Consider the following 227,468-nt stretch of genomic DNA (forward strand, 5'->3'; position numbering starts at 1 on the left):
GCGAAACCGGAGGCCGTCCACCCGGCCGCGCCGCGCTCGCCGACCGTGAACGTTCCTGCGTCCGTGAGCTGCAAGAACGAGGGCACCACGAGGGCGATCTCGGCATCCCGGGCACCGTCGAGGCGGCACACGGCAGCCGTCGTCCGGGTGGTCCCGACATCGACTCCGAGTACGTACGCCAAGTCTCTTCCTCACCTGTTCGCAGCAGCGACCAGTACCTACACGGGTGAACAAGAGACGCTCAAGCGAGGCCCCTAATCCCCTAGGGGGTCAACGACCGTCACCCCATTGGGGAACGGGGATTCACTGGGAGTGATCCCCGATGCAGGTGACGGCCTCGCTCTCATAACTTTCAGCCACACACCCCGAACGACATCCGCGTCTCAACAGGAGTGCCCTCAGATGACCCAGCCCAGCACGCTCCACGACTTCGTGCTCAACCTGCTCAGCGACCCGTCGCTCAAGGACGCGTTCGCGGCCGACGCTCAGGGCACCCTGGAGCAGGCTGGCCTGGCCGACATCACGGCCGTCGACGTGCAGGAGGTCATCCCGCTGGTGATCGACCTGCTGCCCGCCACCCCCGCTGGCCTGCCCGCCATCGACGGTGTGGACCTGACCCTGCCCACCGACGCCCTCCTCGCGGACGGCCCGCTCGGCGCCATCAGCCAGCTGCAGGCGGTCGCGTCTCAGCTGACCTCGTCGGGCGTGAGCCTCACCGACCTGCAGACGTCCTCGGCCGGCATGCTCGCGGCCAACGGCGACGGCTTCAAGCTCGCCGCGGAGAACAGCACCCTCGGTGAGTACTCCCGCGTCGGCCTGGGCCTCGACGGCGACTTCTCGGCCGTCAGCGACGTGACCTCGGTCCTCGACCAGACCGCGTCCCCGCTGACCGGCACCGTCCTCGACGTGGCCGACACCGCCACCGCGACCGTCGACGCGCCGCTGGACGGCGTCACCTCGACCGTTCCCGGTGTCGACGGCATCCTCGGCCAGCTCGGCGGCGTGACGGGCCTCGGCCACGACGCCCTGGGCGTGCTGGGCGGCGGCGACGTCAGCCTGGGCGTGCTGAACACGAGCGGCCTGGACGACCTGGGCAACGGCGACGTCGGCCTGCACTCCCTGGACACCGTCGGCCAGGTCACGAACACCGCGACCGGCCTCGTCGGCACGGCGACCGGTGTCGCCGGCTCCGCGACGGGCGACCACGGTGTGGGCAACGTGCTCGGCACCGTCACCGACGTCACGCACAACGTCCCGGTCGTCGGCGACCTGGACCTGGGCCTGCTCGGCTGAGCCACCCTCCCCACGCGGACCGGCCCTGTCTCAAGCAGACGGGGCCGGTTCGTCGTCTCTCCTGACAAAACGATCAGCGCGGCCCCACGGTGAGGAACGTCACCGCCCTCCCGAACAGCCCCATCTGCCCGAACAAAACCGGTATTGCGTTCGAGGCTTTCACCCAAGGGGGTGAACACGGCACTATGAGTCAGGTGATGGCACCGCCCTGGCTCGACGTGCTCGACGAGACGATCGGGGCCTGCGTCACGCACCGGAGGCCCGATCTGGAGGCCCGGCTGCGCGAAAAGCGGGCACAGCAACTCGACCCGAAGTTGCGCGTTCTCGTCGTCGGCGAGTCCAAACAAGGCAAGAGCCAGCTCGTCAACGCGTTGCTCAACGCCCCCGTCTGCGCGGTGGGCGACGACATCACGACGACTGTGCCGACCTTCGTCCAGCACGCCGACACCCCGTCTGCGGCGCTGGTCCGCAACGCGTCCGCGGGCGGATCGATCTTCCACACACCGACCGAGCGCATCGCCGTGCCGATCGACCAGGTGACGAAACAGGCCGCCGCGCAGCACGTCGTGCGGGCCGAGATCGGCATTCCGCGCGCGCTGCTCGACAGCGGCCTGGTCCTGATCGACACCCCCGGCGTCGGCGACACCCGGTCCGCGCACACCGCCAGCACGTTCGCGACGCTGATGCAGGCCGACGCCGTGCTGCTGGTGTCCGACGCGACCGGCGAGCTGACGTCGGCGGAGATGACGCTGCTCAAGAAGGTCATGGAGGCCTGCCCGAACGTCACGGTGGTCGTCACCAAGATCGACCTCGTGCCGAGCTGGCGCAGCGTCGTGGAACGCAACCGGGCGCTGCTCGCCCGCGCCGGCGTCCGCGCGAAGCTCATCCCGGTGTCGAGCGCGCTCAGGCTGCGCGCCGCGAAGACCGGCGACCAGCGGCTCAACGCCGAGTCCGGGTTCCCGGAGCTGGTGACGTGCGTGCAGAGCGACATCGTGGCGAGCGCCGAGCTGCTGGCCCGCCGAGCCGTCGCCGTCGTCGCTTCGAGTGCGATCACTCAGCTGGTCACGCCGTTGCGCGAGGAGCTGACGGCGCACGACTCGTCCCACACGGTCGCCACGATCTCGACGCTGCAGGAGGCCCAGCGCCGCGTCGACGAGCTGCGGCGCCGGTCCGCGCGCTGGCAGAACGTGCTCAACGACGAGATGGCCGACCTGATCTCCGACGTCGAGTACGACCTCCGCGACCGGACCCGCAAGATCCTGCGCGAGGTCGACAAGACCTACGACGAGGCCGACCCCGCGATCGGCTGGGACAAGTTCGAGCAGTGGCTGGAGGACAACCTCAACGAGGCCGCCACCACGAACTTCGCCTGGCTGATGGAACGCGCGGAGTGGGTGGCCACGAAGGTCGCCAAGAACTTCCCGGTCTACCGCGAGGACCTGATCCCCGGCTCGGTGCTGCCGGACGACCTGCTCGAACCGGTGAGCAAGCTGGAGAAGCCGAAGATCGAGCCGTTCTCGGTGCCGCAGAAGCTCTTCACCGGTCTGCGCGGCTCCTACGGCGGCGTGCTGATGTTCGGCCTGGTCACCTCGCTGGCGGGCATGCCGCTGATCAACGTGATCTCGCTCGGCGCCGGCGCGCTGTTCGGCGGAAAGTCCATTTTGGACGAGAGCGACCAACGGCTGAAGCGCCGTCAGGCAGCGGCGAAGGCCGCCGCGCAACGGCACGTGGACGACTTCTTCATGAAGTTCTCCAAGGACGTCCGCGATTCCGGGCGGCACATCCAGCGTTCGCTGCGCAACCACTTCAGCACGCTCGCGGAAGAGCTGCAGGAGACGTTGCTGGAGTCGGCCCGCAGCGCCAAGCGCGCGGTGCAGGACGACCAGACCGAACGCGAGCGCCGGATGCGGGAAGGCCGCAAGGAGCTGGACAAACTCGTCACGCTCTACAAGCGGGTACAGGCACTCGGGGGTCCGGCGATGGAGCTCACCGCGTGACATTGGACCGCGTCGTCTGGTCGATGCTGCAAGAGGCGCTGAGTGTGTACCGCGACAGCCCCCGCGCCACGGCCTGGCTGCGCTCGCACGTCGAGCGCTACACCGAACCCGTGCGGATCGCGGTGGCCGGCCGGTCCCGGATCGGCAAGTCCACTGTGGTCAACGCTCTGGTCGGTGACGAGTTCACGCCGCAGAGCTCGTTCGTCTGGTACCGCGGCGGCACCGAACCGCGCGCGCAGGTGTTCGCCGGACCCGGCCGGCCGCACGACGTCCCGATCGGCAGGCGGGGCAGCCGCCACCACGTCGAGACCGGCCAGTTCGACCGGGCCGACCGAATCGTCGTCGACTGGCCCGCGCGGACGTTGCGCGACGTCGTGCTGATCGACACCCCGTCCGAGGCCACGCCGGAGCAGGTGCTCGGCGACGCGGACGCGTTGCTGTACCTGATGCGGCACGTGCAGGACGAGGACCTGAAGTTCCTGCAGTCCGCCAACGACCACCCGATCGCCCGCACCGCCGCCGTGCACACGGTCGCGGTGCTCGCCCGTGCCGACGAGATCGGGGCAGGGCGGATCGACGCGCTGTCGTCCGCCAAGCAGATCGCCCGCCGCTACCGCCGTGACGTGGCCGTGGAACCGTTGTGCCAGAACGTGGTCTCGGTCGCCGGGCTGCTGGCGGTGGCCGCGAAGACGTTGCGGGAGGACGAGTTCGCGGCGTTGCGCGTGCTGTCGTCGCTGGGCCGCGAGGAGCTGGAGGACCACCTGCTGTCGGCGGACCGGTTCGCCGGCGAGCAGTTCCCGCTGACGATGGAACCGGCCGTGCGGCAGGCGTTGCTGGAGCGGTTCGGGATCTTCGGCGTCCGCCTGATCACCGCGTTGATCAGGCAGGGCTTCGACTCGCAGGTGAAGCTGACCGGCCAGCTGGTGCAGCGCAGCGGGCTCGGCGAGCTGCGCGACTCGATCGCGGTCCACTTCGTCGAGCGCCGCGAGATCCTCAAGGCGCGCTCGGCGTTGCTGGCGCTCGACGTGCTGTTCCGGATGGAGCCGCGGCAGAACGCCCGCAAGCTGATGGTCGACCTCGAACGGGTCGTCGCCTCCGCGCACGACTTCCGCGAGCTGCGACTCGTGGCGGCGCTGCAGTCCGGACGGACGAAGCTGCCCGCCGAACTGCAGGCCGAGGCGCTGCGGATCATCGGCGCCGAGGGCGTCGCTCCGTTGGCACGACTGGGTTTCGAGTACGAGGCCGACGCGCGGGAGTTGCGCGAGGCCCTGCTCGACGCGCTGGTCCGGTGGCAGGCGCAGGCCGCGGACGTGCACGCGCCACATGAGCATCGGAAGGCCGCCCAGATCGTGGTCCGCACGTGCGAGGGGCTACTCCCCCAGTTCAGCTGAGGCACGATGGTCGCCATGGAACTCGTGCGGTGGGAGGACGGGCACTTCGGCTACATGCTGCGGTGGGCGTCCGATCCTCGGATGACGGTGTACGTCGGCAACGGCATGCCCTGGACTCCGGACTACGTGGCGGAACGGCACGAGCAGGCGCTGCGGCACTGGGAGGACCACGGCTTCGGCCTGCACGTGGTCGTCGAGGACGGCGTGGTCATCGGGCTGGCGCAGATGCTCGACGGCGACCTGGGCGAGATCGAGATCGGCTACTGGATCGACCCGGCGCACTGGGGACGCGGCGTCGCCACTCGGGTCGCCGCGGAGTTGCGGGACAAGGCGCTCGCCATCGCCGACCGGGTCGTCGCCGGGACCGACGCGCGCAACGCCGCGTCCGGCCGGGTGCTGGAGAAGGCCGGGCTGACGTACTTCACCAGCAGGTACCTGGGCGGAAGGCTTCAGCACTGCTACGCGTTGCAGCGAGGTATGAGCGACAAGGGCGTACTGCGGTACAGCGCGTTCACGACCGATCCGGCCGGCGGGAACCCGGCTGGGGTGGTGCTCGACGCGTCCGACATGACCGACGACGAGATGCTGGCGATCGCCGCGAAGGTGGGCTACTCCGAGACGGCGTTCGTGGTGCCACGGGCGGCCGAGCGTCAGTTCGACGTCCGGTACTTCAGCCCCAAGGCGGAGGTGCCGTTCTGCGGTCACGCCACGATCGCCACGTCCGTCGCGCTGGCCGAGCGGATCGGCGACGGGCCGCTGACGTTCCACACGCCGGCCGGTGAGATCACCATCGAGACCTCCGGTGGTACCGCGTCGCTGACCAGCGTGCCGACCGACAGTTCCGCCGCGGACCCGGCCCTGGTTTCGGCGGCTTTGGAAGCGTTGGGGTACAAGGAGATCGGCGACGGTCCGGTGCACGTCGGCTTCGGCGGGGCCCGCCATCTGCTGATCCCGGTGCGGGACCGCGAGCAGCTGCGCGAGCTGGACTACGACTTCGACGCGTTGCGCGACCTGATGCTGGCGCACGACCTGACGACGGTGCACCTGTTCTGGCGCGAGTCGGCGGAGTTGGTGCACGCCCGCGACCCGTTCCCGGTCGGGGGTGTGGTCGAGGACGCGGCGACGGGCGCCGCCGCGGCCGCGTTCGGTGGCTACCTGCGCGATCTCGAAGGGCCGCAGCGGTTCGTCATCAGCCAGGGCGAGGACATGGGCAGGCCGTCCCGCCTGGAGGTCGACGCGACGCGCGAGGACCGCCGGGTGGTCGTGACGGGTGCGGCGGTTCCTATCCGCTGATCCGCTCCAGCACCACGACGGGGATCTCGCGGTCCGTCTTGCGCTGGTAGTCGTCGTAGTCCGGCCAGACCTCGGTCATCAGCTTCCACAGCCGGTCCCGCTCGTCGGGTCCGGCCGTGCGGGCGCGCGCCTGGAACTTCTCCGCCGCCACCTGGACGTCGACCACGGGTTCCTCTTCGAGGTTGAGGTACCAGGCGGGGTGCGTGGGCTTGCCTCCCTGCGACGCCACGACCACGTGGTCGTCGCCGGAGGGCTGGTAGATGAGCGCGGTCCGCCGCATCTCGCCGCTCTTGCGTCCCTTGGTGGTCAGCAGCAACGTGTGAACACCCGGCCGCCACTCGTGGCCCTCGGCGCCGTTGGTCTCGACGTACTTCTGGATGTGCTCGTTGACCCAGCTCGTGGGAGAGTCCTTCACCGCCATGGGTTCGACGCTACTGCCGCGGAGCGCAGGGTGCGCGACAGCAGCGTCGAACCGAGGGGTGCGCACCCTCCCGCGCCGGACCCTCGGGCGCTGCCGCAAGCGCCGGGCCGGATGATCGATCGAAAGTCACTATGCCCCGATCGAAGGGTGGCGGTGCATTCAGAAGGGGGATACAAGGTCTTTATGCCCGAGTTGGAGCTTCGCCACCTTCGCGCGGTACGAACTATCGCCGAAGAAGGCAGCGTCACCAGGGCCGCGACGCGGCTCGGACTCACCCAGCCCGCCCTGTCCGCCCAGCTGCGCACCGTGGAACGCCTCGTCGGTGGCCAGCTCTTCGACCGAACGCGCAACGGTTGCGTCCCAACGGACCTGGGACGCAGAGTGCTGGGCACCGCCCGGTTGGTGCTCGACGAGATGGCGCAGCTGATGGCCAACACCCGGGAGACCGACCGGCGCGGGCCGCTGATCTTCGGCTGCATCCCGATCCTGTACTTCGCCTCGGTCGTCGAGGGGCTTCGAACGCTCAACGCCGACGTGCGCGCGGAGGTTCGGCCCTCGTCCGCGGAGATCGTGGACATGCTGGAGGCCGGGCAGGTGCACGTAGCGCTGTTCGAGTTCTTCGACGGGATGCACGCGCGGGACCTGGCCGGGATCGAGCTGCGGAAGCTCGTGACCGAACCGGCGTTCGTGGCGTTGCCGGAGACCGATCCGCTGGCTCTGCTGGACGAGGTCGACCTCGCTGATCTTGCTGATCGGGACTGGGTCACGCCGCCCAAACAGCACATCGGCAGTCGGACGCAGATGTTCCAGGCCTGCGCGGACGCCGGGTTCGTGCCCCGGCTCACCCATCACACCGGGGAGGCGAGCATGGCTCGCGGGCTGGTGGCCGGCGGGTGCGTGTCGTTTGCCGCCGCGCCGTCCCGGACCGGGGAGGGGATCGTGATCCGGCGGTTGCGGGGGATGCCGTTGATGACCGACATCTTCGTGGCCACCCGGAGGGATTCGCCGGTGGCCGGGCGGGCGCACGAGGTGTTCGCTTGTGCTGCCGAGGCTTACCGGTCCGTGCTGGATCGGAATCCGGAGTACCGGAAGTGGTGGGACGCGCATCCGGAGGCGCATCCCGAGTTCAACTAGGCCCGTGCGGGCGGGGCCGTGTGGGTCGTGACGGCCGGAAAGGCCGGGCTGGAAGCGCCCGGCCGTGCCCTTGCCCGCGTTGGTCGCGTTCCGGCGGCTCTACTGGACCTTGATCGGGGTGGAGGGGCGGCCGATCAGCTTCTCCAGGTCCGGGCGGACCTCGGCGAACACGCCCTCGCGGATCGCCTTGAAGAAGTCCACGAAGATCGCGGGCACGCCGGCCGCGATCAGGTCCTCGTCGCTCACGTCCTGGAAGCGGTCGCCGGCGAGTTCCGGGAACGACCAGGTGGTCGAGCCCGTGAGTTCGTAGACCTGGTTCTCGTGGCCGGGCGTGGTGAGAGCGGCGGCCGCGGCCTGGGCGTAGTCGTCGCGGGCCGCGCTGGCGATCTGGCCGTCCTTCGTGGAGACCGCGACGGTGTCGCCGGCGAGGGCGCCGAGGTAGTTCTCGTGGTACATGCCGTTGCGCAGGAACGTGAACGGGATGCCGGTCGCGCGGATGGCCTCCTCGGTGGCCTTGTGCACGACCGCGACGCCCACCGTGGACGTGTCCGCGTCGGTGAGGCTCGTGTAGAAGATGTGGCCCACGCCGTGTTCCACCGCCTTGGCGATGGCGTTCTTGTGCTGCTGGATGCGGGTGTCCGCGTCGGGGGCCTCGCCGGACACGATCAGCAGCTTGTCCGCGCCGGTGAAGTTGAGGGTCTCGGGCTGCTCGAAGTCGCCCTGGCGGACCTCTACGCCGTCGAGCGTGAACTTCTCCGGGTTCCGCACGGAGACGATGACCTGCTCGTCCGTGCGGCCGAGGACGTGGCGGACCACTGCGTTGCCGAGCTGGCCGGTTGCTCCGGTGATGAGGATCGTCATAGCCACAAAGCTAGGGATAGCGCTAACCTTTCGTAAGTACCCACTTTGAAGTTGGGTACTTACGCGGAGGTGAGCATGCAGGTCACGATGTGCCCTGAGCGGGCGGTCATGGAGCACGTCACAAGCCGATGGGGTGTGCTGGTGCTGCAGGCGCTCTCCAACGGGGAGGCGTGGCGGTTCAGCGAGTTGCGGCGTGAGCTGGAGCTCGCCAGCGAGAAGATGCTCACGCAGACGTTGCGGACGCTGGAGCGGGACGGGTTCGTGCATCGCGAGGTCTATCCGGTCATTCCGCCGCACGTCGAGTACACGCTGACGCCTCTCGGCAAGGGTGCCGCGAACCACCTCGTGGCGCTCGCCCACTGGATCGCGGCGAACCAGCCCGAGGTCGCCCAGGCACAGGAACGCTATGACGCCTCCTGAGTCTGACCGGAGTGTCGACACGGAGACATCGGGTCAGTCACCCGATTGCGCAGTGTTAGTTCTCACTAAGTCCCTATAAGTGCGGGTCGATCATCGGATGGGTCACGATCAGGGGGCGCCATCCGGGCCCTCGGACTGGCACAATGGACCAATGGCCCAACCGTTCACCGACGAAAGCCATCCGGCGGAGCCCTATCCGGGCACTCGTCCAGACCACTGTTTCGTCCACGTCGACGAAACGGGCTGGCCAGTGCGACCGGACCTCACGATGGAGTCGGGATGGCGAGTTGAGCCGGAGAACATCGACCTAGACCAATGGTTGGCCAACCATGGTGAGGCCCCGCTGGCGACCCGGATGCCGGTGCTCGGCTACGGCTCGAACGCCAACCCCAGCAAGCTCACCTGGCTTCGCGAAGAGCTCGGACTCGAAGGCCCCGCGGTCGTGCTTCGCGCACGATGCGAGGGCCTTTCTGCTGTCTGGGCCGCCGGATTGCGCATCCGCGACGGCCAGCGGCCCGCCACTCTCGCGGGGGCTCCCGGCGTCACCGAGGAGCACTCCATCTGGTTCGCCACGCCTGAGCAGCTGCGTGTGCTGGACCGCTGCGAGGGACGCGGGCTGCGCTATCGCCTCGCACGTGTCCACACGGGCCGTGTGGTGCTCTACAACGGTGGCGTCATCGACAGCGTTCTGGCCTACACGGCAGGCTCCAAGAAGCGGATGCCCGTGCTCTTCAACGGCCGTATGGTCCGTTGCGCGGACGTCTCGCAGCGAGGTGCCCGCGTGCTGGGCGAGAGGGCCGCGATGAGCGACGGACTGGACGTGACCGAGGTCCACGGCGAGCCGTCCGCCGACGACTGGCCCGAGCTGCTCTTCGTCTACGGCACGCTCCAGCCGGGTGCAAACGCTTGGCACCTGATGGAGCCGCACGTCGTGGAGTCCGAGGAGACCCACCTGCCCGGCACGTTGTTCGACACGGGCATGGGCTACCCCGCGCTGCGTCCCGGCGCCGGGCTGGGCGTGCCGGGCTTCGTGCTGCGGCTCAGGTCGCCCGAGGACGCGCTGCCGTTGCTCGACGAGTACGAGGGCGAGGACTACCGCCGCGTGCGCGTCGTGCTGCCCGACGGCCGGATCGCCTGGACGTACATCTGGACCGCGGCGGTGAAGGGCATGTCCGAACTGCCGGACGGCTGGGACGTCCACCAGATCCGGTGAATTTTCGGCACGGTGTGTTGGCTAGTTGATATTTGGGCACATCCTTCGGTGGTAGGAGGTGCACCCATGACTCGTCGTCTGATCGCTTGCGGACTGGTGCTCACCGCGTTTGCCGCCGTAACGGCTTGTGGGACGAGAACCCCGGACAACGCCTCGCAAACGCTGCCGACGTCCACGCCACCGTCGTCGTCGTCGGCACCCGCCTCGTCCACCGCCCCGGCCGGCAACTCCGGTGCGGCCGCTCCGGCCGTGAAGCGCTGCGACTCGACCGCGCTCAAGGGCGAGGTCGCCCCCACGGACGCCGGCGCGGGCAACAGGTACGGCAAGTTCGTCGTCACGAACTCCGGCGCGATGCCGTGCACGCTCAACGGCTACAGCGGTTTCCAGTTGGAGAACGCCTCCGGCGCCGTGCCGACCAAGCTGGAGCGCAAGGCGGATCCGGGTCCGGCGGCGATGACGCTCGCACCGGGCGGCAAGGCCTCGGCGAACCTGCACTGGGGCGTCGTGCCGTCGGGCAACGAGCCCGTGGAGGGCCCGTGCCAGCCGGAGCCGTCGAAGGCCGCGGCCATTCCGCCGGACGAGACGGCGGCGCTGACCGTGCCGTGGACCCTTGGCCCCGTTTGTTCCGGTGGCCGGATCGAGATCAGCGCCTTCTACGCTTCGTAGATGCACGTACCTGGATGGCTCGCCGTGCTTCCGCACGGCGAGCGCATCGCCCGTTCACTGCGCACAGCCGGCGTTCCGGTCGCGGTGAGCGAGGACATCGAGGCGGTGGTGGCAGCCGCCGATCGACCGGTCGTCCTCATTGGACACTTCACCGGCGCACCCGCCGCTGTTCGGTATGCGCAAACGCATTCGGAGCTCGCCGCCCTGATCCTGGTCTCGCCGGTGCTCGGCATGTGGGACGGCGCGTCCAACGGGCTGGCCGACCTCATGGACGAGGTCAGCTTCGGGCCGGCGCTGGGCGACCTGCCGACGTTGTGGCTGCACGGGTCGGAGGACGAGATCGTGCCGATCTCGGACACCCGCGCGGGCACCGACCGGATCCGCGGATCCGCGTTCGAGGAGCACGTCGTGGACGGCCTGCTGACCGACGGCGAGGCCGTCACTCGGGTGCTGGAGTTCACGCGGAGGGTCATCTGACACCATTTCGGGTGTCATGGATGAAGACGACCTCGTGCTGGTGATCACCGTGGTGGTCGAAGCAGCGAACGAGCAACAGGCGCGTGCCGCGTGCGACGCGCTCATCAGCCGTGCGGGTGCCCAGATCGTGGACGCCCGTGACTGCTCGGACGAAGAGCCGGGCTGCTGGGCTGTCGTCATCACAAGACCGAGCACGGAGAAGGCCACCCACAACGTCGCGGCGGCGCTGGCTCGGGCCGTGCGCACCTTCGTGCGCGGCCTGGGTGAGGGCTTCTCGGCGCCGCGGGTGGCGTGCGAGCCACCGACGGCGTGGACCGTGCTGGACGAACCGGAGCTGATCAACCAACTGGTGCCGGGCGCCGAGCGCGTCATGGTCGAGGTGTGGGCAGGAGATGACCCGTTCGGGGCAGGCACTCCGCGTGACAAGTCACCCAGCAGGCCGTCTTGATTCACCCGGCCGGTCGGTGCTTCAGCACGACAGGCTGTAGGCGGCATTGTGAGTGTCACAACACGCGTGGGCAAGGGGCCAGCAGCGCGCTCAACTGATCATTAAAGCAAGGCCCGTTCGAGTGGATTCAGGCATCCACCCGGTTAGCCGATCTTCGCTCTCAACTGTGAAAATCTGGGCACAATCTCTACTAAGGGTGGTCTTCAGACCACCTTGTTCCGGAGGGTTCGGGAGCCGACATGGCCAGCATCGAAGAGGTCCGTGCCGCAATTGCCCAGGCGATCGACAAGGCGGCTCAGAGCCAGTCCGCCCTCCAACAGGCGGCTGAGCTCGCCGAGGACGCGCAGCAACTGCTGACATCGGTCACGCAGGGCTCCGTGCAGGCGGACGTCGAGACGACGAACGCCCAGTTCGCTCAGGTCGTGTCCGGCGTGAGCGAACTGCAGAACTACCTCGGCGCCGGCATTTCCGGGGCCGAGGGCATCAACAGCAGGCTTTGATGGCGTCCATCGGCGAGGTTCGCGCCGCGCTGGAGCAGGCGAGCGAGATCCTGCGTGAGTCGTACCGCAACGTGCGATCAGCGCAGGAGGGCCTCGACGAGGCCGTCGCGATCCTCGCCGAGTCGAGCGAGAACCACCACGAGTCGCTGCTTCCACCGGAGTTCGTGCGTGCGAAGGAAAGATTCCCTGATCAGCTCGAGCTGATGGTGGGAACCCTAGAGCGCATCCAACGACTCACCGTGGAGCTGTGATGAGCAGGCGGGACGACCGGCGACAGAGGATCGAGGACGCCTTCGCGGAGTTCCAGCGCGCCGTTTCGGCCGCGCTGGGCTCGGTGGCGCGCGAACACCGGGCGCTCGCCTCCGAGCACGCCAAGGACATGTTCGAGTTCACCGTGCGGGGCATGGGCGTCGACAAGGCGTTGCAGGACGTCGCTTTGAAGGACGTCACCTCGTTCCTGACGGTCGACGAGAAGCGCGTGAAGAACCCGCGTCAGGCGCCGCTCTCGATGGCCCAGTTCGCCGAACGCCTCGACCAGATCAAGTACGACTGGCAGCAGTCGTTCCACGAGTGGACGACCTCGGGTCCCGAGCAGCTGACCGAGCTGGTGAACTCGGTCGCCGCAGGTCCCGCGTCGTGGCCGCACGAGTCGTGGCTCGGCCACCCCGGCACGCACGACGGCAGCGAGGGCGTGCCGGAGCTGTGGCGGATCGGCACCGGCGTGGTGACGTCGGCGCCGGAGACCAGGCCGTTCCCCGTCGCCGTACCGCTGCTGGACCAGGCACACCTGCACATCTCGTCCACTCAGGACACTCGGCAGCTCGCGGACACGCTGGTGGAGAGCCTGTTGCTGCGGGTGCTGTCGCACTTCCAGCCGGGGCTCGTGCACGTGCACGTGTGGGACGTCGGCCAGCTGACCGGGTCGTTGCCGGGGCTCTACCCGCTGACCCGTGCGAACCTGCTGACGGTGCACGATCCGGCCCGGCTGCACGAGCTGCTGGACGAGCTGTCCGAGCACATTCGCCAGGTGCACACCAAGGTTCTCGTCGACGGCCATCTGACCGTTCGTGCGGTCAGCGGTGAGGGCCGGCGCACCGAACCGTGGCGGATCGCCGTGTTGTTCGGCAACCGCAAGGCGTTGAAGGAAGACCAGCAACAACAGCTGCAACGCGTGGCGCGCAACGGTTTGGCGTGCGGCGTGCAGCTGTTCATCGTGGACATTCCGATCACGATCAACTCACCGGTGGAGACGGTGTCGTTGCGCAGCGACGGCACCGCGTTCTGCACGATGACCGGCAAGAACGTGACCGTCACGCTGGACGACGCGCTGCCGCGCACGTTGGTACCGCGTGCTTGTGCCGCCATCGCGGAGAAGCGCGAGGAACGGCGTTCGCGCATGGGCAAGTTCGAGGATCTGCTGCCCGACCGGCCGTGGACCGAGAACTCGTCGGCCGGAGTCATTGCGCCCGTTGGCTTCGACGACGGCGAACAGGTCTGCGTGCAGCTCGGCGACACCTCGCCGCACGCGTTGATCGGCGGGCCTTCCGGTTCCGGCAAGACGAACTTCCTCTACGCGATGCTCGGTTCGTTGTGTGCGCGCTACTCACCGAACGAGCTCGAGTTGTACCTGCTGGACTTCAAGGAAGGCGTGTCGTTCGCGCAGTTCGCGCCGGGCCGCAAGGACCCGTCGTGGCTGCCGCACGCGCGCCTGGTCGGCGTGAACGTCAACACCGACCGCGAGTTCGGCGTGGCACTGCTGCGGTACCTGTCCGACGAGATGCGCCGGCGCGCGGACGCGGCCAAGCAGCACGAGGTCACCAAGCTGCAGGACCTGCGCGCCGAGGACCCGTCCGGCCGCTGGCCGCGGATCGTCGCGGTGATCGACGAGTTCCAGTACCTGTTCGGCGAACGCGACCAGGTCACCGCCGCCGCCACGCAACTGCTGGAGGACGTGGCGCGCCGCGGCCGTTCGCAGGGCATCCACCTCGTGCTGTCGTCGCAGGACGTCTCGGGCATCGAGGGTTTCTGGGGCAAGTCGGCGATCTTCGAGCAGTTCACCGTCCGCATCGCGCTGCCCAAGGCCCGCCGCGTGCTGGCCGAGCCGCAGAACGACGCCGCCGTCGAGCTCCCGCGCTGGCACGCGGTGATCAACCACGAGTCGGGTGTCAAGCCCGGCAACGAGATCTGCCGCATCCCGGACTCGACGTCCAAGAACACCATGGACACCCTGCAGATCGAGCTGTGGCGGCGAGCACCGGGCCAGGCACCAAGCCTGTTCGACGGCAGCAAGATCCCGCTGATCGACGCGACGCAGGACTTCCTCGGCCTGCGACCCGGCGACGCATCGCCTACCGTGCTTCTAGGGCAGGTGATCGACGTCGCGGGCAGCGCGGCACGGGTGCGGTTCGCCCGCACGCCGGGCCGCAACATCGCGGTGATCGGTTCCGTGGTCCAGGACGCGGCCGCGGTGCTCGGCGGAGCGGCCGCGTCACTGGGCAGGCAGCACCGCCCGCACGAGGCGGTCTTCACGCTGGCCTGCCTGGTCGAGGAGGCGATGCCCTCCGCGTTGCATCTGGCAAAGCGCCTGAGCGCGGACGGGCATGATGCAGAGGTGATCGGCATCAACCGCGTCCGCGACCTGCTGGACGAAACGGCGGCCCGGCTGCAGTCGATCAACACGGGCGAGACGGACGCCCCGTTGAAGCCGCACTACCTGGTGCTGTACGGCGTGGACGCCGCGCAGACGTTGCTGGAGCAGAAGAACGCGACCACCAGGATGTCCGGTGTGGACAGTCTGCGGACGGTCCTCAAGCACGGCCCGGAGAACCGCACGCACGTGCTGGGCTGGTGGCGCGGCGTGCAGAGGCTGAAGGCGAGCCTCCCACCCGGCGTCTACGACGACATCGGCGCCTGGGTGGCGTTCGACGTCCAGGGCAAGGAACTGCTGTCGCTCGGGCCGGAGCAGGTGATGGCGTGGTCGCCGAGACCACGCCGCGGCCTGTTCTTCGACCGGTTCGAGCACTCGCGACCGCAAGTGATCATCCCGTTCGACACTGGAGAAGCGTCATGAACCCGATGATGACGATGTTCGACCCGGTCCCGTCGCAGCGTCAGAGCGAGGAGGTGATCGAGGTGCCGACGATCTCCGCGGTTGAGCGCTACAAGGAGATCATCGCCATCGCCACGGACGCGGCCGCTCGTCAGCGCAAGCTGGACGAGGTGCGGTGTGCCGAGCTCGCCGCGCGGCTCGCGTCGACCCAGCACGAGATCGCCGAGGTGCGCGATCGCGAGCGGGTCGTGCGGATGGGCGCCGCCCTGCACTGGGAGGCGGCCGTGGAGCAGCTCTGGAACGAGCGCTGGCTCCAGATGGTGACGCCCCCGCAGCCGGACGAGTCCGTCCCCCCACGCCCCCAGGGCGAGTACAACCGAGCGATGGACGTCGCGTACCAGGCGCTGGAGGACTCGCTCGCGAAGCGAACCTTGCTGCGCCGCAAGCAGAAGGACTGAGTGCGCCGGTTACGCACCACCGCCGACGTGCAGGACGCCAGCGACGACCCGATGGTCCGCTGGGCGGCCCAAGCGCTGTCGTGCGGTGGTGCGGCCTGGGAACACGGCGGCGCGGTGGCCGTGCACGCACCAGTCCTCACCAGACGCCGCCGGCTGGTCTTGACAGGCCCAGCAGAAGGCGTGGCATCCCTGCTGGCAGCGCACGGCCGAGGCGTCGACTTACGCCCACTGCTAGAACGAAAGCTGGCCGAAGAAGTAGAGGCCCTGATGCCCACCCCGTGGGTGGAGGACAAGCCCTTCGGCTGGATGGACCGCACAGGCAGCCTCGACCTCCCCACCGACGCCACCTGGCTCCACACCACCACCGACGTGGAACCCCTCCTGCGCGAGGCAAACCCGGACTCCTGGGCCTGGCCGGGAGAAAAAGGCGTCCACCGCTGGGCAGGCGTGCACGTCGACAACAACCTGGTGGCCACCGCCGCAGAGGCGTGGTCGTCCACCGACGTCGGCTTCATGATGGGCGTAGCCGTCCACCCGTCCCACACAGGCCAGGGCCTGGGCCACCGCGTCTGCCAGTTCGTGACGTCATCACTGCTCGCGCTCTACGGCACCTGCGCCCTCTTCGTCGAGAACCACAACACCGCGGCCATCGCCCTGTACCGCAAGCTCGGCTTCGCCTACCGAGACGTCACGACACTTCTCCCTGCGGCCTAGGTCACATTCCGGAACAGTCGTCACCGGCAGACGGTTGAAACGGATAACTGATCCGAAACGCAATGGATGGAGATGGTCCGACCATGACCAACACCGCACTCGAAGTCAGGCTCGCGTCCCGCCCGAAGGGCTGGCCGACCGAGGACGACTTCGAGATCGCCGAGGTCGAGATCCCGACCCCGGGCGAAGGCCAGATCCTGGTCCGCAACGTGGTCATGAGCGTCGACCCGTACATGCGCGGCCGCATGAACGACGTCAAGTCCTACGTCCCGCCGTTCCAGGTAGGCGCCCCCCTCGAAGGCGGCGCGGTGGGCGAGATCGTCGCGGTCGGCGAAGGCGTCGAAACCCTCAAGACGGGCGACAACGTCCTGCACGGCCTCGGCTGGCGCGACTACGCCCTCGTAGACGCCAAGCACGTGGTGAAGGTAGACGGCTCCGTCGCCCCGCTCTCCACCTACCTGGGCGTCCTGGGCATGCCCGGCCTGACCGCCTACGCAGGCCTCCTGGCGACCGCGGAGTTCAAGGAAGGCGACGCGGTCTTCGTCTCCGGCGCAGCAGGCGCGGTGGGCCAGATCGTGGGCCAGATCGCCCGCCTGAAGGGCGCCAGCCAGGTGATCGGCTCCGCAGGCTCGGCCGACAAGGTCAAGTACCTCACCGAAGAACTGGGCTTCGACGCCGCCTTCAACTACAAGGACGGCCCGGTGGCCGAACTGCTCGCCGCAGCAGCCCCCAACGGCATCGACGTCTACTTCGACAACGTGGGCGGCGAACACCTCGAAGCGGCAATCGAAACCCTGAACCTCAACGGCCGCATCACCATGTGCGGCGCCATCTCGCAGTACAACGCGTCCGAGAAGCCGACGGGCCCGAGCAACATGATCCAGATCCTCGCGAAGCGCCTGACCCTGCGCGGCATGCTGGTGGGCGACCACAAGGCCCTGCAGCAGCAGTTCGTCTCCGAGGTAGCAGCCTGGATCGCCTCAGGCGAACTGAAGTACTCCGAGACGGTCATCGAAGGCGGCACCGCCCAGGCCCCAGCAGCCTTCCTGGGCATGCTCCGAGGCGAGAACACGGGCAAGATGCTCGTCCAGTTCTAAGAAGCACGCCCAACCGCCCGCGAAGCCGAAGGCGAGCCGTCCTTACCGAACGGGCTGGGCGGTGGGTCCCGTCACGAGTCGCACCACAGCACTTGCTGCATGCAAGAAGGGTTGTCAAACGGACACGCTTTTCGTCCGTTTGACAACCCTTCTTGCATGTGGCCCGCTCATGGTGCGGCTCGTGACGGGACCCACCGCCAACGCACCCCTCCAAGCAACAGGCAGCCGCCCAACGCAACAGGCGTGCCATCAACCCGCAGGCGGCGCCACCCCCCGATCAGATTGCCGGGGGTCTGGGGGCAGAGCCCCCAGGGGAAGCACGCAACGCAAGGTCGCCGCCCGCAAGGTGACCACCTACGGACAGGGCGACTAAATCAACTTCCCAGGATTCAAAATCCCAGTCGGATCCAGCCGCTCCTTCACCGCCCGCAACACCGAAACCCCAACAACCCCGATCTCCTTCTCCAACCAGGGAAGGTGATCCCGCCCAACAGCATGATGATGCGTAATCGTCCCAAGCCGAGAAATCGCATCCGAAGCAGCGATCTTGGCCTTCCCCCACTGCCCAACAGGATCAGAAAGGTCCCGAGGCACCAACACGGTGAAGTACAACGAGGCCCCGGTCTCATAAGCGTGCGAGACGTGGCACATCACCACAGGATCCCCAAGCTCAGCGACCAAAGCGGCACGCACAGCATCCCGCAGCTCAGAAACCCGAGACCACCGAGTAGCAGTCTCCAACGTCTCGACACAAACGCCGGCGTCCAACAACGCATCCCGCTGCCGAGGCCCGTTGAACCGCCCGTGCAGCCAGGACTCGCCCATGGCCCGCCCAAGCCGAACAACCTTGTGCCCACGCAACGCGCTCATAGTCGCAGCACGGGACCGGCCCTCCCACCCCAGAATCACCAGGCAAGGCTGCCGAACCCCACGAACCCGCAGGTACTTCTTCACCAAATCGGCCTTGGACCCGGCCAACGCCAGCGCGACCTCAGTCTCGTCCACATCGGACAGCCGGGTGATGTCGGCCAACGCCCCGGCCTGAGCCAGAGACCGCACGAGCGAAACCCCGGCCTCCCACCCGTCGACGACCAGCCCTTCGTACCGAGGCGCGGAAGGCTTGGGCCGAACTCGCACGGACACCTCGGTGATGACCCCGAAGAGCCCTTCGCTACCCAGCACCAACTGCTTCAGGTCCGGACCGGCCGCGGACGCGGGAGCGGCACCAGCGACCCACTCCCCCACAGGCGTGGCCACCCGAACCGACTCGACCATGTCCTCAAACCGCCCGTACCCGGACGACGCCTGCCCAGCAGACCGAGTAGCAGCAAACCCGCCAATGGTGGCCCGTTCGAACGACTGCGGCACATGCCCGAGCGTGAACCCGTGCTCCCCCAGCAACCGCTCGGCCTCAGGCCCGGTGACCCCGGCCTGCAGCACCGCGACCCGCGACACGGGGTCGACCGACACCAGGGACCCGAGTCCGGCCAGGTCCAGCGCCACCACGGCGGACTTGCCCCCGCGCAGAGCCTCGACCCCGCCCACCACGGACGTCCCGCCGCCGAACGGCACCACGGCGACGTCGTACTCGACGCAGACCCGCAACACCTCAAGGACTTCCTCCGGCGAGGAAGGCTGGACGACGGCGTCGGGCACGGCCAGTTCCCCGTGCCCACGACGACGCAACAAGTCCAGGTACGACAACCCGCCGGCCCGCCCCAGCCGATCCGCGGGATCCACGCTGATCGCGCCAACGGCCTCCAACGCCGTGAAAGCGTCCTCGCTCAACTCGGACGGAGGCACCGAAACCGGCACCTCGGCAAACGGCTCCCCCAGCCCAACGCGCTGACTGAGCCAAGCCAGCGCGTGCGGCGGCAACGGCACGGTTTCGGAGGTCCATCGAGCCCTGGTCACTGCTACAGTGTTACACATGACGTCTCAACGTCACACCCACGACGCTCTGCTCGACGCCACCCGTGAGTGTGTTCTGGAGGTGGGGGTGCGCCGCACGACCCTCACCGACGTGGCGAAGCGGGCCAACGTCAGCCGCATGACGCTCTACCGGCGCTACCCGGACGTGGACCACCTCGTGCGGGCTCTGATGACGCGTGAGTTCGCCGCACTGCTCGAAGAGGCGGAACGGGCCGTCAACCACGGCAACGCCCGCCAGCAGCTCGTTCAGAGGGCGGTGGACGCCATCCGGCTGCTCGAGGCCAACCCGCTCATGCAACGCGTCCTCCAGCTCGACGCGGACCTGATGCTGCCGTACCTGACTGACCGGCTCGGCAGCACGCAGCGGCTGGTCGAGCAGTTCCTCGTCGCGCAGATCGAGGCGGGGCACGTCGACGGGTCGATCCGGTTCGGCGACGCCAAGACGCAGGCGCGCGTGGTGCTGATGAGCACGCAGTCGATGGTGCTCTCGACCAGGCCGGTGACGTCCGGGCTCGACTTCGGCTCGTTGCTCGACGAGCTCGCCAAGCAGCTGGACGGAGCTCTGAAGCCGTGAACACGTCTCTGAACGCGGACAGGCGCCAGAAGGATCTCGAAGCAGCCCAGCAGGAAGTCGCCGACGTGCTCGTCATCGGCGGCGGCGTCACGGGCACGGGTGTCGCGCTGGACGCGGCCTCCCGTGGTCTCAAGGTCACCCTGCTGGAGGCGCACGACCTGGCGTTCGGGACGTCCCGGTGGTCCAGCAAGCTCGTCCACGGCGGCCTGCGCTACCTCGCGAAGGGCGACGTGCGGCTCGCCCACGAGAGCGCTGTCGAGCGCGGCATCCTGATGACCAGGACGGCACCGCACCTCACCCGCACGCTGCCGATGTTGTTCCCCCTGCACGCCGACGCGGGCCACTTCGTCATGTCGGGCTTCCGCGCCGGCAACGCGCTGCGCATCGCCGCCCGCACACCGGCGGACGTGCTGCCGGCGCCTCGCCGAGTGCCCAAGCACGAAGCGCTGGCGCTGGTTCCCGGTCTCGACTCGGCGAAACTCACCGGCGGACTCCTGAGCTACGACGGCCAGCTCGTCGACGACGCCCGGCTCGTCGTCGCACTGGCCAGAACAGCCGCCGGGCACGGCGCGAGGGTCATCACCCGCGCGAAAGTCCTGACGCTGCAAGGCGATGGCGCAGAAGCACTGGACACGCTCACCGGCACCACGTTCACCATCAAGGCCAAGGCGGTGATCAACGCGACGGGTGTCTGGGCCGGCACGCTCGCCCCGGTGCACCTGCGCCCGTCCCGCGGCTCACATCTCGTGATCGACGCGAGGACCGCGGGCCTCACCGGAACGGCGCTGACGATCCCGGTCCCCGGCGAACGCAACCGCTACGCACTGCTGCTGCCCCAGGCGAACGGCCGCGCCTACCTGGGCCTCACCGACGTGCCGGTGGACGACATCCCGGACGTGCCGGCGGTTCCGGAGTCCGATGTGGACTTCCTGCTCGCGACCGCTTCCCACGTCCTGCAAAGAAATCTCACCAGGGACGACGTCATCGGCAGCTACGCGGGCCTGCGCCCGTTGCTCCAGGCCGATGGTCAGACCGCGGACCTGTCCCGGCACCACGCCGTGCTCAGGGCACCGAACGGCGTGATCACGATCGTCGGCGGCAAGCTCACCACCTACCGCAGGATGGCGGCGGACGCCGTGAACGCGACGAACCTGACGCAGATCCCCTGCCGCACCAAGGACATCCGCCTGGTCGACGACAGGCCGGCGCCGACCATCCCGATCGCGCCCGGCGTCACCGAGGCCGACGTCGTCCACGCGATCCAGCACGAGGGCGCGCTGGACGCCGACGACGTCCTCGACCGGCGCACCCGCATCGGCCTGGTGCCGAAGGACCGCGAGAAGGCCGGGCCGGAGATCGCGAAACTCCTGGCCGCGGTGTGAAAAAACGGGGCGTCCGCGAGGGACGCCCCGTTCAGCGCAAGAAACTCAGTGCAAGAGGTGCGAGGTCACTCGCCGATGACCGGCTTCGCGGCCTTCGGCGGATCGACCAGGGCCTCGCCCTCGATCCGGACCTTCCGCTTGTGCTCGTTGCTGCCGCCCTGCTGACCGGCGCCACCGGCCATCGGAGCGCCACCCATCATGCCGCCCATGCCTGCGCCACCAGCGCCACCGCGAGGGGCGCCACCAGCGGCGGCCGCGGGAGCGGCGGGAGCGTTGCCGCTGCCGGCCGCCATGACGCCGGCCGCGCCACCGAACTGCGTGGCCGAGGTCCCACCGGCGCCACCGCCACCGGCCGGGCCACCGCCGAAGCCGGCGGGCATGCCGCCACCTCCGCCGCCGCCCATGCCCTTGGGGGCACCGCCACCGCCACCACCACCAGCGCCGCCCGAGGCAGCGGTCGCGGCGTGGTCGGTCGTCGGCGGCCGGTACCAGTCGGCGTTCGACGTGGTCGGCGTGGCGCCGAACGACGGAGGCTTGGTCGTGGCGTTGCCACCGGCCGTCGTGGTCGTGCCGGGCTCCCAGTGACCGGGAACCCAGCGACCCGTACCGGTACCGGTACCCGCGCCACCGCCCGCACCGGAGCCGGTACCGGGTCCGGGCAGGTACTGACCCCCGCCACCACCCGCGCCACCGCCCTGGCCTCCAGGAGGCGTGTAGACGGGAGTCACGGCAGGACCGGCGCCCACGCCGGGTCCCTGGCCGTACGGGCCCTGGTAGCCACCCGTGTTGCCGCTGCCCGCGTACGCGGGCCGGGTGTTGCCCAGGCCGTCGGCGACGTTGGGCCCGCCACCCGCGTAGCCGGGGTTCGCGCCGCTGGTGAACGTGCCACCCGCACCGCCGGACGCACGGCTCTGGTCGTCGGCGCGGATGCCGTCGAAGCCACCGGCGGTGTTCCGGACGGGAGCGCCGCCACCGCCGCCCTTGCCCTGGTTCGCCATCGTGGAGATCGCGTCGATGATCGTCTCGGCGGCCTTGGCGATCTGCGAGACCGACTTGATCAGGTTCATCAGCTTCTGCACGGAGCCGACGAGCTTCTGCAGGAAGTCGGAGAGCTTCTTCGCGTAGTTGACCGCGGTCGTGACGATGTCCGCGATCGCGCCCGCGATGGCCGCGCCGAAGGTCAGGAACGAGGCCGCGAGCCACTGGATGATCTTCATGACCATGTCGGACACGGCCTGGCTGATCAGATCCATGATCATCTTGCGGACGGTGCCGACCAGTTCGCCGGCGCCCTTGACCGCGCCCGAGATGCCGTCGACCGACTTCGCGAGGGTCTCCAGGCCGGTCGCGTGCCGCTTGGCGGCGGCGCGGTAGCCGTCGGCCGCCCTGCCCTGCCACTCGCGGGTCTGCGAGACGCAGATCTTCTCGTACTCGGTCGCGATGTCCTTGACCTGCTTGCCCGCGCTCTTGAACGACTCGGACATCTTGGCGATGGACTCGGGGCTGCCGAGCAGGACGTCGAACGGTTCGCGCAGGAAGTCGACGTGCTGGATGGCCCAGCTGAAGCCGGCGGAGAGGAAGCCGCTGAGGGGGTTCGAGCCGTTGCCGACCATGCTCATGGCCGCGTTCGCGATGCCGAGGCCGCCGCTGACCCAGTCGCCGCTCTCGATGGACTTGTAGGCGTTCGAGACGTTGTTGAACAGCTGCGCGGTGTCACCGCTGCTGGACTGCGTCGCAGGGGCGTTCATCCCCGGCCTCCCTTGAAGCCGAACATGTTGTCGAGGTCGACCTGCTCGTACTGCTCGACGGTCTGCTTGAGGCCGCTCGCCATGTCCATCAGCGAGTTCGCGGCCTTGCCCAGCCCGTCCTGCGACAGACCGGCCTCCTGCAGGACCTTCGACGCCAGGAACCCGAGGAAGATGCCGAACGCCTCAGTCGTGAGGGCACCCGGATCGCACGTCTCGGTGGCCTTGCGCATCCGTTCCATGAGCCGGTCCACGCTGGCGGCGTGGGTTCTCAGCTCATCGAGGTCGATGTTGAAGTGCTGCTGCTGCATGCCTAACCCCCTCCTGCACTCAGGCCATGACGTCGGGCGGGTTGGTGAAGTACTCGTCGTCGGGCCGCACGTCCTTGCGCTCCAACTCCGACTTCGGTTCTTCCTCGTCGGTTCCGTCGCCCTTGTATCCGTTCGGCATCTGCGCCTTCACGAACTCGAGAGCGGGGCTGTCGCCGACGAAGTCCGTCATGATCTGCACGACACGCCCGGAGGCGTCACGCTGGGCCTTGGCGGAGGCCGTGAGCACGGCTGAGGCGATCTCGCTGGGGTCCATGCCGCGGGCTTCCGGCTTGATCTGGAGATCGGTCAGCACGCCCGTGGCGTTAACTGTCACCGTGATCAGGCCGTCTGGCGAGCTGGCGCTGCCACCCACACCACCGAGCTGGTCGCGGGCCTGCTCGGCGTGCTGTTTGGCCTGCTCGATCTTGGCCCCGTACTGCTTGAGCCACTGATCGGGGTCAATGGGCTGCATGGTCACCCCCGTTGAGTGAATTGGTCGTTCGTTCGATTCGCCGTAGACGCCCGTATCGTTTCACTCGTTCCCTGCTCACCGATACTTTCAGTCCGATTACCGCCATCCGGGCTAACGAAGGGGTTCACCGTGCCTGAGGGAGTGCTGGAGATCGACGCGGTCTCCAAGCGCTACGGGGAGGTCGTCGCCCTGCGGGACATGTCTTTCGACGTGCGCGCCGGCGAGCTCTTCGGATTCGTCGGAAGCAACGGCGCCGGGAAGACCACGACCATGCGCATCGCGCTGGGCGTGCTCTCGGCCGACTCCGGCGAGGTGCGGTGGAACGGCAGAACCGTCGACCTCGACACCCGGCGCCGGATCGGCTACATGCCGGAGGAGCGCGGTCTCTACCCGCGCATGAAGGTGCTCGACCAGCTCGTCTACCTGGCCGAGCTGCACGGCATGAGCACCAACGAGGCCCACACGAGCGCGGAGAACTGGATCGCGCGCCTCGGGCTGCGCGATCGCCGCGCGGACGAGGTGCAGCGGCTGAGCCTCGGCAACCAGCAGCGCGTCCAGCTGGCCGCCGCGCTGGTGCACGAGCCGGACGTGCTGGTGCTCGACGAGCCGTTCTCCGGTCTCGACCCGGTGGCGGTGGACGTGATGAGCCAGGTGCTGCGCGAGAAGGCGTCCGCCGGGGTGCCCGTGGTGTTCTCGAGCCACCAGCTCGACCTGGTGGAACGGCTGTGCGACCGGGTCGGCATCGTCAGCGCCGGTTCGATGGTCGCGGTCGGAACGGTGGACGAACTCCGGTCGGGTGGCACCCCGCGTCTGGTCGTGGAGTCGCCAACGACCGGGTGGACTGCCAGTCTGGACGGTGTGCGGGTGATCGAGAAGAACGGGACGCGCTGCGTGCTCGAACTCGCCGACGGCGTGGACGACCAGGCGGTGCTGCACGCGGCACTCGCGGCAGGTCCCGTGCACGAGTTCTCCCGGCAGCGCCCGTCGCTGACCGAGCTGTTCCGCAACGTGGTGACCACCGAGGGCAGGAGCGCATGACGTCGGCCCGAGCTGTTTCGTTGGTGGCCAAGCGCGAGTTCGTCACGAAGGTCCGCACCAGGTCGTTCCTGATCGGCACGGCGGTGATCATCGCCGTGCTCGCCGGGTACGTGGTGCTGCAGTCGGTCCTGTTCGACGACCAGCAGCGCAGTGTCGTCGGGTTGAGCGGCCAGGCGACGCAGCTCGCGGATCCGTTGCGGGAGAAGGCGAGGGCCTTCGGCATCGACCTGGAGACCCGTGACGTCACGACGGCGGGCAACGCCGAGCAGGAGGTCCGCGACGGCGGACTGGACGCCCTGGTGACCGGTGCGCCGCCGGAGCTGAAGATGATCGTCAAGGGCTCCGGCGACGAGATCCTGACGACGGCGTTGAACGACGTGCTGCGGCAGCAGGTGCTGATCGCGCAACTCGCCGAGTCGGGCACCACCCCGCAGGAGGTCGCGCAGAGCCTCGCGAACGTCAAGGTGGACGTCACCGCGCTGGAACCCGTTGACCCGCAACGAGGTCAGCGCCTCGCGATCGGGTTGATCGTGGCCGCGCTGCTGTACTACTCGCTGCTGGTCTACGGCACGATGGTCGCGCAGGGCGTGGTCGAGGAGAAGTCGAGCCGGGTCGTGGAGATCCTGCTCGCGACCGTGCGGCCGTGGCAGTTGTTGCTGGGCAAGGTGATCGGGCTCGGCGCGGTCGGCCTGCTCCAGTTGCTGGTGATCTCCACCGTCGGTCTCGGGTTGTCGTCCGCCTTCGACGTCGTGGACGTCGGCGCACTCGGCGGTGCGGCCCTGCTGACCGGTGTGCTCTGGTACCTGCTCGGTTTCTTCCTGTACGCCACCGTGTTCGCGGCGGCCGCGTCGCTGGTGTCGCGGCAGGAGGAACTGCAGTCGGTGCTGACGCCGATCAGCATGACGATCATCGTGGCGTTCGTGGCCGGCATCAACCTGATGATCGGCAGTCCGTCCGGTCCCACCGTGACGGTGCTGTCGATGCTGCCGCCGTTCGCCCCGATCCTGATGCCGGGACGGATGGCACTGGGTGTCGCCCCGGCCTGGCAGGTGGTGCTCTCGGTCGTGCTGGCCCTGCTCGCCATCGCGGCGATCACGTGGCTGGGCGGGAAGGTCTACGCGAACGCCGTGCTGCGGACCGGCGCTCGCGTCAAGCTCCGCGAGGCGCTCAAGCTTTGATGGCCTGGTAGCGGTCGAGCGCCACCTGGCGTTCGACCGCGTGATCGACGATCGGCGTCAGGTCCGGCGAGTCCGGCGCGTACTTGCGCACGTAGGCGCCGTCCGGGTCGAACTTCTTGGCCTGTGTCATGGGGTTGAAGACGCGGAAGAACGGCGAGGCGTCCGTACCGCTGCCCGCGACCCACTGCCAGTTGTGCTGGTTCGAGGCGATGTCGCCGTCGATCAGGTGCTGCATGAAGTGCCGCGCGCCCCACCACCACGGCAGGTGCAGGTCCTTGACCAGGAAGCTCGCGACGATCATGCGCACCCGGTTGTGCATGAACCCTTCCTGCAGCAGCTGCCGCATGCCGGCGTCGACGATCGGGAAGCCGGTGTGCCCTTCCTTCCAGGCCTCGAACAGCTCCTTGTCGTCGTCGTGTTCCATGCGGTCGAACCTGCGGTCGTAGTTCTCCCGCGCGGTCTCCGGCTTGTGCCACAGCACGTCGGCGTAGAACTCACGCCAGGCGAGCTCGCTGCGGAACGTTCCGTCACAGTCCTGCAGCAGCGTCCGCGGGTGCAGCACGCCCCACCTCAGGAACGCCGACATCCTGCTGGTCGCGTCCATGTCGGGGCGGTCGCGGGTGGTGTCGTAGTCCTCCAGGCGTTCGTCGCGGAACTCCTCCCAGAGCTTCAAGGCGTCCGGCAGTTTCTCCTCGACGGCCGGGATCTTCGTGCTGTGCTTCGGTTCGATCCAGTCCAGAGTGGACGCGTCGGTGTCCGCGGGCTTGCGCCAGCCGTGGTCCAGCCAGGCGTTGCGGAACGGCGTGAAGACCTTGAACGGCGTGCCGTCCTGCTTGCGCACCCGGCCCGGCGTCACGGCGTAGGGCGAGCCGGAACGGACGAGTTCGATGTCCCCCAACGCTTCCTCGACGGCTTCGTCCCTCTCACGTCCGTACGGCGCGCAGTCCGCGGTGATGTGGACGCTCTCCGAGCCGATTTCCTTCGCGACGCGCGGAACCGTCTTCACCGGATCGCCGTGCACGACCATCAACCGGCCGCCCAGCTCGTCGTTCAACGCGTGCAAACAGCGGTGCAGGAAATCGATTCGCGGCTGGCCGGACGGTTTCAGCAACCTGTCGTCGAGAACGAACAACGCGAGTGCGCGAGGTGATCTTTCCGCGGCGGCGAGAATGGCGGGATGATCGGATGTCCGCAAATCGCGGCGGAACCAGACGAGCGACGGGGAAGAACTCACCACTCGACGCTAAAGCGAGCGGGACGGGTCTGCACAACGAACGGCGAGCGCCTGTAACCCGATCGCGTAGGCAACCTCGCGCGAGTCGGTGAGCAGCGGCAACACCAACTCGAGGTCCGCGCGATGCCGCGCGAGCACGGCGGCCCGCTTCGAGTCGAGGCCTCCGCCGCGGAGCACGACCTGCGCACAGGCCGCGATGTCCGCGTCCAGCAGCACGAACCAGACATCGGCCACGTCCACCGAACGCAAGCGGGGCGGAAACGGCCGCTCCACGTGAGCCGCGTACAGCTGTTCCAGCGTCTCGGACACCACTCCCCCTGAAACAGCGCGAAGGCGCGCCACCCAGCGGGTGACGCGCCTTCGGCCTATGAGAAGAACTAGCCCGTGATCAGCGGTTTTCCATCGCGATGAAGTCGCGCTCCGTCGGGCCGGTGTAGATCTGCCGCGGACGGCCGATCTTCGTGGCCGGGTCGTTGATCATCTCGCGCCAGTGCGCGATCCAGCCGGGGAGCCGGCCGAGCGCGAACAGCACGGTGAAGAACTTGGTCGGGAAGCCCATCGCCCGGTAGATCAGACCCGTGTAGAAGTCCACGTTCGGGTAGAGCTTGCGGGAGATGAAGTAGTCGTCGCTCAGAGCGGCTTCTTCCAGCTGCTTCGCGATGTCGAGCAGCTGGTCGTCGGCGCCGAGCTTGCCGAGGATCTCGTCGGCCGTCTTCTTGATGATCGCGGCGCGCGGGTCGTAGTTCTTGTAGACCCGGTGGCCGAAGCCCATCAGGCGGACGCCGTCCTCCTTGTTCTTCACCTTGTTGACGAACGACTGCACGTCGCCGCCGTCGTTCTTGATCTTCTCCAGCATCTCCAGCACCGCGCTGTTCGCGCCGCCGTGCAGCGGGCCGAACAGGGCGTTGATGCCCGCGGAGATGGACGCGAAGAGGTTCGCCTCGGAGGAGCCGACCAGGCGCACGGTCGACGTGGAGCAGTTCTGCTCGTGGTCGGCGTGCAAGATGAAGAGCAGGTCGAGGGCGCGGACCAGGTCCGGGTCGAGGTCGTAGGCCTCCGCCGGGAACCCGAAGGTCATCCGCAGGAAGTTCTCCACCAGGCCAAGCGAGTTGTCCGGGTAGAGGAACGGCTGGCCGACCGACTTCTTGTACGCGTAGGCCGCGATGGTCGGCAGCTTGGCGAGAAGGCGGATCGTGGAGATCTCCACCTGGTTCGCGTCGAACGGCGACAGCGAGTCCTGGTAGAAGGTCGACAGCGCGGACACCGCGGAGGAGAGCACCGGCATCGGGTGCGCGTCGCGCGGGAAGCCGTCGAAGAAGCGCTTGAGGTCCTCGTGCAGCAGCGTGTGCCTGCTGATCTTGGAGGTGAAGTCCTCGAGCTGGGCGGCGGTCGGCAGCTCACCGTAGATCAGGAGGTAGCTGACCTCCGCGAAGTTCGAACGCGCGGCCAACTGCTCGATCGGGTACCCGCGGTAACGCAGAATTCCAGCGTCACCGTCGATGTAGGTGATCTCGGAGGAGCAGGAGGCCGTGTTGACGAAACCGGTGTCCAGGGTTACCAGACCGGTGGTCGACAGCAGCTTGCCGAGATCGATGCCGGACGCGCCTTCGGACGCCCGCACCACCTTCATCTCGAGCTCTGCGTCCCCGTGGCGCAGCGCGACGGTCTGTGGGTCGGTCGGCGCAGTCGTCGCGTCGGGCATTCAAGTCCCTCTCAACGCTCGGACGGGGTGGCGGCAGGCCACGCTGGGCCAGCCGTCGTCTCGGACCACCCCGTTGGGATCTGAGTCTTCAAGTCCACTCACGCTAGTCGGCGGAAGGCCCGCCTCGCAGCAGCGGTGTGAACCGATTCTGAGAGATGGGACCGGCATCACATTCGCAATGCCAGTTTCTAGCGCGGCTACCCCACGGTAGTCCGATCCTCCGTTTTATCCACCCAACGCGGCGGTGAGTTCGCTCGCAAAGGGCGGTTCGGCACCCGCACGGGAACATGTGATCGCGGCGGCCGCACCGGCATACGTCAATGCGGCGGTCCATTCATCCGTGGAGAGCCCGCGGATCTTCTCTGCGCTCAACGCATCGTGGTCGTGCAGCCACGCGAGCAGGGCGCCTTGCACCGTGTCGCCCGCCCCGATCGTGTCGACCACGTCCACCTTCACGGGTGGCACGTCGACCTGTCCGGTGGCGGTGATCACTGACAGACCTTCGCCACCTTTCGTCAGGACGACGGCGGCGGGTCCCTGTGAAATCCACGTCCTTGCGATCTCGATCACGTCGCCGTCCTCGGCGAGCCACCGCGCGTCCTCGACGGACGCCTTCAACAGCCCGACGTCCGGCAGCCACGACCGGAAACGCGCCCGGTATGCGCCCGGATCGTGGATCAGGCCTGCCCGGATGTTGGGGTCGAGCACTGTGAGCAAGCGCTTGCTCTCGCGTCGCAGCACCGTCTCGTAGACCGAGGCACCGGGCTCCAGCACCAACGACAACGTGCCGAACGACACGGCCTTCGTCCCGGCGGGCAGCGGACCGGGGTCCTCGACGAGCCGGTCGGCGGTGCCGTCGACGTAGAACGAGTAGCGCGCCGACCCGTCGTCGGCCAGCCCGACGACGGCGAGCGTGGTGTTCTCCTGTCCACGTTGGACCAGATCCGTGGCGACCTTCGAGGCGTGCAGCCGTTTGATCAGCTGCTCGCCGAAGTGGTCGGTCGAGACGCGCGACAGGAAGCCCGTCGGCACGTCGAGCCGGCCGAGCGCGACGGCCACGTTGTACGGTCCGCCGCCCAGCTTGGGCGCGAGCGGCGTGAGCTCGTCGTCCCCCACCGGCACCATGTCGACCAGGGCCTCACCAGCAACCACGATCACGCGCTCTACTCCTTCTGGGAAGCACCACTCCGCTGGAGCCCATCCAACAACAGTTCGCCCAGTGCGGTGAACGCCTCAGCGTCCGAAACGCCTGCCCGTTTCGTGAGGACACCGGTCTGGATGCTCTCGATGAGCAGACCGGCCATCTCGGCGAACAACGTGGCGTGCACCTCGCGGAACACGTGCCGCTCGACGCCGTCCTGGATGAACGCCTTGATGCGCTCGGCCGCGGCGCGCGCGTTGCGTTCGTACGTCGCGCGGGTGGGTGGGAAGTCCGACACGTCCGCGATGAACGCCGCCGAGGCCTTGTTCAGCTCCTCCGCCGCGCCCGCGAGGTAGCTGCCGATGCGTTTGCGCACGTCGCTGAGGCCCGCGATGCGCTTCTCGATGCGCTCGGCCGCGCCCTTGAAGTACCGGCCGACGACCCTGACCGCCAGCTGTTCCTTGCTGCCGGCGAGGGCGTACAGCGTCGATTTCGAGCAGTGCAGCCTGCCCGCGATGTCATCCAGGGTGAGATGTCCGAAGCCCTCGGTGAGGAACAACGCCTCCAACCGGGTGAGCAGCTCGGCCTGCCGCTGCGTGAGCGCCCGCGTCATTCTGAACTTCTTTCGTGGGTACCTGGGCCTTCAGGCCGGCGAGAAAACGAACGCCCTGCGGAGCAGGGCGAGGTGCGGCGATCGGCAGCCAAGGCTGAATCGCTGCGCTCGTATGACACCTTTGCCGCACGTTCACAACCAGTACCGTGTGAGCCGTGTCGTTTGGACCCGTCAAGCGGGCGTTCAAATACCGCTTCTACCCGACAGCATCGCAGGCTGCGGAGCTGTCGCGCACGTTCGGGTGTGTCCGCAAGGTGTACAACCTGGCGTTGCAGGCGCGCACGGAAGCGTGGACGCTGCGCCAGCAGCGGGTCAGCTACAACACCACATCGGCCATGTTGACCGAGTGGAAGAAGACCGGGGATCTGGCCTTCCTGGGCGAGGTGTCCTGCGTACCACTGCAGCAAACGCTGCGACACCTCCAGACCGCGTTCACCAGCTTCTGGGCCGGACGCACCCGGTACCCCAGGTTCAAGTCGCGCAAGAAGTCCCGCTCGTCGGCGGAGTACACCTGCTCGGCGTTCCGGTTCCGTGACGGCGTGGTGACGCTGGCGAAGATGACCGAGCCGCTCGACATCGTGTGGTCGCGGCCGCTGCCCGAGGGAGCGGCGCCTTCCAGGGTGACCGTGTCGCGGGACTCGGCCGGGCGATGGTTCGTGTCTTTGCTGTGCGAGGACCCCGGGGTGACGGCGCTTCCCACCGCCGGGTCGGCGGTGGGCATCGACGCCGGTCTCGACCACCTGCTGACCCTGTCGACCGGGGAGAGGATCTCCAACCCGCGACACGAACGCTGCGAACGGAAACGTCTGGTCAAGGCTCAGCGGGCCCTGTGCCGCAAGCAGAACGGCAGCAACAACCGGGCCAAAGCCCGCGTCAAGGTCGCCCGCATCCACGCCAAGATCTCCGACCGACGGCAGGACTCCCTGCACAAGATCACCACTCGGCTCGTGCGCGAGAACCAAACGCTCGTGGTCGAGGACCTGACCGTGTCCAACATGGTCAGGAACCGGAGGCTCGCCCGCGCCATCAGCGACGCGGGCTGGCGACAGTTCCGAACCATGCTCGAATACAAGGCAGCCTGGTACGGACGGGACCTGATCACTGTTGATCGCTGGTTCCCGTCGTCCAAGCTGTGCTCGGCCTGCGGCGCGCTCGCGGCGGCGATGCCGCTGCGGGTGCGCACGTGGACCTGTGTCTGCGGTGCGACCCATGACCGGGACGTGAACGCCGCACGCAACATTCTGGCCGCCGGGCTGGCGGTGTCGGTCTGTGGAGCCGACGTAAGACCTCAACGGAGTACTCCGGGCGGGCAGTCGGTGACGAAGCAGAAACCCCGCGGCGTGAGCCGTAGGACGTCCTCGTTCACGAGGCACAGGAAGCCAAGTGACGACCCTGCCACATTCACTGGCTGCTGTACTGCACAACGCACTAGAGTACAGCTACCAGTACACACCGGAGGTCGACGATGCCCGCCGAGCGGTTGCTCCCCACGCAAGAGGCCGAGGACCTGATCGCGCTGGTCAAGGAGATCGCGCGGGACGAACTGAAGCCCCACGCCGCGGACGCGGAGGAGAACGAGAAGTTCCCCCGCGACGCGTTCCGCCTGCTGGGCAGGTCAGGTCTGCTCGGCCTGCCGTACCCCGAGGAGTTCGGCGGCGGCGAGCAGCCCTACGAGGTCTACCTGCAGGCACTGGAAGAGGTCGCCTCCGCGTGGATGACGGTCGCCGTGGGCCTCTCCGTGCACGTGATGTCCTGCTACGGCCTGGCCACCTTCGGCACCCGCGAACAGCAGGACCGCTGGCTGCCCGAGATGCTCGAAGGCGAACTGCTCGGCGGCTACGCCCTCTCCGAGGTCCAGGCGGGCTCGGACCCGGCGGCCATGTCGACCAGGGCCGTCCGCAAGGGCTCCGAGTACGTCGTGAACGGCACCAAGGCGTGGATCACGCACGCCGGCGCCGCCGACTTCTACACCCTGATGGCCCGCACGTCCCCCGACGCGGGCCGCGGCATCTCCTGCTTCCTCGCCCCCGGTGAGGCCCAGGGCATCGTCGCCGCCACGCCGGAACGCAAGATGGGCCTGACCGGCTCCATCACCGCGCAGCTGGCGTTCGACGACGTGCGCTTCGGCACCGACCGCCTGATCGGCAACGAGGGCGACGGCCTCAAGATCGCACTGTCCGCTTTGGACTCCGGCCGTCTCGGCATCGCCGCCTGCGCGGTGGGCCTGGCCCAGGCCGCCCTCGACGAGGCGGTCGCCTACGCCAAGACCCGCACGCAGTTCGGCCGCCCGATCATCGAGTTCCAGGGCCTGGAGTTCCTCCTGGCGGACATGGCCGCGGCCGTCGAGTCGGCCCGCGCCACCTACATCTCGGCCGCGCGCCGCCGCGACCGCGGGCTGCCGTTCCGCCAGCAGGCGTCGATCGCCAAGCTCATCGCCACGGACGCGGCGATGAAGGTGACGACCGACGCCGTTCAGGTGCTCGGCGGCGCGGGCTACACCCGCGACTTCCCGGTCGAGCGCTACATGCGCGAGGCCAAGGTCCTGCAGATCTTCGAGGGCACCAACCAGATCCAGCGCCTCGTCATCGGCAGGGGCTTGCGCTAGACGCTCTCCCGGTAGAAGGGGTCGGCGACGACCCCTTCACCCTTGCGCTCGTCGAACGTGTAGACCTCGCGACCCTCGACGAAGACGTGCAGCGCCCGGCTCATCACGTCGAGCGGGTCCCCCGACCAGATCACCACGTCGCCGTCCAGTCCGGGCTTCAGCGCTCCGACCCGGTCGTCCAGCCCCATGATCCGCGCCGGGTTCGTCGTGATCGACCGCAGCGCGACGTCGCTGTCCAGTCCTTCCTTCACCGCCAGGGTGGCCTGGTGCACCAGGAAGTTGATCGGCACGACGGGGTGGTCGGTCGTGATCGCCAGTTCCACGCCTGCCCGCGCCAGGATGCCGGGGTTGCGCAGGCCCCGGTTCCGAAGCTCCACTTTGGACCGGGTGGTGAACAGCGGCCCGATGATCACCGGGATCTGCTTGTCCGCGATGACGTCCGCGATCAGGTGGCCCTCGGTGCCGTGGTTGAGGATCAGCCTGTACCCGAACTCCTCCGACAACCTGATCGCCGTGGCGATGTCGTCGGCCCGGTGCGCGTGCTGGCACCACGGCAGCTCGCCACTGAGGACCTTGCCCAGGATCTCCAGCGTGGTGTTGCGGTCGAACGCCTTGCCGTCGGCTTCGGCCTCGGCCTTCTTGGCCAGGTAGTCCTGCGCCTTGGTCAGCTCGTCCCGGATGACCGCCGCGACGCCCTGCCGCGTGGACGGCAGCTTGCCCTTGTCGCCGTAGACCCGCTTCGGGTTCTCGCCCAGCGCGCTCTTCACGCTGACCGGTTCCCTGACGAGCATCTCGTCGACGGTCCGCCCCCAGCACTTCACCGCGACCGTCTGGCCGCCGATGGGGTTGCCGGAGCCCGGCTTGATCACCGCGGTCGTGACACCGCCGCTGAGCGCGTCACCGAACCCGAGGTCGGCGGGGTTGATCGCGTCGAGCGCCCGCATCCGGGCACCGACGGGATCGGTCATCTCGTTGGTGTCCTGGCCGGCCCACCCCTCGGCCTCCTCGTGGACGCCGATGTGCCCGTGCGCCTCGACGAAGCCGGGCAGCACCCAGGCCCCGTCCGCGTCGACGACCTCGACGCCGTCCGGAATGTCGACGTCCGCACCGACCGCGACGATCTTCCCGTCCTGGATGAGGACAGTGCCGCCTTCGACGGGCTCGCCGTCGACGGGCACGACGTAGCCCCCGGTGATCGCGATGTTCATGGTTAGCAACGCTAACGGTTGCCGGGGCCGTCGGCCACCCCGAGAACCTGGCGGGTCAGCTCAACGGCCGAATCCCCCACCGCGCGCCCCAGGACTCCCCGGGAGAGACCCGGATCAGGTCCACTCCGGAGTTCAGGGCGTCCGGCGGGCAGGTCATCGGTTCGACGGCGACGGCCCGGCCCCGGCCGGGGTACGAATCGGGCGTGTAGACCTGAACCCACCGAAACGCCGGATCCGCCCACACCTCGACGCCACCGTCGGGCGAGGCGAGCGTGTGGTGCACCAGCCCGTCCGGGCCCGGCTCGCACCCTCCGAACGGCGTGTCGAGCCGAACCCCGTCCAGCGCCCGCCCCTCCCGGAAGTCGAACTCGGTCCCCTCCACCGGCCGCGCTGCCCCCGAAGGCACCATCCGCTCGGTGTCCAGCGGCAGCACGGTCGTCGCGGCCAGCGTCAAGGTGCACGAATCGGTCGAGGCGTTCCCGGCCCGCGGATAGGGATGCATGCCGACACCGAACGGCGTCGCCACGTCTCCCACGTTCGTGACCCCGTGCGTGACCGTCAGTCCTCGATCATCCAGCGCGTAGGACACCGTGACGTCCAAAGCAGCAGGCCACCCGGCCTGCGGCTCGATCAGCGCCCGCAACGACACCAACGACCCGGTGTGCTCCAGAACTGTCCACGGGCGACGACGAAGCAGCCCGTGAATCGCGTTCCCGCGAGCGGGCTCGGTGACCTCCAGCTGCTGCCGAACCCCGTCCAGGACCCAAGACGCACCGGCGGTCCGGTTGGGCCAGGGCACCAGCACGGCCCCGGCGCTCATCGGCGGCTTCTCGTCCTCACCGAATGTCTCCACATACGGAACCCCGTCCACCTCGAAAGACCGAAGGCCCGCGCCTACAGTCGTGATCACGGCGGTGGCACCCTCGTACGAGATCCCCAACATGAGGCTGAAGCCTACGGGGCCAGCGGAAGGATTTGCCCATGAAGGTTCATCACCTCAACTGCGCCACGATGAGGCCGCCCCTGGTCGCGGGCGGGATCGTGGCCCACTGCCTGCTGATCGAGACCGACCAGGGCCTGACCCTCGTCGACACGGGCTTCGGCACGCACGAGGTGAGCGACCCGAAGGCGACGATCGACCCGCTGAGCCGCAAGCTGCTCAAGCCGGCGCTCGACATCACCGAGACGGCGATCAGTCAGATCGAGCGGCGCGGCTACACGGCCGACGACGTGCGGCACGTCCTGCTGACCCACCTCGACCTGGACCACGCGGGCGGGCTGCGCGACTTCCCCAAGGCCACCGTGCACGTGCTGGACGCGGAACTGGAAGCCGCGACGAACCCCAAGGGCACCAAAGAACGGGCCCGGTACCCGAAGGCGCAGCGCGAGGGCGTCACGTTCGAGACGCACAAGGCCGAGGGCGAGGACTGGTTCGGTTTCGAGGCCGTCAGCGCGATCCCGGGCCTGCCGGAGGACGTCCTGATGGTGCCGCTGATCGGCCACACCCGCGGCCACACGGGCATCGCCGTGAAGGGCGACAACGGCTGGCTGCTGCACGCCGGCGACGCGTACTTCTACCGCGGCGAGGTCGAGACGCCGCCCAGCAACATCTTCGCGCTCAAGCTCACCGCCAAGCAGACCGAGACGATCCGCGAGCAGCGTCTGTCCAATGTGGAACGCCTGAGGGAACTCAAGGCGCAGGGCGAGGTCGAGGTGTTCTGCGCGCACGACCCGGTCGAACTGGCGCGCCTGGCGTGACGTTCATCCACCGCATCCGCCTCGACCAGGTCGACGACACGCACCGCTACCCGTTCACGCTCCCGGTCGTCGGGCACCTGATCAGGCACCCGCTGGAGCTCAAGCGCCCCATCACGTTCCTGACCGGGGACAACGGCTCGGGCAAGTCCACCCTGGTCGAGGCGATCGCGGTGGCAGCCGGCTTCAACGCCGAGGGCGGCACCCAGTCGTTCCGCTTCGCGACGAAGGCGACCGAGTCGTCACTGGGCGACTACCTGATCCTGAGCTGGGGCACCAGAAAGCCCCGCACGGGGTTCTTCCTGCGCGCCGAGTCGTTCTACAACGTCGCCACCGAGATCGACCGGATCGGCCAGGGGATTCACGCGTCGTACGGCGGAAAGTCGTTGCACGAGCGTTCACACGGCGAGAGCTTCATCGACCTGATGACGCACCGGTTCGGCAGCAAAGGCCTCTACGTGCTGGACGAGCCGGAGGCCGCGCTGTCCGTCAAGGGCTGCCTCACGGTCCTGAGGCGCATGCACGAACTCGTCGAAGAAGGTTCGCAGTTCATCATCGCCACGCACTCGCCGATCCTGCTCGCGGCACCGAACTCCACGATCCTGGAGATCACCGACACGATCGACGAAATCGACTACGACACAGCGGAACCGGTCCGGCTCACCCGCAACTTCCTGGGTGAACCGGACCGGTTCCTGAAGCACCTGCTGGAGTAGCTACTTGCCGAGTTTCTCCGGGTGGGTCTCCACCTTGCCGTGCAGCACGCGGTTGATGCCCCACAGCACCAGACCGGCCAGCAACAGCCAGCCCGCGATCTTGTAGTCGTCCGCCGGACGTCCGGACGTCCACGGGATCGCGAGGTACGCACACGTGATCGCGCCGAGCACCGGCGCCCACGTGGGCGCCCGGAAGTGCTTGTGCTCGGAAGGCTCCCGGCGCAGCACGAGGCACGCGACGTTGACGATGGTGAAGACGATCAGCAGCAGCAACGACGTCGTGCCGCCGAGCTTGCCGATGTCCGCGGTCGACACGAGGATCACCGCGACGCCGGTCGTGAAGACGATCGAGATCCACGGCGTGCGGCGGAACGGGTGCACGGCGCCGAAGAACTTCGGGATGATCTTCTCGTTCGCCATGCCGTACAGCAGACGCGACGCCATCAGCATGTTGATCAGGGCCGAGTTGATGACGGCCAGCAGACCGATCAACGCGAAGATCCACAGCGGGAAGCCGGGCGCGCCGACGGTGACGACCTTCAGCAACGCGCTGCTGCCTGCCTTCGCGAGCTCGTCGGACGGGATCAGCAGCGACGACGTGATCGCGACGAGCACGTAGATCAGGGCCGCGATGCCCATGCCCCACAGCATCGCGCGCGGGAAGATCTTGACCGGGTTGCGGCACTCCTCGGCCATGTTGACCGAGTCCTCGAAGCCGACCATCGCGAAGAACGCGAGTGCCGTGGCCGAGGTGACCGCGAGCACCACGTTGCTGCCGGACGGGACGTGGATGTCGGTGAGCCTGCCGGGGTCTCCGTCGCCGTTGATGACGGCCCACGCGCCGATCAGGATGATGATCACCAGACCGGACAGCTCGATGCAGGTCAGCACCACGTTGGCCTTGACCGACTCGGACACTCCGCGGAAGTTGATGATCGCCAGCGCCGCGATGAAGACGATCGCGATACCGGTGATCGCCAGCGACTCCGGACTGAGCGCGACGTCGAAGAACTCCACCAGCAGCTGCCGCAGGTACGTGCGGCCGAACGCCAGGGCCGCCGACGACGCCGACGTGATGCCGGAGCACATGACCGCGAACGCGACCATGAACGTCAGGAAGTGGATCCCGAACGCCTTGTTCGTGTACAGCGCGGCGCCGGCGGCTCTGGGGTACTTGCCGACGAGTTCGAGGTAGCTGAACGCGGTCAGGAACGCCACCACGAACGCGAGCAGGAAGGGCAGCCAGAGAGCGCCGCCGATCTTGCCTGCCACGTTGCCGGTGAGGGCGTAGATGCCGGTCCCGAGGATGTCGCCGACGACGAAGAACAGCAGCAGCTTCGGGCCGATTGCCCGATGTAGCTCTGGTTGCTCCGTTTGTGGAGTCGCTTCAGCCATGCCCGAAGATTCTGCCCGTTGTGCCTGGCCACCAGCATGAACGGACGCCTACCTCACCCAATTGGTGTAACAATTCCCGCATGGGAGTTCGACTGAAACTCGCGATCGTCGCCGCCGTGACGCTGACCGCCTGCTCGTCCCCGACACCTGCCGAGAACAACTCCCAGCACCGCGACGTGAAGAGCATCATCGCCGCGGTGACCAAGTCGATCAACGAGAAGGGGACCTACCGCTTCAGCATCACGCCACCCCCGACGGGAGGCGGCGTGCGGGCCCCGTCCAGCGGGTCGATCCGGCTGGGCGGCGAGGTCCCGAGCATGGACGCGACCACCACCCGTCCCGTGCAGACCGACGGCGAGGCGGTCGAACTGAGGCTGCTCTCGACGACGAAGGACACCGCGTTCGTGAAGCTGCCCGCCACCGTCTTCGGCCTGCCCGCCGACAAGCCCTGGGTGAAGCTGGACCGCAAAGCGGACGACGACTTCACCACGACGGTGCTCGGCTTCCACGACGTCGTCTACCAGCAGGCCGCCTTCACGACGTACCACCTGCCGGTGATGGAGGCGGGCGGCGAGCTCAAGCTGACCGCGGAGATCAACGGCCACACGCGCTACTCGATCGCCGTCGACTACCAGAAGGCCTACGACACCCTGAAGGACGAGGCCCTGCGCGCCGAGGTCAAGCTCGCCCTCGACCAGAAGGTCCCCGGCTCCACCGGTGAGATCGAACTGGACGAGAACGGCCTGCCGGTGCGCATCACGTTCGTCACCCAGTTCCAGGGCGCGCAGATCGTCGACGAGGCCCGCTTCTCGGACTGGGGCGGCGAGGTGAAGATCAGCGAGCCGAACCCGGCCGAGATCAGCTCGCGGAACTGACGCGGTAGCGCCAGATCGCCGGCAGCAGCGCCACCATCGCGACGGACGCCACGACCACCAGCAGTCCACCGACCGACACCGCCGCGGCCGTGCCGAACGCGGCGCCACCCGTGCCGTGCAACAGGTCCGCGATGCGCGGCCCACCCGCGACGACGACGATGAAGACGCCCTGCATCCGTCCGCGCATCTCGTCCGTCGCGGCCGACTGCAGGATCGCGCCGCGGAACGCCATCGACACCATGTCCGCCGCGCCCGCCAGCGCCAGGAATCCCGCCGCGACCCAGATCGACCCGGCAAGACCGAAGCCCATGATCGCCAGGCCCCAGCCGACCACAGCGAGCGTCAGCGCGACCCCGTGGCGACTGACGTTCGAGATCCACCCGGACGTGAGCCCGCAGATCACCGCACCGACCGGAATCGCCGCGAACAGCACGCCGAGCGCGAACCCACCACCGGCCGGGTCGCCGAACGTGTGCTGGGCCATCTCCGGGAACAGCGCCCGCGGCATGCCGAACACCATCGCGATGATGTCCAGCAGCATGCTCGCCATCAGCACCTTCTGCGCCCACAGGTACGTGAAGCCGGCCAGCACGTCCCGCAGCCCGGCGCGCCGCACCACCCCGTCCAGCGGCGGCATCGCGGGCAGCTTCCACACCGCGTAGACCGTCACGACGAGCGCGATGGCGTCCACCAGGTACAACGTCGAAAGCCCGACGATCGGCATGAACGCACCCGCGAGCAACGGCCCGAGGACCGCGCCGAACTGCATGACGGTCGACCCGAGCGCACCGGCCGACGGCAGCAGCTCCGCCGGCACGAGCCGGGCGATGGAGGCCTGTCGCGCCGGCGCGTTGGCCGCGAAGAACACCTGCTGCAGGCCGAGCAACGCGATCACCAGCCACACCGAGCCGATGTTCATCGCGGCCTGCGCCCACAGCAGCACCGACGAGACGGCGATGCCGATGTTCGTGACGAGCAACAGCTTGCGACGGTCGACCGTGTCCGCGATCGCGCCGCCCCACAGCCCGAAGACCAGCAGCGGAACAAGCGCGACACCAGCGGCGATACCCACCCACGCGGACGAGCCGGTGAGGTCGTAGACCTGCTTGGGCACAGCAACGGCGGTGAGCTGGGAGCCCACCGCCGTCACGATCGTGGAGAGCCACAACCGGCGATACGCGACGATCTTCAACGGACGAGTGTCGATCACGAACGTCGAGCGCGCGCTTCTCCCCACAGTGGCCACTTGGTTAGCCTATGGCAACTAACAAGCGCTTCATGTGATTGTGTCGCCAACACCACTCGTCAGAGGCGGACCGGGTACACCGGCTCCGGCACCTTCGGGCTGATCCGCCCTTCGACGAAGATCCCGTGCCAGATCATGAAGCACAGCACGGACCACAGCTGCCGGCTCCGGTCGAACTGCTCGGACTTGTGCTCGGCGAGCAGGTCCAGCACCGCGTTCTTGTCGAGCAGGTGCCCGGTCTGCGAGTCGTTGATGATCCCGCGGGCCCAGTCGTACATCTCGGCCCGCAACCAGTGCCGGATCGGCACCGGGAACCCGAGCTTGGGCCGGTTGAGCACGTGCGCCGGAATGATCTTCGCCAACGCCTTGCGCAGCGCGAACTTGGTCGTGCCTTCAGTCAGCTTCTGGTCGAGCGGCACCTCGGACGCGACCCGGAACACCTCAGGATCGAGGAACGGCACGCGCAGCTCGATCGAGTTCGCCATGGTCACCTTGTCGGCCTTGACCAGGATGTCGCCGCGCAACCACGTGTAGAGGTCGATGTGCTGCATGCGCGCAACGGGATCCCAGTCCTCCGACTCGCGGTACCAAGGCGCCGTGACGTCCTTGAAGCCAATCCCCTCGACATAGCCGGGGAACACCGCACGCACCTGCGCATCACTGAAGTTGCGCGCGTTGCCGTAGTACCTGTCCTCCAGCCGAAGCGCCCCACGCCGCAACAGATCCTTGCCGCGCACACCCTCCGGAATGGACTTCGACACAGCGCCCATCAACTTCCGAACGCCACCAGGCACCTTCTCGAACGGCGCCAACGACAGCGGCTCGTGATAGATCACGTACCCACCGAACAGCTCGTCCGCACCCTCACCGGACAGCACGGCCTTCACGTACTTACGCGCTTCCTTCGCGATGAAGTACAACGGCACCAACGCCGGGTCCGCCACCGGGTCGTCGAGGTACCAGAGGATGAGAGGCAGCTCCTCCATCATCTCGTCGGCCGACACGGTCCTCACCACGTGCCGCACCCCGATGGCCGCCGCAGTCTCAGCGGCAACATCGACCTCCGAGTACCCGTCACGATCAAACCCGCTGGTGAACGCGATGAGGTTCGGGTTGTGCAGCTTCGCCAACGTCGCAGTAGCCGTGGAGTCGATACCGCCGGACAGGAACGCACCGACCGTGACGTCCGGGTCAGAAATCATGTGCTTGGACACCGAGTCGCGCATCACGTCGGCAATGCGCTCGTACAGCGCCTCAGCCTCGTGCGCCCCGTTGACCGGCCGGGGGTTGAACACGGGCTTGAAGTACCGGTTGAACAGCACCTGCCCACCCGGCGACACCTTGAACGACGTCCCGGACTCAACCCGCCGAATCGCCTTGTGCAACGACTCGGGCTCCGGCACGTACTGCAACACCAGGTAGTGCTGCAACGCCGTCTGGTCCAGCTCCTGACTGATGCCGAGAACCCCGGTCAGCTGCAGCAAGCTCTTCTTCTCGGACGAGAACCCGACCCCGCCAGGCCCAGCGGCCCAGTACAACGGCTTGATCCCGAACGGATCGCGAGCGCCGAAAACCACCCGCTCCTGCGCGTCCCAGATCATGAACGCGAACATGCCGCGCAACATCTTGACCCAGTCAGCACCGAGGTAGTGATAACCAGCGACGATGGCCTCACCATCACCCTTGGTCTTGAACTGGGCCCCGAACTTCCGCATGAGCTCCGAACGAAGCTCCTTGTAGTTGTAGATCTCGCCGTTGAAGTTCAACGTGTACCGCGTCGGGTTCTCCGGCGGCCCCCACACCAGCGGCTGGTGCGAGTGCTCAAGATCGATGAAACCAAGCCGGTTGAACCCGTAGACGACCTCAGCATCAGCCCAGGTGTCCTGCTCGTCGGGCCCACGGTGCCGCTGGCAGCGCAGCGCTGCGGCCACAGAGGCACGCGCGGAGACCGCAGCTGCTTCGGTGGAACAGATGAGTCCGAGCACTCCGCACACGTGAAATCGCACCTCGTAGCTAGCTGTTGCTGAAATCCCAGTATGCCGAAGCCGGGATCGGACATTCTCCGCAGCCTGAGGACGCCTGACTCACCGGTCAGGTTCCGCCCCACAGCACCCCCACTCGCCCGCGAAGCCGAAGGCGAGCCGTCCTACCGAGCGGGCCCGGCGGTGGGTCCCGTCACGAGTCGCACCACAGCTCCTGCTGCACCTGAGGGGTGAGGTCAAGTCGACACGCTTTTCGTCGACTTGACCTCACCCCTCAGGTGTGGCCCGCTCCTGGTGCGACTCGTGACGGGACCCACCGCCAACGCAACCCTCAAAGCAACAGGCAGCCGCCCAAAGCAACAGGCGTGCCATCAACCCGCCCGTGGCGCGGACCCCCCGATCAGATTGCCGGGGGTCTGGGGGCAGAGCCCCCAGGGAAAGCACCCAAGGCGACCCGCCGCCCGCAAGGTGACCACGCTGACGCAGGCGTCCCCCCGATCCGGGAACCCCTACAACTCAACCTGCTCAGCACCCCCGACAAGATCAGCAGACAGCAAAAGGGGCGCCTCCCGCCCACAGGAGACACCCCATCCGCAAAAGCCCTGATCCGGCGAAGCCCTGATCCGGCAAACCCCTACGGAGCAACCCGCTCCAAGCTCCACCCGTCCCGACCATCCCGGAACCGCAACCGGTCATGCATCCGATCCCGCCGCCCCTGCCAGAACTCGACCTCTTCAGGCCGAATCCGCCACCCACCCCAATGCGGCGGCACAGGAATCTTCTCGGTGTCGGCGAACTGCCGCTCGATCTTGTGAAGAGCAGAATCCAAAGTGGACCGCCCGGTCACAACCCGGGACTGAGGCGAAGCCCAGGCCCCGATCTGCGACCCCCGCGGCCGCGAGTTCCAGTACTCAGCGGTCTCCACGGGCCCGACCTTCTCCACAACCCCACGCACGTGAGCCTGCCGCTGCATCGCGAACCACGGGAAGGTGGCCGACGCGTAGCGAGTAGCCATCAGATCGTGCGACTTGTTGGACGTGTAGTTCGTGAAGAACACGAGACCACGCGAATCCAACCCCTTCGCCAACACGGTCCGCGACGAAGGGCGGCCCTTCACGTCGGTCGTGGCGAGCACCATCGCGTTGGGCTCGGCAAGACCGGCGTTGGTCGCGTCGTCCAGCCACAGCTGGAGCTGTTCGTGCCAGGTGGCGGCAAGCTCCGACTCGCTGAGCGAGCCCTGCTCGTAGGACACGCGCATCGCCGGTAGTGCGATGTTCGTGGTCTCCGTCATCGGCGAACCTCCAAGCGGCGGGCAGAACTCGTGGTCCCTGGACCCGCGACCATACGCACGGCGAACGGATCCCGAAACCGCCTGCGCGGTGATGACCACCACCTGAACGGTGACTGTCCGTGCAAAGAACAGTTCTGGATCGAGCTCGTGATCGAATCAGACGGCATCGAGCACGCGTGTGACGGTGACCACGTCATCACCCAGTGCGGTGGCAAGAGTTCCGCCTGCTGCCAACGGAACGACGCTCCACCACTCCCCGCCGTCCGAACCGCGCACCGCCGAGTCCAGCACCACCTCGGTGCCGACGACCCGCTTGCCCGCCAGCCCGGCGGACGAGGCGTCGGCCGCGGGATCACCCACGACCAGTTGCTGGTGCAACAACGGCGTGCCACAACGGGTTGCGCGCATCGTCGAGGACAACGTGCCCGGCTTCTCGTCGGCCCGGCCGAGCACCAGGACCTCGCGGGTTCGCAACTGTGCGTGACCGTCCAATTCGGCCTCCACCACCGCGGTGTGACGCGCACGGCTCGTCACGACGGTCGGTTCCGGCAGGTAGGACACGGTTCCCTCGACCAAGAACCGCACGACCGACGAAGAGGCCGCGCCGGACGAACCGGGCAGCAACAGGGTCGCCGCAACACCTCGAAGCTCAAGCGAGGCTCCAGGACCGACTTCGACGGTCAGGGACAACGAATCGCCGCCCAACGGCGCGGTGACCGAAGAAACCAGGTGCACCAAGGCAACCGGCCCCACCCGCCGGTGCGGCACCAATGTCAACGGTGTCATCGACCGCAGCACTCGCACGACGCTGTTGCCGTGCGAGTCCAAGGTGACCACCAGCCGTGCCGCTGCCTTCACAGAACCGCCTTCACAGCTGGGCCAGCACCCACTTCGCGACCTCGGGCGCATCGGGCGTCTCGACCAGCGACTGCGCGATGACCGGCAACTCCCCGCGCATCCGGTGCGCGTCGGAGATCATCACGTCCATGTCGGCGCCCACGTACGGCGCCAGATCGATCTTGTTGATGACCAGCAGGTCCGCGGTGGTCACTCCAGGCCCGCCCTTGCGCGGCACCTTGTCCCCGCCGGCCACGTCCACCACGAAGATCTGCGCGTCGACCAGCCCGCGCGAGAACACCGCGGTCAGGTTGTCGCCACCGCTCTCGATGATCACCAGGTCCAACGACGAATACCGATGCTCCAACCGCTCCACCGCGTCGAGGTTCGCGGTGATGTCGTCGCGAATCGCCGTGTGCGGACAACACCCCGTCTGCACAGCCTCAATACGTGACGGGTCCAGCACCCCGGCCCGCCGCAGAAAATCCGCGTCCTCGGTCGTGTAGATGTCATTGGTGACGACCGCGAGTTCCAACTGAGAACCCAATGCGCGGCACAAAGCCGCGGTCAGCGCCGTCTTACCGCTGCCCACCGGCCCACCGATGCCGATGCGCCGCGCGGCTCCGTGGTGGTGATCATGCGGGTCGGGCCCGTGGTTAGCTCCCAAAGAGACGCACCCCTTCACGTCGATCATGTGCCTCGGCCAGCAGATCCAAGGCAGGCGAACCCAGCGCGGGCAGTTCCTTGCACGCCCGCGAAGCAACGTCTTCCACCGCAAGCGAAGCCACGATCGCGTTGACCCCGAACGGATCCAGCCCGAGCAGCCGGACAGCCGCGGAAGCCGGCCCGCTGACGGCAAGATAAGCGCAGGTCAGCGCAGCCTCAAAAGGCTCACCGACCACCACCCCGATCACCAGCGGCTGGTGCGGATCGCGCGGCAACGCCTCCAGCCGAGCAGAGGGCCAGGCCCGCCGAGCCGCCCGGAGCATCCCCCGCCCCTGTGCCCGCGAAGCAGCACGCTGGGCAGGCGAAGGCGTGCGGGCGTCCAGTTCCGCGTCCAGCATCGCAAGGTCCTCACCACGGGCCGCGGCAGCCGCGAACCCAGCGGCCAGCAGCCCGGCACCCAGCAACCGCCCGTGCAGAAATGACCGCAGCGAAGGCTCGTCGACGACCAGCCCGCGCGCGGCAGCCTCCTCCAGCCCGCCGGAGTGCACGTGGCCGCCACCGGGGAACCGGGAGTCGGCGAGGATCAGCGCGGTCAGCATCAGAACAGGAAATACCGTTGTGCCATCGGCAGTTCCGCGACCGGCGAGGGCTCGACCAGCTCACCGTCGACGTGCACGGCGAAGCTGTCCGGATCGACCTGGACGTCCGGCATCGCGTCGTTCAGCACCATGTCGGCCTTGGTCACCGAACGAGTCGACTCCACCGGCAACACCCGCCGCGAGTACCTCTCGCCGATCCCCGCCTCGATCGCCTCCGGCGCAACGAAGAACACCGAGGAAGCCGCGCCGGCCGTGGCTCCGAACATCGGCCGCGCCCACACCGGCTGCGGCGTCGGGATCGAGGCGTTCGCGTCACCCATCGCACCCCACGCGATGAACCCGCCCTTCACCACCACCGATGGCCGCACGCCGAAGAACTTGGGCTCCCACAGCACCAGGTCGGCCAGCTTGCCGACCTCGACCGACCCGACCTCGGACGCGATCCCGTGCGCCACGGCGGGGTTGATCGTGTACTTGGCGACGTACCTCTGAGCCCGCAGGTTCGAGTCCAGCGAACGACGCGACGACATCACGTGCGCGGTCTGCCAGGTCCGGATGATCACCTCGCCGACGCGGCCCATCGCCTGCGAGTCCGACGAGATCATCGAGATCGCGCCCAGGTCGTGCAGCACGTCCTCGGCCGCGATCGTGGTCGGCCTGATGCGCGACTCGGCGAACGCCAGGTCCTCCGGCACGGACGGGTTGAGGTGGTGGCAGACCATCAGCATGTCGAGGTGTTCTTCGAGCGTGTTGACGGTGTGCGGCCGCGTCGGATTGGTGGACGACGGCAGCACGTTCGGCAGGGACACCACGCGGATGATGTCCGGCGCGTGCCCGCCACCGGCACCCTCCGAGTGGTAGGCGTTGATCGACCGGCCCCCGATGGCGTCCACCGTGGACTCCAGGAACCCGGCCTCGTTCAACGTGTCCGTGTGGATCGCGACCTGCACACCCGACTCGTCCGCCACCCGGAGGCAAGCGTCGATCGCGGCGGGCGTCGTGCCCCAGTCCTCGTGCAGCTTGAACCCACCGGCTCCACCCACGAGCTGTTCGCGCAGGCCTTCGACCGAGACCGTGTTCCCCTTGCCCAGCAACAGAACGTTGATCGGCATGTGGTCCATCGACGTCAGCATCCGGTCGAGGTACCAGGCGCCGGGCGTGACGGTGGTGGCCTTCGTGCCCTCCGCGGGACCGGTGCCGCCGCCGATCAACGTGGTCAGCCCGGACGACAGCGCCTCGTCCACGATCTGCGGGCAGATGAAGTGGACGTGGCAGTCGATGCCGCCCGCGGTCAGGATCTTCCCGTTGCCGGACAGGATCTCCGTCGACGGCCCGATGACCAGCGACGGGTGGACACCGTCCATCGTGTCCGGGTTGCCGGCCTTGCCGATCGCGACGATCCGCCCGTCCCGCACGCCGACGTCGGCCTTGACGACACCCCAGTGGTCGAGGATCACCGCACCGGTGATGACCAGGTCGGGAGCGCCCTCGGCACGGGTCGCGACGCCCTGTCCCATCGACTCGCGGATCACCTTGCCGCCACCGAAGATCACCTCGTCGCCGGAGCCGGCGCCGCGCGATCGGTCCTCGGTGACCTCGATGAACAGGTCGGTGTCGGCGAGCCGGATCCGGTCGCCGACCGTCGGCCCGAGCAGCTCGGCGTAACGCTCGCGGTCGATCATCGCTGCAGCCCCCTGACGATCCTCAGTCCCGCCAGCGGAACCAGCGTGACCTCGCGCTCGACCCCTGGCTCGAAGCGCACGGCCGTGCCCGCCGGGATGTCCAGGCGGTAGCCGAACGCGGCCTCGCGGTCGAACGACAGCCCCGTGTTGACCGAGGCGAAGTGGAAGTGCGACCCGACCTGGACCGGCCGGTCGGCGACGTTCACGACGACCATCGTCACGCGCGGCCGTCCTGGGTTGAGCTCGACGGGCTCGGAGCCGACGATCACCTCGCCCGGCGCCGGACCTGCGGAAGGCGCGATCGGGTGGTGCACGGTGACGAGCTTGGTGCCGTCCGGGAAGGTCGCCTCCGCCTGCACCGAGTCGATCATCTCCGGCACACCGCGCATGACCTGCTCCGGCGCGAGCACGGTCCGCCCGCTCTCCATGAGCTCGCTGACCGTGCGGCCGTCCCGCGCACCCTCCAGCACGTGGTCGGTGATCAACGCGATGGCCTCGGGGTAGTTGAGCAGCACCCCGCGTTCGAGCCTCCGCCGCGCCACGTCAGCGGCGACGTGCACGAGGAGCTTGTCCCGTTCATGCGGCGTCAGATGCACCCGGCTGTTCTAACACGCGAAAGCGGGCTATCGCGGAGTGGAAACACGGCCGAAACACGACCGCGTGTCCACCGACCGGTTGACAGCCGGGGTCAGCGGTGCGGTCGTCCCGCCAGACACCCTGGAAAACGCAGGATTCACGACATGAACGCGATCCGAGTGAGGGGCCTGCGGAAGGCCTACAAGGGCCACCAGGCGGTGGCAGGGGTGGACCTCGACGTCGCACGGGGCGAGGTGTTCGCGGTCCTCGGCCCGAACGGCGCCGGCAAGACCACCAGCGTCGAGATCCTGGAGGGGCACCGCGACCGCGACGCCGGTGAGGTCAGCGTGCTGGGCGTCGACCCGGCCAAGGGCGGCCGGGAATGGCGTTCGAAGCTCGGTATCGTCCTGCAGAGCGCGACGGACGCCGCGACGTTGACGGTCCGCGAAGCCGTCCACCACTACGCCAAGTACTACGGCGACCCTCGTGACCCGGACGAGGTCATCGACCTCGTCGGGCTCACCGAGAAGGCCAAGTCCCGCGGCGGCACGTTGTCCGGTGGTCAGCGGCGCCGGCTCGACGTGGCGCTCGGCATCATCGGCCGCCCCGAGCTCGTGTTCCTGGACGAGCCGACCACCGGCTTCGACCCCGAGGCGCGCCGCCGGTTCTGGAGCCTGATCAAGCTGCTGGCCGCCGAGGGCACCACGATCCTGCTGACCACGCACTACCTCGACGAAGCCGAGGCGCTCGCCGACCGCGTCGCCGTGCTCGCCGGAGGCAAGATCGTCGCCGAGGGCACGCCGCAGACGCTCGGTGGCCGTGCGCACGCCGACGCGACCGTGCGCTGGATGTCCGACCGCGGCTACACGGAGATCAAGACCTCCGAGCCCACCAAGGCGATCGCCGAGCTGTCCCGCGACGGCGAGCTCGCCGAACTCACCGTCACCCGCCCGTCGCTGGAAGACGTCTACCTGGAGCTGATCAAATGACCACCGCGGTGGCTCTGCCCGGAACCCTGTCGCTCGGTCTCGCGAGGGGTGCGACCGAGCTGCGGGAGTTCTTCCGGCAGAAGGAAAACCTCATCTTCACGGTGTCGCTGCCCGCGATCCTGATGCTGCTGCTCGGCACCGTCTACGTCCGGGAGCCCGCCGCCGCGCAGATGTTCGCGGCCAGCATGATCGGCGCCGGCATCATCTCGACGTCGTTCGTCGGACTGGGCATGAGCGTCGTGGCCGACCGCGAGGACGGCACGCTCAAGCGCCTGCGCGGCACGCCGATGCCGTTCACGTCCTACTTCATCGGCAAGATCGTCCTGGTCTTCGTGTCGAGCCTGTTCGAGGCCGTGCTGCTGATGATCGTCGCCGTGCTGCGGTTCGACGTGGAGCTCCCCTCGACCGCCCAGAAGTGGCTGACTTTCGGGTGGGTCTTCACGCTCGGCGTCATCTCGTGCTCGTTGATCGGCGTGGCGCTGAGCACGATCGCGAAGTCCACTCGGAACGCCGCGGGCGTGCTGAACCTGCCGTACATCGTGCTGCAGTTCCTCAGCGGCGTGTTCATCATGCAGATGGCGCTGCCCGAGTCGCTGCGCACCGTGGGTTCGCTCTTCCCGCTCAAGTGGGTGTGTCAGGGTTTCCGCTCGGTGTTCGCACTGAACGACGACTACGCGGTCATGGAGGCGGCGGGATCATGGGAGCTCGGCAAGATCGCGCTGGTGCTCGGGGCGTGGACGATCGTGGGCCTGGTTCTCGTCAGCAGGACTTTCAAGTGGAGCAACACCAGTCGCTGATCACCTGGTACGTGCTCTTCGCGATCACCCAGGCCACCGCTCTCGTGCTGATCCTGATCGACAACAACACCCTCGCCGACCGCCTGACGGCGGCGGGGTTGTTGTGCTTGAACGGCGTGTGGTTCCTGCTCTACGGCAAGAAGCTGGTCAGCCGCGGCGACGACGACTGGCACGGCTTGATCTACGCGGCCGGATCGCTCGCCACGTTCGCCCCCGCGGTCTGGTTCAGCGGCAACGCGACCTTCGCCCTGTTCGGCCTGGTCCCGCAGATCTACATGGTCCTGCCGGTCGCGTGGGCGTTCTGGCCGATGGCGCTGTTCGTGTTCACGCCGCAGATCCTGACCTGGGCCGCGGGTGCGGTTCCGGCGCTGCCGTGGCCGGCCGCACTGCTGATCATCGCCTTCTCCCAGGCGTTCGGCTGGGCGATCAGCCGCATGTCCGAGCAGAGCAGGCAGCGCGCCGAGCTGCTCAACCGGATCGAGGCGCTCACCATCGAGGCCGAACGGGCTCGCTGGGCAGGCGAGATCCACGACACGCTGGCGCAGGGCTTCACGTCGATCATCACGCTGCTGCAGGGCGCGCAGCCGAACGTCGAACTGGCGTTGCGGACCGCGCGGGAGAACCTCCGCGAGGCACGGGCGCTCGTCGCGTCCAACTCACCGTCTCCTTTGGACGGTTCGTCGCTGGAGGACGCGCTGCGGCGGCTGGTGAACGGCGTGGAGCTGGAGTCCTCATTCCGGGTCATCGGCGATCCGGTGGGGCTGCAGACCTCGGCCGAGGTGGTGCTGCTGCGGACTGTCCAGGAGGCGCTGACCAACGTGGCACGGCACTCCGGGGCATCACGGGTCGACGTGGTGATGAGGTTCGACGAGGACGGCGTCTCGCTGGAGGTGCGCGACGACGGCCGCGGGTTCGGCGACGCACCGGAGGGCTTCGGCCTGCGGGGCATGCGCGCACGGCTGGAACAGGTGGGTGGGACGCTCTCGCTGTCGAGCGACGACGGGGCGTCCGTGCTGGTGGAGGTACCGCTGTGATCAGGATTCTGCTGGTGGACGACCATCCCGTGGTGCGTCAGGGCTTGAAGGGCATGCTCGTCGCGGACGATCTGGAGGTCGTCGGCGACGCGGGTTCGGGCCAGGAGGCGATCACTCAGGCCGCCCTGCTCAAGCCGGACGTCGTGCTGATGGACCTGCGAATGCCCGAAATGGACGGTGTGGCCGCTACCGCGAAGATCGTCGGAACCGGACCGCGCGTCCTGGTCCTCACGACGTACGAGACCGATTCGGACATTCTTCGCGCGGTCGAGGCCGGTGCGTCCGGGTACCTGCTCAAGGACTCGACGACCGAAGACCTCATCGCGGCGATCCGCGCGGCGGCGCGCGGCGAGACCGTGCTGGCTCCGTCGATGGTCGCGAAGGTCGTCGGGCAGGTGCGCACCCCGCCTCTATCGGCGCGCGAGGCCGAGGTGCTGAAGTTGGTGGCCAAGGGGATGTCCAACGCCGAGATCGGAAGGACGTTGTTCATCTCCGAGGCGACCGTGAAGACTCACCTGTTGCGGGTGTTCAACAAGCTCGGGGTGTCGGACCGCACCGCGGCGGTGACGACGGCGATGGATCGCGGCATGCTGCAGTGACCCAGGACACCCGGCTGTCACCTCCCGGCCACCGGCCTGCAACACTGTGAGCTCCGGCAACGGCGCCGGTCAGGTCCCTGAAGCTCGTCAATCGCCCCGGAGGCGTGACCACATGACCCAGACCGCCGATCCGACCTCGTTGGTGCTTCCCGCCGAGCTCAAGCCGTCTGACGGCCGCTTCGGCTGTGGACCGTCCAAGGTGCGTCCCGAGGCCGTCGCGGCTCTCGCTTCCGAGGGTGCGGCACTGCTCGGCACGTCCCACCGGCAGAAGCCCGTCAAGAACCTCGTCGGCCGCGTCCGCTCCGGACTGCGCGACCTGTTCCAGCTGCCGGACGGCTACGAGGTCGTGCTCGGCAACGGTGGCACCACGGCGTTCTGGGACGCGGCGTCGTTCGGCCTGGTCCGCGAGACCGCGCAGCACTTCACCAACGGTGAGTTCTCCTCCAAGTTCGCGAAGGTCACGCAGACCGCGCCGTTCCTGAAGGACTCGCTGGTCACCAAGGCCGAGCCGGGCACCACGCCCGAGCTCTTCTACGCCGAGGGCGCCGACCTGGTCGGCTGGGCGCAGAACGAGACCTCGACCGGTGTCGCGATGCCCGTCACCCGCATCGAGGGCTCCGGCGACGCGCTCATCGCGATCGACGCGACGTCCGCTGCCGGTGGCCTGCCGGTCAAGGCCGAGGACTTCGACGTCTACTACTTCGCGCCGCAGAAGTCGTTCGCCTCGGACGGCGGCCTGTGGCTCGCGCTGATGTCGCCCGCCGCGCTGGCCCGCGTCGACGAGCTCAAGGACCGCTGGGTGCCGGAGTTCCTGTCGCTGCCGACCGCGCTCGACAACTCCACCAAGGACCAGACGTACAACACGCCGTCGGTCGCCACGCTCTTCCTGCTGGCGCACCAGATCGACTGGATCAACGGCAACGGCGGCCTCGACTGGTCCGTCGCACGCACCAAGGACTCCTCGGACCGCCTGTACTCCTGGGCCGAGAAGACCGCGTACACCACGCCGTACGTCGAGAAGGCCGCTGACCGCTCACAGGTCGTCGGCACGATCAACTTCACCGACGACGTGGACGCGGCCGTGGTCGCGAAGGTGCTGCGCGCCAACGGCATCGTCGATGTCGAGCCGTACCGCAAGCTCGGCAAGAACCAGCTGCGCGTCGCGATGTTCCCGGCCATCGAGCCGAACGACGTCACGATCCTGACGCAGGCGATCGACTGGGTCGTCGGCCAGCTCTGAAGTTCTTGAGGTAGCGGCCTGGGGTGCACCGATGAGTTCTCGGTGCACCCCAGGGCTTTTCAGGCGAGTGCTTCCGTGGGCGACTGACGTGCCGCCCGCACCGCGGGATAGACGCCGGCGATGGCGCCGATGAGGATCGCCGAACCCACTCCCCCGAGCAGGGCCGGCCACGGCAGTGCCGCAGGCCATTGCTGACTGATCGAATATCCGGCCGTGACCGCGATTCCCACGATCACGCCGACCAGTCCGCCAAGACCGGACAACAACACCGACTCGGTGAGGAACTGCCACCGGATCTGCCGCCGGGTCGCCCCGAGCGCCCGCCGCAGACCGATCTCCCTGCGCCGTTCCAGCACCGAGATCACCATCGTGTTCGCCACGCCGACGCCACCCACCAACAACGCGACTCCGCCCAAGCCCAGGAACAGCGCGTTGTAGGAACTCTCGGCCAGCTGCTGCGCTTCGAGCGCCTCGGACGGCCGGGAAACCTTGACCTCGTTGGACTTCTGCGGGTTCAACGTCGGGCCGAGCAGGTTGCGGACGTTGTCGACCTGGTCAGGGGACGTGCGCACGTAGACCGTGTTCGCGTTGCCCTCGAACCCGAACGCCTCCTTGGCCGCGTCCCAGCCGATCAGCGCGGACCTGTCGATCTCCGGTGCGAGCGGCAGCGGCCCGAGGATGCCGACGACGGTGAACCACTGGCCGTCGATCCACAGCTGCACACCGGGCTTCTCGATGCCCAGACGCGAGGCCGCGGTGCCCCCGAGCACCACCGCCTTCTCCCCCGACGACAGCCACCGGCCCGCACGGACCTCGGCGCCCAGCACCTTGAGCAGGTCCTTCTCCGCCGCCTGCACCTGCAACCCGAGCGTGTCGCTCGTCGGCACGAGGTCGTTCTTGCGGACGCTCGCGGAGATCTTGCCGGTGGCACTGGCGGCCGACACCGCGCCGATCCGCTTGGCCATCGGCACCGCCGTCTCCGGCAGCTTCGCGTCCTGGCCGAAGTAGTCCTGGCCGGGCGCCGCGGTCAGGAGGTTGGTGCCCAGCTTGGACATCTTCTCCTTGAGAGCCGCCGCGCTGGAGGCGGGGATGCCGACGACCGCGACGACGGCGGCGATGCCGATCGCGATGCCCAGCGCGGAGAGGATCGCGCGGATCGGACGGGTCCGCATCCCGAAGAACCCGAGGCGGAGGAGGTCGATCACACGATCACCCCGTCGCGCACTTCGACGCGGCGCGGCGCCCACGCCGCGATGTCCCGGTCGTGCGTGATCATCACGATCGTCGTGCCGTCGGAGTTGAGGCTCTCCAGCAACTCCAGCACACCCGCGCCGTTCTTCGTGTCCAGGTTCCCGGTCGGCTCGTCGGCCAGCAGGATCCCCGGCGTGTTCACCACGGCCCTGGCGATCGCGACCCGCTGGCGTTCACCACCGGACAGCTCGTGCGGCTTGTGCAGCGCGCGGTGGATCAGGCCGACTCTGTCCAAAGCGGACATCGCCATGGCCCGTCTCTTCGAACGCGGCACACCGGCGTAGACCAGGCCGGAGGCCACGTTCTCGATCGCGGACAAGCCGTCGGTGAGGAAGAACTGCTGGAACACGAACCCGATCGTGCGCGCCCGCAGTGCCGACAAAGCGTTGTCCGACAAGGTGGAGATGTCGTTGCCGTCGATCTCGACCGTGCCCGAGGTGGGCTTGTCGAGCGTGCCCATCAGGTGCAGCAGCGTCGACTTGCCCGAGCCGGACGGTCCCACGATCGCGAGCATCTCCCCGCCCCCGACGGTCAGGGAGACGTCGCGCAACGCCTGCACACCGCCGGGATACGTCCGGCTCGCGTGGTCGACGGTGATCACTCCGTGGTCACCACCTTCATGCCCTCGCGCAGGCCCTCGCCCTGCACCTCGACCTGGCCCTTGGCGAAGATGCCGACGGTGACCGGGATGGTCTTGCCGTCCTCGGCGACCACGCCGTAGCCGCCCTCGTTCAACGCGAGCAACGCGCCGATCGGGACCGCGAGCACGTTCTGCTTCTTGGACACCGTGAACAGCGCGGTGACGCTGCCGGACTCGATGCCCTCCACGGCCTTCGGGTCGTCGACGGAGATCGTCAGCACGATCTTCGGCTTCGAGCCCTGGTTCGGATCGCCGGTGGTGCGGCTGATGCCGGTGATCGTGCCCGTGGTGGGCTTGCCGCCGCTGACCGACAGCTCGACCTTCTCGCCCTGCTTGGCGAGGCGCTGCTTGGACTGCTCCAGCTCGACGGTCACCGCGCGTTCGGTGCCGGTGACCTTCATCAGGTCGCCGCCGGCCGGTGCGCCGAGCGGGGCGGTCAGCGACGAGACGCGGATCGCTCCTGGTTGGACGATCACGTCACCGGCGCCGAGCTTTCCGGTCTGCTCCAGGCCGTTGGCCTTCTGCCACTTCTTCAGCGCGGTGGCCGTGTAGTACGTGAACTTCTCGTCGGGGGCGCCGAAGTCCTTGAACCCGAGTGCGGCGAGGTTCTCCTCCACCACCTTGACGTCGGGTCCGTTCGACATGCCCGCTTCGAGATCGCGGTAGAGCGGCATCTGGCTGTAGAACAGCGGCACGGGCTTGGCGTCCGAGTGGAACACCGGTTTGCCCTGCTCGATGACTTCGCCCGGTTTCGGCAGGCCGGTGACGGTGCCGCTTTTCCGGCTGGCCAGAGCTCGTTCCGCGCCGAAGCCCAGCTGGCCCGTCATCGACTGCTGGTCGGCGAGGTTGGTCTTCTTGACCTGCGCGGTCTTCGCCGGATCGTTCTGCAGCGGGGCGGCGTTGGCCTGGTTGGACGCGATTCTGGTGAGGACCACGACCCCGCCGGTGCCGAGCACCACCGCCACGACGAGTGCGGCGACGACGACCTTCCTGTTCACTCCGCGCTTCATCCGACGGGCCTCACGGAGACCATGCCCTCGCCCATGCCGCAGTCCTTCATGTCCTGCTTGACCTTGTCGTCGGACATGTCGGGCAGTTCCTGCACCTCGGTGGTGCCTCCGCCGTCGAAGTTCGGGTCGGGCCAGTCGTAACCCTTGTCCCGCATGCACTTCGCGTCCTGGCGCATCTTGTCCTGCTGCTCAGGCGACGGCGGCTTGACCTCGCCACCGTTGGGGAGGTGCTTCTTGCAGGCCTCGTTGGCGGCGTTCATCTTCTCCATGTCCGGAGCTCCGCCCTCGCCCCCTCCGTCGGCGGGCATGGCCTCGATCATCACGCCGCCGCTGCCGTCGTCCTTCGGGTCCGGCATGTTCACGCCGTTCTCCCGCATGCACTTGGCGAACGCGATCATGTCTCCCTTCTCGTCCTTCTTGCCGTCCGCCGCCTGGTCCTTCGACCCGCAGGCGGTGAGCGCCAGGAGCAGGCCCAGCAACACTGCGATGGTGGATTTCATGGGGACAGGTCTACGGAGAGCGTCATTCGGGGGCGTTAAGCGAAAGGCCTTATCCGGCGCTTATGCCCGTTGCGCGGAAAATAGGTGTCATGCGTGTGCTGGTGGTCGAGGACGAACAGTTGCTCGCGGACACGATCGCCGAGGGGTTGCGCAGGTTCTCGATGGCGGTCGACGTCTGTTACGACGGCGAAGCGGCGTTGGAACGGGTAGGGGTGCACGCGTACGACGTCGTGGTGCTCGACCGCGATCTGCCCCTCGTGCACGGTGACGAGGTGTGCAAGGCGGTGCACGCGACCGGCGGCGAGGCGCGGGTGCTGATGCTGACGGCGGCGGCCGAAGTGGACGATCGGGTGGCCGGGCTCGGGCTCGGCGCCGACGACTACCTGACCAAGCCGTTCGCGTTCGCCGAGCTGGTGGCCCGAGTGCAGGCGCTGGGCCGCCGGGCTCGGCCGGCCCTGCCGCCGGTGCTCGAACGGGCCGGCGTGACGCTGGACCTGCCGCGGCACCAGGCGTCGCGTGACGGGGCGTTCCTGCCTTTGTCTCCCAAGGAGTTCGCCGTGCTGGAGGTGCTGATGCGAGCGGAGGGCAACGTGGTGAGTCCCGAGGAGCTGCTGGAGAAGGCCTGGGACGAGCACGCGGACCCGTTCACGAACGCCGTGCGGGTGGCGGTGATGACGCTGCGCCGCAAGCTGGGCGCGCCGCAGGTCATCCAGACCGTGCCCGGCGCCGGCTACCGGTTCGGCTCATGACGCTCCGGACCAGGCTGACGGCCTGGTACGCCGGGGTGTTCCTGATCGCGGGCATCGCGCTGATCGGGCTCAACTACTGGCTGCTCGCCGAGTGGACGCCGGGCGACGGCGTGGCGATGGCCAGGACGGTGCCGGCGGAGCTGGTCGACCCGTACTCCGGCTACACGGCGGTCGCGGCGGGCGAGCTTCCGACCGACACCGCGGTGTTCACCGGCGCGCAGATCAAAGCCAGCACGATGAGCACGGTCCTGTGGCAGTCGATCATCGCGCTGCTGGTGGCCGCGGTGATCGCCGTCTGGCTCGGCTGGGTCGTGGCCGGACGGGTGCTGGCGCCGTTGCACTCGATCACCACGACCGCGCACCGGCTGGAGGCCGAGCGGCTGGACCAGCGCATCGAGCTGGACGGGCCGCCGGACGAGCTGAAGGAGCTCGCGGACACGTTCGACGGGATGCTCGACCGGCTCGCGTCGTCGTTCGACAGCCAGAAGCGGTTCGTCGCGAACGCCTCGCACGAGCTGCGCACGCCGCTGGCCGTGCAGCGGACGTTGATCGAGGTGGCGTTGGGCGACCCCGGCGCGTCGGACGAGATCCGCCGTCTCGGAGCGCATCTGCTCGACACCAACGAGCGAAGCGAGAAGCTCATCGACGGGCTGTTGCTGCTCGCTCGCAGTGACCGCGGGCTCGCCACGCGTGAGCTGGTGTGGCTGGACGAGGTCATCGACGACGAAGTGGAGTCGTGCGCCGCGCTGGCCTCGGAGAAAAAAGTCACGTTTGAGGTTCGGACTCGCAGGTATCTGGTGGACGGCGATCCGGTCCTACTTGCCCAGCTCGTCGGCAACCTGTTGCGCAACGCGGTGCTCTACAACAAGCCGGGCGGCTCCGTGTCCGTGCGGCTTGATCAAGAACTGATCGTCACCAACACCGGTCCCACCGTGCCTGCCCAGGCAGTACCCGGATTGTTCGAGCCGTTCCGCCGGCTCCGCGACCGCACCGGGACCGCCGGATCCGGCCTCGGCCTGTCGATCGTGCAGTCCGTCGCGAAGGCTCATCAGGGGTCGGCCAAGGCTCGCCCGAACGGGGGAGGCGGTCTCGTGGTCCAGGTGAATCTTCCGGAAACGGGCGTGCGACAGGCCTCGTGAACTGGCAAGATCACGTAGAGATATCGGCGAGTCTCCCACGCAGTGACGGCTCGTTGTCCTAACGTTGTCTGCTGGCGAGGTGCGAATTCAGGGAGGCCACGATGCGAGCGCTGCGAGTCATCGGGCTCGACGAGGACGGCAAGTCCGTCATTCTCGAGGACCCCGAAAACCGCGGCGAGCGCTTCACGCTCCCCGCAGACGAGCGCCTTCGGGCAGCCCTGCGCGGTGATCTCGCGCGCCTCGGCCAGATGCAGATCGAATCGGGCGAGGCCCTCATGCGGCCTCGCGAGATCCAGGCCCGCATCCGCGCCGGCGAGTCGATCGAGCAGGTCGCGGCCGCCGCCGGCATGCCCACGCACCGCATCGAGCGCTTCGCCTACCCCGTTCTGCTGGAGCGTTCGCGCACGGCCGACCTGGCTCAGCGCGCGCACCCGGTCCGTGAGGACGGCCCGGACGTGCAGACGCTCGGTGAGGTCGTCGCGCACTCGTTCGGTCTGCGTGGCCACGACCTGTCCGACACCAAGTGGGACGCGTGGCGCGGCGACGACAACCGCTGGATCGTGCAGCTGCAGTGGAAGACCGGTCGCTCGGAGAACCGCGCGCACTGGGCGTTCCACCCCGGTGCGCAGGGCGGCACGGTGACGGCTCTGGACGACGCCGCGGTCGACCTGATGGACCCGAACCCGAACCGCACGCTGCGCACGGTGCGTCCGGTGACGCAACTGGCACGGCAGGCCCTGGAAACGACCCCGGTCCTTCCGGCGGCCCCCGCGCCCGTTGCCGAGGAGCCGGCACCCGTGCCGGTTCCCGCTCAGGCGCCCGCCCCCGTGGCGGCACCTGTCGTGGCCGAGAAGCCGGCTCAGGAGAAGCTGCCTGAGCCGGAGCCCGCGCCTGCCCCGCCCGCACCACCGGTGAAGACGGAGCAGGAGCCCGCGGCGGAGAAGCCGGTGCGCAAGGACCCTCCTCCGAAGCGGGGGAAGAAGAACCACCCCATCGTTCCTTCGTGGGAAGACGTTTTACTGGGCGTGCGGTCGAACCGCTGAGTGAGACGCTGACACCGTGGGACGTCGTGTCGCGCTGGCTGCCGGAGTGGGTGCACTCCTCGGGCTGGCCTGGTGGGGAATGTTCGAGCTCCTCGCTTCGGGCGCGGTCTGCTCGAAGGACGACTGGGGCTGTCTCGGCGCCTTCGTGATCGCCACTCCGGTGTTCGCGGTGGCCGGGGCGGTCGCAGGTGGGATCGCACTGCGTTCGTTGAGCGTGTCGCGGGCATGGCTGGTGGCCGTGCCCGCGACCCTCATGGCGGTGGTCGCGATGATCCTGTTGCTGGGAATGACTTTTCTGGCCTTCGCGGTGTTCGCCGCGCTGTACGCGTTGATCGCCGTGCTCACGGCTCCGCGCGGTGAAGGTGCTGTGGAGGGTTCGTGAAGATCGGGCCTCGACCGGCCTTGATCAGGTAGCTCTTGGCGCATGTTGTCGCGCACTGTCCTCGGGGCCGTCATCGGAGCGGTGGCGGGCTTCGGGTTCCTGTCGACCATGACCCTGACGAACCGGTACTGCAACGGTGGGCCGGGCCGCACCCTGTGCGGTGAGCCCCTGGTGGTCCCGCTCCAGTTGCTGTTCTGGATGGCTGCGGCCGGGATGCTCGTCGTGGCCGGGTTCCGCCTCCTGCGGCAGCGACGCGGGTGGTGGGCGGCGGGGGCCGCCGCCGTGCTGTGGGTCGTGCTGGTCGCGGCCACCCTCTACGTGATCTACGAACACTCCGACCTCTACCAAGCGGAACGCGGTCCCGTCATCATGACGGCGGCGGTGGTCACGGCGTGCGTCGCCTACACGGCGGCCGTGCTGGCGGTGGGGCGGGCGCGGCGGTGCTGACGCGGGCGCTGATCGGTGCCTTCGCCGGCGCGGTCGCCGGAGCCGCGGGGTACCTGGGCTGGTCTTGGGCGATCCCGGAGGGGTGCCCGGAACTGGGCGGCCGGATCTGCGACAAGTGGTTCAACGTCGCGATGCTCTTCCTGCCCGTGTGCTGGGCCGTCGTGGCGGGGCTGGTCCTGGCGGGGGTGCTCGAGTTGTTCGCACTTCCTCGCGCTTGGTCCGCGTCCGGGCTCGGGTGCGCCTTCTGGCCGGTCGTGTGGGTGGCGGGCGCCGTGGTCGACATCGCGAACATGCAACTCGTCGTGTCCGCCGTGCCGGTCGTGGCTTTCGCGCTGGCGGCCGCACTGACCGGGCGGAGTCGTGCTGCCGGGCATGGCCGGCTCACCGGTGAAGGTGCTGTGGAGGGTTCGTGAAGACCCGCCCGCTCAGGCGACTTGATCAGGTACCTGTAGGCGCATGTTGCTGCGCGCTGTCATCGGGGCGGTGGCCGGGGCGATGGCCGGCGCCGGTCTTCTGCTGACCGTGTACGCGTTCGTCTGGTACTGCGACGAACCGGGCCGCACGGCGTGCGGTGCTGCGGGCGCGCTGCTGCTTCCGTCGTTCTTCCTGTCATGGATGTTCGTGGCGGCTGTGCTGATCACGTCCGGTTTCCGGTTGGGGTGCCAGGAACGCGGCTGGCGGACGGCCGCGATCGGTAGCGGGCTGTGGGTGGCGCTGGGCCTGTCGGCCCTCTACGTCGAGGCCTCCTACTTCCACCTGTCCAGGGAAGACGACCTCCGGTTCCTGGCGTACGCGGCGGTGCTCGTGCCCTGCGTCGCCTACACGATCGCCTCGCTGAGCAGCAGCGTCGTGCGCCTGTCCAGGACGGTCAGCGTGACTCCGCTCAGGCGTGGCACGGTGGGGGCGGTGTCCGGCGCGGTCGCCGGGTTCTGCCTCCAGGGCATGTTCTCCGAGCGCCGTTCCGCCTTCTACGGGACGAACTTCGAGTTCTCGACCTTGCCGATCTGGATGCTCGTCGGCAGCGGCCTGACCGCGGCCGGGCTCGCACTGGCCGGCGCCGGACGCGGAGGGGCCGCCGCGTGGGCGGGCTTCGTGCTGTGGGCCGTGCTCGGCGTCTGCGGCGGCGTCCTCGGCATGTTCTCGCTCGAGGTCGACGTGCTGCGGGTGGTCACGGTGCTGCTGGCCGCCTCCGCCTACGCCCTGGGAGCGGTGGTGACGACGTCTCGCGCTCGCGACGACGTTCGGCTGGCAGGTGCGGTCGCCGGCCGCTCAACCCCTGGTGAGGCGGCCGCCCGATCGTCATGATCTGCCCATGAGGGGGCTTTCGGCGATGCTGGTCGCCGCGATGGTGGGGGCGCTGTGCGGGGCGGGGACTTCTGCGGCTCACGGGTGCGGTCTCGGGCTGGCTCATCTCGCTGCTGGGGACGGTGTTCGCGCTGCCGGTGCTGTACGCCGGCACTGTTGTGCTCGGCCACGCGAAGATCGCCGTGTCAGTGGGCGGGTCGCTCGGACTGGTCACGGTCTCCGCGGCCGCCGGCTACGCCCTGGCCAGCTTCATGCCTGATGCTCACGGCGGTCGGCGTGACAGAGCGGAGCACCACGAGCAGGACGAGACGCCCGTTGCGTAGTTCTGCGCATGGCAGTGCGTCCTGCGGATCGTCATGCTCCAGCCATGAGGGTGGTCACGGCGGCGGTGGCGGGGGCGGTGTGCGCGGCGGCGTGGTGGATGTCGTTCGTGCCGATCGGTCGCGCGCTGTGCGACGGTCTCAGTCCTGACGCGTTGGGGTGCGCAGGACTTGTTTACCTCTGGGTGGCGCCGATATCGGCGGTCGTGTGGGCGGTCGTGGCGTGGGCCCTGCTCAGGCTCGCCCGGCCCAGGCCCGTCTGGCCGACCGCCGTCCTGGGACCGGTCGGCTCGTTCGTGCTGGCACTGGCCGGTGCGCTGACCATCGTGGGGATGCGCGCCCGGCCGCCGGAGATCGTCGGTGTCCTGGTGGTCACGATCTCGGCCGGAGTCGGGTACGCCCTGGCCGCCGCGGTGACCGCTGGTTACGGTGGACGGCGTGACGGAGCAGAGCACCGCGGGCAAGACGGGTAGGACAGGACGCCGGCTGTTGTTCCGGGTCGTCCTGTCGATGGCCGTCGGCGCCGGGCTGGTGCTCGGGTGGACGTGGGCGTACGAGTCGGGCTTCCTGAAGTCGTGGCTCGACAACACGTCGATGTCGGCGTTCCTGCTGCTCGTGCTGATCGGATTGCCGCTCGCGCTCGTGTCGTCGCTGGTGCTGGCCGGGCCGATCCTGCGGGTCTTCGGGGTGCGGCCGGTGTGGCCGATCATCCTGCTCGGGCCGATCGTGCTGGGCGTCGGGCTCTACTTCAAGGTGCACGAACCCGTCATCGGGTGGTTCGCCAACCGGCACCACGCCGAGGCGTTGCTCGCGGCCGTCGCCTACGGGCTGGTCGGCCTGTTCACCTTCAGGAAGTGACCGGTACCTGATCCAGCAGGTTCAGGTCCCAGCCCTCGCGTTCGCACCAGTCCTCGGCCTCTTCGCGGGAGACGAGCATCGCGTGTCTCGGGCGTGGACCGGCCAGGTGGTCCCAGCCGTCCGGGGCCAGGACGTAGTTCACTCCGTCGCGTGAGGCGATGAGCCGTCCGTGTGGAAACGCCATCGTCTGCTCGGTTCGCAGAAACCGCGTCATGGTGGTCATCGTGCCCTTGACCTCGACCTAAGTCGAGCCTGCACCCTCCGGTGGGGAGAAAAACCGGATGCTGAAGACGGGTCTGACTTCGTACTTTGGAGATGACCTGGAGGGGGCTCATCGCGTGAGCGATCAACGAAACTCGACGATCAGGACCTTGCGGAGGTTGTGGCCGTACGTGCGGCCGCACCGCGCACGGATGATTGTCGTGCTGTCGGCGACGATGCTCGCGATGCTGTGTGGTCTTGGCATCCCGCTGCTGACGCAGCGCATCGTCGATGGTCCGATTCAGAACAAGCAGACCGGTCCGCTGCCGTGGCTGATCCTGGGCGTGCTGGTGCTCGGGCTCGGCGAGGCGGCGCTGTTCTACATCCGGCGCAAGATCGTCGCCCGGCCCGCGGCCGAGGTCGAGGCGCGCATGCGTTTCGACCTGTACCAGCACCTTCAGCGGCTCCCGGTGGCGTTCCACGACCGGTGGCAGTCCGGTCAGCTGCTGTCGCGCGCGACGAACGACCTCACGACCGTGCGGCGGTTCGTCGCGTTCGCGATCGTCTTCCTGATCGTGAACAGCGCGGTCGTGCTGATCGGGCTGGGCATCATCGCGGCGCTGTCACCGTGGCTGCTGGTCGTGTCGCTGTGCGGCTCGCTGCCGTTGATCATCATCTCGTACTTCTTCGAGTCGAAGTTCAAGGTCGTCGCGCGGCGGGCGCAGGACCAGGCGGGCGACCTGACCACGACGGTCGAGGAGTCGGTGCTCGGCATCCGGGTGCTCAAGGCGTTCGGACGCGGGCCGGAGCTCTCGAAGCGGTTCCTGGCGCAGGCGCGGGAACTGCGGACGACCGAGCTGAACAAGATCTCGATCCTGGCCGCGCTGTGGTCGGTGCTGATCGTGCTGCCGGAGCTGTCGATCGCGGGCATGCTCGGCGTCGGCGCGGTCGGCATCGTGAACGGCTGGATGACGGTCGGCACGCTGGTCGCGGCGGTCGCGGTGAGCGCTTACCTGCGCTGGCCCATCGACTCCATCGGCTGGCTGCTGGCGGAGACGAACCAGGCCGCCTCGGCGCTGGAACGCTACTGGGAGGTCATCGACTCCCCCGTCACGATCACCAGCCCCGCCTCGCCCGCGCCGCTGCCCACGCCGTTGCGCGGGCACGTTCGTTTCGAGGGCGTGCGGTTCGCGTTCGACGACGGCCGTGAGGTGTTGTCGGGCATCGACCTCGACCTGCGTCCCGGCGAGACGCTGGCGCTGGTCGGCGCGACGGGGTCGGGCAAGACGACGCTGACCGCGCTGGTGCCGCGGCTCGCGGACGTCACCGGTGGCCGGATCACGATCGACGGCGCCGACGTGCGGGACCTCTCGCTGGAGGACCTGCGGACCGTCGTGGGCACCGCGTTCGAGGAACCGGTGCTGTTCTCCGCGTCGGTCACCGAGAACGTGGGGCTGGGCCTGCCGAACGTCACCGAGACCCAGGTGCGCGAGGCGTTGCGGGTGGCCAAGGCGGAGGAGTTCGTGGACGCGCTGCCGTGGGGTCTCGCGACCCGGATCGGCGAGCAGGGCCTGTCGCTGTCCGGTGGTCAGCGGCAACGGCTGGCGCTGGCGCGCGCGGTCGTCGGCAGGCCGGCGGTGCTGGTGCTGGACGACCCGCTGTCGGCCCTGGACGTCCACACCGAGGCCGAGGTGGAGGGCGCCCTGCGCAGGGTGTTGCGCGACACCACGGCTCTGGTCGTCGCGCACCGGTCGTCGACCGTGCAGCTCGCCGACCGCGTGGCGCTCCTGGTGAACGGCAAGATCGCCGCGATCGGCTCGCACCGGGAACTGCTGGACACCAACGAGGAATACCGTCGGCTTCTGTCCAGCATGGACGAGGACCTGGTCGAAGAGGAGGTGGCGTCGTGAGTGAAGTTGTCGCACCCGTTGCGGCTGAAGAAGAGTGGCGCGGCGTCGCCTCCGAGGAGATCGAGGAGATCTCGTACTCGACGGGCCTGCGCCTGCAGGCACGGTCCCGCAGGCTGCTGGGTTCGTTGCTGCGCCCGCACGTCGCCCGCACGTCGCTGGCGATCGCGGCGGTCGTCACCGGCAACCTGGCGGCCCTCGCGGGCCCGCTGCTGATCGCCGCCGCGATCGACAAGGGCATCCCGGACGCGGTCGGCGGCAGCCCGGCGATCCTGATCTGGTGCGTCGCCGGCTACGCGGTCTGCGCGCTGCTGATGACGTTCCTGCGCTGGGCGTTCCTGCGGATCTCCGGCCGCGTCGGCCAGGACCTGCTGCTGGACCTGCGCGGCCGGATCTTCCGGCACTCGCAGGGCCTGTCGGTCGGCTTTCACGAGTCGTACACGTCCGGCAAGGTCATCTCCCGGCTGACCAGCGACGTCGACGCGTTGCAGGACCTGCTGGAGGAGGGCCTGGACAGCCTGTTCAACGCCGCGCTGTCGGTGGTGGGCATCGCGGTGATCCTGATCTGGCTCGACGCCCCGCTGGCGTCGGTCGTGATCGCGGGCTTCGTGCCGCTGTTCTTCCTGTGGCGGTGGTTCCGCCGCCGTTCGATGGAGGCGTACCGGGGCACGCGCGGCGCGATCGCCAAGATCATCGTGCAGTTCGTGGAGTCCATGAACGGCATCCGCGCGGTGCAGGCGTTCCGCCGCCAGCCCCGCAACGAGAAGATCATGTCCGGCTTCAACGACCAGTTCCGCGACGCGAACACCGATGCCCTGGGCGTGATGGCCACGTTCATCGCGACGATCCGCACCATCGGCAACGTGTCGCTGGCCGTGGTCCTCGCCTGGGGCGCCTACCGGGTGGCGGACGGCGCCGTCGAACTGGGCGTGCTGGCGGCGTTCATGCTGTACCTGCGCCGCTTCTACGACCCGTTCGACGAGCTGGCGATGTTCGCGAACTCGTACTCCTCCGCCACCGCCGCGCTGGAGAAGATCTCCGGCGTCCTGGAGGAGAAGCCGTCTGTGCCGGAACCCAAGTCGCCGGTGGCCATCCAGCACGCACGGGGCGCCGTCCGGTTCGCCGACGTGGAGTTCCAGTACCCCGGCGCGTCCCGGCTGGTGCTGCCGCGCTTCACGCTGGACGTGCCGGCCGGCCAGACCGTGGCCCTGGTGGGCGCGACCGGCGCCGGCAAGACGACGGTGGCGAAGCTCGTGGGCCGTTTCTACGACCCGTCGTCGGGCTCGGTACGGCTCGACGACACCGACCTGCGGTCGATCGCGGACACGGATCTGCGCAAGGCCGTGGTGATGGTGACGCAGGAGAACTTCCTGTTCTCGGGCTCGGTGGCGGACAACATCGCGCTGGGCCGTCCGTCGGCGTCGCGGGCGGAGATCGAGGCCGCCGCGGCCGAGCTGGGAGCGCACGAGTTCATCGCGGCTCTGCCGGACGGCTACGACACGGACGTCCGCAAACGGGGCGGCCGGTTGTCCGCGGGACAGCGCCAAATGGTCGCTTTCGCGCGTGCTTTCCTGGCCGACCCGGCGGTGCTGGTCCTGGATGAGGCAACATCATCCCTGGACGTGCCCACCGAACGCGCCGTGCAGGCCGCGCTGGAGACAGTGCTGGCCGACCGGACGGCGTTCATCATCGCCCATCGCCTGTCGACGGTCCTGATCGCGGACCGCGTTCTGGTGCTGGATGGTGGCATTGTGGTGGAAGACGGCTCCCCCGCGGAGCTGATCGGTGAGCGGGGCCGGTTCGCGGCCCTGCACACGGCCTGGCGCGACTCGCTCGCGTAGGCCTGCAGGTCGCGTTCGCGCCAATGGGGATCTGGCGCGAACGCGACCTCACGACTCCAGCTCGGTCGTTCTCCCTAGTCATCGCGTCCGATAGGTTTCTGGCCGAAGGTCCAGACCGAGGAGGACGCAGTGGAGTTGCGAGTCCGGGACGGCCGCGCCGTGCTGGCCGGGGAAGACGACTCCGGTGAGCGCGAGGTCGACCCGCACAGCCTGCCCCTCGGCGCCGATCTCGCGGAGGCGCTGCACGAGTGGGCGAAGGTCGCCGACGCGGTGGTGCGCTCCGAGACGCCCGCCGACGGCGTGGCCAGTGCGCTGGTCGCGCGCAGGGGCAAGCAGCTCGCGGGCAGGATCGCGTCGGTCATGAACTCCCCCGTCAGCTACACCGACCCCGTCAGCGGCGAACTGGTCAGCGTCGACGCCCCTGAGGCGGCCGCGGTCGCCGTGCAGACGGTGGTCGAGGACGAGCCGGAGCCGACGCCGTGGGGCACCGGGCTCACGGTCAGCGTCATCACGGCCGCGATCGTCACGGTGACCGTCGTGTCGCTGTCGCTCGGGCTGGGCGAGACCAGCCGGTGGCTCGCGCTCGTCGCGAACGTGCTGGTGGTCGGCGGGCTGGCGCCGTCGGTCTGGCTCGGGCGCAGTGTGCCGGTGTGGCGCTGGGTCGCGTACGGCGTCGTGACCGGGGTGCTCGTCGCCTGGCTGGCCCTGATCCTGACGTTGCTCTAAAGCAGGGCGTAGAACGCCACCGCGCCCGCGGTGGCCACGTTCAGCGAGTCCACGCCCGACGACATCGGGATGCGCACGGCCAGATCCGCGGCGTCGATCGCCTCGTCGGTGAGGCCGGGCCCCTCCGAACCCAGCAGCACCGCCACCCGACGGCCGCGCAACCCCGCATCTGCAAGATGCAGGGCGGATGGGCGCGGCGTCAGAGCGGCAACGGTATAACCCTTTTGCCGCAACAGGTTCAGCGCCGCGGGCCACTCATCTGTGGTAGCGAACGGCACGCGCAGGACGTGACCCATCGACACCCGCACACTGCGTCGATACAGCGGATCGCTGCACCCCGGCCCCAGCACGACGCCGTCGACGCCCAGCGCGGCGGCGTTGCGGAAGATCGAACCCAGGTTCTCGTGATCGCCCACGCCTTCAAGCACGGCGAGGCGCTGGGACGTCTCGGCGAGCTCCTCGAACGACACCGCGGGAGCGCGGTCCGCCGCCGCCAGTACACCCCGGTTCAAGTGGAAACCAACGGCCGACGCCATAACCTCTGCTGACGTCACGTAGGCGGGAACGTCCAGGTCAGAAAGGTCCAGCGCCTCGATCCGCCGCCGCACCCCGAGCAGCCCGCGCACCGGGTACGGCGACGCCAGCAGACGTTCCACCACCACGACGCCCTCGGCGATGACGAGACCCCGCCCGCCCGGCCGATCCGGCCTGCGGTCGGCCGTCGACAGGTCCCGGAAGTCGTCCAGCCGAGGGTCCGCCGGGTCGTTGATCTCGATCACCTTCGCCACGCCGGAAGTTTCGCATCCGGTCCGGTGTGGAACAGGCGAGGTAGTCCGGAGGGCGGAACCGCACACGTCCGACCAGGGGATGATCGCTGGTTGTTACCTCCATGTGACAGAGAGCACCGTTTTGGGCGATGTAAAGGGGGATTGCGCTGTGCGACTTTTGGCGTTCCGCCTGGCCCGCGCCCACCGGCGCCGAGCGAAGGGGTAGCGGCATGGGAAGTGAAGTGTCCAGCCGCACTTTCACCAGAGACGATCGCCAGCGCTATCGCGAGAAGATGCAGCGAAGTCTCGACGCATTGGCCACGATGCTGGCCGAAGACACGTTCTCCTTTCCCCGTCGGCAGATGGGGCTCGAGATCGAGCTGAACCTCGTCGACGACGCGATGCGGCCGGCGATGGCGAACTCGGAGGTGCTCGAGAAGATCGACGATCCCTCGTACACGCTGGAGCTGGGGCAGCAGAACCTGGAGATCAACGTGCCCCCGCGCGAGCTGGCCGGGGGTGAGATGCTTGGCCTGGAAGAGGAACTGCGCACGTCGCTCGACAACGCGGACTCGAAGGCCAACGACGCGGGCGCCAACCTCGCCATGATCGGCGTGCTGCCCACGTTGCGGGAGAGGCACTTCGACCGCAAGTGGCTCTCCGAGGCGCCGAGGTACGCACTCCTCAACGACACCATCTTCAAGGCCCGCGGCGAGGAGATGGTGCTGCGCATGGAAGGCCCGGCGATGCCGGGCAAGAGCCCGGAGAAGCTGGACACCTACGCGGAGTCGATCCTGCCCGAGGCCGCGTGCACGTCCGTGCAGCTGCACCTGCAGGTCGAGCCGACGCACTTCGCCGCGCACTGGAACGCCGCGCAGTGCCTGGCGGGTGTGCAAGTCGCCATCGCCGCGAATTCGGCTTTCCTGCTGGGCAAAGCGCTCTGGCACGAGACCCGGATCCCGTTGTTCGAGCAGGCCACCGACACCCGTCCGGACGAGCTGAAGAACCAGGGCGTCCGTCCGCGCGTGTGGTTCGGTGAACGGTGGATCACGTCGATCTTCGACCTGTTCGAGGAGAACGTGCGCTACTTCCCCAGCCTGCTGCCCGAAACCGACGACGAGGACCCGTTGGAGGTCCTGGAAGCCGGTGGCGCGCCTCGTCTTTCCGAACTGCGCCTGCACAACGGCACGATCTGGCGCTGGAACCGCCCGGTCTACGACGTCGTCGACGGCGTGCCGCACCTGCGCGTCGAGAACCGGGTCCTGCCCGCGGGCCCCACGGTGCTCGACACGATGGCCAACGCCGCCTTCTTCTACGGCGCCCAGCGCGCGCTCACCTCACAGGAACGTCCACTGTGGACGCAGATGTCGTTCCAGGCGGCCGAGGAGAACCTCTACACCGGGGCCCGGCACGGCATGAACGCCCAGCTGTACTGGCCGGGCATCGGCTGGATCCCGCCGGACGAACTGGTGCTGCGCAGGCTTCTGCCGATGGCGCACGACGGCCTGCGCGACTGCGGCGTCTCCGACGAGGCCCGCGAGCGCTACCTCGGCGTGATCGAGCAGCGCTGCCTCGCACGGCGCACGGGATCGTCGTGGCAGCGGGAAACCGTTGCGCTGCTGGAAGAACGTGGCCTCTCCCGGGATGCGGCGCTGTCCGGCATGCTCAAGCGGTACATGGAGCTGATGCACGCGGGCGAGCCCGTGCACACGTGGCACGTGGGCTGACCGGTCAGGGCCGCAGCTTCTGCAGGAACGTCTCCCACACGGCTTTGGGCAGGCCGGCGTCAACGGCGCCGCCGGCCTCGTCCCCGCCGACGAACACCGCCACCGACAGCTCCGGGGTGGCTCCGGCGAACCACGCGTGCCGCATCCCGGTCGGCCACACTCCTTCGCGGCAGGCCGTCCAGAGGTCGTTGCCGCAGGCAGGGTCGTTTCTCAGCACTTCGTTGACCTGGTTCGCGATCTCCTTGCTGCGCACCGGATCCCGGTCGAACGCGGGCTGCGGCGTGTCCAGCGCCTGATACAGCGTCGCGCCGTGCACGTCTGTCACGTGCGTGACGAAGTGGGCGTCGCGGTGCACACCTTCCGCGGCGAACGTCGCGTACCCGGACGCGAGGTCGAGCGGCCGCAGTCCGCCGTCGGGTCCGTCGAGCAGCTTCGTCCGCGTGCCCTCGATGTCGGCGTACTCCGGCACACCGGCCCGTTGCGCGACCCTGACCGCCCGTTCCGCGTCGCCCTGGTCCAGCGCCTTGCCCTCCTGCGCCGCCGCGGCGGCGCTGAACGGGAAGAACACCGGACCGGGCTGCTTCACCACACCGCCCGCGCGATCGACGGCAGGGTCCTCCCCCGGCGCGTAGGCCCGCACGGCTCCTCTGGCGGGGTCGACGGCCACCAGTCCCGAACGGCCGGACGCCTTCTCCCGGATCGCGGCCGCGGCACCGGACTGCGCTTTCGCGTCGATCGTCGTCACCACGACGGCGCCGTCCCGGCGGAGCTTGTCCAGGGACAGCGACCCGCGCGTGGCGAGTTCCCTCGCAACCTGCCTGACCAGCGGTGTCTCGGGGTCGCCGGAACGCCAGAGCTCCGACGCGTCCGCGTGTTGCAGCACCACGTACCTGGACGGCGGCTCGCCGGACCGCTGCCACACCACGGCACCGACGATCACCAGGACCAGTGCCCCCAGCACAGCCAGAACTCGCCTCATCGCATCCCCCGGCGTGAAACTCCCCCAGGGAATCGAATCTAGCGGCGGCGTCCAGCCTCAGCGGCTCAGCGGCGGCGCCCCGCCTTCAGGGGCGCGACGTCCGCGCCGTCGTGGGAGATCCGGCACTCGTCCGGCGTCACGGCCTCGACCGCCAGCGTCAGCTCGCCCTTCACGCCCGTGTAGATCGACTCACCACGCGACGCCAGCGAGGCGTGCACGCGGTTCGAGTCGGTGAAGTCGCGCTCGTCCTTCACCCGCTTCTTGCCGGTCTCCTCGGGCCTGGTGGCGCTGCGGAGGTTGACCTCCAGCCACGCGGCCACCTCCGCAGGCGACGTCAGCACTTCCTCAGGGGTGCGTTCCAGCCGAACCTGCCGAGGAGAGGCGTGATCGAGAGAAGTGTGCTCCACATAGGCGTGCCAGTGGGTGTTGCGCATCGACCAGGTCTGTTCGACCGGCCAGTCCTCCTCGGTGGTCATGCTCCTATCTTCCACCCTTCACACGAGGAAACGTGAGAAGGTCGCGGACGTTGATCTCGTGATCCACCCGCACGGCCGATGCGAGCCGCCGATCGTGCGTGACCAGCAACAACGTGCCTTCGTAGTTTTCGAGTGCCTGTTCCAGCTGTTCGATGGCCGGCAGGTCGAGGTGGTTCGTCGGTTCGTCGAGCACCAAACATGTGGTGCCACGAGCTTGCAACAAGGCCAATCCCGCGCGGGTGCGTTCACCCGGTGAGAGGTCCCGCGCCGGCCGCAGCACGGCGTCCGCGCCGAGTCTGAACTTCGCCAGCAGCGTGCGCACCTCGACGTCCTGCAGTCCCGTCGCGCCGGCCACGATCCGCAACGCGCTCTCGTCGCTCGCGAACTCCGCCCGGAGCTGGTCGACCTCGCCCACGACGACACCGGGCCCGATCGAGCGATCGCCTTCGGACAGCGGGACGCGGCCGAGCAGCGCGCCCAGCAACGTCGACTTGCCGGAGCCGTTGGGACCGGTGATGCGCCACCGCTCACCCGCGCCGATCGTGAGGTCGATCGGCCCGAGCGTCACGTCGCCGCGGCTGACCACCGCGTGCCGCAAGGTGAACGCGACCGAGCTGCCGCGCCCGGCCGACGGCAGGGTGAGCCGCAGTTCCCAGGCCTCGCGCGGTTCCTCGACCTCCTCCATCCGATCGAGCTGACGCTCCACAACGGACGCTTTCGCGGTCAGGCTCTCCGCACCGCGCTTGAGCCCCGCCCTGACGTTGCGGTCCGGTTCGTCGTTGAGCGTCTTGGCGCTCGTCGCCCGGCGCACGCCCTTGCGCGACCACTCCTTCACCTGCCTGCTGCGCTGCACCAGCGAGTCGCGCTTGGCCGAGTACGCCTCGTACTCCTCCTGGGCGCGACGGCCCGCGTTCGCCTTCTCCTCGACGTAGGCGTCCCACCCGCCACCGAACACGGTGATCTTGTGGGTGAACTCGTCGAGCTCGGCGATCGCGGTCGTGGTGCGCGCCAGGAACTCGCGGTCGTGACTGACCAGCACGATCGCGCCCTGGTACGCCCGGACGTGGGACTCCAGCAGGTCGAGCCCGGCGGCGTCGAGGTCGTTCGTGGGCTCGTCGAGCAGCAGCACGTCGGCACGGGTGAGGAGCACCGCGGCGAGCCTGAGCCTCGCCTGCTGGCCACCCGACAGCTCGTCGGGTTCCCGGCCGTCGAGCAGGTTCGCGGGCAGGCCAAGACGGTCGCAGACGGCGTCCGCGCGTTCGTCGAAGTCACCGGCACCGATGGCGGTCCAGTGGTCGAACGCGTCGGAGTACCGCTCACCGCCGCCGTCCGCGAGGGCTTCGGCCTCCCGTTGCAGCCACTGCTCGGCCTGCGCGACGCCGGTGCGCCGCGCGAGGTGGTCCCGGAGCGACTCTCCAGCCACGTGGAGGGTCTCCTGCGTCAGGTGCGCGACGGACCCGGTGCTGGAGACAGATCCGGATTCCGGCGGCAGCTCACCGGAGAGCAGGCGGAGCAGCGTGGACTTGCCGACGCCGTTGGGCGCGATCAGGCCGACGCGGTCACCAGGCGAAACATCGAAATCAACCTCCGAGATCACGGTCCTCGGACCGAACGACAGCGAAATTTTCCTGGCTGTCAGCACGGACACGCTTACGACGGTACGACCGCGTGCAACTGGTTAACTCTCCTTATTGCTAGTAAGTTGCAACTACTAAAAGCTTGCAAATGGGGAGACGTCATGGCCCAGTACGTGCTGCCGGATCTCGACTACGACTACGGCGACCTCGAGCCGGCGATCATCGGTGAGATCAACGAGCTGCACCACGGCAAGCACCACGCCGCCTACGTGAAGGGTGCGAACGACACGCTGGAGCAGATCGAGGAAGCCCGCGACAAGGAGGCCTTCGGGGGCATCGTCGGTCTGGAGACCACACTGGCGTTCCACCTCGCGGGCCACGCGCTGCACCAGGTGTGGTGGAAGAACCTCTCTCCCAACGGCGGCGACAAGCCCGTGGGAGAACTCGCCGCCGCGATCGACGAGCACTTCGGCTCGTTCGACAAGTTCCGCGGCCAGCTCAACGCCGCCGCGTCGTCGATCCAGGGCTCCGGCTGGGGCATCCTCGCGTGGGAGCCGATCGGCCAGAAGCTGGTCACGCTGCAGCTCAAGGACCACCACTCGAACCTGTCGATCGCGACCACGCCGCTGCTCGCGTTCGACATCTGGGAGCACGCGTACTACCTGCAGTACCGCAACCTGAAGACCGACTACATCTCGGCGCTGTGGAACGTCGTCAACTGGGAGGACGTGTCCGCTCGGTTCGAGGCGGCACGCGCCGGCCAGAACGGCCTGCAGCTGTCCTGAGTCTTCGGCGGTGGGTGCTCCGACAAGCTTCCCGCCCGCTGAACACGACGAGGCCCCCTCTCTGCCCAGAGAGGGGGCCTCGTCCGTTCCCGAACTGACTGACGCTCCCACCACGAAGCGACGAGACTTAGGTTAGCCTAACTTCGCTTGGTTGGGAAGTCCGCGTCCCGGACGCATGCCGGGAAAACACCCGGAAGGGTGCGGACGTGACGAGCGAGTTAACGGACTAGGCGTCGTCGAGGCCCTGCTGCGCCCCGCGTGACCCGCGCCTCGCCGCCCGGCGTTGCCAGTAGAAGACTCCGTACCCGATGATCCCGAGCAGACCGCCGGACAACGTCGTCCAGATCAGGGTGCTGTTCGAGCGGTCGACGAGCAGCACGACCAGGAATCCGAGGAACCACAGCGCGGTACCGCCCAGCACCACCGGCACCGGGTCGGCCAGTCGATGGGGCAGTGCGGGCGGGTGTGGGGCGTGCTCGCGTTCGGACACATCGGTAAGGAGAGCAGATGCTGGACGGGTTCTTCAAGATTTCCGAGCGCGGGTCGACCGTGGCGCGTGAACTGCGCGGCGGTGTCGTGACCTTCTTCACGATGGCCTACATCGTCGTGCTGAACCCGCTGATCATCGGCAGCTTCGCGCCGACCGGGCCCGGTTCGCATCCCGACGTGCTCGGCAACATCCTGCCGGTCGGGCAGGTGGCCGCCGTGACGGCGTTGGTCGCCGGCGTGATGACCATCCTCTTCGGACTGATCGCGAACTATCCGTTCGCACTCGCCACGGGGCTGGGCATCAACTCGTTCGTCGCGGTGAGCGTGGCCGCCAAGGTCACGTGGCCCGAGGCGATGGGCCTCATCCTGGTCAACGGCCTCGTGGTGCTGCTGCTCGTCGTCACAGGTGTGCGGACCGCGGTGTTCAACGCCGTGCCGAACGAGCTCAAGGCCGCGATCGCGGTCGGCATTGGCCTGTTCATCACCTTCATCGGGCTCGTGGACGCGGGCTTCGTCCGCCGGCTGCCGGACGCGGCCAACACCACCGTCCCGGTCGGACTCGGCATCAACGGGTCGATCGCGAGCTGGCCGACGCTGGTGTTCGTGGTCGGCCTCGTGCTCACGGGTGTGCTGTTCGCGCGCCGGATCAAAGGCGCGATCCTCATCGGCATCGTCGCTACGGCGATCTTCGCGATCGTCCTGGAGGCGATCGTCAAGGCAGGGCCGTCCGCGGGCGTCAACGCCAAGGGCTGGAACCTCGGCTACCCCGCGCTGCCCGACCAGGTCTTCGGCCTGCCGGACCTGTCGCTGCTCGGCGAGGTGTCGTTCGGCGCGTGGACGCGGATTCCGGCGCTGGCCGCCGCGCTGATCGTCTTCACGCTGGTGCTGACCGACTTCTTCGACACCGTCGGCACCATGACCGGCCTGGGCAAGGAGGCCGACCTGATCAAGGAGGACGGCCAGCTGCCCAACGTCAGCAAGGCCCTGTTCGTCGACGGCCTGGGTGCCGTGGCCGGTGGCGCCGCCTCCAGCTCGTCGAACACCGTCTACATCGAGTCGGCGTCCGGCATCGCGGAGGGCGCGCGGACGGGTCTCGCAAACGTCGTGACCGGTGTTCTGTTCCTGCTCGCGATGTTCTTCACGCCGCTCTACGAGGTCGTGCCGATCGAGGCGGCCGCGCCCGCGCTGGTGATCGTCGGCGCGTTGATGATGATGCAGGTCCGCGAGATCGACTTCAGCGACTTCACCATCGCCCTGCCCGCGTTCCTCACGATCGTCGTCATGCCGTTCACCTACTCGATCGCGAACGGCATCGGCGCGGGCTTCGTCAGCTACGTGTTGCTCAAGGCCCTCACCGGCAAGGCGAGGAACATCCACCCGCTGATGTGGATCGTGGCGGCCGCTTTCGTCGTCTACTTCTCGCTGGGACCGATCCAGGCCCTGCTGAGCTGACCTTTCGGCAGGAAACTATTTCGTGAGGTATGCTAACTACGTGGCGATCGATCAGCACGGACTGGCGAGCAGGCTGAGGCTTGCCGTCGTTCGTCTCAACCGCCGCCTGCGAGCGCAGCGCACCAACTCGTCGGTGTCGCTCACCCAGGTGTCAGCGCTGTCCACACTGCACAAGTGCGGCCCGCTGACCCCTGGCGAGCTCGCGGCCAAGGAAGGCGTGCAGCCGCCGTCGATGACGCGCGTGATCGCCGCCCTGGAGGAGTTCGGGTTCGCGACGCGCAGCCCGCACCCCACCGACGGCCGTCAAGCCATCGTCGAGCTCACGGGCGAAGGCTTGTCGTACCTGGAAGACGAGATCACGGCCCGCGAAGCGTGGCTGGACAGGCGACTGGCCGAGCTGGACCCCGAGGAACGGGAACTGCTCACACGGGCCGCCGAAATCATCGACAGGATGGCGGGTCAGTAAGAACGTGTCGGGTTACGCGGGTGGTGGAGCAGACAGTTCGCCACCTCGTCGTACCGGAATGTTCGGATCCTTAGGCATATACAACTATCGCCTCTACGCCTCCGGTCAGATCATCTCGCTGGTCGGCGTCTGGATGCAGCGGGTGGCCCAGGACTGGCTGGTCCTGGAGCTCTCGAACGGCTCCCCCATCGCGCTCGGCTTCGCCGCCTCGCTCCAGTTCCTCCCCGTCCTGCTGCTGTCCATGTGGGGCGGCGTCCTCGCCGACCGCATGGACAAGCGCAAGCTCCTGCTGTGGCTCGAGTCCGCGCTGGGCATCTGCGCCCTGGCGCTGGGCATCCTCGACGTCACCGGCGTCGTCGAGCTCTGGCACGTCTACCTGCTCTGCCTGCTGCTGGGCGCCTTCTCCGCGGTGGAAACCCCGGTGCGCCAGTCGTTCGTGGTCGAGATGGTCGGCCGCGACCAGCTGACCAACGCCGTCGCGATCAACTCGATGATGTTCAACCTGGCCCGCATCATCGGCCCGGCCATCGCCGGCCTGACGATCGTGGCGATCGGCACCGGCTGGGTCTTCCTGGCCAACGCCATCAGCTTCGTGGGCGTGGTCGGCGGCATCTGGTTGATGCGCACGTCCCAACTGCTGCGCGCCGAGCCGCTGCCGCGTGAGAAGGGCCAGCTCCTCTCGGGCCTGCGCTACGTCAGAAGCCGCCCGGACCTGCTGACGGTCATGGTGCTCGTGTTCTTCATCGCCACGTTCGGCATGAACTTCTACATGACGCTCGCGATCATGGCCCGCAACGTCTTCGGCGGCGACGCCGACGCCTACGGGCTCCTGTCGACGTTGATCGCCGTCGGCACCCTCGCGGGCGCGACGCTGGCGGCCAAGCGAAAAACGCCGAAGCTGACCGTGTTCATCGGCTCCGGGGTCATCTTCGGCGCATTGGAGATCGTCTCCGGGTTCATGCCGACGATCCTGTTGACCGGACTGATGATGATCCCGGTGGGCGTGGCGATGATGACCTTCAACACGACCGCCAACGCCACCATCCAACTGGCCGTGGAACCGGAGATGCGCGGCCGCGTGATGGGCATCTACATGCTGGTCTTCCTGGGCGGAAATCCGGTGGGCGGACCGCTCATGGGGTGGCTGGGCGAGATCAACGGCCGGGCACCGATCATCATCGGCGGAGCGGTGTCGATGCTGGTGACGATCACCGCGTGGATCATCCTGGTGAAGCGCGGGGACATCGGGAAGCCGCGGCTGCGACGCCGGAAGCAGGCCCCGGCGGAAGCGCTGCCGGAGCCTGCGGAAGTGGCCGGCTAGGCGCTACGGCGCGAACTCGGTGGACGGTTCGGTGGCGTAGTTCTGCCAGATCGGCACCATGGTCTCGCGCGTCATGGGCTGCCCGGACTCGACCATCGCCTTGAGGTCGCGGAAGTACTGCACGTACAGGTCCGGCGTGAAGGTGGTCAGCATGACCGCCGGGTCGTCGCCGGGGTTGGCGAAGGTGTGCGGCGCGCCCGGCGGGACGGTGACCCACGTGCCGGCGCCGACGACATGGTCGTCCACCCCGATGGTGAACCGCACGGTGCCCGAGAGCACGTAGAAGCCTTCGTCGTGCTGTGCGTGCCGGTGCTGCGGCGGACCGGGCGTGTGCGGGGGAATGACGACCTCACCGATTCCCAGGCGGCGACTGGTGTTGCTGCCGTCCTCGAGGATCCGGATCTGAGACGGACCGCTGGCGATGAGCTCGCCCTCGCCGGGTCTGACGATCGATACCTCGGCCATGAGAAAGCCTCCCGATGTGATTGCAGCTTGTGCAATCACCGTAGCACCAGTGACTGCACATTGTGCAGTCGCTAGTCTCAGCGCATGCCGCGATGGAAACCGGACGCGCCCGAGCGGCTGCAGACCGCCGCGCTGGAACTCTTCGACGCACAGGGGTTCGAGCGCACGACGGTCGCCGAGATCGTCCAGCGGGCGGAGCTCACCCAGCGGACGTTCTTCAACCACTTCGCCGACAAGCGCGAGGTGCTGTTCGGGATGAGCGCACAGCTCCAGCGGGAGATCGTCCGCGAGATCGAGGCAGGCGACGACACCTCGCCGCCGCTCGACGTCGTCGTGCGCGCTCTGGAGGTCGTTGGCGACAGGATGTTCGAGAACCGCCGTGCCGTGGTGGCACGCCGCCACGCCGTGATCGCCGCGAACCCGGAGTTGCTGGAGCGCGAGCTCGGCAAGAACGCCGCGCTCACCGAGGCCATCGCCGACGCGCTGCACGCGCGGTGCGGAGATCCCGAGACGGCGTTCCTCGCCGCCGGTGCCGCCATGCTCGCGCAGCAGGCGGCGTTCCGGCAGTGGACGCGACCGGGCGAGACCCGGACCTTGAGCGAGCTCGTGCAGGACGCGGTGCGCGCCCTGCACACGACCCTCAGCCCAGCAGCGTGGCAGCGCTCGGATCGGTGATCAGGGCGACGAACGTGTGCCGGTCGGCCCACCGCTCGGAGACCCAGGCCAGCGCCCGTCCCAGCCCCTCAGGCGAATCTGCGGCGTGCGGAACGCCGTCCACCATCCACCACTCGACCCGCTGACCCTCGACGTGCAGTTCGTCGTGCACCACGACGACGCCGTCGGGCAGCGCGACCTCCAGCAGTTCGCACGCCATCCGGACCGCGCCGAGGTCGTGCCACTGGACGACCTCGCCGACGTGGTCGGGAGAACCGTCGAACTCCTCGGAGGCCAGCGCCAGGTCCAGCAGGTCGGCGAGTTCTTCCGAGCCGTCCGCGAGCAGCACCCGCGACGCCGGAGCCAGCCCCAGCAACCACGGGTGGTCCAGCACCACGACGTCCTCGGCGGCCGCCACGGCCCCGGAGAGCACGCGCAGCCGCTCCGGCGGGGCGAAGTCCCCCTCGGGCAGCGCCGCGTAGGCACGCAGCACCACGGCGTCCGCGATCACGCGGTCCGCGTCGCCGAGACGTTCCAGCACGAACTCGGCATCGTCGTCGTCCCAGATCTCCAGCGACGACCGGACGCCGGCGGCCCGCAGCACGTGCTCGGGCAGTTCGAGATCCGGCACCGTGTCGAACAGTCCGTCCAGCAACGTGGCCTCGGCCAGCCGGTACTCCCGCGGCGACTTGCCTGCCAGCAGCGCGTGCCGGGCGATCCACCAGCCCGTGTAGCCGTCGGGCTCGGTCACCGCGCGCCAGGTCACCGGGTCGGAGGCCAGCAACCGCAACGCCGCCGGCCAGTCGGCGACGAGATCCAGATCCCGGACGGCCACGACACGGCGAGGTTCGTCCGGCACGGACGCCCACCACGCGGACTCGTCGGCGAGGTCGTGATCCGGCCCGGACGGCTCGTCGTCGACGACCACCGAGAACCCGTCCACCACGCCGACGGCGACCAGTGCGGAACGCGGGTAGGAGTCGGCGATCTCCTTGGACAGCAACGGAAAGGCGTCAGACTCGACCACGCCGACCAACGGCGAGTCGGGCAGCAGGACCTCGTCCGCGCGATGCCATTCACCGGTGCCGTCCGGCAGGGCCAGCGACCCCAGCCAGGGCTCCTCGCCGGCACGCAGACCGGCGCGGTCGACGAGGCGCAGCACGGTCTCGACCAGGTCCAGCCCGTCGAGCCCGGCTTCGGTGTCCTCCAGCGACCGAGCCACGTTCTCGCGCAGTGAAGGATCCGCGAGCAGTTCGGCGGCACCGGCCTCGACCGCGCCCAGCCGCACCAGCAACGGGTGCACGGCGTCCGGGTGCACGACTCGCAGGCCGGGCAACGGCTCGTCGGCGATCAGGGTGGTCCGCGGCCCGGTCACCACGCGGCCGTCGGCCAGCGGCACGGGCAGCGAGGCCAGCGCCTCGCGGACGTCCGGATCCACCTCGGCGAGAGGCGCGAAAGCCGCGTAGACGTCACGCCACCAGCCGGGATCACCGGAGACGCCCGCCAGAGCCGCGACCACCTCGGCGGTGGTCACGCGCGGGACTTCCAGTGCCGCCAGGGCTTTGGCGTGCACCGGAGCGGACAGCTCGGCGTCCAGCAGACCGGGCAGAGCGTCCTCGACCAGGTCGACGAGCTCCTCGGAGCCCACGTCCAGGACACGGGCGCGCGAAGGCTCGATCCACTCGCCGGAAGCCAGAGGCAGCCAGGCGGAAGCACGCAACGAGCGCACCACGGCCGTCCGCAGCCGATCGTCCACTTCGGACAACGGGAAGCCCGGCAACGGCACGAGGGCGGTCCGCTCGATGGCGGGCACCCGCGCCACCAGTGCCGGATAGGCAGCGGCGGCGGCGTCCAGCACCGACCACGCGGCCGGGCCCGGCAGGATCCGGCGGCGCGAGGGCTCGACCGGCACGGTCGCGATCAGGCGGGCGGGCAGCGACAGGCGCTCGTCGGTCGGGGTCGGCGCGTGCAGCACGTCCTCGCCCAGCTCCGAGTCGAGCGGGTACGCCCACGAGACGGTCCACTGAGGACGGTGTTCGACGCCCTGGACGAGTTCCGCGGGCAGTTCGCCGACGGTGCGCTCCACCAGCCAGCGCGACTTGCCGACGGTGACCACGCCGTCGTCGGTGACGAAGCGTTCCCACGACTGGGAGCCGACCTCGATGCGACGCAGGCCCGGCAACGCCAGGAGCAGGTCCGGCACCTCCTCGGCCAGGTCGTCCAGCGACAGGTCGACCTTGAGCGGCAGGCGGACCTCGGTCGCGAACCCGTCCGGCACGTCCTCCACGACGGGCCACACCAGGCGCAGCACCGGCACGTCGCCGCCGCGTTCGGACGCCAGGTCCGGCACCTCGGCGCGGGTCCTCGCCAGGGAGAACTCGACGCCACCCGTCGTGGACACCACGCGTGGTGCGTCCGACACGGCCAGCACGGCCGCGAAGCCGACGCCGAACTGGCCGACGCCGGACTCCTTCGAGGAAGCCCTCAGCGAGGCCAGAGCGGCGACGCCGGCCTCCGTCAGAGGCGCACCGGTGTTGGCCGCGCGAAGCTCGCCGTCGACGAGAGTGATCCGCAACACACCTGGCTCGGAACCGGCCGCGTCGGACGCGTTCTGGGCGAGTTCGACGAGCAAACGGTCCCGGTAACCACCGATGCGGAGGTCTTCTTCGGCGTTCGCGTCTTCACGGAAGCGGGTGGGCGAACCACGCCATGCGGCGAGGACCGAGGTGCGCAGGACCTCGGTGCCGAACGGGTCGGTCACTCCGAGACGTCCAGAACGTCCAGCTGCGCGTCGTCGTAGACCAGGTCGGCGACCGGCACCATCGGGCTGATGTCGACCTCGACCTGCGAGTGCGCGCCGCAGCCGTAGTCGACGTGCACGACGTGGCCGTCCGCCGGAGCGATCTCGTTGGCGCAGACGCCGAACGCGGCACCGAACGCGCCGGCCACGCGGGTGTAGAAGCCGCAGGTCCCGCAGTGTGCGGGGGCGCTGCGGGCCATGTCGGAGCGCGGGCCGAAGTCCGAGGCGGCCCAGCGGTCGGCAGCGTCGATGCGGCCCTCGCGGGACAGGACGCGGGTGCGGCCGAAGCCGATCTCCAGCGCCACCTCCTCGATGGCCGGATCGTCGGACTGCACGTACGCCTCGACCAGGCGCGGGTCGTCCTCGCGGGGCGGCATCAGGTCGCCCACGCCCAGGTCACCGGCACGGACCCGTTCGCTCCACGGCACCCACTCCGGGGCGACCAGGGCGTCCTGGCCGGGCAGCAGCACGACCTCGCTGACCGAGACGGGCGTGCCCTCGCCTGCGTGGGCGACGGTCACCGCCCAGCTCCAGCCGCGATAGCCCGCGTGCTCGGCCTCGAACAGGTGGGTGACGGAGTACTCGTCCTCGTCCTGCACCCCGACGTGAGCGCCGACGCGTTCCACCCCGGCCTCTTCCTGCGCAGCTGCGCGGGCGAGATCAACGGCGTCGAGGAGCATCTCAGTCGCGGTCACAAGATGAATTGTGCCGCAGGTCTTCGCCGGGACGAAAACTCGTGCCACCCTCCGTTGGGTGCGCTCACCCATCTGGCTGGTCCTCGTCGCGGTGCTGGCCGCCTGCTCGACTCCGCAGGAAGCGAAACCGCAGGTAGAAGTCCTGCAGAAGATTCCGCACGACACGTCGGCGTTCACCCAGGGGTTGGAACTGGTCGACGGCGTCCTCTACGAGGGCACCGGGCTCGAGGGCAAGTCGACGATGCGCGCGCTCGATCCGTCGACCGGCAACGTCCAGAAGAAGGTCGACCTGCCGCCTGAGTACTTCGGCGAGGGCATCACCGTCGTCGGCGACACCATCTGGCAGATCACCTGGCAGAACGGCATCGCGATCGAACGCGACCGCAAGACGCTGAACGAGCTTCGCCGCGTGAGCTACGAGGGCGAGGGCTGGGGCATCTGCGACGACGGCAAGCAGCTGATCATGAGCGACGGCACCGCGAAGCTGACCTTCCGCGACCCCAAGACGTTCAAGGAGACCGGAAGCGTGCAGGTCACGCGGTCCGGCCAGCCCCTCGCCCAGCTCAACGAACTGGAGTGCGTCGGCGGCAAGGTCTGGTCGAACGTGTGGAAGACCGACGAGATCGTGCGCATCGATCCGGCCAACGGGCAGGTGACGAGCACCTACGACCTGTCCTCGCTCAAGCCGCAGGGCGACGTGGACGTCCTCAACGGAATCGCGCACGTCCCCGGAACCGACGAGTTCCTGGTCACAGGCAAGAACTGGCCGACCATCTTCCGAGTGAGGTTCAACGGGATGGGGCAGGATTGAGGGTGTGACGGACGACCGCGGGCGGAGTGACGGACCGGCTCCGAAGCGCTACCCGTGGCAGGACGACGAGTACCGGCCCCGGGAGCGTCGCGGGCCCGCGTCCGAGCACGGTTTCCAGGCCCCGCCACGCCGTCCCCAGAACACCCGTCCGCTGCCCAACTCCGACCAGCAGACGACCCCCACGCCCAAACCACCGCGCAAGCTCACGGTCACGCGCGTCGCGTGGTTCCGCGGCAAGCAGATCTCGCAGCAGGCCCTCGCGGCGTTCCGGCGCGCGGCCCGCGCCGACGGAGCCGGCAAGTCCGGCATGACGTCGGTCACCTACGCGGTGATGATGAACTACGCCGCCGACGCCGCTATGGCCGTCGCGCTGGCGAACACGCTGTTCTTCTCGGCCGCGTCCGCCGAGTCCAAGACCAAGGTCGCGCTCTACCTGCTGATCACGGTCGCGCCGTTCGCGTTGATCGCGCCGGTGATCGGCCCGCTGCTGGACAAGATCCAGCGCGGCCGGCGGCTCGCGCTGGCGGCGTCGTGCGTGCTGCGGATCGTGCTGTCGGTCGTGATGGCGCTGAACTTCGACAACTGGCTGCTGTACCCGGCTGCGCTGGGCAGCATGGTCCTGTCGAAGTCGTTCACCGTGCTCAAGTCCGCGATCACCCCGCGCGTGCTGCCGCCGGAGATCACGCTGTCCAAGACCAACGCCCGCATGACGATCTTCGGTCTCGCGGCGGGCGGCGTGTTCGGGGCGTTCGCCGCGGGCTTCGCGAACTTGTTCGGCTCGCCGGGCGCGTTGTGGTTCACCGCGGTGCTCTGTCTGGTGAACGCGTGGCTGTGCATGAAGATCCCGTCGTGGGTCGAGGTGACCGAGGGCGAAGTGCCCGCGACGCTCACCCCCAAGGCCGCCAGGCAACCCGTCTCCCGGCACGTCGTGGTCTCGTTGTGGGGCAACGGTTCCATCCGCGTCCTGACCGGCTTCCTGACGCTGTTCGCGGCGTTCGTGATCCGCGAGCAGACCGAGGGCGACGCGGTGCGGCAGTTGCTCCTGCTCGGCGTGATCGCCGGTGCGGCGGGTGTCGGCAGCTTCCTCGGCAACGCGATCGGCGCGCGCCAGCACTTCGCCAAGCCGGACGAGGTGGTCATCGCCTGTGTCGGCACCGCACTGGTGGCCACGATCGTCGCCGCCGCGCTGCCTGGCCTGGTCACCGCGGCCATCGTCGGTCTGCTGGGCGCCACGGCGTCGTCGCTGGCCAAGATCAGCCTCGACGCGGTGATCCAGGACGACATGCCGGAGGAGTCGCGCGCGTCCGCGTTCGGCCGCTCCGAGACGATCCTGCAGCTCGCGTGGGTCTTCGGCGGCGCGCTCGGCGTGCTGCTGCCCGCGACGTTCTGGGTCGGCTTCCTCGTGCTCGCCGTGCTGCTCGCGCTGGGCCTCACGCAGACCTGGATGTACCGCAACGGCACGTCGTTGCAGAGGCTGGTCCGCAGGCCGGCCCCGGTGACCCCGTAGGCTGCCTGACGTGCGTCGACTTGCTTCTGTAATGGCCGCCAGCGTTCTCGTGCTGTCCGGATGTTCGCTCCAGCGGCACGACCCCGAGGTCACGTTCTACGCGAACGGCAAGACCATCCGCATGGAGCCGACGATCTACTGCGACGTCGAGGGCTCCAACTGCGCCGAGAAGAACGAACCCGGCACGCTGAAGGTGCCTGCGGGCAAGGTCGTGCAGATCTCCGTGGACGGACAGCTCGCGGACGGCCTCTGGGAGGTCGTGTGCGTGTACGAGAACGCCGCTCGCGTGCAGGAGGGCTGCACCTCCCCGTTGCTGGGCAAGGGCGAGAACTACACGTACACGCTGGCCGTGCCGAACGACTCCGACCAGCTGGTGCGCATCGAGGTGCACGAGGCGGCCGGCGCGGTGCTGGAGACCGGCCAGCCGCTCATGCGCGGTTCGTGGGTCGTCGACATCACCCGCTGATCATCACCGCCTGCCGAACGCCTCCCACCACTCACTGGGGGCGATCCGCAGCGCGGAGTCCAGCAGAGCCTTGCCGGTGTCGGTGACCACCGACTCCTGCATGGTCTGGATGAAGCGCTCCATCTTCGTGACGCCCGCGGCCTGGTACTCCCTGGCCTGCAACAACAACTCCAGCTTGTCCGCGTCACGCGAACAGCGCGCCTCCGGCGTGTGGTCGAAGCCCTTGGCGGACTCGTGCTCGGCCACCAGCGCCTCGATGTGCGCGGCCAGCGGCGCGGGCAGGTGCTGGACCTGGTCCCGCGCGACCTGTTCCGGCGGCATCTTCACGTCGAGGTAGAGCTTGCCGACGTACGGGATGTCACCGATGCGCGCCTCGGGCACGTCGTGGAAGAGGCCCAAGGTCGCTGCCCTGTCAGGATTCGCGCCCTCCTGCACGGCGATCGCGTACGCCAGAACACCCACCCGGAACGAGTGGGCGGCCACCGACTCGGGGTTCTGCACCCCGGCGAAGAGCCACCCCGCTCTGGGCAGGCGTTTGAGCTGGCCGACCTCGTAGACGAACTCGACGATCCTGTCAGCGTCAGACATGACGCTGATCCTTTTACGGATCGAGGTCCCGCGCCACCACGCGGACGGCCTCGGCGACGAGCTTCATGGTCTTCTTGTCGGACGGGTAGCGGCCGCGGCGCAGGTCAGGCTGGACCTTGTTCTCGAGGAGCCTGATCACTTCCTCGATCAGGCCGTGCAACTCCTCGGCGGGACGGCGCCGCGCCTCCACGACGGACGGCGCCGGGTCGACCAGGCGCACGGACAGCGCCTGCGGGCCGCGGCGGCCCTCAGCCATGCCGAACTCGATGCGCTGGCCGGCCTTGAGGCCTTCGACACCGGCAGGCAGGGCGGCTTTGCGGACGTAGACGTCCTCGCCACCGTCCTGGGTGACGAATCCGAAGCCCTTCTCCGTGTCGTACCACTTGACCTTGCCGGTCGGCACCGCGCTCACCATTCCCTTGTCTGCATGACGAACGCGCCCCAGGCGTACCCAGGACGCGTCCCACCAGAGTAGCCAGAAGACCTTGAAGAAGGCACCTCCGTTAGCGCGACTAGCATCTTCGGCATGACCGTTCCGAAGTTGATGCCGCTGGCCATCGGCCTGTTCGCCGTGGGCGTACTGGCGATCATCGCGGTCTTCGTGCTCTTCGCCCTGGGTCACAGCGACCTGCCCGCGTGGCTGAACTTCGCCGGCACCTACCTGCCCGCGATCGGCCTCGGACTCGGGATCGTCGCGGTGATCAGGAAATCACGCCAGAAGAAGTCCTGAGCCACTCCGGGAACTCGCGCAGGTCCTCCAGCACGACCGCCGCGCCCGCCTCGGTCAGTTCCGCACGCGAGCACGGCCCCGTGACGACGCCGACGCCCAGCGCCCCGGCCGCCCTGGCACCGTTCATGTCGCCGATGTGATCACCGACGTAGACGGCGGCGCCGTGCAGCTTGAGCGACTCGGCCTTGCCCGTCGACCACAGCTCGCCGTAGAGGTGGTCGACCTCCCAGCCCATCGCTTCCAGGTGCAGCGCGGCGTTCTTGCGGTACTTGCCGGTGACGACCATGGTCTGACCACCGAGGTCGCGGACGCACTGCAACGCCGCGGCGGCTCCGGGCAACGCGACCGTGCCGGGAATCACGAGCTCCGGGTACAGGGCGCGGAAGAGCGAGACCATGTCCGGGATCTCCTCCTCGGGCACGCCCATGTCGCGGTAGGTCATGTCGAGGGGCGGGCCGAGGTTCGCCGCGAAGTGCTCGCCGTCGAGGGCGTGCCCGGTGCGGGCACCCACCTCGTTCAGCACGGCGGCCATGCCCGGCCGCGGGTCGATGAGGGTCATGTCCAGGTCGAAGCCCACGGTGAACGGCACAGAACCTCACTCTACGTCTTTACAAAAGCTGTAACTGTGTAAAGGTGAAGCGGTGAGCGACATCACCGAGCTCTTGCTGGACTCGGCCGCCGACCTCTTGGCGGCCCGTGGATTCCACGGGCTGCGCATGATCGAGGTCGCCAGTCGCGCCGGAGTGAGCAGACAGACCGTCTACAACGAGTTCGGCAACAAGGAAGGGCTCGTCCAAGCCGTCGCCGTGCACAAGACGGAGGAGTACCTGACCGGGATCGCGACCCGGCTCAAGGAGGACCCGGACCCGTGGGAGGCGATGCGGTCGGCGTTCCGCTTCACCTTCGAGCAGACCGAGAAGGACCGCCTGGTCTCGGCCGTGCTGACCGGGCAGAACGCCGAGGACCTGCTGCCGTTCATCACGATCCGCGGCCATCCGATCCTGTTCCACGCCACCGAGGTCGTCGAACAGCACCTCAGCAACCACTTCCCCGGACGGCACGTGCGGTTCACGGCGGAGACGACCGTGCGGCTCGCCCTGAGCCATCTGCTGATGCCGAGCGGGGATCTGGACAGCGCGATGGACGCCGTGGTCCGGGTCGCCAGAGTGACGATGGACGCATGATCGGGTCCGGTTGTCGCCGTCTCGCCGGCTGACCTGGCGCCGGTCCGTGACAGGCTCGTTCACGAACCGGCGCTCCGCCACGTTCACCGCTGGGCTGGTGGCCTTCGCGGTGAACGTGGCGTTGATCTACTTGGCGCCGGCGTAGCTGACGCCCATCTGGCGCAGCGCTTCTTCGAGCGTGCGCATGACCTCCAGGGTGTTCTCCCAGGTGATGCGCGGGTTCTCCGTCAGTCCCGCGGCGACGCTCTCCTCGACGGCGCGGATCTGGTGCTGGTAGCCCTCGTCCTCGATCGTGTGCTCGACGCCGTTGATCACCACCGCGGTCGGGTTGAACATCGGGTCGACGAGCTCGATGCGGCCCAGGGTGCCGACGATCTCCGCGCGGGCGCCGGTGTCGGCGACGAGCGAGCAGCTGAGCAATGCGTGGGCACCGTTGTCGTAGGCCAGGAAGATGCCCGCGTCAGCGTCCACTTCGGTCGGTGCGAGGCTGCCGTGCGCGTGGACGTGCGTTGGCACGCCCAGCAATTGATGCGTGAGCGCGACCGGGTAGACACCGAGGTCGAGAGTCGCGCCACCGCCGGCTTCCTTGGCCCACAGGCGATCGCCGTCGCTGAAGGCGTGCCGGAAGCCGAAGTCGGCGCGGATCATCCGCACCTCGCCGATCTCACCGGCTTCGATCGCCTCCTGGACCTTGCGGACCAGCGGGTTGAACCGCGTCCACATGGCCTCCATGAGGAAGAGGTTCTTCGATCGTGCTCGTTCGATCATCTCCTCGGCGTCCGCGACCGTGAGCGCGAAGGCCTTCTCGCACAGCACGTTCTTACCGGCGTCGAGCGCGGCCAGCACGACCTCGTGGTGCTGGCCGTGCGGCGTGGCGACGTAGACGACCTCGACGTCGGGATCGGCGAGCAGGTCGCGGTAGTCGCCGTACGCGCGCTCGATGCCGAAGTTCTCCGCGAACTTCTGGGCCTTGGTGATGTCACGCGAGGACACCGCGAGCACGGTGGCACCCGCCTTGAGCATGTCGGCGGTCACGGCATGCGCGATTCCACCTGTAGCGATCACACCCCACTTCATGAGGCGAGCCTAGTGCCGTGCCTGCCTGCCTCCGCCGCGTCTTCCGGCGCTCAGCGGGCACCGTCCGACCGTCGCAACACGAGGCAAGGCAGCCACGGCACTAGATTGGAGGCATGCGCCTCATCCTGAACGTGATCTGGCTGGTGCTCGCCGGTTTCTGGATGGCCGTCGGCTACGCGGTCGCCGGGCTCATCTGCTGCGTCCTGATCATCACGATCCCGTGGGGCATCGCGTCGTTCCGGATCGCGAACTACGCGCTCTGGCCGTTCGGCCGCGAGGTCGTGGACAAGCCGGGTGCCGGCACCGGATCGCTGCTGGGCAACGTCATCTGGATCATCGTCGCCGGCGTGTGGCTCGCGATCGGCCACGTGATCACCGGTATCGCGCTCTGCGTCACGATCATCGGCATCCCGCTCGGGCTCGCGAACTTCAAGCTGGTGAAGGTCTCGCTGGTGCCGCTGGGCAAGGAGATCATCGAGGTCCCGTGAGGGTTCCCCGCGCCTCGTCGGGGCGAGGCGCGGGGAACCACTCAGTGGCACGAGCTCTCAGGCTTCGCTGTCCAACAGCTCGTGCAGGCACAGGATGTTGCCCTCGGTGTCGGTGAACCACGCCGCGCGTTCGGTGCCCATGACCGCGATGTGGCCGGTGGTCTTGAAGTCGGGCAGGTCGTAGTCCTCGAAGCGCACGCCCTTGCCTTCGAGTTCCGCGATCTCGCCCTCCAGATCGGGCACCTCGAAGCTGATGGCCGTCTGCCGGCTCTGCGCACCCTTCTCGGCTGGCCTCAGTCCCAGCGCGTCACCCTGGCCGAGCGCGAAGATCCGCGTGCCGTCCTCGGTCGTGGTGATGGGCTTGAGGCCGAGCATGTCGGCGTAGAAGCGGCCGGCGCGCTCGGGGTCTTCGACGGGCAGCATCGTCGTGGTTCTGGTGGCAGTGAGCATGCGCGCCTCCTTCGGCGGAATCCACTGATGTTGCGCCGGTCACACCTTTCTCGCAAGAGGTACTTTGACCTGCGGAGATTGTTGATTCACGAGACGATTTCGCTCCGTGAACACTCTGCGCCTCGCCGTGCTCGCCGCTGCTCTCGGGCTGTCCGGATGCGCGATGGCCGGACCTCCGGTCAAGACCGTCGAGCCCTTCGTGACGCCGTCGACGACACCCGCGGACACGCCCGCGTGCCGCCTGTTCGATCCGGCCGACCTGCCCGAGCACCGGTTCCACAACGGGTACGCGAACGCTTCGAGCTGCTTCTGGCTCTCGGACGACTCAGGTCCGCTCTCGGTCAGCCTTCGCGACAGGTCCACGCCCGAGCAGTACCTCGCGAAGCCGGACGGCCTGAAGACCTCCCCGATCACCATCGGCGGGCACTCCGGGCTGCTCGCCGAGAACAGCAGGGGAACGGGCACGTGCGGTGTCGTGCTGACGCATCCCGGCGGCGTCGCGGCCGCGGAAGTCCTCACCGATGCCGGCGGCAGGTCGTGCGAGATCGCCCAGGCCGTGATGAAGGTGATCGAACCGAAGTTGTCCTAGGCGTGCTTCGCGCTGTCGTCGAGGTTCAGCAGCTCCACCGACCTGGCCCGCATCTCCACCTTGCGGATCTTGCCGGTGACCGTCATCGGGAACTCGTCCACCACGTGCACGTACCGCGGGATCTTGTAGTGGGCGAGCTTGCCGGCGCAGAACTCCCGCACGGCCTCGGCGGTCAGCCCGGAGGCCCCGTCGCGCAGGCGCACCCAGGCCATCAGCTCCTCGCCGTACCGGGCGTCGGGCACGCCGATCACCTGGGCGTCGAGCACGTCCGGGTGGGTGTAGAGGAACTCCTCGATCTCGCGCGGGTAGATGTTCTCGCCGCCGCGGATGACCATGTCCTTGATGCGGCCGGTGATGTTCACGTAGTCGTCGTCATCCATCACCGCGAGGTCGCCGGTGTGCATCCAGCCGGCCGGGTCGACGGCCTCCGCGGTCTTCTCCGGCTCGTTCCAGTAGCCGAGCATGACGGAGTAGCCGCGCGTGCACAGCTCCCCCGGCTCACCGCGAGGGACCGTGCGGCCCGTGTCCGGGTCGACGATCTTGACTTCGAGGTGCGGGCCGACCCGGCCGACCGTCCCAACGCGACGGTCGAGGGAGTCGTCCACGCGCGTCTGCGTCGACACCGGGGAGGTCTCGGTCATGCCGTAGCAGATCGAGACCTCGCGCATGCCCATCCGGTCGACGACCTGCTTCATCACCTCGACCGGGCACGGCGAGCCCGCCATGATGCCGGTGCGCAACGACGACAGGTCGTAGCCGTCGACCAGGTCCAGCATCGCGATGAACATCGTCGGCACGCCGTAGAGCGACGTGCACTTCTCTTCCTGAACGGCCGCAAGGGTTTTCGCCGGGTCGAAGGCCGGTGCCGGGATCACGACGCACGCGCCGTGGCTGGTGGCCGCGAGGTTGCCCATGACCATGCCGAAGCAGTGGTAGAACGGCGGCACCACGCAGATGCGGTCGTGCTCGGTGTAGTTGACCAGCTCGCCGACGAAGTAGCCGTTGTTGAGGATGTTGTGGTGCGAGAGCGTCGCACCCTTGGGGAAGCCCGTGGTGCCGGACGTGTACTGGATGTTGATCGGGTCGTCGCGGTCCAGCTCGACGTCCGGGATCTCGTCGCCCGTCCACTGCGGATCGTCGACGAACACGACGTTGCGCAACTCGGTGCAGCGCGGCCGCACCTCTTCGATCATTGCCGCGTAGTCGGACGTCTTGAACGACCGCGCGGACACCAGCGTGTGGATGCCCGCCTGGTTGAGCACGTACTCCAGCTCGTGCACGCGGTACGCCGGGTTGACGTTGACCAGGATCGCGCCGATCCGAGCCGTCGCGTACTGCACGAACACCCACTCGGCGCAGTTCGGCGCCCAGATCCCGACCCGGTCGCCCTTGCGCACCCCGAGCTCGTGCAGCCCGGCGGCGGCCCGGTCGACCTCTGCCGAGAGCTCCGCGTACGTCCATCGTCGATCTGTTGCTTTGTCGACAAGTGCCTCACGGTCGCCGAAGCGCGCGACGGTCGCCGCGAGGTTCGCGTGGATCGTGTCGCCCAGCAGCGGGGCGGCGGACGTGCCCGAGGAGTAGCTGGCGGTCATCCACCAGACGGTAGTCAGGCTTGCGCGTATGGCAAGGGCACGACCAGGCACGGACCGCCGCTGTAGAGGCCCGCGTCGATCGCCAGCACCTTGTCGTCGGCGTAGACGAGAGGCCCGTCGATCTGGTCCGGTGGCACCCCGAGCTGATCCGCGATGACGCTGTGGCCGTGCACGATCGTGCCGCCGCCGAGGGTCGCGAGCAGCTCGTCCGCGATTTCCGGCCCCTGCGGACCCCGGAACGCGTACCGGGTCGTCATCTTGCGCCAGCACTCCCACCAGTCGACGAGGTCGTCGCCCTTGAGCACGTGCCGGACGGCCTCGTTGACCTCTTCGATCGAGGACCCCCATTCGAGGTAGGCCACCGTGTCGGAGTGCATCAGCAGGTGGTCGTCGCGCAGCTTCAGCACCGGCCGGTTGGTGAGCCACTCGACGTGCTCGTCGGTCAGCCGGTCCTGGTCGCTGCGCAGCCCGCCGTTGAGCAGCCAGCTGCGCGCGAACGACCGCGGCCCCATGCTGTCGGGCACCTGCTCGTCGCCGAACCGGTGCATGCCGAGCAGCAGGACCTCGTGGTTGCCGATCAACGAGCTGACCGAGCCACCGGCCTCCGCCGCCTCCTCGCCGAGGCGCATGACCAGGTCGATCACGCCCACCCCGTCGGGCCCGCGGTCCACGAAGTCGCCGAGGAACCACAGCTCGGCCTCGCCACCCACCCAGTGACCGTCCTCGTCGCACAGCTCGGCGACGTGCAGGGCTCTGGTCAGTTCTGCGAGGTGCCCGTGCACGTCACCCACGACGTACATAGGGCGTCGATCCGTGTCCACCTCCGCGACGATAGGTGATGAACCCTCGCGCGTCAGTGGTCAGTCCAGTCGCCGAACGGGTCCTGAGAGTGACCGACGAGCTCCGCGATCGACTTCAGCACGCGCGTCGGCCGGTACGGGAACATCTCGGCGCTCTCGGCCGAGAAGACGCCGGACAGCACGAGGATGGTCGACAGGCCCGCTTCCAGGCCCGAACGCACGTCGGTGTCCATGCGGTCGCCGATCATCAGCGCGTTCTCGGAGTGCGAGCCCAGTGCGCGCAGGGCCGAGCGCATCATCAACGGGTTCGGCTTGCCGACGTAATAAGGCTCACGGCCGGTGGCGCGCTCGATCAACGCCGCCACGGCGCCGGTCGCGGGCAGCGAGCCCTCGCGCGACGGGCCGGTCGCGTCGGGGTTGGTCGCGATGAACTTCGCGCCCTCCTCGACCAGGCGGATGGCCTTGGTGATCGCGGTGAAGCTGTAGGTGCGGGTCTCGCCGAGCACCACGTAGTCCGGGTCGCGGTCGGTCAGCACGTAGCCGATCTCGTGCAGCGCGGTGGTGAGGCCGGCCTCGCCGATGACGAACGCCGAGCCGTTCGGGCGCTGCGAGTCGAGGAACCTGGCTGTGGCCAGCGCGGACGTCCAGATTGACTTCTCCGGGATGTCCAGGCCGGTGCGCAGCAGACGCGCGCGCAGGTCCCGCGGCGTGTAGATGGAGTTGTTCGTGAGCACGAGGAACGGGGTCTCGGCGGCGCGAAGCTCCGCGACCAGCTCGTCCGCTCCCGGGATCAGGTGCTCCTCGTGCACGAGGACGCCGTCCATGTCCATCAAGTAGTGCCACATGGGTCTAAGTATCGATCACGCGGGCGCGGAACGTCGCGATCTGGAGCTGGAGATAACGTTCGATCACCTGGAGTTCATCGTCGCCGAAGTGGCCGAGCACCTCGATGAGGCTCTGCCGGGCCTCCTCGAACAGCTGCCCGAACTTCTCCACGTCGCCGACCGTGACCTCGACCAGCACCTTGCGGCGATCGTGCGGATCCCGGACACGGCGGACGAAACCGGCGTGTTCGAGGCGGTCGATCACGCCGGTGACGGCGCCGGTGGAGAGCCCGGAGAGCTCGGCGAGGCGACCGGCCGTGATCGGCCCCTCGGCCCTCATCGCCAGGTCGATGCACTTCTCGTCGGTCGCGGACAGGCCCATCCTGGCGGCGACCTTCGTGTGGAACATGACGGTGAGCGCGCTCTGCTCCCGCATGTACCAGGTGAACCTCTCGAGCACTTCAGGTTCCATGTTGAACATCTTAGCCGCTAAGACAATTGGTTGTCAGAGTGCTCCAAACGGGCAGAGAGTGAGAAACCTCGTTTGTGGAGTCACCTACAGCAGGTTGTTCATTAAGCTAAATAGGGTGACAGCAGTGGAGTTGGGACTACCCATCGTGCGCGGCACCCCTGACGTGTCCGCACGTCCGGACTCGCCGCTCCTGGTCGACAGGTTCGGCCGGGTGGCGAAGGACCTCCGCGTCTCGCTGACCGACCGGTGCAACCTGCGCTGCACCTACTGCATGCCCGCCGAGGGCCTCGACTGGCTGCAGAAGGACGAGCTGCTCACCGACGACGAACTGATCCGGCTCATGCGGATCGCGGTCGTCGACCTGGGCGTGACGGACATCAGGTTCACCGGCGGCGAGCCGTTGCTGCGGCGCGGCCTGGAGCAGGTCATCGCCGCGACGGCCGCGCTGGAGCCCCGTCCGCGCATGTCGATGACGTCGAACGGCATCGGCCTCAAGCGCAGGGCCCAGTCGCTCAAGGACGCCGGCCTGAACCGCATCAACGTCTCGCTCGACACCCTCGACCCCGACCGGTTCGCGACACTGACCAGGCGCGACCGCATCACGGACGTGCTGGACGGCCTGGACGCCGCCCGCGAGGCCGGGCTGGAACCGGTGAAGGTCAACTCCGTGCTGATGCGCGGACTGAACGAGGACGAGGCCGTCCCGCTGCTGCGGTTCTGCGTCGAGAACGGCTACCAGTTGCGGTTCATCGAACAGATGCCGCTCGATGCGCAGCACGGCTGGACGCGCACGAACATGGTCACGGCCGATGAGATCCTCACGATGCTCTCGTCCGCGTACACGCTGACGCCGGAGGAGACCCCGCGCGGCGGTGCTCCCGCGGAACGCTGGCTGGTCGACGGCGGCCCCGCGGTCGTCGGCGTGATCGCGTCGGTGACCAGGCCGTTCTGCGCCGCCTGCGACCGCACCCGGCTCACCTCGGACGGCCAGATCCGCAACTGCCTGTTCAGCCAGGGCGAGACCGACCTGCGCGCGCTGCTGCGCGACGGCTCGCCCGACTCCGCGATCGCTGACGCCTGGCGAGCCACGATGTGGGCCAAGGCGGCCGGTCACGGCATCAACGACGCGGGCTTCTCGCAGCCCGACCGCCCCATGAGCGCCATCGGAGGATGACAGTGACGGCCGTGAAGATCCGCTATTTCGCGGGCGCCCGCGCCGCGGCCGGGGTCTCCGACGAGGACCTGTTGCTCGACACCTCCGAACCCACCGTGGCGCTCGTGGTCAGCACCATCGGCGAACGGCACGGCTCGAAGCTCGGCAAGGTCCTCGCCGCGTCGAGCTTCCTGCTGGACGGCGTCGCGGTCCGCGACACGTCGGTGCGCGTGCCGGCGGGCTCCCAGCTGGACGTGCTGCCGCCGTTCGCGGGCGGCTGACCAGCGGGGAACGTTCCGGGCAACGTCATCGGGCAGCTTTCACCTCGGCCAGTTCGCGGTCCCAGAGATGGCATTCGGTCTCTTCGGCGAGCGCCTGAGCCTCCTGCGCGGTCCGGTCCGCCGCGTCGTGCTCGCCCAGTGAACGCTGGATGGCCGCCGTGACGACGAGGACGCGCACGAGACGTATCCGCAGCTCTCCGCTCTCCGCCCGTTCCCTGGCCCGCAGAGCGAGCTCCAGGCCCTCCCTCAGCTCCCCGGCCGCGTGGTGGTCTGCGGCCAGGCCCGCCAGGTTGTCCACCTCGCCGCGCAGGTAGCCGTTCTTGACGCTGATCGACAAGCCGTCCCCGTGCGACTCGAACGCCTTGTCGAGATCGCCGAGTCCTCGATACGCCTCACCGATGTTGTCGAAGAGGTCGGCCTCCTCCCGCTGCTGGTTGCCGTCCTGCACGATCCGCAACGCCCGGAGGTAGGCGTCGAGCGCCTCCTGCCACTGGCCGCGCACGAGCGCGGTCATCGCTCCGGCCGTGTTCGCGGCCGACAGGTGGGCGAGCGCGGGCGGGAGGCCGGCCCGCACGGCAGCGGCTTCGGCGACGATCTGCGCGGAGCGGTCGAACTCGCCCATGGTCTCGAGGACCTCGGTCATCGCGTCCAGCGCGTAGACCCGCAGATGCGTGATGTCGAGCTCCACGGCCAGTTCGAGCGCGCGCTCGGCGTTGGCGAGCGAGGCCGACAACGGGCCCAGGTCGCGGTAGATGCCGCCGAGGTTGAACAGCACGACCGGGTTGCGCGGCTGCAGTTCGCGCGCCTGGGTGAGCACGTCGACGCCGTCGCGCAGCCGGCCGAGCTGCGAGTAGGCGATGCCGCTGTTGATCAGCAACGACACCAGCATCTTGTCGTCGGGGTGCCGCCGCAGCAGCTCGCGCGCCCGGCCGAACTCCACGACCGCGTCGGCGAGCTGACTGACCGAGAAATGGGCGAGGCCGATGCTGCCGTGCATCACCGCCTGCGCCAGGACGTCGCCGGCCTCCCGCGCGGCCGCGAGACCCGCCCTGGCCGCCACGAACCAGTCGACCCGGTAGGACTGGAAGTAGAAGTAGCCGCGCAACGCGTCCGCGAGCAGCCACGCCACCGGTGCGGGACTCGCCTGCGGCACGGCGGCGACGATGTTGCCGCGCTCGGCGTCGAACCACGCGAGCGCGTCCTCCTGGGTGCCGAAGTCGTGCCTCGGCAGGCCACCGGGCAGCTCCGGCAGCGGCATGCGGGCGAAGTCGGGGTTGGTCGTCCTGGCCGCGGCCTCTGCGTTGAGGAGGTAGTAGTCGAAGAGCCTCGTTCGCGCGCCCTGCTCGGCGGTGAAGCGCAACGCGTACATGCGGAGGAGGTCGTGCAGGCTGTACCGGTTGTCGTTGCGCTGCACGAGGTTCGCGTCCACGAGCTGCTGGAGCGGCTCGTCGGCCGGCTCGTCCCCGCCGAGCAGCGCGGTGGCCGCCTCGACGCCGAAGTCCTGGCCGGGAACGAGCCCCAGCAACCGGAACAACCGTTGCGCCAGAACGGGTTGCGCCTTGTACGAGAGGTCGAACGTGGCGTTGACGGCCGCGTCGCCCTCGATCTCCAGCACGTCGAGCCGGTCGTCGCCGCGCAGGTCGGCGAGGTAGTCGGAGAGGTGGCCCGCCGCCACGTTCGCGGCGGCGATGCGCAACGCCAGCGGCAGGTGCGCGCAGAGCCTGACCAGTTCCGCCCGGTCGTCCGGACTGCCGGAGATCCGCATCCTGGCAAGGAGTTCCTGGGCCTCGTCCTCCGCGAACACGGCCAGTTTGATCTGCGCGTGCTCGGACAGGTCATTCCGGCTGGTGACGATCACCCGGCAGTTCGGGCCGTGCGGCAGCAGCGGGCCGAGCAGCTCGCCGGTGGCGTTGTCGATCACGACGAGCACCGCGCGGTCCGCCGTCATCTTGCGGAACAGCGCGGACTGCGCGTCGAGCTCGACGGGAACGTCCTCGGCACCGAGCGCGCGCAGGAACCGGTGCAGCGCCTGGTTCGGGGTGAGCGCGGCCCCTTCCGCGAACGCGCGGAGGTTCACGTACAGCTGACCGTCCGGGAACCGCTCGCTCAGCCGGTGCGCGACGTGGACCGCGAGCGAGGTCTTGCCGACCCCCGGCGGCCCGGTGATCGCGAGCACCGGGGCCGTGCCGGCCAGTGCCTGGGCGATCTTCTCGTCACGGCCCACGAAGTCCGGCAGGTCGGCGGGCAGCTGGCGCGGCCCCGGCTTGCGCACGACCAGCCGGTAGCCGGAGGGCTCGGTGATCACCTGCTCGGTGGCGCGCAGCCGTCGCACGAGGTTGCGCAGGGCCTGCTTGGGATTCGCGGGCCGGCGGTCGCGCCAGACGGCGTCGATCAGCTCGTCGAACGGCACGGGCTGACCTGGTGCGGCAGCCAGGGCTGCGCGGAGCGCGTCGATCCTCATGTCTCAGATCTTGGCGTGCCCCCGCCTCTTCCGGTCGCGCCGCCGGCTCTTGGCCTGCCGATAGTACTGGTTCGACGGAGCGAGGAAGATCAGCACCGTGCCCGCCACGAAGAAGACAGTGCCGATCACGGAGTAGCTCGCGGCCTGGCCCACGTCCGGGTCACCCAGGTTCACGAAGCCGCCTGGAGCCCGCTGGAGGGCCAGGAAGGCCAGCAGGACCACCGACGTGATGCGGGCCCGGTCGAATCGGATCGCCAGGAGGCAGAACACCCAGGCGATCGAGTGCGGCCCGCTGCTCCCGCCCGCCAACCCCGTGAGGTTCTGCACGGTCATCGCGAACAGCAGTGCCGCCGGCGGCAGCGGCACCAGGGCGATGATCAACACTCGGGGTCGTTCCGGACGCTGAGCCGGCTCGGTCATGCGGTCGGCGTGGCGTCCCTTTCAGGAGACCGGTCCCCGCCTCCGATGGCCCAGTGCGCGTGAGCCACGCCTCACTTTCCGTAATAGTTTTCGCCCGATCTCAGAATGGAAACGGACCGATAACGACACCTCTGACCTGCTAGTTTGTAGGCCTTGCACAACACTCCATATTGTTACTGTGATGCGCGTCACAGCCGCAAACATTTGGTGAGGGCCCCGCCGGTTACGTACGGTCGCTCCTCGGCTGGCCCCGAACCGGCCACGAGCACTACCGGAGCACCAGCACCGAGCCCAGTCCGAGGGTGTTCCGGAACAACCCCGAGCGAGAGAAACCGCCGGACTGGGACGCAGGAACGTACCGGGCCCCGAACCCGAGTTCCTGGCAGCAGGTGCGGTGGACCGAGAGGCACATGGCTTTCAACCGAGGCAAGCAGGGCAAGCAGAGTTCCGCCGCTCGCACTATCGCCAAGGTCGCGGCTGTCGGCATCATCGCCGGCGCCCCTCTAGGCCTGGCCGTTGGCACCGCCAACGCCGCCCCTGGAATGGACTGGGACGCACTCGCGCAGTGCGAGGCCAGTGGCAACTGGGCCGCCAACACCGGCAACGGCTACTACGGGGGCCTGCAGTTCACGCAGGGCACCTGGAACGCCAACGGCGGCCAGGGCAACCCGGCCAACGCCTCCCGCGAGGAGCAGATCCGCGTGGCGGAGAACGTGCTCCGCACGCAGGGCTCGCAGGCGTGGCCCGCCTGCAGCGCCAAGCTCGGCGCCTACGTGGGCAAGAGCGCCCCGGCCCCGAAGCAGCAGGCGCAGCCGCAGCAGCGCAAGGCTCAGCCGCAGCAGCGCCAGTCCGCACCGGTGCAGCAGGCGCCGGTCGTGGCGCTCGCGGGTTCGAAGACGAACCCGGCCGGCAACTACGAGATCAAGGCGGGCGACACCCTGTCGAAGATCGCCGATGCCAACAAGGTCACCGGCGGCTACCAGGCCATCGTGGAGAAGAACAAGGACTTCCTCACGAACCCCGACCTGATCTTCCCGGGCCACAAGATCCTGATCTGAGTCTTCCCAGACTCGGACCGATTCACCTCGGATCTGACAGGCCGCACGAACGCCAGCCCTTCTGACGCGGGCTGACACAGGACCAGGGATCTCACCGTTACCCCCCGACGGTGAGGTCCCTGCCTGCGTCTCCGGACAACGCTGGAACGCACCAACGCACGCAGGGCGACCCCTCCGCTGGAACGCGACGGGCCAACACAAGCCGACCCGCGCGGTGCCACCAGGCGCGGCCCACGCAAGGCAACCTCGTACGAAGCCTGGTGTGGCGATGCGAAGCGAGCCGTGTGAACCTCTGCCGCCTGGGATGCGGTGCACCCCGCTCATGGCGATCGGGGCTTTACCTTGAGTGGGCGGGATGCTCCCCTCTCGGACACGGCCGGGCGCTTTTCAGCTCGGCCTTTTCCGGCCGTCCAAGCAAGGCGACTGAACGTCAGGAACGCGACCAACCCCGCTGCAACGCAACGACCTCAGGGGCAGTTGACCCACTCGTCCTCGCCGCCAGGAAACACCTGCCGCTTCCACACCGGCAACCGAGCCTTGACCTCGTCCACCAGGTCAGCACAGAGGGAAAACGCTTCCCCCCGATGCTCCGCGGCCACCGCACAGGCCAGCGCCACATCCCCGATCTTCAACGGCCCGACCCGGTGCGAAACAGCAATCCCGTGCACCCCGGAGTACTTCTCAGCCAGGGAAGCCACAACCTCGGCCACCACATCCGAAGCAGACGGATGCGAGTGGTACTCCAACTCCAGCACCGTCCGTCCACCGTCGTGATCCCGCACAACGCCGGAAAAGGTGACCACAGCCCCGGCCCGGTCAGACCCGACGAGCGCGGCATGCTCCTCAACCGACAACGGCTCCTCGGTCACAACGGCCCGCAGCACAACGCTCATTTGTGGTCACCTCCACGCAGCTGGTCGAGAGCATGCTCAACGACCGAAGCCAACACGTCCAGCCCGTCACGCACTCCCCCGGTGGACCCAGGCAGGTTGACGACCAACGTCCGCCCGGCCACCCCGGCCACCCCACGCGACAACACGGACCCGGGCACACGCGGCCACCCGGACATCCGAATCACGTCGGCCAGCCCGGGCACCTCGTAGTCCAGCACGGCACGGGTCGCCTCAGGAGTCCGGTCGGTCGGGTTGATCCCGGTCCCACCGGTGGTCAGAACAAGATCGGCCCCAGCAGAGACAGCATCGACCAGCGCCTCACGAACCGGCTCACCGTCCGGCACGACCACCGGCTCGGAAACCGAGAACCCGCGCGACGCAAGCCATTCGACGATCAACGGTCCGCTGCGATCGGCGTAGACCCCGGCGGCAGCACGGTTGGAGGCCGTGATCACCACGGCCTTCAGAGCAGCACTCACGGGCGCTCCCACAGACCGGACTTGCCGCCTTCCTTGCGCTCCACCCGAACCGCGTCCAACGACGCGGCAGGGTCGACCGACTTCACCATGTCGTGCAGCGTCAGGCCGGCCACGGACACCGCGGTCAGGGCCTCCATCTCGACGCCGGTGCGGTCGGTGGTGCGGACCGTGGCCGTGATCAGCACGGAGTCCGAGGCCAGGGCCAGGTCCACCACCACCGACGACAACGAGATCGGGTGGCACAGGGGCACGAGTTCCCAGGTGCGCTTCGCGGCCATGATGCCGGCGATCCTGGCCGTGGCCAGGGCGTCGCCCTTGGGCAGGCCGTCGGCGCCCAGCAACGCCACCACCTCGGCGGTCGTGTGCAGGATCCCGGTGGCCACGGCGGTCCGGGTGGTCTGCTCCTTGCCGGAGACGTCGACCATCCGGGCCGCGCCGTGGGAGTCCAGGTGGGTGAACTGCTTGGTCATACGGCGATCGTATGCCTGCCCTGGGCATACAGCTGGTGCGTAAAGGCCTTAGGAAGTCGCAGCCTTGCGCACCGATTCGGCCACGGCCGGAGCAACGGTGCTGTCGAAGACCGACGGGACGATGAACGACGCGTTCAGGCGGTCGCCGTCCACCACGTCCGCGATGGCCTGCGCGGCGGCCAGCAGCATCGCGTCGGTGATGGTGCGGGCGTGCGCGTCCAGCAGGCCGCGGAAGACGCCGGGGAACGCCAGCACGTTGTTGATCTGGTTCGGGAAGTCCGAGCGGCCGGTCGCGACGACGGCGGCGTGCTGCTGGGCCTCCATCGGGTCGATCTCCGGGTCCGGGTTGGCCAGCGCGAACACGATGGCGTCCTTGGCCATCGTCGCCACCTGGTCCGCGCCGAACAGGTTGGGGGCCGAGACGCCGATGAACACGTCGGAACCGACCAGCGCGTCGTGCAGGCGGCCGGACTCGTTGCCCTTGTTCGTGGTCGCGGCGATGGACTTCAGGTTCGAGTCCAGGCCGGGACGGTCGCGGTGCACGATGCCGTCGACGTCCACGGCGATGATGTCGCCGGGCGACTGGGCCTGCAGCAGGCGGATGATCGCGGAACCGGCCGCGCCGACACCGCAGACCGTGATGCGGCAGTTCTTGATGTCCTTCTTCACGACGCGCAGGGCGTTGCGCAGAGCGGCGACGACGACGATCGCCGTGCCGTGCTGGTCGTCGTGGAACACCGGGATGTCGAGCTTCTCGCGCAGGCGGGCCTCGATCTCGAAGCAGCGCGGCGCGGAGATGTCCTCGAGGTTGATGCCGCCGTACACGGGAGCGATGAGCTCGACCGCGCGGATGATCTCCTCGGTGTCCTGGGTGTCCAGGCAGACCGGCCAGGCGTCGACGCCGGCGAACTTCTTGAACAGCGCGGCCTTGCCCTCCATCACGGGCAGGGCGGCGGCGGGGCCGAGGTTGCCGAGGCCCAGCACCGCGGACCCGTCGGTCACCACGGCGACGGTGTTGCGCTTGATGGTCAGGCGGCGCGCGTCGTCCGGGTTCTTGGCGATGGCCTCGCACACGCGGGCGACACCCGGCGTGTACGCGCGGGACAGGTCGTCACGGTTGCGCAGCGGCACCTTGGACGCGATCTCGATCTTGCCGCCGAGGTGCACGAGGAACGTGCGGTCCGACACCTTGCGGACGACGATGCCGGGCAACGTCTCCAGCGTGTCGGTGATGTCCTTGGCGTGGTTCGCGGACAGGGCGTTGCACGTGAGGTCGATGACGACGCGGTCGTTGTGCGACTCGACGACGTCGAACGCCGTGATCACACCGCCGGCGCGGCCGACGGCCGAGGTGAGGTCACCCGCGGCGCTCGCTGACGGCGGCGCCTCCAGACGAACGGTGATCGAGTAACCAGGGCCGGGGACCGGCATCGTCGTCCTCCCACGAAGTACAGCTCAAGCGGGAAGTGAGCCTATCCCCGGGCCCATTGCGGTACGCACGCGACTCGGCAGTCTTAAGACCGCCCTGACAGTCCGATGAGGACCGATCAGGATTTGTTGATCTCGGTCACCGGGTGCGTGTACGGGAGGTTCTCCACCGGCAGCGGGAACGTCACCGTGCCGAACGGGGAGAGCGCACCCTGCACGTCGCTGGTCAGTTCGGTGACGGGGTGGCCGCCGTCGGGACCTTCCGGCCAGTGCGGGTCGACCCGTCCAGGGCGTCCTTTCGCCACGTTCTCCTCCTCGGTGGTGCCAGATGACGCGACAAGTGTGACAGAGGACGACGGGATCACCAGCGGCCCATATACCGTGGTGAGAATGTCCGGCACCACTCTCGCCGACTGGCTGCGCGCCCAGGACGACGCTGCTCTCGTCGCACTGCTGCGCGCCCGTCCTGACCTGGCAACGCCCCCACCTGCCGATATGTCCGTGCTCGCGACACGGGTCGGCACCAGGGCGTCGATCGCGCGCGCCTGCGAGGACCTCGACACGTTCACGCTGGCCGTGCTCGAAGCCCTGGTCGTGCAGGGTGCGGACGCCGAGCCCGTGGCGTTGCCCACACTCGGCGAGATCCTCGGGCCGGACGTGAAGCCCAGACCGCTCAAACAGGCGGTCGGCAGACTCAGGTCCCTCGCGCTCGCGTGGGGCGACGACGACGCGCTGTCGGTCCCGCCCGTCACGCGGGAGGCGTTCGGCTCCTACCCCGGCGGCCTGGGCCGCACGACCGGGCAGACCTACGACCTCCAGGGCATCACCGAGGGCGAGCAGCGCGTCCTGCAGAAGCTCGCCGCCGGACCGCCCATCGGCGACACGAAGGACGCCTCCCGGGTCGTTCCGCTCGACAAGGCCGAGACGCCGGTGCAACGGCTGCTCGCACGCGGTCTGCTGCTGCGCCGCGACCCCGGCACCGTCGAACTGCCGCGCGAGATCGCCCTCGAACTGCGGGGCGGTCGCCCCCTCGGCCCGATCCAGGTCACCGAGCCGAAGCCGAAGATCACGACGCTCCAGCAGAGCAGCGTCGACGCCACCGGCGGCGGGGAAGCGCTGGAACTCGTCCGGCACGTCGAGAACCTGATCGCGAGCTGGTCCGCGGAGCCGGCGCCGGTGCTGCGGACGGGCGGCCTGGGCGTCCGTGAGCTGCGCAAGGTCGCCAAGGATCTCGACGTCGACGAACGCCGCGCGGCCCTGCTGATCGAACTCGTCGTCGGTGCGGACATGGCCGCGAACACCGAGGCCTCCGAGCCGGAGTGGATGCCGACGACCAAGGCCGACGTCTGGCTCGCGGCGACCACCGAGGTCCGCTGGGCCACGATCGCGCACGCCTGGCTGGAGCTGCCGCGGCTGCCCGCGCTGGTCGGCCGCCGTGACGAGAAGGACAAGCTCTTCAACCCGCTCGCGGACGAGATCCGCCGCGCCCAGGCCCCGCGCGACCGCCGGTGGGTCCTGGAGGCGCTCGGCGCATTCCCCAAGGGCACCTCGATCTCGAACCCCACCGAACTGGCCGCACTGCTCGCCTGGCGGGCACCGCGCCGGGGCGGACGCCAGCGCGACGAGCTGGTGCGCTGGACCGTCGAGGAGGGCACCGCGGTCGGCGTGCTCGCCCTCGGCTCGATCACCAGCGCGGGCCGCGTGCTGCTCGAGGAGGGTCCCGGCCACGCCGCCAAGGCGCTCGGCGACGCCCTGCCCGCGCCGCTCGACCACGTGCTGGTGCAGGCCGACCTCACCGTCGTCGCCCCCGGCCGCCTCGAACCCGAACTCGCCGACGAGCTGGCACTGGTCGCGAACGTCGAGTCCGCCGGCAGCGCCACGGTCTACCGGATCAGCGAGGCCACCGTCCGCCGCGCGCTCGACTCCGGCCGCACCGCGGACGAGCTGCAGGAACTCTTCAAGACCCGCTCGCGCACACCCGTCCCGCAGTCGCTGAGCTACCTGATCGACGACGCCGCGCGCCGCCACGGCAGGCTGCGCGGCGGGGCGGCGGGCTCGTTCCTGCGCTGCGACGACTCGGTGCTGATCAGCGAGGTCCTCGCGCACCCGGAGGCCGGACGGCTGGAGCTGCGCCGGATCGCGCCGACCGTGCTCGTCAGCCCGTTGCCGCTGGCGGACGTGCTGGACGGGCTGCGCTCGGCAGGGTTCGCCCCGGCCGCGGAAGGCCCGGACGGCCAGGTCCTCGACCTGCGGCCGGGTGGCCGCAGGACCACTCCGAGGCAGCGCACCGCCCGCAAACCGGTGTCACCCGCCGTGCCCGCCGACGAGCGGTTGGGTGAACTCGTCCGGCTGGTCCGGGCCGGTGATCGCGCCGCCGCGACACCACGGGGTGAACGCGTCGCCGTTCCCGGCCACCTCGGCGCCGGCCCGTCGGCGACCCTGTCGCTGCTCCAGCAGGCCGCACGGGCACGTCGCAGGGTGCTCGTCGGGTTCGTCGACTCCCACGGCACGGCCGCACAGCGCGTGATCGAGCCGCACGTCGTCGGGGGTGGCGTGCTGGAGGGCTACGACCACAGCTACGGAGAGGTGCTGAGGTTCCCTCTTCATCGCGTCACGTCCGCCGCATTGGTGGACGAGGACTGACGGTCGGTCATCCCCCGGTAGGAGAACCGGATCACCCTTGCGTGGCTGGTGCGCGACCTAGCGTCGGTTGACGTGGACGTTCCCGAGAACGTCCGCATCGACCCGAGGAGGTCCTGCGCACATGGCCAGCTCCCGGTGGGCTTTGAGAGCCGCCGCCACCGTCACGACCCTGGCGTTCGCCCTGCCGTTCTCGACGGGCACCGCGAACGCCGACCCGATCCTCGTCCTGTTGCAGGACAACCACGTCAACGCGACGGTGGGGGTGAGCGGCAACGTCGACATGCTCGACGTCGCCGCCGGGGCCCACGTCGCGCTCGACACCGGTCCCGGCATCAGCGTGATGACCAACGGTGGCATTCAGGTCGCTCTTGGGCTCGCGGCCCAGGTCGACGCGGGCGTCAGCGCCGGCGTCGACGTCGGTGCCGCACTGGAAACGGACCTCGACGTCGATCTCGACGCGGCGGTGGACGCGGACGTGGACGCCGCGGCGGTAGCAGACGCTGAAGTCGCTGCCGACGTGAGCGCCACGGACGATCGCGCGCCCATCGCCGTTGTCGAGACCGCTGCCGCACCGGTCGAACCGACCGTCGAACCCGTACCCGCCGCACCCGCCGAAGTCACCGAGGCGGCTGTGAGCGCGGACGCGGTCGTGGACGCGGACATCGATGCCGACGTCGACGCGGACATCGGAATCGGCATCGGGTCACACGGGCCCTACGACCACCATCACCACCACCACGGTCTGCTGGGCGATCTGCTGCACATCGGAATCGGCGCCGGTGCGGGCGCGGACGCCGACGTGGACCTCGGCAGCGGCGATGTCTCCGTGGACGCCTTCATCGGCGTCGGCCTGACCATCGGCTGACAGCGACCCACGGCGAAAGGACGACCGCTTGGACCCACCTCGGACGAACTGATCCAGACCGCAACGACGAGGCGAGCGCCGCACCCGAAGGTGGCGCTCGCCTCGTTCATGTTTGCAGTTGTCCCCAGCGGGAGGAGATCAGCCCGCGCGGACGGACATCCACTGGCGCATGGCGTGCTCGACCAGCGTGATGAGCGTCTGCTTGGTCGACTGCCGGTTGCGCGCGTCGCACGTCACGATCGGCACCGACTCGTCGATCGTCAGCGCTTCACGCACGTCCTCCAGCCTGTGGTGCAGAAGGCCGTCGAAGCAGTTGACGCCGACGACGTACGGCAGCTGCCGGTCGTCGAAGAAGTCGATCGAGGCGAACGCGTCGGCCAGGCGGCGGGTGTCGACCAGCACGATGGCGCCGATGGCACCGCGTACGAGGTCGTCCCACATGAACCAGAACCGGTGCTGACCCGGTGTACCGAAGAGGTACAGGATCAGGTCGCTGTCGAGCGACACGCGGCCGAAGTCCATCGCGACGGTCGTGGTGACCTTGTTGGGCGTGGCGGAGAGGTCGTCCACCCCCGCGCTGGCCTCGGTCATCACCGCCTCGGTGGTCAACGGGACGATCTCGGACACCGAGCCGACGAACGTCGTTTTGCCCACACCGAAGCCACCCGCCACCACGATCTTGGCAGACGTCGTCGGCTTCCGTGCGCCCTCGGCGCCCTGGGGACTAGAGCTTGCGAAGCCCACTGAGCACCCTCTCCAGGAATTCCATGGAAGGCCGGTCCCCCACGACCAGACCGCCCTGGTGAATCAAAACCAAACCCATGCTTGCCATGTCGCCGATCAGCACCCGCACGACGCCAAGAGGCAAGCGTAGGAGTGCCGCGACCTCGGCCACCGACCGCGTGTCCACACACAACCCGCAGATCGACCTGTGCTCGGGAAGAACTGCGGCATCCCGTTCGAGGCCTTTTTCGCTGGTCGAAATCAGCGCCTCGATAGCAAGGTCGTAATCAGGTCGTGTGCGTCCACCGGTGCGTGTGTAAGGCCGCACCAGTGAACCCGAGTCCGCCGAAGCATTCTCCTCCGGGCGCAGTTGAGGCTGCGCACCGGTGCTGTACGCCGGTTGCCCGCCGGTGCTGTACACCGGATGCGAACCGGTTGTGTACGGCAGTTGCTCCGGTACGGCATCCGGCATCTCGTGCTGGCCGAAGAGGTCCGCCCCTGGGCCACCGAACAGTCCGGAGCCGTACCCGTCTATGTCGAATCGGTTCGGCACGTCGTCGTACGGGTACGACGACGAGTCGTCCACCTCACGCTGAGACATATCGCCTAGCCCTTGCCCTGTAACCCGCTCATCGTGGGGTGCGTCCTCGGCTTCCTCTTGTTCCTGGGGTATCGCGTCAGGCTCTTCGAACTGGAACCCACCAGAAGCCCACTCCTGGTAGTTGAAGTTCCTACCGAAGCCCCGGCCTCTAGCGCCAGATCTACCAGCCATTGGTTCTCACCCCTGAACTTCAGATGAGGTCTAGCGACGGACCACGCCCTGAAGCTGCGCGCGCAGCTCAGGGGTGAGTTGTTGACCGACTCTCTCCACCAACAGCGTCATCTCGTAGGCCACGAGGCCGATGTCGCAGTTGGGTGCCGCCAGGACGGCAAGGCAAGAACCGTCACTGATCGACATGAGGAACAGGTAACCCCGCTCCATCTCGACGACCGTCTGGTTCACCCCGCCTGCCTCGAAGCAGCGGGCAGCACCCTGGGTGAGGCTGACCAGTCCGGACGCGACCGCGGAGAGCTGCTCTGCACGGTCCCGGGGCAAGCCCTGGGACCCCGCGAGCAACAGCCCGTCCGCGGACACCACAACGGAATGTGCCACGCCGGGCACCCTCCGCACGAAGTCGGTGATAAGCCAACCAAAGCTGCCTGGCTGCGCTGCGGTCGTCACTCCTGCTCCTCGTTCTGCCGGCTCGATTGGTCACCAGCGTATGCCTCGATCAATGCGTGCCGGCCTCGCTTGACACCACTCTGCAGGCTCGACATCCGTCCGCGCACCGCGTCAGCGGTGCGGGGCGGCAGCGGCGGGCGCTGCGCTGTCGACGACAGGGACTGCGGCTTGGGTGCAGCAGATCCTGGCACGAGCTGAGCCTTGGGTGTCCGTTTCGGCAGTCCTGCCGTGGTCTTCGTCTCCGGCGTCTTGTTCAACAACGCCTGAGCCGCGTGCCATCCCTCATCGGCCGGCGATTGCCAGGCCGACTCGGAAGTAGCTGCCGCCGCTGGAGTCTCCTCCACAACGGGCTCGGGTTCCACAACTCGCTCCTGCTCGGCGGGTGCGGGTACTTCCTCGGCCACCGGCTGGACCTTCGAGCGCGGCGTGCGCACCGGAAGACCAGCGGCCGACGTGGTGGTGGGTGCCACCGCCGGTACAGGCTTGCGGGATCGGGTCGGCAGCTCCGGTTCGGGCCCGTCCGAGAGCGGCGGGACCGTCGGCGGCTCGTCGATGTACTCGACCGACCCCTTGTCGGTCCCGCCGAGCCTCGACTCGACGTGGCCGTTGGTGTCCGCCGGTGCGTCGCCCTCAGCGGCCGCACGGACCGGCTGGGCCGCCGAAGCGGACGTCTCGCTGCCCACGGCCTGGAACCACTGCGACAGGACCGCCTCGTAGATCGGCAGGCGTTCCGTCGGGGCGTCCAGGTCGTGCTCGATCTGCTTGCGCGAGGCTCCCGAGGTCCCGTTGCGGTGTGCCATCCCCAGATCGAGGAGGCCCTCGCCGGCCGAGTCGCGCGACACGCCGTTGGACGGCGAACGCTCGTCGTCGATCGGCGAGATCGGCACGAACTGCGTGGTCTCGTAGCCGGGCTCGAAGGAGATCTCGCCGGCTTCCTCGTTGCGGTCCTCGTAGGCCGTGAAGAGCGTCGGCTCGCCGAACGAACCCTCGGGCTCCACCGCGGCCAACTGGTCACGACGCCACCGCTCGGACGGCGTCACGTCCTCGATCGGCGGGTCGCTGTAGACGGGGACCGCCGTCGCGCCCGCACCGGTGTCGGTGAGGGGGCTCGAGACGAAGCTGACCGGGATGCTCGGGCTCGACTCGTCGATCCGCGGCGTGACACCGGTCGCACCGCCGAAGGCACCGGCGATGCCGCTGGCCCTGTTCGCGGTGGTGCCGATCTCCGTCGTGTGCTCGGCGGGGGTCGGAGCCGGCGCGAGCGCGGGCTGCGACATGCCGAACGCGGAGGCCAGCGAACCGGAGCCCGACGGCGGGGTCGAGATCGGTGCCTGGCCGGGGATCGCGATGAGCGTCTCCGGCACGATCACCAGTGCCGTCGTGCCGCCTTCGATGTCCTCGTTGCCGCGCAGGCGGACCTTGATGTCGTGGCGCTTGGCGAGCCGCGCGACCACGTACAGGCCCATTCGGCGGGAGACGGCGACGTCGACGTCCGGCGGGTCCGCCAGCCGGTCGTTGGCGTCGATGATCTCCTGGTCGCCCATGCCCACGCCGCGGTCCTGGATCTCGATCGCCAGCTCGCCCTTGCGGGTCTTGGCCGTGCGAACGGTGACCTTGGTGACCGGGTCGGAGAACGCCGTGGCGTTGTCCAGCAGCTCGGCGATGAGGTGCACGAGGTCGTTGACCGCGCGGCCCTGGACCGTGAGGTCCGGGGTCTGGCCGACCTGCACGCGGGCGTACTGCTCGACCTCGGAGACCGCGGCGCCGAGAACCTCGGCGGCCGGGACGGGCCGGGTCAGGCGCCGCGAGAGGTCCGTACCCGAGAGGACCAGCAGGTTCTCCGAGTTGCGGCGCATGCGGGTCGCGAGGTGGTCCAGCTCGAACAGCGAGGCCAGCTGGTCCGGGTCCTGCTCGTCCTGCTCCAGCCGGTCGATCAGGTTCAGCTGGCGTTCCACCAGGGCCTGCGACCTGCGGGACAGGTTGACGAACATCGCGTTGACGTTGTCACGCAGGAGGGCCTGCTGGGCGGCCAGTCGCACCGCTTCACCGTGCACCGCGTCGAACGCACGCGCCACTTGGCCGATCTCTTCCCGCGTGTGCACCGGCACCGGTTCGACGGCGCTCTTCGCGGCGTCCTCCGGGTTCGGGTCCGCGAGGATCCGCTCGACCGCGTCCGGAAGACCGTGGTCGGCGACGTCGAGGGCCGTGCGGCGCAGCGTGCGCAGCGGGTTGAGGATCGAACGGGCGACGAACAGAGCCATCAGCAACGCGAGCGCGAGGATCGCGAGCACGATGCCGGACTCGACGTACGCCCTGGTGCGGGTGTCGCCGGCCAGCTCGTCGGTCTTGTTCTGCAGCTGCTCGACCAGCAGGTTCTCGACGTCACGCGTCAGGTTGACCGTCAGCGTGGCGGCGATGTCCCACTTCTCGGGCGTGACCTGCGTGAAGTCCTTCGCGCCCGTCTGCTGGTTGATCGCCGATTCCTGCATGTCGTTCGCGTTGTCGACGATCAGGCCGGTGACGGTGTCGTCGTAGATCTTGGCCTGGTCGGGCGTCGCGGACTTGCGGAAGTCGTTGCGGGCCGCTTCGAGCTCGGCGTCCGCTGCCTGCAGGGACCGCAGCTGGGACGGCGTGAACGCCTTGCGCTGGAAGACGTCGAGGAGGATCGCCCGCTTGAGCGACTCCTGCTCCTTGATGCGCGCGATGGCGTTCGTGGTCAGGTGCAGTCGCACCAGTTCCGGGTCGTTGATCTCGGAAATCGTCTGCTCACCGAGGGCGAGGAGCGTCTCGATCGACTCCGAGTAGGTGCGCTGGACGGCCTCGGCGGGGTACTGCGTGTCCCGCACCGAGTTGCGGAGGCTGTTCAGGCGGTCGAGCTGCTTCGACGCGACCTCGAAGCGCTCGACGGCCGTCGAGTTCAGGTCGGAGCTGAGCTCGGCGATCCGGTTGCTGAACGCCTCGCTGGTGTCGTTCACGCGGCGCAGCTGGCGCTCCAGGACGACCCTGTCGACCTTCTTGTTCGACGCGACGTAGCTGACCGACAGGTCGCGTTCGCGCTGCAGCTGCTGCACCAGGTCCGCGACCGCGGTCTCGAGGCGGATCTGGTTCGCGAGGTTGTTGAACTCCGTCGCGGCCTGGAGGTCGCTGCGCACACGCAGACCACCCAGGGCGAGGGCACAGACGGTCGGGATGAGCAGCACGGCGAGCAGCTTCGTGCGCAGCCGCCAGTTGCGCAGGCGCCATCCCGCGGATCGGTTAGATCCTGAACCGGGTGCGGCACCGACTTCGTGCGTCACCGAGTCCGGTGTCACGTTCATCGGTCCGTTACCCAGCGCAGCCAGTCCGTCACCCGATTCGGGCCTTTCGGAGCGTGTGGTGTCACCCACGCCAAACTGGCTGGGACCTCTCTCACGTCGGGCCACTCTGGGCTTCCTCTTCCAGCAGCAGTGTCCCGGTCTCTCCCCAGGACCGAGCATGGACTCGTCAAACGGGCCGAATTGCAGCACAGAGGTTGTTCGCCCGGTGAGGCGCCCTACCCCGTCTGAAGACACGTAGGTCTACTACGACCAGTGCCACCCGAGCCGGAAGGGTAATGGTCACCCCCTACTCGGGGGAAGTCTCCAGAAGCACTCACCGTATCGAGATGGGGTGTCGTTTCATACGTTCAGGTGGTTAACATCCCCGGTTGTCGGCATGCCTCACCTCCGTCCGAACGCCCAGTTGGGGCTGCGGAGTACCAGGTTTGTAACGACACTCACTGATCAAATCGATGCTACTCAAGACCTACCGGCAAGAGGTGCCATGGCTACCCGAGCCAAAGCTCTGCGGCTTGCCGCAGTGCTCATCACGTGTGCTCTGACCGCGAGCTGCGGCCTGTTCGGAAGTTCGTCGAACGGCGGCAACGCGGACGTTGAGCGCAACGTCATCCGCATCGGCGTGCTGCCGGTCGTCGACGTCGCCCCGTTGCGGATCGCGCTGACCGAAAAGCTCTTCGAGAAGGCCGGTCTGCAGGTCAACCTGGTCCCTCAGCCCAGCGAGGCAGAGGCCATCAAGCAGCTGGACACCACGCTCGACCTCACATGGGCGACGCACGTCAGCCTCTTCCGCTCGGTCGCCGAGGGCACCGAACTGCAGTTGCAGGGTGAGGCCTACCAGGCTGGTCCGAACTCGATGGCGCTGGTCACGTCCGCGACGTCGGACTACGACGACCCCGGCAAGAAGGTGGCTCCGACCATCGCGGTGAACAGCGAGACCGACATCGGCGCGCTGACCACGCGTGCCGTGCTGGACACCGCCGCGGTCGAGAAGCAGAAGATCAAGTTCAAGCCGATGGCGTTCGCGGACATGGAGGCCGCGCTCGTGGCCGGACAGGTCGACGCGGCGTTCATGATCGAGCCCTTCATCACGAAGGCGCAACGCAAGATCGGCGCGAAGATCCTCACCGACACCGCCCGCGGCCCGACACTGGACTTCCCGATGTCCGGGTACGCGTCGTCGAAGAAGTTCGCCGAGGCGAACCCGAAGACGATGAAGGTGTTCCGGGACGTGCTGCGCGAGGCGCAGCAGCGCGCGCAGGCCAACAAGCTGGGCGTGCAGGACTCGCTGACCAGCTACGCCGACGTCGACCAGCCGACCGCGGCACTCGTGTCCGTGGGCACGTTCCCGCTGTCGCTGAACCCGATCCGGCTCCAGCGCGTCGCCGACATGATGGACACCGAGGACGTGCTGTCCGGGCGTCTGGACGTGCAGCAGCTTTTGCCGCCTGGCACGACGAATTAGTTGCTTTCGAGCATGAGAATTGGCGGGCCGATCATCGGCCCGCCAATTTCTCGTTCGATCACTGTCCGCCGAGCGCGGTCACGCAGTACGTGATGCCCGGTGAAGGCTCGGTGTACGAGATCGCCGTGGCCTCACCGCAGTCCGCGGTGGCCGCCTTGACGACCTTCTCGATCTTCAGGACCTTCTGGACGGCGAACTCGTTGTTGCCCTTCGAGCAATCAACGACCTTCATGCCCTCCATGTTCATCTTGACGAGCTCTTCCTCGTAGCACTTGCCCTCTTCGAGCTTCTCCACGAGGCAGAGCTTCAGCGACGAGCTGCGCCGGCCGGACTCGGTGTACTCGGCGTAGTCGTCGCTCGGGCACGCCTCGGTCGTCGACTTCATGGCCTTGGCGATGAAGTAGTTCGCCTCGGGCGAGCCGCAGTCGACCTTCTTGTACTTCGGGCTGAAGGTCGTGCCGGTGACGTTCGCGCAGTCGCCCGCCTTGGCCGACGGCTCGGTGATCGCGCTCAGGCCGCCGCCGATCAGGACCTTCACCAGGATGCCGACGCCGACGAGCACGACGATGGTGATGATCGAACCGATGACCTTGCCGGCGCCGCTCTTCTTGGGCGGCGGTCCGTAGGGCATCGGCTGCCCCATGGGCTGACCGGGCATCTGGCCGGGAGGCGGGCCGTACGGGTTCTGCTGCTGGGCGTACGGGTCGCCGGGCTGCCCCTGGTAGGGCTGCTGGGCGTACGGGTCACCGGGCTGACCGGGCTGACCCGGCTGGCCGGGGTAGCCCTGGCCGGGCGGCGGGCCGTAGGGGTTCGGCTGTCCTGGCTGCTGGCCGTACGGCTGCTGCGGCTGCCCACCGGGAGGCGGCCCGTAGGGCCCTGGCTGCTGGGGGTAGTTGGGGTCGGTCACTGGATTCCTCTCGGATGGGTCACGCGAAAGACAGCGAAACCGGAGCCGTGGGACACGACTCCGGTTTCACGAGTGCGACGCTGTTACGCGGGAGCACCGACGCAGTAGTTCAGCTTGACCTCGGGGTACGGCAGCGCCTGTTCCCCTTCGGCGCACTGCGGCGCGGCGGCTTCCTTGACGACCTTGGTCACCTTCATGGCGCCGGCGCCGGAGCACTCGACGGCCTTGAGGCCGATCCCACCGGCGTTCTCGCCGTAGCACTTGCCCTCAGCGAGAAGCGGCGCGAGGCACAGCTTCGTCTTCGGGCCGCGGCGCTGCGTCTGCGTGTACTCGTCGTAGCCGTCTCCGCACACATCGCTCGTGCCACCGGCCTTGGCGACCGTGTAGTTCGCCTCGGTGGCACCGCAGTCGACCTGCTTGTACTCGGGCTTGGTCGACGTGCCGGTGATGGCGGCGCAGTCCCCGACCTTGGCCTGGGCGACGTCGCTGCTGAAGTAGTTGAACGCGTAGAACGCGCCACCGACGACGATCAGGCCGACGATGTAGGTCAGGATCCGCTTGCCGATGCTCGACTTCTTCGGCGCGGGCTCCTGCGTGGGCTCCGGCGCGGGCGCGGGCGAAGCGGATTCAGTCGTGCTCATGCGGTTCTCTCATTTCCGAATTACCCCAGACGGCCCATGCCCCCCGACACAGCCGGAGCAGAGAGTGCCACGCGGCGCACGAAACCGCTGCGGCTTTACGGAAACGTTACGACTGCTTGGATCGGTTACTGGTCCGCGGCGCAGTAGGTCAGCTTCACCTCGGGGTAGCTGTACCTCTGCTCGCCGGCCGCGCACGACGGCCCCGGTCCGTCCCGGCCGATCTTCGTGACCTTGAACGAGTCCGCTCCGCACTCCACCGGCGTGAGCTCCATGTGGGAGGACGCTGCCGGATAACAGGCGCCTTCCTCCCACAGGGGAACGAGGCAGATCCTGACGGCCGGGTCCTGCGCCCGCCTGGTGATCATGTCCGCGTAGGCGTTCGCGCAGCTCTTCGACTTGGCGACGGACTCGGTGACCACGTAGTTCGCGCTCGACGACGTGCAGCTCACGGTGTCGAGGTCCGGTTCGTTCGAGTAGCCGGTGACGTTCGCGCACTCACCGGTCCCCGGCGCCGTGATCGGGGCTAGGAACTCCGTCATGCCGTAGATGGCGACCGCCGCGGCGACCAGGGTGAGGCCGTAGGTCAGCACTCGCGTCCCGAGGCTCTTCCTGGGCGCGGGCGGCTCGTCGATCATCACGCCGCGCAGCGTTCCACGTGGACGGTGGGACGTGGTGCGGTTTGCCGGAAGATCACTGCTTCTGGTCGCCGCGCTCCAGGCAGAAGGTGATGGCGGGCTCCGGGAAGACCGCCGCGCGCGAGTCCCCGCAGGCCGCGCGGTCGGCCTTGCCGCTGACCACCTTGGCGACCTTCACCGAGTCCTTGGTCGCGCAGTCGACCTTCGCGATGCCGGTGTCGGAGTTCTGGCCGTAGCAGGCGCCCTCGACGAAGTTCGGCATCAGGCACAGCGTGGCGTCGCCCGTGTACGTCGAGTAGTCCATGCCGCCGGACGGGCAGGTCTTCTCGTTCCAGTCGAGGATCTTGGCGATCTTGACGTTCGCCTGCTCCGAACCGCAGTCGAGCGCCTGGTACTTCGGGTTGTCGAGCGCGCCGGAGATCCGCGCGCAGTCACCGGGCTGAGCCGCCTTGGCCACGTCGCCGAGCTGGTTCATGACGAACCCGCCGAGCAGGACGAGCGCGATGACAACGGCGATACCCAGGCCGACCTTCTTCATGGCCTGGGTATCGGCGTCAGACGGGGTTCAACTCAACCGAGTTCACCCGATCAGGATCCTTCGTGGACACCCATGCAGTAGACCGAGGCCGGTTCGGTGAACCGCAGCTCGCTCGACCCCTCCGGGCAGACCGAGCCCTCCTCGGGCAGGCCGTCGACCTTCTTCACGATCTTCACGGGCGAGTCCGTGGTGCAGGCTTCCTTCTTGAAGGCGCCGTCGTCGCTCGACGTGTAGCAGTTGCCCTCGGCGAGGTTCGGCATCAGGCACATCGACTTGCCGTCGGACTGCATCTGCTCGTAGATGCCCTCGGCCGGGCACTGGTCCTCGGCGTTCTTCAGCATCGAGGCGACCCGGTGGGTGGCGTCCGCGTCGCCACAGCTCTTCGACGAGATGTTCCAGTCGCCGTCGGGCTTGTCCACGTCCTTGGGCGAAGCGCTCACGCAGTCACCGACGCCGGTGCTGTTGAGCGAGGTCAGCGCCCACACACCGCCGCCGACCAGCACGATCGCCAGCACGCCGACGATGACGAACTTCAGCCAGTTGTTGTTCTTGGGCGACTCGTCGGTCTCGGACTCCTCCGGAACCGGGGTCACCACGGCCGGCGGCTCGACGGGATCAGTCGACTCGGTGCTCATGCGCGAGAACGTACGACACCGGGTGTTGGCTGCGTGTGTCGCCTCACACTTGTTGTCGCCAGTTGACGCTGGTCGAACGCATTTGGCGTCGTCAGGGAGACTTGTCGGCGTGACCGATGGCCCTTTGATCGTCCAGTCGGACAAAACGCTGCTGCTCGAGGTCGACCACCCGCTCGCGAACGACGCGCGCACGTCCATCGCGCCGTTCGCCGAGCTGGAGCGGGCTCCCGAGCACGTGCACACGTACCGAGTGACGCCGCTGGCGTTGTGGAACGCACGGGCGGCAGGGCACGACGCCGAGCAGGTGGTGGACGCGCTGGTGCGGTTCAGCCGCTATCCGGTGCCGCAGCCGCTGCTGGTGGACGTGGTCGACACGATGAGCCGCTTCGGGCGGCTGGTGCTCGCCAACAACCCCGCGCACGGGCTGGTGCTGCACTCCAACGACCGCGCGGTGCTCGAAGAGGTGCTCCGCAACAAGAAGATCGCGCCGATGTTCGGGGCCCGCATCGACGACGACACCGTCATCGTGCACCCGAGCGAGCGCGGCCGGCTCAAGCAGCTGCTGCTCAAGGTCGGCTGGCCGGCCGAGGACCACGCCGGGTACGTCGACGGCGAGGCGCACGCGATCGAGTTGGAGGAGACCGACTGGAAGCTGCGCGACTACCAGCGGCTGGCCGCGCAGGCGTTCTGGGCGGGCGGCTCGGGCGTCGTCGTGCTGCCGTGCGGCGCGGGCAAGACGCTGGTCGGCGCGGCGGCGATGGCCGAGGCCCAGGCGACCACGCTGATCCTGGTCACGAACACCGTGGCGGGACGGCAGTGGAAGCGGGAGCTGATCGCGCGCACCTCGCTGACCGAGGAGGAGATCGGCGAGTACTCCGGTGAGCGCAAGGAGATCCGGCCGGTCACGATCGCGACCTACCAGGTGATCACCCGCAAGTCGAAGGGCGAGTACAAGCACCTGGAGCTGTTCGACTCGCGCGACTGGGGCCTGATCGTCTACGACGAGGTCCACCTGCTGCCCGCGCCGGTCTTCCGGATGACCGCCGACCTGCAGTCGCGCCGCCGTCTCGGGCTGACCGCGACCCTGGTCCGCGAGGACGGCCAGGAGGGCGACGTCTTCTCGTTGATCGGGCCGAAGCGGTACGACGTGCCGTGGCGCGACATCGAGGCGCAGGGCTGGATCGCGCCCGCTGAGTGCACCGAGGTCCGGGTGACGCTGACGGACAACGAGCGGCTGCAGTACGCGACGGCCGAGCCGGAGGAGCGCTACAAGCTCTGTTCGACGGCCAGGACGAAGATCCCGGTGGTCAAACGGGTGCTGGAGCGGCATCCCGGCGAGCCGACCCTGGTGATCGGTGCTTATCTGGACCAGCTGGACGAGCTGGGCGAGGAGCTGGGGGCGCCGGTGATCAAGGGATCGACGAAGAACAAGGAACGCGAGCAGCTGTTCGACCAGTTCCGTCGCGGCGAGCTCCAGACGCTGGTGGTGTCGAAGGTCGCGAACTTCTCGATCGACCTGCCGGAGGCGTCCGTCGCCATCCAGGTGTCCGGCACGTTCGGGTCGCGGCAGGAGGAGGCCCAGCGCCTCGGCCGGATCCTGCGGCCCAAGGGCGACGGGCGGCAGGCGCACTTCTACTCGGTCGTCTCGCGCGACACGCTAGACACCGACTACGCGGCGCACCGGCAGCGGTTCCTGGCGGAACAGGGGTACGCGTACAAGATCGTCGACGCGGACGACCTGGTCGGATGACGTTCTGGTGGATGTGGGACCCGGCAGGGACCGTGCCCGTGCGGCGGTTCCGGTCGGAGGAGTCGCTCGCGAAGTCGGCGCCGGACACGCAGGCCGTCCGGTCCGCCGACTTCACCTGCCCGGCGCAGCGGCGCCGTGCCACGGCCGTGCGTTCCGACTTCCTCCGGGTGACCGGCGATCCGATGCAGGTCGCGTTGGTCGAGCAACGGCTGTGGACGCTGCTCGTGGCGTTGCGCCGGGCTCAGCCTCTTCGTGACGCGCTGGCGACCGCCGTGCCCAGGGCGGGGCGGGCGGCGCTGGTCGCGGAGCCGTCGCGCGAACTGGCCGAGTTCGATCGGCGCTTCGACCAGTTCGCGGACGCGTTGCGGGTGCTGGTCACCGACCCGACGCCGGAGCAGCTGCGCCACACCGCCGCTTTGGACTAAGCCAGCAGGGCCGGGATGCCGGCGACGCTGCCCAGCAGGTGCGTGTGCCGGACGGTGCCGAGTTCCTCCACCGTCTGGCTGCCGCTGAGCACGCCGACGACGAAGCCCGCGCCGGCGTTCACGCCCGCCTGCAGGTCTCTGGTGGTGTCTCCGGCCGCCAGCACGCGGCGGACGTCCCGGACGCCGGTCAGCTCCATCGCCTTGAAGATCATGTACGGCGCGGGGCGGCCCGCGGACACGTCGTCCACGCACACCACCGCGTCCAGCACGCCCTCGCGCCAGCCCAGGACGTCGAGCAGGCCGTCCACGACCGGCCGGTCGAAGCCGGTGGTCAGCGCTACCTTGACACCGTTGGATCGCAGGTGCGCCAACGCTTCCGGGACGCCCGGGATCGGCGTCGGCGGCGTTTCGGCGTAGTACTTCGCGAGCCGCTCGTGGAAGTCGGCGAACTCGGCGTCCACTTCGGAGCGTCCGAGCATCGACGAGATCGCCTCGTACTTGTCGGCGCCCATCCACCTGCCGACGTCGTCCGCGCTGCCACCGGCCGCGATCACGGTGTCCGCCAGGGCTTTGTAGACGAGTCCGTGCTCCTCCACGGTGGTGCCGGCCATGTCCAGCACCACGAGGTCGACGGGGTTCACGAGGCCCTCCAGTCCCGCAGCAGCGCCGGGTGCGCCTGCTGGGAGTTCTCGATCGAAAAGCTGACCATGTCGGGGCGGTAGCGGTCGTCGGAGTACTCGACCGGCCGTCCGTCCATTCCGGACGCTCGCCGCCGTTCCCGCAGAAGTGGTGCTCCCACCGCGACTTCCAGCAGTTCGCTGTCGGTCTCGTCGGCCGCGACAGCGTCGATCTGGTGCCGTGCGACGGTCATGTCGACGCCGTGCGCCCCCAGGTGCGCGTAGAGCGACCCGCTGTCGCAGTCGAAGTCGAACAGCAGGCGCCCCACCGGTTCCACGAACGTCGTGCGCTCCAGCATCGTCGGGCGGCCGTCGATCAGCCGCTGCCTGAGCAGCTGCACGACCGGGGTGCCCTCGTCGAGCTGCAGGGCGTCGGCGATGTCGGCGTCGGCAGGGCGGCGCGCGATCTCCAGGGTCCGTTGTCCCGGAACGTGTCCGAGGCCGGCGGCCCAGCTGGAGAACGACAGGAACGTCTCGAACGGTTGCGACAGCGTGTGCCTGCGCACCACCGCGGGCTTGCCGCGGCCACCGCCGATCATGCCTTCGGCCCTGAGCGACGTGAGCGCCTGCCGGACCGGCGCGCGCGAGGCGTTCCACTGCGCGCACAGCTGCGATTCGGACGGCACCGGGTCGCCGACGGCGAGTTCACCCGAGCCGATGCGGCGGCGCAGGTCGGCCGCGATGCGCTCGTGCAGTGGCATCTCCATGCGTCGAACGATACATGTCATAACAAGTCTGAACTCCAAGTGAACACATCAGCACAGCCATTGATTCTGCTTGTGGAGCCACCCATCGTTCTTGTCATGACAAGTGTGGACCTGGTGGTCGTCGGCGCGGGGATCGTCGGGCTCGCGCACGCCTGGCACGCGGTGCGGCGGGGTCTTTCCGTCGCCGTGGTCGAGCGGGACGAGCACGCGGCCGGGGCTTCCGTGCGCAACTTCGGGCACGGCTGCTTCACCGCTCAGGACGGGGTGGCGTTCGAGTACGCGATGGCCGCGCGCGAGGAGTGGCTGACGCTTGCCCGGGAAGCCGGGTTCTGGCTGCGCGAGTCCGGCACGCTCGTCGTGGCCCGCGCGGAGGACGAACTCGAGGCGTTGCGCGAGTTCGCCGAGATCCGTGACGTTGAGTTGTTGAACAATCCGACGACGGGATCGTTCAACGATCCAAGCGTTGGATTGTTGAACAATCCTTCGACCCTCGGCGCCGCTCTGCTCCCCCTCGACATCCGCGTCAACCCGCGCGAAGCCGTCCACGCGATCGCCGCGCTGCTGGCCGAGCGCGGTGTCGCGTTCCACTGGTCGACCAACGTGCTCACCGTCGAGCCGGGCCTGGTCCGCACCTCTCGCGGCGAGCTCCACTGCCGCGCGGCGGTCGTCGCGGTCGGCCACGACGTCGACAGGTTCTTCCCCGATCTCGCCGAGGAGCGCGAGATCCAGCGCTGCCAGCTGCGCATGCTGCGCGTCGCGCACGGCGGCGTGATCGACCCGGCCGTGCTGACCGGGTTCTCGATGCTGCGCTATGAGGCGTTCGCGCGGTGCCCGAGCACCGAGAAGGTCCGCGAGCGCCTCACGAACGACCACCCCGAGCTGGTCGAGGCGGGGCTGAACCTGATGTTCACCCAGCTCCCCGACGGCTCGCTCACGATCGGCGACACCCACCACTACAGCCGCACGGTCGACCCGTACCGGCCGGAGGACCTGGACGACCTGGTCCTCACCGAGACGGCCCGGCTGCTCGGCGTTCCCAGCCTGCGCGTGCTCGAACGCTGGCGCGGCGTCTACGCGTCGGCCCCAGAACCCTTCCTGACCGCGACGCCCGTTCCCCTCACCAGGGCCGTCTCGGTCACCTCCGGCATCGGCATGACCACCGCGCTCGGCCTCGCCCCGGCCGTGCTCGACGACCTCCTCCAGGAGATGTGAGATGAGAGCCTTCAGCGTCGTCCTCGCCGCGGCACTGCTGCTGACAACAGCCTGCGGCACCACGAACTCCGCTTCCAGCGGCGGTGACTGCCCGAACGGCAAGGTGCGCTTCGGCGTCGAGCCGTACGAGGACCCGGAGAAGCTCAAACCCGCCTACGAGGTGCTCGCGAAGGCGCTGGCCTCCAAGCTCGGTTGCGAGGTCGAGCTGCAGGTCGTCGACGACTACGCGGCCGAGGTGCTGGCGATGCGCAACGACAAGCTGGAGATCGCCCAGTTCGGCCCGCTCGGCTACGTCTTCGCGGCGCAGAAGGCCGGGGCGGAGCCGATGGTGTCGTTCGCGGACGGCTCCGGGAAGCTCACCAGCTACACCGCCGGGATCTGGGTCGCGAAGGACTCGCCCGCGCAGAAGATCGAGGACCTGGCCGGGAAGTCGCTCGCGCTGAGCAGCGTCGGGTCGGCGTCCGGTGACGCGCTTCCCCGCTACGGCCTCAAGAAGCACGACGTCGGCGACGTGAAGCTCGACTACGCGGGTGGTCACCCCGAGGCGATGCTGTCGCTGATCAACGGCAAGGTCGACGCCGCCGAGATCAACAGCCAGACGCTCGCCACGGCGCGGTCCGCCGGCACGTTCGACGAGTCGAAGTTCCGGCAGGTCTGGAAGTCCGAGCCGATCCCGAACGACCCGATCACCGTGCGCGGCGACCTCGACCCGGCGTTCAAGGACAAGGTGCGCAAGGCGTTGCTGGAGCTGGAGACCGCGGACGTCGAGAAGGTCGGCGCGTTCCTCGACGTCACCCCGCCCGGCCCGCTCGTCCAGGTCGGCAACGACACGTACAAGGTGCTCTTCGACCTCGCGGCCACGCTGGGGCTCAAGGAAGAGGACGTCTGATGCTCGCCATCCGCGGCCTGCGCAAGTCGTTCGGCGGACGGGTCGTGCTGGACGGGTTCGACCTCTCCGTCGAACCCGGTGAGTTCGTGGCGCTGCTCGGGCCGAACGGCTCGGGCAAGTCCACGGCGCTGCGGTGCGTGGTCGGGCTGGAGACCCCGGACGGCGGGTCGATCGACGTCGGCGGGAACGCCGCGATGGTGTTCCAGAAGATCCACCTGGTCGGTCGTCGCACCGCGCTGGACAACGTCTGCTCCGGCGCTCTCGGCCGGCTTCCGTTGCGCCGCTCGTTGTACTTCTCAACCGAGGTCCGGGAGGAAGCCGTGCGGTGCCTGGACAGGGTCGGGCTCGCGGACCGCGCGCTGGACCGGTGCGCGCGGCTTTCCGGTGGCCAGCAACAACGTGTGGCGATCGCGCGGGCGTTGTGCCAGCGCGCCAACGTGATCCTCGCCGACGAACCGGTGTCGGCGCTCGACCCGCAGGCCGCCGTGCAGGTGATGGAACTGCTGGCGGACCTCGCTGCCGAAGGTCTGGCGGTGGTCGCCGTGCTGCACCAGCCCGAGCTCGCCCGGACGTACGCGCACCGGATCGTGGACATGCAATCGGTGGTGGCGGCATGACGATCGCAGTCCCGAAACGCCGCCGGCCTTCCGCCACGGCGTGGGTCGTCGTGGCGGTCGCCGTTGTCGTGCACGTACTTGCCTGGCAGGCCACGGAGTTCTCCCCCGCCGCGCTGATCGCGGGCTGGGACGGCATGGCGGACTTCCTCACCGAGTCGTTGCCGCCGGACTTCTCGGTGCTCGGGAAGTCCCTGGAAGCAGCGGTGATCACGCTCTACATCGGACTGCTCGGCACCACGTTCTCGATCCCGTTCGCGCTGGCACTGGCACTTCTGGCTTCCCGCGCGACGACTTCGGCGGTGTGGGCACAGCAGGCGGCCCGCGCGGTGCTGTCGTTCCTGCGCTCGGTGCCGGACGTGGTGTTCGCGCTGATCTTCGTGACGGCGGTCGGGCTCGGGCCGTTCGCGGGCGTGTTGGCGCTGGTGTTCCACAACACCGGCGTGATGGGCAAGCTCTGGGCGGAGGCGATGGACGAGAGCGACCGCGGGCCGCGCGACGCGTTGAAGGTGACCGGCGCGTCCGGTCCCCAGATCGCGCTGCACGCGGTGCTCCCGACCGTGATGCCTTCCCTGGCGGGACTTCTGCTCTACCGGCTGGACGTGAACGTGCGGTCGTCGCTCGTGCTCGGCCTGGTCGGCGCGGGCGGGATCGGCTTCCTGATCAACCAGTCGATCAAGCTGTTCCGGTTCGACGAGATGGTCACGCACATCCTCGTGGTGCTGCTTCTGGTCGTTGTGGTCGACCAGGCTTCTGGTCTCGTGCGCAAGCGGCTAGGTGCTTGACCTGCTGGCCGTAGCGGGCGCCCTGGTGCACCGTCACCGTGCCGTCCGCTGCGACCTCGCAGGGGTTGTTGGCCGTGCACTGCTCACCGCTGTCGTTGCCGGTGCTGTGCACGCCGACGACCGTGACGCCGTCCTTGAGCACGATCGGTGAGCCCGAACCGCCGTGCGACGGCGTGCACTCCGGGTTGTAGCGGTAGGCGTTGTCCTGCGTGTAGCCCTCTTCGCGCAGGTGCGGGACGACGGCTTCGATCGTGCAGCTGAAGCGCTTGCCGTTGCCCGACGAGATGACGTCGACGCGTTCTCCCGGCCTGGCGGACCTGTCCGAGAGCTGGAAGATCTTCACGCCCTTGGCCTTGAGCTGCGCGTACGTCTGGTCGAGCTCGAAGAGCGCCGTGTCGGTGCCGGTCATGGTCGCCGAGACGAGACGTCTCGTCTCGGCTTTGGCCTGCTGGTAGCCCTGGCGGTCGCCGATGGTCACCGGGAGCTTGAGCGCGACGTCCTTCAGGGTCTCGCCGGGCGCGGGGCGGTCCGGCAGGCAGTGGCCGTTGGTGAGCAGAAGCGCCTGGTCACCGGGCTTGCTGTGATCGGTCCTGACCACGGACGCCGAGCAGACTCCTCCCAGCGACGCGGCGCCTTCGAGGTTCGGCACCGGGGTGTCCGGCGGAGTGACCTCGCCGGTGACGACGTCGTTGATCCAGCCGGTGAAGTAGTGGATGTCGGTGTACATGACCGGGCGGTCGTCGCCGCCGGAGCCGCTCACGACGCCGGCGATGACCCAGCGGTCGCCGTCGCGGATCAGCGCCGGGCCGCCGGAGTCCATGTTCGTGGCCGCGACGCTGCCGTCCAGTGCCCCGATGCACAGCTCGCGTTCAGCGTGAATGCCGTCGCAGGCCGCGGTCGGCTGGATCACGGTGTCCGCCTCGCGCAGCTTCCGCGGGTAGCACTCGGGCGCGCGCCGGTCGCACGTCATGCCCCAGCCGAGGATCCGCGCCGTCGTGCCTTCCGCGGGTCGTGCGCCCGGCAACGCGACGGGCTTCGTCTTCGCGGGCTTCTTCAGCTTCAGCAGGCCGATGTCGCCGTCGTGGACGGGGAACTCCGACTGGGTGATGAACCGCTCGACGGCGATCACCTCGCCGCCGCTGCCCGCGTCCGTCGTGCCGAGCCGGACCGTCCAGTCCCGCGGCCTGCCGACCGTGGCGCCACTGGGGTTGTTCTTGGTGCAGTGGCCCGCCGTGACGGCCCACTGCGGCGCGACGAGCGTGACGCCGCACGTGTGGCCGTCCGCGCGCGGTGAGTCGGGCCGTTGCAGAGAGCCCGAGAACGGATGGGGCCGCGGGGCTTCGACACCGCCTCTGATCGCCAGCGCCGGGGTGACGGTGGTGATCATCGCGAGAGCGGCGAAGGTCATCGCCGGTAGCACTTTTCGCATGTCACAGAGGCTGTCGAAGCTGTGTCCGCACACGGTGATGGCTGCGCAACAACTGCGCACGGGCGGTCGTTACGCAACGATGACGTCGCAAGAACGTCCCCATGAGACCCATCGGGAAAGCTGGAGGACATGCCGCGCGTACTGCTGATCGAGGACGACGAGGCGGTCCGCGAAGGACTGTCGCTCGCCCTGACCTACCAGGGACACACCGTGGACGCGGTGCGCACGGGTGAGGAAGGCCTCGACCTGCTGGGCAGCGTCACGCCCGACGTGGTCGTGCTGGACCTGATGCTGCCGGGAGTCGACGGGTTCGAGGTGTGCCGCCGCATCCGTGCCACCGGCGACCTCCCGATCATCATGCTGACCGCGCGCAACGACGACATCGACGTCGTCGCGGGCCTGGAGGCCGGTGCCGACGACTACGTGGCCAAACCGGCCCAGGCCCGCGTGCTGGAGGCCCGCATCCGCGCCGTGCTGCGCCGGTCGACGGCCTCGGTCGCCGAGGTCGTGGCCGAGCGCTACGGAGACCTGACGATCGACCGCGAGGGCCTCGTGGTCACCCGGTTCGGCAAGCCGGTCTCGCTGGCGCCCACCGAACTGCGATTGCTGCTGGAACTCTCCTCGTCGCCGGGCCGCGTGATGTCGCGGCAGCAACTGCTGGGTTCCGTGTGGGACCAGGGCTACCTCGGCGACTCGCGGCTGGTCGACGCGTGCGTGCAGCGGCTGCGCTCGAAGATCGAGGACGACCCGGCCGCGCCCGTGTACGTCCAGACCGTGCGCGGATTCGGCTACCGCTTCGGGCCGCTGTGACGCTCCGCCTGCGACTGCTGCTCGCGTTCGCCCTGCTGACCATCGTGACCGCCGCGGCCGTCGCCGGCGCCGGTTACGTGCGGGCGCGCGACGCGATCGTGCAGCGCGCCCAGGACAACGCCGTCATCGAGACCACGAACCGCGTCGAGCAGCTCTACCCGCTGCCGTCACGGCCAGCGGACGCCGCCATCCTGGAACGCGTCGCCGCGCGCGTCTCCGGACGCGAAGGCCAGGCATTGGCTTACGGCGACGGGATTTCCGCGGGCGGCATGAACCCGTCGGTGATCACCGCCGAACTGCGTTCGCTCGTGTCGTCCGGACGCGTCGGCTGGCAACGCGTGGCGTATCAGGACGGCGTGTGGCTCGTCGTCGGCATGCAGCTGCGGGTGTCGTCCGGCGCCCCGTCGGGCATCGAGGTGTACGTGCTGCGGCCGTTCACGTCGGAGATCGCGTTCGTCGACGAACTGGCGCGCAACGCGTGGCTGATCGGCGGCGCCGTGCTGATTCTGGCTCTGGGCCTGGGTTTCCTGGCGGCCCGCGGTGTGCTGCGCCCCGTCCGCGAACTGCAGCTGGCGGCCTGGCAACTCGGACAGGGAGACCTGTCCGCTCGGGTGCCGGTGCGCGGGCGCGACGAACTGGCGTCCGTCGCGTCGACGTTCAACAGCACGGCCTCCTCGCTGGAGCACCACGTCGGCGAGCTGCGACGGATGGAGGCGGACGCACGGCGGTTCGTGGCGGACGTGTCGCACGAACTGCGCACCCCGCTGGCCGCGATGACGGCCGTGACCGACGTGCTGGACGCCGAGACCGCCGCCTTGCCCGGTGTCGCGGGCCAGGCGGCGAGGCTGGTGAACCGGGAGACGCTGAACCTGACCCGGCTGGTGAACGACCTGATCGAGGTGACCCGTTTCGACTCGGGCACGGCTGCTCTGGCGCTGGACGACGTCGACGTGGCCGAGGTGGTGCGAACGTGCCTGCGGATGCGCGGCTTCGAGATCTCCGCGACCTTGCCGGACGGGGTGCGGGCGCGGCTGGACCCGCGGCGACTGGACGTGATCGTGGCGAACCTGGTCGGCAACGCGCTGCGGCACGGCGCCGCCCCGGTGTCTCTGGTGCTGTCGGTGTCGGGATCCTCGCTGGTGATCGAGGTCGCCGACTCCGGGGACGGCCTGCCCGCGGAGGTACTGCCGCACGTGTTCGCGCGGTTCTACAAGGCCGACTCGTCTCGCGGGCGGTCGGAGGGATCCGGGCTGGGGCTGGCGATCGCGTGGGAGAACGCGCGGCTGCACGGGGGCACGCTGGTGGCGGCGAACCGGCCGGGTGGCGGGGCGTTGTTCACGCTGCGCCTGCCGCTTGGTGGTGAGTCGTGAGGCCGAAAACTGTCGGTGCCGGCTGGGAGAATGGAAACAGGGGGACCCCCGGGAGGGGACCCCTGCGCGAGCTTGGACTGGCGGCGGGACGGCCTCTGCGCGAACTTGGGCTCGCGGTGCTCGTGCTCGCCGTGCTCACCGCGTGCGGCATCCGCCCGACCGACCCGATCCCCGGCCTCGAAGCCCCCAGCGGCCCCGCCGGGAACACCTCGCCAATGCTCTTCTGGGTCGGCCAGGGCGGCAGGGTGATTCCCGTCGGCCGGCCGGAGGGCAGCCTGAGCGGGTTCGACGTCGTGGCTCTGCTCGCGCAGGGTCCGACCAGCGACGAGCAGTCCCGCGGTCTCGCCACCGAGGTGCCCTTCGACGCAGCGCCCGCCACCGTCGACCGCGTCGCGAACGGCCTCGACGTCACCATTTCCGGCGACGTCTCGCAGCTCAGCGGCCCCGCTGTCCAGCAGATCGTGTGCACGTTGCTGACCGTTCAGCCCGTTGGCACGGTGAACCTGCGCGGGGGCGGGCATTCGCTGGAGTTCCAGAAGTGCGCTTGAATCGGCGCGTGCACGTCTACTCCATCCCGATGCGCGTCCGGTTCCGCGGCATCACCCGGCGCACCGGCCTGCTGTTCGAAGGAACGGCCGGGTGGGGCGAGTTCTGCCCGTTCGAGGAGTACGACGACGACGAGGCCATGGCGTGGCTGGCGTGCGCCCTGGAGGCCGCGAACGAGGGCTGGCCGGCGCCGGTCCGGGACCGCATCCCGGTCAACTGCACCGTGCCCGTGGTCAGCCCCGAGCGAGCGCACGAGATCGTGGCGCGGTCGGGCTGTTCGACGGCCAAGGTGAAGGTCGCCGAGTCGACGCTGGCGGACGACTGCGCGCGGCTCGAAGCCGTGCGGGACGCGCTGGGACCAAAAGGTTTCGTGCGCATCGACGCGAACATGCTGTGGGACGTCGACACGGCCGTCACCGCGATCAAGGCCATGGACAAGGCCGCCGGCGGGCTCCAGTACGTGGAACAGCCGTGCCACACGCTGGACGAGCTCGCGTCGGTGCGGCGCAGGGTCGCGGTGCCGATCGCCGCGGACGAGTCGATCCGCAAGGCCGACGACCCGCTGAAGGTGGCTGTGTCGGGTGCCGCGGACATCGCGGTGATCAAGGTGGCGCCGCTGGGTGGCGTGCGGAAGGCGCTGGAGGTGGCCGAGGCGTGCGGGCTGCCGTGCGTGGTGTCGTCGGCGTTGGAGACGTCGGTCGGGATGGCGGCCGGGGTTGCGCTGGCGGCGGCGCTGCCTGAGCTCGACTACGCGTGCGGGCTGGCGACGTTGTCGCTGCTGGACGGCGATGTCACGAGCGACTCGCTCACGCCGGTGGACGGCTATCTGCCGGTGCTCACCACACCACCTCTGCCTGACCGGATCGCGGAGTTCGAGACCGGAGACCTGGCCTGGGTCGAGCGGTTCCAGCGAGTGCTCAGTCGATGAGCAGATCCATCTGGATCTTCAGGGGAAACGGCTCGACCGCCTCGTGGACACCGGTCTCCGCAGGTGCCTCCTGATACACCCGCTCCTCGGTGAGGCGCAGCGGAGTCAGCGAGACCGGCTCTGCGAGGTCGACGATCCAGTAGAACGGGATGCCGGCCTCCGCGTAGTCGAGACGCTTGGCTCGGCGATCCGTGTAGTGCGAATTGGACGACAGCACCTCGACAGCGAGGACGACCTCCGCCGCCCTGACAAGGCCACCTGTTCGCCGTCCGCGCTGGAACACGACCAGATCCGGGCGGCGCACGAAACCGGGCTTGTCCGACGGGGCCAGCTCCAGGTCCACCTCGACGGCGTAGGTGACCTGGAGATCCTCCGGAAGCTGACCGGCGAGCTGCATGATCAGGTTGCCGCAGGCGTAGTTGTGCTCGGCGAGCGCCTTGGGCGACCGGATCAGCCGCCCTTCGACGAGTTCGGTGTAGCCGGCTTCGGCTTCTCCGAGCGCGGCGTATTGAGCGACGGTCAGCAATTCGGTCACTCGATCACCGTGGCACATGGAGCCGATCTAAGGCTTGGCCCTCGCCAGCCCCTGCTCCGCCGCGCCCATGCTGAACACGATCCCCTCGGTCCGGTTGATCGCCTCGGTCCGCCGGGCGGAAGCAGGCACGCGCGTCAGGTCCACCAGCCGGATCGGCGGCCCCAGCTCCACCAGCGTGGGCGTGTAGGAGGCCTCGACCACCGTCCACCCGGCGGGCCGCTGCTCGAACTTGAACCGCGCGATCGCCCCCTCCTCGGTCACCCCGCGAGGTTCCGAGTGCCGGGCGACCTCGTTGCCGAGCCCGTAGGCGACCCACTTGTCGCCGATCTTCTCGAACGGCTGCACGACGTGCACGTGCGTCCCGATGATCAGGTCCAGAGCAGGGTCGGCCAGCAGCTGACGGGCCAGCGCCTTCTGATCAGCGGTCGCCTCGTGCTGGTACTCGTTGCCCCACTGCACGGACAGCACGACGACCTCGGCGCCCGCCTCGCGCGCCTTGCGGGCGTCGGCCAGGATCTTGGCCGCGTTGATCTGGTTCGCGCGCCACGGCTGGGGCAGCGGGATGCCGTTGAAGCCGTACGTGAACGACAGCTGGGCCACCTTCACCCCGCCCGCGTCCAGGATCAGCGGCGCGGCCGATTCCTCCTGCGTGCGGAACGAGCCGGTGTGCTTCAGGCCGACCGCGTCCATCGCGTCCAAAGTCGACGTGATCGCCGAGACGCCGCGGTCCAGCGTGTGGTTCGAGGCGGTCGAGCACGAGTCGTACCCCACGTCGACCAGGCCTTTCGCCACCTCGGGCGGCGCCAGGAAGGCCGGGTAGCCGAAGAACGGGCCCTCCTTCGGGCCGAGCGGCACCTCAAGATGGCAAAGCGAAAGATCAGCCTTCAGCGTGTCCTTGATGCCTGAGAACAGCGGCAGGAAGTCGCGTCCGGCCGCGCCACCGTCGGCGACCGCCTGGTCGGTCAGCGCCGGGTGGATCAGGACGTCGCCACCGGCGGTCAGGACGAACGAGCGCGGTGGAGGCGGGCCCTGGGACGTCGAGGAAGGCGCAGCGGGTGCCGAGGTGATGACGACCGGTGAGCCGGTGCACGCGGACAGCAGAAATCCGGTGACCAGCACGAATGCCGGCCACCGGAGTCCACGCTTCAGCGCTGCCGCCTGCGTCGCAGGACCACGAACAGCACGACCGCCAGCACGGCGGCCGCGAGGGGCAGCACGCGCTTCAACACCGGAACGCCTGCCGTGTCGATCAGGTCGATCGGCTCGTCGGGGACCACTCGGAGATGCTGCTGTTGCGCCACCTCGTCAGGATCCACGGATCCCAGCGTGCTCGCCAGGCATTCCGCGAACTGGTCGACGAGCTTGCCGCTGACCTCGGCGATCAGGCCGCGGCCGAGTTGCGCCGGACGGCCGGTGATCGCCAGGTCGGTCTCCACCTCGACCGAATCGCCGACCACGAAGGTCACGACAGCGGACGCCGTGCCGTTGCCACGGGTGTCTTTGCCTGCGGCTTTCATGACGGCGCGGCGCAGCACCGGGTCGATCTCCACGAACTCGCCGGTCCCCCGGTACAGCAGCTGCACCGGGCCGAGCTTGACCTTCACCTCCCCGCCGAACGTCTTGCCGTCCACCGAGGTCAGCGTGGCGCCGGGCAGGCAGGGCGCCACCCGTTCGGGATCGATCAGCGCCGCCCACACCTCCTCGGCGGGCCCCGGCGACGCGAACGAATGCGTCAACTTCATCCCGCGACCGCCGCCGTCAGCGCACGACCGGTCAGCACGCGGGCCAGGTTGTCCTTGTAGCTGTCGCCGGTGGACGCCCGCAGAGCCGCCTCGGAGATCACCTCGGCGGAAGCGGGCTGACCGACCAGGGCCTCCTCGACGTCGACGGCGCGCAGCGGCCCGGACCCGAGGTTCGTGAGGCCGACCCGGGCAGCGGAGATGGATCCGTCACGCACCTGCACGGCCGCCGCGACCGCGACGATCGACCACGCCTGCGCGACCCGGTTGAGCTTCTCGTAGTGCGCGCCCCAGCCGGTGTACTTGGGCACTCGGACGTCGAGCAGGATCTCGTCGGGAGCCAGCGCTGTCGTGAAGTAGTCGACGAAGAACTCCGCCGCGGGCACCTCACGCCGTCCGGAAGGCCCGGCGATGATCATCACCGCGTCCAGTGCCAGCGCGGGCGCCAGCAGGTCGCCTGCCGGATCCGCGTGGCACAGCGACCCGCCGAACGTGCCGCGGTGCCGGATCTGCGGATCGGCCACCGTGTCCGTGACCAGCTTCAGGAGCAACGCGTGGTCGTGCACCAGATGATCGCGCTGCACCTCGTAATGCGTGGTCATGGCACCGATGAGCAACGAGTCGCCGTCGTCGCGCACGCCCGTCAGCTCGGTCAGGCCGCCGATGTCGATCAACGCCGTGGGCGCCGCCAGTCGCATGCGCAGAACCGGCACGAGAGACTGCCCGCCCGCGATGACCTTGGCGTCCTCACCCTCCTCGGCGAGCATCCGCACGGCTTCGTCCACGGAGGACGGGAACAGGTACTTGAACTCCGCCGGGATCACGACTGTCCTCCCTGCGCGTCGATCGAACCGAGCCCGCCCGCGGCGACCTCACCTGCACCAGGATCCGGCCGGCCCTGCAAAGCGGTCCACACGCGTTCCGGCGACATCGGCATCTCGATGTCCCGCACGCCCAGGTGCCGCACGGCGTCCAGCACGCTGTTGACCACGGCCGGTGTCGAGGCGATCGTGCCCGCCTCGCCGACTCCCTTGGCGCCCAACGGGTTGGACGTCGCCGGCGTCTCGGTGCGATCCGTCAGGAAAGCCGGCAGATCCGCCGCGCACGGCACGAGGTAGTCGGCGAACGTCGCCGTCGTCAGCGTGCCCATCTCGTCGTGCGTGGCTTCTTCGTACAACGCCTGAGCGATGCCCTGCGCCAGCCCGCCGTGCACCTGACCGTCGACGATCAACGGGTTCATGACCGTGCCGACGTCGTCCACGGCGACGTACCGGCTGATCCGCACCATGCCCGTCTCGGTGTCGACTTCCGTTGCGCACAAATGGGTTCCGTGCGGGAACGAGAAGTTGTCCGGGTCGAACGTGGCGTCGGCGTCCATGCCGGGTTCCATGCCCTCGGGCAGGTCGTGCGCGACGTGCGCGGCCAGCACGACATCGCCCAGAGTCCGCACGGTCGACGTGCCGCGAACGGAGAACGAGCCAGCCGCGAACTCCACGTCCGACTCGTCGCACTCCATCATGTGCGCGGCCAAAGTCCGTGCCTTGGCCAGCACCTTCTCCGCCGCGTGCACCAGAGCGGTGCCACCGACGGCCAGCGAACGCGAGCCGTAGCTGTCCATGCCCTTGTGCGACGTGGCCGTGTCGCCGTGCAGCACCTCGACGTCCTCGAACGGCACGCCGAGCCGGTCGGCGACGATCTGCGACCAGACCGTCTCGTGGCCCTGTCCGTGCGGCGACGTTCCGGTGATCACCTCGACCTTGCCGGTGGGCAGCATGCGGATCGACGCGGTCTCCCATCCGCCCGCGGCATAACGCAAAGCGCCCAGCACGCGGGACGGCGCGAGGCCGCACATCTCGGTGTAGGTGGAAATCCCGATGCCGAGCTGCACCACGTCACCCGAGGAACGACGCCGTGCCTGCTCTTCGCGCAACTCGTCGTACCCGAACAGTTCCATCGCACGAGCCGTCGCGGCCTCGTAGTTGCCGGAGTCGTAGGTGAGCCCGGCGACCGTGTTGAACGGGAACTCCTCGTGCTTGATCCAGTTCATCTCGCGGATCTTCATCGGCTCCATGCCGAGCTCGACCGCCAGTTCGTCCATCATCCGCTCGATCGCGAACGTGGCCTCGGGCCGTCCGGCGCCGCGGTAGGCGTCGGTGGGCACCTTGTTCGTGAACACGTTGGTGCACACGAACCGGTAGGCGGCGAACTTGTAGATCGAGTTGAACATGAACGCGCCCAGGATCGGCACACCCGGCGTGACCAGGCGCAGGTAGGCGCCCATGTCGGCGAGCAGCTCGACCTTCAGGCCGGTCACGGTGCCGTCGCGGCGGGCGGACAGCGTGAGCTTCTGGATCTGGTCGCGGCCGTGGTGCGCGGACAGCATCGACTCGGTCCGCGACTCCGTCCACTTCACCGGACGGCCCATCCGGCGCGCGACCAGCAGGCACAGCACCTCTTCCGGCGTGACCTGGAGCTTGCCGCCGAACCCGCCGCCGACGTCCGGCGCGATCACGCGGAGCTTGTGCTCGGCGATGCCCGTGACGGCCGACAGCATCCAGCGCAGGATGTGCGGGATCTGCGTCGCGGACCAGACCGTGTACATGCCCGCGGTCGTGTCCACGACGACCGAACGGGGTTCCATGAACGCCGGGATCAGCCGCTGCTGCTTGAACGTCCGCTCGATCACGACCTCGGCCGACGCGATCTCGTCCTCGACGTCGGTCCCGGCCCCCGCCTCGGCGGAGTCGAAGATCCACGTGGCGCACTTGTTCGTGCCGAGGTCTTCGTGCACGAGATCGTTGTCCCGCAACGCTTCTTCCATGTCGAGCACGACCGGCAGCTCGTCGTAGTCGACGTCGATGGCCTCCAGTGCGTCCGCGGCCCGGTACGCGCTGTCGGCGATCACGAGTGCGACGGCCTCACCGGCGAAGTTGACCTGTCCGACGGCCAGTGCGGGCGCGGGCGGGGCCTTCATGTCCTCGGTGATCGGCCACGCGCACGGCAGAGATCCCTGCTCCGCGGCGAGGTCCTCACCGGTGAGGACCACGGCCACACCGGGCATCGACGTCGCGCGGCTGACGTCGATGTTGGTGATGCGGGCGTGGGCGATGGGGCTGCGCAGCACCGCCATGTGCAGCATGCCGGTCAGCTGGAGGTTGTCGGTCCACGTGGTCTGACCGGTGATCAGCCGGGCGTCCTCCTTGCGGAGCCGCGCCTTCCCGATCTCCGGTTCCGCGGTGGCGGTCATTCGCCACCTACCGCGTGCGGCGTCCGCTGTTCGATCTCCGGGCCCGCGCCGGGTTTCATCCGCTGCGCCGCGTCCTGAACCGCGCGCACGATGTTCTGGTAGCCCGTGCAGCGGCAGAGGTTGCCCTCCAGGCCTTTGCGCACGGTCTCGTCGTCGGGATCGGACTCGTCGGCGAGCAGGTCGATCGCCTGCATGATCATCCCGGGCGTGCAGAAACCGCACTGCAACGCGTGGTTGGAGTGGAACGCCTCCTGCACCGGATGCAGCTTGCCGTCGCGGGCGAGGCCTTCGACGGTGGTGACCTCGTGCCCGTTCGCCTGCACGGCGAGCATCTGGCACGACTTCACGCTGTGGCCGTCGAGGTGGACAGTGCAGGCGCCGCAGTTGCCGGTGTCGCAACCGACGACGGTGCCGGTCTTGCCCAAACGCTCCCTCAGGTAGTGCACGAGCAGGAGGCGTGGTTCGACCTCGTCGGCGTAGGTCACTCCGTCGACGTTGACCGAGATGTGCATTGAAACCCTCCCAGGGTGGTGGGCCTTCAGTGACGAGGGTCACTTCAGCTTGCCCCCTGTTTGCGCGTTCAACAACCCGATCAACGATGAATCGGGTCTTCGATCTCCGTCAGCCGGCGCCCGGTTCCCTTCCACCGCAAGGAGATGATCTCGGCCGCAATCGCAACTGCGGTCTCTTCGGGGGTCCGAGCGCCGAGATCGAGCCCGATAGGCGACGACAACGCCGTAAGTTCGGATTCGGTCAAGCCCGCTTCCCGCAACCGCTCCAGCCGATCTTCGTGCGTGCGCCGCGACCCCATCGCTCCGATGTAGCCGACCTTCAGTCGCAACGCGACTTCCAGCAGCGGCACGTCGAACTTCGGATCATGAGTGAGAACGGCGATGACCGTGCGTTCGTCGAGCTTGGACGCTTCGCCTTCGAGGTACCTGTGCGGCCAGGCGACGACGACCTCGTCCGCCTCCGGAAAACGGCTGCGCGTCGCGAAGACCGGTCGCGCGTCGCAGACGGTGACCCGGTAGCCGAGGAACGCGCCGAGCCGGGCCATCGCGGCGGCGAAGTCGATCGCACCGAACACGAGCATGCGCGGCGGCGGTTCGAACGAGTTCACGAAGACGCTCATGCCCTCGCCGCGCCGCTGGCCGTCCGGGCCGTACTGGAGCACGCCGGTGCGGCCGGAAGCCAGCATGCCGCGCGCGTCGTCCGTGACGGCGTCGTCGATCCGTGCGCTTCCAAGGCTGCCGTCACGCCGGTCCGGCCAGATGACCATGCGCCGGCCGATGCCGTCCGGGTGTTCGATGACCGTCGCGACGGCCACCGGTTCCTCGGCGCGCACCGTCTCCACCACCTCACTGAGCTGCGGGAACGTCTCGGAGCTGATCTTCTCGACGTAGATGTCGATGATCCCGCCGCAGGTCAGCCCGACGGCGAACGCGTCGTCGTCGCTCACCCCGTAGCGCTGCAGGACCGGGCCGCCGGTCTCCTGCGCGAGGTCGTAGACGGCACCCTCGACGCAGCCGCCGGACACGCTGCCGACCGCCTCGCCGTCCTGCGTCACGAGCATCGCCGCCCCCGCCGGCCGGGGCGCCGAACTGAAGGTCGCGACCACCGTGCCGACGCCGACCGTCTCGCCGTTCGCCACCCGTTCAGCGAGGTCGTAGAGGACATCACGCACGGCGCACCTCCTTCAGCAGTTCTTCCAAAGCGTGCACGCTGTGGCCCGCGACCATCGTGTCGACGTGCGGGAGCGCCGCCACCACACCGCTCTGCAACGGCCGGTACCCCGCCTTGCCCGCGTGCGGGTTGGCCCAGATGACCTTGTGGCTCACCCGTCTCAGCCTCGCCATCTCGGTCGCCAGCAGGCTCGGGTCGCCGCGTTCCCAGCCGTCGCTGAACAGCACGACCACCGCGCCTCGTTGCCGCCACTGCTGGTTGAACCGCCGCAACGAGTCGCCGAGCCGGGTGCCGCCCTCGTAGTCCGGGATCGCCCGTCCAGCGGCTCGCAAAGCCCGTTCCGGATCGCGTTCGCGCAGCTGACGGGTGACGCGGGTCAGCCGGGTGCCGATCGTGCGGACCTCGACGGGCATGGCGTGGGCGATGACGTGCGCGAACCGCAGCAGCGCGTCCGAGTAGGCGGCCATCGAGCCGGACACGTCGATCAGCAGCACCAGCCGGCGCGCTTTCACGCCGCGGCGGCGGTGGCGCGGCAGGGCGATCTCGCCACCGGTCTCGATCATCGCGCGCACCGTGCGGGCCAGGTCCATCCGGCCGCGACGGGCCTTGCGGAGCCGGCGCGACCGTCTGCGCGGCGGGAGCGGAGTCAGCCTGGCGATCAGCGGCGCCGCGTCGAACTCGGAGATGTCCTTGTGCTTCAACACTTCCACATCGGACGCGGCCACGCCGACGGTGACCGAGTCGAGTTCGATCGTCGTGCGCGGACGGGGCGGCGTGCCACCGAAGTACGCCCGGTAGGCGGCGTCGTAGCGCGGCAGGTCGTCCGGATCGGCGCACAGCGTGAGGCGCCCGGCCCAGTACAGGTCGACGTGCTCGGTGGCCCGCAGGAACGCCTGGACGCGGTCCGGCCCGCACGGGAGTCCGGCGCCCCGCAGGACGCGCGTGAACCCGACGCAGGCTTCCGTCACCCCACGATTGTGCTCCCGATCACGCGCTCCGCGTCCTCCCGGTACTTCAGGACGGCCCCGAGCGTCGTCGCGTCCGGTTCGGTGCGGCCCAGCGCCTGCAGCGCCCGCGCCCAGTCCAGCGACTCCGCGACGCCCGGCGGCTTCAGCAGGTCGAGGCCGCGCATCTGCTGAACGGCTTCCGCGACCTTCCGCGCGAGCCGTTCGTCGAGGCCGGGCAGGGTGCGCCGGAGGATCGCGATCTCCCGGTCGAGCGAGGGGTGTTCCAGCCAGTGGTAGAGGCAGCGGCGCTTCAACGCGTCGTGCACCTCGCGGGTCCGGTTCGAGGTCAGCACGGTCAGCGGCGGCGTCGTGGCCCTGATCTCGCCGAACTCGGGGATGCTGACCGCGTTCTCGGACAGCACCTCCAGCAGGAACGCCTCGAACTCGTCGTCCGCCCGGTCGATCTCGTCCACGAGCAGCACGCACGGCGCCGTCTCCAGCGCCTGCAGCAAGGGCCGGGCCAGCAGGAACCGTCGCGTGTAGAGGGAGGCCTCGTCCACCTCGCCGCGCGTCTCCAGGACGCGCAGGTGCATGAGCTGACGCGGGTAGTCCCAGTCGTACAGGGCCTGCGTGGCGTCGATGCCCTCGTGGCACTGCAGCCGGATCAGCGGGACGTCCATCGACTTCGCCAGCGCCAGCGCGAGCGAGGTCTTGCCGGTGCCGGGTTCGCCTTCGAGGAACAGCGGCCGTCCCATCGCGACCGCGAGGAACGCCGCGGTGGCCACCCCGCCGTCCGGCAGGTACCCGGCGCGGTCGAGCCCTGACGCGAGCTCCTCAGGGGACTCCATGAGCCTCAGAGTACGACTACGGTGGGGAAATGGGTTCGATCAAGCAGATCCAGGTCACGTTCGACTGCGCGGAACCACAGCGCGTCGCCCAGTTCTGGAGCGAGGTGCTGGGCTACGAGGCGCAGCCGGAGACCGACGGTTCGTGGTCCGCCTGCAACGACCCCTCCGGCGTGGGCCCGCGACTGTTCTTCCAGCGCGTTCCCGAGAGCAAGACCGTGAAGAACAGGGTCCACCTCGACGTTCGGGCCGGCACCGGAATGGTGGGCCGCGACCGCCTCGCCGCGCTCCAGGCCGAGCGCGTACGGCTGGAGGCGATCGGCGCGGTGTGCGTGCGGGTCATGGTGGCCGACGAGGAGAACGAGTCGTGCATCGTGATGCAGGACGTCGAGGGCAACGAGTTCTGCCTCGACTGAACCCTGGGGTCCCGGCCCGGGATCAGGGTCGGGTTCGGGGTGGTCACCGATGTGCCAGGCCGTGGTTTCGACGAATCTTGAGCCATGACGAACAACGTGCTCAACGAAGCCACCGACCAGGTCAAGAAGCTCCGCAGGAGTCGCAGCGACAAGATGCTCGCCGGCGTCTGCGGCGGTCTCGCCAAGATGATCGGTGTGGACGCCGCGATCCTGCGGATCATCCTCGTGGCGGCGACGCTGCTCGGGTTCGGCACCGGAGCGATCCTCTACGTCGCCGCCTGGATCCTCATGCCCGAGGAAGACGCGGCCGTGTAATCGTGATCAGCGTGGAAACCCGGGAACGCCAGGTAGCCGTTGCCAGGGGTGGGGACCGGTGAGGGGCCGGTACTCCACCCCCAGAGCATCGAGCCTCGGCAGATGGTGTTCCCGCAGCCGTTGCACGAACTCGGGATCCTTCTCCGCCGGGGACCACACGACCTCGGCGAACGCGGCCAGCCTCGGGAACGCCGCGTAGTCCACCCGCCGGGCCGAGTCGAGGTGCTCGGTCCAGATGTTCGCCTGCGCGCCGAGCAGCCGTCCGGGCTCCGCGCCCGTGAGGCCTTCAGGCACCGGATCCCACGCGTACACGTCCTCCAGCGTGGTCACCGTCCCCACCGGGATCGGCTCGTCCGGTGACTCCGACTGCCGGTAGTCCAGATAAACGTGCTGCTCAGGGCACATCACCACGTCGTGGCCCTCGCCCAGTGCCGTGATGCCGCCCTCGACCCCGCGCCACGACGCGACGACCGTGCCCGCCGGCAGCGGCCCCGACTCGAGGATCTCGTCCCACCCGTACGGCCGCCGTCCGTTGCGCACGATGTGCTTCGCGATCGCCCTGACCAGTTCGCCGTCGTGGCCGGGAGCCTCGTCGCCGCCGAGTCCGATGATCTCCGCCGGGAAGACGTCCATCAGCTCGTCGAACACGTTCCGATAGAAGTCCACTGTGGACTCCTCGGTGTTGAGCACGCGTTCGTTGACACCCCAGTCGGTCCAGACGCCGCCGCCGTGCACGCCCAGTTCCGGATAGGCCGCGATCGCCGCCTGCGAGTGACCGGGGATGTCGATCTCCGGGATCACCGTGATGAAGCGCTGTCGGGCGTACTCCACGATCTCCCGCAGGTCCTCCTGCGTGTAGAAACCACCGTGCGGCCTGCCTTTCATGCCCGCCGAGCGCCGGTCGCCGAACCGCGAGTCCTCCCGCCACGCCCCGACCTCGGTGAGCTTCGGATAGCGCTTGACCTCGAAGCGCCAGCCCTGGTCGTCGGTCAGGTGAAGGTGCAGGACGTTGAGCTTGTGCACGGACAGCAGCTCGACGTACCGCAGCACCTCCCGCTTGGGCAGGAAGTGCCGCGACACGTCCAGCATCACGCCACGCCACGCGAACCGCGGGTGGTCCACGATCTCGCACGCGGGGATGAACGCCGGTTTCTCACCCGCCGCCCGGAACGCCTGGGCGCCCAGCAACTGCCGCAGGGTCTGCAGCGCGTTCATCTCGCCGGCCGCGTCGTTCGCCTCGATCAGCACGCCGGCGTCGGACGAGAGCAACCGGTAGCCGCCGGGCGGGCCGTCGACGAGGACCGTCTGCCAGCCCTGGTACTCGCAGAGCCTCCCGCCGTCCACATAGGACACCGGGCGCGGGAGGAGGTTCATCCCTTCACCGCCCCCGCGAGTCCGGACACCAGCCGGCGCTGCACGAGCACGAAGAAGATGAGCACGGGGATGGTCATCAGGGTGGAGCCCGCCATGATCGCGCCCCAATCGTTCTGGTCGGGTTTGACGAACACCTGAAGAGCCAGAGGCAGGGTCTGGTTCTCCACGGCCGAGATGATGAACGTCTTGGCGAACAGGAAGTCGTTCCAGGCGTGGATGAACGACAGCACCGACGTCGCCACCAGGCCGGGCGCGACGAGCGGGAACAGCACCTGCCACAGGAACCGGAACCGCGAGGCGCCGTCCAGGGTGGCGGCCTCCTCCAGTTCCACCGGCACCGCGGCGACGAATCCCCGCAGCATCCAGATCGCGAACGGCAGGCTGAAGGCCAGGTGCACCAGCACGAGCGAGCCCAGGTGGTTCAGGCCGAACACCGGGACCGAGTCACCGACGGACCGCATCAGGAAGAACAGCGGCACGGTCAACGCCTCGACCGGCACCATCTGCACGACCAGCAGCATGATCAGCAACGTCGCGCGGCTGCGGAACCGGAAACGGGTCAGCGCCGTCGCCGCCAGGAACGAGATCACGATGCTCAGGAGCACCACGATCACCGCGACGATGATGCTGTTCAGGAAGTAGCGCCCGAAGTTCGCGACGGTCAGCGCCCGCGTGAAGCTGTCGAGCGTCGGCCGGGTCGTCCACGGCACCGGGTCGGCCGAGATGATCTCGTCCTCCGGTTTGAAGGCGCTGAGCACCATCCAGAACAGCGGGAACGCCACGACCGCGGCGATGATGAGGACGAAGCCCTCGGTCAGCCAGCGCCTCACAGGACCTCCCCCGACCGCCGCAGCGCGCGGAGGTAGAACATCGTGATTCCCAGCAGCAGCACGGTCATCACGACACCGATGGTCGCGCCCAGGCCGTACTCGGACGCCGCGAACGCCTGCTGGTAGGCGTAGACGTTGAGCACGAGGTTGCGCCCGGCGATGCCGCCGCCGTTCGTCATCACGTAGATCTGCGTGAAGACCTTGAAGTCCCAGATGATCGACTGGATCGTCACCACGAGGATGATCGGCTTCAGCAACGGGAGCGTGACGCTCCACGCCGTGCGGAACGCCGACGCGCCGTCCAGTGCCGCGGCCTCCAGCACCTCGCCCGGAATCGCCTTGATGCCCGCGAAGAGCGTCACCATGACGAACGGGAACGAGCACCAGATCACCTGCGCGGCAACGAGTCCGAACGCCGTCCACTTGTCGAACGTCCAGGAGAAGCCCTGGATGCCCAGGACCTCGTTCACGAACCCGAAGTTCGCGTCGAACAGGAAGAGCCAGATCGTCGAGCCGGCGACGGCGGGCGTGGACCACGCGCCGAGCGCCGCCAGGAACAACGTCATCCGGACCCAGGTGCGAACCCTCGTGGCGAGGATCGCGAGAAACGCGCCCACTAGCAACGTGCCGACCACGCAGACCGCCGCGAAGGCGACGGTCTGCCCGAAGACACCCCAGAACTGCTGGTCCCCCAGCAGCTTCTGGTAGTTCCCGAGGCCCAGGAACTCGAGCGGCGCGCCGCCGCTGACCTGCTCCTGGCCGTAGTCGTAGAGCGAGATGAGCACCAGCTGATAGATCGGGTAGGCCAGCAGGCCCCCGAGGATCAGCAGCGCTGGAGCCAGGTAGGCGAACGCGGTCCGCCCCTGGCCTTTGGCCGTCACGCTCACGACGTGAAGGCCGCGTTCATCGTCTTGGCGGCGTCCGCAGTGGCCGTGTCGACGTTCTTCGCGCCGGTGACGATCTCCTGGAGCATCGTCGGCACCACGGTCTGGGCCTCGATCTTCGCCCACGCCGGCGTGACGGGGACGAACTTCGTGCCGGACTGCAGGGTCTTCGTGAACGGCTCCAGGAACTTGTCGGAGTCCGCGACCTGCTTCTGCACGTCGCTGAACGTCGGCAGGTTGCCCATCGCCGTGTACATCTTCTGCTGGTACTTCTTCGACGCGAGCAGCTGCGTGAACTCGTTCGCGAGCGTCTTGCGCTGCGTGCCCTTCATGACGCCGAGCAGGTTGCCCCCGGCGAACGCGGGCGCGACCGAGCCCTTCGTCTTGCCGGGCAGCGGCACGACCCCGTACTTGCCCGCGGCCGAGGAGGCGTCGACGGACTTGCGGTTGAAGTCGCCACCGATGGTCATCGCGGCCTTGCCCGCGCGGAACGCCTCGACGCTCGCGTCACCACCGTTGCCCGCGCAGGTGGCGGGCGGGCAGATGTCGTCCTTGATCAGCTCGGTGTACTTCGCGACACCGGCCTTGGCCTCGGCGCTGTCGATCGTGGCGGTGAACTTGCCGCCGTCGGACTTGGCGATGTCCCCGCCCTGCGCCCAGATGAACGGCAGCGCGGCGAACAGGTACTTGCCGCCGGCCGAGATGCCGATCAGCTCAGGCTTCTTCTGCCGGATCTCACGAGCCGTGGTCGCGATCTCGTCCAACGTCGTCGGCGGCTTGAGGCCGAGCTCGGTGAACACGTCCGTGCGGTAGTACAACGCGCGCACGCCGACGAACCACGGCACGCCGTACGTCTTGCCGTCGACCTTGGCCGTGTCGAGGATCGACGGGACCAGGTCCTTCGACTCGTCCCACTTGCCCAGGTCGAGCTCCGAGAAGCCGCCGGCCGAGACGTAGCCCGCGAGGTCGGTGTTGCCGAACTCGGCGACGTCCGGAGCGCTCTTCGGGTCGCTGAACGCGGCCTTGAAGCGCTCCGCCCGGCTCGACACCTGGATGTACTGGACGTCGACGGTCACGCCGCTGTGCTTGCCCTGGAACTCGGAGATCGCCTCCTTCACCACGGCTTCCTTCGGACCTCGGTTGACCTCGTCGAACAACCAGACCCGCAACTGCCCGGTCTGCTCGTCGGTGCCAGAGTTCGTAGGTCCTGACTGCACCGGTGCGCAGGCGACCACCGCGCCCACGCCCAGCACGGCCACAAGTGCCTTCAGCCTCATCGCGCCCTCCGCATTGCATATAGTGCAACAGCCATTCCACAGGAAGCAACGTGACTGTAGAACGGACCAGGGCAAGGGTCTAGACCAGACGATTCACCCATTCCCGAACTGATGCGAAGTCGACCGGTGAGTCCCAGCCGGACGGACGGACCGCGCTGCCGACGTGAAATCCCTTCACGCCCGCTGCCAGCAGTTCCGGGACGTGACGAGCCTGCAGACCGCCGCCGACGAGCAGTGCGGGAGGCGCCTGGTCGGCCAGTTTCTTCAGGTTCTCGATTCCGTCCTCGACGCCCTTCGCGCTGCCGGCGGCGAGCACCGTGTCGCAGCCGAGGGTCCGCACGATCTCCCAGGACCGGAAGACGTCGTTCGAGTTGTCCAGCGCGCGGTGGAAGGTCCAGGCGCAGCCCTCCAGTTCGGCGAGGAGGTTGAGCGTGACGCCTTCGTCGATCTCGCCCTCCGCGTCGAGGAAGCCGAGGACGAACTCGGTGGCACCGGCCTCCCTGAGCTCCCACGCCTGCCTGCGCAGCTGCCTGAGGTTGCCCGGCGCGAACCCCTGGGCGTCCCTGAGCATCACGCGGATGGGGATGTCCACGGCGCTTCGGACCTCTTTGAAGGTGGCGACCGACGGCGTGAGCCCGTCCGAGGCCATGTCGGCGACCAGTTCGAGCCGGTCAGCGCCTCCCGCCTGAGCGGCGACGGCGTCCTTCACGTCCAGTGCGATCACTTCGAGAATCGGCATGGTCTAGACCATAACGGTCTTTGACGTGTGCTTTCGGGAATCGCGGAGCCTCGTCACCGCTTCGTGCGTCGGAGGCTGTATCTGCTCGCCTGAACCCCGCTCTTTTGGGATGAGCGCTTTGTTCAGGCGTGGAGCACGCGTCAGCCGGTTCGAGGGGTGCCGGCCGGCGCGGGCTCCCACCACTGGCGGCCCGTGACTCGGAGGGGGAATCACGGGCCGCTGGCATACCCGGAGGAAGATGAGGGTCGACCCGGCGGTGATACTGCTCCAATCGAGTGAATTTTGTATCTACCGCCCAGTTAGCCCTTCATGAGTTGGCGGACGGCGCTGACAAGGGCGGCCGATCGGAGGTGCTGCATGGACGAGCTGCACACGGCGGATGACCGTCCGCCGTGGGACGGGCTTGAAGGCACCGAACGGCACGCGATGTGCGTGGAGGCCGCACGTGAGGGCAACCGCAACGCGCTGGACGTCCTGGTGACCGAGCTGACCCCGCTGCTGTGGCACGTCGCTCGCGGCCAAGGCCTGGACAGGGCCGCCGCGGAAGACGTGGTGCAGACCGTGTGGCTGGCGTTCTTGAAGAACATCGAGAACATCAACGAGCCCAAAGCCCTGGTCGGCTACCTGGTGGTCACAACGAGGCGTGAAGCACGCCGAACTTGGACACCCAACAAGCGTGAGACGCACCTGTCCGACGAATACGCCGAACAGCTCGAGTCCGACACCGGCCTGCCGGAGGACGTGACGCTGCTGGACGACCGCGACCGCCGCCTGTGGCTCGCGTTCGGCCGACTGACCACGAGGTGCCAGGAACTGCTCCGACTCACCGTGCTCGCGGGCCGCGCGGAGTACCGGGCAGTCGCCGAGGCACTGGCCATGCCCCACGGCAGCATCGGTCCGACCAGGGGACGGTGTCTGACACTGCTGCGCAACTACCTGGAGACGGAAGGAGGATCGCGGTGAACGAGATCGACCCGCGCGACGACCGCAGGGGCCCTGAGGACACCGCAGTCCTCTCCGAGCTGAACAGGCTCGTCGACGAACTGGACCCGCCACCCGCCGACCTGGTGGACCGAGTGAAGTTCGCGATCGCCCTGGAATCCCTGGACGTGGAGGTCGCGCGCTGGGAGCGGGCCGGATCGTTCGCCGGGGTCCGGGGCGGGCAGACCGGCACGATCACGTTCACGGTCGACAACCTGACGTTGATGGTGAACTTCACCTCGACCGGGTCACGGCACCGGATCGACGGGTGGCTGGTGCCCGCGGGGGAGCACGAGGTCGAGGTGCGGGTCGCCGATCATCAGTCGTCCTGCACGCGGGCTGATGACGGCGGACGGTTCGTGCTGCCCGACGTGCCGGCCGGGACCACGCAGATCCTGGTGCACCTGGTGAATTCTCGTGGAGAGCCCGGGCGGACCGTCGTCACGCCCACGATCATGCTTTGAGCTTCGACTGGGGTTTCTGGGGTTCGCGTCTCTTCGGCTGAGTGACCGGCAACGGCCGGCCGCAGGGATGCCTGCGGCCGGCCGTTGTCCCCCTGGCAGCGACCTAGGACTGAATGCCACCGCTCCCGATGACGACGGCGTTCAACGCACACCACACGGTCGAAACACCACCGTCCGGAACGCGGTCGCCGAAGTGGCGGTACACGAACCCGCTGTCCGTGCGCTTGCACTCGACGAAGCCGGTGAAGTAGCCGAGGCCGTTGCACCTCACTTTGGCACCACGGTGGCCTTCGCCGCCGGTGACGAGCTGTGCACTGCAGTTGGCCTGCACCGACACCTCGCCGGACGGTGCCGCGGACGCCGGCGCCGCGAGCCCTGCGAATCCCCCGATCGCAATGGCCGACGCCGCCAGAACAGTTGCGTATTTCGCCTTCATGAAACCCCCCTCTTCGTGGATCAGTCCTTGCGGGACTGGTCTCATCCTTTCGGCAGGGCGGTTCTCCGGACAGATCACCGACCGGTCACGTGTGACCTGTCGGCGATTTCCTTTCCTCCGGCCCGAAATGCCGAAAGGCCCGGCTCGCCGAAGCGAACCGGGCCGATCAGAGGATTCAAGCGGTAGGACTCAGAAGTCCATGCCGCCGGCGTCCGGCGCGGCGGGCGCGGCGTTCTTCTCCGGCTTGTCCGCGACGACGGCTTCCGTCGTCAGGAACAGGGCGGCGATGGACGCGGCGTTCTGCAGCGCGGAACGGGTGACCTTGGCCGGGTCGATGATGCCGGCCTTGATCAGGTCCTTGTACTCGCCGGTCGCGGCGTCCAAGCCCTCGCCAGAGGGGAGGGACTTGACGCGCTCGACCACGACGCCGCCTTCGAGGCCGGCGTTGACGGCGATCTGCTTCAGCGGAGCCTCGACGGCGACCCTGACGATGTTGGCGCCAGTGGCCTCGTCGCCCGTGAGCTTCAGGCCCGCGAAGGCGACCTCGGCAGCCTGAAGCAGCGCGACGCCACCACCGGCGACGATGCCCTCTTCAACGGCGGCCTTGGCGTTGCGGACCGCGTCTTCGATGCGGTGCTTGCGCTCCTTGAGCTCGACCTCGGTGGCCGCGCCCGCCTTGATGACGGCGACGCCGCCGGCGAGCTTGGCGAGGCGCTCCTGGAGCTTCTCGCGGTCGTAGTCGGAGTCCGACTTCTCGATCTCGGCGCGGATCTGGTTGACGCGGCCCTGGATCTGCTCGGCGTCACCGGCACCCTCGACGATGGTCGTCTCGTCCTTCGTGACGACGACCTTGCGGGCCTTGCCCAGCAGCGAGATGTCGGCGTTCTCCAGCTTCAGGCCGACGTCCTCCGTGATGACCTGGCCACCGGTGAGGGTGGCGATGTCCTGGAGGATGGCCTTGCGGCGGTCACCGAAGCCGGGCGCCTTGACGGCGACGGACTTGAAGGTGCCACGGATCTTGTTGACGACCAGGGTCGCCAGGGCCTCGCCCTCGACGTCCTCCGAGATGATCAGCAGCGGCTTGCCGCCCTGCATGACCTTCTCGAGGAGCGGGAGCAGGTCCTTGACCGTGGAGATCTTGGAGCCGAACAGCAGGATGTACGGGTCCTCGAGGGTCGCTTCCTGACGCTCGGGGTCGGTCACGAAGTAACCGGAGATGTAGCCCTTGTCGAAGCGCATGCCCTCGGTGAGCTCCAGCTCGAGCCCGAGGGTGTTGCTCTCCTCGACGGTGATGACGCCTTCCTTGCCGACCTTGTCCATCGCCTCGGCGATGAGCTCGCCGATCGTGGGGTCAGCGGCGGAGATGGACGCGGTAGCAGCGATCTGCTCCTTCGTCTCGATCTCCTTGGCGTTCTTCAGGAGCTGCTCGGCAATGGCCTCGACGGCCTGCTCGATGCCGCGCTTGAGGCCGAGCGGGTTCGCACCCGCGGCCACGTTGCGCAGGCCCTCGCGGACCAGAGCCTGTGCCAGCACCGTCGCGGTGGTGGTGCCGTCACCAGCGACGTCATCGGTCTTCTTCGCGACCTCCTTGACGAGCTCGGCCCCGATCTTCTCCCACGGGTCCTCGAGCTCGATCTCCTTCGCGATGGAGACACCATCGTTGGTGATGGTCGGCGCGCCCCACTTCTTCTCGAGCACGACGTTGCGGCCCTTGGGGCCGAGCGTCACCTTGACGGCGTCAGCGAGGATGTTCATCCCGCGCTCGAGACCGCGACGGGCTTCCTCGTCGAACGCAATCATCTTGGCCATTGCGGTGTGTTCCTCCGCCTATGTGGTTTCTGGGCCACTGCGAGCGCATGCCCGCAGCGGAACACGATGCGCGTGGCCAGGCTCGGTGCCCGCGACGGACGACCCCGGAGGGCCTCACCGTCCCAGCCTCACTGCTTTTTGGCACTCGATGGAGCCGAGTGCTAGTTCGTGTTTAGCACTCGGGCACGGCGAGTGCAAGCGAACCCAGGCGACTCTCAGCGGGAAGTGCGCACCGGCACAGAGGTCGGCAGCGGCTTGTTCGAGGTCGTCTCGTCGCCGATGTTCAGCGACGGCGCGGAGCTCGTCTTGGGCTGACGTGCGGGCTCGTCGCCCGGCGACAGGATCACCACCACGATGATGATCACCACGATCGCCACCGCGGCCGCGATGACCGGCGCGAACCACGCGGGGCGTTCTTTCTTGCCGGCCGTGAACGCGCTCACACCCACCTGGTTCGGCGGGCGCAGCCGGACCGGGTCCGACAGGGGCTGCTGGTAGCCGCCGGGCTGGTACTGGCCCTGCTGGACCGGCATCGGCCCGGACATAGGCGCTTGAGCGGGGAACGAGCCGGACTGCGGCCCGAGTTGAGCGGGAGCCGAGCCCTGCGCGACTCCGGCGAGAGCGACGCGGGCGGCGTTGATGAGCTCGGCGCAGTTCGCGTACCGCTGCGACGGGTCCTTCGAGGTGCCCTTGCGGATCACGTCGTCGATGGCCGGCGGCAACGCCACGACCTGCGACAACGCGGGAACGACGCTGCCGAGGTGGCCGTGGATGACCTCCTGCACGCCGCCCTGGAACGGCGGGCGGCCCGACAGGCAGGCGAAGATCATGCAGGCGAGCGCGTACTGGTCGGTGCGGCCGTCGACGGGCTCCCCGCGCAGGTGTTCCGGCGCCGCGTAGGTCGGCGAGCCGAGGAAATCACCCGTTCGGGTGCGGTGGCCGGTGGCGCCGCGGCGGGTGAGGCCGAAGTCGGCGACGTAGACGTGCTCGCGCACGCCTTCCTTCTGGGTCACCAGCACGTTGGCGGGCTTCACGTCGAGGTGCACGAGGCCCTTGCCGTGCAGCATGTCGAGCGCCTCGGCCACCTGGGCGAGCAACGACAACGTGCGCGCGGGGGTGAGCGGCCCCTCCTTGATGTGCCCGGACAGGTCCTGGCCGTCCACGAGCCGCATGGCGATGTAGAGCAGGCCGTCGACCTCGTCGAAGTCGTACAGCGGCACGATGTTCGCGTGATCGATCGCGGAGGTGTTGCGCGCCTCGTCGACGAACCGCTCGCGGAACTCCGCGTCGGGCGCGAGGTGCTCACCGATGACCTTGAGCGCGACCTTCCGGCCGAGCCTCACGTCCGTGGCCCGGTACGTCACGCTCATGCCACCGCGACCCAGCACACCGTCGATCCGGTAATGGGCGATTCGCCGTCCGCTCAGGTCCTCCGACACGCAAGGCAGCCTAACGTCCGGCCGGATCGGCTTGCCTCGGGTTGGCCGAAGCCGTGATCAGAGTGACGTCTGGCCGGGTCGGCTAGCTGGCTCGGCGCACGTCCGACGCCTGGCTGCGCCCGTCTCGCCCCGCCTGCACCTCGAACTCGACCCGGTCGCCTTCCGAGAGAGTCCGGAAGCCTTCCATCTGGATCGCCGAGTAGTGCACGAACACGTCGGGCCCGCCATCGGTCGCGATGAAGCCGTATCCCTTTTCGGAGTTGAACCACTTGACGGTACCGAGAGCCAAGACGTCCTCCTTCAGATCACGCATCTCACGCAAAGCGCAGAGAGCAACGCTAAAAGAAGAAATCTCACGCGGATACCTCCTTACGGAGTCATGAACGAGAGCTGACTCCGTTGGCGCGCAACCAGGTGGTGAGCCTGCGGGGCCCGCGCGTCTGCGTCAGCACGGCACCGGGACCGGCGAAGTCGAACACCAGGCCCTCACCGGTCTGAATGGATTGCACGCCATCGGGCACGGACGGCCGGAGACGGCATTGCACCGTGTCCGCGAACGCCACGACGTGATCGCTGCTGATGGTCACCGCTTCCCCGGCTTCCAGCGTCACGAGGTCGAGCGCGCCGTAACAGGCGAGCACCACGGCGCCCTTGCCGTGCGCGTAGTTCATGAAGCCCTCGACGCCTCCGAAGATCGCCTGCATCGGCGGCGCCTCGGGGTTCATCGCCACCGTGCTGCTCGACGCGATCCAGCTGTGCCGGGCGAGGCACCAGCCGTACGCCCCGTCGAGCTCGATCTGGTGCAGGTCGCCGGGCAGCACCGGGGCCGCGTCGATCCAGCCGCCCTCCGCGCCCGCCGTGCACAGCGCCACCGCCTTCGCGCCCGCGCCCTTCACCTCGACCGTGAGCCCGTAGCTCGTGGCCGCGATGGTCAGCGGGTCGGCCAGCACCGCCTCGCCGGGCGCGAGGACGAGTCTCGCCACGCCGAACGTCGGTGTGTGCCTGGTCCGGACCTGCACGAACAACACCTCCGGGAAGGAAACGAGGCAAAGCGGCCGTCACGAGCACCGCGACGTTGGCAGTATGCAGTCGTGTCCCCCACCACTGTCGCCGAACACCGCCAGCGCGTCGCGGAGCTCGTCGGGTCGATGCCCGTGCTGCAGCTCCCGCTCGACGAGTGCCTCGGACTCGTGCTCGCCGCCGACGTCATCGCGCCGCTCGACCTGCCGCCGTTCGACAACTCCGCGATGGACGGGTACGCGGTGCGGGCGGCTGACCTCAGACGAGACGAGACGGTCCGTCTCGTCGTGGAGGACGACATCCCCGCGGGCCGGACCCAGCTCAACCCGCTGACGCCCGGCACCGTGCAGCGGATCATGACCGGTGCCCCGCTTCCGCCCGGCGCGGACGCGGTGGTCCAGGTCGAGTGGACCGACGGCGGCACGGAGACCGTGACGATCAACCGGGCCGTGGCACCCGGCCAGAACATCCGCACCGGCGGCGACGACGTGCGCAAGGGCGACGCGGTGCTGGCCGCGGGCACGGTGCTGCGCCCGTCCACGCTCGGTCTCGCCTCCGCCCTCGGCTTCCCCGAGCTGCCGGTGCGCCGCCGTCCGCGGGTGCTGGTCCTGTCGACGGGCTCCGAGCTGGTCGAACCGGGCAAGCCGCTGCAGCCGGGGCAGATCTACGAGTCGAACGGCATGATGCTCGCCTCGTCCGTGCGGGACGCGGGCTGCGTCGCCGTGCAGCTGCGGTTCGTGCCGGACGACGTCGAGGAGTTCCACCGCGCGCTGGCGCCGTACCTCGGTTCGGTGGACGTGATCATGACGTCCGGCGGGGTCAGCGCGGGCGCGTACGAGGTGGTCAAGGACGCTTTCGCGAGCCACGACGTGCAGTTCACCAAGGTCGCGATGCAGCCGGGCGGGCCGCAGGGCTCCGGTCGCTACAAGGGCGTGCCGGTGCTGTCGCTGCCGGGCAATCCGGTGAGCGCGCAGGTGTCGTTCGAGGTGTTCGTGCGGCCGGCGCTGCTCGCGTCCATGGGCCACACGCAGCCGGAACGCCACACGGCGCGAGCGACCATCACGACTCCTCTCACCTCTCCGGCGGGGAAGACGCAGTTCCGGCGCGGCCTGCACGACCCGTCGTCCGGCGAGGTCGTGACGCCCGTCGGCGGGCCGGGGTCGCACCTGCTGTCGGCGCTCGCGCTGTCGAACTGCCTGATCGAGGTGCCCGAGGACGTCACGGAGCTGGCGGCGGGGGCCGAGGTCACCGTCCGACACCTCCAATGAGAGCGGCACTGGCCCTGGTGATGCTCGCCGGGTTCTTCGTGCTCGCGCTGGGCCTCACCGTGTTGCTGGGCGTTCTCGCCTACGTCCTGTTCGACCGGGGTGACGTCGAGGGCGGGGCGTTCCTCACCGCGTTGACGCTCGTCGTCGGCGGGCCGTCGCTGTACGCGATGGTCAGGGCGTTCTGGGCCCGGCCGCGGCCGACCGGCGTCCCGCTGACCCGCGCGACGCACCCGGAGCTGTGGCGGCACGTCGACGAGCTGGCCGTGCTGGCGGGCACCCGCAGCCCTGACGACATCCGGCTCGTCAACGAGGCGAACGCGGGCGTGTGGGAACGCCACGGCACGCGCTACCTGGAGCTGGGCCTGCCGTTCGTGGCCGGCATGACGATCGGTGAGCTGCGGTCGGTGGTCGCCCACGAGCTCGGTCACTACGGCGGTGGCCACACGCAGGTGTCGGCGGTGACGTTCCGCGCGAAGCTCGCCCTGGGCATGGTGATCGGGCAGGGCAGCTACCTGTCCGCCGTCCTCTACGCGTGGGCGAGGCTGTACGCGCTGGTCGCCGCCTCGGAGAGCCGCAAGCACGAGCGGTTCGCCGACGAGGTGTCCGTGGCGGCGGCCGGGGCGGAGGCGACGGCGCGGTCGTTGCTGCGCGGCGGCCCGCTCGGCGAGGCCTGGAACGAGTACCTGCGCTGGTACGTCTCGCTGGCCGTGCTGGCCGGGCGCACACCGCCGTTGCTGGAGGGCTTCCGCTCCTATCTGAACCACCCGCGGCGCGTGCACCAGCTGCGCGAGATCGAACCGCTGATGGCCGCGCAGGAACCGTCGTCGATCTTCGACAGCCATCCGCCGATCCGCGAGCGGGTCGCCACGATCAGGCAGCTCTCCCCGTTCTCCGGCGGCGTGACGGAGGCGGTCGACGAACGGCGTGCGTGGTCGCTGCTCGACGGCACCCCGCCCGAGGCCGTCGCGGCGCTGGTCGGGGTGCAGGGGCCGCCGATCACCTGGCAGGAGCTCGCGCCGCTGGCCGGGCCGGTGCTCGTGCGCCGCTACGCAGACGCGCTGCGGCACGCAGGCCGGGTGAGCAAGGTCGGCGAGACGCTGGCGGACGTGCTGGCGGCGTTGTCCCGTGCCGAGCTGCACAAGCTGACGGGAGCCCCGGTGGACGCGTCGCTGACCCCGGAGCAGGTGCACGACGCCGCCGTCGAGGCCGTGACGGAACTACTCGGTTGCATGGTGTCTGACCTGCTTGTGACGACTAACCGCGCGACGCTGGAACTCAACTGGGGCGGACTGTTCGTCCTGCGCACGAGCGACGGAGCTGCGGTCTACCCGGAAGACCTGGTCGCCCCCGCCGTCCGTGACGCTAACAAGGTGGCAGAGGTGCGTTTCAGGCTGCAGAACCTCGGCGTCGACGGACTGTGACGGAACGCTCACCCAGCGACGTTGTTCACGCCATGTGACGGGGATTACACTGCCCGCAGGTGCCGGTCGGCCCGCGCATTCGTCGGGGGATGCACGGGCCGACCGGCCACTTGTCTTTCCGGCAGTCCCGACGGGCGGTTTGGCGTGTTGCCGTAGCGTGTTGGCGCCCGACAACTCACGGAAGCTACGGACCCCCAGACACGATGAGCAGCGAGAAGCCCGTCTCCCACTTCCTCGAACTCGCGCGCGGCATGGTGCCGCCGATGCACCCGGCAGGCCGCCCGTTCGTGGCCGCCGCGGCGATCGCGACCCTCCTCGTCCGGCTGCGCTTCAAGCGCCTGGGCGTAGTCCTCGCCCTGGTCACGGCGTGGGTGGCGTGGTTCTTCCGCGAGCCGAAGCGCGTGACGCCGACCCGTCCGAACCTCGCAGTGGCCCCGGCCGACGGCACCGTCTCGCACGTGGTCGACGCCGTCCCGCCCGCCGAGCTCGGCCTCGGCACCACGCCGATGACGCGCGTCAGCGTGTTCCTCTCGGTGTTCGACGTGCACGTGCAGCGCGTGCCCGCGGACGGCGAGATCGTCCAGGTCTCGTACCACCCCGGCAAGTTCCTCTCGGCCGACCTCGACAAGGCCTCCGAGGAGAACGAGCGCAACACCGTGTGGCTGCGCACCGTCGACGGCCACGACCTCGTCGTCGTGCAGATCGCCGGCCTGGTCGCCCGCCGCATCGTGTGCGAGGTCGCCGAGGGCGAGAAGGTCACCGCCGGCCAGACCTACGGCCTGATCCGCTTCGGCTCGCGAGTGGACCTCTACGTGCCGCGCGGCAGCCGCGTCCTGGTCGAAGCCGGCCAGCGCACCATCGGCGGCGAGACCGTCCTCGCCGAGCTCCCGGAAGCCTGATGGCTCCCAGCGGGCCCAGCGTCCGCCTGCTGCCGAACGCGATCACGGTCCTGGCCATGTGCTCGGGCCTGTCCGCGGTGCACTTCGCGAACGTCGGCATGTGGGGCGCGGCCATCGCCTCGATCGCGGCGGCCGCCGTCTTCGACGGCCTGGACGGCCGCATCGCCCGCATGCTGGACGCGACGTCGAAGATGGGCGCGGAGCTGGACTCGCTGGCCGACGCCATCTCGTTCGGCGTGGCGCCGGCCCTCGCGATCTACCTGTGGAAGTTCGAGGGCAACCGCGCGGGCTGGGTCATCGCGCTGATCTTCGCGGTCTGCATGGTGGTCCGCCTCGCCCGCTTCAACACGTTGCTGGAGAAGGAACAACCGCCGTTCGCGAAGGAGTTCTTCGTGGGCGTCCCGGCTCCGGCCGGTGGGTTGTTGTTGCTCCTGCCCCTCATCATCGAGGAGCAGGTCCGCACCGCCGGCTGGTGGAACAACTCCTACGTCGTGGCCGCGTGGACCGTCTTCGTCGCGGTGCTGCTGGTGTCGCGGATTCCGACGCTGTCGGTGAAGACGGTGAAGGTGCCGCCGCGTGCCGTTGCTCCTTTGCTGGTGGCGGTGGGCCTATTGGCGGCCGCAATCATCACCTATCCGTTGGTGGCATTGATCATCGCGATGGTGGTGTACCTCGGGCACCTGCCCTATTCGGTGCGGCGGTACATGTGGCTGTCGAAGCATCCGGAGGCTTGGACCGTCACCGGGGCTGACCGGCGTGCCATCAAGCGGGCGCACGGGGTTGCGGCTCGTCGGCTTGGGCTGCGTCAGCCTTTGCGCGGGCGTGTGGCTGGTGCGGCGGCTCGGGCCGTTCGCCGGCCTCGGCGTGAAGGATCGCCGATGGAGGGTTCCACACCCTCCACGAACGGGCGTCGTCGTTCGTGGAGACAGCTGGGCTTGAGGCGTCAGCAGAAGCCCTGATTGATTTCCCGAACAGACCGAGGGCCGGACACGACGATCGTGTCCGGCCCTCAGCATTCCACACTGGAAACTGGCAATCCAATCACGCATCTCCGGTGGATCCACTACCCATTCGTATTACAGCCTCGGCTGCGTTCCTGCCACGAGTTCGTTTGTTCCAAACGCCCTAAAAACGAAGACGACCAGCGTTAGCTAGCGCACAACTTCAAGTGGCCCCGCTCCTTCAAACACATGCCGCAACCGCGCTACCGAGCCCGACCTCCTCATTCAACGAGCTCGGCGACAAGACCTGCTTCCAGAACGCCAAATATGGCCAAATCCAAAAAAGTGGCCCGGACACCGCCTTCGCATCCGAGCCACTTCGTCTGGAATAGTTCTTGCAACTCCTAACGGCTACACCAACTGGCAACCGACAGCACAGCCGAACTATTCTCTCGACACACTCCGACCAAGATTAACCGCTTGCGCCCTTCGATTTTGGAATGTACTCCTCCGCGGATTCTTCATCCTCCCAAAAAACCCACAAGCGCCCACACGTCGGACAGTGCAGAGCCAACTTCGACAACCCGAAGAGGTTCACAGCATCAGACTCTACGTCGAATTCACGGCGCGAGATCAAAAACATACTGCCGTCAGGATCATCATCCCGAAGGATGGTGTCACAGCGACAAATCATCTTGGCCATGGCTACCCACCCATGAATTCAACACCGCTGATCTCCTGCTTCTTCCAGCTGCGAATCATCCCATTCACTCTGCCGAGCGCATTACCGAAGTCGCCAGCCGAGAGTCCCGTCCCAGCCAGGTTGACGATCACTCCGCCTCCGTGCACTTGGGAATGCTTCTTGGCCACACCCGTGAGGATGTGCTTTACAGAATCACTCGTCGGCGTATACACGTCCCAGTTCACTCCGTCAACCACGAGGTCGCTTGTCAGCTTGCCCTTCCTCGTCCCAACAGGATCGCGAAGAACCACATTACGACCGCCAGCAGCCATGTGCTCCGCAGCCGCTACCTCGGACTCCGACGCCCGTGTCGCCGGCACACGGAGAGACCCCAGTTCGGGCCCCGCGATGAGTTCACCAGCGTCTCCACAGTTGTGGGAAAGAACCGCAGTGCTACCCGCAAGTACGTGATAGGTATGAGCACCGCTGACTGTCAGGTTGTGGACGCGCTGCTTGGCAGTCCACTGCCGCACCTGGACGACCTGAACCCAGGTACCCGCCGAGGTCTGGAGCCAGGTACCGGCGACGAGCTTTTCAGCCGTCACCCATTCCTTGATCTCCGGCAGCCAGAACGGGTGCCCATCTGTAGCGACGATCTTCTCGTCCTGACCGGCGATCGTCAGCTCGACGAGATTCTTGAAACCGTCGCCGACGATGGTCCGCACCACGTCTTGAGCCTGGCTCAGACCAGCCTCCGCATCAGTTGCGAGAACCTGATCGCCGACCTCGATCTCTTCGATGGCTTTCGAAGAGCCGTCCGCCATCAAGACGCGAGTGCGCGGTTTGAAGCTGTTGCCGGTCTTGCACGACACCACATCCAAGGCCGCGACCGCGTCCTCGACCGCTTCTTCGGCCTTCTCCTCGACCCGACGCAACCGCTTCCCGAAGTCAGCGATCTTGTCCATGATCCTGTTGGCCTTGACGATCGCACTCACGATCCGTGCGCCAGCCTGCAAAATCTTGAACGCTTTCGCCGCCGGCACCAAACTCACGCAGGCGAGGATGTCGAAGTTCGTGAAGCAGTCCTTGACGTCGTTGATGCCCGTGAGGTCCATCAACAGGTCAGGAAGCTCCGCAACAACGACGTCCCACCACGTCTGCGTGTTGTTGGCCTCGCGCAAGTACTCCTCGTACTTGTCCTTGCCACCGGCAGCGGCATAGCGGGCCTGCTGCGCCGCGTTGTGCGCCGCCTGAGCCTTCGCCCGCTTCTTGTACGCTTGCGGGAAGGCCTGGGCGAGGCCCGCCTCCTCCTCTGCCGGCGGATTGCCGATGATGGTGCCGCCACCGCGCATGTCGATGCCCCAGCTGTGGCCGCTTCCGTCGTGGCCACCCTCCAGGTACATGCCCGACGGGTCGGAGAAGGTCACCGGGTTGTTGTTGCTGTACGAGTAACCGTTGACCTGCTGCGGGTTCGCGACGTTCATGATCGGGTCGTCGGCCAGGAAGCGGCCCGTCGCCGGGTCGTACTCACGGGCACCGAGGTGCGTCAGGCCCGACGAGTCCCTTGTGCCACCGACAAATCCCTTGTCGTCCGGCCAGGCGCCGCCGTTGGGGCCGCGGGCCTTGCCGAACGGGTCGAAGTACTGGCGCTGGTAGGACAGGCCGTTGGCCTTCACCGAGATGGTGGGCGTGCCCTGGTGGTTGCCCACCTGGAACGACACCTCGCCGCTCGACGTGCGCATCGCCACGATGTTGCCGCCGTGGGCGTAGTAGCGCTTGCCGGACACCGTGGTCGTGGTGGTGTCCAGGACCAGTTCCATGCCCTCGGGCAGGTACAGCGTCGTGCGGCCGGGCTCGCGCTTGATCAGGCGGCTGCCGCTGGCGCTGTAGAGGTACGTCGACTCCTTGCCGGAGGCCTCCACGACCTTGGAGGTGTGACCTTCGACGTCGTAGGTGATCGACTGCGTGTTGCCGGCGATCTTGCGGGTGCTGGTGTTGCCGGTCTTGTCGTAGCCGAACTCGTCGCGGGCGGTGCCGGACGGGCCGGTCTCGTCGATCGAACGCACCACGTGCGGCTGGTTGGCCGGGTCGTAGTTGTACTTGCGCTCCACGACGTTCGAACCGCTGATCGTGCGTTCCTTGGTGCGGTTGCCGATCGCGTCGTACTCGTACTCGTGGTTGTACGGCGCCCCACCACCGACGGCCGTCGACGTGCAGTCACCGGACAGCGGCGTGAACGCCTTGGTCAGCCTGCGCAGGTTGTCGTAGCGGAAGCACTGCGTGTCCCGCGCGGTGGTGTCACTCGGCTCGTCGGAGATCCGGGTGATGTTGCCGCCGAGGTCGTAGGAGTACTTCTGGTTGGAGATGCGCCAGTCGGTGTCCTTCGAACGGTCCACAATGGCCTGTTCGAGGCGGCGGTTGCCCTCCTCGTAGTAGTTCGTCATCCACAGCTGGTTGACGCTGTCGGCCTCGCCCAGGCTCAGGCGCAGGGTCTCGCCGAACTTCGAGTAGACCTGGTCGTTGACGTACGTGCTCAGACCGCCGGTCTTCACCGGTGCGCCCTGGTCGTTGTAGAACGTCGACACCCGTTCCTGCGGCAGGCCGCCGGCGGCGGGTGACAGCACCGACTGCGGAGCACCCGCGACCGGCGTGTAGTCACGCGTGAACTTGTACGTCCTGCCCAGGGCGCCTTCGGTCGCCGGGATGACGACCTCGGTGTCGCGGACGCGGCTGAACTGGTCGTACCGCGTGACGCGCTCGATGTAGGCCTGGCCACCGGAGTAGCGGGTGGACGAGTCGAGCAGGCCCTTCTTCCTGGCGTCGTAGGCCCACTCGGCGAGCGTGGTGGTGCCGGACAGCATCTTGGTCTTGCGACCGAGCTGGTCGTACTCGACCGAGACCGAACGGCCTTCGCTGTCGGTCGTCTTCACGGCCTGGTCGAGCGCGTTGTACTCGACGGTGGACGAGCCGCGGTCCGGGTCGGTCTGCTTCTTCTGCCGGCCCAGCAGGTCGTACTCGTACGACCACTTGTTGCCCGCCGGATCGGTGACCTCGACCAGCTGGCCCTTGAAGTTGTACTTCGTCTTCGTGACGTCCGCGCCGACACCGTTGTGCTGGATGCGCTCGAGCTCACGGCCGTGCGCGTCGCTGACCACCGTGGTCGGGATCTGGCCAGGCGGCGGTGTCACATGTACGCGGTCGCCCGCGTACACCGTGGTCGTGTCCCACTGCTTGGTGCCGAACTTGTGGTACGCCACGCTGACCGGGCGGCCCAGCTTGTCGAACTTGGTGATCTCCTGGTTGGGCACCTGGACGTCGGCGACGACGAACAGCTTGCCGTCCGGCGCCTGCTGGTTGAAGTAGGCGGCCGACGTCTTGGTGACCAGGCCACGCGAGTCGAAGAACGTGTCGGAGATGATCCGCCCGAGCTCGCCCGCCTTCTGCTCACCGTCCGGGACCTGGGTCTGACGCATGCGCATCAGGCCGTCGTAGATCTTGTACGAGACGTTGTACTGCTGGTCGCTCTCACGCAACGACTTCGAGACCTCGACGACGGTCGCGGTCGCCTCGTCGTAGATGTACTCGTTCTGCGTGCTCGCGCTCAGATCGCGTTCACGGTGAGGCAACCACGTGGCCGTCAACCGGCCCAGCGAGTCGTACTTCGCGTCGACCCGCTCACCGTTCGGTCCGACCGTCGCGACGGGCACTCCCAGCGCCGGGTCGTACTCGACGACCGAGGCGTGGCCCTTGGCGTTGGTGGTGGTCACCTTGCGCGTCGGGAAGCCGAACGCCGGCTCCATGGTCGTGGTCGTCTCGCCGAGCGCCGGGTCGGTGGTCTTCTTGACCCTGCCGTAGACGTCGTACTCGGTGGTGGTGACCGCCTGGTACTGGCGTGGCGTGGTCCGCTCGCCGTTCCAGCGGGACGCGGTCGTGACGAGGCCCTTGGTCGGGGCCGCGCCGGACAGCTGGCCGTCGAACGCGGAGATCGTGTCGCTGACGGTGTTGTCGTCCGTCATCGGCACGTCGCACTTGGCGGCATAGGTGAGGATGCGGCTCGCGTAGGTCCACATCCACGCGGCTTCGTTGGGCGCGTACGTGGTGAGCGTGCACTTCTCGTCACCGGTGACGTTCACGTCACCCTCGTCCTCGACCTTGGTGGCCTGGCCGTGGGCATCGTCGAACGTCGTGCTCGCCCGCTTGGTCCGCCACTGGTCGGTGCCGACCGAGGTCTTGGTCGTCACCGACTTCGTGTTGAGCAGGGACGCCTTGTCCTCGCCGTTCTCGGCGGTGGGAGGCGAGATCCACGGTTCGCTCGTGGTCTTCGTGTGGACCTTGTCCCCGTTGTAGGACAACGACTTCCACTCGACGCCCTTGACCCGCTCGACGTCCTCGATCCGGTCGCCGTCGTACTCGACCCACGCGTCGCGCTTGCCACCACCGGGCATGGTGTCGCCGTCCATGCCGCGCAGGAAGATCTTCTCGCTGACCAGCCGGTCCGGCTCGTTGGTGTCACCGACGATCGTGCGGACCTTGTTGTAACCACGCCACTGCGACCACGTCCGGTACTTCGGGTCGCCGAAGTCGTTCTCGTCGTAGTGCCACAGCGAGGCGTTGCCGATGCTCTCGTACTCGTAGTAGGTCTTCGTCTGCTCGCTGAGCTGACGGACCCGGTCGTCCACGATCACCGCGCGCACGACGTACTTGTGGAACCAGTGCAGCTGCGGCTCCAGCGCGCCTTCCGGCGTCCAGTACGACGGGAAGCAGCGCATGGTGTTCTCGTGCGCGTTCGCCAGGGTCGGCATGCGCTGACCCGGAACGCAGTCCGCGCCCGTGTACTCGACCTCGGTGATGCCGCCGGCCTCGTGCTGCACGCGCTTGATCCGGCCGCGCAGCAGCGGCGGGTACACGTCGCTGATGCCGTCGACCCGGTTCGCCATCGTGATGCGCTCGAACTTCGTCGAGGGCAACGACTTCGGCTGTCCTTCGACGGCGAGCCCGGTGTGCTTGATGCCGTCGAGCCACATCGCCGGGTCGAGACCGTCCTGGGACGGCGGGAACGACTGCTCGAGCTCCCACTGGTCGACCGGACGCCACTCGGCGGCCACGCCCTCCTTGCGCACCTGCGTGGTGATCTTCGACAACCGCAGCCGCGTGAAGAACGTCGGTGAGTACTGGTTCTCACACCGCGCGCCGGGCGCGCAGATCTGGTCGAACGGCACGTCCGGCCACTGCTTCGCGTTCTCCTTGGTCAGCTTGGCCGGGGCGCAGTCGAAGCCGGAGGACGGGATGCACCGCTCCGAGTAGTGGAACTGCACCTGACCCGGTGCCGGGGCGTTCTCGTCGGAGTTGTGCAGCCCGTAGTCGATGCGCTGCAGGTGACCGGCCCGGTCGTACTCCTGGCCGTCGCCGGCGTCGAGGTTGCGGCCGTAGCGGTTCTTCTCGACCTGGTAGTAGAACCGGGTGACGTTGCCCTTCGGGTCGACCATGTAGTCGACGTTCCAGCGCCACGCCTGACGGCACGACAGGTCCTTGAACTGCTTGCCGGCCTGCCAGCACTGGTCGCCGGCGTGGTTGCCGAACACCGGCACCGTCCACGTCGACTCCGCCTCGCGCGAGCCCAGGAAGTACTGGGTTCCGTTCGGGGTCGTGACCTTCCAGTACTCGCCGTTGTTGTCACCACCGGCGACAGGCGTGCGGTAGAGGCGTTCGATCTTCGAGCCGTCGTCGTTCTTGGCCCGCCACGTCTCCGTGTTGCCGATCCGGACGAGCTCCGAGGAGATGCCGGCGAGCTGGACGGTCGCGTTGTCGGTCACCCAGCACAGGTCAGCCGTCTTCTGCTGGCCGATCGCCGCGTTCAGGTCCTCGCCGCAGCTCTTGTAGCGGCGCTCGATGAACCCGCCGCCGCTGAGGTCCCAGCCGTCACCGGAGGGCGACGCCTGGTTGTTCGTCGCGCTGGTGCGGCCGTCCACACCACCGGACGAGTAGCCCAGACCCACGCTCGGCGCGGCGCCGCCGACCGAGCCCGGCAGCTTGATCGGGTAGTTGAAGGTGAAGTCACCACTCGAACCACCCGCCGACCAGCTGCCCGCCGGCGACAGCGACGTCGCCTGGAAGGAGCCACCGGCACCGCCGGCAGCCGGCTCGGCCGCCAGCACCATCGCACCCGCGGAAGGAGCGAGGTCGGTGGCCGTCAGCTTCTTGTTCTTGATGTCGTTGCGGGACGCGACGGGGGTGCGCTTCTTGCACTCCGCCTTGTCCGGGGTGGACAGTGCGCACTCCGGCAGCTGCACCAGCCGCAGGCGCGAGCCGTAGTCACCGCCGTAGGCGTGCTCGAAGCCCGAGTAGTCGACCTGCACCGACGTCTTGCCGGGGGACTTCCCGGCCTTGTCGGACACCTTGAGCACGACACCGGCCACGCCGGCCTTGGCCGAGGTGTCCTGGTTGAACGTCTCGACCTGGACGGGGGCCGCATCGGGCTTGCTGACCTCGACCGGGGACGCGCCGGCCTTGCGGAAGCCGCCTTCCGCGGCCACCTCGGACTTGGTCGCCGCGGGCCAGGTCACCTTCGGGGTGGGCTGGTTGTTCGCCGTGATCTGGGTGACGGGGCGCAGCTTCGCGGGCTCGCCGGGGACGTTCTTCTCGGTCTGGGTGTCGGGTTTCTTGGCGTCTCTGCCCGTGGGCTGGGCGATCGCCGGCATCGGGGAGACGACACCGGCGATCATGACCCAGCCCAGCGCTACGGCAAGGACGCGCGACCACCGTTTGTGGTTACGCATGAACTTCCTTCGATAGAAGTGAACTGCTTGATCAGCCGCGCACTGCCTGCGCCCGGATCTCTTCGTCCGACAGCGCACCCGCGTAGACGCGGGTGTCGTCGATGCCGCCCTTCCAGAAACCACCGGCCGCAGTGGCCGGCGACAACCTGCCGAACTCCACAGTGGACTCGGTCGAGGCCGTGCCACCGGTGAACGGAGCACGCGTGATGTAGATGCCGTTGAGGTAGAAGCGCATCTCCGACGTGGTCGTGTCGTGCACCGCCGTCAGGTAGACCCACTCCTGCAGTTCGGAGCGGTACGCGGTCGCGACCGTGGTGCCGCCCATCACGAACTCCCACTTCTTCGACGTACCGCCATAACGGACGTCGAGCTGCGAGGTTCCGCCGTTGACCAGGCTCACGATCGTGCGTGGCTTGTCCTCGTGCGCGTCCAGATCGAGCCGGGCCCACGTCGAGACCGTGAACGAGCGGTCCGTGCGAATCCCAGGGGTGGGAGCCGACGCGTACGCCGAGAGGTCTTGTGGGTTGCCGTCGGTATCAGGGCCGTTGAACAGCAACGACGTGTCGGAACCGTCCGACTCCCAAGCAGTCTTCCCGCTCAGGGTGGCGTTGCGGCCGGTGATCTCGTCCTTCGTCGACGTGCCGGTGCCCTCGGAGATCTTGTAGTGGGCACGGATCCCCGCCTGCTTGGCCAGGACCTTGACCTCGGAGTCGTTCAACGTGCGGCCGTACACCTTGAGCTCGTCGACCGAGCCGGCGAACCCACCGATCTCCTGCCCGTTCCACCGATGGCGACCGACCAGCAGCTGCGACGCCTGCCAGCTCTCCAGCCCGACGAACTCACCCTGCTTCTTGCCGTCGACGTACAGCATGAGCGTCTTCGTCGTCGCCTCATAGGTACCGGCGAGATGAGTCCACACACCCGCTTGCGCCTCGGCTGCCGAGTGCACCACCTTGACGTCGTTCTTGTTCACCTTCGGCGTCATCGCGAAGGCCCAGCGGTTGTTGCCCGAGTCGTAGTACAGGCTGGAACTGAGCGTGGACGCGTCCACAGTGGACAAAACGACGCGACCGAGGCCACCCGCGGTCATCTTCGCCCACGCCGAAAGCGTGAAGTTCTGCGACGTGTCGACCGCCGCACCGCCGCTGAGGAAGTCCTGCGTCCCGTTGAGCGTCACGGCCTTGTCCACGTGGCCGACGGTGGTGAGGTTCGGGCTGCCGTTCGACGTCAACGCGTTGGCGCCGGTGGAGTCGGTCAGCGCACCGTCCAACGCCCAGTGCGCCGCGGGAGGCCCGCCGACCAGCACGATGAAGTTGTAGGTCCGCAGGTCGGACAGGTTGCCCGCACGGTCCACCGTCTTCACGTACAGCGTCTGCGTTCCCGCGGTGGTCGGCGTCCAGCGGATCGTCGCCTTGCCGTTCGCATCAGCAGCCTGCTCCTTGCCCAGGCCGTCACCACCGTCCGAGGTGAACGAGTAGATGAACTTCGCCACGTCACCACTCGACGACTTCACCGAGTCCAGCTCGAACGTGCCCGTCACACCGACACCACCACCCGGCGCCGCCTCCGGGTACTCCACCGACTTCACCAGCGGTACAACGGGCTTCACCGTGTCGACCACGAAGTGGCACGGCTGCGGCAGCTTCGCCGCGGGGGTCTCCAGCTCGCCGTCACCGGTGTTCACGGACCACTGGTAGTTGCCGTCCTCGGCGATCGTGCCCGGCTGCACCTGGGCCTCCGAGTACGACCCCGACGGGGTGCCCTCGTTCTGGTAGCCCTGGATCTCGACCGGGTTGCCGTTCACGACCTTGTACAGCCGGAAGTACGACCACAGCAGGCCGTTGTCCGGGTCCTGCAGCTTGGCCCGCATGCGGGGCGTCCTCGTCGGGACGTAGGTGAGGTTGGCCGGCCCGCCCTCGTTGCACGGGTTGAGACCGCGTTCGATGCTGCGGTCCGCGATCGGGAGCGGGTACGAGTTGTAGGTGAGCCGCAGCACCGGGTTGAGGTCGAAACGGCGCCAGGCCTTGTCGTTCGCGTGGCCGTTGTTCGTCGCGAGGCCTACGGTCATGCTCTCGTAGCCGTTGTCGGCCTGGTGCCTCGCCAGTCCGAGCACGTCGAACTCGGTCTGCCCGTCGGACGGGCAGAAGCTGGCGTTGTTCGTCCTGTTGATCGACGACTGCCAGTTGTACCACTGCGGCCCGGCGCTGTAGCTGGTGCTGGGGCCGATCGGACCGGTGTGCCACAGGCCCGTCGCCTCCGCCGCGGCGCAGTTCGAGGAGTGGATCACCTTCATCGCGAGCTTCGCCGAGTGGATGTACTTGCCGACCATCGGCTTCATGTCCATCTCGAGGTACGTGAGCGAGTACCCCGTGCTGCTGTGCCACCCCGCCTTGAGGTCGTTCAGCTGACCATCGGTGCGGTCGTAGTTGCGGGCGCTGGGAAAGAGCTCCTGCGCGACGGCGTGGTGGTTCTTGAGACCGGCCCAGTTGTAGCTCGGGTCGATCGACACCGGGAACTTCGTCTCCGGCGACGACAGGAACGCCTGGTCGGGGAGGACGGAGAGGGTGGTGTCGGTGAGCTCGACGCCCATCTTCGCCGGACGGCCGGTCGCGTCCCACATCTGCGACGCGTCACCGGTGAAGCGCAGGTTCCCCTTGTCGTCCTTCACCTCCAGCAACCCGTCGTGCTGGCTGAGCTTGCCGCCGCTGACGTGGGAGCCGTAGGTGATCTTGCGCAGCTTGTCGGACTTCGCCGCATCCGCGTTCTTCACCACGAGCAGCTGGCTGAAGCCGCCCGCCGTGGCCTCGACGGTCAGGTCGATGCCCGGCCAGACCTCCGAGTAGGTCGTCTTGGCGCCGTCCACCTTCGGTTCCGGCAACGACTCCAGCCAGGTCAGACCGACCTCGACGCCGTCCTTGGCCACGGACGCGAGCGGCTTGCCCTTGCCCTTGCCGGACACCTTCAGGTCGACCGCCGCGGCCTCGGGGCGGATCAGGCCGTCCGAGTGCTTGCGCACCTTCGTGTTCACGGGAACCCACTTGTTCCCCTGCTTCACCCGCTCCGGCTTCAGGGACTGGGTGAAGGCCAGCTTGCCGTCCGGTTCGACGACGGTCTCGGAGACCTCGGTCGTCAGACCCGACACCTTCACTGGCTTCTTGTACTTCTTCGCGGCCGCCGTCGCGGACCGCTGGTCCGGCAGCTCCACCGGAGCGGCCATGGCCTGTGCCTCAGGCACGAGGAGGCCCGCCGAAACAGCCAGCACTAGAGCGAAAGCGCGCGTGCCGAACGCGCGCCCCTGTCTGTGGCGCATCAAATCTTTCCCCCAGGGTTGGCACCGGGCCCGAGCCCGGCTTCTCACATCACCGCGGTCAGCGGTGAAGACCTCTTCCGGACGGCGTGAGCGCCGGCGACGGCGCTCACGCCAGTCCGTCAGCCGCGAACCGCCTGCGCGACGATCACGGCGTCGTCCAGCGCACCGGCGTAGACGCGGGTGTCGTCGATGCCGCCCTTCCAGAAACCACCGGCGGCCGTGGCCGGGGAGAGCCTGCCGAACTCCACGGTGGACTCGGTCGAGGCCGACCCGCCGGTGAACGGCTTCCTCGTGATGTAGATGCCGTTGAGGTAGAAGCGCATCTCCGACGCCGTCGTGTCGTGCACGGCCGTGAGATAGACCCACTCCGATGCCCCTGGCTCCGCGCGGTACGCGGTCTCGACCGTGGTGCCACCCATCACGAACTCCCACTTCTTCGACGCGCCGCCGTAGCGGACGTCGAGCTGCGAGGTTCCGTTGTTGACCAGGCTCACGATCGTGCGTGGCTTGTCCTCGTGGGCCTCCAGGTCCAGCCGCGCCCAGGTCGAGATGGTGAACGACCGGTCGGTGCGGATACCCGGAGCGGGAGCCGACGCGTACGCCGAGAGGTCTTGCGGGTTGCCGTCCTCGTCCGGACCGTTGAACAGCAACGACGTGTCGGTGCCGTCCGACTCCCACACCGTCTTGCCGCTGAGCGTGGCGTTGCGTCCGGTGATCTCGTCCTTCGTCGACGTACCCGTGCCCTCGGAGATCTTGTAGTGAGCGCGCACACCCGCTTGTTTGGCCAGGACCTTGACCTCGGAGTCGTTCAACGTGCGGCGGTAGACCTTGAGCTCGTCCACCGAGCCGACGAGGCCTGCGGTGCCCTGACCGCCCCACTGCTGGCGGCCGACCAGCATCTGCGACGCCTGCCAGCTCTCCAGCCCGGCGAACTCACCCTGCTTCTTACCGTCGACGTACAGCTCGAACTTCTTCGCCAACGCGTTGTAGATACCTGCGAGGTGCGTCCAGACACCGGCTTGCGCATCGGCAGTCGAGTACACGTACTTGCGGTCGAACCGGTCCCCGTTCGGCGTCATGCTGAACGTCCAACGCTTGTTGACGTTCTCGTAGTACAAGCTGGCACTGAACGTCGAAGCGTCCGAAGTGGACAGCACCGCCTGGCTCACGTTGGCGCTGTCGAGCTTCGCCCACGCCGAGAACGTGAAGTTGTTCGACGTGTCGACCACCGCGTCGCCGCTGAGGAAGTCCTGCGTCGTGGGCAGAGCGACGGCCTTGCCCACCTGACCCGCCGCAGCGAGGTTCGGACTGCCGTTCGACGTCAACGCGTTCGCCCCGTTGGCGTCGGTCAACGCGCCGTCCAACGCCCAGTGCGCCGTGGGAGGCCCGCCGGCCAGCACGATGAAGTTGTAGGTCCGCAGGTCGGACAGGTTGCCCGCCCGGTCCACCGTCTTCACGTACAACGTCTCGCTCGTGCCGTTGGACGGCGTCCAGCGAATCGTCGCCTTGCCGTCCGCGTCGACGACCTTCTCCTTGCCCAGGCCGTCGCCACCGTCCGAGGTGAAGGAGTAGATGAACTTCGCCACGTCACCACTTGCGGACTTCACCGAGTCCAGTTCGAACGTGCCCGTGACGCCTGCTCCACCACCAGGCGCGTTCTCCGGGTACTCCACCGACTTCACCTGCGGCACAACGGGCTTCACGGTGTCGACGTCGAACTCACAGCTGTCCTCCCAGCCGGAGTCCAGCTCGCCGTCACTCGTGTACACCAGCCAGTGGTAGGTGCCGTCCTCCGTGATCACCCCAGGGGAGGCCTGCACTTCCACGTACGAACCCGACGGGGTGTCGGTGGTGTGGAAGTGCTCGACTCCGACGCTGGCGCCCCGCGCTCCCTTGTGCAGCACGGTGTGGGCGAGGAGCACGCCGCCATCCGGGTCCGACAGCTGAGCACGCAGACGAGGCGTCCTCGTCGGCACGTACGCCTTGTTCGGCCCGACCCCGCACTTGTACGCGCCGCGCTCCATGTTCAGGTCACGCGCCCTGTTCGGGGGCGAGTTGTACTCGACCCTCAGCACAGGGTTGAGGTCGAACCGGCGCCACGCCTTGTCGTTCCTGGCGTCGTTGTTGGTGAAGAGACCGAGGGTCACCTGCTGGTGGGCGTTGTCGGCGTGGTTCTGGATCAGACCGGTGACGTCGAACTCGACCTGCCCGTCGGACGGGCAGAAGCTGCCGTTGTTCGTCTTGTTGGTAGTCCCCCACTTGCCGATCCACCCCGGCGCGTTCGACCACGAGGTCTGGGGGTTGATCCCGCCCATGTGCCACAGGGCTGTCGGTTCGGCGGCCGCGCAGTTCGACGAGTGGATCACCTTCGCCGCGAACTTCGCCGAGTGGATCTTCTTACCCGCCAGCGGACCCGTGCCCATCTCGATGTAGGAGATCGAGAAGCCCGTGCTGCTGTGCCAGCCCGCCTTGAGGTCACCCAGCTCACCGTCGGTGCGGTCGTAGTTGCGGGCGTTCGGGAAGTTCTCCTGGATGACGGCGTGGTGGTTCTTGGCCCCCGCCCAGTTGTAACGCGGGTCGATCGACACGGGGAACTTCGTCTCCGGCGAGGCGAGGAACGCCTGGTCGGGGAGGACGGAGAGGGTGGTGTCCGTGAGCTCGACACCCATCTTCGCCGGACGGCCCGTCGCGTCCCACATCTGCGACGCGTCACCGGTGAACCGGACCTGCCCCTGGGTGTCCTTCACCGTCAGCACGCCGTCGGCATGGCTCAGCGCACCGCCGTTGACGTACGAACCGTAGGTGACCTTGCGCAGCTTGTCCGACTTCGCCGCGTCCGCGTTCTTCACCACCAACAGCTGACTGAAACCGGTCTCAGTCGCCTCGACCGTCAGGTCGACACCCGGCCACACCTCGCGATAAGTCGTCTTCGCGCCGTCGACCACAGGCTCCGGCAACACGTCCAACCAGGACAGGCCGACCTCGACACCGTCCTTCGCCACCGACGCGAGCGGCTTGCCCTTGCCCTTGCCGGAGAACTGGAGGTCCACGGCGGACGCCTCCGGACGGATCAGGCCATCCGCGTCCTTGCGCAGCTTCGTGCTGACAGGAACCCACTTGTTCCCGCGCTTCACCCGCTCCGGCTTGAGCGACTGGACCAGCGTCATCTTGCCGTTCGGGTTGACGACGGTCTCCGAAACCTCGGTCGTCAAGCCCGACACCTTCACCGGCTTCTTGAACTTCTTCGCCGCCGCCGTGGCGGACACCTCGTCCGGCAACTCCACCGGAGCAGGCGCCGCGAGCGCGTCAGGAGTGATCAAACCAGCCGATACAGCCAGTGCGAGAGTGAGCGCGCGCACGCCGAACACGCGCGCCTGCTTGTGGCGCCTCAAGTCTTCCCCCAGGTCTTTTCGAAGCTCGGGGCCAGGGCGAGAGCCCTGGCCCCGAGGCCTTTGCTCAGCTGCGGATGGCCTGCGAAAGGATCGCTTCATCCGTCAACACGCCCGCGTAGACGCGGGTGTCGTCGATGCCGCCCTTCCAGAAACCACCGGCCACCGTGGCCGGCGACAACCTGCCGAACTCCACAGTGGACTCCGTCGAGGCCGACCCACCCGTGAACGGAGCACGCGTGATGTAGATGCCGTTGAGGTAGAAGCGCATCTCCGACGTCGTCGTGTCGTGCACCGCCGTCAGGTAGACCCACTCGTACATCTCGGCGCGATAAGCCGTGGCCACTGTGGTCCCGCCCATCACGAACTCCCACTTCTTCGACGTACCGCCATAACGGACGTCGAGCTGCGAGGTTCCGCCGTTGACCAGGCTCACGATCGTGCGTGGCTTGTCCTCGTGCGCGTCCAGGTCCAGCCGCGCCCACGTCGAGACCGTGAACGAGCGGTCGGTGCGGATGCCGGGGGCCGGAGCCGACGCGTACGCGGACAGGTCCTGTGGACTGCCGTCCGCGTCAGGGCCGTTGAACAGCAACGACGTGTCGGTGCCGTCCGACTCCCAAGCAGTCTTCCCGCTCAGCGTGGCGCTCCGACCGGTGAACTCGTCCTTCGTCGACGTACCCGTGCCCTCGGAGATCTTGTACTGAGCGCGAAGACCCGCCTGCTTGGCCAGGTCTCTGATCTGGCTGTCGTTCAACGCGCGCTGGTAGACCTTCAGTTCGTCCACCGAACCGGTGAGTCCCGCGATGCCCTGACCGTTCCACAGGTGACGGCCGACCAGCATCTGCGACGCCTGCCAGCTCTCCAGCCCGACGAACTCACCCTGCTTCTTGCCGTCGACGTACAGCTCGAACGTCTTCGTCGTAGCGCTGTAGGTGCCGGCGAGGTGTGTCCAGACACCCGCTGAAGCCTCGTTCTGCCCATGGACGACCTTGAGGTCGAACCGGTTCGCGCCCTGCGTCATGCCGAACGTCCAACGCTTGTTGACGTTCTCGTAATACAGGCTCGCACTGAGCGTCGCAGAGTCCGAAGTGGACAGAATGGCCTGGCTCACGTTGGCGTTGTCGAGCTTCGCCCACACCGACAGCGTGAAGTTCTTCGACGTGTCGACGGCCGCGCCACCGCTGAGGAAGTCCTGGGTCGTGGGCAGGGCGACGGCCTTGCCCGCGTGGCCTGCCGCGGCGATGTTCGGGGTGCCGTTCGGCACCAACGCGTTGGTGCCGCTGGAGTCCGTGAGGGCACCGTTCAACGCCCAGTGCGCCGCGGGAGGCCCGCCGGGCAGCACGATGAAGTTGTAGGTCCGCAGGTCGGACAGGTTGCCCGCCCGGTCCACCGTCTTCACGTACAACGTCTCGGTCGTACCGCTCGGTGGCGTCCAGCGGATCGTTGCCTTGCCGTTCGCATCAGCAGCCTGCTCCTTGCCCAGGCCGTCACCACCGTCCGAGGTGAACGAGTAGATGAACTTCGCCACGTCACCACTCGACGACTTCACCGAGTCCAGCTCGAACGTGCCCGTCACACCGACACCACCACCCGGCGCCGCCTCCGGGTACTCCACCGACTTCACCAGCGGTACAACGGGCTTCACCGTGTCGACGACGAGGACGCAGTTGCCTTCCCAGCCGGACGTCAACTCGCCGTCGCTGGTGTTCACCGACCAGTTGTAGACGCCGTCCTCGGTGATCGTCCCCGGCTGCACCTGCGCCTCGACGTACGAACCCGACGGCGTGTCGCCGTAGTGGTAGTCGGCGATCGAGAAGCTGTTGCCCAACGGTCCCTTGTGCAACGCGAAGTGCGAGAAGAGCACGCCGCCGTCCGGGTCGGACACCCGGCCGCGCAGGCGTGGCGTCCGCGTCGGGATGTACGCCGTCCTGTCACCGCTGCCGCACGCGTACAGGCCGCGCTCCGCGCTCAGATCTGCGGCCTTGTCCGGGTAGGAGTTGTAGATGACCCTGAGCACCGGGTTGAGGTCGAACCGGCGCCACGCCTTGTCGTTCGTGTTCAGCGAGTCGCTGATGAGGCCCAGGGTCATCGCCGGGTGCCTGCCGTCGGAGTGGTACTGGACCAGGCCGGTGATCTCGAACTCCGCCTGCCCGTCGGAAGGGCAGAAGCTGCCGTTGTTCTTGGTGTTGATCGTTCCCCACTTGCTGAACCACGCGGGTCCGCCGGTTGCCCAGGTGGTGTTCGGGCCGAAGCCGCCCATGTGCCACAGGGCCGTGGGCTCGGCCGCGGCGCAGTTCGCGGAGTGGATCACCTTCGTCGCGAACTTCGCGGAGTGGATCTTCTTGCCGATCAGCGGGCCCGTGTTCATCTCGAGGTAGGAGATCGAGGCGCCGGTGCTGCTGTGCCAGCCCGACTTGAGGTCGCCCAGCTCACCGTCGGTGCGGTCGTAGTTGCGGGCGTCCGGGAAGTACTCCTGAAGGACCAGGTGGTGGTTCTTGAACCCGGCCCAGTTGTAGCTCGGGTCGATCGACACCGGGAACTTCGTCTCCGGCGACGACAGGAACGCCTGGTCAGGCACCACCGAGAGGGTCGTGTCGGTGAGCTCGACACCCATCTTCGCCGGCCGGCCCGTCGCGTCCCACATCTGCGACGCGTCACCGGTGAACCGGACCTGCCCCTGGGTGTCCTTCACCGTCAGCACGCCGTCGGCATGGCTGAGCTTGCCGCCCTTGACGTGCGAGCCGTAGGTGACCTTGCGCAGCTTGTCGGACTTCGCCGCATCCGCGTTCTTCACCACGAGCAGCTGACTGAAACCGGTCGCGGTCGCCTCGACGGTCAGGTCGATGCCCGGCCACACCTCGGAGTACGTCGTCTTGGCGCCGTCCACCCTGGGCTCGGGCAACGACTCCAGCCAGGTCAGACCGACCTCGACCCCGTCCTTGGCCACGGACGCGAGCGGCTTGCCCTTGCCCTTGCCCGAGAACTGGAGGTCAACGGTAGCCGCCTCCGGACGGATCAGCCCGTCCGAGTCCTTGCGCAGCCTGGTGCTGACGGGAACCCACTTGTTCCCGCGCTTCGCCCGCTCCGGCTTCAGGGACTGGACCAGCTCCATCTGGCCGTCCGGGGTCGCCACGGTCTCCGAAGCCTCGGTCGTCAGGCCCGACACCTTGACAGGTTTGTCGTACTTCTTGGCCGCCGCCAGCGCGGACACCTCGTCCGGCAGCTCCGCCGGAGCGGGCGCCGCGAGCGCGTCAGGAGTGATCAGACCAGCCGAAACAGCCAGAACAAGAGTGAACGCGCGCATGCCGAATACGCGCGCCTGTCTATGGCGCATTGTGTTTGAGCCCCCCAGGACCTCGTGCATCGCGGGCACCGCGACGGCCGAACCCCAGGCTCGGCGACTACACCGTGCCTTTACACGGGCCTTAACCGGAAGACTCCAGTTGGCCTAATCACACTTGGTCCGCGCGTTTGCTCCCGAAGGGTGATTCGTCCACTTCGAGAGCGCGCTGCGGACGGTCGCCGAGGAACTAGAGTCGGTGTCGTGATCACGCTGACGGCTCGCCTGTCCCCGTCCGCTCTGGACACCCGGCGCGGCGTAGTCCGCCTCCACCCCGAGGTGCTCGACGCTTTGGGCCTGCGTGCCTGGGACGCCGTGAGGCTGACCGGCGCCCGCGTGAGCGCCGCCCTCGCCGCGGCCGGTGAACAGCCTCCGGGTGTGGTCCTGGTCGACGACGTCACCCTCACCAACCTCGGTGTGGTCGAGGGCTCCGAGATCGTCGTGGCGCCCGTCCAGGTGACCGCCGCGCGTTCGATCACCGTCGCGGGCTCCCGGCTCGCCACCACGGCTCTGACGCCTGACCACGTGCGCATGGCGTTGACGGGCAAGGTCCTCACCGTCGGCGACAACGTCTCGCTGCTCCCCCAGGACCTCGCTCCGCCGCCTGGCGCCAACGTCTCCGAGACGCGCCGCAAGCTGTCCAACGCCATCGGCATGACGTGGACCAACGAGCTCATCACGATCACCTCGACCGACCCCGCGGGGCCGGTGGCCGTGCAGCCGTCGAGCGTCGTGGGGTGGCGTTCGGCCTCGGCCCCGGCCGCCGAGGTGACGCCCGTGGTGGTGCAGGAGAAGCACGAGGCGTTGCCTCTCGCGGACCTGGTGGGCCAGCGCGAACAGGCCCGCCGCCTGACCGAGTGGCTGGAGCTGATGTTCCGCCAGCCCGACCTGCTCACCATGCTGGGCGCCTCCGCCCGTCTCGCCGCGATGGTCAGCGGCCCGGAAGGCGTGGGCAAGGCGACGCTGGTCCGCGCCGTGGCGAGGTCGGTCGAGGCCTCGGTGGTGGAACTGGCCGCGCCGAGCATCGCCGTCCTGGAGCCGGGCGCGATGGCCAAGCAACTGGGCGACGCGATCGCGGGCGTCCCCGAACAGCCCACGGTCCTGCTCCTGACCGACATCGACGCTCTGCTGCCCACCGCGCCCCCGCCGGTGGCGACCGTCGTCCTGGACATCCTGCGCACGGCCATCTCCCGCCCGAACCTCGCGCTGGTGGTCACCTCGGCCAGGGCCGAGTCGGTGGACGCCCGCCTGCGCGCCCCCGACCTGGTGGACCGCGAGCTGACCCTGCCCCTGCCCGACACGGCAGGCAGGACCGAACTCCTCCGCGTGCTGCTGCGCGACGTGCCGGTGCAGTCCGATGTGGACTTCGGCGAAGTGGCCGCCCGCACACCGGGTTTCGTGGCCGCGGACCTCTGCGCCCTGCGCCGGGAGGCAGCGGTCCGAGCCGCGCTCCGCCAACGCGAGGCTGCGGAACCCCGTGTGGGACAAGAGGATCTGATCGGTGCGCTGAACACGGTCCGCCCGATCTCCATGTCCGCCTCCGACACGGTGCAGACCGGCGGCCTGACGCTGGACGACGTGGGCGACATGAAGGAGGTCAAGCAGGCCCTCACCGAGGCGGCCCTCTGGCCCCTGCGCTACCCGGACTCGTTCGCCCGCCTGGGCGTGGACCCGCCCCGCGGTCTGCTTCTCTACGGCCCGCCGGGATGCGGCAAGACCTTCCTGGTCCGCGCACTCGCGGGCACGGGCCAGCTGAACGTCCTGACCGTCAAGGGCGCCGAGCTGATGGACAAGTTCGTGGGCGAGTCGGAACGAGCGGTCCGCGAACTCTTCCGCCGGGCAGCGGACGCCGCCCCGTCCCTCGTCTTCCTGGACGAGGTGGACGCCCTGGCCCCGCGCCGGGGCCAGTCCTCGGATTCAGGCGTGGCCGACCGGGTGGTGGCCGCCCTCCTGACCGAACTGGACGGGGTGGAGCCGCTGCGCGATGTGGTGGTGATCGCCGCGACCAACCGGCCCGAGCTGATCGACCCGGCGTTGCTGCGGCCGGGCAGACTGGAGCGGATCATCTACGTTCCGCCGCCCGACGCCGAGGCGCGCACGGAGATCCTCAAGGCTTCGTCGCGGAACACGCCGCTTTCCGGCGACGTGGACCTGGCCAAGCTGGCCGAGGATCTGGACATGTACTCGGCGGCCGACTGCGCGGCCCTGATCCGCGAGGCGGCTTTGACGGCGATGCGGGAGTCCCTGGACGCGGCCGAGGTGACGCAGACGCACCTGGCGAAGGCGCGGGACGTGGTGAGGCCGTCGCTGGACCCGGCGCAGCTGGCGACCCTGGCCGCCTACGCGGCGAACCGCTGAGCGAGGTGGGGTGGCGCGGCCACCCCACCACAGCCACTACTTGTTCTTCGCCGAGCCCTGGAAGTCGTTGGTGACGATCAGGATGATCCCGGCCGCCGCCGACTGGATGCCGTCGAAACGAGGTTCGACCCGCGCCCTCAGCGCCGCGGCGAGCTCCTTGGCGGAGGCCTCCTCCTCGGTGCCGGGGCGGAAGTACACAGTGGTCGTCGGGATCGTGCCGGACGAGTAGTTGCCGGTCTCCGCGACCGTCCAGCCGTTGGCACGGACCTCGTCGGAGGCCTTGGTCGCCAAGCCGGTGATCGTCGAGTTGTTGTAGACCCGGACCGGGGCCTTGGCAGCCCCCGGCTGCGTCACCGGCGGAGGCGGCACCACGGCGGACGACGGCACCGTCGGTGTGGCGGTCGTGGTCGCGGGCGGAGCGGAGGAAGGCGTGGAGGCAGGCGGCTCGGACGCGGCTGTGCTGGTCTGCGCGGGCGGCGCGGTGGAGGACGTTCCCTCGGCGACCGGCGGTGTGTCGTCGGAGCCTCCGCCGAAGAGCGAGACGACGCCGATCACCAACGCGACGGCGGCGACACCGAGCAGGGCGAAGCCGGCGGCCTTGGCCGGACGGGACGGGCTTGCGGACTCGGGGGAGGTCATCAGTCCTCGGTGCTCCTGGCGCGTGCGCGAACCCTCTGGCGGCCTGTTCGCACGCCGCGCAACCGCTTGACCAGCATCGGATCGGCAGCCAGTGCGGCTTCGGATTCAACGAGCGCGTTGAGCAACTGGTAGTAGCGGGTAGCTGACATGTCGAACAGTTCCCTGATGGCCTGTTCCTTGGATCCCGAGTACTTCCACCACTGACGCTCGAACGCGAGCATCGTGCGTTCGCGGCTGGTCAGCCCGTCAGCGGAGGTGAGCGTCTCGGCGTGATCCATCTGGCTCCCCACGGTCGCCACACCATCTCAGGTGCGGGCAATTCAATCACGTGATCGTTCCAACCTACCGCGCGACACCGACAGTTTTGGACCGCATAAAGTTCAGCCATGGCCGTCCATCGCATCCGCATCGCCGGCGACCCCGTGCTCCACAACCCGACGCGCGAGGTCACCGAGTTCGACACCGAGCTGAAGACGCTCGTCGACGACATGTTCGAGACGATGGCAGCCGCTCGTGGTGTCGGGCTCGCGGCCAACCAGATCGGCTTCGACCTGCGGCTCTTCGTCTACGACTGCCCGGATGACGAGGGTGTCCAGCACCGCGGCGTGGTCGTGAACCCGACTCTGGAGACCTCCGAGATCCCGGAGACCATGCCGGACCCGGACGACGACTTCGAGGGCTGCCTGAGCGTGCCCGGCGAGGCGTACCCGACCGGACGCGCCCAATGGGCGAAGGTGACCGGCCAGGGTCTCGACGGACAGCCGTTCGAGGTCGAGGGCACCGGCTTCTTCGCCCGCTGCCTGCAGCACGAGACCGACCACCTCAACGGCTACCTCTACACCGACCGCCTCATCGGCCGGTACAAGAAGGAAGCCAAGCGGATGCTGCGCGACAACGAGTGGAACCAGCCGGGTCTCTCGTGGGACCCGGCAGACCCCGCGAACTTCGACGAGGACGACGAGGACTAGGACTAGGGCCGGAGCACCGACTCCACCTGCGCCAGCTCGTCCGCCGTCAGAGCACCGAACTCCAGCGCACCCGCGTTCTCCTCGACCTGAGCCACCGTCCGCACGCCCGGGATCGGGACCAGGCGGGGAGAACGCGCCCAGAACCAGGCCAGCGCACCCTGCACCAGCGTCCGCCCGCCTGAAGTCAGCACGTCCCGAACGGCCTCGCGTGCCTGGAAGTACTCCGGCGAAGGCTTCCCGTCCACGAAGAACCGCAGCCAGGACGGGTTCGTGACGCGCACGTCGTCCGCGGGCAGCTCGGCGAACGTCTCCCGCGCCAGCAGCCCCATCGCGAGCGGGCGCCGGCACAGCACCGCGAAGTCGCCCGCGTACATCCCGGGGTTGTCGAACAGCAGGTTGATGTCGGCCTGAGCAGCGATCCCGTGCTCCCCTTCGCAGAAGAACCGCGCCCGCTCGACGTCGTCCGTGCTCCACCCGTAAGCCCGGATCTTGCCCGCCGCCACGAGCGCCTCGCACTCGTCCCGCAGCAGCGCGGCCTCGTCCAGCCCCAGGTCGCCGACGTGCAGCTGGTACAGGTCGATCCGATCGGTCCCGAGCCGCCGCAACGACCCCTCGACGGCACGACGCAGGTACTCGACAGATCCCTCGTTGCCGGTCATCCGGCGAGAGCCGGCGTCGAACCCGCAGCCCCACTTCGTGGCGATGAGCACCTGGTCACGCACGTCCGCAAGCGCTTGCCCCACCACGGTCTCCGCGTGCCCGCAGCCGTAGACGTCCGCGGTGTCGAACAGGGTCACGCCCAGCTCCACCGCCCGCCGCAGCGCCTTGACCGACTCGCCGTCGTCCGCCGGTCCCCAGCCGACCGGCGATCCGTCCGGACCCGAGAACGGTCCGCCCATGGCCCACGTGCCGAAACCCAACTTCCCCAGTTCCAAGTTCATCGCTCCACCGAACATCCTGGAGCGCGCTCCAGGTCAAGAAACAAGTTGCCGCCATCAGCGACCATCGACGCATGCCCATCGAAAACATCGTCGCCTTCGTCGCGGCCTCGTTCCTCATCGCACTGTCGCCCGGACCTGGCACGGCCATGGTCCTGCGACAGTCGGTGCACGGGCGAAAAGCCGCGCTGGCGACGGTGTTCGGCATGGAGGTCGGCGTGGCCTGCTGGGCGATCGCCGCGGCTCTGGGCCTGAGCGTCCTGCTCACGGCGTCCGAGATCGCCTATCACGCGCTCCGGATCGTCGGCGCGGTCTTCCTGATCTACCTGGGCGTCAAGGCCCTGATCAGCAAGAGCCTGCCCGCGGCCGAACCGCCACCGGCCAGTCACGCGTTCCGCAGCGGCCTGGTCGTGAACCTGGCCAACCCGAAGCTCGGCGTGTTCGCGATCTCGTTCCTACCGCAGTTCGTGCCTGCCGGGGAGGCCGGCAAGGGGGTTCTGCTCTTCCTCGCCATCGCCTGGGTCCTGATCGACACCGTCTGGTACCTGATCATCGTGTCGATCCTGCACACGATCCGCGGCTGGTTGAGCCGGCCGCGCGTCCGTCCCGCGCTCGAGAAGCTGTCGGGCGGCGTGCTGCTGGCGCTCGGAATCCGGCTGGTACTCGACCCGCGTTGAGATCGGGCTGCCCCGGCGCCAGAACAGCTCGGGCAGCCCGGCCAGCTCGTCGAAGGTGTGGCAGGCGGCCATCGACGCGTAGCCGCCGGCCAGCACGTGCGCGCGGATCCGGTCCAGGCGGCCGAACTCGATCACCTCACCGGCGATCAGGAACGGCAGCACCAGCTGCCAGGCCTGCACGACGGCCGGCCGGCGCCGGTGAGGTGCGCGCAGAGCCGCGCGGGCGACTCTCAGAAGATGCTCGTTCGCGCTCATCGTGTACGGATGGGCCGAGTGGTCCCAGCTCCACCGGCGCTCTTCGGTCACCGCGCACCGCACGCACTCGACCGGACCGGTACCCAGTTCGGCACCGCACCTCGAACAGGCGAGCAGCGTCATCGCCCAGTCCACGCACGTCCACGGGTACTGGCCGACGTCCGCGGAGGTCACCAGTTCGGCCAGCTCCCGGTCCGCCAGCTGGGACGACGTGCGCAGCGCCTCCCAGTCCGCGAGCCAGAACTGGTCGAGCAGTTCCGCGCAGAAGCCGCAGTCGGGGTAGCCGCGACCTGCGAGTTCGCCGCAGGAAGGGCATGCCGAGACCACGGCGGGACGCTGGCCGCGTCGCGCACCGGGCGGGAACGGCTGGTGATCAGCCACGAGGAAGAGATTAGGGGCAAACGACGCCCTTGGCAGCTACGGCGCGCTCTGACTATGGTCGGTTCTCGACAACTCAACACAACGCGGGAGCTCGCGCCTGAGCGGGCTGAGAGGGTGACTGGCAGTAGTGCCGGTGTCACCGACCGCCTGAACCTGACCGGGTAATGCCGGCGTAGGGAGGAATGTCGTGACGGCACTTGACGACCGTTCGGTCAAGCCCAGTGTGACCACCGGCCCGATCTCGGGCTCGCGCAAGGTGTATCGGGAAGTCTCCTCTGACATCCGGGTGCCCTACCGCAGGGTCGAGCTGACCAACGGCGAACATGTCGATCTCTACGACACTTCCGGTCCGTATACCGACGACAACGCGACCATCGACGTCCACAGTGGACTCCCTGACCTGAGGTCGGGGTGGATCGCCGCACGGGAACCGATCAACGGAGCTGTCAGCCAGCTCGCGTACGCGAAGGCCGGGATCATCACCCCGGAGATGCGCTACATCGCGGTGCGCGAGAACCTCGACGCGGAGTTCGTCCGCAGCGAGGTGGCCATCGGACGTGCGGTGATTCCGTTGAACCGCAAGCACCCCGAGGCCGAGCCGATGATCATCGGCAAGAAGTTCCTCGTCAAGATCAACGCCAACATCGGCAACTCCGCGGTGTCGTCGTCGATCGAGGACGAGGTCGACAAGATGGTGTGGGCGTCCCGCTGGGGTGCCGACACGATCATGGACCTGTCCACCGGCAAGCGGATTCACGAGACGCGCGAGTGGATCCTGCGCAACTCGCCCGTCCCGATCGGCACCGTGCCGATCTACCAGGCGCTGGAGAAGGTCAACGGCGATCCGGCGGCGCTGTCGTGGGAGGTCTACCGCGACACCGTGATCGAGCAGGCCGAGCAGGGCGTCGACTACATGACGGTCCACGCGGGCGTGCTGCTGCGGTACGTGCCGCTGACGGCCAAGCGCGTCACCGGCATCGTCTCGCGCGGTGGAGCGATCATGGCCGCGTGGTGCCTCGCGCACCACAAGGAGAGCTTCCTCTACACGCACTTCGAGGAGCTCTGCGACATCCTGCGCACCTACGACGTGACGTTCTCGCTGGGTGACGGGCTGCGGCCGGGTTCCATCGCGGACGCCAACGACGAAGCGCAGTTCGCCGAGCTCAGGACCCTGGGCGAACTCACGCACATCGCGCGGGCCAAGGACGTCCAGGTCATGATCGAGGGCCCCGGCCACGTGCCGATGCACAAGATCGCCGAGAACGTCCGGCTGGAGGAGGAGTGGTGCGGCGAGGCGCCGTTCTACACCCTCGGGCCGCTGGCCACGGACATCGCGCCGGCGTACGACCACATCACGTCCGCGATCGGCGCGGCGCAGATCGGCTGGCTGGGCACCGCGATGCTCTGCTACGTCACGCCGAAGGAGCACCTCGGCCTGCCGAACCGCGACGACGTGAAGACCGGCGTGATCACGTACAAGATCGCGGCGCACTCGGCGGACCTCGCCAAGGGCCACCCCGGCGTCCAGGACTGGGACGACGCGCTGTCCAAGGCGCGCTTCGAGTTCCGCTGGGAGGACCAGTTCAACCTGTCGCTCGACCCGGACACCGCGCGCTCGTTCCACGACGAGACGCTCCCCGCGGAACCGGCGAAGACGGCGCACTTCTGCTCGATGTGCGGGCCGAAGTTCTGCTCCATGAAGATCACGCAGGACGTTCGGCGCTACGCCGAGGAACGCGGACTGTCCACAGTGGATGCGATCGAGGCGGGCATGGCGGAGAAGTCCGGCGAGTTCGCCGAAACGGGCAACAAGGTCTACCTCCCGGTCGTGGAGACTTCGTGACCTCGACACCACCCAGGGTCCTCACCATCGCCGGAAGCGATTCCGGCGGTGGTGCGGGTATCCAGGCCGACCTCCGCACGCTCTTCGCGTGCGGAGTGCACGGCTGCGTCGCACTGACGGCCGTGACGGTCCAGAACTCGCTGGGCGTCACGGGAGTCTCGGAGATCCCGGCGGACGTCGTCGCGGCGCAGATCATCTCGGTCGCCGAGGACATCGGCGTGCAGGCCGCGAAGACCGGAATGCTCGCGTCGGCGCGGATCATCGAGGCCATCACCCCGGCCCTGGACCGCGTCGGCATCGGCTCGGGCAAGACGCCGTTCGTCGTCGACCCGGTCTCGGCGTCCATGCACGGCGACCAGCTGCTGGCCGACAACGCCCTGGACGCGTTGCGCGGCCTGCTGTTCCCGCGCGCGACGCTGGTGACGCCGAACCTGGACGAGGTGCGGCTGATCACCGGCGTCGCGGTGAAGGACCGCGCGGACCAGCGCGTGGCAGCGGAGGCGTTGCACGCCTTGGGGCCGGAGTGGGTGCTCGTGAAGGGCGGCCACATGTGGGACGACCCGGAGTGCCTCGACCTGCTCTACAACGGCAGCGAGTTCATCGAACTGCCCGGACCTCGCTACGACACCGAGCACACGCACGGCAGCGGCGACACCTTGGCGTCGTCGATCAGCTCGGCGCTGTCGAAGGGTGCCTCGGTGCCGGAAGCCGTGCGGTTCGGCAAGGAGTTCATCGTGAAGTCGGTGGCCGCGGCCTATCCGCTGGGTGGCGGCGTCGGTCCGGTTTCACCGTTCTGGAAGCTCGCCGAGTAGCAGCGCTACTCGGCGAGCTCCAGGCACAGGCAGAACGGATGCCCGGCGGGGTCCAGCAGCACCCGGACGTTCGGTTGCGGCTGGGCCTCCGCCACGGTCGCCCCCAGCGCCACCGCCTCGGCGACCGCCGATTCCAGGTCACCGACCTGGAAGTCGAAGTGCATCATCGGGCGCTGCTGCCCGTCGACCGGCGGCCAGACCGGTGCCCGATAGCCGTCCGCGCGCTGGAACACGAAGAACGGCCCGTTCGGGGACGCGGCGACGATCGCGGTGTCCGCCTCCTCGTGGCCGAGGTGCCACCCCAGGAGCTCCGCGTAGAACCTCGCGAGGGCCCTGGGGTCGGGCGCCTCGATCGAGCTGCCCCACCACATGCCCGCGGTCCTGGACTTCACGCGCTACTTCGACTCCTCGCCGACCAGCGTCTCCAACGCGTCCAGAGCGCCCACCAGTGCCGAGATGTGCTCTGGTGTCAGCTGTTCGATCCGCCGCTGCAGCTCGCGCACCCGCGCGGACCGCACGCCGGACACCATCGTCTCGCCCTCGGGCGTGGGGGTGGCGAGCCAGGCGCGGCCGTCCTGCGGGTCGGGTTCGCGCTTCACGTAACCGGCTTCCACCAGCGCGGCGACGATGCGGGACAACGTCGGCGGCGCCACGCCCTCCTTGTTCGCCAGGTCGCCGAGGCGCATGGGGCCGCAGCGGGCGAGGGTGGCCAGCGCGGAGACCGCGCCGGGGCCGAGTCCGGGGGAACCGGTGCGTCGCAGCAACCGGGCCAGCCGGCCGATCGCCAGGTACAGGCGCGCGGTCGCGTCCTCGACCTCGGCGTCAATGGGGGCCGTCACGGCTTGTCGTCCTCCTCGGCGGGATTTCAGGTAGTTCTCAATCATCCCCCAACACGTGTGCACCCACGGTAGCGACCTCAGCGTCCCGGCGAAGACGCTTGGGCCCAAAAGCGTTGTGGAATTCGTCCGGCCAGGCGCGCCAGCCGTCCGCCCTCGACCGCACAACGCATGGCGGCGCCCATCCGTTCCGGGTCCTGCGCCCGTGTGACGGCTGTCGCCAGCAGCACCGCTGAGCAGCCGAGTTCCATCGCGAGGGCCGCGTCCGACGCCGTGCCGATGCCCGCGTCGAGCACGACTGGAACAGATGCGCGGGAAGTGATCAGCTCGATGTTGTGCGGGTTGCGGATGCCGAGGCCCGTGCCGATGGGAGAGCCCAACGGCATGACCGTCGCGCAGCCGATGTCCTGGAGCTTCAGCGCGAGCACCGGGTCGTCGCTGGTGTACGGCAGGACCACGAAGCCGTCCCTGACCAGTCGTTCGGCCGCGTCGAGCAGCTCGACCGGGTCCGGCAGCAGGGTCTCCTCGTCGTGGACGACCTCCAACTTGACCCAGTTGGTCTCCAACGCCTCGCGGGCCAGCTGCGCGGTCAGCACAGCCTCGGCGGAGGTGCGGCAGCCCGCGGTGTTCGGCAGGACCTCGATTCCCAGTCGCCGCAACAACTCCAGCACGCCGGTCTGACCGGCGGCGTCGACGCGGCGCATCGCCACGGTGGTCAACTCGGTGCCGGACGCGACCAGGGCCCGTTCCAGCACGGAGAGGTTGGCGGCACCGCCGGTGCCGGTGATGAGCCTGGACCGGAACTCCCGGCCAGCGATGATCAGCGGATCGTCCACGTCAGCCTCCCTGGACCGCGGTCAGCACCTCGACCACGCCGCCGTCCGGCACGATCGTCCTGTCCCACAACGCCCTCGGCACCACGGCGCCGTCGAGCGCCACCGCCACGCCCTTCTCAGGCGCTCCCACCAGCGTCACGACCGCGGCCACCGACGTGCCCTCCGCCAAGTCACGGGAAGCCCCGTTCACCTGTGCCTTCACGAACTTCCTCCCTGGAGCAGATCGACGACGAGCCGAGCGGTGTGCGGGGCCAGCAACAGGCCGTTGCGGTGGTGGCCGGTCGCAGCGATGACGCCCGGCTCCAGCCACCGCACGATCGGGACGTTGTCCGGGCTGCCCGCGCGGAACCCGACGGCGGTCTCGGTCAGCGCGTACTCGGCAATGCCCGGCAGCACGGTTTCCGCGTCCCGCAACAGGTCCCGCACACCCGCGACGGACACGTCGGTGTCGAACCCCGCCTCGTACTGGGTCGCGCCGACGACCAGGCCGTCGTCTCGCGGCACCAGGTACACCGGACGACCCGACACCAGCGCACGGATGGTGTGGCGAGGCGGCGGCAACGCGCCAGATCTGTGCGTCAGCCGCAGAATCTCGCCCTTGACCGGTCGGATCACGCCCTTCAACGCGGGATGCAACGCACCGCTCCACGCTCCGGCGGCGATCACCGTGACTCGGCCGTCCACTGAGGACACGACACCGGCGTCCTGACAAGCCTTCCACAGCGCGGAAAGCAGCACGCGGTTGTCGACGGCGAGATCACCCGACGCGTACACACCGCCCCGGACCGCCGGGCCGAGAGAAGGTTCGAGAGCGCGGATCTCCCGCGAGGTCAGCAACTCCCCCGCGTGGCGCAGATCGGCGAGGTCACCGGGTTGCGTGCCGACCGCCAGCGTCCCCGCCGTGAACAGCGGAACACCGATCGAGGCGGCGAACGAGGGCCACAGCGCGAGCGCCTCGACACCCTGCTCCACCACGGCTTCCTCGCCGGGCCAGGCCTCCGTCAACGGCGCGAGCATCCCGCCCGCGACCCGCGACCCCGCGTGCGGCGAGCCGGCGTCGAACACGGAGACCGAGAACCCGGCCCGTGCCGCGGCCAGAGCCACGGACAGCCCGATGACACCGCCACCCCGGACGGCCACTTCCACACTGCTCAAGGCATTCACGCTCCCTGCGCCGGCATGACCCGGATCAGGTTCGACGGTCGGAGCGAACCACGCTCCCTCTCAGCCCGGTGTTCTCCAGGCTCCCGTGCGGACCGGCTTCAACATAACGGTTAACGTGCGTACGTGCCAGGACTCGACGGAAACCTGATCAGGCAACGACTCGCCGACGCGACGCTCTACCTCTGCACGCCGGACCGGCCTGATCTGGCCGAGTTCGCGGACGAGGCTCTCGCGGGCGGTGTCGACATCATCCAGTTGCGGGACAAGTCACTGGAGGCGAAGCAGGAGATCGAGGCGATCGAGATCCTCGCCGAGGCCACCGAACGCCACGGCAGGCTCCTCGCGGTCAACGACCGCGCGGACATCGCCCACGCCGTCCAGGCCGACGTCCTGCACCTCGGCCAGGACGACCTGCCCGTCCCGCTCGCCCGCCGGATCGTCGGCGACGAGGTGGTGATCGGCCGTTCCACCCACGACGTCGACCAGATGACCGCGGCAGCGGAAGAACCCGGCGTGGACTACTTCTGCACCGGCCCGTGCTGGCCGACCCCGACCAAGCCGGGCCGTCCGGCGCCGGGCCTCGACCTCGTCCGGGCCACGAAGTCCGAGCGCCCCTGGTTCGCCATCGGCGGCATCGACCTCACCAACCTCCGCGAAGTGCTCCTGGCAGGAGCCACCCGAGTGGTCGTCGTCCGGGCCATCACCGACGCCGAGGACCCCCGCAAGGCCGCCGAGTCGTTCAAAACTGAACTTACTAGTTGAAATTTGAACAAACGGGCGTACTCTCGATGACGTGAGCGCACCTGTGCTGTACCTGAGCCACGGGGCTCCCCCGCTGGCTGATGACGAGACGTGGACCAGAGAGCTCAAGGACTGGTCCGCCACCCTCCCGCGCCCGGAGGCCGTGCTCATGGTCTCCGCGCACTGGGAGGAGGCGCCGACCACCATCGGCGCGACGACGACCGTGCCGCTGGTCTACGACTTCTGGGGCTTCCCGCAGCGGTACTACGACGTCAAGTACGAGGCGCCGGGCGCACCGGAACTCGCCGCCGACGTCCGCAAGCTCCTCGGCGGCCACGTCGAGCAGGACGAGGCGCGCGGGCTCGACCACGGCGCCTACGTGCCGTTGAAGGAGATGTTCCCGGACGCCGACGTGCCGGTGCTGCAGATGTCGATGCCCACGCTCGACCCGCGTGAGCTGCACGAGATCGGCCGCAAGCTGGCGCCGCTGCGGGACCAGAACGTCCTGATCGTCGGCAGCGGGTTCATGACGCACAACCTGAGCTGCGTGAACTTCCCCGCCGGACCGGACTACGAGCCGCCGTCGTGGTCGAAGGAGTTCGACGACTGGGCGCACCAGCAGCTCGCGAACGGCGACGTGGACGCGTTGCTCGACTTCCAGCAGAAGGCGCCGGCCGCCGGGATCGCACATCCGAGGACTGAGCACTTCGCGCCGCTGTTCGTGGCGCTCGGCGCTGCGAGCGACGAGAAGGCCCGCACCAGCGTCGACGGCTTCTGGTACGGACTCTCGAAGCGGTCCGTGCAGTTCAGCTAGCCGCTCCTTCGAGGAACAGCGTGGCCAGCCGCCGCGCGATCGCGGGCGTCCCGGAACGGACGCCCCCGCTCGCCATCAGGAGCAGCACCACGTCGTCGACCGAGAAGTCGGCCCTCAGCCGCCCGGTCGCCTTCGCCCGCCCGATGAGCTCGGCGAGCGAGCGGAACGACGTCTCGCGCACCGAGGCGAAGTCGATCGCCCTGGGATAGGCGCTCGTGAACGCGGCCGAGAACCCGCGGTCGAGCACGTGCAGCAGGCACACCTGCTCCACGGTTCGGCAGAAGCCCTGCCAGGGATCCGGGTTCGCCAGGCCCTCGTCGACCGCGGCCGTGCAGGCCGCCATCCGCTCCGAGAACGCCTCCACCAGGAGCGCCTCCTTGGTCGGGAACCGGCGGTAGAGGGTCGCCGGACCGACCCCGGCCCTGCGGGCGATCTCGCGCATCGGCACGTCCAGGCCTTCCGAGGCGAAGGCCTCCCGCGCCACGACCAGGATCCGGTCGCGGTTGTCCTGGGCGTCCGAACGCAGGTTCTGAGTCAGTTCCACCGTCACCGTCTCAGTTTCGGCTAAGTGGACGCCCTGTTCCACTAATTTCGCCGACATGCGAGCACTTCAGTTCACCCAGTACGGACCCGCTGACCTCCTGCACGTGGCCGAGGTCTCCGAACCGCACGCGGGTCCCGGCCAGATCCGCATCGCCGTGCGCGCCTCCGGGGTCACTCCTGGGGACACGTACCTCCGCTCCGGGATGTTCGGCGAGCGGTTGCCGTTGCCGCACGTGCCCGGCGTGGACGCGGCCGGTGTCGTCGACGAGGTGGGCGAGGGGGTGACCGGTGTGGAGCAGGGCGACGAGGTGTTCGGGCTGGTCGACCTGGCCCTGCTCGGCGGAGCCAACGCCGAGTTCGCGGTGCTGGCCGCGTGGGCGCCGAAGCCGGCGGCCCTGAGCTGGGAGCAGGCGGGCGGCGCGGCGGCCAACGTGGAGACCGCCACCAGGGCGCTGGACCTGCTCGGGGTGCGCGACGGCACGACGTTGCTGATCGCGGGCGCGGCGGGCGGCGTCGGCACGGTGGCGATCCAGCTGGCGGTCGCGCGGGGCGTGAAGGTGGTCGGCACCGCGGGGCCGGCGACCCAGGACTTCGTCGCCTCACTGGGCGCGACGCCCGTCGTCTACGGCGACGGCCTGGCGGACCGGGTGGGCGCGGTCGACGCCGTCCTGCACTGCGCGGGCACGGTGCCCGACCTCATCTCGATCGCGGGCTCACCGGATCGCGTGGTGACGATCGCCGACCTGTCCGGCGACCACGGGATCCGGCTGACCCACACGGCGGGCGGTCCCGATGCCGATCCCCAGGCACTGCACGGCCTCGCCATCGCGGCGGCACTCGCCGAGCAGGGCGCGTTCACCGTTCCGCTGGCCGAGGTCTTCCCGCTCGACCGGGGCGCCGACGCCCACAGGCTGAGCGAGACCGGCCACGCCCACGGCAAGATCGTGCTCGTCTGAGAAACGCGAAAGCGCTGCGACACCGAGGTGCCGCAGCGCTTTCAGACGTCGTTCAGGACTAGCCGCGCGTGAGGGTCAGGCCGTAGCGCGACAGGATCGGGTTCAACGGCTGGAAGTACGTGGTGCCACCCGACGAGCAGTTGCCGGAGCCGCCGGACGTCACGCCCTGGGCCTGGCCGAAGCCGGAGCCCGCCACCCACGAACCACCCGAGTCGCCACCCTCGGCACAGGCGTTGGTGCGGGTGAGGCCCCGGACCTGGCCCTGCGGGTAGTTCACGGTCTGGTTGAACGCCTGGACGGTGCCACAGCGCCATCCGGTCGTGGAACCGGAGCGGCAGATCTGGGAGCCGACGGCCGCCTGCGTGTTGCCGCGGACGATCACGTTGGAGCCGCTGCGGTTCACCCACGGACGCGGGGTCCAGTTCGCGTTGGTGCGCACCCAGGCGTAGTCGTTGCCGGGGAACACCGAGCCCGCGAACGTGCCCTGTGCGACGCGGTTGGAGCCGGACACGGCAGTGCCCGTGGTGCCGCAGTGGCCGGCGGTGACGTAGCCACCGCTGACGGAGAAGCCGAGCGAGCAGCGGCCGCCACCCATGTAGATGGCCTCACCACCGCGCAGGTCGTACAGCGGGGTCGGGCTCTCGGTCACCTCGGCGACCTGAACCGCACCGCTGACGGACTTCGCGGTCGCGATCCACTTGTCCGCGGCCGCGTCGCGCAGGTTCTTGTTGACCTCGACGACGACGCTGTTCGACTTCTCGTCGACGCGCCAGGTCGTGATCGCCGCGGGGGCGCTCATGAGGTCGAGAACCGACTTGGTCCCGTTGAGCTGGGTGAGCGAGTTCTTGACGACCTGGGTGTCCGCGCCGGTCACGGAGAGTCCCGACTTGGTCACCCCGACCGTCAGTCTGCCGCTCGCCTGGTCGATCCAGGCTCCGCCGAACGCGTCTCCCAGAGACGACTTCGACTGCTCCGCGATTTCGCTCGACCTCTGGTCAGAAGCCAATCGGACGCGTGCCTGGTCAGCGTTCAGGCCCAAATCACGCTGGACCGCTTGGAGCAACTCTGCCGAGTAGCTCTCCGTATCGGAACCGGTTGGGGCGACCGGTGCGGCAGGGGCGCCAAACGCCGGTACGCTGAGAGCAGTCACGACTCCGGTGGCGAGAACAACGGCACCGGTTACACGGGCCGCACTCGTGCGGTTCATCAGACGTCTCCCTCACTTTCGGGTGCAGGGGAACCCGAGAGATCGGTTGCAGGGACCTCTCTCGGGGGCTCTAGGGGGACGGGTGGTGGGGCGGCGGCAGGGGTCGCCCCACCCCTCCCATCCCAAGTTGCCTCTCAAATCCGGTGCAGGCGTTGTGCCCTCCACCGAAGGCGCCGGGCTCAAGCGGACGTGCCACGAGCCTCATTGCGCCTCCTCCCGGTCTCTTTTGGACCGAATTCCTTCGCCCGTTCGAGTGAAGTTGCGGGCCTCTTGGCTATGACGCCCTGCCTCGAACGTGAACGAAGTGTGTCACAGCTCACGACAGATCAACTGCGGCGCGTAGCCTTTGACAGTTAACTGTCGCTCAAAGTAGTGACGTGATCACCGAATGGGGTCGGTGGTCGAGGAGGGCGCCGAGCTGTCGGTCGGCTGTCGGGATTCTGTCGACGTCGTCGTGGGCGCGGTCGTCGTGGTGCTCTCGGACGACGACGGGCCGGACGTGCTCGGAGGCGCCGTGACGGTCATCGTCTCGGTCTTCGTCGTCTCGGTGTGGGTCTCGGTGTGGGTGCTTGTGGACGGTTTGCCCGGATCGGCGGTGACGGGCTTGCCAGTGACCAGCTGGACGCTCGTCGCGGTGAGCACGGTCACAGCGAAAACGAGCAGGCCGCCGACCGCGATCACTTGCCAGCGCTTCTCGCGTTCCATCGACCGCTGGTAGAACACAGCGCCCAAAGTGGTCACGAGGCTCGCCAGAATCGCACCGACGATGGTGCCGACGAGGTTGAGGCGAAGGCTCAGCACGGCCGCGGTGGCGGCGGCGAGCACACTCGCGATGAGCTTGACGGGGGTGATCTTCTCCTTCTCAGACATGACACACGTAGGACGTTGGGCACAGTTCACCGGTTGTGCCCCGGTGACGTGCATCATCGACGCATGCGCCTGGTGACTCTCGAAGACGTCCACGCGGCCGCCGCCGCGATCGCCCCGCATGTCGTCCACACCCCGTTGCTGCCCTTCGACTCCGGCCTGTGGATCAAGCCCGAGTCGCTGCAGCCGATCGGTGCCTTCAAGCAACGCGGCGCGGTGAACGCGTTGTCCCGCATACCTTCCGAGGACCGGGCGCGCGGTGTCGTGGCGTATTCGAGCGGTAACCACGCGCAGGCGGTCGCCTACGCCGCCAAGATCCTGGGCATGCCGGCCGCGATCGTCGTGCCGAACAACACCCCGCAGATCAAGATCGACGCGACGCTCGCACACGGCGCGGAGGTGTTCGTCGTCGGCATCACCGAACGCGAGTCGCGCGCCTACGAGCTCGTCGAGGAGCGGAAGGCGACGCTGATCCCGCCGTTCGACCACCCGGACGTCATCGCCGGCCAGGGCACCATCGGCCTGGAGATCTGCGCGGATCTTCCCGACGTGGCAACGGTCCTGGTGCCGGTGAGCGGCGGCGGACTGATCTCCGGCGTCGCGGCGGCGGTGAAGTCGTTGCGCCCCAACGTCCGCGTGATCGGTGTCGAGCCCGAACTGGCCGGCGACACCGCCGCGTCGTTCGCCGCCGGCGAGTTGGTCCGCTGGGACGCGCACGACCGCGCCCGCACCTCCGCGGACGGTCTGCGCGCCGAGGCCTCCGAGCTGACCTGGGCGCACATCCGCGAGTACGTCGACGACGTCGTGACGGTTTCCGAGGACGAGATCCGGGACGCGGTGAAGCAGATCGCCCGCCGCACGCGGGTCGTGTCCGAGACGAGCGGTGCCGTGGCCGTCGCCGCGTACCTGAACCGCGATCTGCCGGCGGGTCCGGCCGTCGCGATCGTCTCCGGCGGCAACATCGAGCCCACCCTGCTCGCGTCGATCCTCGGATGATCGCGCTCCCAGACATCCGTTCGGCCGCGGCGGTGATCGCCCCGCACGTGGTGCGCACGCCGTTGCTGCCGTTCGGTCCTGGCTGGCTCAAGCCGGAGAACCTGCAGCCGGTCGGCGCGTTCAAACTCCGCGGCGCGCTGAACGCGTTGGCCCGCCTGGAGAACCGTGCCCACGGCGTGGTCGCCTACTCCAGTGGCAACCACGCCCAGGCCGTGGCGTTCGCGGCCCGCCTGCACGGTGTTCCCGCCGCGATCGTGATGCCGGACAACACCCCGGCGGTCAAGATCGAGGCCACGAAGGCGTTGGGGGCGGAGGTCTTCATCGTCGGCATCACCGAACGCGTCGAGCGCGCGGAGGCCCTGGTCGCCGAACGCGGCGCGGCGCTGATCCCGCCGTTCGACCACCTCGACGTCATCGCAGGTCAGGGCACGATCGGCCTGGAGATCCTCGACGACCTGCCCGGCGTCGAGGCCGTCGTGGTGCCCATGTCCGGTGGCGGACTGATCTCCGGCGTGGCCACGGCGATCAAGTCGCTGCGCCCGGACGTCCGCGTGATCGGCGCGGAACCCGAACTGGCCGCCGACATCGCGGAGTCGCTCGAAGCGGGCGAACTGGTGCGCTGGGACCCGCTGAAACGGGCTCAGACGTCCGCTGACGCGTTGAGGGACGAGCCCTCGGAGCTCACCTGGGCCCACATCAGCAGGTACGTGGACGACGTGATCACGGTGTCGGAAGAAGAGATCCTGAAAGCGGTGACCGGCCTGGCCCGCCACGCACGACTGATCGCCGAGCCGAGCGGTGCCGTCGCGGTGGCGGCCCAGGCCAAGCTCGGAGGCGGTGTCGCCATCGTGTCCGGCGGCAACATCGACCTCGCGCTACTGGCGCGCCTTCTCGCCGCCTGACCGGATGTGCGTCGGCGGACCTTCCACGCCGCAGTGCAGGCACTCGCCGGGATGAGGGGCTTCGTGCTGCTCAGGAGCCGCGTCCAGCACCCGGTTGTCCACGCCGATCGCCAGCAGGCCGCCGATGATCGCCGCGGCCGCGCACAGCACGAGGGCCATCTGGAACCCGTCGGTCATGACGACGGGGTTCAGGTAGTCCTCGCCGTTCAGGCCGACCGCGGCGGGCAGCACGGCCATCGCGAGCAGGCTGCCGGTGCGGGCCACGGCGTTGTTCACGCCGGACGCGACACCCGCGTGGTGATCAGGAGCGGAGGCGAGCACGGTCGCCGTCACCGGGGCGACCACGATCGCGAGGCCGACGCCGAACAGCACCACCCCGGGCAGCACGCCGGTGACGTACGAGGCGCCGGGAACGGCGTTGCGCAGCAGCAACATGCCGAGGCCGACCAGGATCGGGCCGGCGATCAGCTGCAACCGGGGCCCGTAGCGCTGGGCGAGCCGGCCGGACGTCGAGGACGCCAGCAGCATGATGATCGTGAGCGGCACGCTGGCCAGGCCGGACGCCGTCGGCGAATATCCGAGCGAGATCTGGAGCTGGAGCACGAGCAGCACCATCACGCCGCCGAGCGCCGCGTAGACCAGGAACGTCACCACGTTGGAGACCAGGAACGTCCGGTCGCGGAACAGCTCCGGCGGCACCAGCGGGTCCGCGGACCGCTTCTGGACGAGCCCGAACGCGATCATCGCGGCCAGTCCCGCGGCCGCCAGCACGTACGACTGCTCGACGAGCCCGCCTGTCAGCAACGCGAGCCCGACCGCGCCGACCAGTGCGGACAGGTAGTTCGGGTGCCCGGCCGACTCGTCGCGCGACTCCGGCACGAACCGCAGCGCGAGGAACACGCAGAGCGCGGCCACCGGCAGGTTCACCAGGAACGCGAGCCGCCACGACCAGGCCTGCACCAGCAATCCGCCGACGAGCGGCCCGACGGCGGTCGCCACACCCGCCAGCCCGGACCACGCGCCGATCGCGCGGGAGCGGTCCTCCCGGTTGAACGACGACTGCAGGATCGCGAGCGCCCCCGGCGTGAGCAACGCCGCGCCCACGCCCTGCAGCACCCGCGCCGCGACCAGCACCGGAACGCTCCACGCGGCGCCGCACAGCAGCGACGCGACGCCGAACCAGATCACGCCGATCACGTAGACCCGGCGCCGCCCGAACCTGTCGCCGAGCGACCCGGCGATCAGGATCAGCGAGGCCAGCGCGAGCAGGTACCCGTTCAGAATCCACTGCAGGTCGGTGACCGACGCGCTGAACTCCGCGCCGATCCGGGGCAGCGCCACGTTGACGATCGTCCCGTCGAGCATGGCCATGCCCGAGCCGAGGATCGTCGTCGTCAACACCCACCGGGCTCGTGGCGTGCCCCAGGCGATCAAGACGGCCTGTTCAGCGTGGCGACGAACTTGTAGCGGTCGCCGCGGTAGACCGACCGGACCCACTCGATCGGATTGCCCTCGGTGTCGAACGAGTGCCGCGACAGCAGCAGCATCGGCAGGCCGATGTCGGCGCCGAGCAGCTCCGCCTCCTCCGGCGAGGCGAGCGCGGTCTCGATCGTCTCCTCCGCGTGTCCCATCTCGACGCCGAACCGCTCGGACAGCACCTGGTACAGCGAGGCGCCGGGCGCCAGGTACCGGCGCAGCCCGCGGAAGCGGCCCAGCGCGAGGTGTGTCGTCTCGATCGCCATCGGCTCGTTGTCGGCGAGCCGCAGGCGGTGCAGACGCAGGACCTTCGCCCCCGGACGCACGCCCAGGTACCGGGCGAGCTCCGCCTCTGCGGGCATCTCCGAAGCCTCGATCAGCTTCGACGACGGCACGCGCCCCTGGGCCCGCATGTCCTCTGTGTACGAAGACAGCTGCAACCTCTGGGCGACTTTGGGTTCCGCCGCAAAGGTGCCCTTGCCCTGCACACGGAGCAGGCGGCCTTCCACCGTCAGCTCGGCGAGCGCCTGGCGAACGGTCGTCCTGGAAACGTCGAACTCCGCGGCCAGCGACCGTTCCGTGGGGATCGGCGAACCGGGCGGCAACGCCCTCAACAGGTCGAGCAGGTGCCGCTTGAGACCCCAGTACTTGGGTTCGCGTTGCGCCCGCGTCCTGGCGTCCACGCCTGATGCAGGCGTCGTCTCCAGCATGGCCTCCTCCTCGCACTCCATGTCAAGCATCACAAGGATGCCTTGTCCGTGTCGATTCGTGCGTCCGAACCCCCGACATCCGCCCCGAAATTCGTCCGATGACTTCGCAACGTCTTGGCAACGCGCTTGACAGACGCGGTGACGCAGCACACGCTGTTCCGCATTGGTCTACACCACTTGGACGTTCCGGCCGAGTGCCGGGCTTGGTGAAAGGGCGCGAATTGTGAAGGGCTGGAGAGGACTCGCTGTCGGTGCCGCCGCACTGGCAGTGGCCGTGTCAGGCTGTGGCACGAGCACGAACAGCGGTAGCACCACGGAGACCAAAGAGATCACCGTGTGGCTCATGGACGGCTCCGCGCCGACGACCCTGACCGACGCCTTGAACAAGGAGTTCGAGCAGGCGAACGGGATCAAGGTCAAGTACGAGGTCCAGAAGTGGACCGGCATTCAGGAGAAGCTGACCACGGCGCTGGCCAGCAGCACCCCGCCGGACGTCATCGAGCTCGGCAACACCCAGACGGCGAGCTTCGCCGACCAGGGCACGCTGGCCGACCTCACCGCGGACGCCGGGCAGTTCAACAGCGGCGAGTGGCTGGGTGGCCTCAAGGACTCGCTGACGCTGAACGGCAAGCAGTACGGCGTGCCGTTCTACGCCGCGAACCGCACCGTGATCTACCGCACCGACCTGCTGCAGGCCGCCGGCGTGGCGAAGCCGCCGACGTCGCGTGCCGAGTGGATCGACGCGATCAACAAGCTCAAGGCCGCCAACGCGTCCAACCCGGACTTCCAGGCGCTGTACCTGCCTGGCCAGTCCTGGTACTTCCTGCTCTCCCTGATCTGGGACGAGGGCGGCGACATCGCCAAGCAGGACAACGGCAAGTGGACGGGCACCCTCGACACGCCGCAGGCGAAGGCCGGTTTCGAGGCCTACAAGGCCCTCTACGACGCGTCGGCCACCAAGAAGGTCCCGGCTGACATCGACGAGGCGAAGCCCCAGCAGATGGAGGTCTTCGGCACGGGCAACGTGGGCATGATGGTCGGCCTCCCCTGGGAGCTCGGCGGCGCCGTGAAGGCGAAGCCGGACCTCGCGGACAAGACCTCGGCGTTCCCGATCCCGTCCAAGAAGGCCGGTTCGGCCGCGCCGGTGTTCCTCGGTGGCTCGAACCTCGCCATCCCGGCCTCCAGCAAGAACGCCGCGGCCGCCAAGAAGTACCTGGCGCTGCTGTCCTCCAAGAACTACCAGGACCAGCTCGCCACGGGTGGCGCTGTCCCCGGTACCTCGAAGGACACCTCGAAGCTCGCCAGCAACGCGATCGGCAAGGCCATGGCGGACTCGTCCCCCAACGGCAAGGTCACCCCGGTGACGCCGAAGTGGGCGGCCGTCGAGGCGGGCCAGAACCCGCTGAAGGACGCGCTGACCGCGTACCTCACCGGTGCCAAGTCGCTGGACCAGGCAACGAAGGACGCGAGCGACGCCATCACCAAGGCCATGGCCTAGCCAAGCTGAGATGACGGCCGTCAAAACGACCGAAACGGCAGCGCCGGCAGGGGACATCCCTCCGGCGCTGCCGCCTGCCGCGACGGGTGGGGCGCCCAGGCGCCGCCGCCGGGGCAGTGCCTTCGACCGGGCGCTGCCCTACCTGCTGCTCGCTCCCGCTCTCATCGCGATCCTCTGGCTGATCGGCTGGCCGGTCGTCTCCGTCTTCGTGACGAGCTTCCGCCAGCTGAACCTCGGCGAGCTGGTCCGCGGTGAGATCGTGTGGACGGGCATCGACAACTACGTGACGGTTCTCCAGGACGAACGGTTCTGGACCGTCTCCCTGCGGACCGTGGTGTTCACCGTCGCCGTCGTCGGCGCCTCGGTGGGCATGGGCCTCGGGATCGCGCTGCTGATGCGCGTGCTGACGCCGTGGGTGCGGGTCGCCCTGCAGATCGCCATGCTCTGCGCCTGGGCGATGCCGATCCTCGCGTCCACCACGGTGTACCAGTGGATGTTCGACCAGAACTACGGCATCTTGAACAAAACGCTGGTGCAGCTGGGTTTCGACTCGTTCGCCGGCTACTCCTGGTTCTCCTCGGGAACCTCCACGCTGTCCGTCGTCGGTCTGCTGATCATCTGGCAGGCGATCCCCTTCCTCGCCTTCTCGCTCTACGCGGGGCTCGTCGGCATTCCTCGTGACCTCTACGAGGCGGCGGGCATCGACGGCGCCACGGGCTGGCAGACGTTCCGCGCGGTGACGTGGCCGGAGATCCGGTCGCTGCTGATGATGGTGACGTTCCTGTCGACGTTGTGGGACTTCAAGGTCTTCGCCCAGATCTGGGTGTTCCGCGAGGGCGGTCCCAGCGGTGAGAGCACGACGCTGCCGGTGCTGCAGTACCTGGAAGGCATCGCGAAGAGCCACTTCGGCGTCGCGGCCGCGATCTCCGTGCTGATGATGGTCATCCTCGGCCTGATCACGTTCCAGTACCTGCGCAAGCTGCTGCAGACGGAGGAGGGCAAGATCTGATGCTCAAGAAGTCTGCTGCGAACGTCACCGGTGTCGCGCTCGCGTTGTTCTTCATCTTCCCGACGTACTGGATGGTCACGTCGGCGATGAAGCCCAAGGGCACGACGATCACGTCGGACTACGACCTGATCCCGTTCTCGGTGACGTTCTCGAACTTCGTCACGGCCTGGACCAAGCCGGGCTTCCTGTCCTCGCTCGGCAACAGCCTCCTGGTGACGCTGACCGCGGTCGTCGCCGCGATCGTCATCGGCATCACCGCCGCGGTCGCCATGTCGCGCTTCGCGTTCCGCGGCCGCAAGAGCTTCGTGCTGCTGATGCTGGTCGCGCAGATGGCGCCGTTCGAGGCGTTGCTGATCCCGATGTTCCTGATGATGCGGGACCTCGGGCTCTACGAACACCTCTCGTCGCTGATCCTCGTGTACTTCGCGGTGACGCTGCCGTTCTGCGCGTGGACGTTGCGCGGGTTCGTCAACGGCATCCCGGCGGAGCTCGAAGAAGCCGCGATGGTCGACGGCTGCGGCCGCTGGGGCGCGTTCCAGAAGGTGACATTGCCTTTGCTGGGACCGGGTCTCGTCGCGACGTCGGTGTTCGCGTTCATCACCGCGTGGAACGAGTTCCTGTTCGCCAAGGTGCTGATCCGCAGCCAGGACAGCGAAACGCTGCCCGTGTGGCTGTCCGGTTTCCAGACCGCGTTCGGCACCGACTGGGGTGGCGCGATGGCCGCGTCCGTCCTGTTCACCGTGCCCGCGCTGGTGTTCTTCCTGATCGTGCAACGCAAGATGGTCGCCGGCGTCACCGCCGGTGCTGTGAAGGGATGACGCGTGGATCAGTTGGCCGCTGCCGTTCTGCTTCCCGGTTTCCACGGAACGACCGCCCCCGACTGGTTGCTGCGGCGGGTCGCTGACGGTCTCGGCGGCGTTGTGCTCTTCGGGCGCAACGTCGTCGACGACGCCCAGGTGACCGAGCTCTGCGGCGAACTGCGTTCGGTGCGCCCGGACGTGGTGATCGGCATCGACGAGGAGGGCGGCGACGTCACGCGTCTCGACGCGGGCCGCGGTTCCGAGGTGCCGGGCAACCACGCCCTGGGCGCGGCGGACGACCTCGACCTCACGCGTTCGGTGGCCGCGTCCATCGGCGCGCGGCTGGCGAAGTGCGGGATCTCGCTGAACCTCGCGCCTTCCGCGGACCTGGTGCTGACGCTGGACGACCCGATCATCGGCGTCCGCGCGTTCGGCTCGGACCCGGTGCTCGCCGCGCGGCACGTCGCCGCGTGGGTCGAGGGTCTTCAGACCATGGGCGTTGCCGCCTGCGCCAAGCACTTCCCCGGCCACGGAGCGTCCACTGAGGACTCTCACGAGCAGCTTCCCGTGCTTCCCCGCACCGAGGAACAACTGCGCGCCGTCGAGCTCGTCCCGTTCCAGGCGGCCGTGCACGCGGGTGTCCGCTCGATCATGACCGGCCACCTGGTGATCCCCGAGTGGGGCCCGGCGCCGGTGACGCTGAACAAGCACGCCATCGACCTGCTGCGCACCGAACTCGGGTTCACCGGCGCGGTGATCACCGACGGCCTGGACATGAAGGCGGTCGGCGGCGACCTCGCCGTGGGCGCCGTCCGGGCGCTGGCCGCCGGCGTGGACTCGTTGTGCCTGGGCGGCATGGCCCTGGACGACGACGACCTCCAGTGGCTGATCGACTCGATCGTCGCGGCGGTCAAGAACGGTGAGCTGTCCGAAGAACGCCTCACCCGTGCCGCCGCCCGATCGCTGGCCCTGGGCATGCCCCCGTCGACCATCGACGCCCACGACGCCGAGATCGGTCTCGTCGCCGCGCGGCGCGCCGTCGAGGTGCGTGGCCGGGTCGAGGTCGGTCCGGACCCGGTCGTCGTGGACCTGGTCGTGGACTCGTCGATCGCGGTGGGCGACGTGCCGTGGGGCCTCGGCCCCTACCTGCGCGAGGTGCTGCCGGGCGCGGAAGTGATCGCCGCCCGCGACATCTCCGCGGACGAAGTTGCGAAAACCGCAGGTGACCGCACGATTGTGGTCGTGACCCGCGACGCACACCGGCACACCGGCGCTCGACAACTGGTAACAAACTTAACTAATCTGGGCAGGGACGTGGTGCACGTGGAAACCGGCGTGCCCGGTCCAGACCTGGGCAGCGTCGCCCGCATCGACACCCACGGCGGTTCTCGGGTGAGCCTCCGAGCCGCGGCCGAGCTGATCCTGAAAGGCACGACATGACCACGCCAGGCCGGCACATGGCAGCCGAGATCGCCGAGCAACCGTCGATCTTCTCGTCCCTCTACTCGGCGCGCTCGTCGTTCGCCGAGGTCGCCGCCGTCATCCGCGAACGCGCACCGCGCTTCGTGCTCTTCGCGGCCCGCGGTTCCAGCGACCACGCCGCGATCTACGCGAAGTACCTGACCGAGATCCTGCTCCAGCTCCCCGCAGGCCTGGTCTCCGCCTCGACGACGACGTTGTACGGCGCCGAGCCGGACCTTCGCGACGTGCTGCTGGTGACGGTCTCCCAGTCCGGCGGCTCCCCCGACCTGCTGGAGGTCACCGCCTCCTACCGCAGGCGCGGCGCCCTGACCGTGGCCGTGACGAACACCGCGTCCTCGCCCCTGAACGCGGCCGCCGAGCTCTCGGTGGACGTCTCCGCGGGCGTGGAGCACGCGGTGGCCGCCACCAAGACGTACTCGGCCACGCTGCTCGCTCTGTACCTGCTGATCGACGCCATCCGGGGCGGCAACGGCGAGGCCGCGGCCAACCTCGGCGAGCTGGCCCAGGTGACGCTGGACCAGTCGGCCCCGACCGTCGAGGAGGCCGTCCGCCGCTACCGGTTCGTGGAGCGCGTTCTCACGACCGGCCGCGGCTACTCCTACGCGACGGCGCTGGAGGCTTCGCTGAAGCTGGCGGAGACGTCGTACCTGGCGGCTCGCGCGTACAGCGGCGCGGACCTCCTGCACGGCCCGGTCGCGGCCGTCGACGGCGAGACCGCGGTCCTGGCCATCACCTCGCTGGGCAAGGGCGGCGACTCGCTGCGCGACGCCCTCGACGTGGTGCACCAGCGCGGCGCGGACGTCGTGGCGGTCGGCTCCGCCTCGGAGAAGGTGGGGGCGACCCTGTCCATCTCCATCCCGGAAACGCCGGAGGAAGTGGCTCCGGTGCTGGAGATCCTGCCCGTGCAGCGCCTGGCCTACGGCCTCGCACTCGCCCGCGGCGGCGACCCGGACAGCCCGCGCGGCCTGAACAAGGTCACGCGCACTCTTTAGGCACCAACGAAAAGGGCCCCCGCTCACGGTGAGCGGGGGCCCTTTTCGTTGGTGCTACTGCCCTGCGGTGGCGTACCCGGCCACGACCGGCGCGACGGGCACCGCGGCGTCGAACACGACCCGTCCGTCGACCCAGACCTTCTTCGGCCGGAGGTCGTCGTCCCACCACACCAGGTCCGCGACGGCCCCCGGTGCGAGGCGGCCGAGACCGGACTCGCCGATCACCTCGGCCGGCACGATCGTCGCCGAGGCGAGAGCGTCGGCGACCGGCACTCCCACGGAGACGATGTTGCGGACGGCGCGGTCCAGCGTGAGCGCCGAGCCCGCGATCGTGCCTTCCGGCGAACGCGGCACGCCGTCCTCGGTGAGCAGCACGTCCGCGCCACCGAGGTGGTAGCGGCCGGGCGGCATCCCCGCGGCGGCGACGGCATCCGTGACCAGCGCGACTCGTGCCCCGGCGGCGTTGAACACGAGCCGGCACACGTCCGGGCCCACGTGGGCGAGGTCCGCGATGAGCCCGAGGGTGAAGCGTTCGTCGACCAGGGCCACGCCGGGCACACCGGGTTCGCGGTGTCCGAGCGGGCGCTGGGCGTTGAACAGGTGCGTCACCATGCGGGCACCCGCGTCGGCGGCGGCCCTGGTCTGCTCACCGGTGGCGTCGGAATGACCCACCGCGACCAGAACCCCGGCCTCGACGAGCCGGCGAACGGCCTCGAGACCTCCAGGCTGCTCCGGCGCCATGGTCACCATGCGCAACGCACGGCGAATCAGTTCGTCGTCCAGCAGCGCCGAGATCTGGGCGGGCCCAGGCTCGACCATGAACGACGGGTCGTGCACCCCGGCCCGTTTCGGCGACAGAAACGGCCCTTCCAGGTGCACGCCGAGCGGCCTGGCCCCGACCCCGTCCGGCAGCGCTGCCGAAGCGGCCAGAACGGCACGAGCCTGCCTCAGGACCACGTCGACCGGTGCGGTGATCAACGTGGGCAAGAACCGGGTCACACCGGTGGACGGCAGAGCTTCGGCCACGGAACGCATTCCGGCGGCGTCCACCTCGGCGAAGTCGACGCCGACGGCGCCGTTCACCTGCACGTCGACCAGGCCCGGTGTCAGCAGGCCGTCGGACAGGACCTCCGCGCCGGGTGGTGCTTCACCGGTGGTCACCTCGACGATGCGGCCGTCCCTGATCCGCACCGAGGCAGGACCGACGATCGTGCGACCGAGCAATGCGCGCGGTGCTGCGACAACGGCGTCCAAGATCCCTCCTTGAATGGTCCAGACCATTATGGCGACAACAGGGGTTCCCGTCACGTGTCGTTAAGAGATAACCATCTTACATAGGACCTGGTTAATGATCGCCGGAAATGCCGGGTTGCGTCGAAGATGACCATCTGTGGCGCATACTGGTCCCCAGACATCCGAGGTCTACGACGAGTTGAGGGTGCCGTGGCAGTCACTGACGATGCGATCCTGCGCGTCAAGGAGATGATCGTTTCGGGCGAGCTGAAGCCCGGCGATCGGCTCCCGCGTGAGGCTGACCTGGCAGAACGTCTCGGTCTGTCGCGCAACTCGCTGCGCGAGGCCGTGAAGGCGCTGTCACTCGTCCGGGTGTTGGACGTCCGTCAGGGCGACGGCACGTACGTCTCGTCACTCCGCGCGGACGACCTGCTCGGCGCGCTCTCGTTCGTGCTCGATCTGCACCGCGGCGAGGATTCGGTCCTGGAAGTTCTTCAGGTTCGGCGCATTCTCGAGCCCGCGGCCGCCGCGATGGCCGCCCAGCGCATCGACCCGGACGAGGTCGTCAAGCTCCGCGCCCTCTGCGACGCGGCCGAAGGCGCCAAGTCCGTGGAGGAACTGGTCGAGCACGACCTCGACTTCCACCGCGCCATCGCGCACTGCTCCGGCAACGCCTACCTGGCCCAGCTCCTCGACACGCTGGCCGGCCCGACGGTCCGCGTCCGCATCTGGCGCGGCATCACCCAGTCGAACGCCGTCGACCGCACGGTCGCCGAGCACCGCGCCATCGTCGACGCGCTGGCCGCCCACCAGCCGGAACTCGCGCGCAGCTGGTCCACGGTGCACGTGGCCGGCGTCGAGCAGTGGTTGTCAGACCTGGCGTAGCTGTTCCAGCACCGCACGCACCGCGGGCTGCCCATCGGCCCGATTCCGCACCACGGCGGACACGGTCCGGAACACCTCCTGCGTCAACGGCCGCAACGCCACCCCGGGCCGTCGCGCGACGGACGGCACCAGCGCCACCCCCAGGCCGGCCTCGACCAGCCCGCACATCACCCCGAAGTCGTCGCAGTAGGCCTGCGCCCGCGGCACGAACCCGGCTGCGCCACAGGCCCGTTGGGTCAGCTCGTGGCAGGACGCGTCGGTGCGCGGCATGATCCACGGCCGGTCGGCCAGCACGGCGAGGTCCACGGAATCCTGCTGCACCAACGGATCGCTCAACGGCAGCGCCACGTTCACGGGCTCCACGAACAGCTCGTGCGACTCGGTGGACGTGGGCAGGGACCGCGGCATGATGTTGTAGGAGTGGATCACCGCGATGTCGATGTCCCCGCGCCGCAACGCGGGCAGTGACGCTTCGGGCTCCATCTCGTGCACGAAAAGCTCCACATCCGACCCGTGCGCCGACCGAAGTACCTGGATCACGCGCGGCAGCAGGGCGGCGACGGACACGAACGCCCCGACGCGCACCACGCCGGACACGGACGTGCGCAACGAGGCCAGGTCCGCCTCGGCCGCCGCGAGCTGATCCAGCACGAGCTGCGTGTGGGCCGCCAGCACGTGCCCGGCGCGGGTCAGTGCCAGCCGCCGCCCGTCCCGTTCGACCAGCGCCACCCCGGCCTCGCGTTCCAGCGCGGCGAGTTGCTGGGACACGGCGGGAGAGGTCACGTGGAGGGCCTCCGCGGCGGCCGTGACGGTGCCGTGGACCGACAGAGCGTGGAGCAACCGGAGCCTTCGCACATCCAACACAAAGCTCAGCTTAACGTTCCGAGCAGAACTTCTAACTGGAACTTTGCGAAGACTAGAGCCACGCTGGAGTCATGTTCGGACGAGTGCTCGTAGCGATGGTCACCCCGTTCACCCCCGACGGTGACCTGGACCTCAAGGGTGCGCAGGAGCTGGCGGCGCACCTCGTCGACAAGGGCGGGGCGGACGGGCTGGTCGTCAACGGCACGACCGGCGAGGCCCCCACCACCACCGACGCCGAGAAGGCGCGGATCATCAGGGCCGTGAAGGAGGCCGTCGGCGACCGGACCCAGATCCTCGCGGGCGTCGGCACCAACTCCACGCGCCACACCATCGAACTCTCCCGCAGCGCCGAGGAGAACGGCGCGGACGGCCTGCTCGTCGTGACGCCGTACTACAGCAAGCCCACGCAGGAAGGCGTCGAGAACCACTTCCGCGCCGTCGCCGACGCGTCCGGCGTCCCGGCGCTGCTCTACGACATCCCCGGCCGCACGGGCACCGCGATCGAGACCGAGACGCTGCTGCGGCTCTCCGAGCACCCGCGGATCGTCGGCGTGAAGGACTGCAAGGTCGACCTGCTCGCCACGGCCCGCGTCATCGCCGAGACCGGCCTCGACTTCTACTCCGGCAACGACGAGCTGATCCTGCCGCTGTACTCGATCGGCGGCGTCGGCACGGTCAGCACCGTCGGTCACGTCGTCGGCAACGAGATCAAGGCGATGCTCGACGCCTACGACGAGGGCGACAACAAGGAAGCCCTGCGCCGCCACCAGGCGCTGCTGCCGGTGATCACCGCGATCATGACCCGCGAACCCGGTGCCGTCGCCGTCAAGGCCGCGCTCAACCTGCTCGGACTCCCGGCCGGCCCGGTCCGCGAACCGCTCGCCGAGGCGACTCCGAAGCTGATCAACGAGCTGAAGGCTCTGTTCTAGCGGGGTGGCCCGGAATGTTGCCGGGGGAATTCGCGGTCAGACGGGTGCATCGTGGTGTCGCCCCCACGCCCTCATACCGGAGTCGTATGGGGGCGTGGGGGCGGTGCCGCGAGGCACCCCGCTGAGCGTGAATTACCTCGCCAACATTCCGGGTCGCGCCGCTAAAGCCCGTAGACCCGGCGAGCAGTTCCCGAGAAGATCTCGGCCTGCTCGCCGGTAGACAGCTCCGACACCAACTCACGAGCAGCACCCAGCCACTCGTCGTAGGTCGCTGCCAGCAGGCACACGGGCCAGTCCGAGCCGAACATCAGCCGTGAAGGCCCGAACGCGTCCAGCACGACCTCGAAGTACGGGCGCAGCTGAGCAACGTCCCACGACTTCCAGTCGGCCTCGGTGACCAGCCCGGACAGCTTGCACGTCACGTTCTCGTGCGCCGCCAAAGAACGCACCAGCTCGGCCCACTCCCCCGGATCCGAACCGATCGCGGGCTTCGAGCAGTGGTCCACCACGAACGGGACCTGGGGCAACGCCGCCACGGTCCGGCGCGCGGCAGGCAGCTGGTGCGGCAACGTCAGCAGCTCGTAGAGCAGCCCGGCAGAGCCGACCTGAGCAAGCCCGTGCCACACGTCCTTGCGGCACAACCACTCCGGGTCCGGCTCGCTCTGCACCTGGTGCCGGATCCCGCGCAGCCACGAACCATCAGGCCGGTCCACCAGTTCCGCCAGCGCGTCACCGACGGCCGCCGACGTCAGATCGGTCCAGCCCACCACCGCGCCGACGATGTCCGAGGACGCCGCGATCGCCAGGAACTCCGGCGTCTCCTCAGGCACGCACACCGTCTGCACCAGCACGGACGTCGACACGTCAGGGGCAGCGGCAACGAAGTCGGGCTCCAGGAACGACCGCCGGATCACGCCCATCGGCGGATCGGTGATCCAGTCCTGGTCCCGGACCGAGAGATCCCACAGGTGGTGGTGAGCGTCGACGATCACGGCGTCGGCACCTCCGCGTCCAGCAGCCCCGACGACTTCAGCTCCTCCCACAACCCGGCGGGAATCGACGCCGAGAAGTACTGGGCGTTCGAGGCCATCTGCTCGGCGTTGCGAGACCCGATCACGACCGACACCACGGCGGGATGGCCCAGCGCGAACTGGATCGCCACCTCGGGCAACGTCACGCCGTGCCGTCCGCAAGCGGAAGCGATCGCCCGAGCCCGCGCGACCAGTGCAGGGGGCGCCTCTTCGTAGTTGTACTTCGCGTCGGCGGCCACCACGGGCTTGGACAGCAGCCCGGAGTTGAAGACACCGCACGCCACCACCGAGACACCGCGCTCGACGCAGGCAGGCAGGAACGACGGCAACGCGGGCTGTTCCAGCAGCGTGTACCGCCCGGCCAGCATCACCACGTCGATGTCGGTCTCGCGGACGAACCGCTCCGGCATCTCCCACTGGTTCATGCCGACACCGATGGCACCGACGACGCCCTGCGACCGCAGCTCTTCCAACGCCGGGTAGGCCTCGCCGAAAGCGACCTCCCAGTGGTCGTCGGGATCGTGGATGTAGACGATCTCCACCCGGTCCGTCCCGAGACGCTCCAAAGAGGATTCAAGAGACCGCTTCACCCCGTCGGCCGAGTAGTCCCGGATCCGGCGGAAGTTCCGCGGCACCGCGAAACCCTCGTCGTCGAGCCCGACCCCGTCCGCGGGCTCCAGCAGCCGCCCGACCTTCGTGGAGATCACGTACTCGTCGCGCGGCCGCCCCGCCAAACCCAGGCCGAGCCGCCGTTCCGACAACCCGAGCCCGTAGTGCGGCGCGGTGTCGAAGTACCGGACCCCGGTCTGCCAGGCCGCCTCCACCGCGCCCAAAGCCTCCTCGTCCGGAATCTCCCGGTAGAGGTTGCCGATCGGCGCGGCACCAAAGCCCAGACGAGAAACAGCAACCTTCACGGCAGCTCCCACACGAGTCGCACATCGGGTTCGGTGCCGGAGTAGTCGTCCTCGACCTCCAGCAGTTCGGCCATCTGAGCCTGCCACGGAACGTTGGCCGGGTGCTCAGCGAGAAACGCCCTCATCGCGCGGTAGTCATCCACCTCGACGAGGTGGAACAGCTCGCGCCCAGAACGCCAGATCCGCCACGAGTGCACCCCGGCCTCGCGCAACGCCCCATCCAGCTCCAGGGGAATGGACGCATGGATGCGGTCGTAGTCGGCCTCGCGCCCCTCGCGAAGCCGGGTGTGCAACGCAACGGTCTCCAACGCTCACTCCTGCTTCTGGCCGGTGGCGAACCGCGTCACGATCAACGCGAGGATGATCACCGCACCGTACGAGGCCTTGATGTAGAAGCCGGAAACGCCCTGCAGTCGCAGGATCTGTTCCACGAGACCCAGCATCAGCACGCCGGACAGCGCACCGAACAGCGTGCCCTTGCCGCCGTTCAACGAGATGCCACCGATCACCGCGGCCGCGAAGACCTGGAAGATCATGCCCTCGCCCTGCGTGGCGGCAACGGAACCCAGCCGACCGGTCATCAGGATGCCCGCGATCACGGCCAGCACCGAACCGATGATCAGCACGGTCCACACCACCCGGTCGACCCGGATGCCGGCGGCCCGCGCGGCCTCGGAGTTGCCGCCGATCGCGTACAGCGAACGGCCGGCACGCAGGTACTTCAGCACGAAGATGCCCGCCGCGTAACAGGCGATGCAGATCCACACCGCCGCCGGCAGCCCGAGCCAGGTCGCGGAACCCAGGTACAGGAACGACTCCGGCACGTCGATCAGCGACTTGCCCTCGGTGATCGCGAGCTGCAGACCGCGCAGCATCGTCAGCATGCCCAGGGTCACCATGAACCCGGACAGCCCGACCTTCAGGATCAGGAACCCGTTCAGGCCACCGATGGCAACGCCGATCAGGATGCACAACGGCAACGCCAGCCACGCGGCCAGACCGACGTCCAGCCCACCGGCCGACGACGGGATGATCAGTGCGACGGCGAGTGCGGGCGCGAGACCGACCGTCGACTCCAGCGACAGGTCCATCTTGCCGACGATCAGGATCATCGCCTGGCCCAGCACCAGCAACGACAGCTCGCTTTGCTGGGTCAGCACGGCGATCAGGTTGTTGGGCGTCAGGAAGATCGGCGAGAGGATCGCCCCGATGATCAGCAGGAGGATGATCACCGGGACCAGCGCGAGGTCCTGGTACCGCGCCAGCCGGAACCTCTGCTTCTCAGGCGCGGGTGCCGCGACCGGCGGAGTCATGGCCTTGGTCATTCTGAGCTCATTCCTTCAATCGCCGCAATGAGTTCCTGATCGCGCCAGCCGCGGGCGAACTCCCGCACGACCTGGCCGTGGAACAGCACCAGAACACGGTCGCAGACCCGCAGGTCGTCGAGCTCGTCGGAGACGACGATCGCGGCCTTGCCCCGGCGCGCCTGCGCGTCGACGACCCCGAGCAGTGACTCCTTGGACTTCACGTCGACACCAGCGGTCGGGTTGATCAGCACCAGCACGGACGGGTCGCCTGCCAGAGCACGCGCCATCACGACCTTCTGCTGGTTGCCGCCGGACAGGTCCGAGACCGGCTGGTCCGGCCCCGCGGCCTTGACGTCGTACGACGCGATCGCCGTGCTGCCCGCAGAGCGTTGGGCCGACGGCCACACGAACGAACCGGCCGTGCTCATCGTCGCGTTCTCCGCGATCGACAGGTCCAGCACGAGCCCCTGGTGGTGCCGATCCCTTGGCACGCAGCCGATTCCAGCCTTCAAAGCAGCCGGAACGTCACCGCCGCGCACCGAAGCACCGTCCACCGAGATCGAGCCGGCCGACGGCTTGCGCAGCCCGTAGACCGTCTCCGCGAACTCGTGCTTGCCCGACGACGCGCTGCCGGCGAGCCCGATGACCTCACCGCGGGTGGCCGACAGCGAGATGTCCGAGAAGTGGTCCCCGCTCAGCGAGGACACGGTCAGAACCTGTTCGGCGGACGACGGCCGGTCGTCACCGCTGGGCACGTTCAGCCCACCGGCCTCACCGGTCATCGCCTCGATCAGGTCGGGCTTCGACATCTCGGCCACCGGCGCGGTGACGATGTGCCGCGCGTCGCGGTAGACCGTCACCGTCTGGCAGACCTCGTAGACCTCCTGCAGGTGGTGGGAGATGAACAGGAACGTCACTCCCTTGTCCTGCAACGACCTCATCCGGTCGAACAGCCGCTCGATCGCCGGGCCGTCGAGCTGCGCGGTCGGTTCGTCGAGGATCACGAACCGCGAGCCGATCGACAGCGCCCGCGCGATCTCGACGAGCTGACGCTGCTCGACGGTCAGCGTGGACACCAGCGAGTCCGGGTCCACCGCGACCTCGTAGGTCTCCAGCAGTGACGAAGCCTCCCGCCGCAGCCTCTTCCAGCTGATCAGGCCGCCGCCGAGGTCCTGCCGGTTGATGAACAGGTTCTCGGCGACCGAGAGCTCCGGCACGACCGTCGACTTCTGGTACACGCACGCGACGTGCCGGCGCCACGCCGCGCTGTCCGCGACGGGCGGCGCGGGTTCGCCGAAGAAGGTGACCTCGCCCGCGTCCGGCGTCTGCATGCCGGTGAGGACCGAGACCAGCGTCGACTTGCCCGCGCCGTTGCGACCGACGAGCGCGTGCGACTCACCGGCCCGGATCTCGATGCCCACGTCGTCCAACGCGAGCGTCTGCCCGAACCTCTTCGTCACGCCACGCGCGACAGCTGCGTACTCGCTCATCAGATCTGGTTGCCCCAGAACGCCTTGTCGTCGACGTTCTCCTTGGTGATCAGCGGTGCCGGGAGCTGGTCCTCCAGCCGGCCGCCGCCGGTGTCGACGATGGTGGAGTCGTGGTCGGTCTTGCCGGGCTGGAACGTCTTGCCCTCGACGGCGGCCTTGGCGTAGAAGAGCGCCCACTGCGCGTAGAGGTCGGCAGGCTGCGAGACGGTCGCGTCGATCTCGCCCTTGCGGATCGCCTCCAGCTCCTGCGGGATGCCGTCGTTGGAGACGATGAAGATGTGCTTCGGGTCGGTCGGCGGGACGATCAGGTTCTTCTGCCGCAACACCTGCAGCGTCGGCGTGAGGAACGCGCCACCGGCCTGCATGTAGATGCCGTTGATGTCCGGGTGCTGGTTGAGACGGGTCTGCAGGGCCGCGGACGCCTTCGGGCCCTCCCAGTCGGTCGGCTCCTCGAACACCGTGATGCCGGGGTAGTCCTTCTTCATGCAGGCGGCGAACGCCTCGGAGCGGTCGCGGCCGTTGACCGACGCCAGCGCGCCCTGGAACTCGACGACCTTGCCCTTGCCCCCGAGCTTGTCACCGAGGAACTTGCAGGCCTTCTCGCCGTACGCCTTGTTGTCCGCGCGGACGACCATGTAGGTCTTGCCCTTGTCCGGACGGGTGTCGACGGTGACGACCGGGATGTTCGCCTTCTCCAGCCGGTCCAAAGTGGACGCGATGGCGCCGGTGTCCTGCGGTGCCATGATGATCGCCTTGGCGCCCTGCGACTGCAGCGACTGGGCGTTGGCGACCAGGTTCTCGACCTTGTTCTGCGAGTTGGTGGGGTTCAGCAGGTTGACGCCGAGGTCCTTGGCCTTCTCCGGGAAGTACTTGATGTAGGAGTTCCAGAAGTCGGTGTCGGCGCGGGGGTGGTCGGCGCCGATCGGGCCGACGCCGCCGGCACCGGTGCCGGCGGTCCCGCCGCCACACGCGGACAGTGTGAGTGCACCGGCAAACGCGAGGCACACCGCGGCGGTGAGGTTGCGACGCTTCATCGTTGAACTGCCTTTCATGACTGCTGGGGACGCAAGCGCAGGCCGTACATGCCACCGTCGACGGCGAGGATCGTGCCGGCGGTGGATCCCGACAGCGGGCTCGCCAGGTAGGCGATGGCTCCCGCGACCTCATCGGCGGAGACGAGCCGGCCGTGCGGCTGGCGTGCCTCCAACGCGGCTCGTTCGGCGGCCGGGTCCGGTGCCGAGTCGAGCAGACGGCCCACCCACGGGGTGTCCGCCGTGCCGGGGGCGACCGCGTTGACGCGAATGCCTTCGCGCACGTGGTCGGCGGCCATCGCGAGCGTCAGCGAGTACACCGCGCCCTTGCTGGCCGAGTAGAGAGCACGCTGCGGGAGCCCGGCCCAGGCAGCGATGGAACAGGTGTTGACGATCGCCGCGGACGGCGAGTTCCGCAGGTGCGGCAGCGCGGCCCGCGAGACGCGGACCATGCCGAGCACGTTGACGTTGAGCACTTTGAGCCACTCGTCGTCGGAGTTGGCCGCCACGTCGCCCTGCGACCCGATGCCCGCGTTGTTCACCACGACGTCGAGCCGTCCGAACCGTTCGACGACCTCGTCGATGGCGGCCTTGACGCTCTCGTCGTCCGACACGTCCGCGCGGATCCCGACCAGCGGGTCCTTGACGTCCGGGTTCAGGTCCAGCGCGACGACCGTCGCTCCCCTGCCGCTCAGCAGGTTCGCCGTGGCGAGGCCGATGCCGGACGCACCGCCCGTGACGACGGCGACGAGTCCCTCGAAGTCAGTCATTCCCGCCCTCCAGCTCTGTCCACACAGGACCCTCGGGGTAGAGGTAGTCGGCGAGCGTCTCGTCCTTGAGCTGTGCGGAGAATCCTGGTTCGGCGGGGGCCAGGTAGCGGCCGTTCTCGACGACGGCCGGGTCCAGGAAGTGCTCGTGCAGGTGGTCGACCCACTCGATCACGCGCTCGCCGACCTCGCCGGAGACCGCGACGTAGTCGAAGAACGACAGGTGCCTGACCAGCTCGCACAGGCCGACGCCGCCGGCGTGCGGGCACACCGGGATGTCGAACTTCCTGGCCAGCAACAGGATCGCGATGTTCTCGTTGACACCCGCGACCCGGCAGGCGTCGAGCTGCAGCACGTCGATCGCGCCGGCCTGCAGCAGCTGCTTGAAGATCACCCGGTTCTGCACGTGCTCGCCGGTGGCGATCCTGATCGGGGCCAGCGCGTCGGCGATCGCGCGGTGCGCCAGCACGTCGTCCGGGGAGGTGGGCTCCTCGATCCAGTACGGGTCGAACGGCGCGAGCTCACGCATCCAGCGGACCGCCGTGTCGACGTCCCAGCGCTGGTTCGCGTCGACCGCCACCCGGACCTCGTCGCCGACGACCTCGCGGGCGAGCTTCATCCTGCGGACGTCGTCGTCGAGGCTGCCGCCGACCTTCAGTTTGATCATGTCGAAGCCGTCGGCGAGGGCCTGGCGGGCGAGTCCTGCGAGCTTCTCGTCGGAGTAGCCGAGCCAGCCCGGTGACGTCGTGTAGGCCGGGTATCCGTCGCGGGCAATGGTTTCCGCGCGCTCGGCCTTGCCGTGCTCGATCTTGCGCAGGATCTGCAACGCCTCGTCGGGCGTCAGAGCGTCACTCAGGTACCGGAAGTCGACGAGGCTGACGATCTCCTCGGGCGTCATCCGCGCGAGGAACCGCCAGACCGGCAGCCCGGCGCGACGGGCCGCGAGGTCCCAGGCCGCGTTGACGACGGCGCCGATCGCCATGTGCGCGACGCCCTTCTCGGGGCCGAGCCAGCGGATCTGCGAGTCGCCGATGAGTTCGAAGTACAGCTCTGCCAGCGCTTTCGCGTCCTCCGGCACGTCCTTGCCGACGATGTGCGGAGCGAGCGCCCTGATGCCGGCGGCCTGCACGTCGTTGCCGCGGCCGATGGTGAACGCGAGCCCGTGGCCCTCAGGTCCGTCGTCGGTCCGCAGCACCACGTACGCGGCGCTGTAGTCCGGGTCCGGGTTCATCGCGTCGGAGCCGTCGAGCTCGCGCGACGTCGGGAACCGGATGTCGAGGACGTCCAGTGCGGTGATCTTGGGCATGGGCTCAGGCCTGCCCGAGGATCTGCCGCTGCCTGCCGAGGCCTTCGATCTCCAGCTCGACCACGTCACCGGCGCGCAGGTACGGCTTCGGCTCCGGCTGGCCGAGCGCGACACCAGCGGGTGTACCCGTGTTGATGACGTCACCCGGACGAAGGACAAGGAACTGGCTGAGGTAGCGGACGATCTCCGCCACCGGGAAGATCATGTTCTTGGTGGACGAGTTCTGCTTGATCTCGCCGTTCACCCAGAGCCGCATCTCCAGGCTCTGCGGGTCGGCGATCTCGTCGGCGGGCACGAGGAAGGGGCCGAGCGGGTTGAACGTCTCGCAGTTCTTGCCCTTGTCCCACGTCCCGCCGCGCTCGATCTGGAACTCGCGCTCGGAGACGTCGTGCGAGAGCACGTACGCGCCCACGCACGCCAGAGCGTCCTCTTCGGACTCGAGGTAGCGGGCGGTGCGCCCGATGACGACGCCGAGCTCGACCTCCCAGTCGGTCTTCACGGACCGGCGCGGCACGAGCACCTCGTCGTACGGGCCCACGATCGTGTCGGGCGTCTTGAGGAACATCACCGGCTCGCCCGGGATGTCCGCGCCGGTCTCCTCCGCGTGGTCGCGGTAGTTGAGGCCGATGCAGATGACCTTGCCCGGATGCGCGAGCGGCGCCCCGACACGCACGTCCTCGGTGCTCAGCGCCCCCAGTTCACCGGCTTCGACGGCGGCGCGTGCGCGGTTGACGCCGTCGTTCGCGAGGAAGGACCCGTCGATGTCCGGGGTGATCGGCAGGAGGTCGTATGTGGTCCCGTCGTCGATCCTGACTGCAGGACGTTCGTCGCCGACCGGCCCCAGGCGCAAGAACTGCACGGCCGTTCCTCCTCTGCTCACACCCTACGAAATACATCGGATGTATAGCCCTGCAAGGTCGGTTTCGTCTAGGGCCCAGCGTGAAGTCGTCCGATGAATAAGAGGAGTTGATCATGAATCTGGTGACCGCATCACTCCTGGTGGGCGCTCTGCTCGCGCCATCCGGCCCCGTCGAGCCTGTAACCGTTTTCGTCGAGCTGACCTCGACCGCAGCCGCCGACACGGGCACCGTTGCGCAGGCGCGTTCAGCACGGGATCGGACATCGGACCACGTCTCCCGGGTCGTGTCCCGGTCCGGCGGCCGGGAAGTCGCCCGAACGACCAACGCGGTGCCCGGCGTGGTGCTGTCGGCGGACAAGTCACGCTTGTCTGCTTTGTCGCGCATGCCCGAGGTGCGGGCGGTGCACCGGATGGTCCCCAAGAAGCTCACGAACGCCCACGCCGTCCGCCTCACCCGGACGTCCGACGTCTGGAAGTCGCTCGGGCGCTTCGGCGACGGCGTGCGGATCGGCGTGATCGACACCGGCATCGACTACCGGCACGCGGACTTCGGCGGGGGCACCTTTCCCACCGCCAAGGTCGTCGGCGGCCACGACTTCGCGGGCGACGCCTACACCGGCACGTCCGGGTCGATCCCGGAGCCGGACGCGGACCCGCTGGACTGCGAGGGCCACGGCACGCACGTCGCCGGGACCGCGGCCGGGTACGGGGTCAACGCCGACGGCACGACCTATCGCGGTTCCTACTCGTCGGTCGATCTCGACTCGTTGAAGATCGGACCGGGCACGGCCCCCAAGGCGTCGCTCTACGCGCTGAAGGTGTTCGGCTGCGAGGGCGGCACGAACCTGACCGCGCAGGCGCTGGACTGGGCGCTCGACCCCAACGGCGACGGCGACTTCTCCGACAAGCTCGACGTGGTCAACCTGTCGCTGGGCAGCGACTTCGGCGCACCGGACGACCCGGACTCGCTGTTCGTGCGCAAGCTCGTGGAGCACGGCGTGGTGGTGGTCGCGGCGGCCGGCAACGGTGGCGACTTCTACGACGTGTCCGGATCTCCCGGCAACACCCCCGAGGCGATCTCCGTGGCGAACAGCCGCGACTCGTTCTCGATGCTGGACGGGCTGGAGGTCGCAGGCAAGCAGTGGCCTGGCCAGTACAGCCAGAACTTCAAGGACTCCTTCGACCTGACCTTGCCGGTGGTGCGGCTTTCGTCCGATGTGGATGGCTGCAAGCCGATCTCGGAGGCACTCGCCGGGAAGATCGTCTGGCTGGAGTGGGACGACAGCGACGCCACGCGCGCCTGCGGTTCGGGTGCTCGCACCGACAACGCCTGGAAGGCCGGGGCGGCCGGGGTGCTGCTGCCGACGACGCTGCCGGTGTTCGCGGCCGGAATCGCCGGAAACGCGCACATTCCCGCGTTCCAGCTGACGGCGGCGGCTTCCACCGCGCTGCGTCCGGCGCTGGAAGCCGGAACCCTGAGCGTGCATCTGACCTCGGCGTTGAAGGTCGCGGTGCCGTCCGTGGAGCCGGCGATCGCGGACACGATCACGCCGTCGTCGTCGCGTTCCCGCTCGTCGATCGCGGTGGCCGCACCGGGTGACACGATCTTCTCCGCCGCCTCCGGAACGGCCTCGGCCGGTGTGTCGATGGGCGGCACGTCGATGGCGTCGCCGCACGTCGCCGGGATCGCCGCGCTGCTGCGCGAGGTCCATCCGAAGTGGACGGTCGCGGAGATCAAGGCCGCGCTGATGAACACCGCGTCCGGCGTGGTCAAGAACGCCGACGGTGTGCGGGAGGCGCCGATGCGGGTCGGCGCGGGCAGGGTGGACGGGCTCGCCGCGCTGTCGTCCGACGTGCTGGCACTGGGTGACGCGTCGTTCGGCACGGTCGAGGCCGCCGGTCCGGTGCTGACGAGTCGCACGATCCGGTTGGTGAACAAGGGTTCGCAGAGCGTTCGCCTGCAGGCGCGCTTCGACCCGATCACCGCCGTGCCTGGCGTGTCCTTCCAGGTCATCGCGCCGTACGTCGCGCTGCCGCCGGGTGGTTCGGCGTCGGTGCCCGTGCAGCTGCGGATCTCGAACCCCGCCGCGTTGCGCAAGACGCCCGACCCCACGGTCGCGCTGGACGAGGGCCGTCAGTTCCTGGCGGAGGCGTCCGGACAGGTGACGTTCACCGGCGACCGGACGCTGCACGTGCCGGTCTACGCGGCGCCGAAGCCGGTGTCGCGGCTGACCGCGTCCGGTGGCCGGGTCGCGGGCCGTGGCCTCGACCAGCCGGACTACCAGTCCCGCATGACCGTCCTGGAACTCGGCGCGCGCTCCGGCCGCCTGCCCGACTGCGGCCCTGACGTGCAGGACAACTGCGCGATCAACCGCACGGCGCGTGGTGGCGACCTGCGGTACGTGGGCGCGACGGCGACGTCCGACCTGCTGGCGTTCGGCGTCTCGACCTGGAGCACCTGGGCGAACATCGGCAGCAACATCCAGCCCGAGGTGAGGTTCTCGGTGGGTGGCAAGGACTTCGTGACCACCGCCGTCAAGCCGACCAACCCGGACGGCGACATCACCGCCGACATCTGGCTCGCCAGGACCAAGGTCGCCGGCTCGGACGAGATCGTGGACGAGCAGCCGTTGAACGGCCTGGACGGCGCGACCGACACGAACCTGTTCGACAGCGACGTCGTGGTGCTGCCGGTGTCGCGGGCGGCTCTGCCATCCGGCCCGGTGACCTACACCGTTGGTGTGCGGAGTCCTTACACCGCGCCCGCCGACCCGGACGACCTGGTCGACGTCACCCCCGCCGCCACGTTCGACTACGGCTTGATCGTTCCCGGACTGTCCACAGTGGTACGTCCGGGTGATCCGCTTTCGTCTGGATCGTTGGTGTTCTTCCACCACAACGCAAGCGGTAACCGCGCTTTCGTGAGGTGACACCCGGTTGGGCGTGCCTAAGGTGAGCGGGTCTCGGCATACTCGGTCGTTATGGACCTGGTTGTGGGACTCGACGCCGGCGGCACCTCGACCAGGGCGTTGGTGCTCGATCTGGACGGCGCCCGCCTGGGCCAGGGCCTGGCGGGCGGCGCGAACCCGAACTCGCACCCACCGACGGTCGCCGCCGCCCACATCGGCGAGGCGCTGGCCGAGGCCCTGGACGGCCTCGACTCCCGCAAGGTCCGCTCCGGCGTGCTCGGCATGGCGGGCGCCTCGAAACTGGCCGATCCCGCGATCTCCGCGCTGTTCCGCGAGGCCTGGGAACGCGCGGGCCTGCACTGCCCGATGCGGGTGATCACCGACTGCGAGGCCGCCTTCGCCACCGGCACCTCGTCGGCCGACGGCACGGTTCTGGTGGCGGGCACGGGTTCCATCGCGGGCCGCATCGCCGGGCACCGCATGATCGCCCAGTCCGGCGGCTACGGCTGGCTGATCGGCGACGACGGCTCGGCGTTCTGGCTGGGCCGCGAAGCCGTCCGGGCGGCACTCCGGCTGCTGGACGTGGACGCGCCGCTGGAAGGCCTGGCCACCGCCGTTCTGACCGCCGCGGGCGCGAAGAACCGCGGCCAGCTGATCAACGCCGTCAACGCCCAGCCCCCGATCGCGCTGGCGCGGTTCGCCCCGCTGGTCAGCTCGGCCTACCACCACGGTGACCCGGAGGCGCTGGCGATCGTCGGGTCCGCCGCCCGGCTGCTCGCCGACACGGCCTCAGCCGTGCGCGAGCCGTCCGACACGTCCCCGATCGTGCTGGTCGGCAGTTTGATCAAGACGCCCGTCGGGACTCATCTGAAGCAGGAACTGCTCACGCGCTGCAACGCTCAGGTGATCATGGCGACGGAGGGTGCGGCCGGTGCTGCCTGGCTGGCGGCCGTGGACGTGCTCGGACCCCAAGCCCCGCGCCCGGCCTGAACATGTGCGAAAGTGCAACCATGCTCCACGTTCTCGCTGCTGAACCCAGCGGCGCCAGGATCCTCGGCCGGCTGGTCGGGTACGCCATCATCCCGGTCATCGTCATCGTCGTGATCGTCGTGACCCGCAACAGCAGGAAGAAGCGCGAGCGGTACCACCAGCAGCAACAGCAGTACTGGGCCCAGCAGCAGTACTACGCGCAGCAGCAACAGCAGTACCCATACCCGCCGCCGCAGCAGCAGCCGTATCCGCAGCAGCAGTATCAGCAGCAGCCACCGCAGCCGCCTCAGTCATGACGCCAGCAGCCGGCCCGAGTGCGGGGTTCGGTCGCGGTAGGCGCGCAACAGTCCGGCGTGCACGTCGTCCACGTGTTCGGCGGCGTCGACGTCGGTGTTCCACACCAGCGTGATCCGCCGGTGCAGCGGGTTGCCGATGATCGGTTTGAGCAGCACGCCCGGCACCTCGGGGCCGGGGAAGAAGCCCGCCACGGCGCCGGTGGAGCGCACCAGGTCCGCCGCCACCGCCGGGTCCACGCCGAAGTGGGCGCAGCGCGGCGTGAATCCCACGGCTTCGCAGGCCAGCTCGAGGTTGAGGCGGCCGCCGTGGTTCTCGTCCGGCGCCACCCACTCCTCGCCGGCCAGTTCGGACAACAGCACCTCGCTGCGGCCGGACAGGCGGTGGCCGACGGGCACGCCGATCAGCATGCGTTCCGTGACCACGCCGCGCAGGCCCACCGCCTTGGGGAACCGCAACGGGCTGCGCGGGAACTCCACCACCAGCGCGAGGTCCAGGTCGCCGGTGCGGACGAGTTCCAGCACCGCGTCGCCACCGCGTTCGATGTGAGTGGTCTGCGGCAGGCCGGGGAGCATCTCGCGGACCACGCCCACGAGCAGTGCGGTCGGGGAGCCCGCCACCCCGCCCAGGCGGATGCCCGAGTCGCCGCGTTCGGCCAGCCTGCGCGAGGAGACCAGCAGGTCGTCGAAGCGTTCGACCAGGTCCTGGGCTTGCAGGACCACGTGGCGGCCGAGTTCGGTGAGCTCCACGCCGTCGGTGCGCCGCAGGAACAACGGGCCGCCAAGACTCGCCTCGATGCGCCTCACCTGCGCGGTGAGCCCGGCCTGGGCGATCTTCAGCTGGGATGCGGCCCTGCTGATGCTGCCTGCTCGCGCCACGGTCAGCACCACGTGCAGATGTCTGAGCTCCATTCGCACTGACGAAGCCTAGGGCAGTTACCGATCCACAAACACGGCCACGCGGGTGTCACCAGGTGACGCTCTGTCGCGGTTGCAAGCGCGATTGCGCTATCAGGCCGATAACTCGGGAATTATCGGCACCTCACACCTGCCGCTGCGTGCGCGGACTCCTCCACCCTGTTGACCACCAAACGATCGAGGGGTGTGAACGCCATGAGGAAAGCGTTGCGGCTGCGACGCCTTTCCCGTCCGCAGGACGACAGGTATCTATTCGTGCCGCTGGACCACAGCGTTTCGGACGGTCCGGTGGTGCCGCGGGACAGGTGGCAGGAGCTCATCCGCGCCGTCGTGCAGGGCGGCGCGGACGCCATCATCGTCCACAAAGGACGAGTGCGCACGATCGATCCCGCCGTGCTGGGCGGATGTGCGTTGATCGTCCATCTGAGCGCCGGCACCGCGCACATGGCCGACGCCAACGCGAAGGTGCTCGTCGGCGAGGTCGACGAGGCGCTGCGGCTCGGGGCCGACGCGGTGAGCGTGCACGTCAACATCGGGTCTGACACGGAGTCGCGCCAGCTCACCGACCTCGGCGCGGTCGCGGCGGCGTGCGACTCGTGGAACGTCCCGCTGGTCGCGATGGCCTACGCCCGCGGGCCCCGCGTCGCCGACCCGAGGGATCCCGCGCTGCTCGCCCACGTCGTCAACATCGCGGCGGACCTCGGCGCGGACATCGTCAAGACCAACCTGGCCGACGACATGACCGAGGTCGTGGCCAGCTGCCCGATTCCGGTGATCGTCGCGGGCGGTCCCGCCTCGGCGAACAGCCTCGCCGGCCACGCCAGTGCCGCGATGGCCGCCGGCTGTTCCGGTCTCGCCGTTGGACGGCGTGTCTTCACCTCGCCCGCGCCGATGCAACTGGTCGCGGAGCTGGCGTCGATCGTCCACGCGCCCACCGACGCAAGCCTCATGCACGCACTGACCGCAACCTTGGAGAACCGGTGAAGTTCGCCTGGATCGACCTCAGAACCGTCTCGGAAGCGCAGCGGACCGCCGTGATCGACGCGGCGGTGCACAGCCGGATCGCCGGCGTCGTCGCGGACGATCCGGCGCTGCTCGACGACCTGCCACCGACGATCACCCGCGTGCTGCTGACCGAGAACCACGTCGAGAGCCCGCACCTCGTCACGGTGGTCGTGGACGAGCAGGACCAGCTCGACCGGTTGTCCACGGGTTCCGCCTTCGTGACGGTCAGCGACGACCGGACGCTCAAACTCGCTTGTGCCGCAGCGGAACGGCTCGATCACACCGTCGTCGCGTTCACCGATCCGACGAAGATCCCCCTGGAGATCGTGATCGCCGCCGCGGACGGCGCACCCGGCAAGCTCATCACCGTCGTGACCGACCTCGTCGAGGCCGCGATCGTCCTCGAATGCCTGGAACACGGCTCCGACGGCGTGCTGATGGCCCCTGCCGACGCGACCGACGTGTTCAAACTGGCGCGGCTGCTGGAAGTCACGTCTCCGCCGCTGACCCTGACCACGCTCACCGTGGAAGCGTTGACCCACAACGGCCTCGGTGACCGCGTCTGCGTCGACACCGCCTCGCACTTCCAGGAGGACGAGGGCATCCTCGTCGGCTCGTTCTCGTCGGGCTTCATCCTCTGTTGCAGCGAAACGCATCCGTTGCCGTACATGCCGACACGGCCGTTCCGGGTCAACGCGGGCGCGCTGCACTCCTACGTGCTGGGCCCGGCGAACCGCACCAACTACCTGTCCGAGCTGAGGTCCGGCAGCAAGGTCCTCGCCGTCAACGCCGAGGGCCGCACCCGCGAGATCACCGTCGGCAGGGCCAAACTCGAATCACGCCCGATGCTCACCATCTCCGCGCGCTCGCCGGAGGGCGTCGAGGTCCACCTGATGGTGCAGGACGACTGGCACGTCCGCGTGCTCGGCCCCGGCGGCAAGGTCCGCAACGTCACCGAACTTCAACGCGGCGACGAACTGCTCGGCTACATCGCTTCTGAGCAACGGCACGTGGGCCTCCCGATCGGCGAGTTCTGCAAGGAGTACTGAAAGAAATGCGCGAGTTCATCACCGACCTGTTGCACCGGCACGGCGACGAAGTGCCGATCTTCAGTCACCGCAACACAGTCACGCACGGCCTGCTGCGCGCCGACGTCTCCGCTCACGCCGCACGGTTCGAGGCCGTCGGAATCCGTGAGGGGAGCACAGTCGCCGTCCAGGTGCCGCCGAGCTTCAGCCAGTTGGAGGCCGTGCTCGCGTTGTGGAGCATCGGCGCGCAGGTGATCTCGATCGACCACCGGTTGCGCCAGGCCGAGACCCATGTCCTGCACGACCTGACGCGCCCCGAGTTCCTCGTGCACCCCAGTGGCGTTCCCGCTCAAGGTTTCCAGGAGCGCTACGGCCTGGTCGTCGAACGCGCGCCCGGCGTCCCCGCCGCGACCCCGCACCGGCTGGTCCAGTTCAGCTCCGGCTCGACAGGGCGTTCGAAGGTCATCGGCCGCAGCACCGAGTCACTCGCCGACGAGGTGGCGCGATTCGCCGCGTGCGACGGCGTGGTGCGCGGCGGCGAACGCTTCCTGCTGCTCAACTCCCCCGCCCACAGCTTCGGCCTGATCGGCGGCCTGCTGCACTCCCTCGCGGTCGGCGCGCACCTCGTGTTCGCCGAAAACCCTTCCGCGGAAGCGATCCTCCGGCAGGCACGGACGCACGAGGTCGACTTCGTCACCGGCCTGCCGTTCCACTTCGACCTGCTGGCCTCCTCGCCCGACCGCGACGCGTTGCGCACGGTCCGCGGCGCGTTCGCCGGCGGCGAGATGATGCCGCAGGACGTGGCCGACAGGTTCGCCGCCGCCTACGGCTTCCCGGTCGGCGAATGCTTCGGCACCACCGAGACCGGCGCGCTGACCATGGCGGTGGACGGCACGGTCCGCCCGTCCGTCGGCAAGCTGATGCCCGGCATCACGGCCCGCGTCCGCGACGGCCTCGTCGAGGTGGCGCTGAAGGAAACGCCATACCTGTCCGAGAACGACCCCGCGCGCTACTCCGGCGGCTGGTTCCGCACCGGCGACCGAGGCGAGTTCTCCAGCGACGGCGAACTCCGGCTGCTCGGCCGCACCGACTCGCTCGTCGTGGTGCGCGGCAACAAGGTCGACCTGACCGAGGTCGAACACGTCCTGCGTGGACACCCGCAGGTGAAAGAGGCCGTCGCGGTGGGAAAGCCGGAAATCCGCGCGTACGTCGGCACGGCCAGTGACACGCTCACGGCACAAGCGTTGTCGGAGTGGTGCACGGAACGACTCGCGGAATTCAAGCTCCCCAAGCAAATCCTCGTCATGGACACGCTTCCGCGAACGTCGAGCGGCAAGATCATCCGAAACATGGAGCCGCTCCATGCGTCCTACCTTCAGGCACATTTGACCGGAAACAATGGAGAAGAATGATCCATCGGGCCTAGGTTTTCCGGCATGCCCAAAAGATCGTCCAGTGTGGCGGGGCGAGAGTTCGGCGTCGGCGTTCGCGCCATCATCGCCCGGACCGGCCTCACCCACCGCAGGCTCGCCGAGTTGCTCGGCTGGCAGGAAGCCAAGATCTCCGACATGACGCTCGGCAAGGGCGGCGTGGACGAGTCGGACGTCCTGCTGCTGCTCGCCTATTGCCAGGCCACAGTCGAGGAACGAGAACACCTGCTGGCATTGTTCCGGGAGTCTGGCAAGGCCTGGCTCCAGATCCCGGAAGACGGCGTCCCCGACCAGGTACGCACTCTGATCGACCAGGAACGAGACGCTGAGGAGATCATCTGCTGGTCGATGATCCTCGTGCCGGGCCTGTTGCAGATACCCGAGTACTGCTACGTCGTCACCAAGCACTCCAAGGTGATCGAGGCCGAGAAGGTTCCCGAGGTCGCCGCTACCAGAGCTGCGCGGTCGGCCATCCTCGAACCCGGCCGGAAGTTCGTTTTCTTCGTGCACGAACAGGCACTTGAACTTCCGGTCGGTGGTGTCGAGGTGTGGCGGGAACAACTGGCCCACCTGCTCAGAATGTCGGTGCGGAACTACGTCAGCTTCCGAATCATTCCGCGCTCGGCAGGAATGCACTCGGGCACGTCCGGCGACTTCCGGCTGATGAAGTTCCCGAAGTACCCACCGGTCGTCTATGTCGAGAGCGTCAACTACTGCCTGTTCTTCGATGACGCGGACACCATCAAGGTCCACCAGGACATCCTGACGGCCCTCGCAGAGATCGCGCTGTCTGAGGAAGAATCGAGGGCGGTGATCGACAACATCTTGGAGGGTCTCTGATGACCACCTGGCGCAAGAGCAGCTACAGCGGCAGTGGCGACAACTGTGTCGAGGTCGGCAAGGGTGTCGGCATCCGCGACAGCAAGGCGCCGAGCGCTCACGTCCCCGTCTCGCCGGCCGCCTGGTCGGCCTTCCTCAAGTCCGTGGTCTGAGGGTGCCGGAACCCGGGGTGGTCTGCCGGTAGCGCCCGCTTCAGCAACCACCCCGAGACCACGATGCAGACGATCTGCAGTGGCCACGACAGCGCCACCCGCAAGGTCGCCAGCCAGAACACCTGCGCGTCGAGCCACAGCGGTGTGAAGATGGCGACCCGCAGCACGTACTGACCGACCCAAGCCCACGACGCGACCGAGTAGGCGCGCAAAAGGGCAGGATCTCGGCGCCACCGGGTCTTCTGCCCGAGCAGCGTCCCGACGACGAGCCCCAGGAACGGCCAGCGCACGGCGATCGAGCCCGCCCACGCCAGGGCCGAGGCCACGTTGGACAGCAGCTGGATGAGGAAGAAGTCCTCGACGCGTCCCGTGTAGAGAGCCACCAGCGCGGCGGCGACCACCAGCAGCAACGAGAGCAGGACGGCGCGGGGTTTCTCGCCTCGCACCAGGCGGAAGACGCCGATCGCCACACCGGACAGGACGGCGACCACGGCGCCCGCACCGATCGAATGCCCGAACAGCAGCCAGCCCGCGACGAACGCCAACGGCGGCAGGGAGGCGTCGAGGGCGCCGCCCCGGCCTCCGAGCAGTGATGCGAGCGACTCCTGGCGCACGTCGGTCATGGTTCCAGGGTGCCTTAGGCGAACCTAACTCAGGTAACGGACCCATATCGGGGATTGACCCCGGTGAACCAGGTCACTACCGTCTGCCGAAATCGTCTGGAAAGTTAACAGACAGGAGCGGACCTAATGCGTGCCGGAAGCCCACGACTGTTGCGGGAGATCAACGACCGCGCAGCCATCGAGGCTCTGCTGCGCAACGGGCCGCTGACCAGGTCGGAGTTGGAAGGTCTGATCGGCCTCTCCAAGCCGGCGACCGCACAGCTGCTCACCCGGCTCGAAGACGCCGACACCGTGGTCCGCAACGGACTGCGTGGCGGCGGACGCGGACCGAGGGCTCAGCTGTGGTCGGTCAACGGGGCGCTTGCGCACATCGCCGCTGTCGATCTCACCCCTGAGACGGTCGACATCGCGATCGCGGACATCTCCGGTGCCGTGCTCACCGAGTACAAGGCGCCGATGCCCGTGAAGCACGGCGTGCTGGAGGCGTTCGTGAGCGCGGTCGGCAAGGCCTGCGGTCAGGCAGGTCTGAGCGCCGACCAGTTGCTGCACGTCGTGGTGGGCTGTCCGGGAGCGGTGAACCCCGCGAACGGTGAGCTCGCCTACGCACCACATCTGCCCGGCTGGAGCAATTTCGACATGCCCGGCCAGTTGCGGGAGCAGCTCGCGACATCGGTGAGCGTCGAGAACGACGTCAACCTCGTCGCGCTGGAGGAGATGGTCGCCGGACGGGCCACCAAGGTGAGCGACTTCGTCGTCATCTGGCCCGCGGACCTCGTCGGTGCCGCCGTCGTCGTCAACGGATCGCTGCTGCGCGGCGCTTCCGGTGGCGCGGGCGAGATCGACGGGCTGATGATCCCCGACCGCGCGGCGGCCGACACCGACACGGACCGCTCCGGCGGCACGTTCGGTGAACTGCTCAGCAACACGTCGATCTGCAAGCTCGCACGCGCCCACGGGCTCGCCGCGCGCAACGGTCACGGTGCCGTGCGCAAGGCGTTGGCCGCGGGTCCGGCGGGCCGTGAGTTCATGGCCGATCTCGCCAAGCGCATAGCCACGGGCGTGGCTAGCGTCGTCGCGGTGCTCGACCCGGAACTCATCCTCCTGTCCGGCGACATCGCGCAGGCAGGCGGAACCACGCTGAACGACCTCGTTGCCGCGGAACTGCGGCAACTGGTGGTGCCGAGAACACCTATTCAGCTGGCTTTGGTCACCGGGAAACCAGTGCGCAGCGGCGCACTGCACTCGGCGCTGGCCTTCGCCCGCGAAGAGGTGTTCGGCCTCCCGGCAGCCACCACGGCTCCATTCCGCGGCCCAGTGGTCGCCGGGTCCCCACGTTGATCGAGAAGGAGTGCACATGCGCAAGCACACCCGTGCTGCCTTGCTCTGTGTCGCCGCAGCGCTGACCCTCACCGCATGTGCGGCGGGCAAGGGTGGCGGCGCGAGTTCCGATGCCGCCGCTGCTCCTGGCAAGGACGACAAGCTCACGCTCACGGTCTGGAGCAACTACTCCGACCGCGAGTTGGTAGAGGTCACGAAGGCTCTCAAGACCTTCAACAAGAAGTTCCCGAACATCGAGATCAAGCACGAGGGTTCGCAGGACGACGACAAGATCACCGCGGGCATCCGTTCGGGCAACACGCCGGACGTCGCGCTGTCGTTCACCACGGACAACATCGGCCAGTTCTGCTCCTCCGGCGCGTTTCAGCCGCTGAAGGCCTACATCGAGCGCGACAAGGTCGACCTGAACCAGCTCTCCCCGGCGGTGCAGCAGTACACCGAGTACAAGGGCAACCGCTGTGCGATGCCCATGCTCACCGACGTGTACGCCATGTACTACAACAAGGACCTGCTCTCGACGGCCGGCATCACCGCGCCGCCGAAGACGCTGGACGAGCTGTACGACGCGGCCGTGAAGGCGACCAAGAAGGCGCCGAACGGTGACATCGAGGTGGCGGGTTACCTGCCCACGATGGGCTTCTACGCCAACCGCCCGACCATTCTCGCGCCGACGTTCGGCGCGGAGTGGGAGAAGGACGGCAAGTCCGGTCTCGCCAGCTCGCCCGGCTTCACCGAGATGATGACGTTCCAGAAGAAGCTCGTCGACTTCTACGGTTACGACGCGCTGGAGCGGTTCCGCGCGGGTCTCGGCCAGGAGTACTCGGCCGACCACGCGTTCCACCAGGGCAAGATCGCGATCATGATCGACGGCGAGTACCGCACCGCCTTCCTCAAGGCGCAGGCGCCGCAGATCAAGTTCGGCACGGCTCCGTTCCCGACCTGGAAGCCCGCCGACTACGGCACCGCGTTCACCACCGGCACGATCATGGGCATTCCCAAGGGCGCCAAGAACGCCGGCGCCGCGTGGGAGCTGATCAAGCACCTGACGTTCGACACCGACACGATCGTCGACCTGTCCAACGCCATCAAGAACGTCCCGAGCACCAAGGCCGCCATGGAGAGCCCCAAGCTCGAGGTGGACGAGCAGTTCAAGACGTTCATCGACCTGGCCAAGAGCGACAAGCTCAAGGGCAACCCGGTCACCCCCATCGGTGACGCGCACATCAAGGCCGTCACCGACTTCTCGGTCTCCTACCAGTCCGGCAAGGTCCCGGACCTGGCGGCAGGCCTCAAGGAAGTCGACAAGAACATCGACGACCAGATCGCCAAGAGCGGCAAGTAGGGGATTCGCAAGATGACCGCCACGCTCGGCGCGCGGCCCGCCCCCGGCAAGGGGCGGGCACGTGCCCGCCACCGTCTAGCCGTGCTCGGGTTCATGGCCCCGGCACTCATCGGCTTCGTCCTGTTCTTCGTGTACCCGTTGGTCGCCACGGTCATCTTCAGCTTCACGAAGTACGACCTGATCAACCCGCCGGAGTTCAACGGACTCGCCAACTACGAGTTCATGTTCAAAGATCCCTTGCTCACCAAGGCGATCGCGAACACCTTGTGGTTCGTCGTCGTGCTCACGATCGCGCGGACGGTGTTCGCGCTGGGCGTGGCATCGGTCATCGCACGTCTCAAGTCGGGCGTCGGTCTGATCCGGACGCTCTGCTACCTGCCCTCACTGGCACCGCCGGTGGCCGCGACACTCGTGTTCTTCATGGTGATGCGTCCCAACGGCGGTCCGCTGGACAGCGTGCTCGGCTGGTTCGGGGTCGACGCACCGCTGTTCTTCTCGGACCCGGCGTGGGCCAAGCCCGGTATCACCGCGATCATGCTCTGGATCTCCGGCGACCTGATGATCATCATCCTCGCCGCGATCCTGGACGTGCCGCAGGAGCAGTACGAGGCAGCCGAACTCGACGGTGCCGGCCCGATCAGGCGCTGGTGGCACGTCACGCTTCCGACGATCTCACCGGTGCTGCTCTTCGGCATCGTGAACTCGGTGATCCTCGCGTTGCAGCTGTTCACACAGGCGGTCGTCGCGGGGTCGGCCGGCTCTGGAGCAGCGGACGCGACGGGATCGACCAAATATCTCGGTTTCCCGGACAACTCCACGCTGACGTTCCCGGTTTACCTGTACACGCAAGGCTTCCGCTACTTCGACATGGGCTACGCGGCCGCCATGGCCACGGTCCTGTTCGTCATCTCGTTCGCCGTGACCATCGTGCTGGTCCAGCGGATGCGCAAGAACTCCACCGCTGAGGAAGGGGGTCCGGGAGCATGACCGCCACGCTGACCAAACCACCGGTCGACGTCCCAGCGGAACCGGAGCAGCCGCGTCGCAAGCGCGACGTCGGCGGCATCCTGAACTGGGTCGCGACCCATGCGATCGGGCTCGCGCTCGGCCTGATGTTCGCCACACCGGTCGTGTTCGTCTTCCTCACCGCGGTGATGTCGGACGACCAGGCGTTCACCTCGAACCTCTGGCCGACCGAGTGGCACTGGGAGAACTTCGTCGAGGTCTTCGACAAGGCCCCGCTGTTCCAGTACCTGATCAACAGCCTCACGTACTCGCTGCTCGCGACGCTGGGCATGCTGATCTCGTCGATCCCGGCGGCCTACGCGCTCGCAAAGCTCAAGTGGCGCGGCCGGAACGTGGCGTTCATCCTCGTCATCGGCGCGATGATGCTGCCGCCGCAGGTCGTGGCCGTGCCGCTGTACGACACGTGGTCGTCGCTGGGCCTGACCGGCACGCTGGTGCCGTTGATCGCGCCGTACTTCCTGTTCGACGCGTTCAGCATCTTCCTGCTGCGCCAGTTCATGCTCACCATCCCGCAGTCCTACGTGGACGCCGCGCGGGTGGACGGGTGCTCGGAGTTCCAGGCGCTGATCCGGATCATCATTCCGATGGCGAAGCCCGGCATCGCGGCCACCGCGCTGTTCTGCTTCCTCTTCACCTGGAACGACTACTTCGGCCCGCTGCTCTACACGGGTGAGGTCAAGGACCAGTGGACGTTGTCGCTGGCACTGGCGACGTTCAAGGGCATGCACATCGTCCAGTGGAACTCGTCGATGGCGGTGACGTTCCTGACGATGATCCCCGCCGTCGTCCTCTTCGTCTTCGCCCAGAAGTCGTTCGTCAAGGGAATCACGTTCACGGGGGTCAAGGGATGAAACTCACCGTCGTCGGTGGCGGGTCCACCTACACACCGGAGCTGATCGACGGCATCGCCGGCCGTCGCACCAGCCTGGCGGTGGACGAGATCGTCCTCGTCGACCCGGACGAGCACCGCCTCTCACTGATCGGCCCGTTCAGTCAGCGGTTGCTGGAGCACGCGGGTCACTCGGCGAAGGTGCGCACCACCACGTCACTCGAAGAAGGCATCGAGGGCGCGTCGGCCGTACTGCTGCAGCTGCGGGTCGGCGGGCAGAAGGCGCGCGCCTCGGACGAGACGTTCCCGCTCAGCTGCGGGTGCGTCGGCCAGGAGACCACCGGCGCGGGAGGCCTCGCCAAGGCCCTGCGGACCGTGCCGGTGGTCCTGGACATCGCGGAGAAGGTGCGCAGGATCGCGGGCCCCGACACGTGGATCGTGAACTTCACGAACCCGGTCGGCATCGTGACGCGCGCGCTGCTGCAGGAGGGTCACAAGGCGATCGGCCTGTGCAACGTGGCGATCACGTTCCAGCGCTGGACGTCCGCACTGCTCGGGGTGGATCCGTCCACTGTGGAGCTGGAGCACGTCGGCCTGAACCACCTCACGTGGGAACGCGGCGTGTTCGTGGACGGCGTCGACCGCCTGCCGGAGCTGCTCGCGGACCACGTCGAGGGTCTCGCCGAGCACATCGGCATCGACGGCGAGCTGATGCGGCGCCTGAACATGGTGCCGTCGTACTACCTGAACTACTTCTACAACCACGACGCCGTCGTGCAGAAGCAGCTCACCTCACCGCCGCGCGCCGAGGTCGTGGCCGCGGTCGAGAAGGAACTGCTCGACATCTACGGCGACCCGTCGGTCGTGACGAAGCCGGAGCAGCTGTCGCAGCGCGGCGGCGCGTACTACTCCGAGGCGGCCGTGCAGCTCGTGCACGCGCTGACCGGTGGCGCAGGCGCTGAGAAGCACGTGGTGAACGTGCAGAACAACGGCTCGCTGCCCTTCCTGCCCGACGACGCCGTGATCGAAGTGTCCTCCACTGTGGACTCGAACGGCGGCAAGGCGCTGCCGGTCCGTCCGGTGGAACCGTCCATCTCCGGCCTGATCTCGCACGTCACCGCGTACGAGTACCTGGCACTGGAAGCGGCCAAGCACGGTGGCCGCGACCGAGTGGCGAACGCGCTGCTCGCCCACCCGCTGATCGGCCAGCACGCCATCGCGGACCAGCTGGCCGACGAGCTGATCGCGCAGAACCGCGACCTGCTGCCGTGGGTGAAGGGAAACTGACAACGATGACCGACCGTGTGCTCGCCATCGACGGCGGGAACAGCAAGACCGCGGTGCTCCTGGTCGACGCGGACGGCAAGGTGCTCGCGCAGGTGCGCGGGCCCGGTGCCCCGCCGCAGACCGTGGGCATGAAGCGCGGACTCGACGTGTTCGAGGGACTGGCACGCGAGGCCGCAGCTCAGGCGGAACTGTCCCCTGACGAGCCGATCGCCGCGCACACCTCCGCCTATCTCGCGGGAGCGGACCTGCCCCGCGAGGAGGAGGACCTGACGCGGGCGATCACCGAGCGAGGCTGGTCGAAGACGACGTTCGTCGGCAACGACACGTTCGCGTTGCTGCGGGCGGGTACTGCGGCAGCGGGCGGCATCGCGGTCGTCTGCGGCGCGGGCATCAACGCCGTGGGTGTGGCCAGGGACGGCCGGACGCACCGCTTCCCGGCCCTGGGCGCGATCTCGGGCGACTGGGGTGGCGGCGGTCAGCTCGGCAACGACGCCCTCTGGCACGCCGTGCGCGCCGAGGACGGCCGGGGCAAACCGACGTTGCTGCGCGACGCGCTGCTGGAGCACTACGGCGAGACGTCGATCTTCACCGTGGTGGAGAAGATCCACTTCGAGGAGATCGAACTGGACCCGCACGCCCTCTGCCCCCTGGTCTTCCAGGTGGCGGCGCAGGGTGACTCGGTCGCGCTGGCCCAGGTCGACCGTCTGATCGAGGAGATCGTCGTGCTCGCCACCGTCTCCATGCGCAAGCTCGACCTGATGGACGAGCCCGTGGACGTGGTGCTGGGCGGCGGAGTCCTGACCCACACCGGTGACGTGGTCGTCGGCCCGGTCCGTCAGCAGATCCTGGAAGCCGCCCCGCTCGCCCAGGTCCGCCTGGTCGACGTGCCACCCGTCGTGGGTGCGGCCCTCCTCGGCCTCGATCACATCGGGGCCTCGCCGAGCGCGGAGCTGAGGCTGCGCTCGGCCTACAGCGAGCACGTTCCGGCTGCCGCACTCGACGTGGCGGCCAGCGGCTAGGCCCACAGACCCCGTCTCAGGGGGTAGATCGGCGGCGGCGCCCCCTGAGACGGTCCCAACCCCACTGCTCGGGGCAGATCGGCGGCGGCGTCCCGAGCAGTGGCCCCAACCCTTTCCGAGGGGGCAGAACCGGCGGCGGCGCCTCCTCGGAAAGGCCCTACGGCCCCCGCAGCGACCTCACGCGCCGAGGTCGCTGCGGGGGTTTTTCGCGTTCGGGGCATCGGACGAAACATCGGTGGGCAAGACTGCGGGCGAACCCGAGGACCGGGAAGGCACGACGGTCGTCGCGGCGACGCTGTCCCGCGGAGTGACCACCGGATTGGAATGGGGAGGCGGCGTGACCATCGC

The 227,468-nt window shown here is 68.5% G+C and carries 225 protein-coding genes and 2 riboswitches (1 of these 227 only partly in view); of the genes, 112 read left to right on the forward strand and 113 right to left on the reverse strand.

Annotated elements, in window-relative coordinates; all coding sequences use genetic code 11:
• Positions 1-182, reverse strand: the start of a protein-coding gene (locus tag SK854_RS15085; protein ID WP_319975708.1) for an Hsp70 family protein. The gene continues 1,036 nt to the left of window position 1, outside the view; 182 of the gene's 1,218 nt are visible here — the first part of the coding sequence; its start codon is at positions 180-182; the stop codon falls past the left edge of the window.
• Positions 183-402: 220 nt separating this feature from the next.
• Here SK854_RS15085 and SK854_RS15090 point away from each other — a divergent pair, with 220 nt between their 5' ends.
• From SK854_RS15090 to SK854_RS15105, 4 genes are all read left to right on the forward strand, one after another.
• A complete protein-coding gene (locus SK854_RS15090; RefSeq protein WP_319975709.1) occupies positions 403-1,293 on the forward strand; it encodes an IniB N-terminal domain-containing protein in 891 nt (296 codons plus the stop codon).
• 197 nt (positions 1,294-1,490) lie between these two features.
• Positions 1,491-3,290: a dynamin family protein gene (locus tag SK854_RS15095; RefSeq protein ID WP_319975710.1), complete on the forward strand. Its 1,800-nt coding sequence runs from the start codon at positions 1,491-1,493 to the stop codon at positions 3,288-3,290.
• On the forward strand, positions 3,287-4,681 hold the full coding sequence (locus tag SK854_RS15100) for a P-loop NTPase family protein (RefSeq protein ID WP_319975711.1): 1,395 nt from the start codon (positions 3,287-3,289) through the stop codon (positions 4,679-4,681). The genes SK854_RS15095 and SK854_RS15100 overlap by 4 nt, the downstream gene beginning before the upstream one ends.
• Before the next feature lie 15 nt (positions 4,682-4,696).
• Entirely contained in the window at positions 4,697-5,974 is a 1,278-nt protein-coding gene (locus SK854_RS15105; protein WP_319975712.1) for a PhzF family phenazine biosynthesis isomerase, read from the forward strand.
• Here the strand turns inward: SK854_RS15105 and SK854_RS15110 are convergent.
• Positions 5,964-6,395, reverse strand: coding sequence for a nitroreductase family deazaflavin-dependent oxidoreductase (locus SK854_RS15110; RefSeq protein ID WP_319975713.1), 432 nt, complete (start codon positions 6,393-6,395; stop codon positions 5,964-5,966). The genes SK854_RS15105 and SK854_RS15110 overlap by 11 nt on opposite strands.
• A 183-nt stretch (positions 6,396-6,578) precedes the next feature.
• On the opposite strand from SK854_RS15110, the gene SK854_RS15115 reads away from it, so the two are divergent.
• The gene (locus tag SK854_RS15115) at positions 6,579-7,529 is read left to right on the forward strand and encodes a LysR family transcriptional regulator (protein ID WP_319975714.1); all 951 of its coding nucleotides are present in this window, start codon (positions 6,579-6,581) and stop codon (positions 7,527-7,529) included.
• A 99-nt stretch (positions 7,530-7,628) separates the two neighbouring features.
• On the opposite strand, the gene SK854_RS15120 is transcribed toward SK854_RS15115, so the two are convergent.
• The gene (locus SK854_RS15120) at positions 7,629-8,390 is read right to left on the reverse strand and encodes an NmrA family NAD(P)-binding protein (protein ID WP_319975716.1); all 762 of its coding nucleotides are present in this window, start codon (positions 8,388-8,390) and stop codon (positions 7,629-7,631) included.
• A gap of 75 nt (positions 8,391-8,465) precedes the next feature.
• On the opposite strand from SK854_RS15120, the gene SK854_RS15125 reads away from it, so the two are divergent.
• The 11 genes from SK854_RS15125 (at position 8,466) to SK854_RS15175 (ending at position 17,432) form a co-directional block, all read left to right on the forward strand.
• Positions 8,466-8,810: a winged helix-turn-helix transcriptional regulator gene (locus tag SK854_RS15125; RefSeq protein WP_319975718.1), complete on the forward strand. Its 345-nt coding sequence runs from the start codon at positions 8,466-8,468 to the stop codon at positions 8,808-8,810.
• 319 nt (positions 8,811-9,129) lie between these two features.
• The gene (locus SK854_RS15130) at positions 9,130-10,023 is read left to right on the forward strand and encodes a gamma-glutamylcyclotransferase (RefSeq protein WP_319975719.1); all 894 of its coding nucleotides are present in this window, start codon (positions 9,130-9,132) and stop codon (positions 10,021-10,023) included.
• Positions 10,024-10,089: 66 nt separating this feature from the next.
• Positions 10,090-10,689, forward strand: coding sequence for a DUF4232 domain-containing protein (locus SK854_RS15135; protein WP_319975720.1), 600 nt, complete (start codon positions 10,090-10,092; stop codon positions 10,687-10,689).
• The gene (locus tag SK854_RS15140; RefSeq protein WP_319975722.1) at positions 10,690-11,166 is read left to right on the forward strand and encodes an alpha/beta hydrolase; all 477 of its coding nucleotides are present in this window, start codon (positions 10,690-10,692) and stop codon (positions 11,164-11,166) included.
• A 16-nt stretch (positions 11,167-11,182) separates the two neighbouring features.
• Positions 11,183-11,614, forward strand: coding sequence for a hypothetical protein (locus SK854_RS15145; protein WP_319975723.1), 432 nt, complete (start codon positions 11,183-11,185; stop codon positions 11,612-11,614).
• A 239-nt stretch (positions 11,615-11,853) separates the two neighbouring features.
• Positions 11,854-12,114, forward strand: a complete 261-nt coding sequence (locus SK854_RS15150; RefSeq protein ID WP_030481403.1) for a hypothetical protein — start codon at positions 11,854-11,856, stop codon at positions 12,112-12,114.
• Complete coding sequence (locus tag SK854_RS15155) at positions 12,114-12,365, forward strand: hypothetical protein (protein ID WP_319975726.1); 252 nt, start codon at positions 12,114-12,116, stop codon at positions 12,363-12,365. The genes SK854_RS15150 and SK854_RS15155 overlap by 1 nt, the downstream gene beginning before the upstream one ends.
• Entirely contained in the window at positions 12,365-15,184 is a 2,820-nt protein-coding gene (locus SK854_RS15160; protein WP_319975728.1) for an FtsK/SpoIIIE domain-containing protein, read from the forward strand. Before SK854_RS15155 ends, SK854_RS15160 begins: the two co-directional genes overlap by 1 nt.
• Complete coding sequence (locus tag SK854_RS15165; RefSeq protein WP_319975730.1) at positions 15,181-15,621, forward strand: hypothetical protein; 441 nt, start codon at positions 15,181-15,183, stop codon at positions 15,619-15,621. Before SK854_RS15160 ends, SK854_RS15165 begins: the two co-directional genes overlap by 4 nt.
• Positions 15,622-16,335, forward strand: a complete 714-nt coding sequence (locus SK854_RS15170) for a GNAT family N-acetyltransferase (protein ID WP_319975732.1) — start codon at positions 15,622-15,624, stop codon at positions 16,333-16,335. It abuts the gene before it with no gap.
• Between the two features lie 83 nt (positions 16,336-16,418).
• The gene (locus SK854_RS15175; RefSeq protein WP_319975733.1) at positions 16,419-17,432 is read left to right on the forward strand and encodes an NADP-dependent oxidoreductase; all 1,014 of its coding nucleotides are present in this window, start codon (positions 16,419-16,421) and stop codon (positions 17,430-17,432) included.
• Positions 17,433-17,801: 369 nt separating this feature from the next.
• Here the strand turns inward: SK854_RS15175 and SK854_RS15180 are convergent, their stop codons facing one another.
• The gene (locus SK854_RS15180; RefSeq protein ID WP_319975735.1) at positions 17,802-19,364 is read right to left on the reverse strand and encodes an FAD-binding oxidoreductase; all 1,563 of its coding nucleotides are present in this window, start codon (positions 19,362-19,364) and stop codon (positions 17,802-17,804) included.
• Between SK854_RS15180 and SK854_RS15185 the strand changes: the two genes are divergently transcribed.
• Together SK854_RS15185 and SK854_RS15190 are read left to right on the forward strand one after the other, a co-directional pair.
• Positions 19,363-19,938, forward strand: a complete 576-nt coding sequence (locus SK854_RS15185) for a TetR/AcrR family transcriptional regulator (RefSeq protein ID WP_319975736.1) — start codon at positions 19,363-19,365, stop codon at positions 19,936-19,938. The two genes, SK854_RS15180 and SK854_RS15185, sit on opposite strands and share 2 nt — an antisense overlap.
• A complete protein-coding gene (locus tag SK854_RS15190) occupies positions 19,935-21,320 on the forward strand; it encodes a glycerol-3-phosphate dehydrogenase/oxidase (protein ID WP_319975738.1) in 1,386 nt (461 codons plus the stop codon). Before SK854_RS15185 ends, SK854_RS15190 begins: the two co-directional genes overlap by 4 nt.
• Positions 21,321-21,385: 65 nt before the next feature.
• Here the strand turns inward: SK854_RS15190 and SK854_RS15195 are convergent, their stop codons facing one another.
• Genes SK854_RS15195 through SK854_RS15205 form a run of 3 tightly spaced genes read right to left on the reverse strand, consistent with a single transcriptional unit; the run spans position 21,386 to position 23,848 of the window.
• Entirely contained in the window at positions 21,386-23,068 is a 1,683-nt protein-coding gene (locus SK854_RS15195; RefSeq protein ID WP_319975739.1) for a WXG100 family type VII secretion target, read from the reverse strand.
• Entirely contained in the window at positions 23,065-23,376 is a 312-nt protein-coding gene (locus SK854_RS15200) for a hypothetical protein (protein ID WP_319975740.1), read from the reverse strand. Before SK854_RS15200 ends, SK854_RS15195 begins: the two co-directional genes overlap by 4 nt.
• 19 nt (positions 23,377-23,395) lie before the next feature.
• Positions 23,396-23,848 carry a YbaB/EbfC family nucleoid-associated protein gene (locus SK854_RS15205; RefSeq protein ID WP_319975741.1) on the reverse strand — a complete coding sequence of 151 codons (453 nt, stop codon included), beginning with the start codon at positions 23,846-23,848 and terminating at the stop codon, positions 23,396-23,398.
• A gap of 129 nt (positions 23,849-23,977) precedes the next feature.
• On the opposite strand from SK854_RS15205, the gene SK854_RS15210 reads away from it, so the two are divergent.
• Both SK854_RS15210 and SK854_RS15215 read left to right on the forward strand, forming a co-directional pair.
• Entirely contained in the window at positions 23,978-24,886 is a 909-nt protein-coding gene (locus tag SK854_RS15210; protein ID WP_319975742.1) for an ABC transporter ATP-binding protein, read from the forward strand.
• Complete coding sequence (locus SK854_RS15215; RefSeq protein WP_319975743.1) at positions 24,883-26,064, forward strand: ABC transporter permease; 1,182 nt, start codon at positions 24,883-24,885, stop codon at positions 26,062-26,064. The genes SK854_RS15210 and SK854_RS15215 overlap by 4 nt, the downstream gene beginning before the upstream one ends.
• Here SK854_RS15215 and SK854_RS15220 read toward each other — a convergent pair.
• The 5 genes from SK854_RS15220 to SK854_RS15240 form a co-directional block, all read right to left on the reverse strand.
• Complete coding sequence (locus tag SK854_RS15220; RefSeq protein WP_319975744.1) at positions 26,054-27,301, reverse strand: cryptochrome/photolyase family protein; 1,248 nt, start codon at positions 27,299-27,301, stop codon at positions 26,054-26,056. The genes SK854_RS15215 and SK854_RS15220 overlap by 11 nt on opposite strands.
• Before the next feature lie 6 nt (positions 27,302-27,307).
• Complete coding sequence (locus tag SK854_RS15225) at positions 27,308-27,607, reverse strand: hypothetical protein (RefSeq protein ID WP_319975745.1); 300 nt, start codon at positions 27,605-27,607, stop codon at positions 27,308-27,310.
• Between the two features lie 79 nt (positions 27,608-27,686).
• Entirely contained in the window at positions 27,687-29,000 is a 1,314-nt protein-coding gene (locus SK854_RS15230; protein ID WP_090065417.1) for a citrate synthase, read from the reverse strand.
• 225 nt (positions 29,001-29,225) lie between these two features.
• Positions 29,226-30,158 carry a carbohydrate kinase family protein gene (locus SK854_RS15235; RefSeq protein ID WP_319975746.1) on the reverse strand — a complete coding sequence of 311 codons (933 nt, stop codon included), beginning with the start codon at positions 30,156-30,158 and terminating at the stop codon, positions 29,226-29,228.
• A 5-nt stretch (positions 30,159-30,163) separates the two neighbouring features.
• Entirely contained in the window at positions 30,164-30,754 is a 591-nt protein-coding gene (locus SK854_RS15240) for a TetR/AcrR family transcriptional regulator (RefSeq protein WP_319975747.1), read from the reverse strand.
• A 155-nt stretch (positions 30,755-30,909) separates the two neighbouring features.
• Here SK854_RS15240 and SK854_RS15245 point away from each other — a divergent pair, with 155 nt between their 5' ends.
• Together SK854_RS15245 and SK854_RS15250 are read left to right on the forward strand one after the other, a co-directional pair.
• Positions 30,910-32,265 carry an RNA-guided endonuclease InsQ/TnpB family protein gene (locus tag SK854_RS15245; RefSeq protein ID WP_319975748.1) on the forward strand — a complete coding sequence of 452 codons (1,356 nt, stop codon included), beginning with the start codon at positions 30,910-30,912 and terminating at the stop codon, positions 32,263-32,265.
• The gene (locus tag SK854_RS15250) at positions 32,220-33,359 is read left to right on the forward strand and encodes an acyl-CoA dehydrogenase family protein (protein ID WP_319975749.1); all 1,140 of its coding nucleotides are present in this window, start codon (positions 32,220-32,222) and stop codon (positions 33,357-33,359) included. Before SK854_RS15245 ends, SK854_RS15250 begins: the two co-directional genes overlap by 46 nt.
• On the opposite strand, the gene SK854_RS15255 is transcribed toward SK854_RS15250, so the two are convergent.
• Both SK854_RS15255 and SK854_RS15260 read right to left on the reverse strand, forming a co-directional pair.
• Positions 33,356-34,567, reverse strand: coding sequence for an amidohydrolase (locus SK854_RS15255; protein ID WP_319975750.1), 1,212 nt, complete (start codon positions 34,565-34,567; stop codon positions 33,356-33,358). The two genes, SK854_RS15250 and SK854_RS15255, sit on opposite strands and share 4 nt — an antisense overlap.
• Positions 34,568-34,622: 55 nt before the next feature.
• Positions 34,623-35,510, reverse strand: a complete 888-nt coding sequence (locus tag SK854_RS15260; protein WP_319975751.1) for an aldose 1-epimerase family protein — start codon at positions 35,508-35,510, stop codon at positions 34,623-34,625.
• Positions 35,511-35,548: 38 nt separating this feature from the next.
• Here SK854_RS15260 and SK854_RS15265 point away from each other — a divergent pair, with 38 nt between their 5' ends.
• Together SK854_RS15265 and SK854_RS15270 are read left to right on the forward strand one after the other, a co-directional pair.
• Complete coding sequence (locus SK854_RS15265; protein WP_319975752.1) at positions 35,549-36,325, forward strand: MBL fold metallo-hydrolase; 777 nt, start codon at positions 35,549-35,551, stop codon at positions 36,323-36,325.
• Positions 36,322-37,038: an AAA family ATPase gene (locus SK854_RS15270; RefSeq protein ID WP_319975753.1), complete on the forward strand. Its 717-nt coding sequence runs from the start codon at positions 36,322-36,324 to the stop codon at positions 37,036-37,038. The genes SK854_RS15265 and SK854_RS15270 overlap by 4 nt, the downstream gene beginning before the upstream one ends.
• Here the strand turns inward: SK854_RS15270 and SK854_RS15275 are convergent, their stop codons facing one another.
• Positions 37,039-38,433 (reverse strand): APC family permease, encoded by a 1,395-nt coding sequence (locus SK854_RS15275; protein WP_319975754.1) that lies wholly within the window; start codon positions 38,431-38,433, stop codon positions 37,039-37,041.
• A gap of 80 nt (positions 38,434-38,513) precedes the next feature.
• On the opposite strand from SK854_RS15275, the gene SK854_RS15280 reads away from it, so the two are divergent.
• The gene (locus SK854_RS15280; RefSeq protein WP_319975755.1) at positions 38,514-39,308 is read left to right on the forward strand and encodes a hypothetical protein; all 795 of its coding nucleotides are present in this window, start codon (positions 38,514-38,516) and stop codon (positions 39,306-39,308) included.
• Here the strand turns inward: SK854_RS15280 and SK854_RS15285 are convergent.
• The 8 genes from SK854_RS15285 to SK854_RS15320 form a co-directional block, all read right to left on the reverse strand.
• Positions 39,292-40,554, reverse strand: a complete 1,263-nt coding sequence (locus SK854_RS15285) for an MFS transporter (RefSeq protein WP_319975756.1) — start codon at positions 40,552-40,554, stop codon at positions 39,292-39,294. The two genes, SK854_RS15280 and SK854_RS15285, sit on opposite strands and share 17 nt — an antisense overlap.
• Positions 40,555-40,613: 59 nt before the next feature.
• Positions 40,614-42,548 carry an asparagine synthase (glutamine-hydrolyzing) gene (gene asnB / locus SK854_RS15290; protein ID WP_319975757.1) on the reverse strand — a complete coding sequence of 645 codons (1,935 nt, stop codon included), beginning with the start codon at positions 42,546-42,548 and terminating at the stop codon, positions 40,614-40,616.
• 622 nt (positions 42,549-43,170) lie between these two features.
• Complete coding sequence (pdxH, locus tag SK854_RS15295) at positions 43,171-43,827, reverse strand: pyridoxamine 5'-phosphate oxidase (protein WP_319975758.1); 657 nt, start codon at positions 43,825-43,827, stop codon at positions 43,171-43,173.
• 156 nt (positions 43,828-43,983) lie between these two features.
• Entirely contained in the window at positions 43,984-44,685 is a 702-nt protein-coding gene (locus SK854_RS15300) for an urease accessory protein UreD (protein ID WP_319975759.1), read from the reverse strand.
• A gap of 10 nt (positions 44,686-44,695) precedes the next feature.
• Positions 44,696-45,331 (reverse strand): urease accessory protein UreG, encoded by a 636-nt coding sequence (gene ureG, locus SK854_RS15305; protein WP_319975760.1) that lies wholly within the window; start codon positions 45,329-45,331, stop codon positions 44,696-44,698.
• A complete protein-coding gene (locus SK854_RS15310; protein ID WP_319976111.1) occupies positions 45,321-45,932 on the reverse strand; it encodes an urease accessory protein UreF in 612 nt (203 codons plus the stop codon). Before SK854_RS15310 ends, ureG begins: the two co-directional genes overlap by 11 nt.
• Positions 45,929-47,611, reverse strand: coding sequence for an urease subunit alpha (locus SK854_RS15315; RefSeq protein ID WP_319975761.1), 1,683 nt, complete (start codon positions 47,609-47,611; stop codon positions 45,929-45,931). The genes SK854_RS15310 and SK854_RS15315 overlap by 4 nt, the downstream gene beginning before the upstream one ends.
• Positions 47,608-48,207, reverse strand: coding sequence for an urease subunit gamma (locus SK854_RS15320; protein ID WP_319975762.1), 600 nt, complete (start codon positions 48,205-48,207; stop codon positions 47,608-47,610). The genes SK854_RS15315 and SK854_RS15320 overlap by 4 nt, the downstream gene beginning before the upstream one ends.
• A gap of 144 nt (positions 48,208-48,351) precedes the next feature.
• Here SK854_RS15320 and SK854_RS15325 point away from each other — a divergent pair, with 144 nt between their 5' ends.
• The 5 genes from SK854_RS15325 to serC all read left to right on the forward strand — a co-directional run bounded on the left by SK854_RS15325 (position 48,352) and on the right by serC (position 52,846).
• Positions 48,352-49,176 (forward strand): ABC transporter ATP-binding protein, encoded by an 825-nt coding sequence (locus SK854_RS15325; protein WP_319975763.1) that lies wholly within the window; start codon positions 48,352-48,354, stop codon positions 49,174-49,176.
• On the forward strand, positions 49,173-49,973 hold the full coding sequence (locus SK854_RS15330; protein ID WP_319975764.1) for an ABC transporter permease: 801 nt from the start codon (positions 49,173-49,175) through the stop codon (positions 49,971-49,973). The genes SK854_RS15325 and SK854_RS15330 overlap by 4 nt, the downstream gene beginning before the upstream one ends.
• The gene (locus SK854_RS15335) at positions 49,952-51,007 is read left to right on the forward strand and encodes a sensor histidine kinase (RefSeq protein ID WP_319975765.1); all 1,056 of its coding nucleotides are present in this window, start codon (positions 49,952-49,954) and stop codon (positions 51,005-51,007) included. Before SK854_RS15330 ends, SK854_RS15335 begins: the two co-directional genes overlap by 22 nt.
• A complete protein-coding gene (locus tag SK854_RS15340) occupies positions 51,004-51,606 on the forward strand; it encodes a response regulator transcription factor (RefSeq protein WP_319975766.1) in 603 nt (200 codons plus the stop codon). Before SK854_RS15335 ends, SK854_RS15340 begins: the two co-directional genes overlap by 4 nt.
• Before the next feature lie 112 nt (positions 51,607-51,718).
• The gene (serC, locus tag SK854_RS15345) at positions 51,719-52,846 is read left to right on the forward strand and encodes a phosphoserine transaminase (protein WP_319975767.1); all 1,128 of its coding nucleotides are present in this window, start codon (positions 51,719-51,721) and stop codon (positions 52,844-52,846) included.
• Between the two features lie 59 nt (positions 52,847-52,905).
• Here the strand turns inward: serC and SK854_RS15350 are convergent, their stop codons facing one another.
• Genes SK854_RS15350 through SK854_RS15365 form a run of 4 tightly spaced genes read right to left on the reverse strand, consistent with a single transcriptional unit; the run spans position 52,906 to position 56,247 of the window.
• Positions 52,906-54,018, reverse strand: a complete 1,113-nt coding sequence (locus tag SK854_RS15350; RefSeq protein ID WP_319976112.1) for an ABC transporter permease — start codon at positions 54,016-54,018, stop codon at positions 52,906-52,908.
• A gap of 29 nt (positions 54,019-54,047) precedes the next feature.
• Positions 54,048-54,698, reverse strand: a complete 651-nt coding sequence (locus tag SK854_RS15355; RefSeq protein WP_319975768.1) for an ABC transporter ATP-binding protein — start codon at positions 54,696-54,698, stop codon at positions 54,048-54,050.
• The gene (locus SK854_RS15360) at positions 54,695-55,735 is read right to left on the reverse strand and encodes a peptidoglycan-binding protein (protein ID WP_319975769.1); all 1,041 of its coding nucleotides are present in this window, start codon (positions 55,733-55,735) and stop codon (positions 54,695-54,697) included. Before SK854_RS15360 ends, SK854_RS15355 begins: the two co-directional genes overlap by 4 nt.
• Positions 55,736-55,743: 8 nt before the next feature.
• A complete protein-coding gene (locus SK854_RS15365; protein WP_319975770.1) occupies positions 55,744-56,247 on the reverse strand; it encodes a hypothetical protein in 504 nt (167 codons plus the stop codon).
• 89 nt (positions 56,248-56,336) lie between these two features.
• Here SK854_RS15365 and SK854_RS15370 point away from each other — a divergent pair, with 89 nt between their 5' ends.
• The 10 genes from SK854_RS15370 to SK854_RS15415 all read left to right on the forward strand — a co-directional run bounded on the left by SK854_RS15370 (position 56,337) and on the right by SK854_RS15415 (position 62,490).
• Positions 56,337-56,996 carry a response regulator transcription factor gene (locus tag SK854_RS15370; RefSeq protein WP_319975771.1) on the forward strand — a complete coding sequence of 220 codons (660 nt, stop codon included), beginning with the start codon at positions 56,337-56,339 and terminating at the stop codon, positions 56,994-56,996.
• The gene (locus SK854_RS15375) at positions 56,993-58,135 is read left to right on the forward strand and encodes a sensor histidine kinase (protein ID WP_319975772.1); all 1,143 of its coding nucleotides are present in this window, start codon (positions 56,993-56,995) and stop codon (positions 58,133-58,135) included. The genes SK854_RS15370 and SK854_RS15375 overlap by 4 nt, the downstream gene beginning before the upstream one ends.
• A 101-nt stretch (positions 58,136-58,236) precedes the next feature.
• Complete coding sequence (gene sepH, locus SK854_RS15380) at positions 58,237-59,178, forward strand: septation protein SepH (protein WP_319975773.1); 942 nt, start codon at positions 58,237-58,239, stop codon at positions 59,176-59,178.
• 16 nt (positions 59,179-59,194) lie between these two features.
• Complete coding sequence (locus SK854_RS15385; RefSeq protein ID WP_319975774.1) at positions 59,195-59,560, forward strand: hypothetical protein; 366 nt, start codon at positions 59,195-59,197, stop codon at positions 59,558-59,560.
• Positions 59,561-59,602: 42 nt separating this feature from the next.
• A complete protein-coding gene (locus SK854_RS15390) occupies positions 59,603-60,007 on the forward strand; it encodes a hypothetical protein (protein WP_319975775.1) in 405 nt (134 codons plus the stop codon).
• Positions 59,953-60,420: a hypothetical protein gene (locus tag SK854_RS15395; protein WP_319975776.1), complete on the forward strand. Its 468-nt coding sequence runs from the start codon at positions 59,953-59,955 to the stop codon at positions 60,418-60,420. The genes SK854_RS15390 and SK854_RS15395 overlap by 55 nt, the downstream gene beginning before the upstream one ends.
• A 43-nt stretch (positions 60,421-60,463) precedes the next feature.
• Positions 60,464-61,312, forward strand: a complete 849-nt coding sequence (locus SK854_RS15400; protein WP_319975777.1) for a hypothetical protein — start codon at positions 60,464-60,466, stop codon at positions 61,310-61,312.
• 122 nt (positions 61,313-61,434) lie between these two features.
• Entirely contained in the window at positions 61,435-61,635 is a 201-nt protein-coding gene (locus SK854_RS15405; RefSeq protein WP_319975778.1) for a hypothetical protein, read from the forward strand.
• A gap of 44 nt (positions 61,636-61,679) precedes the next feature.
• A complete protein-coding gene (locus SK854_RS15410) occupies positions 61,680-62,105 on the forward strand; it encodes a hypothetical protein (protein WP_319975779.1) in 426 nt (141 codons plus the stop codon).
• Positions 62,071-62,490 carry a hypothetical protein gene (locus tag SK854_RS15415; protein ID WP_319975780.1) on the forward strand — a complete coding sequence of 140 codons (420 nt, stop codon included), beginning with the start codon at positions 62,071-62,073 and terminating at the stop codon, positions 62,488-62,490. The genes SK854_RS15410 and SK854_RS15415 overlap by 35 nt, the downstream gene beginning before the upstream one ends.
• On the opposite strand, the gene SK854_RS15420 is transcribed toward SK854_RS15415, so the two are convergent.
• Positions 62,480-62,704 carry a hypothetical protein gene (locus SK854_RS15420; protein ID WP_319975781.1) on the reverse strand — a complete coding sequence of 75 codons (225 nt, stop codon included), beginning with the start codon at positions 62,702-62,704 and terminating at the stop codon, positions 62,480-62,482. The two genes, SK854_RS15415 and SK854_RS15420, sit on opposite strands and share 11 nt — an antisense overlap.
• Positions 62,705-62,828: 124 nt before the next feature.
• On the opposite strand from SK854_RS15420, the gene SK854_RS15425 reads away from it, so the two are divergent.
• The 3 genes from SK854_RS15425 (at position 62,829) to SK854_RS15435 (ending at position 67,165) form a co-directional block, all read left to right on the forward strand.
• Positions 62,829-64,601 (forward strand): ABC transporter ATP-binding protein, encoded by a 1,773-nt coding sequence (locus tag SK854_RS15425; protein WP_319975782.1) that lies wholly within the window; start codon positions 62,829-62,831, stop codon positions 64,599-64,601.
• On the forward strand, positions 64,598-66,439 hold the full coding sequence (locus tag SK854_RS15430; RefSeq protein ID WP_319975783.1) for an ABC transporter ATP-binding protein: 1,842 nt from the start codon (positions 64,598-64,600) through the stop codon (positions 66,437-66,439). The genes SK854_RS15425 and SK854_RS15430 overlap by 4 nt, the downstream gene beginning before the upstream one ends.
• A gap of 129 nt (positions 66,440-66,568) precedes the next feature.
• Positions 66,569-67,165 carry a DUF2537 domain-containing protein gene (locus SK854_RS15435; RefSeq protein WP_319975784.1) on the forward strand — a complete coding sequence of 199 codons (597 nt, stop codon included), beginning with the start codon at positions 66,569-66,571 and terminating at the stop codon, positions 67,163-67,165.
• Here SK854_RS15435 and SK854_RS15440 read toward each other — a convergent pair.
• A complete protein-coding gene (locus SK854_RS15440) occupies positions 67,162-67,953 on the reverse strand; it encodes a TrmH family RNA methyltransferase (RefSeq protein ID WP_319975785.1) in 792 nt (263 codons plus the stop codon). The genes SK854_RS15435 and SK854_RS15440 overlap by 4 nt on opposite strands.
• A gap of 209 nt (positions 67,954-68,162) precedes the next feature.
• Between SK854_RS15440 and SK854_RS15445 the strand changes: the two genes are divergently transcribed.
• Positions 68,163-69,659 (forward strand): glutamate--cysteine ligase, encoded by a 1,497-nt coding sequence (locus tag SK854_RS15445; RefSeq protein ID WP_319975786.1) that lies wholly within the window; start codon positions 68,163-68,165, stop codon positions 69,657-69,659.
• 4 nt (positions 69,660-69,663) lie between these two features.
• Here SK854_RS15445 and SK854_RS15450 read toward each other — a convergent pair whose 3' ends face one another.
• From SK854_RS15450 to SK854_RS15460, 3 genes are all read right to left on the reverse strand, one after another.
• Positions 69,664-70,638 (reverse strand): hypothetical protein, encoded by a 975-nt coding sequence (locus tag SK854_RS15450; RefSeq protein ID WP_319975787.1) that lies wholly within the window; start codon positions 70,636-70,638, stop codon positions 69,664-69,666.
• A gap of 65 nt (positions 70,639-70,703) precedes the next feature.
• A complete protein-coding gene (locus SK854_RS15455) occupies positions 70,704-71,114 on the reverse strand; it encodes a hypothetical protein (RefSeq protein WP_030467775.1) in 411 nt (136 codons plus the stop codon).
• Between the two features lie 4 nt (positions 71,115-71,118).
• Positions 71,119-72,762, reverse strand: a complete 1,644-nt coding sequence (locus tag SK854_RS15460) for an ABC-F family ATP-binding cassette domain-containing protein (protein ID WP_319975788.1) — start codon at positions 72,760-72,762, stop codon at positions 71,119-71,121.
• A 90-nt stretch (positions 72,763-72,852) separates the two neighbouring features.
• On the opposite strand from SK854_RS15460, the gene SK854_RS15465 reads away from it, so the two are divergent.
• The gene (locus SK854_RS15465) at positions 72,853-73,476 is read left to right on the forward strand and encodes a superoxide dismutase (protein ID WP_319975789.1); all 624 of its coding nucleotides are present in this window, start codon (positions 72,853-72,855) and stop codon (positions 73,474-73,476) included.
• A gap of 226 nt (positions 73,477-73,702) precedes the next feature.
• On the opposite strand, the gene SK854_RS15470 is transcribed toward SK854_RS15465, so the two are convergent.
• The gene (locus SK854_RS15470) at positions 73,703-73,966 is read right to left on the reverse strand and encodes a DUF2530 domain-containing protein (protein WP_319975790.1); all 264 of its coding nucleotides are present in this window, start codon (positions 73,964-73,966) and stop codon (positions 73,703-73,705) included.
• A 17-nt stretch (positions 73,967-73,983) separates the two neighbouring features.
• On the opposite strand from SK854_RS15470, the gene SK854_RS15475 reads away from it, so the two are divergent.
• From SK854_RS15475 to SK854_RS15485, 3 genes are read left to right on the forward strand one after another with little or no spacing between them, the layout of a single operon-like run.
• Entirely contained in the window at positions 73,984-75,417 is a 1,434-nt protein-coding gene (locus tag SK854_RS15475) for an NCS2 family permease (protein ID WP_319975791.1), read from the forward strand.
• Positions 75,418-75,457: 40 nt separating this feature from the next.
• Positions 75,458-75,883 (forward strand): MarR family winged helix-turn-helix transcriptional regulator, encoded by a 426-nt coding sequence (locus SK854_RS15480; RefSeq protein WP_396424978.1) that lies wholly within the window; start codon positions 75,458-75,460, stop codon positions 75,881-75,883.
• A 58-nt stretch (positions 75,884-75,941) separates the two neighbouring features.
• Positions 75,942-77,204 carry an MFS transporter gene (locus tag SK854_RS15485; protein ID WP_319975792.1) on the forward strand — a complete coding sequence of 421 codons (1,263 nt, stop codon included), beginning with the start codon at positions 75,942-75,944 and terminating at the stop codon, positions 77,202-77,204.
• A gap of 3 nt (positions 77,205-77,207) precedes the next feature.
• Here the strand turns inward: SK854_RS15485 and SK854_RS15490 are convergent, their stop codons facing one another.
• Complete coding sequence (locus SK854_RS15490; protein WP_319975793.1) at positions 77,208-77,669, reverse strand: cupin domain-containing protein; 462 nt, start codon at positions 77,667-77,669, stop codon at positions 77,208-77,210.
• Between the two features lie 84 nt (positions 77,670-77,753).
• Here SK854_RS15490 and SK854_RS15495 point away from each other — a divergent pair, with 84 nt between their 5' ends.
• Positions 77,754-78,344, forward strand: coding sequence for a TetR/AcrR family transcriptional regulator (locus SK854_RS15495; RefSeq protein WP_319975794.1), 591 nt, complete (start codon positions 77,754-77,756; stop codon positions 78,342-78,344).
• On the opposite strand, the gene SK854_RS15500 is transcribed toward SK854_RS15495, so the two are convergent.
• Positions 78,310-81,084, reverse strand: coding sequence for a sacsin N-terminal ATP-binding-like domain-containing protein (locus SK854_RS15500; protein WP_319975795.1), 2,775 nt, complete (start codon positions 81,082-81,084; stop codon positions 78,310-78,312). The two genes, SK854_RS15495 and SK854_RS15500, sit on opposite strands and share 35 nt — an antisense overlap.
• Positions 81,081-81,818: a DUF3027 domain-containing protein gene (locus SK854_RS15505; RefSeq protein ID WP_319975796.1), complete on the reverse strand. Its 738-nt coding sequence runs from the start codon at positions 81,816-81,818 to the stop codon at positions 81,081-81,083. Before SK854_RS15505 ends, SK854_RS15500 begins: the two co-directional genes overlap by 4 nt.
• Before the next feature lie 58 nt (positions 81,819-81,876).
• Between SK854_RS15505 and SK854_RS15510 the strand changes: the two genes are divergently transcribed.
• The 3 genes from SK854_RS15510 to SK854_RS15520 are packed head-to-tail and all read left to right on the forward strand — an operon-like array spanning position 81,877 to position 84,602.
• On the forward strand, positions 81,877-82,629 hold the full coding sequence (locus SK854_RS15510) for a glutaminyl-peptide cyclotransferase (RefSeq protein ID WP_319975797.1): 753 nt from the start codon (positions 81,877-81,879) through the stop codon (positions 82,627-82,629).
• Positions 82,630-82,633: 4 nt separating this feature from the next.
• Positions 82,634-84,136 (forward strand): MFS transporter, encoded by a 1,503-nt coding sequence (locus SK854_RS15515; protein WP_319975798.1) that lies wholly within the window; start codon positions 82,634-82,636, stop codon positions 84,134-84,136.
• A 31-nt stretch (positions 84,137-84,167) separates the two neighbouring features.
• On the forward strand, positions 84,168-84,602 hold the full coding sequence (locus tag SK854_RS15520; protein ID WP_319975799.1) for a DUF2771 family protein: 435 nt from the start codon (positions 84,168-84,170) through the stop codon (positions 84,600-84,602).
• 3 nt (positions 84,603-84,605) lie between these two features.
• On the opposite strand, the gene SK854_RS15525 is transcribed toward SK854_RS15520, so the two are convergent.
• Together SK854_RS15525 and SK854_RS15530 are read right to left on the reverse strand one after the other, a co-directional pair.
• A complete protein-coding gene (locus SK854_RS15525; protein WP_319975800.1) occupies positions 84,606-85,190 on the reverse strand; it encodes an HD domain-containing protein in 585 nt (194 codons plus the stop codon).
• Positions 85,191-85,203: 13 nt separating this feature from the next.
• Entirely contained in the window at positions 85,204-85,593 is a 390-nt protein-coding gene (locus SK854_RS15530; RefSeq protein ID WP_258947641.1) for a cold-shock protein, read from the reverse strand.
• A gap of 123 nt (positions 85,594-85,716) precedes the next feature.
• Between SK854_RS15530 and SK854_RS15535 the strand changes: the two genes are divergently transcribed.
• The gene (locus SK854_RS15535) at positions 85,717-85,920 is read left to right on the forward strand and encodes a hypothetical protein (RefSeq protein WP_319975801.1); all 204 of its coding nucleotides are present in this window, start codon (positions 85,717-85,719) and stop codon (positions 85,918-85,920) included.
• Here the strand turns inward: SK854_RS15535 and SK854_RS15540 are convergent.
• Complete coding sequence (locus SK854_RS15540; protein ID WP_319975802.1) at positions 85,892-86,509, reverse strand: HAD family hydrolase; 618 nt, start codon at positions 86,507-86,509, stop codon at positions 85,892-85,894. The two genes, SK854_RS15535 and SK854_RS15540, sit on opposite strands and share 29 nt — an antisense overlap.
• A gap of 52 nt (positions 86,510-86,561) precedes the next feature.
• On the opposite strand from SK854_RS15540, the gene SK854_RS15545 reads away from it, so the two are divergent.
• Positions 86,562-87,104, forward strand: a complete 543-nt coding sequence (locus tag SK854_RS15545) for a TetR/AcrR family transcriptional regulator (RefSeq protein WP_319975803.1) — start codon at positions 86,562-86,564, stop codon at positions 87,102-87,104.
• Between the two features lie 126 nt (positions 87,105-87,230).
• Here SK854_RS15545 and SK854_RS15550 read toward each other — a convergent pair whose 3' ends face one another.
• The gene (locus SK854_RS15550) at positions 87,231-88,181 is read right to left on the reverse strand and encodes a Gfo/Idh/MocA family protein (RefSeq protein ID WP_319975804.1); all 951 of its coding nucleotides are present in this window, start codon (positions 88,179-88,181) and stop codon (positions 87,231-87,233) included.
• Between the two features lie 113 nt (positions 88,182-88,294).
• Here SK854_RS15550 and SK854_RS15555 point away from each other — a divergent pair, with 113 nt between their 5' ends.
• Positions 88,295-88,669, forward strand: coding sequence for a YccF domain-containing protein (locus SK854_RS15555; RefSeq protein ID WP_319975805.1), 375 nt, complete (start codon positions 88,295-88,297; stop codon positions 88,667-88,669).
• A 57-nt stretch (positions 88,670-88,726) separates the two neighbouring features.
• Here the strand turns inward: SK854_RS15555 and SK854_RS15560 are convergent, their stop codons facing one another.
• Positions 88,727-89,119 (reverse strand): VOC family protein, encoded by a 393-nt coding sequence (locus tag SK854_RS15560; RefSeq protein WP_319975806.1) that lies wholly within the window; start codon positions 89,117-89,119, stop codon positions 88,727-88,729.
• 106 nt (positions 89,120-89,225) lie between these two features.
• On the opposite strand from SK854_RS15560, the gene SK854_RS15565 reads away from it, so the two are divergent.
• A complete protein-coding gene (locus SK854_RS15565) occupies positions 89,226-89,708 on the forward strand; it encodes a DUF3558 family protein (RefSeq protein WP_319975807.1) in 483 nt (160 codons plus the stop codon).
• Here the strand turns inward: SK854_RS15565 and SK854_RS15570 are convergent.
• From SK854_RS15570 to SK854_RS15585, 4 genes are read right to left on the reverse strand one after another with little or no spacing between them, the layout of a single operon-like run.
• Positions 89,705-91,300, reverse strand: a complete 1,596-nt coding sequence (locus tag SK854_RS15570) for an AMP-binding protein (protein ID WP_319975808.1) — start codon at positions 91,298-91,300, stop codon at positions 89,705-89,707. The two genes, SK854_RS15565 and SK854_RS15570, sit on opposite strands and share 4 nt — an antisense overlap.
• Before the next feature lie 14 nt (positions 91,301-91,314).
• Entirely contained in the window at positions 91,315-92,100 is a 786-nt protein-coding gene (locus SK854_RS15575; RefSeq protein ID WP_319976114.1) for a metallophosphoesterase, read from the reverse strand.
• A 53-nt stretch (positions 92,101-92,153) separates the two neighbouring features.
• Positions 92,154-92,945 (reverse strand): HAD-IIA family hydrolase, encoded by a 792-nt coding sequence (locus SK854_RS15580; protein ID WP_319975809.1) that lies wholly within the window; start codon positions 92,943-92,945, stop codon positions 92,154-92,156.
• Between the two features lie 4 nt (positions 92,946-92,949).
• Entirely contained in the window at positions 92,950-93,396 is a 447-nt protein-coding gene (locus SK854_RS15585; RefSeq protein ID WP_319975810.1) for a MarR family winged helix-turn-helix transcriptional regulator, read from the reverse strand.
• 115 nt (positions 93,397-93,511) lie between these two features.
• Between SK854_RS15585 and moaA the strand changes: the two genes are divergently transcribed.
• Together moaA and SK854_RS15595 are read left to right on the forward strand one after the other, a co-directional pair.
• Positions 93,512-94,570 carry a GTP 3',8-cyclase MoaA gene (gene moaA / locus SK854_RS15590; RefSeq protein ID WP_319975811.1) on the forward strand — a complete coding sequence of 353 codons (1,059 nt, stop codon included), beginning with the start codon at positions 93,512-93,514 and terminating at the stop codon, positions 94,568-94,570.
• 11 nt (positions 94,571-94,581) lie between these two features.
• Positions 94,582-94,830: a MoaD/ThiS family protein gene (locus SK854_RS15595; protein ID WP_319975812.1), complete on the forward strand. Its 249-nt coding sequence runs from the start codon at positions 94,582-94,584 to the stop codon at positions 94,828-94,830.
• A 25-nt stretch (positions 94,831-94,855) separates the two neighbouring features.
• On the opposite strand, the gene SK854_RS15600 is transcribed toward SK854_RS15595, so the two are convergent.
• Positions 94,856-97,291 carry an ATP-binding protein gene (locus SK854_RS15600; RefSeq protein WP_319975813.1) on the reverse strand — a complete coding sequence of 812 codons (2,436 nt, stop codon included), beginning with the start codon at positions 97,289-97,291 and terminating at the stop codon, positions 94,856-94,858.
• Positions 97,292-97,294: 3 nt separating this feature from the next.
• Positions 97,295-97,711 (reverse strand): hypothetical protein, encoded by a 417-nt coding sequence (locus SK854_RS15605; protein WP_319975814.1) that lies wholly within the window; start codon positions 97,709-97,711, stop codon positions 97,295-97,297.
• A 410-nt stretch (positions 97,712-98,121) separates the two neighbouring features.
• Between SK854_RS15605 and SK854_RS15610 the strand changes: the two genes are divergently transcribed.
• The gene (locus tag SK854_RS15610) at positions 98,122-98,769 is read left to right on the forward strand and encodes a transglycosylase family protein (RefSeq protein ID WP_319975815.1); all 648 of its coding nucleotides are present in this window, start codon (positions 98,122-98,124) and stop codon (positions 98,767-98,769) included.
• 467 nt (positions 98,770-99,236) lie between these two features.
• Here the strand turns inward: SK854_RS15610 and SK854_RS15615 are convergent, their stop codons facing one another.
• From SK854_RS15615 to SK854_RS15635, 5 genes are all read right to left on the reverse strand, one after another.
• Positions 99,237-99,662, reverse strand: coding sequence for a molybdenum cofactor biosynthesis protein MoaE (locus SK854_RS15615; RefSeq protein WP_319975816.1), 426 nt, complete (start codon positions 99,660-99,662; stop codon positions 99,237-99,239).
• Positions 99,659-100,141: a MogA/MoaB family molybdenum cofactor biosynthesis protein gene (locus SK854_RS15620; protein WP_319975817.1), complete on the reverse strand. Its 483-nt coding sequence runs from the start codon at positions 100,139-100,141 to the stop codon at positions 99,659-99,661. The genes SK854_RS15615 and SK854_RS15620 overlap by 4 nt, the downstream gene beginning before the upstream one ends.
• On the reverse strand, positions 100,138-100,611 hold the full coding sequence (moaC, locus tag SK854_RS15625; protein WP_319975818.1) for a cyclic pyranopterin monophosphate synthase MoaC: 474 nt from the start codon (positions 100,609-100,611) through the stop codon (positions 100,138-100,140). Before moaC ends, SK854_RS15620 begins: the two co-directional genes overlap by 4 nt.
• 48 nt (positions 100,612-100,659) lie before the next feature.
• Positions 100,660-102,042 (reverse strand): NAD-dependent malic enzyme, encoded by a 1,383-nt coding sequence (locus tag SK854_RS15630; RefSeq protein ID WP_319975819.1) that lies wholly within the window; start codon positions 102,040-102,042, stop codon positions 100,660-100,662.
• 116 nt (positions 102,043-102,158) lie between these two features.
• Positions 102,159-102,344 (reverse strand): hypothetical protein, encoded by a 186-nt coding sequence (locus tag SK854_RS15635; RefSeq protein WP_319975820.1) that lies wholly within the window; start codon positions 102,342-102,344, stop codon positions 102,159-102,161.
• Positions 102,345-102,429: 85 nt separating this feature from the next.
• On the opposite strand from SK854_RS15635, the gene SK854_RS15640 reads away from it, so the two are divergent.
• Positions 102,430-104,682, forward strand: a complete 2,253-nt coding sequence (locus SK854_RS15640) for a helicase-associated domain-containing protein (protein WP_319975821.1) — start codon at positions 102,430-102,432, stop codon at positions 104,680-104,682.
• A gap of 121 nt (positions 104,683-104,803) precedes the next feature.
• Positions 104,804-105,547 (forward strand): hypothetical protein, encoded by a 744-nt coding sequence (locus tag SK854_RS15645; RefSeq protein ID WP_319975822.1) that lies wholly within the window; start codon positions 104,804-104,806, stop codon positions 105,545-105,547.
• Between the two features lie 138 nt (positions 105,548-105,685).
• Here SK854_RS15645 and SK854_RS15650 read toward each other — a convergent pair whose 3' ends face one another.
• The 4 genes from SK854_RS15650 to SK854_RS15665 all read right to left on the reverse strand — a co-directional run bounded on the left by SK854_RS15650 (position 105,686) and on the right by SK854_RS15665 (position 110,809).
• Positions 105,686-106,291, reverse strand: a complete 606-nt coding sequence (locus SK854_RS15650; protein ID WP_093605474.1) for a GTP-binding protein — start codon at positions 106,289-106,291, stop codon at positions 105,686-105,688.
• Positions 106,272-106,871, reverse strand: a complete 600-nt coding sequence (locus SK854_RS15655) for a DUF742 domain-containing protein (protein ID WP_319975823.1) — start codon at positions 106,869-106,871, stop codon at positions 106,272-106,274. The genes SK854_RS15650 and SK854_RS15655 overlap by 20 nt, the downstream gene beginning before the upstream one ends.
• A 201-nt stretch (positions 106,872-107,072) precedes the next feature.
• Positions 107,073-107,492 (reverse strand): roadblock/LC7 domain-containing protein, encoded by a 420-nt coding sequence (locus SK854_RS15660; RefSeq protein ID WP_030470879.1) that lies wholly within the window; start codon positions 107,490-107,492, stop codon positions 107,073-107,075.
• Positions 107,489-110,809 (reverse strand): sensor histidine kinase, encoded by a 3,321-nt coding sequence (locus tag SK854_RS15665; RefSeq protein WP_319975824.1) that lies wholly within the window; start codon positions 110,807-110,809, stop codon positions 107,489-107,491. The genes SK854_RS15660 and SK854_RS15665 overlap by 4 nt, the downstream gene beginning before the upstream one ends.
• Before the next feature lie 484 nt (positions 110,810-111,293).
• Between SK854_RS15665 and SK854_RS15670 the strand changes: the two genes are divergently transcribed.
• Positions 111,294-112,271 carry an ABC transporter substrate-binding protein gene (locus tag SK854_RS15670; protein WP_319975825.1) on the forward strand — a complete coding sequence of 326 codons (978 nt, stop codon included), beginning with the start codon at positions 111,294-111,296 and terminating at the stop codon, positions 112,269-112,271.
• A gap of 58 nt (positions 112,272-112,329) precedes the next feature.
• Here SK854_RS15670 and SK854_RS15675 read toward each other — a convergent pair whose 3' ends face one another.
• The 5 genes from SK854_RS15675 to SK854_RS15695 all read right to left on the reverse strand — a co-directional run bounded on the left by SK854_RS15675 (position 112,330) and on the right by SK854_RS15695 (position 115,627).
• Positions 112,330-113,178, reverse strand: a complete 849-nt coding sequence (locus SK854_RS15675; RefSeq protein ID WP_319975826.1) for an LppU/SCO3897 family protein — start codon at positions 113,176-113,178, stop codon at positions 112,330-112,332.
• Positions 113,179-113,261: 83 nt separating this feature from the next.
• A complete protein-coding gene (locus tag SK854_RS15680; protein WP_319975827.1) occupies positions 113,262-113,819 on the reverse strand; it encodes an LppU/SCO3897 family protein in 558 nt (185 codons plus the stop codon).
• 125 nt (positions 113,820-113,944) lie between these two features.
• Positions 113,945-114,454: an LppU/SCO3897 family protein gene (locus tag SK854_RS15685; protein WP_455032263.1), complete on the reverse strand. Its 510-nt coding sequence runs from the start codon at positions 114,452-114,454 to the stop codon at positions 113,945-113,947.
• A gap of 55 nt (positions 114,455-114,509) precedes the next feature.
• Complete coding sequence (locus SK854_RS15690; RefSeq protein WP_319975829.1) at positions 114,510-114,992, reverse strand: LppU/SCO3897 family protein; 483 nt, start codon at positions 114,990-114,992, stop codon at positions 114,510-114,512.
• Positions 114,993-115,042: 50 nt separating this feature from the next.
• On the reverse strand, positions 115,043-115,627 hold the full coding sequence (locus SK854_RS15695) for an LppU/SCO3897 family protein (RefSeq protein WP_319975830.1): 585 nt from the start codon (positions 115,625-115,627) through the stop codon (positions 115,043-115,045).
• Positions 115,628-115,736: 109 nt separating this feature from the next.
• Between SK854_RS15695 and SK854_RS15700 the strand changes: the two genes are divergently transcribed.
• The gene (locus SK854_RS15700) at positions 115,737-117,377 is read left to right on the forward strand and encodes a DNA repair helicase XPB (protein ID WP_319975831.1); all 1,641 of its coding nucleotides are present in this window, start codon (positions 115,737-115,739) and stop codon (positions 117,375-117,377) included.
• Positions 117,374-117,802: a hypothetical protein gene (locus SK854_RS15705; protein WP_319975832.1), complete on the forward strand. Its 429-nt coding sequence runs from the start codon at positions 117,374-117,376 to the stop codon at positions 117,800-117,802. The genes SK854_RS15700 and SK854_RS15705 overlap by 4 nt, the downstream gene beginning before the upstream one ends.
• Here SK854_RS15705 and SK854_RS15710 read toward each other — a convergent pair.
• A complete protein-coding gene (locus tag SK854_RS15710) occupies positions 117,799-118,443 on the reverse strand; it encodes a phosphonatase-like hydrolase (RefSeq protein ID WP_319975833.1) in 645 nt (214 codons plus the stop codon). The two genes, SK854_RS15705 and SK854_RS15710, sit on opposite strands and share 4 nt — an antisense overlap.
• On the reverse strand, positions 118,440-119,186 hold the full coding sequence (locus SK854_RS15715) for a GntR family transcriptional regulator (protein WP_093605485.1): 747 nt from the start codon (positions 119,184-119,186) through the stop codon (positions 118,440-118,442). The genes SK854_RS15710 and SK854_RS15715 overlap by 4 nt, the downstream gene beginning before the upstream one ends.
• 96 nt (positions 119,187-119,282) lie before the next feature.
• On the opposite strand from SK854_RS15715, the gene SK854_RS15720 reads away from it, so the two are divergent.
• From SK854_RS15720 to phnE, 4 genes are read left to right on the forward strand one after another with little or no spacing between them, the layout of a single operon-like run.
• On the forward strand, positions 119,283-120,398 hold the full coding sequence (locus tag SK854_RS15720) for a TIGR03364 family FAD-dependent oxidoreductase (protein WP_319975834.1): 1,116 nt from the start codon (positions 119,283-119,285) through the stop codon (positions 120,396-120,398).
• 1 nt (position 120,399) lies between these two features.
• A complete protein-coding gene (locus SK854_RS15725) occupies positions 120,400-121,287 on the forward strand; it encodes a phosphate/phosphite/phosphonate ABC transporter substrate-binding protein (RefSeq protein WP_319975835.1) in 888 nt (295 codons plus the stop codon).
• Positions 121,287-121,904 carry a phosphonate ABC transporter ATP-binding protein gene (locus tag SK854_RS15730; RefSeq protein ID WP_319975836.1) on the forward strand — a complete coding sequence of 206 codons (618 nt, stop codon included), beginning with the start codon at positions 121,287-121,289 and terminating at the stop codon, positions 121,902-121,904. Before SK854_RS15725 ends, SK854_RS15730 begins: the two co-directional genes overlap by 1 nt.
• Positions 121,901-122,686, forward strand: a complete 786-nt coding sequence (gene phnE / locus SK854_RS15735; RefSeq protein WP_319975837.1) for a phosphonate ABC transporter, permease protein PhnE — start codon at positions 121,901-121,903, stop codon at positions 122,684-122,686. The genes SK854_RS15730 and phnE overlap by 4 nt, the downstream gene beginning before the upstream one ends.
• Here the strand turns inward: phnE and SK854_RS15740 are convergent.
• A complete protein-coding gene (locus tag SK854_RS15740) occupies positions 122,604-124,115 on the reverse strand; it encodes a trypsin-like serine protease (protein ID WP_319975838.1) in 1,512 nt (503 codons plus the stop codon). The genes phnE and SK854_RS15740 overlap by 83 nt on opposite strands.
• Before the next feature lie 129 nt (positions 124,116-124,244).
• On the opposite strand from SK854_RS15740, the gene SK854_RS15745 reads away from it, so the two are divergent.
• The 4 genes from SK854_RS15745 to SK854_RS15760 all read left to right on the forward strand — a co-directional run bounded on the left by SK854_RS15745 (position 124,245) and on the right by SK854_RS15760 (position 127,769).
• Positions 124,245-124,925, forward strand: a complete 681-nt coding sequence (locus SK854_RS15745) for a response regulator transcription factor (RefSeq protein ID WP_319975839.1) — start codon at positions 124,245-124,247, stop codon at positions 124,923-124,925.
• Positions 124,922-126,295 carry an ATP-binding protein gene (locus tag SK854_RS15750; protein WP_319975840.1) on the forward strand — a complete coding sequence of 458 codons (1,374 nt, stop codon included), beginning with the start codon at positions 124,922-124,924 and terminating at the stop codon, positions 126,293-126,295. Before SK854_RS15745 ends, SK854_RS15750 begins: the two co-directional genes overlap by 4 nt.
• Positions 126,296-126,411: 116 nt before the next feature.
• Complete coding sequence (locus SK854_RS15755) at positions 126,412-126,843, forward strand: hypothetical protein (RefSeq protein WP_319975841.1); 432 nt, start codon at positions 126,412-126,414, stop codon at positions 126,841-126,843.
• A gap of 8 nt (positions 126,844-126,851) precedes the next feature.
• Positions 126,852-127,769, forward strand: a complete 918-nt coding sequence (locus SK854_RS15760) for an o-succinylbenzoate synthase (protein ID WP_319975842.1) — start codon at positions 126,852-126,854, stop codon at positions 127,767-127,769.
• Here SK854_RS15760 and SK854_RS15765 read toward each other — a convergent pair.
• From SK854_RS15765 to SK854_RS15805, 9 genes are all read right to left on the reverse strand, one after another.
• Positions 127,759-128,304, reverse strand: coding sequence for a Uma2 family endonuclease (locus SK854_RS15765; RefSeq protein ID WP_319975843.1), 546 nt, complete (start codon positions 128,302-128,304; stop codon positions 127,759-127,761). The two genes, SK854_RS15760 and SK854_RS15765, sit on opposite strands and share 11 nt — an antisense overlap.
• A gap of 27 nt (positions 128,305-128,331) precedes the next feature.
• Complete coding sequence (locus SK854_RS15770; RefSeq protein ID WP_319975844.1) at positions 128,332-129,423, reverse strand: CapA family protein; 1,092 nt, start codon at positions 129,421-129,423, stop codon at positions 128,332-128,334.
• A 26-nt stretch (positions 129,424-129,449) separates the two neighbouring features.
• Positions 129,450-130,046, reverse strand: coding sequence for an SRPBCC family protein (locus SK854_RS15775; RefSeq protein ID WP_319975845.1), 597 nt, complete (start codon positions 130,044-130,046; stop codon positions 129,450-129,452).
• Entirely contained in the window at positions 130,043-130,867 is an 825-nt protein-coding gene (locus tag SK854_RS15780; protein ID WP_319975846.1) for an FAD binding domain-containing protein, read from the reverse strand. The genes SK854_RS15775 and SK854_RS15780 overlap by 4 nt, the downstream gene beginning before the upstream one ends.
• On the reverse strand, positions 130,864-133,290 hold the full coding sequence (locus tag SK854_RS15785; protein ID WP_319975847.1) for a xanthine dehydrogenase family protein molybdopterin-binding subunit: 2,427 nt from the start codon (positions 133,288-133,290) through the stop codon (positions 130,864-130,866). Before SK854_RS15785 ends, SK854_RS15780 begins: the two co-directional genes overlap by 4 nt.
• Complete coding sequence (locus tag SK854_RS15790; RefSeq protein WP_319975848.1) at positions 133,287-133,802, reverse strand: (2Fe-2S)-binding protein; 516 nt, start codon at positions 133,800-133,802, stop codon at positions 133,287-133,289. The genes SK854_RS15785 and SK854_RS15790 overlap by 4 nt, the downstream gene beginning before the upstream one ends.
• 80 nt (positions 133,803-133,882) lie before the next feature.
• Positions 133,883-134,974, reverse strand: a complete 1,092-nt coding sequence (locus tag SK854_RS15795; RefSeq protein WP_319975849.1) for an XdhC/CoxI family protein — start codon at positions 134,972-134,974, stop codon at positions 133,883-133,885.
• Entirely contained in the window at positions 134,967-135,941 is a 975-nt protein-coding gene (locus SK854_RS15800; RefSeq protein ID WP_319975850.1) for a vWA domain-containing protein, read from the reverse strand. The genes SK854_RS15795 and SK854_RS15800 overlap by 8 nt, the downstream gene beginning before the upstream one ends.
• Positions 135,938-136,768, reverse strand: coding sequence for an AAA family ATPase (locus SK854_RS15805; protein WP_319975851.1), 831 nt, complete (start codon positions 136,766-136,768; stop codon positions 135,938-135,940). Before SK854_RS15805 ends, SK854_RS15800 begins: the two co-directional genes overlap by 4 nt.
• 29 nt (positions 136,769-136,797) lie before the next feature.
• Here SK854_RS15805 and SK854_RS15810 point away from each other — a divergent pair, with 29 nt between their 5' ends.
• The gene (locus SK854_RS15810; RefSeq protein ID WP_319975852.1) at positions 136,798-137,181 is read left to right on the forward strand and encodes a VOC family protein; all 384 of its coding nucleotides are present in this window, start codon (positions 136,798-136,800) and stop codon (positions 137,179-137,181) included.
• Positions 137,182-137,265: 84 nt separating this feature from the next.
• Complete coding sequence (locus tag SK854_RS15815) at positions 137,266-137,496, forward strand: PspC domain-containing protein (RefSeq protein ID WP_319975853.1); 231 nt, start codon at positions 137,266-137,268, stop codon at positions 137,494-137,496.
• Positions 137,497-137,502: 6 nt separating this feature from the next.
• Here SK854_RS15815 and SK854_RS15820 read toward each other — a convergent pair whose 3' ends face one another.
• The 5 genes from SK854_RS15820 to SK854_RS15840 all read right to left on the reverse strand — a co-directional run bounded on the left by SK854_RS15820 (position 137,503) and on the right by SK854_RS15840 (position 142,600).
• On the reverse strand, positions 137,503-138,870 hold the full coding sequence (locus SK854_RS15820; RefSeq protein WP_319975854.1) for a beta-N-acetylhexosaminidase: 1,368 nt from the start codon (positions 138,868-138,870) through the stop codon (positions 137,503-137,505).
• Positions 138,867-139,700, reverse strand: a complete 834-nt coding sequence (locus SK854_RS15825) for a carbohydrate ABC transporter permease (RefSeq protein ID WP_319975855.1) — start codon at positions 139,698-139,700, stop codon at positions 138,867-138,869. The genes SK854_RS15820 and SK854_RS15825 overlap by 4 nt, the downstream gene beginning before the upstream one ends.
• Positions 139,697-140,581, reverse strand: coding sequence for a carbohydrate ABC transporter permease (locus SK854_RS15830; protein ID WP_319975856.1), 885 nt, complete (start codon positions 140,579-140,581; stop codon positions 139,697-139,699). The genes SK854_RS15825 and SK854_RS15830 overlap by 4 nt, the downstream gene beginning before the upstream one ends.
• A gap of 2 nt (positions 140,582-140,583) precedes the next feature.
• Entirely contained in the window at positions 140,584-141,861 is a 1,278-nt protein-coding gene (locus SK854_RS15835) for an extracellular solute-binding protein (protein WP_319975857.1), read from the reverse strand.
• Between the two features lie 79 nt (positions 141,862-141,940).
• Entirely contained in the window at positions 141,941-142,600 is a 660-nt protein-coding gene (locus tag SK854_RS15840; protein ID WP_319975858.1) for a copper homeostasis protein CutC, read from the reverse strand.
• 357 nt (positions 142,601-142,957) lie between these two features.
• Between SK854_RS15840 and SK854_RS15845 the strand changes: the two genes are divergently transcribed.
• Entirely contained in the window at positions 142,958-143,563 is a 606-nt protein-coding gene (locus tag SK854_RS15845) for an RNA polymerase sigma factor (protein WP_319975859.1), read from the forward strand.
• Positions 143,564-143,568: 5 nt separating this feature from the next.
• Positions 143,569-144,045 carry a carboxypeptidase regulatory-like domain-containing protein gene (locus SK854_RS15850; RefSeq protein WP_169746023.1) on the forward strand — a complete coding sequence of 159 codons (477 nt, stop codon included), beginning with the start codon at positions 143,569-143,571 and terminating at the stop codon, positions 144,043-144,045.
• Positions 144,046-144,148: 103 nt separating this feature from the next.
• Here SK854_RS15850 and SK854_RS15855 read toward each other — a convergent pair whose 3' ends face one another.
• The 5 genes from SK854_RS15855 to SK854_RS15875 all read right to left on the reverse strand — a co-directional run bounded on the left by SK854_RS15855 (position 144,149) and on the right by SK854_RS15875 (position 148,748).
• A complete protein-coding gene (locus SK854_RS15855) occupies positions 144,149-144,481 on the reverse strand; it encodes a hypothetical protein (RefSeq protein WP_319975860.1) in 333 nt (110 codons plus the stop codon).
• Between the two features lie 189 nt (positions 144,482-144,670).
• Complete coding sequence (groL, locus tag SK854_RS15860) at positions 144,671-146,290, reverse strand: chaperonin GroEL (protein ID WP_319975861.1); 1,620 nt, start codon at positions 146,288-146,290, stop codon at positions 144,671-144,673.
• Between the two features lie 215 nt (positions 146,291-146,505).
• On the reverse strand, positions 146,506-147,729 hold the full coding sequence (locus tag SK854_RS15865) for a serine/threonine-protein kinase (RefSeq protein ID WP_319975862.1): 1,224 nt from the start codon (positions 147,727-147,729) through the stop codon (positions 146,506-146,508).
• An 82-nt stretch (positions 147,730-147,811) separates the two neighbouring features.
• Complete coding sequence (locus SK854_RS15870) at positions 147,812-148,018, reverse strand: cold-shock protein (RefSeq protein ID WP_090014840.1); 207 nt, start codon at positions 148,016-148,018, stop codon at positions 147,812-147,814.
• An 88-nt stretch (positions 148,019-148,106) separates the two neighbouring features.
• Entirely contained in the window at positions 148,107-148,748 is a 642-nt protein-coding gene (locus SK854_RS15875; protein ID WP_319975863.1) for an AIM24 family protein, read from the reverse strand.
• 72 nt (positions 148,749-148,820) lie between these two features.
• On the opposite strand from SK854_RS15875, the gene moeA reads away from it, so the two are divergent.
• The 4 genes from moeA (at position 148,821) to pssA (ending at position 153,296) form a co-directional block, all read left to right on the forward strand.
• Positions 148,821-150,017, forward strand: a complete 1,197-nt coding sequence (moeA, locus tag SK854_RS15880; protein ID WP_319975864.1) for a molybdopterin molybdotransferase MoeA — start codon at positions 148,821-148,823, stop codon at positions 150,015-150,017.
• Positions 150,014-151,438 (forward strand): M48 family metallopeptidase, encoded by a 1,425-nt coding sequence (locus SK854_RS15885; protein WP_319975865.1) that lies wholly within the window; start codon positions 150,014-150,016, stop codon positions 151,436-151,438. The genes moeA and SK854_RS15885 overlap by 4 nt, the downstream gene beginning before the upstream one ends.
• Positions 151,439-151,641: 203 nt before the next feature.
• On the forward strand, positions 151,642-152,337 hold the full coding sequence (locus SK854_RS15890) for a phosphatidylserine decarboxylase (RefSeq protein WP_319975866.1): 696 nt from the start codon (positions 151,642-151,644) through the stop codon (positions 152,335-152,337).
• The gene (gene pssA, locus SK854_RS15895) at positions 152,337-153,296 is read left to right on the forward strand and encodes a CDP-diacylglycerol--serine O-phosphatidyltransferase (protein WP_319975867.1); all 960 of its coding nucleotides are present in this window, start codon (positions 152,337-152,339) and stop codon (positions 153,294-153,296) included. Before SK854_RS15890 ends, pssA begins: the two co-directional genes overlap by 1 nt.
• A gap of 687 nt (positions 153,297-153,983) precedes the next feature.
• Here the strand turns inward: pssA and SK854_RS15900 are convergent.
• The 4 genes from SK854_RS15900 to SK854_RS15915 form a co-directional block, all read right to left on the reverse strand.
• Entirely contained in the window at positions 153,984-160,736 is a 6,753-nt protein-coding gene (locus SK854_RS15900; RefSeq protein WP_319975868.1) for an RHS repeat-associated core domain-containing protein, read from the reverse strand.
• A gap of 31 nt (positions 160,737-160,767) precedes the next feature.
• Entirely contained in the window at positions 160,768-164,046 is a 3,279-nt protein-coding gene (locus SK854_RS15905; protein WP_319975869.1) for a LamG domain-containing protein, read from the reverse strand.
• A gap of 119 nt (positions 164,047-164,165) precedes the next feature.
• Positions 164,166-167,438 carry a LamG-like jellyroll fold domain-containing protein gene (locus SK854_RS15910; RefSeq protein WP_319975870.1) on the reverse strand — a complete coding sequence of 1,091 codons (3,273 nt, stop codon included), beginning with the start codon at positions 167,436-167,438 and terminating at the stop codon, positions 164,166-164,168.
• Positions 167,439-167,502: 64 nt separating this feature from the next.
• Complete coding sequence (locus tag SK854_RS15915) at positions 167,503-170,739, reverse strand: LamG domain-containing protein (protein WP_319975871.1); 3,237 nt, start codon at positions 170,737-170,739, stop codon at positions 167,503-167,505.
• Positions 170,740-170,979: 240 nt separating this feature from the next.
• Between SK854_RS15915 and SK854_RS15920 the strand changes: the two genes are divergently transcribed.
• On the forward strand, positions 170,980-173,133 hold the full coding sequence (locus SK854_RS15920; RefSeq protein ID WP_319975872.1) for an AAA family ATPase: 2,154 nt from the start codon (positions 170,980-170,982) through the stop codon (positions 173,131-173,133).
• A gap of 36 nt (positions 173,134-173,169) precedes the next feature.
• On the opposite strand, the gene SK854_RS15925 is transcribed toward SK854_RS15920, so the two are convergent.
• Positions 173,170-173,772 (reverse strand): LytR C-terminal domain-containing protein, encoded by a 603-nt coding sequence (locus SK854_RS15925; RefSeq protein WP_319975873.1) that lies wholly within the window; start codon positions 173,770-173,772, stop codon positions 173,170-173,172.
• Positions 173,772-174,050 (reverse strand): DUF3263 domain-containing protein, encoded by a 279-nt coding sequence (locus tag SK854_RS15930; protein WP_089910320.1) that lies wholly within the window; start codon positions 174,048-174,050, stop codon positions 173,772-173,774. Before SK854_RS15930 ends, SK854_RS15925 begins: the two co-directional genes overlap by 1 nt.
• Before the next feature lie 108 nt (positions 174,051-174,158).
• Here SK854_RS15930 and SK854_RS15935 point away from each other — a divergent pair, with 108 nt between their 5' ends.
• The gene (locus SK854_RS15935; RefSeq protein WP_319975874.1) at positions 174,159-174,740 is read left to right on the forward strand and encodes a peptide deformylase; all 582 of its coding nucleotides are present in this window, start codon (positions 174,159-174,161) and stop codon (positions 174,738-174,740) included.
• A 2-nt stretch (positions 174,741-174,742) separates the two neighbouring features.
• On the opposite strand, the gene SK854_RS15940 is transcribed toward SK854_RS15935, so the two are convergent.
• A complete protein-coding gene (locus SK854_RS15940) occupies positions 174,743-175,681 on the reverse strand; it encodes an aldo/keto reductase (protein WP_319975875.1) in 939 nt (312 codons plus the stop codon).
• A gap of 71 nt (positions 175,682-175,752) precedes the next feature.
• Here SK854_RS15940 and SK854_RS15945 point away from each other — a divergent pair, with 71 nt between their 5' ends.
• The 4 genes from SK854_RS15945 (at position 175,753) to thiD (ending at position 179,646) form a co-directional block, all read left to right on the forward strand.
• Entirely contained in the window at positions 175,753-176,355 is a 603-nt protein-coding gene (locus SK854_RS15945; RefSeq protein WP_319975876.1) for a LysE family translocator, read from the forward strand.
• A gap of 256 nt (positions 176,356-176,611) precedes the next feature.
• Positions 176,612-176,893 carry a hypothetical protein gene (locus SK854_RS15950; RefSeq protein ID WP_319975877.1) on the forward strand — a complete coding sequence of 94 codons (282 nt, stop codon included), beginning with the start codon at positions 176,612-176,614 and terminating at the stop codon, positions 176,891-176,893.
• Positions 176,894-177,064: 171 nt separating this feature from the next.
• A riboswitch (TPP riboswitch) is annotated at positions 177,065-177,189 on the forward strand.
• Positions 177,179-178,834, forward strand: a complete 1,656-nt coding sequence (gene thiC / locus SK854_RS15955; protein WP_319975878.1) for a phosphomethylpyrimidine synthase ThiC — start codon at positions 177,179-177,181, stop codon at positions 178,832-178,834. It overlaps the preceding riboswitch by 11 nt.
• Positions 178,831-179,646: a bifunctional hydroxymethylpyrimidine kinase/phosphomethylpyrimidine kinase gene (gene thiD / locus SK854_RS15960; RefSeq protein WP_319975879.1), complete on the forward strand. Its 816-nt coding sequence runs from the start codon at positions 178,831-178,833 to the stop codon at positions 179,644-179,646. Before thiC ends, thiD begins: the two co-directional genes overlap by 4 nt.
• 5 nt (positions 179,647-179,651) lie before the next feature.
• Here thiD and SK854_RS15965 read toward each other — a convergent pair whose 3' ends face one another.
• The 5 genes from SK854_RS15965 to SK854_RS15985 all read right to left on the reverse strand — a co-directional run bounded on the left by SK854_RS15965 (position 179,652) and on the right by SK854_RS15985 (position 182,473).
• Positions 179,652-180,038 carry a VOC family protein gene (locus SK854_RS15965; protein ID WP_319975880.1) on the reverse strand — a complete coding sequence of 129 codons (387 nt, stop codon included), beginning with the start codon at positions 180,036-180,038 and terminating at the stop codon, positions 179,652-179,654.
• A 3-nt stretch (positions 180,039-180,041) separates the two neighbouring features.
• Positions 180,042-180,485, reverse strand: a complete 444-nt coding sequence (locus SK854_RS15970) for a MarR family winged helix-turn-helix transcriptional regulator (RefSeq protein ID WP_245821941.1) — start codon at positions 180,483-180,485, stop codon at positions 180,042-180,044.
• A gap of 77 nt (positions 180,486-180,562) precedes the next feature.
• A complete protein-coding gene (gene thiG / locus SK854_RS15975) occupies positions 180,563-181,318 on the reverse strand; it encodes a thiazole synthase (protein ID WP_319975881.1) in 756 nt (251 codons plus the stop codon).
• Between the two features lies 1 nt (position 181,319).
• Positions 181,320-181,520, reverse strand: coding sequence for a sulfur carrier protein ThiS (gene thiS, locus SK854_RS15980; protein ID WP_319975882.1), 201 nt, complete (start codon positions 181,518-181,520; stop codon positions 181,320-181,322).
• Complete coding sequence (locus tag SK854_RS15985; protein WP_406601779.1) at positions 181,517-182,473, reverse strand: FAD-dependent oxidoreductase; 957 nt, start codon at positions 182,471-182,473, stop codon at positions 181,517-181,519. The genes thiS and SK854_RS15985 overlap by 4 nt, the downstream gene beginning before the upstream one ends.
• Positions 182,468-182,579, reverse strand: a riboswitch (TPP riboswitch). It overlaps the preceding gene by 6 nt.
• Positions 182,580-182,605: 26 nt before the next feature.
• Here SK854_RS15985 and thiE point away from each other — a divergent pair.
• Both thiE and SK854_RS15995 read left to right on the forward strand, forming a co-directional pair.
• The gene (gene thiE, locus SK854_RS15990; protein ID WP_319975883.1) at positions 182,606-183,244 is read left to right on the forward strand and encodes a thiamine phosphate synthase; all 639 of its coding nucleotides are present in this window, start codon (positions 182,606-182,608) and stop codon (positions 183,242-183,244) included.
• A 31-nt stretch (positions 183,245-183,275) separates the two neighbouring features.
• Positions 183,276-184,037 (forward strand): dioxygenase family protein, encoded by a 762-nt coding sequence (locus tag SK854_RS15995; RefSeq protein WP_319975884.1) that lies wholly within the window; start codon positions 183,276-183,278, stop codon positions 184,035-184,037.
• Here SK854_RS15995 and SK854_RS16000 read toward each other — a convergent pair.
• Entirely contained in the window at positions 184,030-184,587 is a 558-nt protein-coding gene (locus SK854_RS16000) for a TetR/AcrR family transcriptional regulator (protein ID WP_319975885.1), read from the reverse strand. The two genes, SK854_RS15995 and SK854_RS16000, sit on opposite strands and share 8 nt — an antisense overlap.
• A gap of 49 nt (positions 184,588-184,636) precedes the next feature.
• On the opposite strand from SK854_RS16000, the gene SK854_RS16005 reads away from it, so the two are divergent.
• Positions 184,637-185,536, forward strand: a complete 900-nt coding sequence (locus SK854_RS16005; protein WP_319975886.1) for an NADP-dependent oxidoreductase — start codon at positions 184,637-184,639, stop codon at positions 185,534-185,536.
• A gap of 58 nt (positions 185,537-185,594) precedes the next feature.
• Here the strand turns inward: SK854_RS16005 and SK854_RS16010 are convergent, their stop codons facing one another.
• Together SK854_RS16010 and SK854_RS16015 are read right to left on the reverse strand one after the other, a co-directional pair.
• Positions 185,595-186,542 (reverse strand): S1 family peptidase, encoded by a 948-nt coding sequence (locus SK854_RS16010; protein ID WP_319975887.1) that lies wholly within the window; start codon positions 186,540-186,542, stop codon positions 185,595-185,597.
• A gap of 582 nt (positions 186,543-187,124) precedes the next feature.
• Positions 187,125-187,613, reverse strand: a complete 489-nt coding sequence (locus tag SK854_RS16015; RefSeq protein WP_319975888.1) for a hypothetical protein — start codon at positions 187,611-187,613, stop codon at positions 187,125-187,127.
• Positions 187,614-187,676: 63 nt separating this feature from the next.
• Here SK854_RS16015 and SK854_RS16020 point away from each other — a divergent pair, with 63 nt between their 5' ends.
• Together SK854_RS16020 and SK854_RS16025 are read left to right on the forward strand one after the other, a co-directional pair.
• Entirely contained in the window at positions 187,677-188,606 is a 930-nt protein-coding gene (locus SK854_RS16020; protein ID WP_319975889.1) for a threonine ammonia-lyase, read from the forward strand.
• The gene (locus SK854_RS16025; protein WP_319975890.1) at positions 188,603-189,508 is read left to right on the forward strand and encodes a threonine ammonia-lyase; all 906 of its coding nucleotides are present in this window, start codon (positions 188,603-188,605) and stop codon (positions 189,506-189,508) included. Before SK854_RS16020 ends, SK854_RS16025 begins: the two co-directional genes overlap by 4 nt.
• Here SK854_RS16025 and SK854_RS16030 read toward each other — a convergent pair.
• Entirely contained in the window at positions 189,482-190,909 is a 1,428-nt protein-coding gene (locus SK854_RS16030; protein WP_319975891.1) for an MFS transporter, read from the reverse strand. The two genes, SK854_RS16025 and SK854_RS16030, sit on opposite strands and share 27 nt — an antisense overlap.
• A 29-nt stretch (positions 190,910-190,938) precedes the next feature.
• Entirely contained in the window at positions 190,939-191,694 is a 756-nt protein-coding gene (locus tag SK854_RS16035) for a GntR family transcriptional regulator (RefSeq protein ID WP_030480591.1), read from the reverse strand.
• A 223-nt stretch (positions 191,695-191,917) separates the two neighbouring features.
• Here SK854_RS16035 and SK854_RS16040 point away from each other — a divergent pair, with 223 nt between their 5' ends.
• Genes SK854_RS16040 through SK854_RS16060 form a run of 5 tightly spaced genes read left to right on the forward strand, consistent with a single transcriptional unit; the run spans position 191,918 to position 197,475 of the window.
• Entirely contained in the window at positions 191,918-193,192 is a 1,275-nt protein-coding gene (locus tag SK854_RS16040) for an extracellular solute-binding protein (protein ID WP_319975892.1), read from the forward strand.
• A gap of 10 nt (positions 193,193-193,202) precedes the next feature.
• A complete protein-coding gene (locus tag SK854_RS16045) occupies positions 193,203-194,201 on the forward strand; it encodes a carbohydrate ABC transporter permease (RefSeq protein ID WP_319975893.1) in 999 nt (332 codons plus the stop codon).
• Entirely contained in the window at positions 194,201-195,019 is an 819-nt protein-coding gene (locus tag SK854_RS16050) for a carbohydrate ABC transporter permease (protein ID WP_319975894.1), read from the forward strand. Before SK854_RS16045 ends, SK854_RS16050 begins: the two co-directional genes overlap by 1 nt.
• Positions 195,020-195,022: 3 nt before the next feature.
• On the forward strand, positions 195,023-196,441 hold the full coding sequence (locus SK854_RS16055) for a glycoside hydrolase family 3 protein (RefSeq protein ID WP_319975895.1): 1,419 nt from the start codon (positions 195,023-195,025) through the stop codon (positions 196,439-196,441).
• On the forward strand, positions 196,438-197,475 hold the full coding sequence (locus SK854_RS16060; RefSeq protein WP_319975896.1) for an SIS domain-containing protein: 1,038 nt from the start codon (positions 196,438-196,440) through the stop codon (positions 197,473-197,475). Before SK854_RS16055 ends, SK854_RS16060 begins: the two co-directional genes overlap by 4 nt.
• A gap of 54 nt (positions 197,476-197,529) precedes the next feature.
• Here the strand turns inward: SK854_RS16060 and nagA are convergent, their stop codons facing one another.
• Complete coding sequence (gene nagA, locus SK854_RS16065) at positions 197,530-198,729, reverse strand: N-acetylglucosamine-6-phosphate deacetylase (protein WP_319975897.1); 1,200 nt, start codon at positions 198,727-198,729, stop codon at positions 197,530-197,532.
• A 189-nt stretch (positions 198,730-198,918) separates the two neighbouring features.
• Here nagA and SK854_RS16070 point away from each other — a divergent pair, with 189 nt between their 5' ends.
• Positions 198,919-199,593 (forward strand): FadR/GntR family transcriptional regulator, encoded by a 675-nt coding sequence (locus SK854_RS16070; RefSeq protein WP_319975898.1) that lies wholly within the window; start codon positions 198,919-198,921, stop codon positions 199,591-199,593.
• Here SK854_RS16070 and SK854_RS16075 read toward each other — a convergent pair.
• Positions 199,579-200,457, reverse strand: coding sequence for a LysR family transcriptional regulator (locus SK854_RS16075; protein ID WP_319975899.1), 879 nt, complete (start codon positions 200,455-200,457; stop codon positions 199,579-199,581). The two genes, SK854_RS16070 and SK854_RS16075, sit on opposite strands and share 15 nt — an antisense overlap.
• Before the next feature lie 71 nt (positions 200,458-200,528).
• Between SK854_RS16075 and dapA the strand changes: the two genes are divergently transcribed.
• A complete protein-coding gene (gene dapA, locus SK854_RS16080) occupies positions 200,529-201,386 on the forward strand; it encodes a 4-hydroxy-tetrahydrodipicolinate synthase (RefSeq protein WP_319975900.1) in 858 nt (285 codons plus the stop codon).
• A 161-nt stretch (positions 201,387-201,547) separates the two neighbouring features.
• Here dapA and SK854_RS16085 read toward each other — a convergent pair whose 3' ends face one another.
• The 9 genes from SK854_RS16085 to SK854_RS16125 are packed head-to-tail and all read right to left on the reverse strand — an operon-like array spanning position 201,548 to position 210,091.
• A complete protein-coding gene (locus SK854_RS16085) occupies positions 201,548-202,378 on the reverse strand; it encodes an amidohydrolase family protein (RefSeq protein WP_319975901.1) in 831 nt (276 codons plus the stop codon).
• Entirely contained in the window at positions 202,375-203,331 is a 957-nt protein-coding gene (locus SK854_RS16090; protein WP_319975902.1) for an aldo/keto reductase, read from the reverse strand. Before SK854_RS16090 ends, SK854_RS16085 begins: the two co-directional genes overlap by 4 nt.
• Positions 203,328-203,639: an L-rhamnose mutarotase gene (locus SK854_RS16095; protein ID WP_319975903.1), complete on the reverse strand. Its 312-nt coding sequence runs from the start codon at positions 203,637-203,639 to the stop codon at positions 203,328-203,330. The genes SK854_RS16090 and SK854_RS16095 overlap by 4 nt, the downstream gene beginning before the upstream one ends.
• A 3-nt stretch (positions 203,640-203,642) precedes the next feature.
• Complete coding sequence (locus SK854_RS16100; RefSeq protein ID WP_319975904.1) at positions 203,643-204,656, reverse strand: ABC transporter permease; 1,014 nt, start codon at positions 204,654-204,656, stop codon at positions 203,643-203,645.
• Entirely contained in the window at positions 204,653-206,128 is a 1,476-nt protein-coding gene (locus SK854_RS16105) for a sugar ABC transporter ATP-binding protein (RefSeq protein ID WP_319975905.1), read from the reverse strand. The genes SK854_RS16100 and SK854_RS16105 overlap by 4 nt, the downstream gene beginning before the upstream one ends.
• Positions 206,128-207,162 (reverse strand): sugar ABC transporter substrate-binding protein, encoded by a 1,035-nt coding sequence (locus SK854_RS16110; RefSeq protein WP_319975906.1) that lies wholly within the window; start codon positions 207,160-207,162, stop codon positions 206,128-206,130. Before SK854_RS16110 ends, SK854_RS16105 begins: the two co-directional genes overlap by 1 nt.
• A 14-nt stretch (positions 207,163-207,176) precedes the next feature.
• Positions 207,177-207,929 carry an SDR family NAD(P)-dependent oxidoreductase gene (locus tag SK854_RS16115; protein WP_319975907.1) on the reverse strand — a complete coding sequence of 251 codons (753 nt, stop codon included), beginning with the start codon at positions 207,927-207,929 and terminating at the stop codon, positions 207,177-207,179.
• Positions 207,922-209,232 (reverse strand): enolase C-terminal domain-like protein, encoded by a 1,311-nt coding sequence (locus SK854_RS16120; protein ID WP_319975908.1) that lies wholly within the window; start codon positions 209,230-209,232, stop codon positions 207,922-207,924. The genes SK854_RS16115 and SK854_RS16120 overlap by 8 nt, the downstream gene beginning before the upstream one ends.
• A gap of 4 nt (positions 209,233-209,236) precedes the next feature.
• Positions 209,237-210,091 carry a fumarylacetoacetate hydrolase family protein gene (locus SK854_RS16125; protein WP_319975909.1) on the reverse strand — a complete coding sequence of 285 codons (855 nt, stop codon included), beginning with the start codon at positions 210,089-210,091 and terminating at the stop codon, positions 209,237-209,239.
• 113 nt (positions 210,092-210,204) lie between these two features.
• Here SK854_RS16125 and SK854_RS16130 point away from each other — a divergent pair, with 113 nt between their 5' ends.
• From SK854_RS16130 to SK854_RS16140, 3 genes are read left to right on the forward strand one after another with little or no spacing between them, the layout of a single operon-like run.
• Complete coding sequence (locus SK854_RS16130) at positions 210,205-213,021, forward strand: S8 family peptidase (RefSeq protein WP_319975910.1); 2,817 nt, start codon at positions 210,205-210,207, stop codon at positions 213,019-213,021.
• 51 nt (positions 213,022-213,072) lie between these two features.
• Positions 213,073-213,990, forward strand: a complete 918-nt coding sequence (locus SK854_RS16135) for an N-acetylglucosamine kinase (protein WP_319975911.1) — start codon at positions 213,073-213,075, stop codon at positions 213,988-213,990.
• Positions 213,991-214,010: 20 nt separating this feature from the next.
• Positions 214,011-214,286, forward strand: coding sequence for a hypothetical protein (locus SK854_RS16140; protein ID WP_319975912.1), 276 nt, complete (start codon positions 214,011-214,013; stop codon positions 214,284-214,286).
• Here SK854_RS16140 and SK854_RS16145 read toward each other — a convergent pair.
• A complete protein-coding gene (locus SK854_RS16145; protein WP_319976116.1) occupies positions 214,281-215,195 on the reverse strand; it encodes a LysR family transcriptional regulator in 915 nt (304 codons plus the stop codon). The two genes, SK854_RS16140 and SK854_RS16145, sit on opposite strands and share 6 nt — an antisense overlap.
• 201 nt (positions 215,196-215,396) lie before the next feature.
• On the opposite strand from SK854_RS16145, the gene SK854_RS16150 reads away from it, so the two are divergent.
• The 5 genes from SK854_RS16150 to SK854_RS16170 are packed head-to-tail and all read left to right on the forward strand — an operon-like array spanning position 215,397 to position 219,656.
• A complete protein-coding gene (locus SK854_RS16150; RefSeq protein ID WP_319975913.1) occupies positions 215,397-216,185 on the forward strand; it encodes a 2-amino-3,7-dideoxy-D-threo-hept-6-ulosonate synthase in 789 nt (262 codons plus the stop codon).
• The gene (locus tag SK854_RS16155) at positions 216,182-217,255 is read left to right on the forward strand and encodes a 3-dehydroquinate synthase II (RefSeq protein WP_319975914.1); all 1,074 of its coding nucleotides are present in this window, start codon (positions 216,182-216,184) and stop codon (positions 217,253-217,255) included. Before SK854_RS16150 ends, SK854_RS16155 begins: the two co-directional genes overlap by 4 nt.
• Positions 217,256-217,260: 5 nt before the next feature.
• Complete coding sequence (locus SK854_RS16160; RefSeq protein ID WP_319975915.1) at positions 217,261-218,646, forward strand: class I adenylate-forming enzyme family protein; 1,386 nt, start codon at positions 217,261-217,263, stop codon at positions 218,644-218,646.
• A gap of 24 nt (positions 218,647-218,670) precedes the next feature.
• The gene (locus SK854_RS16165) at positions 218,671-219,504 is read left to right on the forward strand and encodes a helix-turn-helix domain-containing protein (RefSeq protein ID WP_319975916.1); all 834 of its coding nucleotides are present in this window, start codon (positions 218,671-218,673) and stop codon (positions 219,502-219,504) included.
• Complete coding sequence (locus tag SK854_RS16170; RefSeq protein WP_319975917.1) at positions 219,504-219,656, forward strand: DUF397 domain-containing protein; 153 nt, start codon at positions 219,504-219,506, stop codon at positions 219,654-219,656. Before SK854_RS16165 ends, SK854_RS16170 begins: the two co-directional genes overlap by 1 nt.
• On the opposite strand, the gene SK854_RS16175 is transcribed toward SK854_RS16170, so the two are convergent.
• Positions 219,602-220,279, reverse strand: coding sequence for a DUF3159 domain-containing protein (locus SK854_RS16175; RefSeq protein WP_319975918.1), 678 nt, complete (start codon positions 220,277-220,279; stop codon positions 219,602-219,604). The genes SK854_RS16170 and SK854_RS16175 overlap by 55 nt on opposite strands.
• Positions 220,280-220,405: 126 nt before the next feature.
• On the opposite strand from SK854_RS16175, the gene SK854_RS16180 reads away from it, so the two are divergent.
• Genes SK854_RS16180 through SK854_RS16205 form a run of 6 tightly spaced genes read left to right on the forward strand, consistent with a single transcriptional unit; the run spans position 220,406 to position 227,120 of the window.
• Positions 220,406-221,617 (forward strand): ROK family transcriptional regulator, encoded by a 1,212-nt coding sequence (locus SK854_RS16180; RefSeq protein WP_319975919.1) that lies wholly within the window; start codon positions 220,406-220,408, stop codon positions 221,615-221,617.
• 16 nt (positions 221,618-221,633) lie between these two features.
• Positions 221,634-222,959 (forward strand): ABC transporter substrate-binding protein, encoded by a 1,326-nt coding sequence (locus tag SK854_RS16185; protein ID WP_319975920.1) that lies wholly within the window; start codon positions 221,634-221,636, stop codon positions 222,957-222,959.
• A gap of 12 nt (positions 222,960-222,971) precedes the next feature.
• Positions 222,972-223,946 carry a carbohydrate ABC transporter permease gene (locus SK854_RS16190; protein ID WP_319975921.1) on the forward strand — a complete coding sequence of 325 codons (975 nt, stop codon included), beginning with the start codon at positions 222,972-222,974 and terminating at the stop codon, positions 223,944-223,946.
• Complete coding sequence (locus SK854_RS16195; RefSeq protein ID WP_319975922.1) at positions 223,943-224,836, forward strand: carbohydrate ABC transporter permease; 894 nt, start codon at positions 223,943-223,945, stop codon at positions 224,834-224,836. Before SK854_RS16190 ends, SK854_RS16195 begins: the two co-directional genes overlap by 4 nt.
• Entirely contained in the window at positions 224,833-226,101 is a 1,269-nt protein-coding gene (locus SK854_RS16200; protein ID WP_319975923.1) for a 6-phospho-beta-glucosidase, read from the forward strand. The genes SK854_RS16195 and SK854_RS16200 overlap by 4 nt, the downstream gene beginning before the upstream one ends.
• Before the next feature lie 5 nt (positions 226,102-226,106).
• Positions 226,107-227,120 (forward strand): N-acetylglucosamine kinase, encoded by a 1,014-nt coding sequence (locus tag SK854_RS16205; RefSeq protein WP_319975924.1) that lies wholly within the window; start codon positions 226,107-226,109, stop codon positions 227,118-227,120.
• Positions 227,121-227,468 lie beyond the last annotated feature (348 nt).

It is taken from the genome of Lentzea sokolovensis (assembly GCF_033949975.1).
In the GTDB taxonomy this organism is placed as follows: domain Bacteria; phylum Actinomycetota; class Actinomycetes; order Mycobacteriales; family Pseudonocardiaceae; genus Lentzea; species Lentzea sokolovensis.

Excerpts from the sequence above, each read along its gene's own strand:
- SK854_RS16190 (WP_319975921.1), top strand. The coding sequence starts at position 222,972 with ATGACCGCCACGCTCGGCGCGCGGCCCGCCCCCGGCAAGGGGCGGGCA.
- SK854_RS15275 (WP_319975754.1), bottom strand. The coding sequence starts at position 38,433 with ATGGCTGAAGCGACTCCACAAACGGAGCAACCAGAGCTACATCGGGCA.
- phnE (WP_319975837.1), top strand. The coding sequence starts at position 121,901 with ATGACGATCGCAGTCCCGAAACGCCGCCGGCCTTCCGCCACGGCGTGG.
- SK854_RS15145 (WP_319975723.1), top strand. The coding sequence starts at position 11,183 with ATGGATGAAGACGACCTCGTGCTGGTGATCACCGTGGTGGTCGAAGCA.
- SK854_RS16205 (WP_319975924.1), top strand. The coding sequence starts at position 226,107 with ATGACCGACCGTGTGCTCGCCATCGACGGCGGGAACAGCAAGACCGCG.
- SK854_RS15680 (WP_319975827.1), bottom strand. The coding sequence starts at position 113,819 with ATGAGCACGACTGAATCCGCTTCGCCCGCGCCCGCGCCGGAGCCCACG.
- SK854_RS15580 (WP_319975809.1), bottom strand. The coding sequence starts at position 92,945 with ATGTGGCACTACTTGATGGACATGGACGGCGTCCTCGTGCACGAGGAG.
- SK854_RS15205 (WP_319975741.1), bottom strand. The coding sequence starts at position 23,848 with ATGCAGCCCATTGACCCCGATCAGTGGCTCAAGCAGTACGGGGCCAAG.
- SK854_RS15110 (WP_319975713.1), bottom strand. The coding sequence starts at position 6,395 with ATGGCGGTGAAGGACTCTCCCACGAGCTGGGTCAACGAGCACATCCAG.
- SK854_RS15260 (WP_319975751.1), bottom strand. The coding sequence starts at position 35,510 with ATGTTGGGGATCTCGTACGAGGGTGCCACCGCCGTGATCACGACTGTA.
- SK854_RS16135 (WP_319975911.1), top strand. The coding sequence starts at position 213,073 with ATGGACCTGGTTGTGGGACTCGACGCCGGCGGCACCTCGACCAGGGCG.
- SK854_RS16170 (WP_319975917.1), top strand. The coding sequence starts at position 219,504 with ATGACCACCTGGCGCAAGAGCAGCTACAGCGGCAGTGGCGACAACTGT.
- SK854_RS15690 (WP_319975829.1), bottom strand. The coding sequence starts at position 114,992 with ATGAAGAAGGTCGGCCTGGGTATCGCCGTTGTCATCGCGCTCGTCCTG.
- pdxH (WP_319975758.1), bottom strand. The coding sequence starts at position 43,827 with ATGACGGAGACCACGAACATCGCACTACCGGCGATGCGCGTGTCCTAC.
- SK854_RS15935 (WP_319975874.1), top strand. The coding sequence starts at position 174,159 with ATGGCCGTCCATCGCATCCGCATCGCCGGCGACCCCGTGCTCCACAAC.
- SK854_RS15525 (WP_319975800.1), bottom strand. The coding sequence starts at position 85,190 with ATGTCTGACGCTGACAGGATCGTCGAGTTCGTCTACGAGGTCGGCCAG.
- SK854_RS16045 (WP_319975893.1), top strand. The coding sequence starts at position 193,203 with ATGACGGCCGTCAAAACGACCGAAACGGCAGCGCCGGCAGGGGACATC.
- SK854_RS15315 (WP_319975761.1), bottom strand. The coding sequence starts at position 47,611 with ATGATCGACCGCGAGCGTTACGCCGAGCTGCTCGGGCCGACGGTCGGC.
- SK854_RS16195 (WP_319975922.1), top strand. The coding sequence starts at position 223,943 with ATGACCGCCACGCTGACCAAACCACCGGTCGACGTCCCAGCGGAACCG.
- SK854_RS15475 (WP_319975791.1), top strand. The coding sequence starts at position 73,984 with ATGCTGGACGGGTTCTTCAAGATTTCCGAGCGCGGGTCGACCGTGGCG.
- SK854_RS15255 (WP_319975750.1), bottom strand. The coding sequence starts at position 34,567 with ATGAACATCGCGATCACCGGGGGCTACGTCGTGCCCGTCGACGGCGAG.
- SK854_RS16165 (WP_319975916.1), top strand. The coding sequence starts at position 218,671 with ATGCCCAAAAGATCGTCCAGTGTGGCGGGGCGAGAGTTCGGCGTCGGC.
- SK854_RS15180 (WP_319975735.1), bottom strand. The coding sequence starts at position 19,364 with ATGTGTAACACTGTAGCAGTGACCAGGGCTCGATGGACCTCCGAAACC.
- SK854_RS15465 (WP_319975789.1), top strand. The coding sequence starts at position 72,853 with ATGGCCCAGTACGTGCTGCCGGATCTCGACTACGACTACGGCGACCTC.
- SK854_RS15840 (WP_319975858.1), bottom strand. The coding sequence starts at position 142,600 with ATGCCGATTCTCGAAGTGATCGCACTGGACGTGAAGGACGCCGTCGCC.
- SK854_RS15940 (WP_319975875.1), bottom strand. The coding sequence starts at position 175,681 with ATGAACTTGGAACTGGGGAAGTTGGGTTTCGGCACGTGGGCCATGGGC.
- SK854_RS16160 (WP_319975915.1), top strand. The coding sequence starts at position 217,261 with ATGCGCGAGTTCATCACCGACCTGTTGCACCGGCACGGCGACGAAGTG.
- SK854_RS15420 (WP_319975781.1), bottom strand. The coding sequence starts at position 62,704 with ATGACGCGGTTTCTGCGAACCGAGCAGACGATGGCGTTTCCACACGGA.
- SK854_RS15125 (WP_319975718.1), top strand. The coding sequence starts at position 8,466 with ATGCAGGTCACGATGTGCCCTGAGCGGGCGGTCATGGAGCACGTCACA.
- SK854_RS16185 (WP_319975920.1), top strand. The coding sequence starts at position 221,634 with ATGCGCAAGCACACCCGTGCTGCCTTGCTCTGTGTCGCCGCAGCGCTG.
- SK854_RS16110 (WP_319975906.1), bottom strand. The coding sequence starts at position 207,162 with ATGAAGCGTCGCAACCTCACCGCCGCGGTGTGCCTCGCGTTTGCCGGT.
- SK854_RS15925 (WP_319975873.1), bottom strand. The coding sequence starts at position 173,772 with ATGACCTCCCCCGAGTCCGCAAGCCCGTCCCGTCCGGCCAAGGCCGCC.
- SK854_RS15240 (WP_319975747.1), bottom strand. The coding sequence starts at position 30,754 with ATGACGCGGGCGCTCACGCAGCGGCAGGCCGAGCTGCTCACCCGGTTG.
- SK854_RS15665 (WP_319975824.1), bottom strand. The coding sequence starts at position 110,809 with ATGAACGTGACACCGGACTCGGTGACGCACGAAGTCGGTGCCGCACCC.
- SK854_RS15610 (WP_319975815.1), top strand. The coding sequence starts at position 98,122 with ATGGCTTTCAACCGAGGCAAGCAGGGCAAGCAGAGTTCCGCCGCTCGC.
- SK854_RS15615 (WP_319975816.1), bottom strand. The coding sequence starts at position 99,662 with ATGAGCGTTGTGCTGCGGGCCGTTGTGACCGAGGAGCCGTTGTCGGTT.
- SK854_RS15905 (WP_319975869.1), bottom strand. The coding sequence starts at position 164,046 with ATGCGCCACAGACAGGGGCGCGCGTTCGGCACGCGCGCTTTCGCTCTA.
- SK854_RS15630 (WP_319975819.1), bottom strand. The coding sequence starts at position 102,042 with ATGCCGGTCCCCGGCCCTGGTTACTCGATCACCGTTCGTCTGGAGGCG.
- SK854_RS15520 (WP_319975799.1), top strand. The coding sequence starts at position 84,168 with ATGGCCGCCAGCGTTCTCGTGCTGTCCGGATGTTCGCTCCAGCGGCAC.
- SK854_RS15740 (WP_319975838.1), bottom strand. The coding sequence starts at position 124,115 with ATGCGAAAAGTGCTACCGGCGATGACCTTCGCCGCTCTCGCGATGATC.
- SK854_RS15095 (WP_319975710.1), top strand. The coding sequence starts at position 1,491 with ATGGCACCGCCCTGGCTCGACGTGCTCGACGAGACGATCGGGGCCTGC.
- SK854_RS16200 (WP_319975923.1), top strand. The coding sequence starts at position 224,833 with ATGAAACTCACCGTCGTCGGTGGCGGGTCCACCTACACACCGGAGCTG.
- SK854_RS15695 (WP_319975830.1), bottom strand. The coding sequence starts at position 115,627 with ATGAGCACCGAGTCGACTGATCCCGTCGAGCCGCCGGCCGTGGTGACC.
- SK854_RS15535 (WP_319975801.1), top strand. The coding sequence starts at position 85,717 with ATGACCGTTCCGAAGTTGATGCCGCTGGCCATCGGCCTGTTCGCCGTG.
- SK854_RS16060 (WP_319975896.1), top strand. The coding sequence starts at position 196,438 with ATGACCACGCCAGGCCGGCACATGGCAGCCGAGATCGCCGAGCAACCG.
- SK854_RS15250 (WP_319975749.1), top strand. The coding sequence starts at position 32,220 with ATGCCCGCCGAGCGGTTGCTCCCCACGCAAGAGGCCGAGGACCTGATC.
- SK854_RS15655 (WP_319975823.1), bottom strand. The coding sequence starts at position 106,871 with ATGTCTCAGCGTGAGGTGGACGACTCGTCGTCGTACCCGTACGACGAC.
- SK854_RS15160 (WP_319975728.1), top strand. The coding sequence starts at position 12,365 with ATGAGCAGGCGGGACGACCGGCGACAGAGGATCGAGGACGCCTTCGCG.
- SK854_RS15820 (WP_319975854.1), bottom strand. The coding sequence starts at position 138,870 with ATGAACCTCCTCCCGCGCCCGGTGTCCTATGTGGACGGCGGGAGGCTC.
- SK854_RS15560 (WP_319975806.1), bottom strand. The coding sequence starts at position 89,119 with ATGCTCACTGCCACCAGAACCACGACGATGCTGCCCGTCGAAGACCCC.
- SK854_RS15365 (WP_319975770.1), bottom strand. The coding sequence starts at position 56,247 with ATGAAATCCACCATCGCAGTGTTGCTGGGCCTGCTCCTGGCGCTCACC.
- SK854_RS15175 (WP_319975733.1), top strand. The coding sequence starts at position 16,419 with ATGACCAACACCGCACTCGAAGTCAGGCTCGCGTCCCGCCCGAAGGGC.
- SK854_RS15265 (WP_319975752.1), top strand. The coding sequence starts at position 35,549 with ATGAAGGTTCATCACCTCAACTGCGCCACGATGAGGCCGCCCCTGGTC.
- SK854_RS15370 (WP_319975771.1), top strand. The coding sequence starts at position 56,337 with ATGCGTGTGCTGGTGGTCGAGGACGAACAGTTGCTCGCGGACACGATC.
- SK854_RS15105 (WP_319975712.1), top strand. The coding sequence starts at position 4,697 with ATGGAACTCGTGCGGTGGGAGGACGGGCACTTCGGCTACATGCTGCGG.
- SK854_RS15900 (WP_319975868.1), bottom strand. The coding sequence starts at position 160,736 with ATGCGTAACCACAAACGGTGGTCGCGCGTCCTTGCCGTAGCGCTGGGC.
- SK854_RS16120 (WP_319975908.1), bottom strand. The coding sequence starts at position 209,232 with ATGCCCAAGATCACCGCACTGGACGTCCTCGACATCCGGTTCCCGACG.
- SK854_RS15685 (WP_455032263.1), bottom strand. The coding sequence starts at position 114,454 with ATGATCGACGAGCCGCCCGCGCCCAGGAAGAGCCTCGGGACGCGAGTG.
- SK854_RS15390 (WP_319975775.1), top strand. The coding sequence starts at position 59,603 with ATGTTGTCGCGCACTGTCCTCGGGGCCGTCATCGGAGCGGTGGCGGGC.
- SK854_RS15930 (WP_089910320.1), bottom strand. The coding sequence starts at position 174,050 with ATGGATCACGCCGAGACGCTCACCTCCGCTGACGGGCTGACCAGCCGC.
- SK854_RS15715 (WP_093605485.1), bottom strand. The coding sequence starts at position 119,186 with ATGGAGATGCCACTGCACGAGCGCATCGCGGCCGACCTGCGCCGCCGC.
- pssA (WP_319975867.1), top strand. The coding sequence starts at position 152,337 with ATGGCTCCCAGCGGGCCCAGCGTCCGCCTGCTGCCGAACGCGATCACG.
- SK854_RS16100 (WP_319975904.1), bottom strand. The coding sequence starts at position 204,656 with ATGACCAAGGCCATGACTCCGCCGGTCGCGGCACCCGCGCCTGAGAAG.
- SK854_RS15835 (WP_319975857.1), bottom strand. The coding sequence starts at position 141,861 with ATGAGGCTGAAGGCACTTGTGGCCGTGCTGGGCGTGGGCGCGGTGGTC.
- SK854_RS15790 (WP_319975848.1), bottom strand. The coding sequence starts at position 133,802 with ATGCACATCTCGGTCAACGTCGACGGAGTGACCTACGCCGACGAGGTC.
- SK854_RS15725 (WP_319975835.1), top strand. The coding sequence starts at position 120,400 with ATGAGAGCCTTCAGCGTCGTCCTCGCCGCGGCACTGCTGCTGACAACA.
- SK854_RS15575 (WP_319976114.1), bottom strand. The coding sequence starts at position 92,100 with ATGTACGTCGTGGGTGACGTGCACGGGCACCTCGCAGAACTGACCAGA.
- SK854_RS15165 (WP_319975730.1), top strand. The coding sequence starts at position 15,181 with ATGAACCCGATGATGACGATGTTCGACCCGGTCCCGTCGCAGCGTCAG.
- SK854_RS15410 (WP_319975779.1), top strand. The coding sequence starts at position 61,680 with ATGAGGGTGGTCACGGCGGCGGTGGCGGGGGCGGTGTGCGCGGCGGCG.
- SK854_RS16145 (WP_319976116.1), bottom strand. The coding sequence starts at position 215,195 with ATGGAGCTCAGACATCTGCACGTGGTGCTGACCGTGGCGCGAGCAGGC.
- SK854_RS15330 (WP_319975764.1), top strand. The coding sequence starts at position 49,173 with ATGACCACCGCGGTGGCTCTGCCCGGAACCCTGTCGCTCGGTCTCGCG.
- SK854_RS16005 (WP_319975886.1), top strand. The coding sequence starts at position 184,637 with ATGCGAGCACTTCAGTTCACCCAGTACGGACCCGCTGACCTCCTGCAC.
- SK854_RS16180 (WP_319975919.1), top strand. The coding sequence starts at position 220,406 with ATGCGTGCCGGAAGCCCACGACTGTTGCGGGAGATCAACGACCGCGCA.
- groL (WP_319975861.1), bottom strand. The coding sequence starts at position 146,290 with ATGGCCAAGATGATTGCGTTCGACGAGGAAGCCCGTCGCGGTCTCGAG.
- SK854_RS15670 (WP_319975825.1), top strand. The coding sequence starts at position 111,294 with ATGGCTACCCGAGCCAAAGCTCTGCGGCTTGCCGCAGTGCTCATCACG.
- SK854_RS16115 (WP_319975907.1), bottom strand. The coding sequence starts at position 207,929 with ATGACTGACTTCGAGGGACTCGTCGCCGTCGTCACGGGCGGTGCGTCC.
- SK854_RS16130 (WP_319975910.1), top strand. The coding sequence starts at position 210,205 with ATGAATCTGGTGACCGCATCACTCCTGGTGGGCGCTCTGCTCGCGCCA.
- SK854_RS15640 (WP_319975821.1), top strand. The coding sequence starts at position 102,430 with ATGTCCGGCACCACTCTCGCCGACTGGCTGCGCGCCCAGGACGACGCT.
- SK854_RS15570 (WP_319975808.1), bottom strand. The coding sequence starts at position 91,300 with ATGACCGCCAGCTACTCCTCGGGCACGTCCGCCGCCCCGCTGCTGGGC.
- SK854_RS15350 (WP_319976112.1), bottom strand. The coding sequence starts at position 54,018 with ATGCGGACCCGTCCGATCCGCGCGATCCTCTCCGCGCTGGGCATCGCG.
- SK854_RS15600 (WP_319975813.1), bottom strand. The coding sequence starts at position 97,291 with ATGAGGATCGACGCGCTCCGCGCAGCCCTGGCTGCCGCACCAGGTCAG.
- SK854_RS15555 (WP_319975805.1), top strand. The coding sequence starts at position 88,295 with ATGCGCCTCATCCTGAACGTGATCTGGCTGGTGCTCGCCGGTTTCTGG.
- SK854_RS15705 (WP_319975832.1), top strand. The coding sequence starts at position 117,374 with ATGACGTTCTGGTGGATGTGGGACCCGGCAGGGACCGTGCCCGTGCGG.
- SK854_RS15485 (WP_319975792.1), top strand. The coding sequence starts at position 75,942 with ATGTTCGGATCCTTAGGCATATACAACTATCGCCTCTACGCCTCCGGT.
- SK854_RS15090 (WP_319975709.1), top strand. The coding sequence starts at position 403 with ATGACCCAGCCCAGCACGCTCCACGACTTCGTGCTCAACCTGCTCAGC.
- SK854_RS15150 (WP_030481403.1), top strand. The coding sequence starts at position 11,854 with ATGGCCAGCATCGAAGAGGTCCGTGCCGCAATTGCCCAGGCGATCGAC.
- SK854_RS16150 (WP_319975913.1), top strand. The coding sequence starts at position 215,397 with ATGAGGAAAGCGTTGCGGCTGCGACGCCTTTCCCGTCCGCAGGACGAC.
- SK854_RS15745 (WP_319975839.1), top strand. The coding sequence starts at position 124,245 with ATGCCGCGCGTACTGCTGATCGAGGACGACGAGGCGGTCCGCGAAGGA.
- SK854_RS15720 (WP_319975834.1), top strand. The coding sequence starts at position 119,283 with ATGACAAGTGTGGACCTGGTGGTCGTCGGCGCGGGGATCGTCGGGCTC.
- SK854_RS15945 (WP_319975876.1), top strand. The coding sequence starts at position 175,753 with ATGCCCATCGAAAACATCGTCGCCTTCGTCGCGGCCTCGTTCCTCATC.
- SK854_RS16035 (WP_030480591.1), bottom strand. The coding sequence starts at position 191,694 with ATGCTGGAGACGACGCCTGCATCAGGCGTGGACGCCAGGACGCGGGCG.
- SK854_RS15455 (WP_030467775.1), bottom strand. The coding sequence starts at position 71,114 with ATGACCACCGAGGAGGACTGGCCGGTCGAACAGACCTGGTCGATGCGC.
- SK854_RS16020 (WP_319975889.1), top strand. The coding sequence starts at position 187,677 with ATGCGCCTGGTGACTCTCGAAGACGTCCACGCGGCCGCCGCCGCGATC.
- SK854_RS15775 (WP_319975845.1), bottom strand. The coding sequence starts at position 130,046 with ATGAAGTTGACGCATTCGTTCGCGTCGCCGGGGCCCGCCGAGGAGGTG.
- SK854_RS16025 (WP_319975890.1), top strand. The coding sequence starts at position 188,603 with ATGATCGCGCTCCCAGACATCCGTTCGGCCGCGGCGGTGATCGCCCCG.
- SK854_RS15730 (WP_319975836.1), top strand. The coding sequence starts at position 121,287 with ATGCTCGCCATCCGCGGCCTGCGCAAGTCGTTCGGCGGACGGGTCGTG.
- SK854_RS15855 (WP_319975860.1), bottom strand. The coding sequence starts at position 144,481 with ATGAAGGCGAAATACGCAACTGTTCTGGCGGCGTCGGCCATTGCGATC.
- SK854_RS15810 (WP_319975852.1), top strand. The coding sequence starts at position 136,798 with ATGGGTTCGATCAAGCAGATCCAGGTCACGTTCGACTGCGCGGAACCA.
- SK854_RS15845 (WP_319975859.1), top strand. The coding sequence starts at position 142,958 with ATGGACGAGCTGCACACGGCGGATGACCGTCCGCCGTGGGACGGGCTT.
- SK854_RS15155 (WP_319975726.1), top strand. The coding sequence starts at position 12,114 with ATGGCGTCCATCGGCGAGGTTCGCGCCGCGCTGGAGCAGGCGAGCGAG.
- SK854_RS15585 (WP_319975810.1), bottom strand. The coding sequence starts at position 93,396 with ATGGAACCTGAAGTGCTCGAGAGGTTCACCTGGTACATGCGGGAGCAG.
- SK854_RS15115 (WP_319975714.1), top strand. The coding sequence starts at position 6,579 with ATGCCCGAGTTGGAGCTTCGCCACCTTCGCGCGGTACGAACTATCGCC.
- SK854_RS15135 (WP_319975720.1), top strand. The coding sequence starts at position 10,090 with ATGACTCGTCGTCTGATCGCTTGCGGACTGGTGCTCACCGCGTTTGCC.
- SK854_RS15785 (WP_319975847.1), bottom strand. The coding sequence starts at position 133,290 with ATGACCGCCACCGCGGAACCGGAGATCGGGAAGGCGCGGCTCCGCAAG.
- sepH (WP_319975773.1), top strand. The coding sequence starts at position 58,237 with ATGCGAGCGCTGCGAGTCATCGGGCTCGACGAGGACGGCAAGTCCGTC.
- SK854_RS15230 (WP_090065417.1), bottom strand. The coding sequence starts at position 29,000 with ATGCCCGACGCGACGACTGCGCCGACCGACCCACAGACCGTCGCGCTG.
- SK854_RS16050 (WP_319975894.1), top strand. The coding sequence starts at position 194,201 with ATGCTCAAGAAGTCTGCTGCGAACGTCACCGGTGTCGCGCTCGCGTTG.
- SK854_RS16015 (WP_319975888.1), bottom strand. The coding sequence starts at position 187,613 with ATGTCTGAGAAGGAGAAGATCACCCCCGTCAAGCTCATCGCGAGTGTG.
- SK854_RS15885 (WP_319975865.1), top strand. The coding sequence starts at position 150,014 with ATGAGAGCGGCACTGGCCCTGGTGATGCTCGCCGGGTTCTTCGTGCTC.
- SK854_RS15495 (WP_319975794.1), top strand. The coding sequence starts at position 77,754 with ATGCCGCGATGGAAACCGGACGCGCCCGAGCGGCTGCAGACCGCCGCG.
- SK854_RS15805 (WP_319975851.1), bottom strand. The coding sequence starts at position 136,768 with ATGGAGTCCCCTGAGGAGCTCGCGTCAGGGCTCGACCGCGCCGGGTAC.
- SK854_RS15325 (WP_319975763.1), top strand. The coding sequence starts at position 48,352 with ATGAACGCGATCCGAGTGAGGGGCCTGCGGAAGGCCTACAAGGGCCAC.
- SK854_RS15605 (WP_319975814.1), bottom strand. The coding sequence starts at position 97,711 with ATGACCGAGCCGGCTCAGCGTCCGGAACGACCCCGAGTGTTGATCATC.
- SK854_RS15195 (WP_319975739.1), bottom strand. The coding sequence starts at position 23,068 with ATGAACGCCCCTGCGACGCAGTCCAGCAGCGGTGACACCGCGCAGCTG.
- SK854_RS15280 (WP_319975755.1), top strand. The coding sequence starts at position 38,514 with ATGGGAGTTCGACTGAAACTCGCGATCGTCGCCGCCGTGACGCTGACC.
- SK854_RS15645 (WP_319975822.1), top strand. The coding sequence starts at position 104,804 with ATGGCCAGCTCCCGGTGGGCTTTGAGAGCCGCCGCCACCGTCACGACC.
- moaC (WP_319975818.1), bottom strand. The coding sequence starts at position 100,611 with ATGACCAAGCAGTTCACCCACCTGGACTCCCACGGCGCGGCCCGGATG.
- dapA (WP_319975900.1), top strand. The coding sequence starts at position 200,529 with ATGTTCGGACGAGTGCTCGTAGCGATGGTCACCCCGTTCACCCCCGAC.
- SK854_RS15185 (WP_319975736.1), top strand. The coding sequence starts at position 19,363 with ATGACGTCTCAACGTCACACCCACGACGCTCTGCTCGACGCCACCCGT.
- SK854_RS15200 (WP_319975740.1), bottom strand. The coding sequence starts at position 23,376 with ATGCAGCAGCAGCACTTCAACATCGACCTCGATGAGCTGAGAACCCAC.
- SK854_RS15375 (WP_319975772.1), top strand. The coding sequence starts at position 56,993 with ATGACGCTCCGGACCAGGCTGACGGCCTGGTACGCCGGGGTGTTCCTG.
- SK854_RS15450 (WP_319975787.1), bottom strand. The coding sequence starts at position 70,638 with ATGAGGCGAGTTCTGGCTGTGCTGGGGGCACTGGTCCTGGTGATCGTC.
- SK854_RS15890 (WP_319975866.1), top strand. The coding sequence starts at position 151,642 with ATGAGCAGCGAGAAGCCCGTCTCCCACTTCCTCGAACTCGCGCGCGGC.
- SK854_RS15445 (WP_319975786.1), top strand. The coding sequence starts at position 68,163 with ATGGGAAGTGAAGTGTCCAGCCGCACTTTCACCAGAGACGATCGCCAG.
- SK854_RS15215 (WP_319975743.1), top strand. The coding sequence starts at position 24,883 with ATGACGTCGGCCCGAGCTGTTTCGTTGGTGGCCAAGCGCGAGTTCGTC.
- SK854_RS16175 (WP_319975918.1), bottom strand. The coding sequence starts at position 220,279 with ATGACCGACGTGCGCCAGGAGTCGCTCGCATCACTGCTCGGAGGCCGG.
- SK854_RS15490 (WP_319975793.1), bottom strand. The coding sequence starts at position 77,669 with ATGGCCGAGGTATCGATCGTCAGACCCGGCGAGGGCGAGCTCATCGCC.
- SK854_RS16105 (WP_319975905.1), bottom strand. The coding sequence starts at position 206,128 with ATGAGCGAGTACGCAGCTGTCGCGCGTGGCGTGACGAAGAGGTTCGGG.
- SK854_RS15815 (WP_319975853.1), top strand. The coding sequence starts at position 137,266 with ATGACGAACAACGTGCTCAACGAAGCCACCGACCAGGTCAAGAAGCTC.
- serC (WP_319975767.1), top strand. The coding sequence starts at position 51,719 with ATGACCCAGACCGCCGATCCGACCTCGTTGGTGCTTCCCGCCGAGCTC.
- SK854_RS16140 (WP_319975912.1), top strand. The coding sequence starts at position 214,011 with ATGCTCCACGTTCTCGCTGCTGAACCCAGCGGCGCCAGGATCCTCGGC.
- SK854_RS15915 (WP_319975871.1), bottom strand. The coding sequence starts at position 170,739 with ATGCGCGCGTTCACTCTTGTTCTGGCTGTTTCGGCTGGTCTGATCACT.
- SK854_RS15120 (WP_319975716.1), bottom strand. The coding sequence starts at position 8,390 with ATGACGATCCTCATCACCGGAGCAACCGGCCAGCTCGGCAACGCAGTG.
- SK854_RS15550 (WP_319975804.1), bottom strand. The coding sequence starts at position 88,181 with ATGAAGTGGGGTGTGATCGCTACAGGTGGAATCGCGCATGCCGTGACC.
- SK854_RS15140 (WP_319975722.1), top strand. The coding sequence starts at position 10,690 with ATGCACGTACCTGGATGGCTCGCCGTGCTTCCGCACGGCGAGCGCATC.
- SK854_RS15400 (WP_319975777.1), top strand. The coding sequence starts at position 60,464 with ATGTTGCTGCGCGCTGTCATCGGGGCGGTGGCCGGGGCGATGGCCGGC.